Consider the following 230686-nt stretch of genomic DNA (forward strand, 5'->3'; position numbering starts at 1 on the left):
CGCTTACTTATAGGAACCCACGATTTCGCGTCTTTTGCAAACCATGGAAGAAACTATAATTCTACAATACGCACACTCTACACTCTTGATATCATGGAAGAAGAAAACACAGTGACGATAATATGTAAGGGTAATGGGTTTCTTTACAAAATGGTCCGTAATCTTGTAGGAGCTCTTTTAGATATCGGTAAGGGGGCTTACCCTCCACAACACCTCCTGAAAATTCTTGAACAAAAAGACCGCAGGCAAGGGCCACCTGCAGCACCTGCCCGCGGTCTCTCCTTGCACCATATATGCTATCCCCCACCTTACGACAAGTTCTGTTCTAAGCACTGCTCAGTAAGTTCATTAAACGAAGGGTAAAAGAAAAAATCATGTGGGGCAAATTCAGAGTATTTTTCCACTGTTATTGATATATAAGCATTAATGCCGATCAGAGTGGCGGGAATGCAAGCAAGAGCTCGCAATCCCTTGAGAGAATCTTCAAACCCCAGGACTTTTTCACCATCACGTACAAAAGTTTTATACGCATGCCTATAGCTATCTCCGTAAGGCTTGGGGCGTAAGTAATCTTCACGAGTTACCCAAAATGAAAATTTATTGAAGATCGGATATGATTTACACAAAGTAGGTAGAGCAGCACGCGAAGAATTGGTAACGACGCCAGAACGCTTCCCCATGGATACGATTAACTCAAGAAATTGTTCGACACCGGGCATTAAGGGTGGTGCGGAAGCATCTAAACTGGCATAGTGTATTTCTTCTCTTCTTTTATAAATCAGTTCAAGATTTTCACGCGCTTCAGGATATTCTTCCAAAAACTTTTCACTTAAATTATCTCGTCCTACAAAAGTATGTTTAAAGTATGTAGCAAAATCCCAGGCAACTTCGAGAGAGTACTCCTGACAAGCTTCTAAAAATGCGTGATAAAACCGTGGTTCTGTATCGACAAGCAAGCCATCCAAATCAAAAAAACATACTTGGTAATCATTGATATCCATAGAATCCTTAAAAAAACCTACGTAAGTTATATTTTTTACTATACGCTTGAATCATGACTATCTTAAAAGCATTGCTATGGATTCCTACTGTTCTCTTATTTGTTAGCTGCTCGACAAAAGAGTCGGTCCCACGCTACACCATAGCAGAACGCATTACTTCTCAGCAAGGCTGCCATGTTCTTCTTTATCTAAAAAGCTCACCCTCTCCTTTTCCCAGCTATAATTGGCATACCCCTTCTGTATCTATAATCACAGCGTATTCTTTTTACTGTCACGGCGGAGGGAAAACTCTGCTTTCTTCGCAAGGAACCCTCTATGATTGTGAAGGTAAAAGGCATAGCTTGACTAAAGAAATCTTTCGTCATATCCATCCACGTCTTATTCAGATTGCGCGTCTGCTGCAACAGCATTATCCTAAACTTGTTATCACTGAAGGGTGGTGCTGCCCGCACCACTTTCGTTTCCTAGAAGCTATGGGAATGTCCTTACCTCGACGACATCTTAACGGTACTGCGGCTCTGTTAACTTTAGCGTCCCCTATTTCCCTTGAGGAATTACCAACCATTCTCAAACACCTCTATCCTCGATTGGCACCTGTCTCTCTAAAAGAGTTCACCCTCTCAGGGTCCATGTTAAAAAACGAAGAGTTTTCCCTTACTCTGACAAACAAAGGCTCTCATATAGAAATTTCTATAGAAATTTTTTATGATACCACCAAAGAAGAACCTGTGCTTCCTCCAGAATCTTTTCCCACCTAAGAGATTTCTCTTGTGATTATTAGAATAGAACCTCTACAGTAAACTCTCACTTTATGCCGGTGTGGCGGAATGGTAGACGCGGTAGACTCAAAATCTACTCTTAGTAATAAGGTGTTGGTTCGAGTCCGATCACCGGCATAATTCTTTTCTTTTTCAAGTTGCCAATAAATTATAGAGTCGTTTTTTTAAGGGAAGTTATAGCAAACCCCAGAGCTTCCTATGAATGAAGAAGCCTTATTATTTTTACTGCAAAAAAAGAAAGGTCTTTTCCTTGCCATCCTTGATCTTACAAAAACAGAATATGCATTAACTCCTGTAGAGCTAGAAAAAGTATTGCAACAAAAAAAAATCCTTCTTGCTTGTATTGAAAAAATAGATCATCAAATTAAAGACTTTCGCCACGCCTTTGTTTCTGTATTGCCCCAAGATATTCAAGAAGAACTCACACATATCCGAAAAGTAATCACACAGATATTAAAAACGGACAAACTTAACTATGCACATAAAAAAAAGGAGTTGGGGATCTATGACTAACAACACTCCTTATGAGGCAGCCTCTTCCACTCACGAGCTCCTAGAAATCAAAGCACGTATTACCCAATCTTACAAAGAAGCGGATACCATACTTACGGCAATTCCCGATGGGATTATCCTTTTGTCAGAAGTGGGCACCATTCTGATTTTTAATTCCCAAGCTCGCGAAATTTTAGGAATTCCTGAACACCAAGAAATTCTCCACAAACCTTTTGTTGAATTTTTCCCCGATACATTCTTCGGTTTCTCCATGAGTGAATCCCTTCAATCTCTTAAGCTTGCTAAAACTCTGCGTCTTTCCTTATGCAAAGAAGCTATAGAAAAAGAACTCGAAATTTTCATTCGTAGGAACGAAATCAACGGATATCTTTTCATTCAAATTCGTGATCGCTCAGAATATAAACAACTTGAAAATGCTATAGAAAGGTATAAAAACATTGCAGAATTGGGGAAGATGACAGCAACGCTCGCTCACGAAATCCGCAATCCTCTAAGTGGGATTGCAGGGTTCGCTTCGCTCTTAAAAGAAGAGCTCACCTTTACACGTCATCAACGTATGCTCTCCGCAATCATTTCTGGAACACAATCTTTAAATAATCTTGTGTCTTCTATGTTGGAATATACAAAATCTCAACCGCTAAATTTAAAAACCGTAGATTTGCAAGATTTCTTCTCTGCATTAATGCCACTTCTTTCCGCTTCTTTTCCCACTTGCTGTTTTGAAAGAAAAAGCACAGAATCTCTTCTCCGTTCTATAGATCCTGACCGTATGAATAGTGTTATTTGGAATTTAGTAAAAAACGCTATAGAAACAGGGGAAAAACCCGTAACTCTCACCCTCCGTCCTACCGGGGAAATCGCTGTTGCTAACCCTGGAGAGCTCTCTCCAGCAGTTTTAGACAAGCTCTTTACACCCTTTTTTACAACGAAGGTTCAGGGCAATGGCCTAGGCCTCGCAGAAGCCCGAAAAATCATGCGTTTACACGGAGGAGACATTGAACTAGAAAGTACCTCGCCTATAGTCACCTTTATCCTTAAACTTCCTCAACACGCACAAAAACCTCTGACTAAAGGCGTACAAGAACCTTAGCTAAAGATTCCATGTTAAGATTTCTTTGCAAAGTACTTGCGAATCTCTTCCATAGTCAAAATGGAGAGCGAGGGCCTGCTTTGTAAGAGTATTTCCACAATTTTGACGAGATCCTCCCAATTCATATTTCTACAATGCTCATAATCCATAGGAACTAAAGGATGGTGAAAAATAGGCCCCCAAGATTCGGAAGCCCTTATGCTTGACAACACAAGAGGGAGTTTACCAGAAAAACAAGACATTACTTCAAGAAAAGCCTGTTCTTTAGGATCCAACTCAAAGAATTTTCCTCCCTCTCGATCATGCATCTGGAGTAAGCTCATTATCAAAAATTGCTGCCATTGCTCAAGATCTCTATAGATAGGCCAACGAGTCACTGGGAAATGACATGTTGTAAGCCAAGCTCTGAGCAAAACTTCTGCGTCTGCTAACTGCGGATATTTCTCACGTAATTGCCGGTACAGCTTCGCCCAACCTACACTACCTTCACTTGTTTCGATATTCTTTACTTCATCTGCTGCAGAATTTACAAGTGTGCTGAGATTCTGCAAAGACATGAAACCAAGGAGCGCGAAAAGCCATTCTTTAAAACAAAGGCTTGTTACAGCTTTTTCCTGATTTTCTAAGGAGACTTGGGAAGAAAGACTTATTTCTGGACATAGCCTTTCGGACGATATACGGCTGCCTAGTATACCAAAAAAGCGAGGAGCTGTATAAGCTAAAACTTCTTCATCCGTATATTTCAAAATCACAGGTTTGCTTCCCGACTTGATGTGCGGTGAAAACTGAATCACCTGTCGAGCAAGGCAGGGAAGAGCTCCGGAAGCATCTTGAGCGGCATGAGTTCGAGCATCTTGAAGAAGCTGCTCAAGACGTTGCTTTTCATGAGATAACTTTGTTTTCTCAATCTCGTAATTAATATAACGGTCTGTAAGCTTCTCCTCAAGCTGTTGTTTTTCTCGGCCCCACATTTGCTCCGCCACCTGGAACTGGTTCATCAAATTATTATAATCAATCAACGCTGCGTACTTTTCCTGTTCGCTCCGCGTTATAGCCTCTTGTGCAGTTGCGAGCTCCTTCTGTAAGAGGCTTACCTCCAGCTCAAGAGTGCTACTCTTGTCCTCCCAATACTGAATTTGCATATTCATATGCACGAGGTTACGTTGCGCTTCAGACCATTGGTGTTTACTTTTCTTAAACACTTCTATCTGCTCCTGGGCAGTCGCTAGAGCTTCTTCCGTCAACTGCAATGATTCCTCAGTTAGGCTATTTTTTATAGAAAGTTCTCGAAATTCAATTCTTAATTCCCGATTTGCAATCTGTACTTCTTGCAGCAGAGATTCTATTTCAGCACTGTTTGACTCCAAGTTTGCTAATAACAACTTTGTTCTAGTCAATTCGTCTAATGCGTTTCGTAGCTTCTTCCCAGTGAGTTCCTCAATAGCTTGATCCGATTCATAAGACAACAAAAGCTCATGGAGCTCCGCTGCTTTTTTTTCGAATTCTTCCGCCTGACGTTTAGAAATTGTTAATTCTTTGGTTAACTTAAGAATATCTTTCCCGCACATGTCTTGGAGATGTTGTTTCTCTTCTTTTAAGTGCTCATAATTGCGTTGGAGTTCAAGAAAATTTTTAAGGTGCTTTTCCGTCGGGTACACCTGTTTCATAGCTTCTGATAATTCTTGATTTTTAAGGAAAAGTTGTTCTTCAAGAGCACTGATGATCTCAATCTTCTCTGCCATTTCATGTTTGAACTCATCGCCCAGCTTTTTAAAAAACTTATCCTGATTTTCAACAGTCCTCATGATTTTCTTAAACTTATTTTGAGACTCACGTAATAAATCCCTCAACTGCTTAAGTTCTATATCCTTGAATTCCAGTTTTTGGAACAACTCCCCGAGTCTTTGACGGTGGTAAAGATACCGTACCTTATATTCACTATAAAAAGTGCAGAATTCCATCTCAGCATCGCACATTAATGCTAACGTCTCTTTTAATTGCTTTAACTCTGCATATTTTGTTTCTATTTGCCCGTCGATGAGAGTAAGCGCCTCCCACTTGGAAGTGAGGTAACACATTTTCTTGTATTGTAAGTCAGCGAGTTTAGCAATTTCTTCTCGATTTGCTTTGTTATCCTCAGGGCTTTGCAGTTTTTGAAGTTGAAGTTTTGATTCAAGCTCTTTTGCCTGTGACGAGATCTGTTTAAGATATTGTAAAACTGCTTTGATTTTTTCGAGCTTCTTCTTCCTCATGGCTTGTATATCTGATAATTCCTGGGAAACGAAAGCGATTTTATTTTGTAAATCTACAATTTGTCCTTCGTGATATGCTAAATTCACAGAATCCATAGTGCCTGATAGAAACTCTAGATAAGCACGATAAAGAAGTTCTAGTTGCTCAGCAATCTTGCATTGCATTTCACGTAATTCTACAAGCTGCACAAACTTTTCCCCTCGATTGTCTTCAGCAACAATTAGGGTGTATAACGCATATGCCTTGCGACGCAGTTCTCGATCAAATTCAGCAAGTTGTCTTTCCTTATTAAGAATCGTAGCTTCAACGTTAACTTCATCGACAAAACCACGACGTACTAACTCACGCACCTGAGTTGCTTCAATGAGCTGTTTCAAACGCCCTTGCAAATCTTCGATAAGGATGTCCTCAGCAACAGCCAGATTCTTCTTTTTAAGACGACTGTCTAACACGCAAAGTACTAAAACAAGAACCAATAAGACTCCTCCAAGAACAAGCTGACTTATCCCAACACACGCCACAACTTGAGGAAGTAAAATTAAGATGAGGATTCCACCTGCGATGATAAGTAATGCTAAACATACAAGGGCAACTTTAAATATAGTACGACACAAACGAGTATGGACAAATGATGTAGGTTCTCCTTTTTCTTCAGGAGTTAATGGAGAAAACATCAACACAGGATTCGTTGAGTTCTTTGATTCGGAACAAGGAACTTGTATTTTAAGATTAAGAACTGAGGTGGATTCAGGAGAAGGATTGGGAGAGGGAGTTGTTCTAGATGACATATCTTACTTTTACGATAAAAAATATATAAGTATATTAACTTCTCCTGTTTATCAATGGCAAGGCCAAAAGAAATCGCTCTTTTCTCCAGACCTCTTCCATGATCTCTAAAACAAAGTTTAAGGCTTTACCTTGATTCCCTGGATAAAGTACAAAGAATAAAAAAAGACAGAGAAGCTAGAGTCATGGTTATGGAGAAAATTCTTATTGTAGATGACGAACCCCTTCTGCGTAATTTCCTTTCAGAACTTCTTCTATCCCGTGGCTATGCCCCTGTCACAGCAAATAATTTAAAAACTGCTTACCAACAAATACAACATGAACATTACGACTTAATTATCTCCGACATGAATATGCCTGATGGTTTAGGATTAGATCTAATTAAAGCTGCTAAACACTATGCCCCTCAAACTCCTGTTCTTGTGATTACCGCTTACGGTACAATAGAAAATGCTGTTGAAGCCATGCATCAAGGTGCCTTTAATTACCTAACAAAACCCTTCTCCTCAGAAGTTCTTTTTGCTTTCATCAATAAAGCTAAAGAATTTAAGAACTTAGTGAATGAGAACCTTTTTCTTAAGTTCCAAACATCTTTAGACTCTCACCCCTTAATTGTTAAAAGCCAGGCTATGAAAAATCTTCTTGCCACAGCACAAAAAGCTGCCAATAGTTCAGCAAACATTTTCATTCATGGGGAATCGGGATGTGGCAAAGAAGTACTAGCCTTTTTCATCCACAACAGTTCTCCACGAGCCTCATCCCCTTATATTAAAGTGAATTGCGCTGCTATTCCAGAAACCCTTTTAGAATCCGAATTTTTTGGCCATGAAAAGGGAGCCTTCACAGGAGCAACAACAAAAAAAGCCGGCCGCTTTGAGCTTGCGCATAAAGGAACCCTGCTTCTAGACGAAATCACTGAAGTCCCTATACACCTACAAGCAAAGCTCCTACGTGCTATTCAAGAAAAAGAATTTGAACATTTGGGAGGGACGAAGACCTTGTCCGTTGATGTTCGCATCTTAGCAACATCAAACCGTAATCTTAAGGAAGCTATTGAAGATAAAATCTTCCGTCAAGATTTATACTACCGTCTTAACGTCATTCCTCTTTATCTTCCTCCTTTACGAGAACGCCGCGATGATATCCTTCCTCTTGCTCATTATTTTTTAGATAAATTCTGTCGTTTAAACACTCTACCTCCAAAAACATTATCGACAAAAGCAGAACAGCTTCTCCTTGACTACCCCTGGCCCGGGAATATTCGAGAGCTTTCCAATGTCTTGGAGAGGGTTGTCATCTTAGAAAATACCTCCATGCTGACTGAAGATATGCTTGCTTTATAGTAGAGAACCCTCTACAAGGACTTTTTCTTGTCTTTCTAAGGAGGTTCTGATAAACTTGTTCGGCATAGAATTTTTTTTCTCTCTAAGCACCGATAGCTCAATTGGATAGAGTACCTGGCTTCGGACCAGGTGGTTAGAGGTTCGAGTCCTCCTCGGTGCGTTAAATTCCTTTTTTGAATAAGACTTTCCCTATATAATAGAACTGAGGAGAACTTTTTTCTTTTATAAATCTCCCCCTCCTCTAACCTCAAGGAGATAACATGAAACCCTGCCGTAAGAAGTCCGTGTCCCCTAAGGACTCATGCACACCCGTAGAAATTACAGGAAAATCTTTTCATGTCTCATTACCTTTAAAACATCTGATTATAGAAAAAAGCCGCCATCTCCCTCCAATGGAGACCATTCGCGTCATAATCACCTCTCATAAAGATAAGCAAGGCACTGAAGTGCACATTATTGCTTCCCAAGGGAAAGAAGTTCTACAGACTAAAGTGTACAACGATAATCCTTATACTGCAGTAATCCAAGGCTTTAAAAAAATTCGCACTAGGGCGAATAAATACCAAAATAAACACCTAAACAAAATCAAGCATAGCATCCGGCTTAAAGAAAAAGAAGAACGGCTACCCTTACAAGAAGACAACCACGAACTCTTTACTGAATGGCCACTCTTTCCTGCCATGGATGCCTGGGACGCCTTAAAACACTTCGGATATGTTCCTAAGTCAGAAAAAAAGAAAATTTCCAAGAAAAAAATCTCCATCAACACGCTCTCATCAGATGAGGCGATTCGCCAATTGGAGTCTTCTAAAGATAACTTGCTCATCTTTTTAAATGAAAAGGAACATAAAATTCAATGCTTACATAAACAACACGATGGCAACTATGTTCTTATCGAACCCTCTCTCTACCGAGGATTCCACATTTTCTGACACCACTTCTTCCAGTCTTTTTGATCCCATTAGGAAAAAAGCATTGTCTGCAACTCCTGAAGAAATCGTACGCCAGAAACTACTCAACTTACTTATCAATACACTACACTATCCCCAAAAACTGATTGTCATAGAAAAAGAGTTAAAAACGCTCTTACCTATCCTTACAGGGAACAAGCTACGCTTACCTAAACGCCGTCCAGATATTCTCGTCCTCACACCACCAACCTATACAGATGCTCGGAATATTACTCATAAGTTAGGCAATCCTAAACCACTCTTACTCATTGAATGCAAGGCCCGGGTTATTAACCAAAACACGTTAATGCAACTCCTCAGTTACAATTATATTATTGGAGCGCCTTGTCTTGCTATTGCCAGTAGTAAAAAACAGCTCACAGGTTTAGTCAATCCTAAAACACAAACCCTTGACTTCTATCCAGGTCTGCCAGAATATTCTCAACTACTCAACTACTACTGCTTGCCAAGCTCAAGGAATTAAACCTCTATGCCTATAGTTGTTTCTGGAGTTGTGCTCGAAAGCCAGCCTTTGGGGAAAAATCACTTACGAACTACCCTCTTTAGCCCTGGAGGTTTAATCACCTTTTTTGCAAAGCACGGACAAACCCTTCTTTGCTCGCATCGAGAAGCTTTAATCCCTGTTTCCCTAGGGAGCTATACATTAAACTCCTCTCCGACAAAGCTTCGCTCTCTTGCTCATGCGGAAATCCGCAATAATTTTATAGAAATTAAACGGGCCTATCCTCTTCTAGAAGCTAGCGGAAAAATGATACGCGCCCTCTTAATCTCACAATGGAGAGAAAAGCCTTCTCCAAAACTTTTTTCCCTATTCTTAAATTTTCTTCACCGTCTTCCTCAGAGCAAAAATCCTAGGTTTTTTTCAGCAATCTTTATTCTGAAGCTTTTGCAACATGAAGGGATTTTAGACCTTTCCCCCACGTGCTCTTTATGTAAAAAAAACTTAAGCAATGGACCATGCTATCGCTACCAAGGACAAAAACTATGTAAAAACCATGCCCATACAGAAGCGATTGTCATGGAAAAAGAAGAAGAACAGGTGCTACACGCTATTGTTCATGCAAAACAATTTTATGAACTTTTGAAACTTACGGATTTCCCTATTGCAATTGCGGATAAAATTTTTTACATGCTAAAAACCACATTACATTCTGAAACAGTATCAAAATTCACATAAGATTAACGCAGTGTAATCGTGCCACTCCCGCTACTGCGCACATGAAAAACTAGGGTAACTGGAGAGCTACCCACAGAGCTGTTATGATAGGTCTTATTCCAAATCCCCCGTCCTTGCTTTACAAAGCTTCCTTCTATACATACCTTGCCTTTTAATGAAGTTGTTGTGTGGACGATCACACCGACATTCTTAGGCAAGAGTAATACAATAGGTTCTTCTTCATTGCGAATTGTGATAGAACCACTTTGCAACCAATCTCCACGAAAATCCATATCCATTTTACAAGAAGTACAAAGAAAATTTAATAAAGTTAAACAAGGATAATGGCCTTTAAATTTAGCACGTAAGTAGCCAAATGAGCCTTTGTAAACAATACTTTCCAATTTAGGGAAATCTCCAGTAACATCAAACTCTACACGTTTTTTATATTGCGCTTCGATCTCCATACTCTCCATGTCGGGGAAGTATCCCGAAAAATTGAAACGATCTATATGAAAGCGCTCTTCCTCAACAACATAATGAGGAACAGCAAACACGGTGTTCCCTAAAGAACAAAAAAGTGTACTAATGAATGGAAACAAGAAAAGATATTGCAAATTCAACCTCGATAAATCCCTTAAACTTTTTAGAGTGTAAATAATTAAAAAAATTATAGAAAAGCGTAAGAAGACACTGCGAAAGAGGGGACTCGAACCCCCAAGGAAAAATCCACTACCACCTCAAGATAGCGCGTATACCAATTCCGCCACTTCCGCAAAAAGCATTAGCTTACCCAGGCCCCGCCCTTTACCTCAAGAAAAAAAAGTATTTCCCTCTGAGGAAAAATCAGGTACATTGTATAGAAATTTAAAGAAAAAAACACGGCTATGCGCTGCACTGCTTATTGTACAGCATCTTCTTATAATCTTCATGTACTCTTTCATCTCCTCAAACCTCATTATCCCACTGTACTTTCTAGAGAATATGTCCTGGCCACATTAGATAAATCAGAGGCGTGTGATCAGATTGCTATATTCTTCCCCTTCGGCGTGGCTGTTTTCTGGGGATGGGCAGAATCCAAGGAGATACAATTACTTCAAACACTAGTTACAGCATCCCCTGAGATTCTTCCCCAACCCGAGATTGACCATTACAACTTTTATTATGGAGATAAACTTCAAATACGACGTGATTGCCTTATCCTTGCAGATACCACACTAAATACTAAATTCGCTATTGCCTTTGGCCTTGCACAATCGGTTAAACTTACTGTCTTTGAAGCAACGATCTATAAAACCATTGAAGATTCTAAGCGTCTGCCCCAGGATCTCGCCATGAAGGGCAAAATCTCCATGCCGCGTAAAGCAATCGCTAAAAAAATTGGGAAACTCTTTCTGGACAAGGCTTCAGTAAATCTCCATTCCGATATCCTCGATGAGCCTGACTTCTTCTGGGACCATCCTGAAACACAACCCATTTACCGTGATGTTCTTAGCTGTTTAGACATCGCTCCAAGAATCAATGTTCTGAATCACCGACTTACCATCTTAGGTGATGTATTAGAAATATTAAACGATCAACTAAATCACCAGCACTCTTCTTCATTAGAATGGACAATTATTTGGCTGATTATGTTAGAGGTGTCTGTAGCTTTACTCAAAGATGTTTTCAATGTCATTTAAATATTTTTTAAAACAACTTCCCCGGAACTTAGGTATTCTCTTGATTCGTATATATCAATGGTTTTTATCTCCGATGCTGGGAAGTTGTTGCAGGTTTTTCCCCTCGTGTTCACATTATGCTCTACAAGCCCTACAGATTCATGGCTTTGTTCAAGGATTTTGGCTTTCCATAAAACGTGTGAGCAAATGCGGCCCTTGGCACCCTGGGGGCCTAGATCTTGTCCCTAAGACGACTTTGGAGGCAGCCGTAGAACCCTACCAGGAAGTAGACGATCATTTTTGAGTTGATTTTTCTCCTTAAGTTTTTCAACAGAAATATGAAAACGCTGAGCGATCAACCACAAAGAGTCCCCTTCTTGTATTACATATTCCTGCTCTAAGACTTCCTCAAGTTCCTTTTTCTCTGGATAGACAGGCCTGCTGCATTCCTTTCGAGGAGAATTTACTAACCTAGCTAAAAAACGTTCCCTATAAGGAGATCCCGAAGGAAGTAAGTGCAAAATTTTCTGTACATCTTCATTACAAAATTCATGGAGAACAGCATCACTATCATGAACTAGCAACAATAAAGCTGCCAAAGCAACCTCACGATCAAGATACGCTCGCAATACCTTCTGCCGCTGCCGGTCTGAGATTGCTGAGTGACGAGCTTCCTCGTTACACAGGGAAAAGAAAAGCTCTGCTCCTTCTTCAATCACCATACGAGCTAAAGAAGCTACTGAAGCTACCTCAAGCTCAGCACCTGCTAATAATGTTCGGAAATAAAGGAATTCTGGAGTTAAACAAAAACTATAGAGGCAATCCTCATCTACCTGACCTTCTGCCAAAGAACGGGAAATGCGTAGGAACAAACCTTGAGAAGTGTAAGGATAACGATGAGTGGAAAGGTAATGACAAATCGCGGGGAACTCTCGATTGTCAATATTAGGAAGAAACCAAATCCTTGAAGGGCTTTTCAATTCTGTAAAAGTGAGTGGATGCGGGAGCACAGGAGTAATGTCCACATGATGCACTGTGATTGCTACACTTAAAGCCCAGAATTTTACTGGTCTTCCATAAACAAAACTTTCATCTTTGAGAGACAACAAGAGTTCATTTAAAGAAGCCTGAGAAAGCGTCTCTAAAAAATCTTCAGGAATATGAATTCCTTGAGAACTTTTTGCTATCAAAGGTCCAGAAAACAACCGCAATTTATAGATATCTTTTTGAAAGATTGCGGAATAAAATAAAAAAAGAAAAAGGACATTCAAACCCATGCTAAGGATCAGGACTTGCCACAGCCACTTCGTTTTTCTTTTTAAAGCCATATGTTCTTCTACTCTAAAATTCAGATGGATACCTAGGGATTAAAAGACTTGCGACTATACATAGCTCATCGTAAAATCTACTATAAAAACAGCTCCCTATCTACTATTCATGCAGGTTCCTCTATCCTTACTTCAAACATATTTTTCTTCTCCACTTTCCACAAAGGAAATTCTAGAGGCATGTGATCACATTGGAATAGAAGCTGATGTTCACATCACGACGCCTCTTTCCTGCACTTCGATTATCACAGCAAGAATTGTCCAAACGGCTCCCCATCCCAATGCTAATAAACTCCTCGTCGCCATTCTTACCGATGGGAAGCAAGAATACCAAATTGTTTGTGGGGCTTCCAATTGTCGTGCAGGTCTTATCGTTCCACTCGCCCTTCCAGGAGCCAAACTCATCGACAGCCGAGGACAAACCCAAACAATAAAAAAAGCTAAACTCCGTGGTATAGAATCTCAAGGCATGTGTTGCTCTAAAAAAGAAATTGGATTGAGTGATACTTCTATACAAAAAGAGAATCTTCTTGAACTTCCAGAAACCACCCCTCTAGGAGAAGATATTGCCACACTCTTTGACAACGTTTCCTTAGAATTATCTCTAACACCCAACTTAGGACATTGTGCTTCTTTGCTAGGACTTGCACGAGAAATCTGCCACGTCACGCAAGCCGATCTTGTCATCCCTCAACAATTTTCATTTGATCCTCTTTCTACGACACCCATGCCCTTACATAGTGATCCCAGTGTCTGTCCTATGTTTTGTTATGCCGTGATCTCGGGATTATTCCTGCGTCCCTCACCTCAAGAGTTACAAGAAGCATTATTAGCATTAAAACAAAAACCCATAAATGCCATTGTAGATATCACGAATTACATTATGCTCTGTTTAGGACAACCTGTACATGCCTATGATGCGCGTAAAGTAGTTCTGGACTCTCTGGGTGTACAAAAGCTCCCCTCTCCGCAGTCGTATACTCTGTTAAATGGAGAAACTGTTCTCATTCCTTCTGGGGCTACTGTTGTCTGTGATGCCCACCGTATTTTAGCTCTAGGAGGTGTTATGGGCGGGCAGGAAACCTCCATAACGGAGAGCACAACAACGATAGTGTTAGAAGCTGCGTATTTCCTCCCCACAGCCATACGAGCGTCGCAAAAGCTTCTTCTCATACACTCAGAAGCCGCTTATAGATTTTCTCGAGGAGTAGATCCACAAAACGTTTTGCCTGCTTTTTATGCTGCCATTCATTTTACGTTGAGCCTCTTTCCTGAGGCTCAAGTTTCCTCAATTTATAAAATAGGAGACATTGTAGAGAAGCCACGAGAAATCTCTTTCCATACCACAACAATCCAAAGAATCTTGGGGCAAACCTTATCTTCTGAGAGGCTTGTACAAAAGTTAGAAACCCTAGGATTTTCTGTTGTCCCCACCCCCCAAAACAACGTTGTTTCTGTAAAAGTTCCTTCCTACCGCCACGATATTAATGAAGAAATCGATCTTGTGGAAGAGATTTACAGAACAGAACCTTGGCATTTGAAAAATGTAAAACCCGTGTCGTGTTTTACTCCTATTTATGCATTAAAACGGCAAATTGCAAATAGATTAGCTAATTCGGGATTGCAAGAATTCTTTACTTGTGACCTTTTAGATCCCGAGCTAGCAACTTGGCATAGAGAAGAATGCCAAGCTTTAGCACTGCAAGGTTCTAAACACGCTACAGTCCTTAGAAACTCACTCCTTCCTGGGTTATTAAAAAGTGCTGCTACGAATCTTCATAGACAAGTGTCTAGTGTCCAAGCATTTGAAATTGGTACTCTTTATAGCAAACATGGATCACAATATCAAGAAACTCAAAGTTTAGGAATCCTTCTGACAGGAGATGTTGCACCACTTTCTTGGATTGCTCCTCGCTCTTCTCTATCTTTCTATTCCTTGAAAGGGCGCGTAGAAACATTGTTCCAACAACTTTATATTTCTTTAGATTGTTATACTATAAAATCTAGTCACCATCCTGATTTTCACCCTTACCAGCAAGCGGCATTTTGTCTTAATGAACATATATTTGGATCTATAGGTAGAGTCCATCCTCATCTTACTCAGAAAGCTCAAATTAAACATCCTGTGTTCTTTGCTGAGATTTCCTTAGATTTTCTGTGCAAACTCCAAAAAAAAATCACAAAAATCTATAAGCCCTGTTCTATCTATCCTTCCTCTTTCCGAGATGTCACTTTGACAGTTCCTGAGGAAATGCCTGCAGATGCCTTACGTAGGAAACTTTTAAGTAAAGCTTCTAAATGGCTTGAAAGTGTATCTATTATCAGTATATATCAAGATAAAGGTCCGGTAGCGAAGGAAAAAAATGTCACTTTGCGGCTAGTATTTCAAGATTACGAGCGTACATTATCCCACCAAGACATTGAAGAAGAATACTGCCGTTTGGTAGCCTTACTTACCGAGTTGTTAACTGACACTAGAGGAACTGCTGATCGATGAAACAATTACTTTTTTGCGTTTGCGCATTTATATTATCCCAGTCAGCATATGGATCTGTATTACGACATGATCCCTCTATTATCAAGGAAACTTTCAAAAACAACTATGGTATCATTGTCTCTAGACAAGAATGGATAAATCGTGGTTGTGATGGTACCCTAACAAAAGTACTTCGCAATGGAGCTACACTTCATGAGGTTTACGTCGGTGGTCTTCTCCATGGCGAGGCTACTTTGACCTTTCCTCACGCAACAACTTTAGCATTTGTAAAAACTTATGATCAAGGACGGTTAATATCTTGTAAGACCTTCTTCCCTAATGGTCTTCCTTCCCAAGAGGAAGTCTTCAATGAAGATGGTACCTTTGTCCTTACCCGTTGGTCTGAAAATAGTGACAACGATACAATCACAAATCCGTATTTCGTAGAGACTTCCTATCAAAATCGTATTCTTGAAGGTACATATTCTTCATTCAATGGAAAATATACATCTAGGATTCATAATGGTGACGGTGTCCGTTCCATTTTTTCTCCTACGAATCTTCTTCTTGCCGAAGAAACTTTCAAAGAGGGTGTCCTGGTAAAGCGCACAACTTTTTATCCCAATCAAGATCCCGAAATAGTGACTCATTATTTTAATGATCAACGCCATGGCTTACAATTGACATACTTTCCTGGAGGTATACCGAACACTATTGAAGAATGGCGTTACGGCTATCAAGATGGGACAACTATGGTGTTTAAAAATGGGTATCGAGCTGCCGAGATCTCCTTTGTCAAAGGACATAAAGAGGGTCTCGAATTACGCTATAATGAAGAAGAGGTTGTTGTTGAAGAACTTTCTTGGCAGAACGATACCCTTCATGGTGTAAGGAAAATTTATGCCGGTGGGGTACACAAATGTGAATGGTATCATCGCGGTAGGTTAGTCTCCAAATCCAAATTCGAACGGCTGAATATTGCGAGATAATTTTTGTCTATGGCCGAAAATTTACTCATTCCTAAGCTTATGAAGCATTCGTTATCACAAGCTTGCTCTCAGGGTCTTCTTGTTGCTAATACTCCCCCAATACAACTCATCGTACACTTTCATAACAATATTATTATAAAAACTCAACTTACAGTAGCTCCAGTATTTTCCTGTTTATTTTTAGGGCCTGGCGCACATAAAGTCATGGAAGAAGTCGTCTTTTGGAGTTCAGGTTACGCTGAAAAAAAACATACTTCTCTATGCTCATACCTCGCTAAAGGTCTACTATCTCCAAAACAGAGGGAAATCTTGAATTGTATTGCGGAAATTCCCTTTGGAGAACAGTGTACGTATGCTGAGATTGCTAAGAATACTCATACCCATCCTAGGGCGGTAGGTAGTGCCTGCAAACACAATCCTTTTTTGTTATTTATCCCCTGTCATAGAGTAGTAAGGACTTGTGGATCATCGTCCTATGTAGCAGGCATTTCCATTCGAAACATCCTTATAAATTTTGAAAATGCTTTTTAATCCTGGAGACGAGGGTCCAAGGCATCTCGCACACCATCGCCTATCAATGCAATACCAATTAACAAAGCCGTGAGCATGAGTGCTGGAGGCCATAGGACCATACTTTCTGCGGGAAATCCTGTAACACCTTCTCGCATAAGATTTCCCCAAGATGCTGAAGACTCCTCACCAAGACCCAAAAAGGTAAGTCCTGCTTCACAGCTAATCATCGCCATCATAGTAAAGGGCAATAGAGAGATTATTGGAACAATGGCATTGGGGAGTATTTGATGTACCATAATATAGTAATGGCTATAGCCTAAGTTACTCGCTGCCAGAACATAAGCCATATCCCGTTGCTTTAATGCTTCAACTCTAATATAACGACTGAACCCTGTCCAGCTAAAGCAACCCAACAATACTGTGTTCAATATTAGAGATTTCTTTTGTGTAATGGCAACAACAAGCATTAAAATAAATAGCATAGGCATGGTTTCCCAAATCTCAGTAAAACGAGACAGGACCATGTCTACGATACCTCCAAAATATCCTGCGGCCAACCCAATCATGATACCGAGGGTTAACCCTATTGCCACTCCAATGCTGCTAACAAGAAGGGCAATGCGAATACCAAAAATCAAAGAAGCAAGTAAATCTTTACGAGTGATTCTTGTGAGTTGCCACCACGCCACATATTTGTTCATTTCACGAGAACCGCCTGCATCGTCTTCCCAATGAAAGCTACTAAAAAATGGACTAATAAGAATGTGGAGTTCTTCAGATTCTTTTTCTATCCATGCACGCTTGTTCTGAATAAACGTTACAGCGCTATGCAATTTTGTATACTTTTCGATTACCTGGCGTGTTTCTAACAAATAATTCCTATGCGACTCTGCTTGTTTTTCTATATCTGCATAAGCAACTCGCAACTCTTCAAGTTGTCTCCACCAATTATTATACATGGCGAGGTTGAAATCATACTCTATTCGTGTTAATGCCATGGCAAAGGGGCGGTAGTTATCGATAGCACGATTCCATGCTTGTTGTGCTATCTCATAAGATCGCTGTAGCTTAGACATTTGTTGTTGAAGCCGTGTAAGACAGATATCCTCATTTTTCATTTCTAAATAGCGTAATGTGGGCATAGCAATGCTGCGGTGTCCTTCAAAAGCGACGCGATATTTCTTCAGGACATGATCCTGTTTCTTCCGATATTTTGTCTTAGTAAGGATATTCAACTGCTCATATTTACTCATATAATGCTGTTCCATTTCCCAAGTACGTGCCTCTTTGGGCAGCAACATTAAAGTTTCGGAATTGACTATTACAATATTTTCACGAATTCTCTCTGCACGTGCCTTCTTGAGCTGTTCTGCAGCCGTAGGATCTTGTATTTTGCCATGATATACCCAGACAAAACCAGTAATGTGGACGACTATAAGAATTCCCAGAAACCAACAACGTACATACCCACGACAGAGCTTCCAAGAAAGTAAGAAAAAAGGAAATGTCAACATGAGGACATTGAAAAACAAATCCACAGGTTTTGTATAGTATCCTCGGAACAATAAGTATCTTAATAAGGGGAAAAAGAATTCTCCATGCCATCGAACAAGCAGAGGTTTACTACTAGCAAATAAGGGTGCGTAAATTCCTATAACAGCAATGGTAATGAAAAATTTCCAGGACAACGAAGCTAAAAAATTTTTACGATATGCAGAACAAAAACGATGATAAAAAGAAAGAGGAGAATCCACTTACATCCTCCTCCCATCTAGCCGTACGCGAGGATCTAAAAGTACATAACAAATATCACCAATCAAGTATCCTATCAGGGACAATGCTGACCCCATAAGCACGGAGAATAAAACTACATTGTGATCACGATTTAAAATGGCGTGATAGAAAAACTTTCCAAAGCCATCTATGTCAAATAAAGTTTCGACTATCAAAGTGCCGCCAAGTAAAGCTCCCATTGATGATGCTAAGGAAGTGACTAATGAGGCAGCAGCATTTTTTCCCACATGCTTACATAGAATATCCATACGGGATATGCCACGAGCTCTAACTGCACAGATATAATCTTGACTGAGAATTTCAAGAAATATCGAACGACTCAAGCGTGATTGAGCAGCGAAGGCACCATAACTTACCGCACAAAAAGGGAGGAAACCGTGTACAATCAAATCTAACAAACGTCCGAAAGTACTCAATTCATTAAAAATCTCTGGAGGAGAACGTAAGCCACTGTAGGGCATGGGAATTGAAGTAAAAGGTATAGTTTTGTTAATAACAAAATTATCTATAATCCATGGAACTGCAACAAATACAGGGATTGAAAACAAAATAAGGAATATGAAATTCAAGACATGATCAACCAATCGGTTTCTTTTTAACGCCATGATCATGCCGAAAAATTGACATAACACGAACCCAACAATCATAGGCAAGATTGACAATACTAAAGAGGAGCGCAAGCGTTTAAAGACCTCTGAAATTACTGTTTTATGTCCATCATTACGTAAAGTGCCAAAATCTAATCGTAAAATGCGAGACATATAACGAGCAAAACGGGTTTCACAGAAAAAAATTTTCCATGATCTCCGAGTGTTATAAGAAAAAGCTTCAATGCCTCCAGAATCTCGAAACCACTTCTTTAATACTTCTACTTTAGTGTTGATATCTTCTTCTGAAAGTTGCCGAACTAACAAGAGGTTACTTTCTGACACTTCTCGATTATATTCTCTTTGCTTTGGTGTGAGTTTCGTGCTAACAATCCCTTGGCGGATTCCCCCACGAATAAACAAATCTGCAGCTACATGACGATAGATCGGATTTTCAGAAAGATTACCGGCTTCAAACAATAATATCGGCATGATAAATTTGGCTCGATCTCCCCAATAGATTTTTAAAGTAGAAAACTTCTCCCCCTTAGCATTTTTACTCTGTGCACTATTTATTAATTCTTGAATCCCTGTTTGAATCTGTTTATGCGATAGCTTAGGACGTGTGTTGAAAAAAATGGGCAATGTCAATCCATAATGCTCCCGAAATTGCAAATAACGATCAGGACCTTTATAGGTACGGACTTTTTCTGATTTTCCTGCTTCTCCGCAAGAATCGACGGATTGGTCCTCTATAACATCTCCAGGAGCTGCGTTTAAAATCACAAAATTTATAGAAATAATAGCGAACAAGGTTAGAGGGATTAACACAAGGCGTTTTAAGATGTACTTAAACACTCTTCCTCCTTCTTATCTAACCACACCTTATCAATATTTATTGTTTCATCCTGAGCTTCTGGGATTAAATCGACCCTATGTATTGGGATAAAAACATTTTTTACATAATCCTTATAAAGCAGGGAATAATATCGTGCGTAGAGAAAAGCATAGGGGGCCTCTTCATGGATAATTTCGTGAAAACGATGATATAACCGAACACGTTCCTCTGGATCGTATTCGTAGCTTAACTTATCAATAATGAGATCAGCCTCCTCATTTTGGAAACCTACAACATTGGCGGAGCCTTTTTCCATAGCACCTTCGGAATGCCATAGAGCGCGTGGATCTTCAGGAGGCGAAGCCAAACACCATCCCATTAAAAGAGCATCAAAATTTTTCTCGTCAAAAGCGTATGAAAGATCTGCCATATCTAACCCAAGCAGGCTACACTCCACGCCAATTTCTTTACAAACCGTGACCATATAATCTGCGATCATACGCGCTATAAAACTTTTCACATAGTAGCATAATCGAAAACGGAAGGGGACGACAACACCATCGATTACTTTTTCACGAATGCCATCACCGTCAGTATCTATCCATCCCTCTTCTTCTAGTAGACGAATAGCTTCTTCTGGGGAGTAATGCCATCCTTCGACCTCTTGGTTATAAGAGGGAGAATAATGGGCGAATGGACCACTAATGGTACGTCCTCGCCCTCCGAGGCATTGCTCAATAACCCTATCCCTATCAATCGCCATATTCATAGCACGGCGTACCTGACGACTTTGGAAAAATAAAGAATAGCAGTTCCAACCTATATAAGTATATGCACGGTCGGAGGCAACCAATTCACGAATAGCCTCACCTTTAGCAGCTTGCTTAGTATAAGCTGGACTCTTCATAAAGTTTTGGAGATTGTCTGTTTGATTTGGAGGTAGATAAGCAATATCGATTTTCCCTGTTTTAAAATCTTGAAATAAGGCGTCTGTACTATCTTTAAAATAGACGTAACGCTTTTCAACAAGAGCTCCTAAGGGATCGTAATAATCGGGATTACGCAAGAAAACGACTTTTTCATCATCTAGTCCTCCGAAATAGAAAGCTCCGCAACTCACAACGTAATTATTTGCCCAATGAGCTACGAAATTTTGTGCCCAGACAGAATCCTTCCTGTAAATGTCAGAATCATGAGCATCATCAATGATTTTTTCTCCATTAGCAAAATATTGATAAACAAAACAAGGAAGGGGTCGTAAGCAAAGTGTATTGGAAAAGGCAGAATAGAGTACTCTACGTTCTTCCTGTCCCTCATCATTTACTATGGTATGTGCTTTCCATCGCACTACAAATTTCAAGTCATTTTCTATAGTAAAAGAAATAATGTCTTCAAAATAGGAGCGTAAAGCAACAGCTCCCATTGTTGCCACATAGGGATTCATAACTACATCATAGTAGAACTTAAAATCGTGGGCAGTCACTGGGTGAGGCTGTAAAAACTTCTTATCCAACTGCACGTGTTTAGGGAAAAATCCAGGGTTAATCGGAGACCAAAATACATGGGGACGTAAGTACACATGAAACTCTTTATCTCCAGAACCATCAACAGTAGCATGCTCTTCTATTTTTACAGCAAGGCCTGGAGAAAATTCCTCATATTTTCCTACATGAGGGTTTGCTAAAGCAGGGACACAGAGTTCATAGAATTTAATAACGTAATCAAAACCATTAAATGGGTTTAAATTGTCTGGTTTGCCTACATGTGCTGTACGCAATACACCTTTCGAAGTAAAGTTAACTCCTAACAAATCCGGTAAAGATTGCTGCATGTAAGGATCAGGAGAGAGTAGGTTACGATATGTGGAATCACCGTAGACCATACTTAAAGTTTTATTACAGGCAATACTAGAAACTATTGCAGGGTTAGGTGAAAGATTTAACGTTTGAGAAGACTGTTGTTTAATAAGCCGTGAAATTTCACGAATATCATCCTGAACATCGCGGACATTACTTTTGATAGACTTAACATCTTTTTCAAGTAAATTTGATGACCAATACAACAAAATCAAAGAGCCTGCTAAAATGCCTTTTATAATTTTGTCTAATACACACCTTTTATTCATATACGGCAAGTCCCCTGTCAAAGCTCCATAAGCTTTGACAGTTCGTGAAAATATGTGGTCAAGCCCTTAAACTTGACGTGACTACATTGCATTTATCATGGTACATAGATCAAAAATTACCTAAAGTCTTAAAAAGAATAAAAAATTATTACACCACTATTAAAAAATAAAAACAGGAATATATATGTTCCTGTTTCTATTATTTAAAAACGCCTATTTTCTTATGAATGTTCTTCTGATTGTTCCTGTGACTGTTCTTGTGACTGTTCTTGCTCTTCAGGATTGTCTGAAGGCATTTCAAATTCTTTATCAAGATTTTCATCAAGGTTTTCATCAAAGCTTCCATCAGATTCCATACTGGAATTCGAATTGTCTTCAGCATCATCATCTGCATCGTACTGATCGTGATATTCGTCAAATGCATAAGAGCATTTCGCAGAGGCAAGAACAGAACAACTCAAACAAGGCAGACTCAAAGTTAAAAAAAGGAATGGGACTAATTTTTTCATATTTATTCTCCTAATTGAAAATACACCAGCTGAAGTAATAAAAATTGATCTAAATTAAGTGATCAAATCTATTACAAAATAGCAACTGGCGTACAAGTTTCTACGCACTATATGAAAAAAGAAAAATAATCTGCAATTAAAAAAGTTATTACTAGAATGGGATTAAATTACCGTGCCCGCTGCCGTGGGAATAAACAAATACCGTATAATAGAATAAGAATTCCTATAATTAACAAGCTTATGGCTACAGAGAGAGGCACCAAGCCTAAGGTAAGACACCCTTCAATCAATATTAGACTTAGAGGCTGCCCAGAATAAATCAAGCTGATGGCTGCTGAGGAACACAGTGCTATCAGCAACCCCAAAATTGCTATAGCAGACGCTATTTCATAGCGGGTACGCACAGAAAAGTTTGTTTTCCAAGAAACGCTTATTCGATAAAGAAGACTTTGCTCTATTGTGTAAGTAGTCTTAAAACAGACCCAATTCATGATATTTAGTTTATTAGAAAAAAAAGAAAAAAACTAGCTTTTATTATACTCTACACCATAGAATTTAATTAATTTTTGAGACTTTTTATAATCTCTTTTTTTTAATTCTTCGTAAATACGTAGTCCTCGTGCATTCATTCCCTGTTGGAAATAGAGAATTCCTAATTTAGACATTGTCTCAATATCATTAGGTTTAAGTTTCAAAACAATTTCATATTCCTGAATTTCCTCAAGAGGCATTTGCAGGTCATGGTAGCTATAAGCTAATTGTGCATGTACCCAAGCATTTCCCGGAGCATATTCATTTAAAATTTTAAATTCTTCAATCGCTCGTCGCGCTGTTGCAAAAAATTTTTCTTGAATATTCTCGCTATAGCGCCCGGGAGGCACCCAATAATTTGAATCAAACTCTGGATATTTTCTTGGGTCAGCATAAAGCCCTGAAAGGGCTACGTAGGCGTCAGCAAGAGACACATGAGCCCCAAGATCTATAGGAATTGCTTGGACAACTTTGATATAAGCATCCACAGCCTTTTGCAACAGACATTCACGGAAAAGAAAATAATCTTCCCAAAAACAAAAGCAGCTGAATTTCCTAATGACATCGCGCTGAGGAAGACATCTTAGCACATAAGGAAGAATCGTATATTCTTCATTTTGAAGATTTACTGAAAGCTTAGTTGCTGCAGCAGCAAGGTGAGCCTGCTCTTCAACAACATTATGTTTATGTTTTACTAACGCAAGAGTTGCGTGAAGATATTCTGAGGATAGTTCTTCAAAAACATCTGCTTTCCCTGAAAGCAGATAAAGACGAAAGACAAGACATGCAAATAGGGTTAAGAAAAAACAGGCTAAGCAAAATGCAGGAACTACAGTTTTTCCAGAAAATAAGAAAAAATAAATGAAGATGCTGAGTTCAAGGGCCATAAGCAAAAAAGCCCCACAAACAAATAAGCTGTGCTTGATTAGGTATTGACGCAAGCGCTGGCTTGTCGTGTTACATAGAGCTTCTAAACTGGACTGGAAACCTAGCCGCTTCATAAATTTGCTGACTTATAAATAATTTTATTGAAAATAATTTGATGAGTTGCTTTCATTCAACAATCCAAAGGATCTCCTTAGTGCTAACCACAGCTTTTTCTATATGAGCACTTCTATCTACATATTAGCAAACTTTGGGGGGCCACGTCATTCCGGTGAATTGAGTGATTTCTTAACCACTCTCCTGACAGATAGAGATGTTACAGGCACATGTTTGCCTTCATATTTGCATAAAAAGTTTTTTGCATTCATTGCTAAAAAACGCGTTACCAAGGTTCTTCCCCAATATCAATCCTTGAAAAGTTGGTCCCCAATATATTCTGATACCGAAGATCTTGCAGAAACTCTTGCCATCGCATTGCAATCTCCTGTAATTCCTTTTCATCGTTATTTACCCAGTACACATGCAAGAACGTTAAGTCACTTGCGATCGCTATGTTCTTTTCCTATTGTAGGCGTGCCATTATTTCCCCATTTCACTTATGCTGTTACAGGAAGTATTGTACGTTTTTTCCACATGCATATCCCTGAGCGATCCATTTCATGGCTTCCTTATTTTGGAAGTCATAGGAGTTTTATTTCTGCCCTGGCGTGTCATCTACGAAATTTTCTTCACCACCAAAAAATCTTAGAAAAGGAATGTTGCTTCTTATTTTCTGCTCATGGACTCCCTGTAAAATATGTTCGCCAGGGAGATCCCTATGCCAAACAATGTGAGGAGTCTTTTGTAACGATTGCTTCCATGTTTAAAGAAGCAAAAAGCTTACTTTGTTACCAATCTAAATTTGGTCCAGGACAATGGCTCTCACCAGCAACAGTTTCTGTATGTCGAAACTTACAGACCACAAAACCCTATGTTATTTTAATTCCTTTTGGTTTCATTTTTGATCACTTGGAAACTTTATATGAAATAGAACAAAAATATCTTCCTATACTACAAGTACGAGGATATCAGGCCTTCCGACTCCCTGCGATTTCTAGTATGTCCCCTTCCTGGATTTCTACTTTAGTAGAAATCATTCGAACCTCACCAACAGTAAATGCCAATATATTAATAAAATAAAACCTAAACTAGGGAAGACGGTACTGTTGTTTTATGGTTTGATATTTTCCTGAACGCTGTGCTTTTAGTAATCCTGCATTAAACCCTTCAAGGAGCTCATTATTGATACCTTTCAGCACAACTAGTCGCAGTCCATCTTGGTTCAATGGCCGAGAAATAATTTTCAATCTTCCTTTATACGTAGTCTCTATTAACGAAGTTACTTCGATGACTGGAGCTAAAAGAGCATCGTAGCAGTTAGACATAAGGGCTTCCAAAGCGATAGGTACATGTGGATAAGGAGTAATGATTGCTTCAGGAATGTCCTGAGCAACTAGAACAGAAGAGTCAAACTTATAGACGCCAACTAAGCGTCCTTTAAGATCTTGTATGGAATGGTACGGGGAATTTTCAGCAACAATGAGAACAGGTCCCGTCAATAAAATGGGCTCTGAGAACTGGTAATGGTCGAGCATTTCTACTGTGGGTAATATGGAAGTTAAGGCTCCTCGGGTTTTATGCTCATCTAAATTTTCAAAAAGATGAATCCAATCCTGGTTCACGATAGTAATATTAAGATTTTCACGATGGTTGATATCAGAGATTAAGTCATTTAAAAAAGCATTAATATTCGATGTGTAAATACCAAACTGTTTAGGAAACCAGGTAACATCGCGACCTACAAACAGTTCTTTCCTTTCTCGAGAGCACCCAAAAAAAATCAACCCTAGAGCCAGCAAACACGCTATAAAATTTAATTTCCAAGAAAACTTGAGTTTCACGTTAAGCTGATCCCTCCTCTTTTCTCCTTCTCTTTGCATCATATTCTAGATAAGAAATTTTTATCTAGTATGCTATCTATTCCTTCTTTAGGAAAGAATTTAGAAAAACAAATCCTAAAAATACACAATTCCCAGTAAAAGTAATGCCTCCCTTAAGGTGCAACTTACTATCAATCTCCTGAAGATAATGGAGTTTTTGTAAATTCTAGCGTTATGTTTCTTGTATTACAATATTCGGATAGAGATGTTCCACCAAGTTTTCTTTTGCGTCTTAGTACTAATCCAGGAATAAGGATTTCTTCATGGGATGCATTTTCTAGAACTAGCATACCTGTAGTATTGAGAATATGATACTTGGTGATCTCTTCTAATAGAGAACTTACATAAGCATTTTCGAGTTCGTAAGGAGGATCAATGTAAATAAGGTCAAAGGAACGCTCCATTTTGACTAATTTTCGCATAGCTATCTTTACATCTTGCTTAAGAATAGTGATCGGGAGTTCTGTATCTAAGAGCTGACTATTTGCATGGAGTAAACGCACAGCACGTGGAGAGTTATCAACAAATACAACATGCGCGGCTCCACGGCTTAAAGCTTCAAATCCGATGCCCCCGATCCCTGCAAAAAGATCTAAAAAGACAGCACCTTTAATGTGGGAAGCACAGATGTTAAAGAACGCTTCTTTAACAAGACCCGACGTTGGACGAATCGAATGATTAGAAAAAGTCTTTAGGGACTTACCCTTATATTTACCAGTTAGAATCCTCACAAGATCTCTTGGGGAATGAAATTTACATAATCCGCAGCAACTAAAACGTAATCTATCCCACGGATTTTACCAAAAACACGCATGGACTGGTGTATTTTATGCAAATGACCAAAAATACATAACGAGACCCGACCGTCAGCTTCTAACAACTCAGAAACAGGCCCTGGAGAGCCATCGCTGCTGATAGGGGGATAATGTGTCATAACAATGACCTGCGTTACTTCTTTAGGAAGAGAATCTAAGGCTTTTTTGAGTCGTCCAAATTCTCGCAGAAAAATTTTTTCATCGTGTTCTGTGTAAGGTTTAGACTGAACTTGAGTGGAAAATGCCTGGCACGTATACGCTATATGTATAGTAGGACTGTCCCAAAGTCGAACACCTACAACAGCGAGTTCGGGGGAGAGCTGGGCATATCCTGAAGTTAAATAATTTAGGGAAGGAGGTAAAGCCATGCGGATTTTTTTTGTTGAAGCCGAGCTCCAATAATCATGATTTCCACGAATCATGTATTTAGTTCCTGGCAATGCATCAACAAAGGCAAAATCACGTTCAGCTTCTAAGAGATCCTTAGCCCAGGAAATATCTCCTGCGATGAGGACAATATCTTTAGGTGTGACTCTAGCTTTCCATTGTTCACGAATTTTTTTATGATATCCTATCCAAGGTTCTCCAAATACCTCCATAGTTTTTTGAGGCACCCCTAAAGAAAGATGTAGATCAGCCAAACCATATATGTGCATATAAAAGAATCACGGTTAAAAAGCTTAAGACTTTACTAGTAATCTAAAGACTTTATCGATAAAAAGCAAATTTCTCTTAAATGAGAATATTTACTTAAAAAAAGTTTTTAGAAGATATAATTATCAGGAATTCGAGTTCCTCGAGGAATGATAACAATGTTATCTCTTACAAAGAGTTTTCCATCCGGGGCATCGTAATCAATATAGTGAGTACGATTCGTAAGTTTTACTCCATTACCGATGGAACAGTTTTCATCAATAATGGTTTTATAGATCTCACAATCTTTTCCAATGCCTAAAGGAGTAGGCGTTGCAGAACCATAACGAGCGTTCCCCATAATAATAGAATGATCTATTACGGAATTCTCTCCTATCATCCCACGAATACCTACAACACTATGGGCAATATGACTCGAATCAATCACAGAACCTTCGCAAAGTAAGGAGTTTGAAATTAAAGAATCGCTGACAATAACCCCAGGCAGGTGATGGTTCTTACTATAGATCATGCCCCTATCGTCATAACAATTCAGTCCTTGTGTTAAGGTTTGGGGTTTTTGCGTTAACGCAATGTTAGCTTCATAATATGATTCTATAGTACCAATATCGGTCCAATAGCCATCGTAGAGAAGTGTTTGGACATAGCCTCGTTTCATCTGTGCTTGGATGAGTTGCTTTCCAAAATCTTCACCGTTTTCTTCAGCAAGTAAACGAAATAGACTTTCTCTACGAAATAGGTAAATTCCCATAGAGCCTAAGAATTCTCCACTATCTTTATTTAATTTATGTGCGCGACGGTTTTCTGCCGATAGACGGAAACGATTTAAAGTTTCTATGTCTTGTGGTTTTTCATAGAAATCTACAAGTTTACCTTCTGTGTCAATTTGGAGAACGCCCATCCTAGAAGCATCTTTCTCTGAAATTGGCTGAGCAACAAGAACCATATCCACTTGTGAAGTAAAGGCCATATCCACAATGACTCGGAAATCCATATTATACAGTTGATCTCCCGATAAAATTAGAAAGTATTCAATTTCAGTATCTTCGAGATAGAGAAGGTTTTGTCGAATAGCATCTGCAGTTCCTTGGTACCATACCTGATTTCCTTGGCGTCCTTCAGGGACAAGGAGGTGTATCTGATCTTGTAAAACTCCATGATAAAAGTAGGTCTTAAACAAATGTTCCTGCAGAGTATAGGTGAGGTATTGTCCTATAACAAAAATCTTTGAAAAGCCTGCCATAATTGCGTGAGAAATAGGGACATCAATGAGTTTATACCGTCCTCCAAAAGATACAGTAGGTTTACAGCGCGAGTTAGTTAAAGGAGAGAGCCTTTTTCCTTCACCTCCGCATAAGATAATCACACCGACCTTATCTCGATAAATATGAGGGAAGTTAAAATTAGAAGAATAACTTGAGAAACTATTTTTTATCATTTGTAGAGCCTATATTAATGTTAATTTTAAATTAGAAACAAATAAAAAGGCTAATATAAACAAGACGCTGTCATTTTAATTAAAAAGAAATAAGGAATAAGAAGTTCTTATTAAAGAAGCTAAAATTCTATCTTAAAATCCTCAAGAATCTTAGTAGCGATAGCAACATCACTTTCGGAAAGCTTACCGCTAGAGATGAGAGCTGTTGCAAGAGAGGATAGAGTAAATACAGAACTCACTTTGATTTTTTCGTCACCAAGGGCACGTTTTTCTTCTGACCGTCTGTCTAAGAACACAAAGGCTTCGCGTACAACGATTCCGTGTGTTTTTAATGCAAGTGCAGTTTCTATGATCGACTTTCCAGAAGAAACAACATCATTGATTACCAAACAAGTCTGGCCTGGAGTGAAAAGTCCTTCTACCTTGATTACATCAGAGTTCTTAGAGTTTTGTAGTTCTTTTCTACGTAATATCATAGGAATATTGTGTTTTAAAGAAATACAAGTAGCGAGCGTCAATGCTGTATAGGGAACTCCGCAGAGCAAACTACTATTAAAAGAAGAGTGGAGACGCCAAATTAGAGTCGCCATGGTTTGTAGGACTTCGGGAGAAGAGATGACTAAACGCATGTCAACATAAATTGGGGTGTGTTCGCCATTTTCCAAGGTATATTTCCCGAATTTTATGGCTCCAATTTGATACAGGTTGACTACGGCATTATCGCGTAGCTGTGCTTCCTCACGATTCATCAGTGTCTCTTGTCTCCATATTTTTTGACAAAATACAAAATATTCACTTATAAGAAGGAATTTATGCTTATACGTTTATTTCTTGGTATCCCTTGGCTGAAGGGTTTCCCTAGGCATCCGTTATTTCCTCTAACCCTAGCGATCTCTGAAGGGAAAACATTCTTAGGGACTTATACTGAAGCAGCTTCACCTCTTCTTATTGATAACTTGAATCTACAATATTCTTATGTACAAGATCTACTTTATAAAGCAATTCCTCCCAACCATGCAATTACCTATAAAGATATCCCTCTGGTAATTTTCCCGGAAATCTTATTTGGTAGCTCTTCAAAAGCCAATCACACTCCGCTCGTTTCTTTCGCGAGTTAGGCACACATATAACGAAATTATTCTTTAAGGGAGAGTAGAAATTCTGCATTACTATTTGTCTTTTTCAACCTGCCTAACAGAAGATACATAGCATCAATAGCTGTGAGATCTGCTATTGCTTGACGGAAGAGATAGACTTTTTCCAATTCACTTGGGTGGTAAAGAAGTTCTTCTTTTCTGGTACCACTCTTAATTAAATCAATGGCGGGATAGGTCCTTCTGTCTGAAAGACGCCGATCAAGAACTAATTCCATATTTCCTGTACCTTTGAATTCTTCAAAGATCACTTCGTCCATACGTGAGCCGGTATCAATTAAGGCAGTTGCTAAAATTGTTAGAGATCCTCCGCCTTCTATATTTCTTGCTGCTCCAAAAAACCGTTTAGGTTTATGCAAAGCGCTTGCATCTACACCTCCGGTCAAAATTTTACCTGAGTGAGGCTGGACAGTGTTATAAGCACGCGCTAATCTTGTAATAGAGTCGAGCAAGATAACGACGTCATTGCCATGTTCTACTAAACGACGTGCTTTTTCTATTACCATTTCCGCAACTTGGATATGGCGTTCAGGCTGTTCATCAAATGTTGAGGCAACAACTTCACCTCGCACTTGACGAATCATATCTGTGACTTCTTCGGGTCTTTCGTCGATGAGCAGTACAATAAGAACAATATCGGGATTATTGACAGCAATAGCATGGGCTATACTTTGCAAAATGACCGTTTTCCCAGAACGTGGGGGAGCAACAATAAGACCTCTCTGCCCTTTACCTATGGGAGCGGTCAAATCTAAGACTCTTTCAGCAAAATTATCTTTCCCCATTTCCATAACGATTCTTTCATTAGGGTATAGAGGGGTTAGGTTTTCGAACAACACACGTTCTTTTGCTTTATCAGGAGTCGAACCATTGATTTTATCTACTTTCAATAAAGCAAAATATTTTTCCTTTTCCTTAGGGGAACGTATAGTTCCGATAATGGTATCGCCTTTTTTTAAATCAAATCGACGAATTTGTGCCGGAGAAACGTAAATATCTTCTGCTGATGGCAAATAGTTGTATGTAGGAGATCGCAAAAAACCAAAACCATCGGGGAGAACTTCCAAAACGCCTTCCCCTATAAGGAGTTCGTCTGCTCGTTCTGATTTAGCTTTAACAATTTCGAAAACCACTTGAGATTTTGTTAACGACCCGATGTTCTTCACGCCGTATTGGCGAGCCAATACGTTTAGCTCCTCAATTCCCATCCTTTGCAGTTTTGCAATTTTCGTAATTGTCACGGATGGAGTTTCTTCTGACTCCGCGCTCACTACGGCACATTCTCCTACAAAAGACTTCTCTTCTAGCAAAGGATATGTATGTTTTTTCGTTTCTTTCACCTTCGGCAAGATTTCTGAAGAACGCTCTTCTTTCATAATGCTCCCTTTAAAGCGTAAAAATATTCTTTAACTTTATGACGTAATTCTTCTTTAGTCCCGTTATTTTCAATCACATTGTCTGCTTGCATTAATTTCTCACCAATGTCTGAAAAACGTGAGCATCTTTTATAAAAATCTTTTTCAGAAAATCCTGTTTTTTTAATAAATCTTTCTCGACGAATGTCTTCATTTGCTGTAATAAGAACCACCGAATCAAACCACTCTGCATAGTGTATTTCATACAGCAAAGGCACCTCTGCAACAAATAACGGATATTCCCCACTTTGAACAACTTGACAATATTGTTCTTCAATTACCTGACAAACTTCTGGATGTAGAATGGTTTCTAAACCTTGTAACAGAGCGCTATTGTAAAAGACTTTCTCAGCTATAGCTCGCGTATCAAGCGCGTCAGCAACAACAATTTCCGGTCCCAAAAGATTTATAATACGACGACCTATGTATGTATGAGGAATAAGGAAGCTATGCGAAATTTTATCAGCACTAACTACATAAGCCCCCAATTCCTGAAAAACCTGACATGCTTCAGTTTTCCCAGAAGAGAGGTCTCCTGTAATAGAAACTTTTAGTAACTTTAACATTCTGCCCAATTTTTTCCAATCAAGATATTCACAACTAAAGGAACTGATAAAGTCATGGCAGATTCCATTTTTTCTCGCACTAGAGTCTGCATGATTTCTAATTCTTCTTCGGGAATTTCAAATAATAATTCGTCATGTATCTGCAACAACATACGACTCTTCATATTTTTGTGTTGGATTGCTTCTGCAAGATGCAGCATAGCAAGCTTGATCAGCTCAGCAGCGCTTCCTTGAATGCGGGTGTTCACAGCAAAACGCCCTGAGGCAGCGCGTGAGCCCGGAAATTCATTCCAGCTATCAATAATTCGCTCTCTTCCCAACATGGTAGTCACTCTTAAATCTCGGGAAGCCTGTTCTATAGTTTCCTCTACAAATTGGAAAACTCGAGGATAACGGGCAAAATAGGCTTGGATGAGTTTCTGAGCTTCACTAAGAGGTATCCTTAAACTTTTTGAAAGTCCATAAGCTTGTTGCCCATAGACAATGCCAAAATTTACAGTCTTTGCTTGCATTCGTTGTTGCTTTGAAACCTGGTCTAGGGGGACATGGAATACCTGAGCAGCAGTAAATGCATGAACGTCCTGACCTGATTCAAATGCCAATCTTAATGAGTTATCCTGACTTAAATGTGCTAAAAATCTCAACTCAATTTGAGAATAATCAGCGGATAAAAAATATATATTTGGCTGACTCATATGAAAAGCCTTTCTAAGCAATATTCCACGATGAGATCGTATAGGAATGTTTTGTAAGTTAGGATCACGACATGCTAATCTTCCTGTAACTGTTCCTGTCTGATCAAAAGAAGGATGAATTCTATGCGTGTGGAGATCTACTTGACGAGGTAAAGCTTTGACATATGTAGAAAGTAGTTTTTCAATAGCACGAAATGCTAAAATTTTCTCGATAATTTCATGTTCTCCTAACAAAGCCTCAAGAACCTTGGCTTTTGTAGACTTCATTTTGTCAACTGGGACGAGTCCTAATTCCTTATATAAAACATCCGCTAGCTGTTTTGGAGACTTAATATTAAATGAAGTTCCTGCTAAATCGTAAATCTCATCTGTGAGTATTGCAAGTTCTGCTTCTAAGGAACTTTCCAATAGAGCTAATTCTTCTATATCCAAAGGCATTCCTGCTCTTTCCATAAGAAAGAGCACTTTTTCCAAACGCATTTCTATATCATGAAAAATCTCAATCATTCCTTTACGATCTAATTCCTCAAGGACGGATTTTTTTAATTCCGGTAAATAAGCAACAAATTCTCCAAAATATTGAGCTGGATGTTCCGGCAATCTAAGAATAGGCAGGCTTAACGCTTCCCATTCCTTTGCAAACCGCATAGCGACTTGTGTTAAGCCATGATTAATAAGCAAGGACTGATAGGAAGTTTTTGCTCCTCCATGGATCAAATGTTCTGCAAGAGCAAGATCACAACAAATATCTCGTATAGGAATGCCTGTATTCATAAGTGCGTGCATATCCCGTTTGATATTATAACCATAAAAGGAGACATCATCTCTTGTAAAAAAACGTCGTAGGGAAGATATGAAGCTTGTAGATGCATGTTGCAAATCGATAAAAAAGACTTCTGTTCCTCTGGTCAATGCCAATCCGAATAATTGTAAAGACGGAAGATGCTTACCTGTATAGGCTGCGGCAAAAGCAATAGGTCCTTCTCCTTGAAGTTTATTCAGGGCATTTTCTAGAGTATCATTATCCGTAACCACTTGAACATCAACAGTGGATATTTCTTCTTTCTTAGGTACTACGAGTGTCTTAAATCCTTGTTGTATATAAAAAGTTCTTAGCTTTTCTTGATCAATGGGATGCTGAGGAAATATAAATGCACTTACAGGTAAGGGTACGGCAACCTCATGATCCAGAAGAGCTAATTTTTTACTTAGTTCAAGGACACTTTGCTGTTCAATAAGCAGTGCCCGATTCGATCCTTTAACCTCATTTAAATTATGTAAAAGTCCCTCCACACTTCCAAACTGCTGAAGGAGAGTCATTGCTTTTCTAGGGCCACAACCAGAAACTCCAGGGATATTATCTGAAGTATCGCCAACTAAGGCCAGATAATCTGGGATCCTTTGTGGAGAAACACCATAACGTTCTATTACTTCGGAAACACCTATGACTCCTTGGTCTTTCCAAGGATTCCATACTGTTACATGAGTGTCCACAAGTTGTAGTAAGTCTTTGTCTCCAGTACAGATGCAAACTTCATAGCCTTTTATAAGAGCTTCTCTAGAAATACTTGCGATCACATCATCGGCTTCTACTGACTCTACCTCTACATGAGCCAAACCAAATAAAGTGCAATATTCTTTAACTAGAGAAAGTTGTTTGGGAAGATCGTACAATTTTCTTTCCCGATTACTTTTATAGTTATCATAAATTTCTCGACGACTTTGTTTATTATTTGGCCCGTCAAAAACAGCGACCATGTAGTATGGAGCAAACTCTTTTATCAGTTTATTTATTGAACGAATAAAACCAAATACAGCCTGAGTTGCTTCTCCTTCAGAATTTTTCATTTCGGGTAAAGCAAAATACGCGCGAAAAACAAATCCAGAAGCATCTAGAATAAATAACTTTTCCATAATTTTCCTCTACTCGACATCTTCTTACAATCCTAAGTAAGGCACTGTATGAACATCATTCGCTATTGGCAACAATTCGTGTTGTATTTTGCCAGTAATGAGTGGGCTGGAGGAGACAACATGGGTCATACGCTTCCACCATCCACTATCATCCAAACGAATTACTCGATAATTATTATCGATATTACAAGCAACCACCATATCTTGGAGAACTTGTTGTTGAGAGACATTCACCACATCAATATACCCTTCTTCTAGAGCTTGTTGAGAAGAATATAAACGAGCTCCTAGAGTATGTATTAACCGCTCTTTAGTAAGTAAAGGACGACTAGCTACTACAACCTCGATAAATTGTTCGTAAAGAAAATTGATAATATTTTGACGGACTTCCTTATCATGTGCAGTCCATTGTGTATAAGGATTTAAAGGAGCCTTGTCGTTTCCTGCTGTCAGCAGTTCACTTTCTATACCATAACGATTTAATCCTTCTTTTACATTAAAATATGGGCCTGAACGTACACCTACAGAACCAATAAGAGATGCCGATGTTGTGTAGATTTTATCTGCAGCACAGGCAATATAATAACCTCCAGAAGCACACAAACCGTTAACAAAAACATAAATTGGACAATGGGTGCGTTGTTTCCAAAAGTTTAACATGGCATTGATCCGTGCAATTTCAAACACTTCTCCTCCGGGACAATCCATGTCAATAATGATTCCTTTCACACGATTTTTAAGTGGGGCTTTGTCCAACCCTTCCAAAGCATTTTGAATGGTTTTTGCTGTATTTTTAGAAGAGAGAATTGCATCTTTGATTTCAAAAACAGCGATCACTGGAGCTGATTTTCCTAAATCATGAATTACGCCTTGAGCATCGGGCAGGCTAACAAAACTAGCGTCTGTTGAGCTAGCAGTAGAGAGCACTAGGCCCATGACAACGATGAGTGCGAGGACAAGACCACAACACAATCCAATTATTGATAAAAAAGCTTTTGATAAAAAATGCCATAACGTTTTCATATAATCCCCCAATAGGAATATTTTATAAATTCAGAAACAGATAAAATAAGAGATCTACGGAAAAGCATAAAGATGAAAAACACCTAGGGCAAAAAATAGGCGAAACTGTTAGGTATTTCTAAATTGAAAAGCTTATGAAGTCACAACTTCTTCTTGGTTTATAGATTCTATGGATTGGCGTGTCTGCATTACAGGAAGATGAGAAACTGCGGTTTGAGGTCCTTCTAGGACAGTAGCTTTGAAATTGTATTCCCTACCAATATAAGCAGCAACGGTAATCCAAACCATCATGATGACCAGCAAAACTAATGCGATGACATTGACACTCGCTGCTACAGAAGAAAAGATAACTAAGAGCCCTTGATAAATTAAGGATCCTCCGGATTTTCCTATTCTAGAGACAACACCATCAATAGCAGCTTTACCATAATTTTTATCATCCGAAGAAAGCGGGATGAAAGCCATTTCTTTTGTTTGATCAAAAAATGTAAATTTAGTTCCTCGAGCTAGGATATTTTGCATCCCCCCCGTCCATGCAGCTAAAGCTAAGGGGGTCATGCCAAAAATTCCACCGAAGATAGTGATATCTTTTTTTACAGCAAAGATAGCTCCAAAAAACAACACGCCAGTAACAAGCATAACAATGGGCGTTGCTAAAGCACCTACGGTCCATCCCCATTTACGAATGCATTGCCCTGTAAGAAGAATAGCTGCAAACACGGAAACTATACCAATGAGGGTAGTGATTCTACTCATATAACCATTGAATGCAACACGGGAGTTGTAGATTTGGCTTACCTGATCTTTCCAAACAACTTCAAACAAATGGATCACTAAATTGTATGATAGAACAATAATGGCGAGGCCGAGTAAATATCGAGAACGAATGAGGTATAAAAAGAGATTTTTTGCTTTAGTTTTAGTTTTTTTTCTGGCTTTAGCGGTTGCTATAGTTTCTTCTATAGATGAGGAAGAGGAGGAAACATTTAGAGAATGATCTATAGGAGTGCGAGTTAAATGATGAATACGCCTATATAACCATACCATCAGTAGACTCGCACCGAGAATGAGAGTTGTAAGATTCAACATTACTCCGTGCCAAGAGTCTCGGGCGAAAGGAAAAACAATTAATTTTTGTTTTCCCATCCAGTAGGAAATTTCCCCAGCACATATAGAAGAAAAATTCAGTCCCGTATTAATTAAGGCATAGAAACGGCCGGCTTCGGTGATTGTTGTAATTTGATTGGCTAATCCCCAGAACAACATGGAGAGAACTACAGAACTCCAAAGCTCTGACATGACATAGTATAGGCTATAGCTCCAAAAACGAATCATGACAATAAAACCACGGAGACCTTGTGGCAGTAACTTTTGCAATTTATTGGCAACGCTATCTAGATGTAGAGTATCTCCCATGGGGTAGATGAGAGTAGGGAATAGGACAAAAAACCCAACAAACACACCTATGAGGCAATAAAAAACGGTATCCCGGGGATACCGACTACTTAACCATCCATAGATCATAGTTACAATAACTGCTCCTGGGACGATTCCCCACACCTTAAGGAATGGGATCACTTCCGCCCCAGCTTCAGACCCTACGATGACTAAAGTGTCTTTCATACTTTTGAGTAGACAATAGTTAAAACCTACAAAAAATGCTAATAGGAAAAGAGGAATAAATTTTGGGAATTCTGACCTGTAAATAGGACAAAGATATGCCCGCAGCCTAGAAAAGGGTTTCACTTCTGATGACTGCATAAACTCCTTCCCAATATTATGGCATACAAAGACTTGTAAATAGATATTTTATATTTTAACGACACCGTATGCATACAGTTTTTATAATACTGGTTACTTAGCAAACGGCAAGGCATAAATTAAGAATCGTGATAAAAAGAGGCCTGATTGTAGCCAAAAGGCTAGTAAAATTCAAGAGGTTCCTATGCGAACGCGGTCCAGACTATTTTCAAAAAAAACCTAGCCAAATAAGTTAATCTGGGCATTGATTTCTATAATCAATAATCCGCTCAAGGAAGTAAAGGAAGCCGAGGACAACTAAGGGAATGAGGCCAGTGACCGAGATATAGCCTCCAGCGGTTACCCCTAATAAAATAATAAATTGAACTACAGTAAAAATCTTCCCCCAAAATAATGCGCGGTGATCATATCCTTTCCATCCGTTTACGATGGAGAGATAGATCACAAAGATAAGAAGAAAGATATCACGTGCACAGATTAAAAGTAGGTGGGCTATGGATAGCGAGCCCTCAAGATAAAGGACAGTAATACATACAAAAACAAAAACTTTGTCCATCGCGGGATCCAGAATAGATCCTAAGCGACTTGTAGCTTTATATCGACGAGCGAGGTAGCCATCTAGAATGTCACTCACCATAGCTCCGATAATGAGGAGGAGGCGCAGTTGTAGTTTTTCTTGACAAAAAAACATTGCTAGCCACAAACGCGATAGAGAAAGTAGGTTACAAAATTGTCTCATGATTTTGGCTAACTAATGCGATCTTTTAAGGAACCTTACAATTTGCCTCCATTATAGGGCATGCTAAATCTACAAACAAGTATAGAGTTCATATATCCAATTGCCATCTTCTAATTACTCTAGTACTCTAGCCCCACATTGACACATATTAGGCTTTTTTAAAAAAGGTGAGAGAAAAAAGTGAATTTAATTGTAAATAACTACTCATTCGTTGTAGTTGGAAACATTCGGAAAGAGAGGGATTCGAACCCTCGGTACCCTTGAGGGGTACGCGTCCTTAGCAGGGACGTACTTTCGACCACTCAGTCATCTTTCCTTATTTTAATTTTTTTAGTCGCAAATTTCCAATTTATAGACAATGCCTTATATCCAAGTTCTGCTTGACTTAAGTGAACATAACTCATTGTCAAAATGAAAAATACCCATCGGCTCTACGCAACAAAAGTAGAACTATCTTCTTCTGCGACAGCAGTATATTTTAGATGCTTATTACTACCTAGAGATTTTTTAGATTTGATGTCAATGCAATTGCCTGTGTGTCAATTTTCTTCTTCTTAACTAGGGCTTGAGGATATATATTCAATAACCTAACCTAACAGCAAAGATGCAAGACAATTCTAGAAAATAGCGTAAAAAATCTTACTTCAGATGATTGATAAGACAACGACTCTCTCTTCTCCACCACATTCCAAAGAATCAGAAATGATAGTTTTAGGCTGTATGCTTACTGCTGTGAATTATTTGAATCTTGCTGCAAATCAACTCTATGAAGAAGATTTTTACTATCTCGAGCACAAAATTATTTTTCGGATTTTACAAGATGCCTTTAAACAAGATAAACCTATCGATGTTCATCTTGCTGGGGAAGAGCTGAAACGTCGCAATCAGCTTACGGTAATTGGGGGTCCTACGTATCTCATTACCTTAGCAGATTTTGCTGGTACAGCAGCTTATCTCGAAGAATATGTGGAAATCATCCGTTCGAAGTCCATCCTAAGAAAGATGATCCAGACAGCTAAAGAGATAGAGAAAAAAGCTACAGAAGAACCAAAAAACGTAGCTGAAGTTTTAGATGAAGCCCAACATGCTTTTTTTAAAATCAGTCAAACCACTGCACTCGCACAATATGTTTTGGTAGCTGATAAACTCCGTGGGCTCATTTCCACTGTAGATAAACCCTATCTTATACAGCTACAAGAAAAACAGGAATTTTTCCGGCAGCATGCACATGACAGTGAGGCAACTTTATTTTCAGGAATTCCGACATATTTTATTGACTTAGATCATCTCATTCATGGGCTTGCGCCTTCAAATCTTATGATTTTAGCTGCGCGTCCCGCCATGGGGAAAACAGCTTTGGCTTTAAATATTGCTGAAAATCTTTGTTTTCAACATCGGCTTCCTATTGGAATTTTTTCTTTAGAAATGACTGTAGATCAGTTAATTCACCGTATGATTTGTTCTCGAGCTGAAGTAGAATCTAAAAAAATCAATGTAGGAGATTTATCTGGGCATGATTTCCAACGCATTGTTTCGGTTGTTAATGACATGCAACAACATACCCTGCTTATTGATGACCAGCCTGGACTTAAAGTAACAGATTTACGAGCTCGTGCCCGTAGGATGAAAGAAAGTTACGATATTCAATTTCTAATTATTGACTATTTACAATTACTTTCGGGTTCTGGGACTCTACGTTCTACAGAAAGTCGTCAGACAGAAATTTCAGAAATTTCCAGAATGCTAAAGACTCTAGCTAGGGAGCTCAATATTCCTATTCTTTGTCTTTCTCAGCTCTCCCGGAAAGTTGAAGAACGAGCAAATCATCGTCCTATGATGAGTGATCTTCGTGAAAGTGGAAGCATAGAACAGGACTCTGATTTAATTATGTTTTTGCTCCGGCGAGAGTATTATGATCCTAATGATAAGCCAGGAACTGCAGAACTTATTGTAGCAAAAAACCGTCATGGCTCTATAGGTTCTGTTCCTCTAGTTTTTGAAAAAGGGTTTGCACGTTTTCGAAATTACTCAGCTTTTGAACTTCCCTGTTAGTTTAGTTCTGTAATTCCCTAAATAATCCGATCTATAGGCTATTTCTGTAGTCCCTTCTTATCTCCTAGGTCTTTAAAAAAAATCGTTAGTGGACCACAAAATACGTTTATAGTAATATGCTGACTACATAGGATTTGCTTATCCTTTTTCCTATTAAGTGCGAGTCAAAATGCTTGTTGTTTTGAGTAATTTTTTCGCCTATGAAATACCCCCTAGCAAGTTCGGTAATTAGATAAGTTGTAGTTCTCTATTTTGACATAGTACAATTCAATGTAGTAAGAACTTTCTATTAAATCAATACGCCAACCATAAAAACATTATGTCATCTGTTAAGAAAAAACGAAGACTCAAAATCGCTAAACATAAGCGTAAAAAAAGACGCCGTAGAGATCGTCATAAAAATAAATAATTTCACATATGTGGACTCACTCAGTTAATTATGATGTTATTGTAGTTGGAGCTGGGCATGCGGGTTGTGAAGCAGCGTATTGTGCTGCTAAAATGGGTGCTCGTGTTCTTATGTTAACATCTAATTTAGATACTATTGCTAAATTGAGTTGCAATCCTGCTATTGGAGGAATTGGTAAGGGCCATATTGTTCGAGAAATCGATGCTCTTGGTGGCATTATGGCTGAGGTTACAGACCAATCTGGCATACAATTTCGCATTCTAAATCAGACCAAAGGTCCTGCTGTTCGCGCTCCCCGGGCTCAAGTAGATAAGCAATTGTACCATATGCATATGAAGTGTCTTTTAGAAAAGGTTCCTGGTCTGCATATAATGCAGGGCACTGTAGAATCCTTACTAGATAAAGAAGGAATTATCACTGGTGTTACTACTAGAGAAGGCATTGCTTATTTAGGAAAAACTGTGGTGCTTTCTTCAGGCACATTTATGCGGGGTTTAATTCATATTGGAGCCCGAAATTTTTCAGGAGGTCGATTAGAAGATCCCTCGTTTATTGGGTTATCCAATGCCCTTCAAGAACGCGGCTTCCCGATTAGTAAATTAAAAACAGGTACGCCTCCGCGGCTTCATGCTTCTTCTATAGATTTTTCCTCTATAGAAGAACAATGTGGGGATTCTGGGATTGGCTTTGTGCATAGAAGTGAACCTTTTCAACCTTCCCTTTCACAGGTATCCTGTTTCATTACACATACGACTGAAAAAACCAAAAATATCATTCTTACAAATTTAAAACGCTCTGCTCTTTACGGGGGGCATATTCAAGGAACAGGACCTCGTTACTGTCCTTCTATCGAAGATAAGGTTGTTAAATTTTCAGATAAAGAGCGGCATCATATTTTTTTAGAACCTGAAGGTCTTCACACCCAAGAGATTTACGTAAATGGTTTATCTATGTCGATGCCTTTGGATGTACAGTATGAAATTATTCATTCCGTACAAGGGTTGGAAAATGCCGTTCTTACTCGCCCTGCGTATAATATTGAGTACGATTACGTTCATGGAAACGTAATTTCTCCAACACTTGAGAGTAAGCTTATAGAAGGTCTTTTCCTATGTGGACAAATCAACGGCACTACAGGGTACGAGGAAGCTGCTGCTCAAGGATTAATTGCAGGTGTGAATGCTGTAAACAAAGTATTCCATCAACCTGTTTTTGTTCCAACACGTCAAGAATCTTATATTGGGGTAATGTTAGATGATCTTACAACGCAAGTGTTAGATGAGCCCTATCGGATGTTTACAGCACGTGCGGAACATCGTTTATTATTAAGGCAAGATAATGCTTGTTCTCGTTTATCCCACTATGGGTATGCTTTAGGGTTGGTGTCAAAAGAGCGTTATGAGCTTTTTGAAAAACAAAAGCAACTTATAGAAGAGGAGAAGGCACGTCTTTATAAAACATTTAAAAACTATGGGAATGCTGTTGTTCCTCTAGCTAAAATTTTATGCCGACCGGAAGTCTCTTATGAAATTCTTAAAGAAGCTTTTCCTAATGACATTCGAGATTTAGGTACTATCCTGAACGCTTCTTTAGAAATGGAGATCAAATATGCTGGATATATTGATCGCCAACATTCTTTAATTGATAGTTTAGCGAAATCCGAAAAAATGATCATTCCTGAAAATTTGAATTATGCAGCAATTACCGCATTGAGTTTGGAAGCCAAAGAAAAACTCGTTAAATTCATGCCTAGGACTATAGGTTCCGCGTCGCGGATATCAGGTATAGCATCTGCCGATATTCAAGTTTTGATGGTAGCCGTAAAAAAACATGCCCACCACTGATTGTGTTTTCTTAGATTTACGTAGCACTCCTATTTTGCAGCAATTACGGATTGAAGAAGCATTGCTGCGGACTACGAATCAGAATTTTTGTATTATCAACGCTGGGGTTAAAAATGCGGTAGTTTTAGGAATCTCTCGCAACCTTGTACAAGATGTACATGTTTCTCGCGTACAGGCGGACAAAATTCCTATAATACGACGTTATAGTGGAGGAGGGACAGTATTTATAGATGCCAATACTTTAATGGTATCTTGGATTATTAACTCTCCGAAGGTCTTTGTGCAACCTCAAGAAATACTCACATGGACGTATGCACTGTATCATTCATTGTTTCCAGCAACTTTTGTAGTTTTTGAGAATGACTACGCTCTTGGGGATAAGAAAGTGGGTGGAAATGCACACTACATCCAAAGGTATCGTTGGGTACAGCACACAACATTTTTATGGGACATGGACATAGATAAGTTAGCGTATTATTTACCACTCCCTGAAAAGCAACCTGTCTATCGCCGACAACGTTCTCATCAAGATTTCCTAACAACACTACGTCCTTGGTTTTTTTCTAAAGAAAGTTTTTTTGACAAACTGAAAGCATCAGGCAACGCCTTGTTTTCCTGGCAAACACTTTCAAAACCAGAATTGCAGGAAATCCTACTCCAACCTCATCGTAAAACGACTACTCTCCTACCATAGAGGTAACGCTATTGAATGCATTAACGATTTCTGTCTTTTCGAAAAAATAGGCAATTTCCATTTCGGCATTTTCTAAGCTATCCGAACCATGAACCGCATTGATTTCTATAGATTCTCCGAATTTTGCACGGATAGTTTCGGGAGCTGCCTCCTGAGGGTTCGTAACTCCCATGATTTCTCTGTTACGACGAACAGCATTTGCACCTTCCAACACAAGCACTACAATGGGGCCAGAAATCATAAAATCAACAAGTGAGGGGAAAAAGGAGCGAGTTTTATGCACAGCATAAAATCCTTCCGCCTCTGTTATAGATAGGCGTATCATTTTCATAGCAGCGATTCGCAAACCTGCTTGTTCAAAAATAGTAAGAATTTTTCCAATATGAGATTTACTCACAGAATCAGGTTTGATGATCGATAACGTTTGTTCCATAGTTTTCATATTCTTCCTAGATACATTTGAAGAAAAGTATATCATGATCTTTAGGAAAGTCTAGTCCTTGTTTATCCTTTTAAGAGTTCTTTTTTAACGCTATGGGTAAGATATCACTTAATGAGGCTCCTTCAGGGAATTCTTTGGTAGCTTCCAAGATCATACGTTCAGCAGCCATCTTTGAGTAACCAAGAGCTGACAGGGCTTGTATGCCTTCTTCTATACAAAGAACAGACATCTGATGTGTAGCTGCTACTTTGGAATTTAAGGGAAGAAGAGCTGAGAGTTTTTGCTTAAGATCTACCATAAGCTTTTCTGCTGTTTTTTTCCCAATTCCGGGGACAGAAGCTATAGTAAAGACATCTTCAGCACGGACAACAGCACAAAGAGTTTTTAAAGGAAAAGTGTTTAAGATTGCCAAGGCGAGTTTAGGTCCTACACCAGACAAGGAAAGAAGAATACGAAAGCACTCTCTTTCCTCACGAGAAGCAAACCCATAAAGGAGATGTTCTGTCTCTCTTAATACTGTATGTACGTAAATTAAAATCTCTTGATGTTGAAGTTTAAGAAGATCTATCCTCCACCGTTCTGTGATTACAATGGAATAGCCAAGCCCCAGACATTCTATAACAATAGCCTGGGTATCCACATAAGTAAGGATTCCACGAACATATTCGTACACTAATTTACTCCTATACCAGAATATGTAAAAGCATGAGTATGGCATATAGCCAAGGCAAAAGCATCCGCTATATCTTCATGACGGGGATCTAAAATTTCGGGGAGATTTAACAGCTTGCTAATCATAGCTTGGACCTGTTTTTTACTTGCATGACCTTTACCAACAACGGCTTTCTTCGCAACATTGGGAGCATATTCAAATATAGGGATATCACGCAAAGCAGCCGCAAGCAAAATCACTCCACGAGCCATACCAAGCTTTATCGTACTTTGGGGATTTTTATTTACAAACTGCGTTTCTAAAATCATCGTTTCGGGTTGCACTTCATTTAAGACATCCGAGATGCCCTCAAAGAGTTTTCTATAACGTTGTGGCAGAGTATCTTTAGAAGACAACCGAATCACTCCGTAACTATGGGGAGTAATCCGATAGCGCTGCTCTACAGTAATGACTGCGTATCCAGAAACTACGGTTCCAGGATCCACCCCCATGATTAACTGTGCCATGACTTATCCTTTAGGACATTTTGTGCTAATTTTTGATATATCTTTACATCTAAACTGTAAAGATAACACACTGTTCTAGCTGCGTAGAGAAGCTTTACACAACATGAGCAAAGACTCGTGGGTTAGCTTATCTGATTTAGAATTTCCATAAATCACTTTTTCAAGAAGTTTTTCTTTATCATGGACACTCGGGTAATACTTGCTCTTGTCCTGTTAAGCAAGAGTCAGAATCGCATGCGACTTCTTTACCTATCAACTTTTTGAGATGAACAAGCTTAGTATCTAGCGAAATCTCCGTTCCTAGCTGCTTGTGTAAATCACGAAGCTGACAGTATTGTTCTTCGACAAGATCGTGGAGAAGTGCGATCTCTTTCTTTTTCTGGGCTAGGTCCGTTTGTACTTCTGTCAATTTCCAAGCATAACTCTCTTTAGGAGACACCTCTTTCTTTTTCCCTTTTTTCTGACATTGCTGTAATTTTGTTTGCAATTTAGTAATTTCTGTTTGATATGTTTTTGTCTCTTCTTCCTTTTCGCTTTTTAGGCAAGCAAGAGTTTTCTTTAATTGGTTGACTTCTATATCTCTTGCAGAGGGTTCACTTTTGTGTTCTTGGGGGAAGTTGTGTTCTAACTGCTCTTCAAGCTGTCTAATTCTATGTTCATAGCACAGCCTACGCCCTTCACTAAGCTGTGTTTTTTGCACATTGTTGATTAAGTCTTTCTTAAGTTGATCTATAATGTCATTCTGATAACGAAATTGGTGTAATTTCTGAACAAGACGACTCTGTAACCACGTATTTTCTGCTTGAAGCTTTTCTATCTCGTGGTTTTTAATTGCCTCACAAGAAGAGAGTTTTTCTTCTAATGCCAATACTTTTCCTTCATACTCCGCATCAATTTGATCATAATTATCGAAATGTGTCTCTGTAGTCCCTTGTTGTAAAACAAGGAGCTGTTCACTCATTTTACTACATACATTCACTAAAATATCACAGATATACTGCCATTCTATAGTATCAGTATCTTTCCAACGGCAAAGTAGACGAAGCATAGCATGAGAACACGTATCATAATAGTGAGGAGATGAAGGGTCAACAGACCATAGTGAAGATAGCTGCAGCTTAAGTATAGACAAGAGCCGCAAAGGATACCTCTAAGGTTAATCTAATCACTCTTGTTCTATAGCACAGAATCGAGTTCTTGTCTTACCTAGTGATAAGAAAAGTCTGTTACTTTAAGATTAACTTCTCTTAATTTATCTCGAAAATCGCGAGGGTTAGAAGAAAAAATTTTCTTTAACTCCACAAAAAATCCCAACCATTTCTATTACGCATCCTAATATAAAACGATTCTGAGGAAATCTACTCAGACACCTATGTACACTAGAGAATATCCAACCGTTACTGTGTTTCTAAGCATATTTTTTCCGTAAAGTATACATTCGAAAAAGTTGTACCTAGAACATGACGTTTATTCACAGTATTCCTCTGTTATCATGACCAGATTTGACAGTTACTTAGGAAGAAAAAATGAGAGATGAGGCTGGGCTTACTGGCTAAAATCTCTGTTGCTACTTTTTAATCAAGAGACGAAGACACTAGCATATTGCCTGATTATAAAAAGAGTTTCGGTCTTCTTCACTCAAGCCCATGTTCTAGCAAAAGCAACGCAGCTTCGTTACTTATAATATGATTTATAGTCTTATACTGTAATTCTGCAATTTCCCGTATAAATATAGGACTCGCATATTGTATCGCAGTATAGTGCACTCCAGTATATTTTATACTCTGATTTGTAAGCCTCTCTAGATCCTCAACATTGTCTCTTCTGTCATCTATAAAGACAATTTTTTCTGGGAACTTATTTATTAAAGCTAAAAAACGTGCGAAGACATCGCTTTTTTTATTAAAGTCTCCTACAAATAGAATCCCATGCGAATAGAATCCTGGAATTTGTGTAGGGACATTGAAATTAGTTTGTGTAGGAGCTGTTTTAAAGAAGTTAAAATTCAATGAATTTACCTGACGAATTGTTATTGCTTCTAGATTAGAACATCGATGTGTCAACCCCATAACAACAATTCCTTGATTTTGAAATGCCGTCAAGATAGGCACAAAGTTTTTTTCTATAGGCTGTACCGTGCATAAATTTTGACTTTGTATCCAATCAGGATAAACCTCGGCAATTGCTGTATTTTTACTTATTCCTTTCGCTATTTTTTGCTGTATTGCATCATAAAACCAATTTGCATGTCCTAAAGCTTGCGCTCCCTGAAACATACAATTATCAAGATCAACTAGCACCCAAGTATCCTTATCTACCAAAGGAACAATATCTTCGATGTATTGGGTTTCGATTATCTGAGCTTCTACTATGGAAGCACAGCACCCAAAAGAACTTAACAATAAAATAACGCGAAACAACATTAAATATCCCTTACATTTATAGTTAAGGTAAGTCTAAGAATAGGCAATTGTTTTTTCCCATTTAGTAGAGCTTTTTAAAACTTGAATATAGTTCAATGCCAGTGCGTTCTATAGGATAGTTTCTAATTCACAATAGTTGTGAGAATGAAAAACTTATGAGTTTACTTTATAGCAAGCACAATGACTGACTAGCGATCCAAAATACAAATAGTAAAACATTTGTTTATTATTTTCATAAAGATACTTTTTCTACATGTAAAAACCATTTTAATTAACTTGTAAAAAAGGAAAAGAGGCTAAGATTTCCATTTGAATATGAACAAAGAAACTTATCTGAAAATTAAAACATTAACAAAATAGTATTTCCATACAACACGCATCAATACATCTCGAACTGGTGATTAAGTTCGAGAAATAAACCTTATTTTAAAAGCCACGGAACAAAACTTAACCCGTAGATATAAAGATGCTCAGAACAAGACTCGAACTTGCACGGGCCTACGCCCAAGGGATTTTAAGTCCCTAGTGTCTACCATTCCACCATCTGAGCAATAAAAGAGGGTTATTTAAGTAAAAAAAACTGATTCCCTAAGAGAAAGAACCTAAATAAAGCCCACAAGAATTATAAAAGATTTTATCATAGGACTTCTTCTAGATCAAGATCTTTTAGAATTTGGCATGCAGAAGAGATTGTATACTTCCTTAATCTAAAAAATTGGGGAAAAGAACACCCAAAAACTAAAACTCTTCTTCCGAAGAGAAAGAATTTTGTGAAGATATATCTACTTTTTCTAAGGAACATGAAGAGGCTTGTCCTGTTTCTTCTTCAGGAAAGAGCACAACATCATCTCCTGACAATAAGACGTTAATCACTTCACTACTTTCTTTAACCAAAGCTTGTAGGGATTCTTCAAGATCTGCGGAGGTAATTTCGGGGTCTACGACAACTTGTGAAATTACTTCGGATATTAATTTTGTAGGTGGAGGCAATAAGGAGAATTTTTTTTGTTCATTCAATTCTGCCTCTTGAGCTTCTTCCCAAAGTTCTTCAGTAACAGTGTCTAGGATCTCTTGAGATGCTCCGGTAATCTCAGCGATTTCTTTATGGGTTCTTCTACGGCCTTGTTTTTTCTTCTCTTTCCACTTATCCCCTTTAAAGGATTCCTTACTGTTACGTATTTCCTTTTTTTCCTTCTTAGCAGAAGAAGAAACAACTTCTGTACATTCCTCAGAAACATCCTGCGCAGGCTTCTCGTCAGGAACAGTCGTAGGTATTGTTGTAGATTTCGTTAGCTTTATCAAAGCTTCCCTACCACCAGCGATCTTAACACTACGATCTAGCCCAATAGCTTTTAAGTTAATTTTAGTGTCACGAATTTCCATGACTTCATAATCGCCCGCGGGAACAATAAATGGTTTACTATGATCACAATTCCGAAAAAAACAAATACTTCCCAAAGAAATTACTTCTATAGCTTCAACAATAAAAGGATCTTGGGAAAAGTGTTTAGTATTTCTTACAGATAGTTTATACCCTTCTCGAGAAGTGATTACAGTTTCAATGACGGGATCTCTTGTAAAATACACGAATATAACCTTTTATTTAGAGTTTTTTTGCTACATACTCTAATAAATCCACTACACGCGTAGCATATCCTATTTCGTTGTCATACCACGAGATAAGTTTAAAAAAGCGTTCGTTTAAGGCCATGCCAGCCAAAGCGTCAAATATAGAAGAATACTCTGATCCTATATAATCCGAAGAAACGACTTGTTCATCAGTATAGTCTAAAATGCCTTTTAAATTAGTCTTTGCAGCGTACTTCATCACAGTACAGATTTCATCATATGTTGTAGATTTTTCTAATCTTACAGTAAGGTCAACCACCGATACATCTGCAACGGGAACGCGGAAGGCCATGCCTGTTAACTTCCCTTTCAATTCAGGTAAGCACAAAATTACTGCTTTCGCAGCTCCTGTCTCAGCAGGAATGATATTTTGCAGACACCCACGCCCTCCGCGCCAATCCTTTTTAGAAGGTCCATCAACTACGGGTTGAGATGCTGTCGCAGCATGCACTGTTGTCATGAGTCCTTCTGTAATTCCAAAATTATCCAAGAGAACTTTAACTATAGTAGCCAAGCAATTGGTTGTACAAGAGGCATTAGAAATAATAATGTCCGTTTGTGGATTGAATTTTTCATGGTTTACACCCATGACAAATGTAGGAATGTCGCCTTTACCAGGAGCGGAAATAAGGACACGTTTAGCGCCCGAAGTTAGATGTTGTGCAGCATTTTCTTTTTTAGTGAACAATCCTGAGCTCTCAACAACCATATCAATGTTCATGTCTTTCCAAGGAAGGTTTTGAACATTACGCTCTGATAAAAATTGAATTTTGTGTTGACCAAAGATTAAACAATCACTCTCATTCTCATAACGTACATCACCCGGAAAACGACCGTGCGTAGAATCGTGTTTAAATAAGTAAGTCAAAGCATCGCCAGAAATCAAATCATTAACAGCCACAACGTCTAGAGAAGTATTTCTTCGTAAGATTTGTCTCAAAACCAATCTTCCAATACGCCCAAAACCATTAATTGCAATTCTCATTACTTACCCCTACACTCAGTGCTCAAAGAGATTCACTCTAGCTAGCTAAAAATTCTATAATACACTTTTGGGCATTATCACCAATTCTATTTTGTAATTTTAAAATGCGAGTGTACCCACCACTTCTTTCTACAAAACGACTGCGTAAATTTTCAAATAATTTCTTAATGACTAACCGATCTACATTATAAACCGAAGCATCACCACCTTTAGCTTGACGAGCTTCTTTAGATGTTAACGGATTGTATCGCACCATAAGCCTAGCCACTGCCAATCGTCGTGCTGCCAAAGTATTTTTCTTGGCTAGGGTAATCATTTTATCGGCATGGCGACGTAGTTCTTTCGCTTTAGGCACTGTAGTTTCAATTTTCTCATAATGAATTAAAGATTTTAACATATTGGCTAACATACAACGATTGTGTGAGGAAGTACGACCCACTCTAAATTTTTTTCTAGCATGTTGCATAAGACTTCCTATCCTTTGGTATTTTTAGTTCGAATTTTTTCAGCATACCATTTCATCTTCTCTTTCACATTGTCTAATCCCACACCAAACTGAGCAAGATCCATCCCCAACTCAAGTTTCATTTCTTTTAATTTATTCTTAATTTCACACAGAGATTTTTTGCCAAAGTTCCTAAATTGCAACAATCTAGGTTCTGGCATAATGACTAGCTCTCCGATAGTTTCAATATTTGCATTAGACAAACAATTTGTTGATCGTACAGATAACTCAATTTCGTTAATTCCCAAAATAAGCTTATGAAGAATGTCGTCTTTATTTTCTTTTTCAATAGAAACAGCTTCTTCAAACACTATTTTCTTTTCATCCATATTTTCAAAAATAGAAAAATGCTTAGTTAAAATCTGTGTGGAAAAAGCTAACGCTTCTTTAGGAGATACGCGCCCATCAGTTTCTACGTATAAGACTAAACGGTCAAAGTCAGTATCCTGACCTACACGTGTATCTTCTACAAAATAATTCACCAAAGTCACAGGAGAAAAAGCTGCATCTAAAACAATTTCGTATACACCTTTATCTTCAAGAATAATCCTTTCTGAAGGAGTGTAGCCTCTACCGAAGGCTATGCGTAAAAGCACTTCAGATTGTAGTGGCTTAGTTACAGTAAACATAACTTGATTTGGATTTACTGCTTCAAAGTCTCCTTGTTGCAATAAATCTGCCAAAGTAACTGATTTTTGACCCTGTGCTGCCGCCAAATCAGAAGCATCTATAGAAATTTGAGTTTTTATTATCTGCGTAGATCGCCCTAAAGAAGTATCTTGCATAGGGTACTTCTTTAGTAGGGCACCTTTTAAATTAAGAACAATATTTGTGACATCTTCGACAATACCATCCATTGCCATATACTCATGCAAAACCCCAGTCATAGTAAATGAGATAATTGCAGGGGCTTCCAGCCCAATAAGCAATGCACGTCGCAAGGCATTCCCCAAGGTATGGCCCATGCCCCGCTCCAAAGGCTCAGCAATAAAGCGTGCATACTTATCTATTGGGAAACCTTCGACAGGAAAGACCTTAACTGTATCTGGTAATTCAAACTTATCGTAAAGTAAATTTTGTGAGTTATCTGACATTCCTTTCTCCTTACCCTAACCCTTACACTCTGCGCCTTTTTCTTGGTCGACAACCATTATGAGGAACAGGAGTTTCATCACGGATAATAGAAACAACTAAACCCACAGCTATTAGAGCACGCACAGCAGATTCTCGCCCTGCTCCAGTACCCTTTAAGCAAACCTCAACTTCTTTCAATCCAGAGTTCATGGCAGTTTTTGCTGCATCTTGAGCCGCAACTGTAGCAGCAAAAGCAGAGGATTTCCGCGAACCAGAGTATCCAACTTTACCTGCTGAAGCCCAAGAAATTACATTACCTGCAGGATCAGTTATAGATACTATTGTATTATTAAAAGTAGCTTTAACATGAACAATACCTGAAGGAATGTTCTTTAACTGTTTTCTTTTTATGCTTTTTTTTGCCTGCGCTTGATTTTTAACCAAAACACAACTCCTATTAACAATTATTTCTTCTTACCTGCGACTGTTTTTCGCTTACCTTTTCGAGTGCGTGAATTTGTTTTTGTACGCTGTCCACGCACAGGCAATGAAAGCCTATGTCTCTGACCACGATAAGAATGTATCGCAATCAATCTTTTAATATCTGATTGAACACGACGTCGCAGATCCCCTTCAACCACAAATTCGGATTGCAAAAGAGAATTAAGTTGTCCTAACTCTTCTTCCGTTAATTCTGAAGCTCTAGACTCGGGATTTAAATGCAATCTTTCCATAATATTCTTAGAAAGGGCTGGTCCGATTCCATAAATATATGTCAGACTTACTTTTAATTTTTTCTTCGCAGGAATATCAATTCCAATAATGCGTGGCATGCGCTAGGCCTCCCTTAAAATAGTACAAGCATCTTAGGTCAAAAATTGTTATTTTTCAATGCCTTCCTTTTGCACGATTTGTTTTCAAAAAACTATCATAACGTCGCATAAGCAAAAAAGCATCTACTTGTTTCACAGTATCTAAAATTACCCCTACAACGATAAGCATGGCTGTACCGCCTAAGAAATAGCTTACATTGGCATCAACACGCAGTATCCGCCCTAAAATCGAAGGTAAAATAGCAATGGCAGCTAAAAAGATTGCACCTAAAAATGTGATGCGATTCATAGTATATTCTAAATAATTTTGCGTTGCTTTTCCCTGTCGAATACCCGGAATAAATGCATTGTTTTTCTTCATTTCAGAAGCAATTTGTTCCGGATGAAATTGAGTTGCTGTCCAAAAGTAGGTAAAAAATATAATTAATAATACATAACACAGTGAATAAACCCAACTTCCAGGGGAAAGCCAAATAGCTATGTACTTGAACCAAGAGGATTCTGAGGCGATAAATTGTCCTATAGTAGCTGGAAACATCAGTAAAGAAGAAGCAAAAATTACAGGAATGACTCCAGCGTAATTTACTTTCAAGGGAAGATATGATCCTCCTCCAGGAATTTCTCTTCTTCCAACGACTCTCCGCGCATATTGCACAGGAATTTTTCTAACACCTTCTATAATTAAAATCGTAGTTATGAGAACAAAAACAAAGATCAGGCAGAGCATGGAAATGGAGAAAAGACCCAACTCTGAAGGATCCTGCGAACCCAAATTTAATTTATTTACAATAGAACCAAGCACTGAAGGGAAAGAGGCGAGTATGCCCAAAGTAATAATTAAACTGATTCCATTTCCAATTCCTTTGTCGGAGATTTGTTCTCCTATCCACATTAATAAAAGGGTTCCCGTAGTCATGACAACTACAGTAGTTATATAAAAAATCCAAGGAATGCCAAAAATCTTTAATGACAGTAGGGTAGGCAAAACAATACCAGGAATTGTTAAGTTCATTCTCAAAGCAAATTTAGCAAATAAAAGCGACTGCACAACAGCCAAACCTACGGTAAATAGACGTGTGAGCCTGCCAATTTTACGCTTTCCTTGATCCGGTGATTCTCTAAGCTCTCTTTGTAGTGAAGGCATAAATACAAGGAATAGCTGTACAATAATAGAAGCTGAAATGTACGGGACAACTCCTAAAGCAATTACCGTCATTTGAGCAAAAGCTCCTCCAGAAAAGATATCTGCTAATTGAAATAAATTTTGACCTGATCCTAAGAGCTGTTTGAAATATGCAACAGCCCGTTCTCCGTTTATTCCTGGAACGGGGATAAAGATGCCGACTCTGCAGACTGCAAGTAAGGCAAAGGTATAGAATAACTTTTGTCTTAATTCAGCAATTGAAAAAATTTGTTTTAATGTTGTCATGCGCAGCCGAAATCTTCCTACTTTTAAGCAACACCTAGTAGATTTTGCACTCCTTGAGATAAGACTACTGCAGTGTCCTGCCAAATAAAGACTTTCTCTAAGCTTCCTTTAAGAATTACTTTTACCCGCACTGCGTCTTTAGCGATTGCTTTTTTTGCCTTCAAAGCGTCTAAAGTAATCGCCTCTCCTTCTTGAAAGAGCTGTATTAAGCGATCTGTGGTAATTTCCCCAACACTTTTATCAAAACGGGCATGAGAAAATCCTCGTGTGGGGACCCTTCGATACAAAGGAACTCCTCCTCCTTCATAACCAAAACGACGCTTATAACCAGAACGACTCCCGTCTCCTTTATGGCCTCGACCACTAGTCTTCCCATGACCAGAAGAAGGACCTCGGCCAAGTATTTTTTTTCTTCGTTTACGCGCTGCAGACTCGTTTAAAGATTCCAATTTAATCATGAACAACTCTCTCTCTTCTTATATTGTTTGGCACACAAAGTTCCATAAGCGCTTTAAATGCCGCTTTTACCTGGTTCATAGGATTGTTAGAACCAAAACTTTTAGCAACAATATCTTTAATTCCAGCCATTTCTAGAATTAAACGAATACGGGAACCCGCAACAATTCCCGTCCCAGGTTTTGCGGGTTTTAGGAGTAACTGTGCTCCATCATGACACACGAGAACTTCATGAGGGATAGAATTTTTTGTTAAAGTATGAATATGCATTAAATTTTTCCTAGCTGCTTCACCACCTTTACGAATCGCATCTGTAAGTTCATTAGCTTTTGCAAAACCATACCCCAAACGACCCTTACCGTCTCCGACAAGTATCAAAGCAGAAAAGCTAAATTTACGCCCCCCCTTGACAACTTTAGAACAACGGTTAACAACAAGAACTTTCTCTTCTAATTGATCTTCTTTATGAGAACTCTTTGGTAATGACATCTCTTTTTACACCTTCATTAAAACTGTAATCCACCTTCACGGGCCCCTTCTGCTACCATAGCTACGATCCCATGATATTTAAAAGGCCCTCGATCAAATATCACTCGATCTACTTGAAGATTCTTCCCTAATTCAGCAATTTTCATTCCCAAGATTTTCGCAACTTCTTGATTCTTTTTAGTTAAACCTTCATCTCTACTTAATTTTGATAAAGTAGAAACAGAGGCTAATGTCTTGCCGATAGCATCGTCTATTAACTGAATGTAAATATGCTTATTTGTTTTTACTACAGATAAACGAGGTTTTAAAGAACAACCTCTTAATATCTTACGAACTCTTAAAGCTCTGCGTCTTTTCCTTAAAGACTTCTTATATAACGAACTTTCCATGGCTACTAAACTTATTGCTCTCTATTTTTTACCTGTTTTCGCTGCTTTCCCAGCCTTACGACGAATATATTCGTTTTCATAACGAATACCTTTTCCTTTATAAGGCTCGGGAGGACGCTTGGCGCGAACACTTGCAGCAAATTGTCCCACTAATTGTTTATCAATACCTTTGACTAAAATGAGTGTGTTTTTCTCCACAACAATTTGAAGAGAAGAAGGAATAGGCATTTTTGTAGGATGAGAAACACCAATAGAAAGATCTAAAAAAGAACCTTGAACAGAGGCCCTAAAACCTACACCTACCATTTCTAAGCGTTTTTCAAATCCAGTATGGACTCCTTGTACCATGTTAAAAATCAAAGCCCAATAAAGACCTTGCATAGAGGTGGATTGATCTTTTGAAGACGAATGAACTAACACTTCTTTATCTTTTATGACAACTTCTACGTCTTTCATTAACTTTTGTGTCAATGAACCTTTAGGTCCTTTCACAATAATTTCATCATTTTGAATACTGGCTTCTACACCCTGAGGGAGTGGAATAGGTTCTCGAGCTTTACGAGACATGCTGTACCATCCTATTAAATTCTAACATTCTATTACCAAACTAGGCAGAGCAATTCGCCTCCAATATTTTTGGATCGGGCGAAAGCTCCTTCGACGACTCCTTGAGAAGTGGAGAGTACAGAGATTCCCATATTCCCAAAAACATAGGGTATTTGTGTAGCTGCTACATAAACCCTTCGAGAAGGTTTAGACACACGTTTGAGTTGGCGTATCGCAGGTTTACGATCAGCATAGTACTGTAAAAATACACGCATTGCACGCTTGCGATTTTCTTCTTTTACTAAATAATGAGCAATGAAACCTTTTTGCTTGAGGATTTTTACGATAGCCTCGCGCATTTTACTATGCTCTACATCTACATACAGGTGCTCTGCCATTAAAGCATTGCGAATTCGCGTTAACAAATCTGCTATAGAATCACTTGTCATGCCCATATTGATCCTTTTTATTATTAAGTCTTCTTAAACCGCAAACCCATCAACTCTAACAATGTTGTACATTCAAGATCTGTTTGCGCAGTCGTTATCCAAGTGATATTTAATCCTTGAGTACGCTTTACACGATCCAAATCTACTTCTGGGAAAATTTGCTGATCATCCAATCCTAAAGAATAACAGCCACGACCGTCACCTTGATTAGAAAATCCACGGAAATCACGAATTCGCGGGGAGATGATATTGCAAAACCGATCCATAAAATCATACATACGCACACCACGAAGAGTAACTTTAGCTCCTATTCCTTGACCTTCGCGCAACTTAAAACCTGCTATAGAATTTTTAGCCTTAGTCACCAAAGGCTTTTGCCCAGAAATCCTAGCTAGTTCTTCTAAATGTGCCTGAAATAGATTTTTATCTTTTGCAGCTTCGGCAAGTCCCATGCTTAACACAATTTTTTTGAGAACAGGAATTTGCATAACATTTGCATAACCAAACCTTTCGCGTAGAGAAGTGCGGATTTTTTCAGTATAATTTTTTTTTAATCTGCTCATATTAGCCTTTTTTTGCTTTCACTAAACGATATAACTGAGAAACACCATTTCCACTTCTATGCCAAAGTTCTTTTCTCTTTCCTGTTATTTTAACAGAAAGCTTTGCAGGTTCACCTGCTATACTTAAACGCACATTCGAGATGTGGATGGGGGCTTCAATATGAATACGCTTACCTTTAGGATTGCTTTGACTACGTTTAATATTTTTTATGCGGACATTCACTCCTTCCACTATAACCTTATCTTTTAAGCTAGAGAGGATCTTACCTTCCCTACCTTTATCATTGCCAGTGGCTATATAGACTGTGTCACCAACACGAATATTACGCTTTCCCATACTTTTTTCTCCTTAAATTACCTCAGGAGCCAAAGAACTAATTTTTACAAAACCTCGGTCACGAATTTCTCGAGCTACAGGACCAAAAATCCGCGTTCCTTTAGGGTTGCCTTTATCATCAATAACGACACAACTATTGGTATCGAATCTTAGAGTAGAACCATCTTTTCTTATAATATGCCGACGTGTACGGACAATAACAGCTTTAATTACATCTCCCTTCTTCATAGAAGTATTAGGTTCTACTTCCCTGACAGAACATACAATTACATCTCCCACACTAGCGTACCGCCTACGGGAACCCCCTAAAACCTTAAAACATTTTACTTTTTTAGCTCCGGTATTATCAGCAACTTTTAACTGACTTTCTTGTTGGATCATAACTCTATTTACCCACTCCACTAATCCATGCGCGCAACAACGCGCCATCTTTTCGATTTTGACAAAGGTCGCGTTTCTTCAATTTGCACTTTATCTCCTTCGGAAAGGTCAAATGTATTATGTGCATAATATTTTTTTGAACTTCGAGCTACCTTAAGATATTGTGAATGCGAATATATTCTCTCTACTCGAACAACCACTGTTTTGTCCATTTTTGCAGAAACAACCACTCCAGTTTTTGTTTTCCTAGAGTTTCTTAGTTCGTTAGTCATGGATCCTTTCCCTTCTTTCTTGTTTTACTGTTAAAGCCCGAGCAATATTCTTTTTATGTATAGAAAACATATGGATTTTCACGGCTTTATTTTGTAACAACGCTTCAGCTCTTAAATTGAAGAGAGCTTTTTTATTGTCATGAATATATGTTTCTAGCTCATCAACACTCTTTTCTCTTAGCTCAGTCAACAAACTTTTTTTTGTAGCCATATTTATACCCTTTCTACTCGCTTAACAAAACGTGTTCTGATTCCCAATTTTGCTGCTGCCCTACGCAAAGCATCTTGAGCATCTTCTTTTGAAACGTTAGCCACTTCAAATAGTATACGTCCAGGACGAACAACAGCAACCCAATGGTCCGGAGCTCCTTTACCTTTACCCATACGAGTTTCTGCAGGTTTTTTTGTTACGCTTTTATCAGGAAAAACACGTATCCAAACTTTTCCTTTGCGTTTCAAATATCTGTTAATAGCTACGCGACAAGCTTCAATTTGTCGACTTGTTACCCACCCTCGCTCTAAGGTCTGCATGGCAAATTCACCAAAGTCAACAAAAGTAGCTCCTTTACTTAAGCCAGCAAATTGACCTTTTTGTTGTTTGCGAAATTTTGTTCGTTTAGGCATCAACATAGCAATTCATATATCCTTATTTACAACATTTATGACCCTAAAGCAGCTACTGTAGGCGCTGTGTTGTTTACAACAGTCATACTCACAGTTGTAGAGGATTTTTCCCCAAGGTTAATCCAAACCTTTACACCAATAATGCCATAAGTCGTTGCTGCACATGCAGTAGCATAATCAATATCCGCTCTTAATGTATGTAGAGGCACACGACCATTTTTATACCATTCAGAACGAGCGATTTCAGCTCCAGCCAATCTTCCAGAAACTTGAATTTTCACACCAACAGCACCAGCATCCATTACAGATTGCATGGCTTTTTTCATTGCTCTTCTAAAAGAGACTCGACGCTCAATTTGTTTAGCAATACTATCCGCAACTAATTTCGCGTTTAGTTCAGGACGTTTGATTTCTGCAATTTCTAACCAGACCTCTTTGCCTGTAAGCTTTTTGAGTTCTTCTTTGAGTAAGTCAACCTCAGCACCTTTTTTCCCAATGACCAAACCTGGACGCGCTGTTTGGATTGTCACTTCTATCTTCCCACTCATGCGACGAACAATAAAACCGGCCGCACCTTGACACGAAGGCTTTTTACTTAAAAACTCTCGGATTTTAACATCTTCTATAAGAAATTTACCAAATTCTTGCTTATTTCCATACCAGAGGGAACGCCATTTTTTTGTTACTCCTGTTCGAAACCCGATTGGACAACCTTTTTGACCCATGATTTTCTCCTATGACTTCTTTTCACCAACAATAACAGTCAAGTGGCTAGTACGCTTTAAAATAGGAGAACGTCCTCCCCGACTTTTTGATTTAGATCGTTTGTAAACTGGTCCTACATCTACGCGGACTTCCATCACGTCTAAATTTTCACGTTTTATATTTTCACGCAATTCTGCGTTGGCTACAGCACTATGCAAAACCTTTTTTAAATACCTTCCCGCTTTCAACTGTGAAAAACGTAATTGTTCTTCGGCTTTCTGAACGCTTAAATTTTTCATAAGTCCAGCAGCCAATCTAGCCTTGCGAGGTTGTACCCGAATATAACGAGCGGTCGCCTTAAACATGACACGCCTCTCCTTTAAGTTAGCTTACCCTTTTTTTACAGGATGACTTTTAAATATCCTTGTGGGAGAAAATTCTCCCAACTTGTGCCCTACCATAGTTTCCGAAACAAATACGGAAAGAAATTTTTTCCCATTATGGACTTCAAAAGTATGTCCGATCATTTCAGGAGTAATCATAGAACGACGCGACCATGTTTTAATAGGAATCTTTTTTTCTTCACTATTCATAGCACGAATTTTTTTTAGTAAATGATGATCAACAAACGGACCTTTCCTCAGCGATCTACTCATAATTTCTATTTCCTACGGTCTTTAACAATCCATTTATTACTTTTACGCTTATCTCGCGTCTTCAATCCTTTTGTCACTTTTCCCCAAGGAGTTCGCGGAATATAGCCATTATGACGGCCTTCTCCGCCACCATGCGGATGATCCACAGGATTCATGGCCGTACCACGTACTGTAGGCCGGACACCCATCCAGCGCCTTCTTCCTGCCTTTCCATCGACACGCAGACCATGATCAGCATTGGAAAGTTCACCAATAGTTGCTCGACAACCTTCATTTATTACACGAAATTCACCAGAAGGCATTTTTAATGTCACATATCCAGAAGCTTTGGCAATAATTTGTGCTGCTAATCCTGCAGATCTTACTAATTTACCTCCAGAATGAGGACGCATTTCAATATTATGCACAGACAACCCCAAAGGCATACTCCTTAAAGTCATGCAACACCCAGGTTTGAAGGGACTTCCCTCTCCTGAAATCACTTGATCTCCTCTTTGGAGGCCTTTGGGAGCAAGAATATAACGCTTTTCCCCGTCAATATAATTTAAAAGAGCAATGTAAGCCGAACGATTCGGATCATATTCTACGGAGACCACTTTAGCAGGAATGCCGTCTTTGTTGCGCTTAAAATCAATCACTCTATAAAGCTGTTTTGCTCCTCCGCCACGGTGACGGCAGGATATATGCCCTAGGTTATCTCTTCCACCAGAACTCTTCTTAAAAAAGGAGAGCTTTTTATTAGGCCTAAGACTCCTCTTAGACTGTGTCCCACGCATCTCACCACGTGTAGTTAACTCAGTGAAAGCAGGAAGGACTAACTGCCTAGTGCCTGGAGTTACTGGCTTAAACTTTTTAAACATACTTGTCTTCTCTCCAATAAATTATGTGATAGAGTGTCCTTGATAAAAGGTCACAATGGCTTTTTTGAAGCTTGCAGTTTTTCCTTTCCGACGCCCACGAAACATTCGAGCAGGCTGAGACTTCACGCAAATTGTATTTACATTCTTTACTTTTATATTTTTATCAGCATAGATCACTTCCAAAGCCTTAGCAATGAGTGGCTTCGTCGCATCATGTGCAACAACAAAAACAAATTTAGGATGTGCACAAAAGCTTCCCTTTTTCTTTCCTTCTCCACTCCCCAAACTCAGAGTTTCGAGCATTTTAGCTTTTTCTGTCACGTAATGACGTTTGATTACATCATATGGATCTTTCATATCCTAATTTTTCCTTTTAATCTTTCGCCTCGGAAACAAGATGGCTGATAAGTTCCTCTAAAGCCTTGGCAGAAATCACTATATTATGAGCAGAAGCTAAATGATACCCATTGACATTCATGCCGTAGACAAAGCCTTGAACTGCAGTAAGATTTCGCAAACTTAATCTTAAATTCTTATTTTTTTCCGCATGATCTAGGTGATCAATAAATAATACGCTACGACATTCTACTCCACAATCCTGCAAAAACTTCAACGCAATTTGAGTTTTAGGATGGGGAAACGACTCTATAAATGCCGTATCATCCACAACTGTTAATTTATTTCCTTGAATTTTTTGCGCTAACAGTAATCGCACTGCTGCTCTTCTTTCTTTACGATTGATACGTACATGTTGATCAAACTTTGGCTTAGGCCCAAAAACAATTCCTCCCCCTCGAAATTGAGGAGAAGCTAAACATCCTTGACGAGCATTTCCTGTTCCCTTTTGTTTAAAAGGCTTTTTTGTGGAGTGGCTGACTTCTGAACGATTTCGGGTACATGCAGACCACTGTCTGTTATTTGCACGAATAGCAACAAGATAGTCTTTAATTAACTGAAGTCCATTACCTTTTTGAGCAAAAAAACTCTCGGCTACTTCTATTTTGCTTACTTCATTTCCCAAAAAATCAACTTTCGACAACACAACCATTAGGACCTCTTCTACATTCCCTATCCTTCACCATTTCTAAGCTCTGGAAGAATGTTTTACTATAACAACAGAACCTCTAGAACCGGGAATAGCGCCTTTAATGAGTAAAAATTTTTTTTCTAAATCCACTTGAATGACTTTTAAATTGGTCACAGTTACATTTTTATCTCCCATGTGGCTAGGCCGTTTACTTCCTGGGAAGCAACGTCCAGGAGTTGAGCGCATTCCTATAGAACCCGCATGACGATGAAACCCTGAGCCATGGCTTCCAGGACCTCCACGAAATCCAAATTTTTTCATTACTCCTTGAAATCCTTTTCCTTTTGATACACCGCTAACATCTACAGCAAGGGCTTCTACAAATATCTCCAAACCAAAAGCATCACCTAAAGCTATACCATCCACAATTTCTTCAGAAGCACGGACTTCTTTAAGAAAACGAAAAACTCGGCCATCTACTTTTCGTAGATGCCCGAGTTTAGGCTTACTGAAACGTTTTGCCACTGTTTTCGCGGGTAAGTGAACCTCTTCGGCGCCCATCTGCAACGAGAAATACCCGTCGGTCTCTTTGGTTTTTATTTGAGTAACCACGTTGGGCTCAACGCGCACGACTGAGCAGGCAACTACATTCCCTTCTTTATCAAAGATGTGAATCATGCCTTCTTTTTTCCCCATCAAGCTAATATGAGAGTGCATAAACTTTTACCCATTAATAACAACGACTTGCCTATATCTTAAAACAGTCAGGCAGTTTTAGTTAGTATTTTACTTGCAGAATTCCCTAAAAAGAAAAGGAACCTTTTCCTTAAGAAATAAAGGGAGAGGTTATCAAAGGGAGAAGATTTTTACAATAAGAAAAAAGCAATCTAAGCACTAAGAGTACGAAAATAAAAGATGCTTGAAAACTTTTACTTTTAATAAAAATAAACTTACTTTTAAAGGATTTTTTCAAAGTAAGTTTGAAACCAAAAGAGTAAAAACTTTATAAACTACTTAGGTTTTACCTCTAGACTAGTCCAGATGCTATACGTTCCCACAGCTGAGGATGCGGCTATTAGACACCCAGTAATGGCAAGATTACAGCCAGATGTGAGAGGCATAGGGATAAGTTTGAGTCCATCGCAAATTAATTCAAGACCTTTTTCTACTATAGAAAGAATACTTTTTTTCATAATAGCTACGTGTTCTCTTCTTAAACTTCGTATGGCATCGCACTGCAGTTCAGGCATGAGTAGAGCACAATACCCTGTTTGCTGCTTACCAGAGTCAAACTGGAACATTTCCACAGGAACAGGGGAATTAATAGACGCTATGGCACGTTTATAAGCACTCATTTCCAAGACTAATCCCATAACATTCCCTAAAATTACTGTAGCGTGGTTAATAGTCATTAAACCTACGACTGCTGTAATAAAGTTTGCTTTCACTTCAGGGGGCAAAAAGGGTTCTACTGTTAGGTTATTTACAAACATCGTAGGACGTAAGACACCAAAAGTTAAACTATAAGTCAGGGAACTTAAAGCAAAACATGCGTCTTTAGCAGCCAGCAAAGCATAATCACCTCTTTGCAATCTAAATTGATTGTACTTGGTAGGAAAATAATCAGGAGTGAACTTTGGATTTGTTGCGTATACTTCACGTGCGTGTTGATAACAACTTTTTGTGGCAAGAACACATGAGGGTAAAGCTCCACTGAACACGTTGGGTAAAGCTACTACTTCGCGGGCTATTTTTAGCGTCTTCGAAATTTTATTGGCTACTATAAGCGCCTCACCGTGACATTGAGTTTCTTGAAGAATTCCGCTAGTACATTCCGCGATCGCTCGGGTACATTTAATAACTTTATCGCTTGCCTTTGATAAAGTGATAAATCGCGCGAGTTTATTTTGTGGATTTAAAAAAAAAGCTTTAAAACAATTGGTTTTAGATACTTGCTGCGTTTGTTGCTGGGCTAAGTACAGCATTTTTGAAGAACACCCTGCCAATCTAATTGCGTTTATCGCCATTCTCACCTCCTTAAAAGGATTTAAAAAAGCAGAAATTAATGATAACACAAAACGGCTTAATTGAGTTCAATATTAATAAAAAGTAGCTTATGATGTTAATGATTATGCAAAGAAAAAACTATTTTAATTTTTTCTTCTGGATAGCCATTTAAAAAGATTTTTATATCCATAACACTTTTGCCTTCGATTTGTACTTGATGCAAATACATGGCTCCTTCGAAACAAGCAATTAACAAGTTCTGTTTATTTGTTACGAGAAGAGTGCCTGACTGTCCGTAACTTCCTTTTTCTGCTGCCAGGGTAGCTTTACGAATGATCAAGCGTTTTGGAGATGTGTTTAGAAAAGAAAAGAGCGTCCATGCTCCGGGAATTGGCGTAACCCCGCGTATATGAGCATACACTTTTTTAGCAGGCTGATTCCAAAAAATTTGGCCTTCTTCTTTAGATAGCTTAGGAGCCACCGTCGCTAAAGTGGAATCCTGTGGTATAGGCTGTAACGTATTTTTTTCAATCTGCTGTAAAGTTTTTATGAGAACATCCGGCCCTTGTTCAGCAAGACCCAAGGCAAGCTCTCCGGCTGTCATGTCTGGACCTATGGGTAGGTAGGTAGTGTTGACTATATCTCCTGTATCCATACCGGCGTCCATATGAATCACGGTATTCCCTGATTCTGTAGCGCCATCGATAATGCACCGCTGTATGGGAGCGGCTCCACGATAAGCTGGAAGAAGTCCTGCATGTAGGTTATAACATCCATAACGTGGAATATCAAGCACGGTTTGGCAAAGAATGGCACCATAGGCAACAACAAGAAATACATCCGCGTTCCAAAGGCGAAGCTGTTGCATAAATTCGGGATCAGAAGCTTTATTAGGTTGGAGAAGGGGCAGTTTATGTTGTAACGCCAGCATTTTTACAGGAGAGGGAATGAGTTGGGATGATCTTTTTTGAGGTTTATCTGCTCGAGAAACAACACCAACAATGTGCACATCCTGTGCAAGCAAACCCTCTAAAACAGTAGCAGCAAATTGGGGTGTGCCAAAGTATACAACTTTAAGACTCAATTAAAGCGCTCTCTTTTTCTAAATTTTCATCTTGCAAAGCTTGTTTATCTACGCCACGTTCTATTCCACGTTTGCTAGGATCTTGGCAAAAATTAATTAAATACTTTACTTCAGGAATATGACCATATTCCTCTTTAGCTTCGGCTAAAGATTCAAAAAAACAACTTTCTGTACGATAAACTTTTTTAAAAGCTTTGATAAGTGCTAATCGGGTAGCGAAGGGAACTTGTCGTCTTTGTAAGCCAATTTTATTAATCCCAGCAAGTAGGTAAGGATTGCCGCTCCCTATAGTGTAGGGGGGGATATCCCTCCGGATACCACTCAAGGCCCCTACCATGGCATGAGCTCCAATACGAACAAACTGATGTACTCCAACCATACCACCGAGAATAGCATAATCTCCAACTTGAACATGCCCTGCAAGTTGTGCGTGGTTACTTAAAACTACGTGATGGCCAAGAGTACAATTATGAGCAACATGTGCCCAGGGCATAATTAAACAATTATTCCCTATGGAAACTGTAGTTCCTTCGAATGTAGAAGAAGTAATGATTACAAATTCTCGAATTTCACAATTCTCACCAATAGAAACATACGTTTTTTCTCCACGATATTTTAAATCCTGGGGTTTATTTCCAATCATAGCAGATGGCCATATTGTCGTCCCCTGACCTATTGTGGTGTATCCATCAATATAGGCATAGGACTTCACAATAACATTATCACATAGGGTTACCGTAGACTTGACAACAACATAGGGTTCAATAACAACATTCTTTCCAATTTTTGCTCCGGATTCAATAATTGCAGTTGGGTGAATGTCCGTCATATCTTTCCGTTATTATATCGATTCCCTATCTACCAGAGCAAAACTTAACTCAGCTTCGGCGACTAATTGAGAGTCTACGTATGCTTGTGCTGATGCCTTGCCTCCTTTTGTTGATACTAAAGAAAACCCAGCGTGTAGAGTCAACACATCTCCTGGTTTAACAGCTTGACGAAATTTAGCTTTTTGGATGCCCAAAAATAAAGCTACCCACTTATTTTTATTATTTTCCAAAACCAACCCCAACAATACTCCTGCTGCTTGTGCTAAAGACTCTAATATTAGAACTCCGGGCATAATAGGCGCATTAGGGAAATGTCCCATAAAAAAATGCTCATTTATCGTTACATTTTTTTGAGCTACAATGGTGTGGTTTTCAATATCATAAGATAAAATCTTATCAACCAGTAAAAAAGGGTACCGATGTGGAAGCAAATCCAATAATTCACGTAATTTTACTACAGGAGGCTCGTTCATTGGTTGTCTCATCTTACAAATACAATACTTCTAAAATCTTTTTTCCCAAGGCTATATTGGAAGCGTGTCCAGAACCTACGGCAAGCACGTGAGCAACAAAAGGCTGTCCCACTAAAGAAAGGTCTCCTATCAAATCCAAGATTTTATGCCTAACAGGTTCATCAGAAAACCGCAATTGACCTCGACTAATGATGCCATCATCTTTAAACACCACAGCATTTTCAAGGCATCCACCACCAATCAATCCTTTATTCATCAACCAGCATAATTCATTGTATAAAGCAAATGTTCTACAAGGAGCTATTTCTTTACGAAAAGACTCTTCCGTAATTATGAGGGAACGGTATTGAGTGCCAATTGTAGGACTTTGTGGATAATGTAATGTATAGGAAATTTTCAGTTTATCAAAAGGAAAGGCTGCAAGAAAAATATCCTGAGCTTGATAATATACAGGGCACGATAGTCTAGCAATGGAAACTTGCTCTTTTTGTTCACAAATTCCAGCTTCATCAATTAAATCCATAAATATATTAGAACTGCCGTCCCCTATAGGGATTTCTTCTTCGCTGCACTGGATAATAGCGTTATCTATATTACTAGAACGCAGGGCGGCTAAAAGATGCTCTACAGTGGCAACAATCACCGGGCCTTCTGATAATGTTGTGCTACGCCCTGTGTCATAGACATGAGAGAGCAATGCGGGAACATCTTGTTGCTTGCCTGAGACATCAAAGCGCCGAAAAATAATTCCTGTATTTGCCTGAGCAGGCTGTAGAGTAAGACTAGCTGACTTTCCAAAGTGAATCCCTACTCCAGAATAGCAAACTTCGCGTTTTAACGTTCTTTGAGTGCGTCTTAACATGCAAAAACCTGACAAAGAGTCCTTGTATATTATCCATTTTCTTTTTTAGCAAGCAAGCGATATCCTAGGTAGCCTAATGCAGATAATGCCATGAAAACCATAGGAAAATCTCCACAGAAAGCATATAAAGTTTTGTAACGAAATAAAGGAATAGAGACTTGTAAAACTTCTGCAGAAGCTTTTGTTGAACGCGTTTCATAAGGAAGCACATTGAGTACTCTACCTAGGGCATCTGCAGCTACTGTAACCCCTGTCTGGCAGGCGCGCACGCAGGGTAGACCAAGCTCTTGATTCCTTAGAATACCGTGATAAAAATGTACTAGCGGTAATCGAGAGTGAGGGTACCAAGCGTCATTTGTTAAGTTGACGAGTAGTTCCGCTCCTTGTTGTTTATAGGTACGCAAAAGGTGTCCAAAGGTCTCTTCGTAACAGATAGAAACTCCAATAGCTGGTAGCCCTGTTAAGTGAATCACGCCAGGACGTGTTCCTGGGAGACGTTGATAGGGTAGAGCATATGCAGGAAAAAATTTTTTACATATAAAGAGGCCGAATTTTCCTCCAGGGATGTACTCTCCTCCTGGGACAAGAACACGTTTATCATAGCCTACCCCAGTACCTTGGTGAGATATGAGTTCAGCGGCATTATACAGGTGTAATGAATTATTGATATTTTCCCAGCGTTCAAGACCGATAAGTATAAAACAATTAAAATACTTTGCTAGAATTTGTAGCCAGTCGATATTTGCCAAAGGTCCTTTATTCCGAGGAAATTCAGCAAAGGGTACGAGTAAGGGGAGGCAATCTTCATAAGGGTAGATTTTTTTATCCACGCCGAAAGGGACGGCGACTTCGGGGAAAACGAGTAGGTCTATAGGTTTTTCTATGGTTGCGATGAGTTTCACAAACTGCGCCCATACCCATGTTGGGCTTTCATAGTTTAATTCTCCCGGAGGTCTTGCTGGCTGTAGAACAGCAACGTTCATCCTATTTTTCTCAAGGTTAAGGATTTTTTTCAAATATTCATAATGCACGCCTCCTAGACTGTAAGGTAAAAGAAGGAAAGTAAGCCAAAGGGTTCTTGCCTGTCTTTTCTTTAATAACATCATATAGAAACTGATATTTGTTGCTATGACAGCAAAGCTTTGCCCTGCCCAGCCAAAAAAACCCCCAAATTGTCGTCCATAAGCACACGCAGTCATAGGCCAACCTAAATAATCTAAGGACATTCCTGAGCATAGGCCATAGAATCTTACCATTTCTATAGCAACCCAGACTCCAGGGAAGGACCAAAGAAGCTGATAACGTTGTTGACGTACAGTAACTATCAACATATAGGAAAAACTAGCAAATAGGAGTGCCAATCCCCCAATCAATACAAGCCATACTGCGTAAATAAACTTCCCTACATAGAGATCAGAGAGCATCCAAGAAAAATGTACAGCTTCTATTGTAACAGACCAAAAAAATAGAAGAGTAAATGTAGTTTTTGCAGATAAAGAGGTGTCTTTTAAAGATTCTAAGCTATACCAAAGCAATCCGTAACCACACGTAGCACCTGCTAAGGAGAAAAAGCAGCTCATATCTGGTTGAGCAAAAGCTATAAGTACCCAGGAAGCAGAAAAGCTGAAGATTCTGAGCACCAAATCTCCTTATTTATTTATGTTCAATCGAGTCTGACGCCGTTGATTTGCTTCATTAAACCGACGTTTTTCTTCAGAAGTTTCTGGGACAATTTGGTGAACAGGAACGGGTTGATTCTGTATGTTAACAGAAACAAAGGTAAAGTATGCGGAAGTAATATGTCGTTGTTCTTGTTTGTATATATTTTCTGCCCATATTTTCGCTCCTACTTCTAATGAAGTGCGCCATGTTCTATTAACAGCAGCTTTACAAATCAAGTTTTCTCCCATATAGGCGGGAGCATAAAAACAGAGGGCATCGACACATGCTGTAACACACATAGATTCCGCATGCCGTTCAGCTACAACCGCTGCCAACCGGTCGAGTAGACTCATTAATAATCCTCCAAAGACAATGTTGTTTGGATTAAGATCATTGGGGAAAATTTTATATACGTGTCCTTCAATGTGACTACAGGATACGGGCTTTTTCTTAAGCATTAAATACTCTCTAGAAAAGCTATTTATTTGATTGTGATAATATCGGGCGATTTAAAGAAAATCAAGAAATTCATGATAATTAAAGACCCAGTCTATAGTATGTGTTCATTATCTTACAAAGGCTATAATTCCATAAAAGGATTATTTACTTGAGCAAAACCCGTTCCTTTTTGACGATGTTTAATTTCATGGCGAATCGAAAAGAGTAGGTCAGTATCAAAATCCATTTTTGATGCCCATTGGAGATAGGCGAGAGGAATCTCTGAAAAGCATCTTCCTTTATGTTTGCCCAAGGGCATATATTTCATCTTTATAGGTTTAGCTAATACTTGTTTCAGTTGCTCTAAAGTACGAAAACGTTTGCATAAGTGTTTGAAAATATTAATATTAATTTCAACATCTTTCATAGCACGATGGTTTCCATCATAAGGAACATTAAAGTGTACAGCAAGGGATTCCAAAGAGTTGTTGGGACTATCACCGTATTCCTTTGCTAATCTTAAAGTATCTATAATAGTGTACTTAGAAAGAAAGGTTTCCCCTATTCTTTCTACTTCTTGGGTTAACACCTGCAAATCAAATCCGACACTGTGGCCGACAATATAGTCACCTTCTCTGAGGAAAGCTTTAATTCTCGGGAAGAGTGCAGACATTTTGGATTGATCTTTCAACATTGCGTTGGAAATGTGGTGTATTCTTTGTGATTCTACAGATACCACGCGTTCTGGATTGATTAAAAATTCCATGGAATCAATCACGGTATCAAAAGTAAAGCGGACTGCAGCAATTTCAATAATACGATCTTTCTTTACATCTAGCCCGGTCATTTCACAATCCAAGCAAACAAAAATCGTATCTTTCAATAAAGTCATGTTTTCTTTTTATTTCCTCAACATTTTTGATAATAACATGGGAGAGCCCTCTATGGATATATCTCTTTGGAATTCCGTGCATATTGTAATATAGACAGCCAACCATTCACGAAATTTAGGAATTTGTATTTCATTTGGCCATTCAATGCACAAGACATCTTCTTCTTCCGTATCGTGAAAAACGTATTCTAGATTGTTGTTTTCGAGTCGGTAAAAATCGTAATGGCACAATCTTCGAGATTCATCACCATAGACATGTAATAGAGAGAACGAGGGGCTAGCGACTTCTTGAGCTGAGGTGTATCCCAAATATCCTAAAGTAACCCCTCGTATGAATTCTGTTTTCCCACTTCCATAATCGCCAAATACAAGCAATACAGATCCAGGGGAAAGTATTTTCCCTAATTCTGCTCCTAAGGTTATGGTTTCTTGAGAAGAATTACTTACTCTTCTGTATCTACCCATTGACTAATATATACATGAAAGGCGGTATCATCTGCCAAGCTCTCTATGAATTTCGCTATTTTGTCTTCCACTAAAGCATTTTGTAATAGCGCAAGGAAAGAACTTTCCAGTTGAAATTTATTTTGATTTTGCACTTCTTCTAAAGTCATTCGACGCAAGTACCCGGAAATAAAATCTTCTAACAATGGAGGTAAACTATGGAATAATTTTCCTGTAATTGCTGAGGCAAATACGGTTTTTACAATAGGTTCTTTAGGAAGAGCAATATATTCTTTAATTACGTCGGGATCTTCAGAAACAAGAAAACGTTTTACACGCACACCGCTTTGTTTTTCTACATTTTGTGGACATGACGAGAGCCAATCATAAATTGCATCTTGGGGATTGGCATAAACATTATCTGCAAAGACTTTTCCGGTAAATGGGCAGATATAAATACGTTTTGTTTGTTCATTTACTTGAGGTTTTTCTGAACAAATTTGAATTTCTGTTTCTCTCCAGATCTTTTTATCTTCTTCAAGAATACGCACGGCATCTTCTGGAGTTTTAAAAATAATCTTATCCCGGACAAAAACCACGGGACGAAGGCCTAAGGCTTGTTCCAAGTAGAAAAGATAGGTTGCTAACAATTCTGGTTTTTTTTGTTTTCCCAAAAACCGCAAAAGTTTTTGCCTGACTGGTCCAGAAATATCCATGCTCATCCTTTTTCAGCTAATGACTGTAAAATTTACTTGTTTGATGAAGAAATCTACAAATAATTGTAAATGGTAACGCCAATAACAACTTATCTTACTTTACATTAAACCGATCATATTATCAGAGGGGTGAATTATATTGAACATAAAGGTATACTTAGCTCTGTTAGTCAAAAAATTCTCCTTTTTCTTTAAAAAGTTTCTGAATTGTGTTTTTTATTACCTATGTCTACAATTTTGCAAAATGCAGCTATGGCGGAATCGGTAGACGCGCTAGATTCAGGTTCTAGTGAGCCCAAGCTCATGGAAGTTCAAATCTTCTTAGCTGCAAAAACAACATAAAAAGGGAACTTATGGTAAAAATTCTATTAACTGAAAATTTTGATTCTTTCACTGCATCAGGACTTGTTCTTATTGATTTTTTTGCAGAATGGTGCGGTCCTTGTAGGATGTTAACGCCTATACTCGAAAATCTTGCTGCAGAACTTCCCCATGTAGCTATTGGCAAAGTCAATATTGACGAACATCCGAAGCCAGCAGAGCAATATGAAGTTACCTCTATTCCCACATTGATTTTATTCAAAGGGGGTAAAGAAGTAGATCGTGTGGTTGGGTTAAAAGATAAAGAGTTTCTAGTGAAGCTGATTAATAAACATGCTTAAGTTAAGACTGCTGTAAGACAACCTTTATGTTGTCTGACGACTTCGTATAATACCACACCCACAGTTGTAGCTAGATTTAAAGATCTTATGCCAGGTTTCATAGGAACTGTATAACAATGGGTGGGGTATTTTTTTAAAATTTCTTGTGGAAGCCCTTGGGATTCTGATCCAAAAATGTAGGTGCCTTCTAAAGACAACGGGGCATCGGTATAAAGTTGGGTACCTTTTGTAGAAAGACAAAAGAGATTGTCTGAGAGAGTAGAGTTTAAAACTTCTTCTAAAGAGTCCACAACTGTAAGGGATACCTGATCCCAATAATCCATTCCAGCTCTCTTCACAAATTTATTAAGTAAAGAAAAGCCTAGGGGCTTCACTAAAATGAGTTCAGCACCCAGGGCTAAGCAAGTGCGGCCTATGTTGCCAGTATTCTGAGGAATATCAGGGCAATACAGTACAACTCTCATCAAGATGGATTCTCTTCTTGCACAGGAGCTGTAGAAATTTCTTCGTTTGTAGCTTCGATGAGGTTAATTTCAAAAATAAGCAAAGAATTGGGAGGTAACTGTCCTGCAGTGCCATAAGCAAGGTCAGGGTGGATGTAAAGAATGCGGGTCTCTCCTTCTTTCATACCTTGCATACCTAAAGCAAATCCAGGAATTGTTTGGTTAAGAGGCAACAAGATAGGTTCTTTGTTCCCTTCAGAACTACTAAATATTTGGCCATTAATAAAAGTTCCTTTGTAGTGTAGCAAAGCTGTAGGTTTCCCTGTTAAAATTTTCCCAGAACCTTCTTTAACAATTTTGTATTGTAGTTTAGGTTGAACTTCAACAACGCCTTCGTTTTTGCTATTTTCTCGTAAAAACTTCTCAGCGAGTGAGAGATTTTCTTTTGATTTTTTATCAAAGACCAATTTCTGTACTTCAGCCATTTTTTCTTCGTATTCTGTTTCTGTTAAGGGTGCAATTTTGTATGCCAACTCCCCTTGCAATCCTTTTGCCACTTCTGCAATGTCAAAAAGCATATCCTCGGATTTACGTAGTTGTTTTGCCAACAAGTGACCAAAAGTACGTGATAGCTGTTGATTTTCAGAAAGCTCGGCATCGTTGGTTTCATTTTTTTCTTCAACCTGTGGTTTTTTCTCTTGATCTTCAGAGGGCATATCACAAGAAGCAATGGAGAATACGACAACTGCTGTTGTTAAAATTAAATTCCACCGTCTGTTCATCTTTTCTTCTCCTAAGCTTAAGTCCAATCTATTATTGATAAGTATATCAAGAAGTTACCTTAATATTTAGCTCTTTTAATTGGGAAGACATAATTTTAGTGGGGGCATCTGTCATCAGGTCTACAGCCTTTTGAGTTTTAGGGAATGCTATGACTTCTCGAATGCTCTCAGCCTCTGTTAAAACCATTACAATCCGGTCCAATCCCAAAGCAATGCCTAAGTGAGGGGGGGTGCCAAAATTTAAGGCTTCTATAAAAAATCCAAATTTCTCTTTTATAATTTCAGGTTTCATTTTTAGAATAGTAAATATTTTATTTTGCAAATCTGCATTATGAATTCGTTGCGAACCCGAAGCAATTTCATAACCATTTAAAACAAGATCATAACTTGAAGAGCGGACAGCAGAGGGATCGATATCTAATAAAGGAATATCCTCTTCTAAAGGAGCCGTAAATGGGTGATGTTCTGTTTGAAGAATCCCCTCTTCTATAGCAAAAAGAGGAAAATCTGTAATCCAAGCAAAGTTAAATTGCTGGGTATTATATAATCCACGCTCTTTCGCAATCAATCTTCGCAAGTGATCCAAAGCTTGGTTTGCAATTGGCTCAGGAGCAGCTATCAATAATAAGATGTCTTGATCATGAGCATCGAAAGTAGCAAATAGGGCATCAAAAATCGCTTCCGAAGCAAATTTAGCAATGTTTGAAGCAGTATGTCCTTCCTGTTTTTTAATCCATACCAATCCCATAGCGCCATAGCGCTTGACAAATTCCGTATAACCATCTAATTGCTTACGCGAAATATTCGCTCCATTAGGTATGCAAAAACCTTTGATCACACCCCCTTGATTTAATTGATCTAGAAAAATGGAAAAAGATGTATGCCTTGCATGTTCTCGACAATCTTTTAACTTCAAACCAAACCGAAGATCAGGTTTATCCGTGCCATATAGATCTTTAGCTTCTTGATAGGTCATTCTAGGTAAAGGGAGGGAAAGGTGAATTCCTTTCACAGCAAATAAAGTTGCGATCAATTGTTCTATAATAGGAAAGAGGTCTTGAGCATCTCCGAAGCTCATTTCAATATCAATTTGAGTAAATTCAGGTTGGCGATCTGCGCGTAAATCTTCATCTCTAAAACACGAGGCAATTTGAAAATAACGATCTAAACCCCCAACCATCAAAAGTTGTTTAAACAACTGAGGAGATTGAGGTAATGCATAAAAACTTCCGGGATAGATTCTTGAAGGGACGACATAATCCCTAGCACCTTCAGGGGTAGATTTACCTAACACTGGTGTGACGACTTCGGTGAACCCTTGTTGGTCCATGTAATTGCGGCAAGCAAGCATTACTTGATGACGACAAATCAGTCTGTCAAAGATTTCTCCACGACGCATATCCAAATAACGATATTGCAAACGTAATTCCTCATTGACTTGGATATGTTCATCAGAAATTGAAAATGGCACAGTTTGAGCTTTTGATAGCACTTCAAATGTTTTGACTTCTACTTCTATGTCTCCTGTAGCTAAATTTGGATTTTCCATCCCTGCCAACCGAGCACTTACATTTCCTTCAATACAAAGAACCCATTCAGAACGTACTACATCTAGACACTCATGTAACTGGGAGTCCTTATCTTTTCGACAAACAATTTGTGTAATTCCGAAACGATCTCGTAAATCAATAAAAACAACACCTCCATGATTCCGATAACGATGCACCCATCCAGATAATCGGACAGACTGCCCTATCTGATCTCGTGTTAGCTCATTACAACGATGTGTTCTGTATTTCATAAAATAACCTTTGCTCTACCTCTTGTTTCGACCCAGAAAATTCTTGATGTAGAGTCATATTTTTAATAGTCAATTGTTGGGAAACTAGCTCTCGTTTACCAATTAGGCAGATATGCGAAACATCTTCTTCATCCGCTGCTTTTAAAGCAGCTTTTATCTTTTTGTAAGACCAATCGATTTCTGTAGGTATATGGTGATTCCGCAAATTTTGCGCCCAGATAAGACAAAACTTATTTGCTGCTATTTCCATGGGAATGAGACGTAGCTTACAAGGAAATTTCTTGGCAATTTGCCCCTGAGCTAATAAGGTTTGAATCACTCTTTCAAGCCCTACACCAAAACCACATGCAGGCAGGGGCGGACCTCCGAGAGCTGCTATCAACCCATCATAGCGTCCCCCTCCTCCCAGGGCGTAGGAGCGCTCTGAGAAGGTTGTGGTTGCCTCAAATACAACATCAGAGTAGTAATCCAATCCACGAACTAAACGAGAATTAATGTCATGTGGAATACTCAGGAAGTTTAAAGCATCTAAAATTTCATGAAAGTATTGATAATCTGTATCTGAGAGATAGTCTAGAATCGGGGGTGCATTACAAATAATCTCTTGATCTTCGGGTTCTTTTGAATCTAATATTCGTAATATATTTGTTGTAAATCGTTCCTGACTTAAGGCAGATAAATGTTGAAAATGCTTTTTGAAATACGCGTGCAATACTTTATTGTACTGTTGCCTAGTGGTATTTCCACCTAAAAAATTCAAGCTCATTTTGACATGCTTCAGACCTACATGAGTATAGAAGTCCCAAAGTAAAGCAAGAATTTCTACATCGCGCAAGGGATGTTTGATTCCGATCGCTTCTACACCAAATTGATGGTGTTGCCGATATCTTCCAGCTTGCTGACGTTCGTAACGAAACATAGGGAGAAGATAATAAAATTTATTATCTCCCCTTTGGTCTGCTCGATGTTCAATAAATGCACGTACAACAGCTGCGGTACCTTCAGGCCTTAAAGTAAGCGAACGCCCTTTTTTATCTAAAAAAGAGTACATTTCTTTTTTTACAACATCGCTTTCTTCTCCTGCATGTACAAATACTTCTGTTTTTTCAAAAGTAGGAGTGCGAATTTCATAAAAACCATAGAGAGCACAAATTTCATGTACGGTTTTCTCAACACTATGCCAAAGCGATGTGTGTCGCCACATCTGCTTTGAATCTGTAAGATAGGGGAAAATGTCAAAAACCCCTTTTGGTAAAGGTACAGTCACGTGCTAACTTCATTTACTATGCTTTCTCTAAGGAAAGAATATCCAAAACTTAGATAAAGAGCAAAATCAAACCCAGCCTTCATAATGAACAAGACAAGCGGGTGAAACTGGCTCGATAATTTCATATATTGGAAAAACATCCTGAGAAAAAAGCAAGGTGGGTTGTTTAGCAACTTTAAAGACAGTGCGAGAACTGAATTCCTTGCCGACATTCACCCCGATAGGTGATAAAAACAAGCTCAAAAAAATAATTTTAGACCATTCCATCGCATGAGCCCTCCAAAATTGTTCCGTCCTCTCTTGGAGCTAGGACTTTAAAGCAATGTTAATTAAAAACACGCTATTTGATTATTTCGCATTAACTAAAAATAACCAAGAAAAATTCGCAATTAATACAACTTTAGTCCCCCAACAGCAAACCATTCCCCTCTTGTTTTTTTCATCGCTTGTATGTTACAACTGACTTCTTTGTTGCATTTTATCTAAATGAAAAAGATTTTAAATGTGGAATTTTGATAATGAATATTTGGACTAAATTCTTCCAACCTCCCAAGCATATTAAAGAACTCGAAGATCCTGCTCTCATTAAAAAGCAATACAAGTACTGGAGAATTCGCATTTTCTACAGCATGTTCGTTGGGTATATTTTCTATTATTTCACGAGAAAGAGTTTCACCTTTGCCATGCCGACATTGATGACAAACCTGGGATTTGATAAAGCCCAGCTGGGCATTATAGGGAGTACTTTATATATCACGTATGGGATTAGTAAATTTGTTAGTGGTGTCATTTCAGACCAATCTAATCCCAGATATTTTATGGCTTTGGGTTTAATTATTACTGGGGTTACCAACATCTTGTTTGGGATGTCTTCTTCTATTATTTTCTTTGCACTTTGGTGGGGTCTTAATGGATGGTTTCAAGGTTGGGGTTGGCCGCCCTGTGCTCGTCTTTTAACGCACTGGTATGCAAAATCTGAGCGAGGCACATGGTGGAGTGTATGGAGTACTTCGCACAATATTGGTGGAGCGTTAATTCCAATTCTTACTGGTTTTGTAATTGATTACTGTGGATGGCGAGGAGCAATGTTTATCCCTGGCATTCTCTGCATTGGCATGGGATTAATATTAATGAATCGCCTTCGAGATACTCCCCAATCTTTAGGGCTTCCCTCTATAGAAAAATATAAGCGTCATTTCCATCATCATCTTCAACAAAATGCACATACATCCAATGTTCCGGCTAAAAAAGAAGTAGAGCAAGAATTATCAACCCGAGAAATTCTTTTTACACACGTTTTATCTAATAAATGGCTTTGGCTTTTAGCCCTGGCTTCCTTCTTTATTTACATTGTTCGAATGGCTGTGAATGACTGGAGTGCTCTTTTTCTGATAGAAACAAAACGTTATGCTGCTGTGACTGCAAATTTTTGTGTTTCGTTATTTGAAATTGGAGGTTTGTTTGGTATGTTACTGGCAGGTTGGCTATCTGACAAAATATCCAAAGGCAATCGCGGTCCTATGAATGTAGTATTTTCTTTAGGATTGTTGTTTGCAATTGTAGGTATGTGGTATGGCCGTTCACATATTGCATGGTGGTTAGACGGCACCTTACTTTTCATCATTGGCTTTTTCTTATTTGGGCCGCAAATGATGATTGGGCTTGCTGCTGCAGAGCTTTCACATAAAAAAGCTGCGGGAACTGCAAGTGGTTTTACAGGTTGGTTTGCTTATTTTGGAGCAGCATTTGCAGGATATCCTTTAGGGAAAATTGCTCAAGACTGGGGGTGGCAAGGCTTTTTCGTAGCTCTATTGTCTTGTGCATTCATAGCTCTAATTCTCTTTCTACCTACATGGAGTGCTACAGACAAAAATCTGAGCAATAAAACTTAGGGATCGCAGGAGATTTTTTTGACTTGGATACCTCTTCATTGCCATTCGCAATATTCTATTCTTGATGCAACGAGTCCTATCAAGGAATTTGTAGCCAAAGCAAAAGAATATGCCATTCCAGCTCTTGCTTTAACAGACCATGGCAATCTATATGGTGCCATAGAATTTTATAAGGAGTGTATCCAACAAGAGATCAAACCTATTATTGGGTGTGAATGTTACATAGCTCCGGGATCTCGTTTTGATAAGAAAAGAGAAAAACGTAGTCGCGTAGCAAATCATCTTATTCTGCTGTGTAAAAATGAGCATGGGTACCGCAATCTTTGTATTTTAACTTCTTTAGCATTTACAGAAGGATTTTATTATTTTCCTAGAATAGATAAAGAACTTCTCAGTCAACATTCTGAAGGACTCATTTGTTTGTCTTCCTGTCTAGCAGGATCTGTAGCAGAGGCTGCTGTAAAATCTGAAGAAGCACTCTATCAAGAGTTACGGTGGTACCAAAATTTATTTAAAGATGATTATTTTACAGAAATACAATTACATAAGTCATCTGAAGAAAAGATTCTTGGCTTCAATGAAGAGTGGCTCAAACAAGAGTATTACAATCTGATAGAAAAGCAGATGCGAGTCAATACTGCTGTTTTAGAAGCGAGCAAGAACTTGGGCATAGCTACTGTAGCAACGAATGATATTCATTATATTCATGCTGAAGATTGGCGCGCTCATGAAATTCTTCTCAATGTTCAGTCTGGGGAAACCATAAGGATTGCTAAGCAGAACACGCACATTCCTAATCCGAAAAGAAAAGTGTATTATAGTAGGGAATACTACTTTAAATCTCCACAGCAGATGACAACACTATTTTCTAATGTATCTGAGGTGATTTCCAACACATTAGAAGTGGCAGAGCGTTGTAATTTTACTTTTGATTTTTCCAAGAAACATTATCCGATTTATGTTCCTGATTCTTTAAAAGAACAGCAGAACTATACAGAAGAGGACCGCTATCAAGCTTCTGCAGCTTTCTTACGACGACTTTCTGAAGAAGGGTTAACAACAAAGTATACTTCTGAAGTCCTTGCGCACATTGCGAAAAAATTTCCTAACAAAAATCCTATAGAACTTATCAAAGAAAGAATGGAAATGGAGATGTCCATCATCATTCCTAAGGGCATGTGTGATTATCTTCTTATTGTTTGGGATATTATTCACTGGGCGAAAGCTCATGGCATTCCTGTAGGTCCGGGGCGAGGGTCTGGAGCTGGGTCTGTAATATTATTTCTCTTAGGAATTACAGAAATTGAGCCCATACGATTTGATTTGTTTTTTGAGAGATTTATCAATCCTGAGCGTTTATCTTATCCAGATATTGATATCGATATTTGTATGGCGGGTCGTGAGCATGTGCTTAACTATGCTATTGAACGTCATGGGAAGGACAATGTTGCACAAATCATTACCTTTGGTACGATGAAAGCTAAAATGGCTGTTAAGGACGTGGGAAGAACTTTGGACATGCCGCTTTCAAAGGTGAATTACATTGCGAAGCATATTCCCGAACTCAATACTACACTAGCGAAAGCTTTAGAGACAGATTCTGATTTACATCAGCTCTACATCGATGATTCAGAATCAGCACAAGTTCTCGATATGGCGATGCAACTTGAGGGTTCTATACGCAATACAGGAGTGCACGCAGCAGGAGTGATTATTTGCGGAGAGCGATTGACAAATCATATTCCTATTTGCATCTCTAAAGATTCTACTATGATCACGACACAATATTCCATGAAGCCGGTGGAAAGTGTGGGAATGCTGAAGATTGATTTTCTAGGGTTAAAAACACTCACAGGAATTCATATTGCTATGTCAGCAATTCAGAAAAAAATGGGCAAAGCTCTAACTATGTCGAGTCTTCCCTTAGATGATAAAACAACATTTGCGCTTTTACATCAGGGGAAAACTATGGGAATCTTTCAAATGGAATCTAAGGGCATGCAAGAACTTGCAAGAAATCTTCGTCCAGATTTGTTTGAGGAAATTATTGCTATTGGTGCACTGTATCGTCCTGGTCCGATGGATATGATTCCTTCTTTTATTAATCGAAAGCATGGGAAAGAAGTCATTGAGTATGATCATACTCTTATGGAGCCTATTCTTAAAGAAACCTATGGCATTATGGTCTATCAAGAACAAGTGATGCAGATCGCAGGTGCATTAGCAAGCTACTCTTTAGGAGAGGGCGATGTCTTACGGCGTGCTATGGGGAAAAAAGACATTCAACAAATGGAGAAGGAGCGAGCAAAATTTTGCGAACGCGCGTGTAATAATGGTATCGATCCTAATGTAGCCACAACGATTTTTGATAAGATGGAGAAATTTGCCTCTTATGGCTTCAATAAATCTCATGCAGCTGCTTACGGGTTAATTACCTATACAACAGCTTATCTTAAAGCCAACTATCCTAAGGAATGGTTAGCAGCTCTTCTTACTTGTGACTCCGATGATATTGAAAAAGTAGGGAAATTAATACGTGAAGCTCAAAGTATGGGGATTCGCATTCTTCCTCCGGACATTAATGTCTCTGGGAATAACTTTGTTGCTACAGAAGACGGGATTCGCTTTGCTATAGGAGCAATTAAAGGTATTGGGAAAGGTCTTGTTGAAAGTATTGTAGAAGAGCGTGAACTTCGTGGTCTTTACCAAAGTGTACAAGATTTTATACAACGCTCTGATTTTAAAAAAGTTTCTAAAAAAAATATAGAGAGTTTAATCGATGCGGGTTGCTTTGATTGTTTTGAGACTAACCGAGATGTTGTACTGCACTCTATAGAGACTTTGTATGATGGTATTGCCAAGGAAAGGAAAGAAGCTGCGACAGGAGTGATGACTTTTTTTTCTTTAGACACTATGAATCAACAGAATATGATTCCGGCATGTTCACCAAAAAATATTGTTTTTAGATCAAAAAAAGAAATTTTGAAGAAAGAGAAAGAATTGTTAGGGATCTATCTTACAGAGCATCCTATGGATACTGTGAGGGAGATTCTTCCTAGTCTTTCTGTTGTATCTCCTACTGAATTTGAAAACTTGCCTCATAATTCTGTTGTACGTACTATTTTTATAATTGACAAGATTACGACAAAGATCTCTTCAAAAGGGCAAAGAAAGTTTGCTGTGCTTCGAGTGAGCGATGGTATAGATGCTTACGAATTGCCTATATGGCCAGAAATGTATGAAGAAAAACAAGAACTCCTAGAAGAAGATCGTCTTATTTATGCTATTCTTGTTTTAGATAAACGTAGCGACTCTTTACGAGCATCTTGTCGCTGGATGACAGATCTTTCTACAGTAAATGAAGACATTATACAAAAATGTGATGAAGCTTTTGATAAAGTAAAAAGTCAGGTACAAAAAATCATGTCCCATACCACGGCCTCTGGTAAAGAAGCAGGGAACAACATAGTCAAGTCTGTTGCAACTGTAAAATCCATGCATGTCACTCCGCTGACTTTATTTTTGGATCTTAAAGAATTGAGACACAGCCATATCTGTCTCCTCAAGCAAATCATTCGTAAGTATCCTGGATCACGAACACTCTTACTAGTGTTTACACAAAACGATGAACGGATAGCTTCTATTTCTCCTGATACAGAATATTTTGTATCTGAGGATATTACTTTATTCCGTCAAGAGCTTGAAAGACTTGATCTACCTATACATGTATTTACAATATAGCGTTTACATATTGTAAAAAGGTTTTCCTGTTATTGCATTCACGTATTCTATACGGACGCTATTATCTATTGAGACTAGAAATACTTTATATACAGGAACATAAACTATGGAATTACGTAAAATTAAAAAATTTTCTCCAAAAATCATTTTTACTAAGCGACACACGCGATCTTCAGAATATTGAGCGGGGAACAACATAGAATGCCGTGGTTTTTGTAACCACACACGAGGAGTATGTAAAGTGGTAGTACATCCTTGAATAGGTTGAAGTTGTTGGAAGTGTGTTCCTATGTAGCTATTAGAAGTGAAGATCAGTTTTTTCTTGTGACATTCTTTAATTACTTTTTCTGCGGGGATATTTCGCATTGCGAGAGCTTGGCTTAAAGATTCTTTAGAAGCTGCGCCTCCAAGACTTGCTAAGGTCTGCATGACTTGCATATCTTGCTTACGAGCGTGAAGCAGGAGGCATTCCCGAAAGCCCTTTGAACAAGCCCAAGTTGTTGTGTTCAAGACCATTTCTCCATTGACTAAGCTCCAGAGGATTTCTCCTTCTTGACTGATAACATGTTTCTTACCTGGTTCTTCCTTAGAAAAACGTACATGCATGAGGGTATGGGGAATAAAGTTAAGTTCTATATAAGACTTACTATTACGATATTCTGGGAATAGCGCTAAAGCTTGATCAACAGAAATATGACGTTCAAAAACTTCCAACTGTTCCAATCCTGAAATTTTGCGTATTAAGTGACAACTTTTAGAGAAGACTTCAGCGCCATGCTCCCCAGCAAGTTGCATAACCTTATGAGCGCAAGGCACTCGCTCCCATAAAAAAACGCCACAGAAAAGAGACGCAATAAAAGTGCTGAAATATAAAAATAATTTCTTCATAAAATACCTTTTTATCTATTTTACAAAATAAAAAAATGTTTTATCAAATAAAAAAATCATGATTTATAAATAAAACAAAAATAAGACATTTGACAAATTGTGTTTTTCTTTTTTATGATGACATTTTGTTATTTTAGCCCCACGACATATTATGAGAATTGCTCTATCGTTTTTTTTTCTTTTTGTTTTTATAAGTTCTGGATGCTACGCGCGACCGATTTCTTTTGAACCTTTTGCGGGTAAGTTTTCGCCACAAAAATTTAAGCCCCAACATTCGGCGGAAGAATATTTCGCACAAGGGCAAGCTTTCCTTGAGCAAGGGTTCTATAGAAAAGCCTTATTATGTTTTGGTATGATCAAGCACCACTTTCCTAAAGAGACTCTGTATAGCCGTGCTTTATATCTGTTGGGGGTATGTTACTTTAAACAGGACCAGCCTGACTTGGCGAACAAGGCATTTTCTGTCTATTTGCAACATCCCCATGCGGAATATACTGAAGATCTCTTTGCTATGAAGTATGCTATTGCTCAAAGTTTTGCTAGAGGAAAGCGTAAGCGCGTGTTTCTTTTGGAAGGTTTTCCTAAATTAAAAAATGCCGATGAAGATGCTCTTCATATTTACGATGAGATTTTGACAGCTTTTCCTAACCAAGATCTAGGAGCGTGTGCACTTTATAACAAAGCAGACTTACTTATCATAAAAAAAGAATTTGCTGAAGCAATTAAAACCTTGAAAAAACTTACTTTACAGTTTCCTCTCCATCCTCTATCTCCCGAAGCTTTTGTGCGTTTATCAGAAATTTATCTCCAGCAAGCACAAAAAGAACCCCAGAATGTGCAATACTTACATTTAGCAAAGCTCAATGAAGAGGCGATGAAAAAGCAACATCCCAACCACCCACGTAATGAGGTCACCGCGGCCAATGTCCGTGCTATGTGTGAGGGTTATGTTCTTGGATTGTATTCTACAGGTCGTTTTTATGAAAAGAAGAAGAAGCCTGAAGCTGCAGCGATTTATTACACTACAGCATTAGAAAGCTATCCTGAGACTTCTTTAATAGCTAAATGCCAAAAACGTCTGCTTAGAATATCTAAGCATCTTTCCTAACATAAGATATGACATGAGATTACGCCCTGTAGGTTTAACCTGCCTTTTCATTTTATCCCTTTCAGGGTGTTGTGGTTACACCGTTTTACGTTCATTTCATCAGCTTTCTTCTTTAGGGAAGTCTCTTTGTTCCGAAAAGATTTTTATTGCTCCTATAAACGAAGACGCACAAGGACAACTTATCTCTGCTCTTACCTATGAACTCAATAAACGATCTTTTCCGGTTTCTGGAAGGGAAAGATGTGCGGGTTACATTCTTAAAGTAGAACTTTTGAATGAAGTTGACGAGAATATAGGTTTTACATATGCCCCAAGTAAACTCGAAGACAAAACTCCTAGGCATTTCATCATTTCAAACGAAGGGCAACTCTCACTTTCTGCGAAAATCCAGTTGATCTGTAGCCAAACAGGAGAAATTATTATTGACCGGTGTTTATCTCGGGAATCCGTGGCTTTTGATTTTGAACCTGATTTAGGGATTGTGAATGCCCACCAATTTGGATTAGGCCAGTTTGAGATGCACTGTGAAGCTATAAAAAGTGCGTGGTGTACACTGTACATAAGTTTAGCTGAGACGATTGTTCAACAGGTATACTATGATCTCTTTTGAAGGAGAAATTATCTTTCCTGCCGTACTTAGCGAGCTTCACAACATGCTAGATTTAATTAAGCGTATAGGAAAGCAATTACAATTTCCTCGTGAAAAATTACTCAAGCTTGAATTAGCCTGTGAGGAACTCTTGGTAAATATTATTTCTTACGCTTACCAAAATGAGGCTATCCCAGGAACCATAACGATTTCTTGTTTTGAAAATCCTAAAAGCTTAGAAGTCATTATTAAAGATCACGGTGCGTCATTTAATCCCTTAGCAACTCTTATCAATGTACAAGAACATCTTCCTTTAGAAGAGCGTAAATTGGGAGGATTGGGCATTTTTTTAGCTAAAAATTCTGTTGATGAATTTCACTATGCTAGGGAAGGGAAAAACAATGTTGTCTATCTCAAAATGCACAAAAGTTAACATGTTAAGATTCTTGAGTGAAGCGGAAAGAACGCAAGGTCTTTTCTGTATCTTTGATTTCTTTTAAGTATAGCTGAAGAGCTTCGAGAATTAATGAGGACTGGTTGTATTGTCCTACAGCCTCAAAAGCCAACTCAGGATAACACTGTCCCTCTGCATCATGTAAAGCAATGTATCCCCGTGTTACGGCTTCTCCTTCGACTACTTCAGGGACAAGCCAAATAGCAAAGTCTGCATTAAATAAAGTGAGTTTATCTGCCGATTCTGCAATGATAAAATCATTATCAGGATGGTCTTTAAGCAAGTCTTCACTGGGGTCTACATGGGGGTAAGAGATCACATCAGCAATATTTACGTAGCCTTCAGGGAACGCCGTAGCTTGATTGAGTATTGACTGACGATAAAATTTTTCTAAAAAATCCAAGCTCATAGTGTATTTCCTTTGTTTTATGGTAATGCTTTATTTTAAGAACCGTCAAGAGCTTTCTCTACTCTTTCAAACTCTCCTAACCTAAGTGATAAGTAATCAAAAGCCCAAAATGCGAGTAACTTTTTTCAAATACGGACTTATAATCTTATGTGGGTGGTTCCTGATATTTCCTTCTTTATACGCTGATCTTGTCTTTCCTGAAGTACGAGGAGCTACAGCAGCTGTTATTGACGTAGATACAGGTAAGGTGTTCTATAATAAAGATATCGATACTAGGATTTATCCTGCGAGTATGACGAAGATTGCGACAGCTTTGTTTATCTTAAAACAGTATCCAGAAGTACTCGATCGCTTAGTTACTGTGAAGAAGGACGCTATAGCTTCTATTACTCCTCAAGCAAAAAAGCAGTCTGGCTATCGCAGTCCACCGCATTGGCTGGAAACCGATGGAATGACGATTCAGCTTCAGCAGAAAGAAGAGCTTCTAGGTTGGGATTTATTTCATGCCCTACTTATATATTCAGCCAATGATGCTGCAAATGCATTAGCTATAGCCTGTTGCAGTTCTGTAGGACAGTTCATGGAACAACTCAATACCTTTTTAAAAGAAATTGGATGTTACAACACGCACTTTAATAACCCTCATGGACTACATCACCCGAATCATTTCACGACAACTCGCGATCTGGCTTGTATCATGCGTCATGCTTTGAAAGAGGCTAAGTTCCGGCAAGTCATTGCTACAAGAAACTATAAAATGGCTACTACAAATCTCCATGCTGAGCGAAACCTTTTCCCAACGAACAAGTTGATTCTTCCAGGGTCTACTTACTACTACTCTGCAGCTCTAGGGGGGAAAACAGGCACAACAAAAGACGCAGGAAAAAATCTCATTATGGCAGCACAGAAGAAAGGCCGCTCTATTGTGACTATTGCGACAGGCTACTTTGGACCTGTAGGAGAGCTGTATCAAGATATTATTGCCTTATGTGAGACTCTCTTCAATGAACCTTTATTACGGAGATATCTCATTCCTCCATTGAATCATTATGTCCTTCCCCTAGGAAAATTGGGCAAAATCGCTATCTCTCTTCCTGAGGGGATCTATTATGACTTTTATCCCTCAGAGGGTGAGGAACCTGTTTCTGTATCTTTTGTTCCTTCTGTTCAAACATTTCCTGTGCAACAAGGGGAGCTTTTAGGGCACTGGATTTTCTATGATACTACAGATAAGCAACTTGCCTTACAACCTTTGTATGCGCCGTATACTCTCCTACCGACAATGTTACAAAATCTTCAAATGTATAGTAAGCGGGTAGCATCTTCTTACAGGACTTACATCATTATTGCTGTCGTGTATCTTTATATTCGTAGAGTACAACTACGTCGCCGTAAAGCTTCCAAGTACTGTGCATAACAGTTTGAACTTATTCTTTTAACTTATAGAAAAGCAACCGTTTAAGTAAAATGGGTTTTCTATCACAATCTTGAAAGAGAAGTCATGCGCACAATAATACTTTTGTCTTGTTTATTTACATTCATTCGGGGATCTTTGCTCAGTGGTGAGCTCACTCTGATGTCTTTTCAACAACCAACATCTGGATCCAAACGCAAAAAAATTTCTTGGAATTTTTATACTTTTTGGAAACCGTCTGAAGCCGAAGAAAAAACACGTTATCACCAATTTCTCAAAGATGTTGTCAGTGCTTTGAACAAACAAGAAATTTGGGATAACCCCCATCATTTGCTACATATTCTCCTGCAATTTCAACAATTCTCTAAGGAACATAATGATTATAGCCAACTCCTCACTACGCTAATTTCTCATCGCGTTACTGTTTTATTAACAAATGAATGGGTATAGCTTGTGTGTTGGAGCAACTATATTTTTTTAAAATAAGCAGCAAAAAAAGCATCCCCTTGACCATTTTCTAAAGGGAAAAAGCTCTTTTTTACTTCTTGCCATCCTTGAGAACGCATATACAAGATGTGCTCTTCATTCTCTGCTTTAAGAAGAGAACACGTGATATAGACGAGAAAACCTTCAGCGTGTACGTAGGGAATGGCTTCTTTTAAAATATTTCTTTGTACGCGGATGTAATTATTGAGCAATTTTTGTGAGAATTGTAATTTCTTTTCGGGATGGCGACGGAAAACGCCGCACCCTGAACAAGGGGCATCTACGACAACAACAGAAAATGAGCCCTTGCGAAGATGAGAACCTGCAAGGGAAAAATTCCGAGCTCCTGCGCGTAAGAGACGATGCTTTGCTTCTTGTAAAACAGTTTTACGTGTATCATTTAAAACTAGATGTTTTGCCTTTTGTGCGAAGATTAAACTCTTTCCTCCGGCTCCAGCGCAGAAATCCAACACCACATCTTTTTTCGTTATTGGGATATCTTGAGCCACCCTTTGTGAATTCTCATCTTGAACTTCAAACATGCCTTGTTGAAACTCTTGTGTAGATTGCAGAGGAAACCGCTTTGTGAAATACAAAGCCTCGGGAACCGCACCGCGAAAACTCGGGTACTCTAATTTTTGTTGTAACTCATTTACAGAAATTTTTTGTGTATTTACACGAATTGTTATGGGAGCTTCTGTTAGCCATAGTTTTGCCAGCTTTTCTGCTTTTTCTTCTCCATAATTCTGAATAAGATTTTGGGCAAGATCATCGGATATAGAATACCTGACAAACCAGGGGATTTGATGGTAGCTGTCTACATTTTCTAGCACACCCGTCTCTACTTGAGCCACTAAGGTCTCGGGAGAAATTTGCCTTCTCGACTGAGTGATCAACACTTCAAGAAAGCGGCGATGCCGTATAATTGCAAAAACGAGATCACGAATCCACTGGCGATCTTTAGAGCCCAAAGCACGATGTTGTTTAAAATAATAGGTGACTCTATCTGTTTCGGAAATAGGGGATGTGTACAATTGCTTAAGCAACTGATATGCATGATACTGACGGAAAGGAACCATAATGTGGATTATTGTACTCTGTCCTGATCATTTTTCCCCAGGAGAATGTTTATTGTTAAAAAATATGGTAAGAATTTTTCTAAACATGTGCCATGTTTCCAAAGATGCGCGTCTCAACAAGTCCTCTTGTCCTAACTGTGTTGTTATTTTAAGTTCTAAAAAAGCTTTTCATTAACCTAAGGCATTGCTGCCAAAAAGAAAGATGCGGATTGTGTTCTTTAAGGGCTTTTTTCAACGCCTTATAAACATTTTGATCGCGATCAGATAACCAACGCATTAATAAGGAGTGTACCATTTTTTTCCAAAGCATTGGATTACAATCACGGATACTATAGATATTCCCCACTTGCTCTGGAGTCAAACTATTTGCATCTTCAAGGGCGAGCAATAAATCCTCGGTTACCACCTTACGAACAACTTCTGTTAGGAAACCTTCTGCCAAAATCGAGTCCTTAGCAGACGTTACCACCAACTCTTCCCATAAGCTTACTGCTATTTTACCCTCAGGAGAAAGAGGCTGACTACCAATCACAGGGTTTACTAATATACCCGAAAGGGAGGATGAGAGTATACCCCCAACTATGGTATAGAAGTCTTCACTTCCTGAAAGGAATAGACGGGCGATAGCATGAAGTACACGACAGCTTGCTTCGGATAGAGTCAAGAGCGGCTTTGCTTTCTCTAGTAAAAATTGTTCTAATAAGTCTAAGCTTAGGGGGAGGTGGATGGTATGGTTTTCCAGTAAAGTCATCAAACCTTTAGTGATAGCTTGTAAGGAAACGTCCGCAGTGACACTTTCTTTGATCCCTTCAGTTACAGAAGTGTTGCTCTTAGGAACACGCACTTCATAAGTGAAATCTTCCCATGAGGAGAAGTTGTTTCTCCTCTTAGTAAAGATCTTTTGTGTTGCTAGGGAAATTTTATCAATAGGTTGTTGGCGCTCAAAAAATATGAGCGATTGCAGCATGGTCAACTTCTCCAGAGTAGCTTTTTTCTCAAGATAAGTCTTAGGGGAAAAAAAGCGATACAATACACATGTTTGTTGAGACTCTTCGTGTAATCGCAATTCGATAATTGCCAACAACCTACTGGATACTGCATAAGAAATTTCTGAATAACCAAAGAGCTCATGAATCGCCTTTTGGATCCCAGGGAAACTTGTATCATAATTTGCAGGAAGAATTTGGCTTATCGGCCATGCTTCTAGGAGACTTCTTTTCTTGTCATAAGCCAAAATACGGGAGCTATCGCGTATGACAAGCTCTATAACACGTAAATAATATTCAATAGAGAATTGAAAATCTAAAATCATAAAATATGCTTAGGAATTTTATCCTTATTCTTTAAGAGTAATAGTATTACTCTACATTTATTCCCTATCTTTATCTCTATCTGAAAGTAAGGAATCTTCACATTATGAACATCTGTATTTATTCACGAGGCTCGATCAATGTAAGCCGATCATTACAGAAAAATTCACAGATTACGTAATTCAATTTGTTTTGATATGCATCTGGATGCGAACGATAATCTTCTTCCAAAATTGGAAGATTCGTTTCCAAAATTGCATTGACGACGTCGTAATTCACTTGAATATCATAAGCTTCAGCCCACATCATGAGAAAGTCTCCCAGTTCTTTACTTCGATCTTGACGTAATAAATAGAGGATATCGTGCATGATAAGAGCTTCATTGCTACTCCTATCCATAAATTCGTCAATTTTAACAGCACAGGCGAGAACTTGATTGTAATTTCTCTCTTTATCATAAGTATCAAGGTTATTCACAACATGGAAATACTGACCTGTGCCGAGATAAGGAGAACATACGATTTTAGTCAGTCCACGAAGATTTGCTAACCCATCGACTCTTTCGTTAGAGTAGAGTAACTCCGCAATTTCTTGAGAAACAGTCTCCACATTACTGATACCATCAAGAGAAAGCGCATTGTAAATTGCGACTTCTTGGAGAGATTCCAGAGGCAATCCTTCTTCGAGAGCATCCTCGGCTACCCACTTACATGCCAAACGTAAAATCAATGCAAAAGCAACAGCAGCCTCAAGACTTAAAGAATTGGCTCCACAAAGATCCAGTGGCATTGAAGGATGTTCACGACGTAGAAACGCAGAAAGTCGTAAGAAAACGTGGAAGAAAAAGCTTCTACACGTAGCTAAAGTTGTCTGTAGAGTATGAAAATAGGGGGGCTCTGAAGTTACCGCAGGCAATTCCGTTTCCTTAAGTAACATTCGAGGAATTGCTTCTAAAGAACTCGAGGTTTCTGAGCGATGATGTCTTGGAAATATATTCTTCCAAATTTGTGAAACTGCTTGACGAATGCGTGCAAGAATTGTGACTAATACTCCTTCACGAGCTTCATATTCCACCCTATTTGTCATGAGATCGCTATTCATGCCTTCGGAAGGAGTTGCCTCAGGAATTTCCGAAGATCCTACGGTCTCGATGATCTGCATAGCGCTATCAGATATGCGCTCCTCAAGTTCGGAGTCTCCTTCTTCTGTAGCAGTCTCATCAAGGTGATCTGATATTGTATTCTGATCACCATCATCGCCAGATATAGGCGCTCCCATGCGTCATTCTTACTCCGAACAAATTATTCTTCTATTGTTAGTCCATCTTCTATCACAATCATCATGGCATTCATATATATTGGCGAAGACAACTTTGCTAAGGTTCCCAAAGCCCGTCGATTCCAAGATGTTTGCTGATTTACTCCTTCAGAATCGTATCGGTTCTGGTGCTGCTTCTCGAGCCTACTAACGTGGTCACTAATGTTTCTACTTAGAGATCGCGCCGAGTTCTTCCAGAAGTGTGACACATCTTCAGGATGCGATTCACGCAAATTATCCATTAATCCTCCAAACTTTAGAAGATCTCGCACAAAGCCGTGTCGTGCAAGTGACCCCTCTTCTAGATTAAAATTATTTGTTCTTTCTTTTAAGTACGCTGCAAATGATACAGACTTATCCAAATAAGGACCTTCTAACAGAAGGGCAGCTAGTACTTTTGTTAACAGAGGATCGTCTGGCCCCCCCTCATTGAGATTCGTGTTACTTTCCCAGGCCAACAAAGAAAATAGCTGCGATACTTGACTAAGCCCCGGAGAAGGGGACCTCATTGCATGGCTTGTGTTTTGTTGCCCTTTAGCCGTTTTTTCCAACCCACTTACTAACGTTTTAAGGCTTACTATCCGATGCTCTAAAGGATAACGATTTTCAAAAATATTCCACCTTTCTTGAATCCTTTTTGCTACGGTCTCGATACGTTTTGAAGACGCATCAGCTCCTTCGGATATCTCTGATAATAGATTTTTTAAACCATCTAATACTGAATCCGCCTCCGAACCACTATCAGTGTCACTAGAACTATCAGGTCCCCAATGCACACTCTTTTTTAATCCAGCAGATGAAGAATCTTTTTTCAAAATACCTTTGATTACTTTAACACCTGCACCACCGTGTTTAGCAGGAAGAGGTATAGAACCTTTAGTCCCCGGAGGAAGAGGTGCAGAACCTTTCTTAGGTCGTGCTCCACCAGGAGGAAGAGGTATAGAACCTTTAGTCCCCGGAGGAAGAGGCGCAGGACCTTTCTTAGGTCGTGCTCCACCAGGAGGAAGAGGTATAGAACCTTTAGTCCCCGGAGGAAGAGGTGCAGGACCTTTCTTAGGTCGTGCTCCACCAGGAGGAAGAGGTATAGAACCTTTAGTCCCCGGAGGAAGAGGTGCAGGACCTTTCTTAGGTCGTGCTCTACCAGGAGGAAGAGGCGCAGGACGCGAAGGACGTGCTCCAGAAGTAAATACTGGTTCTTCCTCCTTCTTAGGAGAATGAAGTGAAGAAGAAGTTTGTCCTCCTGCTGGTCTTCCAGTGAAAAAATAGGTTAGAGCAGCCCCTATTCTAGCCAAAACACCTCTTTGTGACCTAGAAGAAGTACCAATGTTATGAGAACCTAAATTTCCTGTTCTCGAAGTTCCTGAACTCTGAGATCTTTGCACATTAGAACCCCGTGACTGTGTCCCACTCGTCCACAAACCAGATCCAGGTTGGTTATCAGAAGGATTAACTGACATTATTTTTCTCTTTTATTTAAGTTATTTAATTTATTTTAAAAATAAAACACGATTATATGAAACACTTTTCATTCTAAAAATGAAAATAACTGTAATTATATAATTAACTAATTTTATCTATTCAAAAAGCCTTTTATAAACATTGCAAAGGAAGAAATATCATAGGCAAATGACACCAGTCCCCAAGATACCTCCTACACATAGTTTTAATGAAAAGCTCAAAATACAACAGGTCCCTCCAAGCAAGAAATTTTTATTACAAGAAAGAACTTCTAAGCATTTGGAATATGGTCTACCTACACGTAAGTTATGAAAATTTCCCCTAAGAACTTTATTTGTTCTCCTCATTTCTCCAACGGATATGTGGCTTGTCGGAAGATCTCTTGCTATCGCTAGGTGATTTCAAAATTCCTTTCGCTGGAGGAAGAGGCGCAGGACGTGAAGGCTTTATTCCAGAAGCAAATGTTTTTCCTCTTACCTTTTTAGGAAGAGGTACAGGACGCTTCTTAGGTCGTGCTCCAAGAGGGAAAGGCGTACTAACCGAAGGAGGAGGAGGCGCAGGACGTGAAGGTCGAGGAGTCCCATTCGCGCTGGGAACTCGAGGTGTTAACACATGTTTTCCCGTCTGATATCCACGTTTTATTAAATGTTCGGCAGCACCTTGGGTATCTCGAGCATTCGATGGTGTTGGATTATAGTGCTCATATGGATTTTCAACTCCCCCTCTCCTTGTACGAAAAGGCCTAGAAAAAAAGTTTGCTATTGTACTCCATATCCTCTGCAATAGACCTTGTCTAGATGAAGAAGACTCACTTTCAGTTACCTTATGCTGACCCAAATTTACTTTGCCCTTTTCTCCTCCAGATTGAACATCAGGGTGCTGCAAATGAGCGTTCGATGCCCACAAATCGGGCTCTGGTTTTTTACCAAAAGGATTAATAGACATAATAATTTCTCTTTTTTTATTTTTTTAATTAACTTTATTTTAAAAATAAAATGTTTAGAAAGAAATTATTATTGATTTAGTGTTCTAAATAAATATAATCAGACCAAGCCTGAATACCCTTCATAACAAAAGAAATAAAAATATAAATTCCTAAGATTAAGTAGGCTAGATTAGCATAGGAAAAACTCCGGACACTCTATAAGCAACCGTAAAAAAATGCATGTATTTAATAAAATTAATTCTCTGAAGGAGACAGAACCTCAGTTCCAGGTAAGAATCCATGATCAAGAAACTCTAAAGAAGCTCCGCCTCCTGTAGAGACATGGGAAACCTTGGTAGTACAACCTGCTAGAGCAACAACAGCAGCAGCATCTCCCCCTCCGACAACAGTAATTGCAGAAGGGTGATGCCCCAAGGCATGAGCAAGAACAAGAGAGCCTTCATCAAAAGGGGGCACTTCATAAACACCAACAGGTCCATTCCAAAATATAGTTTTGGATTGACTGATAATGTGAGAAAACTCCTCTATAGTCTTAGGACCTATATCTAAACCCTGCAAATCTGGGAGAATCCCCTGATCTATAGAAACCACAGTGTATTCAGCGTGAGTTCCCCGGGCAACCTTAACATCGCGAGGTAAAACAATCTGCACCTTATGGCTTTCTGCCATTTTCAACACATGTTTAGCGAGTTTTATTCCCGATTCTTCAACAAGAGAACGACCGACAGCTTTTCCTAAAGCTTTTAAAAAAGTAAAGCCCATTCCTCCAGCTAGTAAAAGGTAATCAATCTGAGAAAGCAAAGTTTCTATCACCCCAATTTTAGAAGACACCTTGGCACCACCAAGAATCGCTGTAAATGGTCGGTTAGGAGAACGCAAAAGATGGGTTCCTAAAAATTCGAGTTCTTTTTCCATAAGAAAACCTGCTGCTGCCTTACCAGGGAAAGCCTGAGGAACAACATAAACAGAAGCATGCTTTCTATGCGAAGTACCAAAAGCGTCATTAACATAAAAATCTCCATACGAGGAAAGTTCTGCAGCAAAAGAGGGATCTTTGTCAGGGTGTTCTTCCCCTAAATGGAAACGGAGATTCTCAAGCAGTAAAACTCTACCCGGAGAGAGTTGGCCTACAGCCCGGCGAGTGACCTCTCCAATACAATCCAAAGCCAGAGGAACATGATGGCCTAAGTAATCTTCTAAAACTTCAACAACAGGTTGAAGAGAGAAACTTTCTTCGAATCCTTCTTGTTTAGGGCGTCCTAAATGGCTCATTAAAATGACAGCGGCATTTTTCTTAAGAAGATAGTTAATGGTGGGCATAGCACTGCGGATGCGCATATCATCGAGTACTTTTCCTTCTTGCATAGGAACATTAAAATCTACACGCACTAGCACTTTTTTCCCTTCAGGAGAAAGATCTCGTACTGTTAGCCTATCCATATTCTCAAGAACCTCCCCAAAGATTTTTTTGTACTTTTAATGGAATAATGCTCTTAAAGCAAAGAAAAAGAATATTGATAGCATAGCTCCTGCAGGAAGTGTGATAAACCAAGACATGATAATATCTTTAATTATGTTTAAATTAATTGCTTGGATTCCACGGGCAAGGCCTATTCCCAAGACAGCTCCTACAACAACATGAGTAGTCGATATAGGCAGCCCTAGGACAGAGGCTAAAGCTATTGTAATTGCAGCCCCCATTCCCACGGAAAAACCTCGAGAGGGAGTGAGTTCCGTAATTTTACACCCTACAGTTTCTATAACACGCCATCCCCAAACAGCTAAGCCTATGACCAAGCCTATACCACCAAAAGCCATCAACAACATCAGGGTATAGGAAGAATAGATGCTGGGATATGCCTGACGTAAAACCCCAGCAACAGGCGCTATGGCATTTGCGACATCATTAGATCCATGAGCAAAAGCCATAAAGCAAGCAATGATGACTTGTAAGTAAGCGAAAATCCTCTCTACAATTAGGTATTTCCTGCCATAATTACCGCCGTGTTTTTTTAAGCGGTAGGTAAGACTTCCCTCTTTTGGTGAGTCAGCAATGTAAGAACACCGCGAAGTATGGACATAGAAAAACATTGCCCCATAAGTCACAAGACCACAAAGAAAAACGATTCCCATAGCCCAAGGAATGGCAACAATACGTGAGATCAAGCCTCCTAAAACCACTATAGTCCCCAAGGTAATCATTACCAAAGCAGCAAGAAAAGGCGCTATACGCACCATGGCTAAGACAGGGTCATTCTTATAAAAGATATGCCTACGGATAAAAGAAAAAACAAGGTAGGCTACGCATCCTCCGATTAAAGGAGAGGCGATCCAACCGATTAAAATCACTGCTACGGAATTCCAATAAATTATGGATCCTTTTCCCAAAACCAAGCCGAAACCAAGAACAGCACCGACTATAGAATGCGTTGTGGACACCGGCCAACCGAAAAATGAGGCGAGCTGTAGCCACACCCCAGTTGCTAATAAGGCTGCTGTCATGCCATAAATATAATCTCCTGATGTGATTAGAGGATCAGAAACAGAAACAATACTACTTTCTATCGTTCCTGCTACACGATCTCCTAGAAGTAGAGCGCCTAAAAATTCAAAAATTACCGCGACAAGGACAGCCTGGCGTAATGTCAGAACTCCTGATCCTACACTAGGGCCAACTGCATTGGCAACATCATTAGCTCCTATATTCCAGGAAGCGTAGAAACCACAAAGAAGAACAAAAATAATTAAAGCGAGCATGCGGTATTACTTTTCTTCTAGCGTCATGTTAATTCTATGTGCAAGTTTTTCTGAGCTATCAGAAATCCCTGCAGTTCTTCGAATCACCTGTAGCCAAAGATAAAATTCTTTTTCAGAAATGACAAAATCATCAGAAAAAAAGACTTGCATTAGTTCGCGCTGTAAAACATCAGACTCATGTTCCGTTTTAGCCACATGACCTACCAATACACGTGCTTTATCTGCTTTTCTACCTCCAAATGAGCTTTCCAGTAACTGATTAAATTCATGGAGCAACGTCATTGTTAATTTGAAAGCTTCTAAATTTTTTTCTAAAAATTGGAAAAATAGACCTTCCATGGAGGGATAAAAGCTTAAATGCCTAATAGTAAGTAGAATAGCTACATCTTCGGCTGTATCAGCAATGCTATCTTGTATAGAAATAATTTCTAAAATGCCTGCACGGGATATGGGCATAAACAATCCTACAGGAAGGTGATTCCGCATATCATTTTTTATACAATCTGCTTGATATTCTTTGTCAGAGACAATTTTAGCCATCTCCAGCAATTCTTCATATCTTCCGTCTCGCAATGCTGTAAACATAGGAAAGATTTGGTTTACACAAGAAGTCACAACTTCTAAATGTGCCTGTAAAGGAGCAAAAGGAGACTGTCCGAATAGACGAGCAAGAGTTTGCATAAGAATAGCCTTTTTCGTAATAATAACGTGCTTGAGTGATCTTGTAAACGACTTATGGCTAGTGTTCCTATTTTACAGGTAAAAGACTTATCAATAACGTTAGAAAAAAAACGCCAACGCTATACTATCGTTGACGCTCTATCTTTCGAGCTTTATAAAGGTCAAACGCTTGCTATTATTGGCGAATCAGGTTCTGGGAAATCTGTAACAGCACTCTCTTTACTTAAGCTATTGCCCTCTCCTCCTTTTTCAGTCACAGGACAGGTAAGTTTTCAAGAATGTAATTTACTCACAGCCCCGCGAGTTTTCCTTCAAAAAGTCGTAGGGACAAAAATCAGCATGATTTTTCAAAACCCTCAATCGTCACTCAACCCTGTATTCACGATTGAACAACAATTTCAAGAAGTCATCCGCACACATCTTTTGCTGTCACCACGAGAAAGTCGTGTAAAAATCATCCAATCTCTTAAAGAAACAGGCTTTCACCATCCCGAATCCTGTCTCTGTTTGTATCCTCATCAGCTTTCAGGAGGTATGTTACAGCGTATTTGCATTGCCATGGCTTTGTTGTGTTCTCCTCAGATCCTCATCGCTGACGAGCCTACAACAGCTTTGGATGTTTCTGTACAATATCAAATTCTTCAACTGTTAAAAACCCTCCAAGAAAAAACCGGAATGAGTCTTTTAATTATCACTCACAATATGGGTGTGGTTGCTGAAACCGCTGATGAAGTCCTAGTACTCTACGCCGGACATATGGCAGAACAAGCCCCTGTTATGCAAATCTTTCACAACCCCTCACATCCCTATACGCGTGACCTCTTAGCTTCCCGACCTTCTTTACAAACCTCACAACACTCTTTTCCAACCATCCCTGGACAACCTCCTCATTACGCAGCCTTCCCCTCAGGATGTTGTTATCATCCACGATGTTCAAAATCTTTAAAAAAATGTTCTATACACTCACCTAATACCCATGATTTACGTGATGACCATAAAGTGAGGTGCTGGCTTTATGACCGCTAACTTTTCCTTATCTCCTCTCATTGCTGCATCTTCTTTAACAAAACATTATTATAAACGCTTACACTGGTTCCAAAAAAAAGCAATTGTTAATCGTGCCGTTGATGATATTTCCTTCACACTTTATCCCAAAAACGCAGTGGGACTTATTGGAGAATCAGGGTCGGGGAAAAGTACGTTAGCTCTCTGTCTTGCAGGACTTTTACCGTTAACCTCAGGATTTTTATCTTTTAATGGTCTTCCTATTAAATTAAATTCTAGGGGTGGACGTCAACAATTGCGTTCTCAGGTACGGCTAGTCTTTCAAAACCCTCAGGCGTCATTAAATCCTAGAAAAACGATTTTTGACAGTCTCAGCCACTCCCTGCTTTATCACAAACTCATTCCCAAAGAAAATTTATTGACAACAGTGACAGAATCCTTAGAGTTCGTAGGTCTTTCTGCAGATTATTTCTATCGTTATCCGCATCAGTTATCTGGAGGGCAACAACAACGCGTCTCTATAGCACGCGCTCTACTTGGAGCTCCGAACCTCATCATTTGCGATGAAATTGTTTCCGCTTTAGATTTATCGATACAAGCACAGATTTTAAATATGCTTCAAGAGCTTCAGCGACAACTAAATCTGAGCTATCTCTTTATTTCTCATGACCTTGCAGTAGTGCGTTCTTTTTGTTCAGAAGTTTTAATTATGTATAGGGGGCAAATCGTTGAAGCAGGACCTACAGAGCAAATCTTCGCTTCTCCACAGCATCCCTATACTCAGATGCTATTAAGCTCTCAACTTCCTGATTCCCCAGACCAAAGAAAAAAAAATTCTATTTTACAAAAATATCAAACAGTACCCCTTGAAACTCCTCAAACTTCTGGTTGTGTGTTTTATAGTCGCTGTCCTTATCGACAATCTTTATGTAAGGACGGTCCTATACCAAGCAAGAGAAAATGGAGTCACACTTCCCGGTGTATTCAATAATAGCTCTCTACATGGCAGCGGAACACATCCTAACAATTTTGAAACTAGCGAAGAACACCTAAACAAACGCGTACTTTGACTAAGTCTTTTCCATAAGGTAATTTTCTAGTTTTTGTAGCTCTTCAGGATTTTTCAAATGAAAAGACACCTTAGTCTGTAGGCCGCAAGCTTTTACTCGTACTTTACACTCATAACGATCACTTAGACGTTGCTGCAATTCCTGGCATTTTTCTAAAGAGCAGGCGGGCAACACATGAGCAATCTTTTCGCACATTACAGGACGGTCCTGGACTAACAGTTTTCTAGCAAAAACCTCAGTCTCACGTACGGCTAAATGTTGACTTACAATGACCTCATTGAGTTGCTCTCTTAATTCAGGATCTTCAAGCATGAGAATTACCTTAGCATGACCTAAAGTAATCTTTCCTAGACAAATACTTTCCTGTATTGTTGTTGATAGAGTAAGAAGACGCAGATAATTCGCAACGGTGGAACGTTTCTTCCCCACCTTATAAGCAACCTTGTCTTGTGTCAAACCAAAGACATGGATTAATTTTTTAAAAGCTTCTGCCATCTCTATAGGATTTAAATTTACCCTCTGGATATTCTCAATGAGCGTAGCTTCAGCAGCTACATTATCCGTAATCACAGGCTTCAATACAACAGGAATCGTGGTATAACCAGCCAACAACAAGGCTCGCCAGCGACGCTCACCCGCAATGAGTTCATAGTATAATACTCTGTCTCCACTACGAATCTCACGAACCACAGGAGGGTGAATTAACCCTACCGATTTTATAGATGCTATTAATTCGTATAGTTCTTCATCAGAAAATCTCTTTCGAGGTTGAAAGGGACTTACCCGAATATCACCAATGGGCACTTCTACAATTGTATCCTTTGTATCCTTGCTGACGTCGTCAGTCACAGTAGCTCCTATATTTTCCACGTTCTACTATCTAAGTGGCCAAAACGGGACTCGTTTCAACACTTGGATTTATCTTGCAGTATCTTGTAGTAATAGTATTACAACAATTTTTCTATCAAAAGCTCTTGTAGAAGTGAAGTCCTTTTTTCAAAACTCTTCAAAGAGAAGAGCTCCCATCTTCAAGGGTTTACAAAAAAAAAAAACTCAGTACACTCGTAATATTTTCATTCTTCATAGTCATTCAATTATGCAAAAACCTGTTTATCACATGTGGAAAAAAATATGCTCTTTTCCTGTCGTTATCGTGATTTTTATCAGCCTTGCCTGTTGCTTATCCTTAAAAATCATCAATAATGCAAGAAAACATGCCCGAGAAAAACGCGAAAATATCCTTCTGATGACAAAAACTGCAGAAATCGCCACCTTGCAAGGGACTCTCCCTCCAAAATCTGCATTACCAAATCTAGAACGTGCCTACCATCTGGGAGGTGCGGCACTCCAACCTTATGCGAACTTTCTCTCTACATGTTTTTATCTTCATAATGAGCCTCTACGTGGAGCATATTACGCAGGTTTAGCTTACTACAATAGTTTGAATATTCAGCTTGGCAATCCAATTCAAGCACTGCTTCAAGAAATCCATGAAGCTCGAACCACACAACTCTATGACCAAGCTTTGGACAAATCTTATTCTCTTCTACACATGGCAACTGCTTCTCCAGAATGTCCTACGCTACATTTTCTGACACTTCTACGCATTATAGAACTTAAAGAATTGCTAAATCAAGATACGACCGAGAATTTTAAAGCATTACAAACCCTGCCCTTTTTTCATGAATTTGAGCAAATATACAAAGAGGGAGAATGGACATTAAGCAAGCGTTTTGGCAAAAAGCGTACAACTACCTCTAACTCTTAAGGACTCTTTATGCAGCCTTCATTAGAAACTCAAGAACTGCCAGAGTTGTTTCTCGATCAAGAAAATCTTACAGAAACTCTAGCTCTTGCTTCTGGACTTTCTTCTCCAAAAATAATTACAGGAACAATAACTCTATACTCCCACGAGGATGCCATTCCGACTTCTTAAATCCTTTATGTTTATCGTCTTAGCTTTTCGCCAGGTTTTTTTTTCCTCTATTCCCCTCCAATTAGATCGATTAAAAAGATATCTACTCCTTCTTAAGCAAACCTTTCTCTTGATTCTTCCTGGGGATCCTATTGTAGGAACCTGTGTCATGCTCACCTTTGACTTTGCTTCTGTGGATTTTTATTCTCATATTTTTCCCTTCCTTCACGAACATGGCATTCCTGCCGTCGTCGGCATAGCATGGCGTTATGTACCACCCAATACGGCTTTAACACTCCCTTTAACTTATCGTTTAGCAACTTCTGAAGTATTAGCATTTCAAGATGAAATCTTTTCTAAGCATATGCCTTTCTGCTGCCAACAAGAACTTTCTCACATGACAACTAGCCCTTATATCCAATTCGCATCTTCAGGGTTTGCTCTAAGAAATTTACAGAACTCTCCTCCCTACCTAATTACCGAAGTTTTCCTTTCTAAGCACTACTTAGAAACAATGCTAGAGAAAAAACCTTTGGCTTTCGTCTTTCCTTTTGGGAAATCCGATCGGGCAAGCCAAGATTTCGTTGCCCAACACTATTCCTATTCCTTTGTTCTTGGAAACACGATAAATTTGAAAAGTAAAACACATAATATTTATCGTTTAGATATGCAGCCTTCGTATTATACTCTGCCGAATTCCTATAGTTCGCGGCACTTGAAAAATTGGCTTCTTATGAAATTCCGCCAATGGCGTGTGCGATCGCACCTAAAACTTCTCAAAGAAGATTAGATAAAAAATAAAAAGAGACATCTATCTATGAATTTTCTTTACAGCATGACCTAAAGCAAAAACAAACTGGTTGATGTCACTTTCATCATTATATATTCCTACTGAAGCTCTAAGAACATGCCCGAGATTCAAACGATTCATCACAGGTTGAGCACATTGATGTCCTGTGCGTATGGCTATCCCCTGAAGGTCTAATAAAACTCCCAGATCTAATGGATGCGTGCCGTCAATCTTCATACTGATGAGAGCTCCGCGTGCTTCATTTAAAGCGGGTCCAAAAATGCATATACCAGGAATTGTTAAGAGCTGCTCATACATATAAGTCGTTAATATAGATTCTTGGTGATAGATAAACTCAGGAGTTAAAGCAGTGAGGTAATCTAAAGCAGCTCCCAACCCTAAAACACCAGCAATATGAGGAGTTCCTGCTTCAAACTTCATAGGTGGAGGCAAGTATTCAGAATTTGTGCCATTACAAACAGCAACCATATCTCCGCCACCTTCTATAGGAGGCATGTCTTCTAATAAATTTTTCTTACCATAGAGAACACCTACACCTGTAGGACCGTAGATTTTATGAGAAGAAAACACATAAAAATCTACATCCCATGCGTGGACATCAAGGGGAAGGTGAGCCGCGCCCTGGGCACCATCCACAGCAATATAAGCTCCAAAAGAATGAACTAAAGCAGCAATCTCTCTTAAAGGCTGTATACAGCCCAAAACGTTACTTACATGCGGAATACTAACAAAATGCGCACCCTCTTTAAGAAGAGCTTCTAAATGATGAAGATCTATAAGGCCTGCATCATCCACTGCTATTGTCTTTATCCGAGAACCACGGCGTTGGCAAGCAATTTCCCAAGATAAAATATTGGCATGATGTTCTGCCTCAGTAACCAATACGACACCCCCTTCAGGGATCCATACATCATTAGCCGCAATGGCGAGTAAGTTTAATCCTGCTGTTGTCCCACGGGTAAATACGATTTCATCATCGTAAGCAGCACCTATCCATTTCCGTATTTTACTACGAACACGCGTAAATTCTTCTGTAACGTTTCTTGAGGAACTGTAGACAGAGCGATTTATTGTCGCATAAGAAGTAGTATAAAAATTTGTAATAGCGTCTACAACTTGTTGAGGTTTATGTGTTGTAGCTGCAGAATCTAAATAAATAAAAGATTCCTGTTCTTTTTCTTTAGCTGCAAAGATCGGAAAATCTTTTTTCAAACACTGCACTTCCACCCTAGACTCCTGTACTAAATCATCTCATGTATTTTGGCGCGCTAAATCAAAGAAAGTACCGTACGATAATCCTTGAGCAAGAAAACCTTCTACTAACTTTCCCTGTGCCTCCACTTCAGTCATGCCTCGCGAACGCATATAAAATATTTGCTTTGGATCTAAAGGTCCTATAGTAGCACCGTGAGATGCCTTAACGTTATCCGCTAGGATTTCCAAACGAGGATATGTAGATACTTGCGCGGAAGAATTCAATAAAAGTGTGCTATGTTTTTGATAAGCATCTGAAAGCTCTCCACAAGGAGAAATGTAAATGCCCCCCTCAAACAAGAAATGTCCAGAATATAAAATGGATTTAATATCTTGACGTGATGTTGTTTGTTCCGCGTCATGACGCATTAAATTTTTTACCCAAGTCTTCTTAGGAGATTGAATGGCAACTAAAATTTCCGCATACGCACCCTGATCTACCATATAACATGTGTTGTCAAAAAAACCATAACCGTGTGGAGCATCTAAAAAATTTTGAATGATCTTACACTTCCCTTCTTGTTTTACAGTAGCAATATGCGACCAACTTAAGGTCTCTTTAGCAAGATACCGCGGAGCCATCCACAGGGAAAGCTCAGCATCCTCAGCAACAAACAGTTCCGTAGCACCATTAATAATTGCGTGACTTATGGAGACTCCATTTTCTAACTGTGTATGATGAGAAACTTGCACCTCAGCAGAAGCTCCCTGGGCCAAAATAATGACAATTCTAGGAGAGAAAATAACTCGAGGCTCAGAAACCACAGGAAAAGTAATATGACGCACAAAGATAGGTTCAGTCACCTCAACATTTTCAGGGACATAAATGACCACTCCCTGATCATCAGAGCAGACAGCATTCAAAAAAGCTAAAGGATGTGCATCGACGTCAAGATGATGCATAAAGGTAGAAAAGGAAACACTCGCCTCATGAATAGGATAGATAAAAACCCCTTCAGGCAACTGAGAGAGTGATGGTTCATATTTTCCATTAATTAAAATACACTCAAAAGCTAGAGAATGATTATGGGATAACCAATGTTGTTTTATAAGTTCTGAACCTCCAGTAGTCAGGCTATAACGGTCAGGATGATCTGAAAGTTCTTGAATCCAAGAAAACGCAACAAAGATATCTTTAAATGGTTCTTGGTTCCCATGAGTATTATAACAGAGTGTTGCTGCTTTATGCTGTACCGATCCAGAAGCAATAGAAGCGAAATTTTCTATAGAAGCTATCATATTACTTTATCTCCATATCCTACACCCTAAAACCTCTTGATAGCTTCTTTCTTCTAATTGATGCATCAATGAGACATCATCTGAAAGAACAATACTTCCATCTAAAAGAACATGGACAACATCAGGCTGAATCAGACTTCCTAATTTAGGATTGTGAGTAACAATGCACATAGAACTTGTAGAATGCAATTCACGATATTTTGCTAAAATTTTGCACATAAAGCGTAAGGCATCCACATCTAAACCAGAATCAGGTTCATCTAAGAACACCATTTTAGGTTCTAGGGTAAGCATCTGCCAAATTTCGTTTTTCTTTTTTTCTCCTCCAGAAAAACCTTCGTTTACATTTCTATCTAAAAAAAGATCTACGTCTTTAAATTCATATGTTTCTAGCATTGTGGAAAGAAGTGTATCAAATTCATTAATGGAAATATTTTCTTCCTGGTTAGCACGTCGACAAGCATTATAAGTATCACACAAAAATAATTTATTGTTCACTCCAGGAATCTCAGGTGGAAGTTGAAACCCAATAAATAATCCTGCGCGTGCTCTTTCCTCTGGCAACATGACAAGGACATCCTGCTCCTCTAACATAACGCGACCTGAATATATAGTCACGCTTTCATCTCCGGATAAAACTTTAGCAAGAGTAGATTTTCCGGCTCCATTGGGTCCCATAATAACATGCAATTCTCCAGGCTGAATATGCACATCCAAACCATCTAAAATTTTTACATCACCACAGCTTACATGTAAGTTTTCTATTCTTAACATTACAATTATCCCACGCTATTTTCTAATTTAATAAACAATAATTTCGATGCTTCCTGAGCAAATTCTAAAGGCAACTGTTCTATAATTTCCCGACAAAAACCATGAACAACCAAACTTACAGCCTCTTCAGAACTCAATCCACGACTACGCAAATATAGTAGCTGATCTTCACGTAATTTTGAAGTCGTTGCTTCATGTTCCACTGAAGATAAAGCATTTTTTACAAGAATTTTCGGATCTGTATACGCTTCGCAAGCGTTCCCAATCAGCATAGAATCACATTGAGTATGATTCGCACTATGAACAGCATTCTCTCCCAGAGAAACCAAACTTCTGAAGGTATTCTGAGACTCGTCACAAGAAATTCCTTTCGATGCTATTGTTGACGAAGTCCCTCTCCCTACATGAATCATCTTTGTCCCTGTGTCCGCCTGCATTTTACCATTCGTTAATGCTATAGAGTAAAACTCTCCAATACTTTCCTCACCTTTCAAGATACAACTTGGATATTTCCAGGTAATCGCGGAGCCAACTTCAACCTGTGACCACGCTATTTTCGCTCGATATCCCGCACACAAACCGCGCTTAGTTACAAAATTATACACTCCACCTTTTCCTGTTTTCCTATCTCCTGCATACCAATTCTGCACTGTAGAATACCGTATCACAGAACGATTGTGAGCCACCAGCTCTACAACAGCAGCGTGTAACTGATTTGAAGAAAAGGCGGGAGCAGTACACCCCTCAAGATAACTTACGTACCCATCATCCTCAACAACAATCAAAGTACGCTCAAACTGCCCAGCTTCCTTATTATTAATTCTAAAATAGGTAGAAATGTCCATAGGGCACTGAACACCTTTGGGGACATAAACAAAGGAACCGTCACTAAAAACCGCAGCATTCAAAGCTGCAAAAAAATTATCTCGATAAGAAACTACAGAACCTAAATATTTCTTTACTAAATCTGGATGCAACTGAACTGCTTCTTTAAAAGAACAAAAAATCACACCAGCTTTATCCAATGTCTCTTTAAAAGTTATGCCTACCGATGTCGAATCAAACACCAAATCCATAGCGACATTGTCTACATTCAGTAGCCGCTTTTGCTCATCTAAAGGCAGTCCCAACTTTTTGAAAGTAGCCAGAATCTCTGGATCCGCCTCTTCCAAACGTCCCAAAGATTTTTTTTGCTTGGGAGATGAAAAATAAACAATATCGTCATAATTCACTGGATTATAATGTAGACGCGCCCAGGTAGGCTCTTGCAACTTTTTCCAATATTGATACGCTTTTAAACGAAAATCTAGAATAAATTGGGGTTCATTGCGCAAACAGACAATCTGCTTAATAGTTTCTTCACTGAGGCCCTTACTCAAACTCTTAGACTCTATAGGAGTGACAAAACCGTACGGATATTCTTGTCTTTCCTCTAAAAATACTTCTATTGATTGGCTCATAAAGCTACTTGTCGGTGTAAAACAACTATGTTTACTATCTTAAGTTACACAAAAGCAAAGCTAAATTACCATACAAATCATTTTTTCTGAACAAGAAAGAAGGCTTGAAAGACGAACTTCTCCCTTTCAAGCCCGTTAGAAAAGAAAGAGAAGAACTCTCTTTCTTTTGGAGATCACACTATAAGCATTTAAACGTGATAAGACACTTAAACACGAAATGATTCTAAAATAACAATGATTTTTTGTCTGCTTATTTTATTCAGAAGAAATATTTTTTTCTCGTCCAAACCATTTGCTACGAAGCTTTTATTCTCTTTACTCCCACAACATCAACATCTTAAAATAGCCTATCTTTAGAAAACGTGACCGTGATCCTTGCTTAAGAAATCGCATCTAATCTCCGTCCAAATTGTACTGCAGAAGGGTTAGAGGCAAGGGTTTTCTGCAACAAAGGGGCAAACATGGACTCTTTCGTTGTTAAAAAAAGCAACTCTTTAGCTGCCTTTTCCGCTTCCCCTTGAGTATGGTACAAATACCCTAGAAGATAATGCGCACGTTCATGTTCTAAATTAATACCCAGAGAACGACTGAATGCTTCATGTGCCTGTTTTGGCTGTTTAAGATCCATATGAGCAAGTCCGACATAGAAATAGGCATCCGCATCTTCTTCATTAAGAAATAAAGCTTCCTGAAAAGCCTTCAAAGCAAGGCGCGTTTTATCTAAAGTAAGATAACACAACCCCAAATTGTAATGACCATCGGACAAATCAGGACGTAGTTGCACTACACGTTCATAAGCTTCTGTAGCCCGATCCCACTGTTTGTTATGAGAAAACAAATAACCTAATTTTACCCATGCTTTCCAATATAAAGGATTCTTACTCACTATAGATTCAAGTAAACGCAGTGCTCCAGCTTCATCTTCCATATCTCCCAGGACAACTGCTTTATTGTATAAGCTTTGAGGATTCCAGGGATCGAGCTCAAGAATTTTATCAAAACACTCTATAGCCTCATGAAATCGTTTGAGACGATGATACACTCCTCCAAGGCTGAACCAACATTCTATATCATCTGGATGTAGAACAACATACGCCCGATATTGCTCAATAGCTTCCTTACTATAGTTCCCTCGATCTAAAGCAACACCATAACAATAGCGTAGATAGCTATCTCCTGGTTCTGATTCTAAGCCTTTTGTACACCAATTCAGAGCTTCGGAAAGGCGACCGGTTTCTAAAGCAATAATTCCCAAGTAACAATACGCTAGTGCTGCTGTAGGATCTAACTCCAAAGTCTCTTTTAATCTTTTTTCTGCATGCTCATATTTACCACTTAAAAATAAGTTAATTCCTGAGCAAAGAAATTCTTTCGCTAAATGTTTAGCAGCCTCTTCCATGAATATCTCTCCTGACAGACATAGGTTGATCTCGATCTTAAAAGGAGCAAAAATCGTGCCAGAAGACGGTGATTCTCTTATAAACCTCTCTCTTTTTTTATTTTTTCCCACATTTCTATTATCTTTACCGCAATAGGAGCTGCATCTCTGCCAAATTCCCCCAAACGCAAATAAACAACAACAACAAGTTCAGGATGCACAAGTTCTTGATCAGTAAAACTTACAGCAGCAAACCAAATATCCTTCATTTTCATAGTACCATACTCACGATCAAGCCCCACACGCACTAACGCCTCTGCAGTACTTGTCTTCCCAATAACACGGGAGAGAAGCTCAGGAGAAAACTGTTCGCGAATTGTTCGTGCTGTTCCATGCCGACCCCAAATTACATTGTGCATTCCGGATTTAAGAAGCTCTGCTACTGGTTCGGGCATAAATACAGTACGCTTTTTCACAGGAGGCAACTTATAAAATTGCTTATCCTTCCCCTTGCCAAACAACAGATTTGGTATATAAATCACACCCCCATTAACTAAAGAAGAGAGCATTACAGCAGTCTGTAAAGGGGTGACAACCAGGGTATGCTGCCCTATAGCAGTCGCATATAAACCCGAACGATTATAAGCTAAATCGGAAGGCACACTCCCCGCATACTCTCCAGACAAACCTAATCCAGTTTTTTCTCCAAAACCAAATAAGGACGCGGCATCGCATAAATCTTCAGGATCAGAGAGATACTCTCCCACAAGTAAAGAAAAATAAGGATTACTAGACATTTCTAAAGCAGCAATTAAATCAATCAGTCCACGACTACGAAAGTCATTTCCAGGCAAACACCCCCCACGGAAAAACACAGGGATAGGCGAGCCGTCTTTAAAAAAACCCACATGTGCCTTCGAACTTATATACCCAAAGGAGTTCTTATCTATAATGACGAATTGCTTAGCAATGTCCTCATGCTGTCCTAATAAAAACTGTTGCGACAACACAGAATATGCCGATACTAATTTGAAGATGGAACCTAAAATTGTTGCTTGGCAAAACGTATAGGAACGTAAATAACTATAACCATATAGAGGATAAAAAGAAGCTGCGAGATCTTGCTCCGTTTGCGGGAAATTTCTTGCAATCGTCAAAGGATACTTCCCTAACAATGGCCTCTGTAATTCTTGAAACTCACGAAAAGTCTTAAAAAGTGGCAGAAAGTCTTGGGTCACATGAGGAAGATGCTCGTATAAAAAAAGATAATCTTCATACCAAGGCAAAGCCTTATGAGCACCTTTGGCAAGTTCCTCTTTCCACAAAGCAAGAATATCATAATAAGGTCGTAAATCTTCTTTACAAGAACCCTTATCCAGTAAATAGGAAAGAAAAGAATCCAGATGCTCCTCACGGAAGAGTTGATATTGAGATGTTCTTTGTTCTTCTAAATAATCCACATAAGGTGTTGGATAACGCCGTTTTTTAAAAACTTCTTCCTTACGTTTGGACACGAGATACTGTGTAAAATGTTCCCTACGCCACAACTTAAAGTCCGTTTCATTAAAAATACTTTCTAAAATTTTCGAAAACGCAGCTCGAAGCACAACATAATGTCCCTGAAACTCAGAAAATTCTGATAACGATAAACTATACACACTCGAAGAAAGGGTAGGCTGAAAGCGGGAAGGGTCTACCACAAGCCGTAGGAGATCAACAAACAAGATCTTATCATAATTTGCACGGAGATCCTTGAAAACCTCATGAAGTTCCTGCTTAATCTTTTCAAGAAAATGGGAATACTTATACACGCATGCGGCCACCCATTCTTGTTGTTGCAGAGAAGTCACTTCTCCTATAGGAATATTTCCTTCTTCATAGGAGAAAACAGCATCAAAAATTGCTGAACAGGAACATTTTCCTTCATCATAGCCAAAAAGATCTATAAGGTTCTGGACGGATTTTTGAATAGCAATCGCCTCTCCTACAGAACTTTGATTTTTTAACCGAGATTTCACTATCGAGGCCTCAGGCAAAAGAAAATCTAAAAAATGATTAAAAGTTAACCAGAGTTCTTCCTCATAACAGTCGTCTGTAAAAAAGTTCCTTCTTTCCCTGCGCAAACACACTTTTCTATCATAAATCTCCGCCACATGTTCCTTACCTTCTAACCACTGATAAATCAAAGACCTTGCCGCTATAGGATCTTCCGACACCTTGATGCCAACAAAATCATTGTTACAATATCGCGGAGAAGATGCCATCGCCAAGACTTCCCCAGTATTCGGATCAAGAGCAACAATAGCGCCTCCTTTAATCCATGGAAACAAAGGAGGAAGCAATTGACGATTTACTAAGGAACGTGGGCTGCGAAAGGAATCCGTTTTTTCATAATCTAAAAGTAATGCATCTGCATACGCTTGCAATTCAGCTGCTATCGTTAACTGGAGTTTCTCCCCAGGAGTTACAGGAATCGCATCTTCTATTTCCTGAATAAAATTTCCACGACGATCTACCAACACTGTTTTTCTGCCTATCTTTCCTCGTAACTGGGAATCATACAAAGCTTCGACTCCCAATTTACCGACTAAAGTATTCAAATTGTAAGCACTCTGTTCCATAGAATCTAGCAAGGCATGTACTTGATCAATGCTTGCTAAACCATCTGGCAATTTAGGATTTTCACCTTCTTCATAAGCACGAACACATTCGCGTAATTTGCTAAGTTCTTGAGTAATTTTTTTATATTCCTGCAAGCTAATTGGCCCTACATAACCTAAAATATCCGCAGCAACACGACCTTTAGGATAGTAACGTCGCACTACAGCCTCCACATGCAACCCAGGCCATTCTTTAGCCAACATTTTGAGTCTTAAATATGTACGCTCGGAAACATTGGGCGCTATCAAATAAGGAATAGAACCTAGGACAGAGGCTTTTGCGTGAATTCCATCTTCAATTGTATCTTTATCAAGATACAGTTCTTCTGCAAGAAGCTCTGCTAAACGACGGATATAACATTTACGTACAGGAATCAGTTCTTTATTCCCTTGGCTATCTATTCGCCACGCACGCGCGGGCAAATCACGAATAGCTCCGTAAGCAACGCTAATATCATATTGTAACTGATTCTCAGCCAACACTTCCCCAAAGCGATCACAAATAGTGGCTCTCTCCACATGTTGAGGAATCCTACGTATTTGTGGTTTATAGGCTTCCTCTAACTTCTGATCATGTTCAATAACTGCAAGATGCCATAAACGCAGTGCAATCAATCCAAAAGCAACCATGATCCCGGACAGCAATTTATTCGTTTTCTGTGCAATAGTAAGATCAATAGAGAATTTTCTAAACAACTTCATATTTCCGATATTATGAGCCTAACCATTGTATAGCAACAGAAGCCTTCCTCCTGTTTACCAAGAAATATCTACCAAACATTGTTGAACACACAGAAAAAATTTGTGGTAAAACAACACAAGAGTCCAGTGAATTATTCGCAATCAAATAAAATTAATCTTTCTAAATAACAAAAAAATTCCCAAGAAAAAATGCTTTGAAAAGACCCTCTCGAGTCATTTTTCTACTTACATTCAATTCCATATATAATGAAAAGAATATACAAAAAAGCCTCAGCTTTCCTATAGCTATAACAGAAGTTCTTGATTGAAATTTACGCCTGAAAGCATCTAATTTTCTTATCGTCTTTACTATAATAAGAAAAGTTTGTTATGTTTTCGATTAATGAGCTGTATGTTCATGTTTAAGGCTGTTTTCATTAGCAAGACCTTCCTATTAGTTGCCTACAGGAAATCTTGTCTGGTTTTAACTTGGACATGGTGCCGCAGACAAGAATATAACGAGCACAATAAAGAAAAGATACTAAGCATAATCTTTAGAGGTGAGTATGAAAAAACTCTTAAAGTCGGTGTTATTATCCGCCGCATTTGTTGGTTCCGCCTCCTTACAAGCCTTGCCTGTAGGGAACCCAGCAGAACCATGTTTATTAATTGATGGAACTATGTGGGAAGGCGTCTCCGGCGATCCTTGTGATCCTTGCGCAACCTGGTGCGATGCTATTAGCTTGCGTATAGGGTTTTATGGAGATTATGTTTTTGACCGTATCTTAAAAGCAGATGTGGCTAAAACCTTTGGTATGGGAGCAGAACCTACGGGTAATACTGCAACAACTTTTGTAACTATGACGGAAAGGGACAACCCTGCGTACAACAGACGTATCCATGATGCAGAATGGTTCACTAATGCAGGATACCTTGCTTTAAATATCTGGGATCGTTTTGATGTCTTCTGTACATTAGGCGCAACTAGTGGCTATGTAAAAGCAAATTCTAGAGCCTTTAACTTGGTCGGCTTGTTTGGCGTTTCTGGAGCTACTGTTGGTGCTACTGAATTACCTAACGTAAGCATTGGCAATGGCATTATAGAAATGTACCTGGACACAACCTTTTCATGGAGTGTCGGCGCTCGTGGAGCTTTATGGGAATGTGGTTGTGCCACTTTAGGCGCTGAATTCCAATATGCGCAGTCTAACCCTCACGTTCAAGAGCTCAATGTTATCACTAACGTAGCTCAATTTTCTGTGCACAGGCCTAAAGGCTATAAAGGTGCTGACAGCAACTTCCCACTCCCAACAAGTGCGGGGACTAAAAATGCTACGGATGTAAAAATTGCCACGATCAATTACCATGAATGGCAAGTAGGTGCTGCGCTGTCCTATAGGCTCAACATGCTCGTGCCCTACATTGGAGTTCAATGGTCACGCGTAACTCTTGATGCGGATGCAATCCGTATAGCACAGCCAAAACTCGCTACACCAGTTCTCAATCTTACCAGTTGGAACCCTTCATTGTTAGGATCACTTACAGCTATGGATACTACAAATAAGTTTTCAGATTTTATGCAAATTGTCTCTTGTCAGATCAATAAAATGAAATCTAGAAAAGCTTGTGGTATTACCGTAGGTACAAGTTTAGTTGATGCCGATAAGTGGTCTATTACTGCAGAAGCACGATTAATTAATGAACGAGCTGCTCACCTAAATGGTCAGTTTAGATTCTAAAGGTTTGCTTAGGTATTCTCACCTTGTAGTTATCAGAGTTTAATCAGTCTAGACTCTGATTTATGTCCAGAAGTTTAATATTTCTGGGCATTTTTTTATCAATTTAATTATTTATTTTCCATCCCATTCCCCCTAGACGCCTAGAGATTACAATCTTGCGTTAAAAGTATTATTCCATTACCATGCCTCTTAAATTCATGACGCGCCCGTAGCTCAATGGTAGAGCTGTAGCCTTCCAAGCTACCGGTGTCAGTTCGATTCTGATCGGGCGCTTTTCTTAACCACCTAACCAAGACTGAAATCTTGATCTTGCATTAAGATGCCGTTGTTAGCATATTCTAATTTGAAATAGAGGTACAAAGCTTGGAATTTCAATCCTGTAATCTTACCGTCAAAGATCTTATGAGCGCAGGAGCTCATTTTGGTCATCAAACACGAAGATGGAATCCTAAAATGAAACTCTACATTTTTGAAGAGAAAAATGGGCTCTACATCATTAATTTAGCAAAAACTTTACAACAATTACGCAACGCTCTTCCTTCTATTTGCAAAATAATTGAAGAGAATAAAACTATTCTTTTTGTAGGAACTAAAAAACAAGCAAAATGTGTAATTCGAGAGGCTGCTATAGAAGCCGGTGAGTTTTTTATTGCCGAACGTTGGTTAGGTGGTATGCTAACCAACATGACAACGATTAGAAACTCTATTAAGACTTTAGATAAGATAGAAAAAGATTTAGCACGGAATTATGTCCATCTTACTAAAAAAGAAACAGCTCTTCTAGCTAAGCGTCATCAAAAGTTGTTGAAAAATCTAGAAGGTATTCGTTACATGAAGAAGGTTCCCGGCCTGTTGATTGTTGTAGATCCTACCTACGAAAAAATTGCTGTTGCAGAAGCTAAAAAGCTTGGCATTCCTGTTTTAGCTTTAGTCGATACGAATTGCGATCCAACTCCTATTGATTATGTCATTCCATGTAATGATGATTCTTTAAAGAGCATTCGTCTAATTATTAATGTCATTAAAGAAAATATTCTCAATACAAAGTATAAACAGGGTATTGAGATCGTTTCTCCCATTAAATCCTTAGAAATGCCTGACTATCTTGTTATTGAAGATGTGAGTGAAGATGAAGAAGAGAATCAAAAAAATCGAGAAGAAAATTTTTTAGCAAAAAAATTTGATAATGAGGCGAACTAATGGGTGACTTTTCCATAGAAACCCTAAAACAGTTAAGACAACATACCGGAGTAGGGTTAACCAAATGTAAGGAAGCTTTAGAAGCTTGTGAAGGCAATCTTGAAAAAGCAACTATTTATTTACGTAAGTTAGGTCTAGCTTCAGCAAATAAAAAAGACCATCGTGAAACTAAAGAGGGGCTCATTGCTGCTAAATCTGATGCGCATGGTTCTGCTTTAGTAGAGGTTAATGTAGAAACAGACTTTGTCGCCAACAATAACGTTTTTAGAGATTTTGTTACAGTTCTTCTTAATGATATCCTCGATCATAAAACAGACAGTGTGGCGGCTCTTTCTCAACTTCCTTCTTCTAAAGACCCTTCTCTTACAGTAGATGAGCTGAGAGCGGTGACTATGCAAACGGTTGGGGAGAATATTCGCATTAGAAGAGTTGCCTACTTTCCTAAATCTAGTCATGAAAGTGTAGGGATCTATTCCCACGGCAATGGGAAAACGGTATCTTTAGTTATTCTCAAAGGATCTTCTAAAGGAGAAAGTCTAGCCAAAGATATTGCTATGCATGTAGTAGCTTCACAACCTCAATTCTTAAGCAAAGGTAGTGTCCCTGCAGAAGCTATTGATAAAGAAAAAGAAGTGGCCTCCTCGCAAACACAAGGAAAATCCCAAGAAGTTATTGATAAGATCATTCAAGGGAAATTAGGAGCCTTTTTCCAAGAAACTTGTTTATTAGAACAGCCATTTATTAAGAATTCCACTCTTTCTATTCAAAACTTAATAGATGATTTTTCTAAAATCTTAGGAGAATTTGTCGAAGTGGAAAAATTTATTTTGTGGAAAATAGGAGCTTAATAAGACATGTCTAAGCAAACCATACGAGTTTTATTTAAAATTTCTGGTGAAGCGTTATCTAAAGATAATGGGACTCGGATTGATGAAATGCGTTTATCTCGACTTGTATCAGAGCTACGTGCTGTCCGTAATAATGACGTAGAAATTGCTCTTGTTATTGGAGGTGGGAATATCTTGAGAGGACTCGCCGAGCAAAAAGAACTCCAAATTAATCGTGTGTCAGCGGATCAAATGGGAATGTTGGCGACTTTGATTAACGGCATGGCGGTAGCGGATGCATTAAAAGCTGAAGATATTCCCTGTTTACTTACATCGACACTCTCTTGTCCACAACTTGCGGATCTTTACACCCCCCAAAAATCTGTGGAAGCTTTAGACCAAGGGAAAATTTTAATCTGCACCACAGGAGCGGGATCTCCGTACCTCACTACAGATACAGGAGCTGCTTTACGTGCCTGTGAATTGGATGCTGATATTTTACTTAAGGCTACCATGCGTGTGGATGGTGCCTATGATAAAGATCCTAGACTTTTCCCGGATGCTGTAAAATATGATTTTATTTCTTATAAAGACTTTTTAATTCAACAATTAGGTGTGATGGATGCCTCTGCAATTTCACTTTGTATGGATTCCCAGATTCCCATTCGAATTTTTAGTTTTGTGCAACACTCTTTAGAAAAAGCTTTATTTGATTCTAATATCGGAACATTAATCAGTGAGAATGTGAATCATGTCTACGTTTCAAGACACTGAAAAAAAAATGGCTGTGGCCTTAGATTTCTTTCAAAAGGAAATTAAGTCTTTTAGGACAGGGAAAGCCCATTCAGCTTTAGTAGAAACTGTAATTGTTGATGTGTATGGCACAACAATGCGTTTATTAGATATTGCTTCTATTTCTGTTGCTGATGCTCGTCAGTTAATGATTTCGCCTTATGATACCAATAATGCCTCAGCTATTGCTAAGGGAATCATTGCCGCCAATTTAAACTTACAACCTGAAATTGAAGGCGCTGTGATTCGAATTAAGATTCCCGAGCCTACTGCAGATTACCGCAAAGAAATGGTTAAACAGTTACGTCGGAAATGTGAAGAAACTAAGGTGAATATTCGTAATATTCGCAGGGATGCTAACGATAAGTTAAAAAAAGATTCTACTCTTACCGAAGATGCTGTGAAGAACATGGAAAAAAAAGTCCAAGAGTTAACAGATAAGTTTTGTAAGCAAATAGATGACTTTACGAAGCAGAAAGAAACAGAAATTGCTTCACTATAAGACTACTTAGAAGGTTTGTTGAAGTCATGGTATAGACCGTGTCTTTTTTTCGTAAACCAAGAAAGGGAAACATTGCTCTAAAGAGAGAAAACGAGTACTATTGTAATCGTCTTGGCCCCATCGTCTAGCCCGGCCTAGGACATCGGATTTTCATTCCGGTAACAGGGGTTCGAATCCCCTTGGGGTCAAAGTATAAGGCTGATAAGATGTTTGGGTCTTTAGCTCAGCGGTTAGAGCACCTCACTTTTAATGAGGGGGTCGCAGGTTCAAATCCTTCAAGACCCAGTTAATTATTCTTATTAGCTTTATCTTCTTTTAGTTTCTGTAAAAAGTCTTTTTCTCCTTTGTCTTGTTTTGTTATGGATAGGAGGGTATGAAGTTGTATGGAATTCTTTATGACTACTCCGTCTCACCCTCTTTGTTACCATTGTCAGCAGCCCGCCCTGATCTGTTATACCGAAGTGGATAAGGATAAAGTGTTACGGTCCTATATATGTGCAACCTGTTCCTGTCCCAGTCATTATTATAGTCATACGAGTGCTGTGTTGTGTCAAGAAGGGCGGAGTTCCCTCACTCTAGAATGTGGGAATTGTAAGACTGTCTGGCATGCTCAGTCGGATACTGAACAACTTTTGGGTTGTCATCAGTGTTATATTAACTTCAAAAATCAACTGATTACTCAACTTAAGAAAGATAAAGCATTATCATCATGTATAGTAGAGAAAAATCATGGGACTTTACATGTAGGTCGTTCGCCTGATGGAGTTGCTACTATGAATCCCTTATTAAAGCTTATAGCTCTGAATGAGGCATTACAAGATACTTTAGAACGTGAGGATTACGAGCAAGCAGCAGTAATTCGTGATCAGATTAACCATTTAAAAATGCAAAATCCTGATGAATCTTCCAAATGATTTGTTACAAACATTAGTGAGCAAGAAAGAAACTCCGCCGTCAAACAAGGTGTGGCCGGCAACAACGTTTTCTTTGTCGCGTAATCTTTCTGTATCTAAGTTTCTTCCTTGTCTATCTAAGGAGCAAAAAATAGAGATTCTTACGTTCATATCGTCACATTTTAATCATGTAGAGGGTTTTGACGAGTTTTTCATTCTTCCTCTGAAAGATCTATCCTTATGGGAAAAAGAGTTTTTCCTGGAGCATTTTTTGTTACCTTATGACCTCGTAGGAAATCCTGAAGGAGAAGCTTTTGTAGTTAACAAAACTGGAGATATTTTAGTAGCGATAAATTTTCAAAACCATGTAATTCTACATATGATTGATTTTCAAGGGGAATCTGAGAAAGCTTTTGATAAACTCGTACGCTTGGACAACTACCTTCATAAGAAATTAGCATTTGCTTTTTCTTCAGAGTTTGGTTTTTTAACGACAAATCCCAAACACTGTGGGACAGGATTGAAGCATCAATGTTTTTTACACATTCCTGCGCTGCTATATTCTAAGCAACTTTCAGATACCCTGGATGAGGAGTCTGAATTAGTGTGTTCGAGTTTGCTTCCTGGAACTTCAGGTTTCGCCGGCAATGTCATTGTATTATCGAACCGCTGTTCCCTAGGTCTTACTGAAGAGCAGATTTTATCCGTTTTAAAAATTTGGGTTTCTAAGATTGCTGCTGCTGAAGCTACGGCAAAAAAATCCTATCACCAAAACCATTCTAGGGAATTGCAAAACGATATTTTGCGTGCATTAGGACTCCTCACCCATTCTTGCCGACTAGAACTTAAAGAAACTCTCGACGCTCTCAGTTGGATACAATTAGGAATAGATTTAGGTTGGATTACGACTACTCAGAATCATCCCGTATGGAACCCTTTATTCTGGCAAGTACGTCGTGCACATCTTGCTTTACAAAAACAACCTGAAGAATCTCGGGATTTGCAAAAAGAAACCATTATCCAACTACGAGCGACTGCATTAAAAGAATGGACTGCGAGTTTATCTCCGAATGGCTTCTAACTCCTCGTAGGATACTCTCCTAGTAAAAATCCTTCTACAGAAACTTACATTTTTATTGTCAGCACAATACTTTAAAGTAACACAGATTATTAACAAAGGCATTGTATGCCCAAAGCCGGAGTCGAACCGACGACCTACACGTTACGAATGTGTTGCTCTGCCAATTGAGCTATTTGGGCATTTTCTGCATAATGAAGAGGGGCATAATGAATAAAAAAGCCAAAAAAATAATAAGTCATACGGCAGACTTTTATCTTTTTGGCTTTCCCCCTGAATGCAACAGAGTTAAAAGCTATTCCATGGCGTAGAATATCACTCTTTCTCTTTATATACCATGATTAGGCTTCTATTTCCAGCACTTTAAAATCACTTTCCTCTTGTAGCACAGGAGTGCGCTGACACTCAGGAGCATGACGAGGGGCTATCTGCATAGAGCCTCGTTCTGCTTCCCAATTATACCTATAGCCTTCTTTATTCGTGAGTAGGGTGCCCTCTTCAAAGCTGCTAATCACCTTAGGCTTTATAAACATCATGATATTACGTTTTTGCCTTTGATCTATAGTACGGCTAAATAAACCACGAATTAAAGGTATCGAGTTCAAGAGGGGGACTCCTGAGATAACTTTTGTTACTTTATCTCTAATATGACCACTCATCACTAAAAAACAACCATCGGGAATTTGCAAACGCGTAGCGGCGTAAGTCTTATCTGTTACGGGTGTGAGCGTCCCCTGAAGAGATTGAAGTTCCGATATTGTTTGTTCTATTTGCAAAGTCACCACATTATTAGGAGCAACCGTAGAGGTCACCACTAAATTGACTCCAATATCTTCATATTCGATATTTTGCGTAACCGAGCCAGTCTCCTGGATAACTGTACTTGTCGTTTGATAAGGAATGGTTTGGCCAACAAAAAAGGATGCGGGCTGCGTATCCTGAGCCATAATTCTTGGATTCAAAACAATGACAGTATCGCCATCCTGGTCTAAAGCGCTCAGTAACCCACCTAACGTTAGAAAAGACTTCCCTTTATGGCTAATCACATTACCAATAATTCCTAAGCCAAATGCTGAAGAGGAAGTCAACATATCCGAAAATCCTGTAAGTTGACCTGGTGTAGGCAAAGGAATAGAGTTAGGACTAGGAAGATTCGGAGGTGCAGTATTTTTAATAGGAGTCGTAATTCCTGTGTTGCTTAGCAATCCTGAAGCATAAGCAACTTTGCTTTGTTCATCTCCAAGTGCTACCCATTGAACTCCAAAATCCCAAGACTTTTCTAAGCTCGTATCTAAAATTAGAACTTCAATATACACCTGTTTAGGAGGCAAGTCTAAGCCATTAAGCAGGCTCACTACTCTATCCACATTTGCTTGGCTACCAATGACAACTATAGAATTATTAACATCCAACCACTGAATACTATTCAGTGTATTTATAAAATCCTCGTCCATAGCTGTGGTTACATATAAGTTGTACCCAATATCTTGGATTGCCTCTGCTATTGCTGCGCCATTTTGATATTTCAGTTTGTACATAAAAAAACGAAGACTTTTAGGGCTTGCAGCTCCCGAGCTATTCAAAGCAAAGCCGGGATTAGCAACGTCATCTAAGGTGTGTGCCATTTCAGGTACGTCCAAAGACTTCAAAAGTTGCATGGCCCTATGCGTAAGGTGCGGTGAAGATACTATAAAGATTTTGTTCGTTCCTGGTTGAACAAAAATTTGAAACGCTTCGTCTTCGACCATTGTTCTAAGAACATCCTGACAATAACTTACAAGAGCCACAGGATTTGCATATTGCACCTCATACTCAGACATATCCATGGAAGTGCTGGGACTATCCAAAGCTATGAGCAATTCACCTACTTTTTCAACATTGCTAGCAATATCAGAAACTATGATATGGCGAGTTGCTTCTGAAGCACTCACTATAGCGTCATGAGAAAGCAAAGGTTGGATGATGCTCACAGCTGCTGAAGGACTCACACTATAAAGGCGAAATATCCGAGTGACAACGACCGCCTCACAAGTTTCACTTGTAGAGCCGTCCGTGACCACTGTAGAGAGTTTAGATAAGTGAGGATTACGATAGATAAGAACGTTATTCCCTTGCTCTACGACTTTTAAATCATGCATTTTTAGCACTTGTAGAAGAATCGTTGAGAGATCATCTACTGAGGTAGGGTCATGTGAAACAATAGTGACATTGAACTGCAAGTCATTACTATCAAAAACAAAATTCGTACCAGAGATTTTACTGACAAATTGCAAAAGCTCCAAAACAGAAATATCTTCAAAATTGACAGTGTACCCGTTATCTTTGAGATCCTCACAAGAAATATGCTGAATAGGCTGTTGTGGTGTTTTTTTTACTTCCTGGTCCTTTTTTTCGAGAGAAGTTGCAACAGTTTCTATCGAAACTTGAGAATCCGTGGGTATTGAAGAGCACTCTGTTGTAGTTTCTTGTCTGGGTTGTTTTTCATGTTCGTGATGTACAGTGGCTGCATTTTTTTCGAGTTGTTTTTTTATGTTAAAATTTATTGCATTTACAGCACGACGGGCATAGTTTTGTTTGTCTTCCCAGAGCTGGAGTTTCTCACGCTGTTCATCAGAAATTTCAGGAACTGCCTGAGCTTCTTCTTTTTTTGGTGGTATACGAGGAATCTTTCTTATCCCCAACATCTGCCCAGGACGAATATCCATAGTTCTTTTTTTTTCTTCACCGCTGCCAAAAAGTGTGGGGCGCGCAGGAAATATAGAACCGGAATCTTTACCAGAATTTTTTACATTTTGCGTTTCTTTACGTGAGAAGATTTTCGAAGGTATACTCCCCTTGTCTCCGTGGCCACTAAAAATTTTACGCGTGGATGTTGTAGTGCGTTCCCTAGTTTTAGGACATGCAGAGATGAATTCCTTATCTTTATGCGATAAATTGTTAGAGGATCGTTTAGGATTTTCCGAAGACTCCGGTAATTTTTGCGAGCTTACGCCAAGTAAAACCAGGTCCAAAAGAAATAAAGCACTTAAAATACCAATTTTCTTTTTTTTCTTAATGATGACCTGTAAGATTTTTCTTCCAATGTTTAATGTCACAATTTTCACCGGATTCTTTTTAAGCTAATGAGCGTTGAGAGAGAGAGATTTTCATTTACATTGTTTTGCATTTTACAGCACATGCTCTCTATAGGACAGAATATAGCCATTTGCCTTCTATCTTTCAACTCTACGAGTGTTGAAGCTTGCAAGAATGTAGAAGTTTCGTCTGTTTGTAAGGTATGCAATACTGCTTCATCGCCTATTTCCCATGCAACCTTGGTTTCTCGAATTTGTAAAGAATTAATTTTCCCTAAGCCTGGGGAAAAACTCTCATAATTTCGAAAGACCTTCCCTTGTTTTTTTAGCCAGAAAACAGTTTTCCCACAAGCTATCCAAGTAAGTTCATATTTTTCTTTTGGGATAGCGAGGTATAACAAAGAAATTCCCATGTCATCGAGAGGCACTTGCAGTCGAATTAATTGCTCATTAATTTTACAAATTTTTTCTAAAAAGGGTTGTTGAAAAAATTGTTGCGAAACCAAAGTTTTCACAACAGACAATGCTAAAACTCCATTACTTGTTGGACTATAACTCAGCCAAACATTTAAAACATCTCCTGTAATAAAAGTATCATAATAAACATAAGGACACGTAGGATATCCTTGCTTATAGAGAGCCCCGGAAACAAAATCAGGGAGCATCAATTTTTCTGGAGAAAGCCATACTTGTTGCTTCTGTAATTGCTCACATAACGTTGAATTATAATCTTTCTTACGCAAATCCTTATGCATTTCTCCTGAAAGACGATAATAGTTCAGATCAGCAATCAACTGTTGTACCGAAGGATAACGTGCTTTTGGCAAAGGTTGTAACGCTTTAGCAAGGATCTTCCCGATTCTCTCAGGAATTAAGGAGAGATGTACTTTCCCTAAAGAGAGATTCCCAAGAATCAACTCATAAGCTAATAAACCTAAAGCATAAATATCAGAAGCTGGTGAACTAGGTTCGCCTTGCCACTGTTCAGGACTCATATAATACGGAGTCCCTAAAACTCCGGGAGGACAAGAGTTTGTTTCATCTTTACAAACTGCCAATCCAAAATCTATGAGTTTTATCCCCTCATACAATTTAATTAAAATATTTTCAGGTTTGATATCTTTATGTAGGATATTCCTACTATGGAGATGTTCGACAGCATACGCAACATCGATGATAATTTCCAAGGCACGAGGAAGTGAGATGAATTGCGACAGGATATAATTCCTTAGGGAAATTCCTTCGACATACTCCATGGCAATGTATAAGTAGTTCTCCCATTTTCCATAATGATAAAAATTGACAATGTTCGGATGGGTGATTTGACTAATAATACGCGCTTCCTTAAGGAAGCTCTGAATGCGTCGACTATTAACAGCGCCACAAGGAGAGAAGACTTTTATCGCTACGGAATCAGAGATATTTGGATGTGAAGCTTGAAATACAGCACTGCCGGCCTTTTTGCTTAACACCTTTTTAATATGATATCCACCTATAACTTGAGTTTCGAAAAGAGGGATGCCATGTTGACAATCCATAAATCAGGGCTTCCTTTATACCTCTAGGACACGAATACCTAAAACATCCCCTAAGGAAATGATTTCTCCCCTTCCGACTTTAGCTCCATCTAAAATGATATCGATACCTCGTACGGGATTGACCCCTAAGTGGAGTACACTTCCTGGAGCAAGTTTTAAGAATTCTTCAACAGGAAGAGAGTATCTAGCAATTTCAACAACGAGCTTACTATAGCCCGGGAGAGGAGCCGCTGGAACCTTAGGATCTTCAGCAACAGGAGCCTCTTCAGGAGTAAGGTTAGAATAACTAGTAATTTTAAAATCTCCAAATTGCGTATCTAGGAAACGACCTCCAAAGAAGTGTTGTGTTTGTACTGTGACAAAAGCTCCACTAGCTTCTGTTTCTGGATCATAGAGACAGCTATCTAACACAATGAATGATCCAGGGACTACTTGATGCCAATCTTCTTGTGCAAGTTGAGCATAACCTATTTCTACAGACATAGATAAGAGTTGTGTTTGATTAATGTTATGAACATCAAACTCTTGATTTAGTTCGGAGAAAAATTTTTGACAACTTTGAAAAGTAGCGTCTGGCAACAACAAGCGAAACCGGGCATAATGCCCGTCAAGTCGACAAGTGACATCAACAATTTGATATGAAGTTTCTAGTTCTTGGGTTGTAAATCTGACATCTCCCGCAACTTTTACTGCTAAAGAGGATCCCCATTCAAGTTCTTCTAGAAGCTTACAAGCTTCAGCAACAAAATAATAATGAAAACCCAACAGTTTATCTTTTTCATAAAAGTAGGAAGCTAAGCTAGCGTCATTGAAAACAGCAACCATGAGTTCTTGAAGGTCTTCCTCTGAGGTGAAGAAAAAGAAATTTCCTGGGTCCCATGGCTGTACCAACATGGGTTGTATTAATAAATGCAAACCAAATTCACTTACGGCTTGTGTTGTGGTTAGAGTTCCATGAAAGTCTATAAAAACTTCAACATCTTCTAATCGAAATTTCTCTTTTAACTTTCGCACACAAGCTTCTACAGGGAAGGGAGGAACAGCAACATCCTCCTTCATCTTCCCTAAAGAATATAGCAAGTCATTGCGAGATTTTAACCAATGTGCGGTGGGTCCGGCTGCTACTACCATGCGGTAATTCCTTTATAAACGAACTTCTTTAATTTTCTGAGTAGTTTCCTGATCTCTCTGTTCACCTTGCTGTTCACGTTGATCTTGTTGATCTTTTTCTTCGTCTTGATGTCGCATAGTTGCTGCTATCATATGTAAAGGAGTTTGAATCTCTTCTAGTTTAGGCAATTGTACAACTTGACTTCCGACAGAGAATTCTGACAATGTCAGTTGGCGCTGCTTTAAAGTACTCATTAAAGTAGAGAGCTGAGTAGGATTGTTCATAACAAGCTCAGCAGCGTCTTTCATCTGTGTTGCATCCATGAAATTAGAGAATTTTATTGAGAGCTCACTACCCGATTGCACTAATGTTAAATTCGTGCCAGCGAAAACTTCAGGAACAAAAACATTGTTATCCAATACGAGTTCGACGAGTTGCTCACCATTGACCTCTGAAATAATCATAGACTCCACGGTAGTTAAAATAAGGTTTTCTACCCACTGGAAATCTATACTACTTACGGCAATGGGGGCGATTTCCATACTATTTTCTACAACTAAGGGAGTAGCCATATCTACAAAAGCCATACCAGCCGTGGGATTTTCACAGGTGAAAAATTTTTCAGACTGTTCCTCTAAATTCTCCTCTTTAGAAGCAGTAGAGGTGTCTTCTATTCCTTTATCTTCGTGTCCTCGTGTTTCTGTACGGCCACTCGTTTTATTCGAAGTTCTCTCCTGACGCGATTGTTGTTTCCCTTCTAAAGAAAACACTTTTACATCCCGATGATCTTCTGGCCTAGCAGTCGCATTATTCTGCACGGAATTGTCTGTTTTACAACTACTGTACAGCGACTCTGATGTTTTATTTAATTCCATAAACTAACGTCCCCCTGATTCACGTTGTTTTTTCTGATGCAGCTGATAAAGCAGTTGCCCCATTTCATCTTGCTCTTTTTCTTCAGCGCGCGCTTCTTCTTTAAGAGCTTCTTTCATCCATGCTTCTTTGTGCAAGCGTGTCTTTTCTTCTTCTTTTCTCCGTTTAGCTAGGTTCGCTTCGGCTTTTTCAAGCTCTTTAGCAGCGGCCAAAACGACTTCTTTTTGTTTATTGACTTTTTCTTCTTCTTCCGCGAGTTGTATAGCAACAACTTTTATATAGGCCTTAATCTGCAAAACAGCATCGCTTGTGGTCCCTTCATCTAAGAGTTCACGAAGTTGTTGAATTTTTTGCATATAATGATTTTTAACCTTATCGCGTGTTGCTTCTTTTTCTTGTAGTTTCTCTTGTTCTAATTCTAAAAGACGCCGTTTCTCCTTAACAACTTTTTCTGCTCTATTTACACGATCTTTCTTAATAGCGAGAACAGGTTCAAGTGGGTATTTTGCCACAGTATTCTACCCTTGATTAGCGGAAAATGGCTCGCAATTGCTGTGCTGCTTCCTCATAATTCGTCTTTTCATGGATATCTTGTTTTAAAAACCTGTTCAGCTTATCGATATGATCGATGGCAAAGTCGACTTCACGATCTGAGCCTCGTCGATATTCCCCAATACGTATAAGCATTTCATTAGCTTTATACTTAGCCAAGACCTCACGAGCTTTCCCTATAATACGCCGTTGTTCTTCGGGAACAATAGCAGTTAACAATCGGCTTATGGAAGCTAGAACATCAATCGCTGGGTAATGATATGCCTGTGCTAAGGCATTAGAGAGCACGATATGGCCATCAAGAATAGACTTAACTTCATCAGCAACAGGCTCATTCATATCGTCTCCAGCAACGAGGATAGTATAAAATGCCGTGATCGTCCCTTTATCTGAAGCTCCAGATCTTTCAAGTAACCGTGGTAATGTAGAAAATACAGAAGGCGTGTAGCCTGCACGCGCGGGAGGCTCTCCAGCAGCCAAGCCAACTTCTCTTAAAGCTCGAGCAAATCGCGTAACTGAATCCATCATTAACACAACAGTTTTTCCCTGATCACGGAAATACTCCGCAATTGCAGTCCCTACATATGCAGCGTTTAAACGTAGTTGTGATGACTGATCCGACGTAGACACGACAATGACAGAGCGTTTCATGCCTTCTTCCCCCAGGTCTCCCTCGATAAACTCACGAACTTCGCGTCCCCGTTCACCTATAAGAGCAATCACATTCACATCGGCTTCTTCAGCATTTCTTGCAATCATGCCAAGAAGAGAAGATTTCCCCACACCTGCGCCAGCAAAGATACCCACACGCTGTCCCCGTGCCACTGTAAGCATACCGTCTATACAACGAACACCTGTAGATAAAATTGTCCTTAATTTTGCTCGATGAAGAGGATCAGGAGGGGCTTGGAAAATAGGATACGTGCGATCTACATTAACTAGAGGGCCCTTCATTTCTAAATCCATAGGTTCACCTAGGCCATTCAGTACACGCCCAAGTAAACCATCACCCGCACGAATATGCAAGGGCACACCTGTAGGAATCACTTCTGAAGAGGGACTTACACCTGTAAGTTCTCCTAAAGGAGAAAGAAAAGCGAAGTGTTGGGTAAAACCAACAACTTCCGTGACCAAGGGCTCCATACCATTGCGCTTCACCAAGCACACTTCTCCAACACGGACATGGGGAACTACCGCTTTGATTAACATACCGACAACTTCAGTAATACGACCGACTACAGTTGTAAGATTCACATCACTGAGTTGTGACATGAGAGTGTCGAAATCCGTTGTTAACTCATCCATGTTAACCCAATTGCGTTGTCATAATAGTTTTTATACTACTTACGGAAGTCCCGACAATACTGGCAAAGAGTTCTGCTCTTTGAGTTGCCCGTTGTACAGCATATTGGACTTTTAAGAAGTTTGCCAAATTTTCACGCTCACCGTTTTTATCAGAGAAATAAAGTAGGGCACGATTCAATACTTCCTCACCTGAAGATATCCAATCAATAACTTTGCGTGTTACAGATTCTTGTTCTTGATCTTGTTTCTTCATGTGTTGCTGGGTATGCTCAGCAATTGTGTCCAAATCATTATTGATTAAATCTATGATGACTCCTACAGCTTGGAAATGTTCCTCTTCCAATGCTGCTGAAGTCTTAGAATCTTCAAGAGTAGAACGAAATCCTCCAAGATGTCCCTTAAGATTATGAATCTGCTCTTTAAGTTCTTCAGAGTTTAAAGCTTCCTGTAATTCAGGATCTATCAATTCCGAATTACTATCCTGCATCATCGCCATAGGATTAGGAAGAAGATCGTCAATAGAGTTTTCTGCAGATTTTGAGAGTTCTCCCAAAGAAAATACAGAAACATCTTTTTTCAATTCATTAGCTAACGGAGTTCCTGAATTCTCTTTTACAGACTGAACCTTGGTATCCTCATCGAAATTCGGAAACAATTGTATAGAATCTATCATACAGCAAAAAACCACGTTATATATTTATCACCTAGTGCTGAGGAAGGCTATCCCAAAGGACCTGCACTCTTAGCGACTAAAGTATCATGCCAATCTAAGACAGATTGAGCTAAAGTTCTTGTAGATTCTATCTGACAATTTACTAATACTTGATCTGCAAGTTGCAAACAAGTTTCTAAACTGTTTCGACGAATTTCAAAAGAACTTCCTTGGTGTAAGACAATTAACATATGAGTCAAAGATAAAAACGCCTGAATACTCCAGTTGTTTTGTTCTTTTTCTGCTAACGCTTTGAGTTGTCTTTCGGCTTCGAAGAGTTCCATTTTATGCAAAGAAATTAAAGCCAATCCCAGATCATACCCGTAGTGGTTAGGATGTAAAATCTTTAAGGACTGAAAAAGTTTTTTTGCACTAGTTTCATCACCTTGTTTAATGGCTAGAAGCCCCCCTTCAAACAATAAAGCAAAATCTGCTTCGAATAATTCCAAATCTGCCATAATCCTTCTCTTATGTTATTAACTTCCTTTAACAGCTCGAGCCATTGTGATCATCTCCGTATTTACAGCTGTCAAAACGTTAGAGACCGACTCCATATACTGTGACAAAATTTGCATACGAAATTGCAAATTGAACATAGTTCCTAAGTCAACCGTACCTTGTGTTGATGTCTCTAATTCTGTTAAGTATTGCTGGACACCCTGAACATATTTACACACGCCTTCAAGCATTTTATTAAAATTAAATGCCGAGCAACTATTACTAGTAGTCATAAACTTCTCCCCCTTCTCCTGTGCTTTATATCATTTTGCGGTTGATCCGCCCGAGAACTTTCTGTAGAGCCAGGTATCCTGCTAATAATGCTTGCTGTTGTTCAAAAGCGTCTTTATCAGAACCTTCTCGAAGAGCTGAATTCAATTTTTGTACTTTTTCTTGTACATTCATTTTGATTTCTTGAGCCTTGCTCAGATCGTGCATGTTTTTTTCTAAATCCAACAGCGATTGAGAATCTTTTTCTTCTTTTGCTGTTGTGTTTTCCATATTGAACATAGAATATCTACCTAAATATAAAGAATTAATAAGCTCCAATGTTTGATTATTTATTGTACTCTATTTTATATTTCAACCCTTCCTTCTCTAAAAAAATCGCATTGGGTTGAATACTTGTTACCGTCATACCATCAATGACATCTCCTCGCGTTAAGATTCTTCCATTAACAACTACATTGATACTGATATCGCGATATTTTGAGTATCCTGTAACACGATAGCGATTGGGATAGCGCAAATTTAAATCTATGACACCCTCTTCAGCTGGAAGTAAAACAGCAAAATTCTTTACAAGCCGTACTCCAGGAATATTGGATAATTCTTGAACAACAGCACGGAATCTTTCTGCAGCATCATTATTCACATATCCGGTGAGGATCACTTCGCCATTCACAAAAGCTACATGAATATTCGCAAACCCTGCCTGAAGAAGATGGCCAGCGATTGCTTTTAACATTTGTGTTTCAATAACAACTTTGTTCTCTAGCAATGAAAGATAATTAAAATGCAGGTTTAAATAATCTACAAGACAAGCAGCTTGTTCTTCAGTCTTTACATATCCTGTAATGACAAACTTTCCTGGTTCTGGAGAATGCATACTGATTCCTTTAAACTCAGGTCGTTTCGACAAAAGAATGTTCATTTCCTGCCAAACAGCTTCATCATCTATAACATTCTCTTCCACGGATTTCACAAAAGAAAGAGCGTCAATTTTATATAGCAACTCACTTTTATCTGTGCTATTTTTCACATGACCTATTAAGAAGAGTTGATTGTTCGTCTTATTGAATGTATAACGCACCGTAGGGAACTGATTCACGATACCAGTTAAATCTTCTTGATAATCAATATTTTCAAGAGGGACAACTTCTTTTGTATGGAAAAGAGAAGCCGTTGCTATTCCAAAAAGAATTGCTAGTCCACCAATAAATACTGTTAGAATAAAGGCACCTGTAGGAAGAGTCGCACGTTTTTGTTTTTCTTCTTCTTCCTGAGCGGCTCGTTCTGCAAGGTCTTCAGCATTTTGATGCCGGCCAAATAAGCCGTAATCTTCTGGAGAAAACGATGCAGTTATTGTATCCGCAGGAGCTTGATGATCTATAAGTAAAAATAATGTTGTTCCCAGAGCAACAACTTGGTTAGGACTTAGTGTTGCTATATGCTCAATTTTTCTTCCCTCAACGATCACACGGTTTTTACTGCTGAGATCTTCGATGTTCACACTCCCATCATTTCCAACAGTAATTTTTGCATGCTGATGCGATACACTTAAGTCATTAAACACAATATCACAAGTTTCAGGATCGGTACCTAAAATATAAGATTTCCCCGTATCCAAGTGAAACTCAGCTCCAATATTTGCTCCTGCCAACACTTTAAGCAAAAACCGCGAGGGTTGGGAAAGGTCTATAGAAAGGCTTTTATCTGCATGATTTTCTATTTCTGCAGGGAAAATCTCCTGATCAAATCGAAAGAGATCGTGCACACTAAATGGAATTAGCACTGTATCTTTAGTTTCTTCCTTTTGTTCTGTATCTTTCTTATCTGGATCAGACTTATCTGGATCAGAATCTTTTTTATTCCCTTCCTCTTCGTCCTCAGTTTTTACGTCTTGATCCCCAACGGACTCATCCGTGTTGTCAACGTGTTCGTTTTCTTTAGCCTTGGTGTCATTGATAACTTTCTCTTCAGCAGTAGGGTCTTCTTCTTTACCTTTAGGATTTTCTTTGTGATCAGCTTCTACTTGTGGCTTATCTATAGAGCGGGGTTGTAAAGCTTCCTCAGGTTTCTCGTTTACATTAGGCGGGAGAGGACTCTTATTCTTAGAAGAGTCTTGAGAAGCCGTTTTTGAAGGAAGGTTCTTAGGAGAAGCTTTATCGTCTTCTCTTGGGGCGTTTTGAGTTGTTTGGTTTTCTAGTTCTTTTTGTAGGACTTTTTTTTTATTGTTTTTTGCTGGCGGGGGTGGAGGTGTTGTCATACTTTCAATATCGATCTTCTTGCCAGGTTGTTCTTTATTTGCTTTTGCAGATGTAAGGAAAGTATCCGCAAGTTGTTGATCTTTATCTGTAATTGAAGACGGGTTGTTTTGATTAGACGGAGTATTTTTTTGAGAATTCTCTTTTGAGTGTCCCCGAGTCTCTTGTTTTGTCATTCCTTGCTTTTTATTATCGTCAGAAATAGCGTCAACATTAGAAAAATTTTGTTCGGGGAAAGTAAAATCATACACAATATCTTCAGCATCAAATTCATCTAACAAAAAAGAATAGTAATTACTTCCTAAAATAAGAACATCTTGGTGTTGTAATTGTGTAGTTTCCTTAATCGTTATGCCATTTATAGAAATCGGAGCGGCATCATCCAGATTCGTGATAAAGTACCCAGAGTCTGTTTTACTGATGACTGCTTGTGTAGACGCTAATGCAGGATCTTCAAGAGGAATGTCATTCGTTTGAGGATCACGTCCTATAGACCAACTGTCCCCATCTTCGAGGATAAAAATCACACCAGACAAAGGGCCTTTATCAATAACTAATCGTACTGCCATGTTTTACTCCACCCTATTGTGCCATTGCTCTTATTGCGCCTTACTTAATTCAAGATCTTCTAACCAAGTTTCTGAAAAATTCATGAAACTCTCCATATGACGTACAAAATCATCATATGTGATTTCTCCTGAAAATTTACGCACCATGACAATGAAACCTTCCGGATTCAATCCTAAAGCACTGCCTCCTGTTTCTTTTCCGAATAAATTTCCCACCATCATTCGTAAGTATACTTTTGTTGTATCGGCAGAAGGAGGCAAGATTCCTAAAGAAGCCTCCAAAACAATGTCATTATCCGCATTTTGCTGCACCCGGATCTTAATTACTTCACTTATAGGCAGCACATAGGCTCCATCAGCATCAAACTCGAGAGTTGACGTTATACCCATATACGTGGCAAAATTTTTTATTAACTTTTCCAACATACTTGTGTTTTCCCATGCAGCAATGGTTGTCGTTCTCTGAGGAAAACTAAGACACCCTCACTTCTAGAATTTGCTTTTTTAGCCTTTAAATCGAGTTATGCCAATACGAACTTTAAAAATAAAAACGATTTCTTTGTTTGTATGAACAATGCTAAGAGCTTTTTCTGTTCATCTTTTTCACTATAAAGAACAAAAGATCAAAGAAAAATCAAGCCGATTTTATCACGGGATTTATCAACCACAATCTATCAGCAGTCTAGAACAAGCAAATCTCCAAATTACCGCGAAAACAATCTTAACTTACAATGAAAGTTTAGAGTATTTTCGAGAGTTGTATATGTCAAGAGATATGAATTAGGCATTAAAGCATCAGCAGCTTAAGGCAGAATTGATGTGAGCAGCTTGAACCTGGTTCTGAAATAGATATGAGCTCTTTTTTTGATAAACTTCCCACTGTTTTTCAGCAGCAAAAGTTAAAGAAAGTTTTACCTTATTTGTATCTTGCGCATGAGACTGTATTCTTCTTTGTAGACATTCACTTATGAAATCCATATCCAAGCAGACGAAACCTCGTGGTTGTTCTTTCCAAGAAAAAGTCCGGGGAACATTAAAATCAAAGACTATACGCTCTGGAATACTGATTAAATTGTCTAAAGAAAGTTCATTGAAATGTTTTTGAGATTCTGAAGAACCAAAAAAAATAATATCATAAGGATAATGAAATGAGAGAGTGTGTCGAGGTAAAACAGGATAAGGAATCGCTAATTTTTGGCGTGAACAAAAGGTGATATTTCGATAGCCTTCCCTATATAAACTCTTCGCAACTCTTCTATTAATATCCGAATACCCTATAAACAAAAGATTAGATTTTACCGATTTATCATGTAGATGCAGAGTTTCCTGAACTACAGATTCAATAGAAATTCCTGGAAGGGGAATTGGGGTTTGTGAGCGAAAATTTTTCCCTTCTTTAAGAGCCTTTTGAAATAGAAAATGAAGATCAAAAGGCAACTGACGTTGCGCTGAAGCCTTAAGATAGGCGCGCTTTACCTGCCCTTGAATTTCTGTTTCGCCAAGAATCAAACTCTCTATACCACTGGTAACATGAAATAAATGATTGAAACAGAAGATATCTCTATAGCAATAAGGTTGAACGTCTCTAGAAGCAAATGAAGATGCTAGTATGAGCTGAGTGATTTCTGGAGTTTTTGAGTAGTAATATATTTCCACACGATGACAAGTAATAAGAGAAATAAATGTTCCTCCTCGTCCTAAAAGCCGCTGTGTCAAAAATCTATCCTTATCAAAAGCTCGTATATACTCAATAATACGTTCTCGTTTTTTTAAAGTGGCTTCACGATAGCTGATTCCAACAACTCCTAACACCATAAGCACAATTCGGTAGTTTTTCCTCAATAGGGTCAAGAAAACTTATAGAAAATTCAATGAAAGTAAGCTAGCTGTATAGACGAACAGAAAATTAGACACCATCAAATTATCGATTGTCATAAGGTTAGCTACTATAAACTAAATGTAAGTTAGAGGTATTGCCTAGACCTAGGCGAGAAATCAGGGACGACTCCTTTCTTGATTAGGAAAAGAAAATGTAGTAGTATCCGTTTTCTACTTAAAAGTAATCCGATAGATCTTGTATTTCTAAGCTGCAAGACTTTAGGTTATATTACCCCCTTGTTTAAAGACATAACCAATCTCAACCTTAAACTGTTCTCTTTCTACAGAGGAAGAGACTTATTTCAAAATAACGACAAGTTTTTAACAAAAACTATTTCACTATGGCGGCATACACAGAAGCAAGTGTTCTCTCCTTAGCATCTTTGGAACATATTCGTTTAAGAGCAGGAATGTATATTGGTAGACTCGGTGATGGTTCCCAACCCGAAGATGGAATTTATACTCTTTTTAAAGAAGTTATAGATAACAGCATTGACGAATTTATTATGGGACATGGGAGCACTATAAAAATATCTTTAGAGAAACAACACATTACGATTCAAGATCAAGGACGCGGGATTCCTTTAGGGAAACTCCTTGATTGTGTTTCTAGAATCAACACTGGAGCAAAATATACTCAAGATGTTTTTCATTTTTCAGTTGGATTGAATGGTGTTGGTCTTAAAGCAGTCAATGCACTTTCTGCGATATTTTCTGTACGCTCTGTACGCAAAAAAAAATATCATTTTGCTACTTTTTGCTGTGGTGTATTGCAACAATCCTTGCAAGGAGCCACAAAAGATCGCGATGGAACGACAATTACTTTTATACCAGACGCGAAAATTTTTTCTGATTTTGTTTTTGAGCCTGAATTTTTAAGAAAAAAAATTCGGCAATATACGTATTTGCATCCAAATCTAGAAATTGTTTTCAATGATGAAGTCTTTATTTCTCACGAAGGCCTTAAAGATTTATTCAAAGAAGAAATCTCTGAAGAGACCCTCTACTCTCCTATTTTCTTTCAACATGAAGACTTCTCTTTTCTCTTCACACATGTAGAAAGTCATGGTGAACGTTATTTTTCTTTTGTCAATGGTCAAGAAACTGTGGATGGTGGCACACATCTCACAGCATTTAAAGAGGCAATTGCCAAGGGGATAAATGAATTTTTTGGAAAGACTTTTGTTACTAACGATATTCGAGAAGGACTTGTAGGTTGTATAGCAATAAAATTAGCCTCTCCTATTTTTGAATCCCAAACGAAAAATAAATTAGGGAATACGCAAATCCGCACTCCTTTAGTGAAAGATATCAAGCAAGCGATTCTTATGTTTTTAGGAAAAAACCGCACGACGGCAAATTGCCTTTTAGAAAAAATTAAACTCAACCAAAAAGCACGTAAAAACACACAATTCCTAAAACAAGATCTCAAAGACAAGCAAAAGAAAGTTCATTATAAAATTCCAAAACTACGGGATTGTAAGTTTCATTATAATGAGCGTTCTCTTTATGGTGAAGCTTCTTCAATTTTTCTTACTGAAGGCGAATCTGCATCTGCGTCTATTCTTGCTTCTAGGGACCCTCTTACGCAAGCAGTTTTTTCTCTACGTGGGAAACCTATGAACGTGTTTTCATTAGAAGAAGAGAAAATGTATAAGAATGATGAATTATTTTATCTCGCAACAGCTCTTGGCGTTACAAAAAATAGTACAGAACGCTTACGTTACAATAAAGTTATTCTTGCTACCGATGCTGATGTAGATGGAATGCACATCCGTAATCTTTTAATTACTTTTTTTCTAAAAACCTTTTTACCACTTGTAGAAAACCGTCATCTCTTTATTTTAGAAACACCTTTATTTAAAGTGCGCAATAAGGATAGAACCGTTTATTGTTATTCTGAACAAGAAAAATCCCAAGCTGTAGAAAGTTTTGGTAAAAAAGAAGCTTCTTTAGAAATCACAAGATTCAAAGGATTGGGGGAAATCTCTCCTAAAGAATTCCAAGCTTTTATCGGCCCTAAGATACGCTTGACTCCTGTAATTGTAACCTCGATAGAAGGCGTCCCTTCGATATTACAATTTTACATGGGGAAAAACACAAAAGAAAGAAAACAGTTCATTATGAATAATCTAATTATCGACCTATAAATTATGTGTGATATTTCAGATCTCTTCAAATTGCATTTTATGCACTATGCTTCCTATGTAATTTTAGAAAGAGCTATTCCTCATATTCTTGATGGCTTAAAACCAGTGCAACGTCGTTTGCTCTGGACATTGTTTCTTATGGACAATGGAAAAATGCACAAAGTTGCCAATATTGCAGGAAGGACGATGGCTTTCCATCCCCATGGGGATGCTCCCATTACAGAAGCTCTTGTCGTCTTAGCAAATAAAGGTTATCTTATCGATACGCAGGGCAACTTCGGAAATCCCATCACAGGAGATCCTCATGCAGCTGCACGTTATATCGAAGCGCGCCTCAGTCCTTTAGCAAGAGAAACCTTGTTTAATACACAATTAATGTCTTTTCAAAATTCCTATGACAGTAGGGAAAAGGAACCCGTTGTGTTTCCGGCAAAACTTCCCTTACTTTTACTCCATGGTGTGGATGGCATTGCTGTAGGCATGACAACGAAGATTTTCCCCCACAATTTTACAGAACTTCTCAAAGCACAAATTGCCATTTTGAATAACCGTCACGTTACCGTACTTCCAGACTTTCCTTCAGGAGGTATTATGGATGCGCGCAACTACCAAGATGGTTTAGGCTCTGTTACCATCCGCGTTTCTATAGATATAGTCGATGATAAAACTTTGATCATTAAAGAAATCTGTCCTTTATCCACTACAGAAACACTCATTCGCTCTATAGAAAATGCTGCGAAACGCGGCATACTTAAAATCGATTCTATCCAAGATTTTTCCACACATGCACCTTATATTGAAATTAAGCTGCCTAAAGGAACCTACGCTTCAGAAATTTTACCTCCCTTATTTGAGCATACGGAGTGCGAAGTTGTCCTTCATTCCAAACCCACGGCAATTTACAATAATCAACCTATAGAAAGTTCCATATCCGAGATTCTTAAACTTCACACAGAAAGTTTACAAAAATACCTTCAAAAAGAGCTGCAATTACTCTATGAGCAGCTTTCCTTAGAGCATCATTATAAAATCTTAGAGTATATTTTCATTAAACATAAACTCTACGATCAAGTAAGAGACTCCTTATCAGCACAAAATAGCATTGCCTCTTCCAAAGATGTGCACGAGGCAGTCTTATCCGTTCTTGATCCTTGGTTAACCTACTTTTCTAGTCCCCTAACAAAACAGGATACAACGCAGCTTGCTTCTTTAACCATTAAGAAAATCCTCTGCTTTAACGAAGAAGCCTACACTAAAGAACTCAAAACAATAGAAAAAAAACAAGCAGTTATACAAAAAGATCTAAACAAAATGAAACAAGTAACAATTAAATACTTAAAAAACCTCTTAGAGCGTTATAGCACTTTAGGTGTAAGAAAAACACAAATTGCAAGTTTTAGTACAAAAGCAGCTTATGCGGGAATAAAAGCATGCTCACATTAAAACTAAGACTTTTTAAATCATTGGATTTTTCTAGCCATTCGATGAAAAATAGAAAGATATTTTCTTTTTATGTTAAAATAAACTTTATGGATTTTATACAAAATTTAGATTGAAATTATGGAATCACAACAGATTAATGTTAAGAAAGTAGAGACTAAAGCAATCCCTGAAACAGAAACAACTCCTGAGTATCTTTCTCCTTCAAGCACTACTTTTGAGGGTCCTGTGAAAACTTTAGATCAGTTACGCCAAGCATTAATTCAAAAAATGGGAACAGAAAAAGGTCAAGAGATGTATGACAACTTCATTCAATCTATCTTAATTTCTGCATTCGGTACTATGCATAAAGATATGGACCGCGCTCAAAAAGCTTCTAAAAAAATGCGTTCTATTTATAAAGAGTAGCGGTGTCTTTTACATATTTTCTAGCTCTGCCCTTAGATATTCTTACACAAAAACGTCTGTTGCAATTTCCTAAGCGCTGGGGACCTTTTTTAAATTCCACCCTGTATCTTTCTCTCATAGACTATCATCATGTTCCATATTTAGCCAAGCAGCTCCCCCCTTTCCCCCTTCGTGTTGAGGAGTGGGAAAAAGTAATCGCCCATGTATCGAGTTTGTTGATACATACGTTTTTATGTCCCCACATCTCTGTTCTCCAGCTTTTAGCCTGTAGCCAATTTCAAAAATTAACACTAGAGGAGCTGGGCACATATAAGCCCTAGAGAATAATCTGAGATTTCCTTGGAAAGTTATCTTAGGTTCTTGTTTACTTTTAGAGTTTATTTATCTCTAGCACTTACGTTCTTTCTATTAAAAATTAAAAAGCACTCAATTTCTATCACGGCTTATTCATAATAACAGGCTTTTAATAATTTTACTAGATCCTTAACCTATTCATTATTAAAATAATAAAAAAGTTTCTTTGTTCGTATATAATGGTAAATCCAAAACTTTCTTTCACTGTGAGTGACGTTGGAACTCATGAGCGTTTGGATAAATACCTTGCTTTGGTATATCCTCAATACTCTCGAGCTTTCTATCAACAGCATATTTTAGGTAAGCTTGTCCAAGTCAATGGCAAAGTGCACACTAAGGTAGCAACACGCCTTTTTCTTGGAGATACAATCACCATAGAAATTCAAGAGAAAGAAAAGCCTCTAGAACTGATTCCTGAAGCGATTACCTTAAATAAAATTTATGAAGATTCCTCAATTTTAGTGGTCAATAAACCTAGAAGCATGGTGGTTCATCCTGCACCTGGCCATTCTGAAGGAACTCTTGTTCATGCTTTACTCCATTACATGGGAGAGAAGTTAAAAGAAGAGTTCCCCGACGAACCCTGGCGTCCAGGGATTGTGCACCGATTAGATAAGGATACCTCTGGGCTTATCATTACAGCAAAAACACGTCAGGCCAAAAAAATGTATGGAGAACTTTTTACTATTAAACGTTTAAAAAAAAATTATCTAGCCCTATGTATAGGAAAAGCTGTCGACACTACAGTGCACACACATCTAGGTCGACATCACAACAAGCGCAAGGAAATGGCTGTTGTTGCTGAAGGAAAGGAAGCCATTACTCATTGCCAAGTACTTGCATTTAACGGACAGCTAAGTCTAGTATTGTTATCCCCAGAAACAGGACGAACGCATCAACTTAGGGTGCATATGAAGCACTTAGGAACTCCTATTTTAGGGGATCCGCTTTATGGTATTCAATCAATTAACCAACGTTATACCCTTGACAAACAACAGTTGCATGCCTATAGCTTAGATTTTATTCATCCTGAAACTTGTCAACCCCTCAAACTCACAGCTGCTTTACCTGAAGACATGTTTACTCTTATATTAAAAGAATTTCATGGTAATGCAACTATTGTAAATAATAAACTCCTAGAGTTAGTTAAAAATAATAATGCATTAAAGTAATTCCTTTATTTTAACAAACCAATTACAATTAATTTAAAGTGAGTTCGATTTTAACCATTCTTTTGAAGACAATGCGAATTACTTATAGGATCCCCTTATGAAAGAATTTTTAGAATATATTATCAAAAATCTTGTTGATCGTCCTGAAGAAGTCCACATTAAAGAAGTTCAAGGTACACATACCATTATCTATGAATTGAGTGCTGCGAAACCTGATATTGGAAAAATCATTGGTAAAGAAGGACGTACAATTAAAGCCATCCGCACGTTATTAGTTTCTGTTGCGAGCAGAAATAATGTTCGGGTAAGCTTGGAAATCATGGAAGACAAATAAATTATAGATTTTTCGCTATTTTAAACTATTGTATTTTCAGCTAGGAGACTAGGGAAAAAGACACCGCGATTTTCGGACCGAGCAGGATTCGAACCTGCGACCATTCGCTTAGAAGGCGAATGCTCTATCCTCTGAGCTATCGGTCCAGGTCTAAAGAGAATTTTTATAATCTCAACTGGGGTTTTCAGCACAAAAGTGCTAAGAAAAAACTTTTCCATCTAGTATAAATCTCCTTAGAAAAAAGTCAATTGCGACGCAAAGGTTCTTTATTCATTGAATGAACTTTGTTCCTACTAGCACACTACCCAGTAGATGCTAAAAAATTAGACTTGTTTCAAACAAACGCTTATATTGACTTCCTATACCTACTAATAGAGAAAATCATGTTCGAAAATAAAATGATCCTCATCACTGGTCCTTGCGTAATTGAAAGCGAAGCGATTGCACTAAAAACTGCGGAAAAATTGCAACAACTACTTGCACCTTATGAAAGCCGCATCTCATGGATTTTCAAAAGTAGTTATGATAAAGCAAATCGTTCTTCGTTAGCATCGTATCGAGGTCCAGGCCTAGAAAAAGGATTACGCATTCTTGCTAAGATTAAAGAAATGCTACACGTACAAGTTCTTACAGATATCCATACACCTAACGAAGCATATGCAGCAGCTGAAGTTTGCGATATACTACAGATCCCTGCCTTTCTCTGCCGTCAAACCGACCTTCTTGTTGCTGCAGGTGAGACAGGGGCAATTATAAATTTAAAAAAAGGTCAATTCCTATCCCCTTGGGATATGCAAGGTCCTATCGATAAGGTTCTCTCCACAGGAAATGATAAAATCCTACTCACAGAGAGAGGTTATTCCTTTGGGTATAATAATCTTATCTCAGATATGCGTTCTATAGCAGTGCTGGAACGTACGGGATTTCCTGTAATTTTTGATGCCACACACTCTGTGCAACTTCCTGGAGCTCTCACAACAAAAAGTGGAGGTCAAACAGAATTTATCCCCACTTTAAGTCGAGCTGCACTTGCTGCAGGAGCTCATGGCCTTTTTGTAGAAGCCCATCCCACTCCAAAGATAGCAAAAAGCGATGCTGCTTCCATGTTATCTCTAAGTGAGTTAGAGAATCTTCTCCCGGGTTGGGATCAACTATTCACCTGTATCAACTCCTTGAGGATGGTCCCCGCATGACCAAATTCCTATTTCATGGTCTTCTCTATTCTCTGGGGATTCTGCTCTTAGCTTGCGGGACTTTAATCGCAATCATTAAAGTAGATCAGATATGCGATGTTTCCTGCATGAATAAACATTTTGAGGAAGCCCCCCCGTTTCTAAAGATAAAAAAATTAGGAATTCAGAAGAAAATTTGTTCTCCAGAGCATCAGTTTTTTAATTGTCATGTAGATAAATCTTATATAGAACTCTATCTCCCCTACCCAAACTATTCCTGCAAAGAATATCTTTCGAAAATTTCAGGAGCTATTCAGACTCGAGATGCTGAAAAGTTCATGAAATTTCAAGGCAATTCAGGCTTATTGAACTACCAAGATTGCTCATTAAATATTTATGATTGTCGTTTCTGTCTGGATTCTTCCGACCCTGCATCGTTAGAGGACACCAATGCCTCTGGAGGTATGAAAATGCTATCCTTATCTCTTCTTAGGGGATAAATGTATGCCCATACTTTCTGTTCATAATCTTGTGAAAAAGTACAACAAAAAGCCTGTCACCAATCACATTTCCTTTCAAGTAAATCCTGGCGAAATTGTAGGTCTACTCGGTCCTAACGGAGCTGGGAAAACAACAGCATTTTATCTTACTGTTGGGTTAATCCGGCCGGACTCAGGGAAGATTTTATTTAAAAATGTTGATGTTACTAAAAAAACCATGGACTATCGAGCACGCTTAGGTATTGGCTATCTTGCTCAAGAGCCTACAGCATTTAAAGATCTTTCTGTTAAAGACAACCTTGTCTGTATTTTAGAAATTATTTATAAAGCTCGTAAGCAACAGTCCCATCTATTAAACACGTTAATTGATGATTTGCAACTCGGCTCTTGTTTAAATAAAAAAGCAGGAACACTGTCAGGAGGAGAACGACGTCGATTAGAAATTGCTTGTGTTCTCGCTCTAAACCCTAGTGTCTTACTCCTTGATGAGCCCTTTGCTAATGTAGATCCTCTGGTAATTCAAAATGTACAATATCTAATTAAAACCCTGGCTAGCCGCGGTATTGGCATTTTAATTACCGATCATAATGCTAAAGAATTACTCTCCATAGCAGACAGATGTTACTTAATTATTGATGGAAAGATATTCTTCGAAGGCTCTTCTTCACAAATGATCAGCAATCCCATGGTAAAACAACATTATCTAGGAGATTCTTTTTCTTATTGATCGTGTTCTTACTGTCTCTAGGCGTGAGAGTAATAATCTTCATCAAAGCTTTAACACCATCTTCTTCAAGAAAAGGAACTCCTGGTTTTACGCCATGTTCTGCTAATTTAAAAGCTTGGAAAGTATTACAAATTCTTCCTGTGAGGCGTATCCCCATGCCTTTCAACTGCATTATAGAGGCATAATCTCCAAACATTTTTAAAGAAAGTTCACAAGCAGTAATAACAAAAAGGATCTGATGAGAGGGATAGAGTTTCTCTAGATCAAAGAAATGCTTAGCAATATCTATAAAGGTAGGAATAATCACTATTCTATACTTAAAGACATTATACTTACGTACCCAACCTATAGAACATGAAGTGCATACAGTATTTAGAGGGTCGTAGCAACAGTTGCTGTTAAATCTTCCTACAGGGCAGTGCTTAGGCTTTTCACAATAAGAAAATCCTAGAATGAGAATTCTGTTAGGACGATGCAATTCTACAATGATATCCTCGATACTAAGACAATTATAAAAAAATAAATTTCCCGATTGATGCGCATGTTTTGGCATGAGCAGAGCCCTCACTAACCGGGCAATAGAACGAGGCCGTTTTAGCAAATGATAGGCAAGACGCCTTCCTTCCTTTAAGGATAACAGGTAAGCAATAGTTTTCAGCCGTAACCCTCTTGCTGTAGCCTTAGTGATATTAGGAATATTTGGTTTCTGTATAGGCTTTGCCATAAAGATCAGTGTTCGTAGAACAATCTCTTATAAAATATCACGCCAGATTATAGATCTCCATCAGGATCTACTCTAAAAACTCATCTTCTGACAACACTTCTTCTGCTATAGCTTTAATAGTTGTCAGACCTTCTGGAAATCCTAGAGTACGAAGCAAGTCATTCACATGTTCTAACTCTCTAGAGAGCTGATCATTCATAAACTCTAATCGTGCTAATTGCTGCTGCATGTCAGATCCTGGCTGCATAAAGTCCTCCGCAAATACTTTTCATAAAGAAAAGGAGCAAAAACTGTGCCAGTTTCTTTTTTATAAAGAAAAACTTTTATTGAGTAGATCTAAGGCTATCCTGTTAAACTTCTTGCCAGACTCAAATACATTTGATTCAAAACTTGTAAAGAGGTAGCGACCACGGTCCATTCTTGTTGCATAGAAGTCAGATGCATTTGTAGTTCTAGTTGGAAGTTTTGTCCCATATCTGCAAAAGATTGTTGATCAGACTGCACAGTAGCCTGCAAAGGGAACATCCCCCCATTGACTGCAGCGCCCACCAATCCTGAAACCAAAGCATCTTCTAGGATTTGTAGTCGACCTTGCCATTGCTCTTGACCTCCATTCACTATAAAAGTTCCAGCCACGGAACCTTTTGTTATACTAAGAGGCTTGAGATAGTTTTGTAACAATACTAAAGATCCAGATATAGAATTTACATTGTCTTTATAATTTCTTAAAGCATCGAGAATATGTGTTCGTTGTTCACTCGTGATTCTGTCATCAGCAAGCACTTTTTGTTTTTGCTCTTCAAGCACTACGAGAGCCTTCTGAGTTGCTTGCAAATACACGGTGATTTGCTCGCGTTCTCTATTAAGCTTTGCTTGAGCACTTTCTTGGGAGCCTGGAAAAGCATTCGTACCGCCGACACCTACAGCAGGTTGTTGACCGACATAACTTGCGAAATTAAAATATGTGGCTCCATTTACATAATAAGCAATAGCCGCAATGATAGCATTCCCTACGGAAGAACCCAAGTTACTATAATATAATTGACCATAAATCTGATTTAAATAGTCGACTTCCTTAGGCATATAGCGATCTATCAATACAGAAGCGACTGCAGAGGGCAAAGTCATAGCACGCACTTCACTTGCTTGTGCAATCAGCTGCTGAACAAATAGTGTGTTTTTCATATTAGTGAACTGCTTTAACTTTGTCTGTAGGGTTGCAATGCTGCTCTCAAGGGTTTCTGATTCCACAGTAGCAAGAGCTTTAAATCTAAAGTACGCCCTTGCTGTATTATCTGCTTGTTCGCGAGCTACTTTACTCACTTGAGGTAAAAATCCTACAGAACCCGCATTTAATAATACTTGGTTGATTTGTACTTTTGAATCCTTCTGTGAATAAATTGTATAAGTTTCCTTTCCAACAGTAAAAGTGCCATTGGAGGAGATTATATTTTCCATTGCAGATTTCATAGTGGCTGCTAACCCAAACTTTGAGTTTTCCAGCTCTCGAATTTCAGCTCGAATTGCAGTAGTGACATCCGTCATCGTTGCTGAAGGATTATTAGCTAAAACGGTACTGGCTATAAAATATGTCCAAACAGCAGCACAATATTTTTCTCCATTAAAACCCTTCAGTAAGGTAACTGCGTCATTGATAAGTTTTTGTTGTTGTACAGTGAATTCAGAAAAACGCGCATTGATTCCACGAAGAGTTTGTAAAGCTCCAGCAACTGCAGCACTACTAATCTCACCAATTGCTGAGCTCAAATCGATAGGGGCGAACACACCCATCAACGAGGTAACAAAATTCGATAATTCCGAAAACATATCCGCTTGGTGCTGATTCACATATATACCCGCTTTCAGTACTGTATCGAAAGAGCCTAGAGCAGCTACCTGATCTTTATATAAGTTGGATAGATCTGCACAAAAATTAAGTTTGTCATTCCTAGGTAGTTCAGATTTACGAATTAATTGAGCAAATGTTTCTCCTACATCCCCTATATGCTGAAGTTCATTTGTATTAAACTCAGATGTCTGATCTGCTAAAGATTGCAGTTCTGTTTTTAGTTTTAAGAACATTTGAAACTGTTCTTCTGTAAGTTTAGCTTGCACTGCATCTAAGATATCTTGAAAACCTTCAACACGACTATCTGCAAATATTTGAACTAAAGCCCCTTCGGTCCCGTATTTTTCTGCCAATTGATTTGTGAATTCTGTTTTTTCTTTACCAGTAAATGTATTTGCTCTTTGTATTGCTGTAGAGATTTGACTGGGGAAGCTATACAAAAAGACAAAATTTTCATCTGTTAGATTGGTGTCCGCAGTTACGAGTTGATTGAGTTCTGTTTGAAGTTGCAGAAATACACTTTTATTCGTGGGATTGAGACTGTTCACTTGGGTTATGATCGTGTCCATTACCTTTTTAATTTCGGTAATGAGATTCTTAGCCCAGTTCTGTTTTGTAGAATTATAATAGGTAGAAGAGGTTGCTGCTCCCCCCGGAGTTGCTGATGTTGTTGCTGACACTGCAATTGGAGAAAGAGATGACGACAGAGGCTTTTCATGCTGAGCTACCATCGGTATTGATTTTGTTATTGTTCCGCGTTCTATTTGATACTTTTCGAGTTTCTCTTTTACAAGACGCGCTTGTTCGTTGGTTTTTTGCTCTAAAATATCAAGGAGTTGCTGAATCATGTACCGTTCAGTTGTAGTCTTTTCATAATGAAAGATTTGTTCTAATAATTGTGTTGGCTTTTGTATTGAAAGTTGTTCAGGAATGATTACTAGAGGTTTTTTATAACATGCTGAAATAGAATTATTATAGATCATGACAACGTTTTAATTTAGATTGGAATATTATTTTTAATTAACATTAACATAAAAATAATTTCAAAAAAATACATTAAATAAGAAAATAAAAGAAAAACTCTAAGATATTTTTCTATGTCGTTATTTTCTATCTATAGCAAATCAAGAACTATTTCCGGAGTAAGTACTCACGTAATCAAGCTTGATCACAAGTTTTCTAAGTTTAATCCTAAAGCCGTACCTGCGATTAATATAGAAGAATTAAATTCAGGAATTTATGCGTTAAGACATTTAACCTCTGCCTTACAATCACTCAATGCTTCTCCTTCGAGTTTTTTAAATGCTAATAACACAATATTCCCAACAACAGAATTAAAGAAAGAGATCTTAAACGCTACTTCAAGCCTTCCTGCCCGAAGTACACAGAGTTTAGGAACAACGGTAGAGGCTATTCAAGAAAACACAGCCTTAGCCACAGTCCTTCTAATCAATAAGGGATTAACACAACTCATAGATAAAGTAACTGAAATTAACTTAGCGACCCTAGGATCAATAACTACCGCGCAAATCGTGATAAAACCTCTCTTAGGTCTCACCTCATTATCCAATACGCAAAAAAAAACAGTCATGGCCAGTGCAGTTGTTCCCTCTCCAGAAGAACTTGTGATTCATGTGAAAAAAGAAAAAGCTGAGGAAATTAAAAAAGAACAAGACAAATTAAGAGAAGCCTTAGAAGCTGCAGGCACTTCTCAAGATGAAATTGATAAGTTACTGGCTACTTATGCCAATTCCTTTGCTAACGATTTTATAAAAAATTACATTGAAAAACCTCTCTTAGCTTATCGCGCAGAAATTGGAGTTCCTATTAAAGCTATGAACCAAGCACTTTTAAGCATTGCCGCAGCGGTTCCTGATCTGACTCCCGACAACGCAAATATAGTTAATGGGATGATTACACTTCGGGCAATTTTCGAAGGACTCCAAACAGCGATGGATACAGTGCCCGCTCTCGGAGGAGATGCAGAAATCATTCAAATAATACAAGCGCTTACTCCTTATCTTTCAAAAACAACTTTTTCAGAGGCAGAATTAAAAACCATTTATACAGCGACTGCCCTTCCTAACAAGTCAACCTTTGATCGTTACTTGACTTCTCAACAAGTAGCTAGATATCGAGAAAAGATCACGTCTATTTATCAAAAAACAATCTCCAATTTAAATAGTGTTCGTCAAACTATTCAGAACAATAAAAAAATCATAGAAGAGCAACTTTCTATGTTTCAGCAGGCACAAGCCTGTTTTACTAGTTGGGTAGATCAAGCTTTTAAGTTAAAAACCGCAATTTCAGGTAAGTTTAGTTCTTATGCTTTAACAGCTTCTATGGAAATGTTTGCAGCGCTGTTATGCTTATCGTTTATGTATGAAAAACTCGCTACTCCTGAAAAAACCATTTTCGACAATTTTGTGGAGCAATTTTTAAAATTACGAGTCATTTCTGACGGAGATTTTGTCTATGGTTGGATTGCAAAAATGAATGCGTATCAAGAGTTAGCGGAGTATAGTTTAAGTACTGCCGTAACCAACACCACTCTCCTCAGCGACCGAGTTAAAGCTAGAGGAATTGCCCTTGCCAAAGACCGCCGCTTCTTTACAGATGTCGGCAGTAAAATGCAACACCTCACTCAAGAAACCTCGTTTCCTTCCTACTACATGAAGCAAGGAAACGTCTACCTGCCCGATCTTGATCATTTTATGGACGTTAACCTGGTTAAAGGAACTATTGAATCAAAGTTTGAAGAAAAATCCAGAAATATTTTATCACAATTTAATGCTGTAGCAGGAGCACATGTATTGACACTCCAGACACAAATTGCTGCTTTAGATACGCAGCATACCAACTTGAATCCTGGTTCTGCTTCATTTACAGAACAACGTAAAACTGCTGTGGAAAGTTGGTTAAAAGCCGAAAGTCTTGGCTCCTCGTTAATCTATATGATTTTAAACTCCCAACTTCCTAAACAAGCGGAGTTTTTAACACCTCTAATTGAAGAAATTAATTTTAATAATATTGCAGCCAATGCCCTCAATGATCTTTTAAAAATCACAAATGAATTTGCTGTAACCTCAGTGTACTATAACTTCTCTTCCTATCTGGTACAGAGTAAAGAAGGAGAGGATCTTTTCGCTGGAGATTATTATGAAGCCCTGTTGGGGTTAGCAAGAGAGCGTGAATACATTGCTCGAGATACTGAACGATGTAAACGTGCCGCAGAATTAATCAATACTTTGCTTGAGAAAATTAAACATCTGCCTGGTGTGACTACAGCACAAAAGCAAGCTATGCTCAATGCTACATCTTTTTATCAGTATTCTTTAACAATTACTTTTAATCAACTGACAGTTCTAGATTCTTTGTTCGTGAAGCTCAAAATGACACCTCTAACTAAAGACAAAAAATACGATAAGCAAAAATTTAAAATCACTGCATTTACAGATTGGATTCCTTCATTAGCTGCTTTAGAAGGCTTCATATCCAACGGGTTTCCCAATATCACACCTACAGGCGGTTTAGGCCCTTTATTTACACAAGTACAGTCTGACCAACAAAATTACACAACACAAAGCCAAACTCAACAGCTAACTCTACAAAATCAGATGACCAACATCCAACAGGAATGGACTCTAGTTTCAACATCTATGCAAGTGCTGAACCAAATTCTCTCTAGACTCGCGGGTGATATTTACTCTAATTAATTTTCAAATAAAGCTCAAAGTCATTTAAAATGTTTTGATTATGGAATCTGATTACAGTTTCTATTTTTTATGTTTCTCAGAGGGTTTTTTCTTATTTGAATATAACCTAGGATAGTATTCCGACAACAGAAGAACTGTTGTATAGCGGACAGCATAAAAAGATATCCGCGGCATTTTATCTTTGTTTTTGAATAATTGTTTTAGCTATAAAAACCATCAAAGGAATTTCATTATCGTAAGCTGAATTTGGGTTCTTTACTGTAGGAGATATCCTGCGAAGAGAGAACCGATGTTCACTAATACTTGTTGGATAAACAAAGGTCGTTCTTCAAAACTCAGTCGTTTAGTTTCCGCAAGAGTACGAGAACCTTCGGTAAACATACTTTCCAATTTAGTTACATAGTTTGTAATCGCAGCATTTGACAGTTGGACATGAGGATAGCCAAATTGTGGAGCTTTTGTAACTGTCGCTGTTAATTTTTGCTTGATTTCTTCTTCGTTAGCTCCGGGATTACCTTGGATGATCTCTAAAACAGTTTGTAGCACTAAGGTATTTGCATAAACATCTCCGAAAGTACGGCTACTTCCTACGATATCTCTTGCCATACGCTGATTTAAATTTTCACGTCCGCGACCTTCTTTTCTTTGAGTTTGAGGAACAGATGTGGATAGAGATGGTATAGCTGTACGGCTGATTACATTTTGTGTAGATTCGTTTGCTTCAGCATACACTTTGTTTACGGCTTGATACGCTTGATACCCTGTGGTAAATGTTTTATTGTAATTAGTTTTTGATGAGAATGTAGCTGAGTAAAGCTGTTTTACAGCCGATCCTATTGTTCCTGCTACAGAAGTTGAAGCCCCTGCACTTGTAGCAGCTGCGATAGCTATAGCACCTAAAACGTTTGTAAGCTCTTGTTGATCTCCTGTGGTTCCTGCTAAAGTCGCCTGCAAAGCCTGTTGCGCCTGTGTTAAAGCCTTAGCCATAGGAGTATCCTGCTGCCCAGCAACATCACCAACCTGACTTGCTAATTCTTGTACTGTAGCTTTAAAGTCAGGGTTTTGCGTACGGAATTGCTCTATCATCCGCCTAAAGCCTTGCATGAGAATAGAGGCTACCTCACTTTCAGCATCCGAGAGAAGCATAGAAATACGGGTCTCTGTTATAGAAGATCCGCGCTGTTGCGAGCTTCCCACTGTAGTAGAACCAGCAGGACCTGTAGATGGAACTTCGGAACCATCTGAAGGTTTAACTTCCTTTATTCTAGCTTTAGCTTCCTCTAATAACTTCTGAGCTTGACGTACGATAGGAGAATCGGGGTATTTCGATAAAGCAGTAGTAATAACCTTCTCAGCTTTTTGAATTGTATCCTTAGCAAGCTGTACGTTATTTGGGGTATTGACGACCTCAGCTTGCTGTACGGTACCAAGAGCACCTTGTCCTGCATCATAAGCATCTTGGACGACCTGGGCTCCAGAAACAACTGCATTGGAATCTGTCTCCACTTGTTTAGTCATAGCGTCTGCTATTGCAGGCAATGGAGTTAAACTAGGATCTTTCTTCATAGCCTGAAGCTTTTCCATTGCAGCACTTGTATTTTTTTGCGCTTGTAATACGGCTGCTTGTAAGAGATCTGGAGAAGACAACGTCCCTAAAGTAGGAAGAAGAGCTTGCGTATTTTCAGAAAGCTTTGTGATCTCCTGAAGTTTTGTATTTACCTGTTTAACCTGCGTGAGAGTACTTTCCCATTTTGCAACAGCAGCTTTTTCTTCCTCAGTACTTGCTGAACTCTTCATTTTTGCTACAGCAGCTTGTAAGCTAATAAGAGCTGCCTTCACTTCATTGAAAGATGTCGATGTCATAAAGGTCTCATGTGCCGATTTTGCTTGTGTTTTATAATCATTAAAAGTTGGTGCCGTTGGTTTTGAGGGAGATGTAGGCGTAGTTTTCGTGATTTTATCTAGAAGATTCATCAAAGCATTTCGTGCGGCACCAAGGAAATTCCAACGACCCACTGACGGTACTTTAGAAGCTTCTGCTCCTTCAGAAATTTTTTGTGCTTCTTCACTACGACTTGCAGCACTTGCTTGCATACCTCGAGCAGAGAGATCCCCAGGAGGAGCTTTCCTTGTTTCATCTATAGGATTGGGATTAACAGGATTAACCATAAAACTTACAAAAATAATTAAAATCTTTAGTTTTATTATAAAACAAAACAAAAAAAACGCATATTATTAGTAATATGCGCGTTTTTTAAAGATTATATTAAAACTAAAGTTAGAAAGCAGAAATCAGACCTAAATCAAACTTCCTATAAGTGAAATCACTCCCCAACCTATTATCTGCAGGACAAGAGTAAGCACCGTAAGCTCTGAAAGATAGAGAATCCGTGAAGCTATACATGAATAGCCCTGACATTCCCTTATAATTCGTAAACCCATTAGCCTCTTTAGGATCATAATTTGCTGCTATAGCTTGTGCAAACCAAAATTTTAAAGGATTTCCACGACCAATCCCGGAAATATCGATTTCTGGCACTGCTAAAGCTTCAACATATTCGTAACGCAAGGTTGCTGACCAATCCTTGGCTTTTCTCAAAGTTCCCAAGGTTCCTCCAATAAACCAGGCAAGATTCTGCTTGTCATTTAGAGTAGTTTTTGTTGCTTTAGCTAAGGAGTTCATTAAAACAGCACCGTAAAGATATAACGTTTTTTTCCCGCCATCAAGCCAGGGAATTTGGCTATATTTTCCAACTAACCATTGCCATACACAATATTTGTATTTCATCTTATTTATGGCATCTTTTGTTGTTAATTCAGATTCATTTGACATGAAGGAGTTCCAATCAACAACACTCATTTTAACAAAAAACTGCTTAGGAAGACGGTTAACAATACTTTCTACAGCCCAAGCATAATGTTTTTTCGTCATATTCACAACGAAAGGGCCTCCGTGTATTATCATCTGATAAGGAAACTTCTCATGAATATAGCGACTGAAATACAAATGGATACCGTCGAAATTGCTATGAAATTGCACTTCAGATTCAAAAAGATCTCCCAATCCCGAACGCCCTATTTCAATGAAGCAATCTGTTTTTGTTTCAGGATCTTTATACAATCTATATCCCAGAAACGCCCTGTCAATATCGAGGCCTGCTGCCGTGGCCTCTCCTCCTGCAACTGCTGTCCAATTCATTTTTGAAGTCATCCAGTTTCTTTCCGCATGGTAATCTACATATAGATGGAACTCACTGCGATAACGATTTACTGGCAAGGGAACATATTTTGTTTCTGCTGTAGGATCTCTTATATCTTCTCGAGAATAAATCCACCGTGCTCTTACATCTCCTGCTAATTTTAAAACTCCGTCTCGCTTTCGAGTTTCTACAAACCCACGTTTACTCAAGTATTCTTTCACTTCACCTAGAGTTGTAAATGAGGACTGTTTCGCTGTTTGTTCTACATCAAGAAGCTCACCATAGCTTGAAGTTGTTTGCATTAAGAGAATTGCACTCACGAACCATAGATATATCTGTTTTTTCATAGTGTCCTTAGCATCAATATTCAGTGTATAGGAACAGAAGATCAGAGATAGAAAACGTTCAATCGGACTCAGAACTATAGGGCAACGTTAAAGCTTTCAGAAGATAAACCGTATCGAATTAATTTTGACTATCTTGCATTAAATACTGACTTTGCAAAAAGCTACGTTGTCCTTTCCAATACTGAAAGGAGGTTAAGTTAATAAGATCTTCTACACGAAGCAGTTTTGCAAAACCAAACAAAAAAGCCAAGAAAATGACACTTTCTGAGAAAAAAGCTGTGGCCTGAGCGGATATAGACGTCAAAGGCCATAGAGGAGTGGTAAGAGGCTGAAGAAAAATCACACATGTCGTTTGCGTAACAATGTTTAACCCTAGGGTGACCATGCATGCCAATACAGTGGTTAGCATTACTTTTCCTGAGCGCTTAAAGCTTTTCCAAAGCAATGTAGAATATAGAGCTAATCTTTTTCTTGAGTAATACCAAAGAACATAGAGTTGTATCCAAGCCGTTATTGATGTGGCATAGGAAATGCCAGACACATCTTTCAAAATCCAACATCCCAAAATTAAACTAAGGAAAATATTTGCTACTGCAGTGCCGATACCAATAAATAAAGGTGTGGTGTAATGACGTTGAGCGTAGAAAAGTACAGAGACTAGAGGGGCCAAGGCCATGGGAATGATACTAGCACTATAGCCTCTTAAGACGCGTACAATAGCATGTACGGCGCTAGTTGGAAATAGACCGTGTTCGTAAAGAAGCCGCGCTCCTGGTAAAGCAAGGAGGAGCAAACCTACTGTCATAATCACCATAACGGAAATCGTAAGATTGAGGACAAACTTCATAAGTTGTAAGCCACGTTCATGATCTTCATGCTGCACACAACGTGAAATAGCAGGAAGAAGAACTGCAAATATGCCGAAGCCAAACAAATGAATGGGAAGTTGATGGATCTTTATAGAATACATCAAGTATAAGGGGCCAATTTCATCAACATAGCGCGCTAAACAAATATCCGTAATCAGATTAAGCTGGAAGACTCCTGAAGAAAGAATCCCTAAAGACAGGGGTGCGAGCAGTGCTTTTATACTATCTTGTTCTTTAGGCACTGTAGTTTCTGCGTGCGCAAGAAATTTCTTAACACTAGGGACAGTAAAAAGCCATTCAAAACAAAATCCTCCCACCAAAACAATAGCTAATCCTACAATACGCTCCCGGGGATCAGCGTTACGAGCAATAATAACAAAAAGAATCCAAATAACATTAACAATAGCGGGAGCTAATCCGACGCTAAAAAATTTGTTTTCGCAATGAAGTAAAGCGCCATTTACCGTGTACATTACTAAGAAAATACCACAAGGAAGAAGGATCATAGTCAGCAAGATGATATCACTATTTTTTTCCTGAACATAAGGGAAAGTGATTGCTAACCCTAGCTCAATAAGCAAGGTAAATATCATGGCGGAGTTATTCATAAATCGAGAGAAACGCCGGAAGAAAAAAGCCGCACGATTTACATCTTGGGTACGTAGAAATTCAAAATGAGGAATGAAGGCTTGTCCTAAAATAGGGCCTCCTAAAATTTTTCTCAAAAAAAAAATCGTTCTAAACCCCAACCAGAATGCAGCTACTAGGGGATCTGCACCAAAATAAGTTGCCATTGCGATTTCACGAAATACTCCTGTAATGCGACTACAAGAGGTCCCTGACAAAATATTAAAAATTGAACGGATTACGGAACCTTCACAGTCTTTTTTATTCATTAAAATCTTTTTCTCTCATAAAACTTAAGCTTATCCATTATCATACAGAGATTTTTGGAGCATTAGAATGAAAATTCTTCCTCACCCTCAAGTTCTCTTACTCGGTGCCCATACATCAACTGCTGGTGGGCTTGATCGAGCTCTTTATGAAGGTCAAAATATTGGAGCTTCTACGGTACAAATTTTTACAGCAAACCAAAGGCAATGGCAACGACGTCCTCTTACAAAAGAAGCCGTGGATGCTTTCCAAACAGGGCTAAAAGAAACAGGGTTATCTTATATTATGAGTCATGCCGGTTACCTAATCAACCCTGGAGCTCCTGATCCTGCAATTTTAGAGAAAAGTCGCATTGGCTTATATCAAGAAATAGAAGCTTGCATTACTTTAGGAATATCTTTCGTAAATTTTCATCCCGGGGCAGCAATTTCATCTTCTAAAGAAACGTGTCTTGATAAAATCATTTCTAGTTTTACTACTGCGGCTTCTTTGTTTGAAGATGCTCCTCCTCTAGTGGTTTTATTAGAAACTACAGCGGGTCAGGGAACTCTTATAGGAAGCACGTTTGAAGAACTTGGATATTTAATTCAAGGTCTCAAACATAAAATTCCTGTAGGTATCTGTGTGGATACCTGTCATATTTTTGCTGCAGGTTACGATATTACTTCTGCTGCGAATTGGAAGCAAGTTCTCAAAGAATTTGATCAGCATATTGGTTTATCTTATTTACGAGCTCTGCATTTGAATGACTCTATGTTTCCTTTGGGTGCTAAGAAAGATCGTCATGCACCTATTGGAGAAGGTTATATAGGTCAGGAGTGTTTTAAATTTCTCATGACAGATAACCAAACAAGGAACATTCCTAAATACTTAGAGACACCAGGAGGACCTGATTTGTGGATCAAGGAAATTCAAACATTATTACAGTTTACAAAAATGAGGAGTTAAAAACATCGTCTTGTAGAAAAACAATGTTTTTAAGCACATTTTACTATGGAATCGATTTATGTTCTATGAGCGAGAAACTCACAAACTACAGAGACATTGATGGGTAGGGGAAGCTGAGCTTCTATTTGATCTTGCTCTGGAGAGAGCAAGAGTTCCCCTTTATAGTTCACTTTATCTAAAGAAACGTAGGAAGGCAAAGAGCTTTCATCTTTATTTTCTAAAGCTTCTTTTACTGACTGAAGTTTTTTAGATTTTTCTTTTAAAGAAATTTGCATCCCAGGACGCAGGAAAAAGGATCGCCTATCTACTCGTCGTCCGTTGACTAATATATGCCCATGAGAAACAAGTTGCTGTGCAGCAAAAATAGTCTTAGCAAAGCCCATACGATAGACCATATTGTCAAGGCGACATTCGAACTTTTCTAGAAACATTTTTGTGACGCTACCTTGCTTTTTAGAAATTGCTTTAAATGCCTTCACTAATTGCTTTTCTAAAATCATCCCATAGCAAGCTTTGAGCTTTTGCTTTTCTTCAAGCTGGAGGCCATAATCAGACTTTTTCTTTCTTTGCATACCGTGCTGACCGGGGGGGTGGGGCTTTTTCAACAAAGGATTTCGGCTTCTGCCAAAAATATTTGCGCCAAAACGCCTTGCCACTCTGTTTTTAGGGCCGCAATATCGAGCCATGTATTTCAATCCTTATGTATAGTCATTGTAAATGCTCGTCAATCCCTTTGCTCGTTTAATTGGGAATGCAGATACTCTTGGCATAGTTCCTTACAGAAGAGGTGGCGCAAAATAAATGCATACTCATCTAACTTGACAAAATACCAATGAACATTTTAGTCCTCACAGCAATTTTCTACAATGAAATTATTTCCGAAATAAGTTAGGATCTTTTTATGAAAAAAAGTTACTATGCTCTTGCTTACTACTCCATCACTCCTGTAGAGAATCCTCATGAAGAAATTGCTTTGCATAAAAAATTTCTACAAAATTTAGATGTAGCTTGTCGCATCTATATTTCCGAGCAAGGAATTAATGGTCAACTTAGCGGTTATTATCTCGATGCAGAGTATTACATGGATTGGCTTAAGCAACGTCCTTGTTTTCTCGGAATAAAATTTAAAATACATCACATTAAAGAAAACATTTTTCCCAGAATTACAGTGAAATATCGCAAAGAACTTGCAACGTTGGGATGTAATGTTGATCTTTCTTTACAAGCTAAGCATATTTCTCCTCAAGAATGGCATGCAAAATTACAACAAAACCAATGCTTAGTTTTAGACGTGAGAAATAACTATGAGTGGAAAATCGGGCATTTTGAAAATGCTCTTCTCCCAAATATTAAAACTTTTCGAGAATTTCCTCTTTATGCTGAACGTTTAGTTCAAGAATATGACCCTGAAACTACTCCCATTATGATGTACTGCACAGGAGGAATTCGCTGTGAGTTGTATTCCCCTCTCGTATTAGAAAAGGGTTTTAAAGAGGTATATCAGCTGGATGGGGGTGTGATTGCCTACGGTCAACACGTAGGGACAGGAAAATGGTTAGGAAAATTATTTGTTTTTGATGATCGTTTAGCAATTCCTATTGATGAACAAAACCCTAACGTTGCGTCAATAGCTTCTTGCTCTTATTGTTCTATTTCGTCTGATTCTTATTATAATTGTGCAAATACTGATTGTAATTTGCTTTTTTTATGTTGTAAGGATTGTATTTCCCAACATTATGGATGTTGTTCTCCAGAATGTCTAAGAAGCCCTCGCCTTCGTAAATTCAATGCTTCGCGAGGCAATAAGCCTTTTCGACGTATTCATTTATGTGAAACAGGGAGCGACACAGAAGAAGTCTTAAGCTGTTCTACAAGTTCATTAGTTCAACAAACTTATCGTGCAGAAGTCTCACTAAAATAAGAGAATACACCAAATAACTGACTGTTCTACATAACATAATATGCATTCATTAGATTGTGTTATTCTTTATTTCCACGTACTCAAAAAAATCTTCTTATCAGAATGACGTGGATGGGAAAGATTTCCTTGTCCAAGAAGGGGGGATATGATGCACAAACAAGAAAGAAATTAACAGCTTTATGCACTAGTTCGGCTGCAAAGATAACGTATAACAATTTTGTATTCCTTTTTGTTTATGCGAAAGCAGAATATGGTGTAATTGAATGTTTCGAGTTAATAATACAGATTCGAATTTCACAATATTTTCAGGAGTCCCCAAGCAAACGATACCTACATCAGGCAATTTGTGTAACATCATTTGTATCCGCTCTGCCTGAAGAATTGCCCAAGCCTTCCATACTTCAGGTTCAACAGTAGTTTCTAGATGGTTAACGACTGTAGGAACACAATGAAAAATGAGCTGCGTAGTCCATACAGGCTGTAATTGTTCATCTAAAATAAATACTATGCCACGCATAATTTTAGGCAACATAGCTAGGATACGTCGTACTTCCCTAAAACTACCTGCTTTTATGAAGTAACACTGGGCTGTAGAAGATTTTGGGACTTTGAGATGCGGTCCTAACTGTTTTTTTAATATGAAAGCTAAAAATAAACGATAGACGGATTCTTTCCAAAGCCATAGAGACCAGATACCCACAGCAAGCACTATCCAGCCCAGACACAAGAAGCTAGCTTCAGGAGAAAGATGAAGACCACTACCAAGGACTCGAACAACACCTGCGGTTACTAGCACGCCAAAAAAGTCTAAAAAGTTATTCACAGCTAGGATTTGCCCACGTTTATGCTCTGGACTCACATATTGTATGTAAGTGTGTAGAGGAACTTGATAAATACCACCGAAAAAACCCAAAAGGAGCAGAAACAATATGACGAAAGTTAGAGAATAGGAGAAGATGTACAACCCCATAAAGACTAGAGCAATTCCAATAATAGCCAATGGAGTATAACTCAGTTTGATGTCCTTACCAGATATCCGTCCTGTAATGTATGACCCAACTCCTACACCCAAAGCTACTAGAGGAAATAGATATCCCCCGTAATGCTTAGGATATTTTAAAGTAAATTCTACAAAAGAAATAATCTCAAGTTGTATGTAGGCCCCTATTAATAAGAAAAATGCAGATAGAAAAATTGAGGTCGTTAAATAGTGAATTTGTCGTGTATCTTTTAAAATCTTCCAGAGGTCTTTAAAACTTGCAAAAGTAATTTTCTGACTAAAATTTTTAATATTACTTGGTCGAATGTGAAAAGAGATCACTGTACTAATTATAGATAAAACAACGCATAACATTGCCGGCCAAATATAATTATTGATATGCAAGTGCTGTGTAAGATCTACAAGAATTGGAGCAAAACAGGATCCCAAAATACTTCCTGTATAGGTAGCTGCAGTCATAATACCATTTGCTCGAGATAATTGCTCCAAAGGTAACATTTCAGGGAGTATTCCCATCTTTGCAGGGCCAAAGACTGTTGTGTGGCACGCCATTATAATTAAAACTATATAGCCACCTAACACGGACTGTATAAAGAAAAAATAGGCACCGCAGAGGGTACAGACTATTTCAATAAAACGTGTCGCTAGGATAATATTTCGTTTCTGGTAACGATCTGATAAACTTCCTGCCAATGGGGCTAACAGAAGAAAGGGAAGGGCGAAAAAGAAACTTACACAGGATAAAATTTTTGCATTTTCTGTTAAAGTTTTACCTTCTAGTAAAAAAAAAACTAGAAGAAACTTGTATAAATTATCATTGATAATTGTAAGAAAATGCGTTGTTACTAATGCTTGGAAAGACTTTTTGTGCATGGAAATATTCATGAATCCCGTCAAACACTGCCAAGTATGCTTTAGTAATTCACCTCAAAAACTTGTAGCAAAGCTTACTGAGGATCTCACTTCAATTTACCAACATCCCTTTATAAAAAAATGGATTCTGGTTGCGAATACAACAACAGGTCACTGGGCACGAAAACAAATTGTAGATGCTACAGCAAATCATATTTTTATGGGACCTACCATTTTTACGTCTTCAGATTCTATTGTCAAACATTTATTTGTAGATATCTGTGGCACACACCCTCAAATGCCTGATTACATGACACTGCCTGTACTTATAAATGAAATTTTAGAAAACCCAGACTCTACTTTTCTACTTCCTCAAAAAACAGCTGGATACGCATCAAAGTTTACCTATGATGCTGCAAAAAAATTAGCAACAGCTTTTAAAATTTTTTATACATTTTCACAAATTCCTACGGATGATGCGGTTTGTTATCAAAAATTATTTCAATATTTGACAACCCTTTTTTCTTCTCAAGAGGAAATTTTCTCAAAAATTTTACATATACTTCCTTCAAAACAGCCTCCCTATTCTTTGCATATTTTTGGATACGCTAACCTTCCTCAACACATTACAGAATTTTTTACCAAGATCAGTGCCTTTTTTCCCGTATATTTTTACTGTTTTTCCCCAAGCCAGGAGTATTTTGGAGATTTGCTCTCAGATAAAGCTATCGATTTTGTGTGGCGACATCTTCACGATTCTCCAAGTAAACAGGCTTGGAAACATTACATCTTTACCGATAGGCAGACATTACTTGCCAACCTCTCGCATAAATCTCAAGTATCTCAAAATTTCTTCTTAGATCGCGAGATAGATTCTACTGAGATTTTTGTCTCTCCTACGGCAAATTCTTCCTTAGCGGTTATACAAAATGCGTTTTTAAATCTCAGGCCAACGCCCTTACAAGAGGTTTCTGAGGCTAAACAAACAATAACCATTGACCATGCGCATAATATTGCTAGAGAAGTCCAAGAAACTTTTCTTAAAGTCACCACACTCTTAAACCAAGGAATCGCTCCTGAAGAAATTTTTATTCTTTCTTCGCATATAGACAATTATACTGTACATTTAAAAGCTACGTTTCAACCTTATGTACCTCTATATTTCACTGAGGAAGCTACTTTATCTTCTGAAGATTTAAGAGGAAAAATCGTTCTACTCTCATCGATTTTACAAACACAAGGGGATCAGTATTGTCTCTTCCAATTATTGACACACCCACAATTACAAAGTCCTGTTGAGCCAAACAAAACTCACTACCTTGTGAAAAAGTTAGCTAAGGAGTGGATTAAAATTCCCATACAAGAGATTGCTCTAAAGCAACATATAAAATCTCTCGGAGACCGTATCTTAAAAGAATATCCTTTTATTGAAGAAGAAGGACGTGTTAGTCAAGTAGAAATTTGGGAAACTACGCTTCCTTTAATTTATGAAATTCAAGAGTTGCTTAATGTTTACCATACAACTACATCGACATATGAAAAGCATTTTGAAGTCATCTTTTCTTTTTTAGAAAAGACTTTCAAATTATCTTCTGATGAACTGTTGTTGATTGCTTCGTTGAAAAATACTTTATTACCAACCTATGCGACTTCGAAGTGTTCGTTACTTTTTTTTACTGATTTTTGTTTGGATTTTTTGAGGCATTTTTATAATAGCAGTCCTATTTACAACAAACCGGGTCCTTACGTTGGTAGGCTAGCTGATCTTAGTTTTATTCCTAAAGGCTATACATTTATTTTAGGAGCCAATCATTCACAAGAATCTTTAGACGTTTTAGATATCTTAGATAGAGCAACGACTCACGAAGAACTTGCTTTTTCCTCATCAGAAGACGAAGAAAATTTTCATTTTCTACAAATTCTTGTTTCTACAAAATACGCACTTCATATCAGCTATTTATCTTCTATTCTACATCCTCAACTTCCCAGTGCTTTTGTGAACTATATCCAAGAGGATGCGAATCTTCCTGTACATTCTCTACCTATGAAAGCTTATGCTCCTGTTTCTTTTGCAAAGAAAACACGAATGCATGCTTCCCAAGCTTACTATTATCGCCTTGCTAAGTCCTTTTGTTCTCAAAAATTTCATTTTCCATCTTTGTTTCAATCGATTTCCTCATTTCCAATTCTTCCTTGTCACCTTTCTCTTTTACAATTAGTGAAAAGTATTCTATCTCCTCTCGATCTCTTCTTAAAGTTGAACTATAATCTTTACTTCTCTTCACCACAAATCTTGGGGAAACGTCCCAAGTTCTTTCCGACGAAATATCACCTGACCGACTTTTGGAATCATTGCTTTCTAGATACCCCTCAAGATTTTAGTATTCATTTTGCTTCTCCTTTTTCTGAAGAACAATTTTGTAATTATAAAGAGAACATGCATCTTTGGTTTCATTCTATAAGTAAGAAATCGAAACAAATTCCTTATAGCGTGGTTCTTTCTTCATCATTATTTCAAGATATGCCTTCTAAACAGTCTGTGCTTCTTCCTCCTGTCGAGCTTACTTCTTCTCAAACTACAATAAAGATTCATGGAACAATCCATGGAGTATGTGATGAAGGACTATACTTTTGTGCTATTGATCCTAGTGCCTTAATAAAAAAAACCACAAAAAAAACAAATAGACTGCCTGACACCGCTTTCGAACTTGAAGCCCTTCTTGAAAGATATATTGCTATGGCAATATTACAATTTACAGGTCAACTTCCTTCAAAAGCACAATTATTCAAACTCGTCTCTTTTGAAGCTTATGAAAACATAGCTTTACCTTTTTCGAATCCGGAAAAATATCTTCTTAGAGTCCTTGAGGTTTATCAGATGATGTGTTCTCAACCGATTCCCTTAATTTCTCCTGTGTGCTGGCAATACCTTCATGATGGGGAAAAGTTTCAACAGATCGTATGTAAGACAATAAAAGAAGAGGTGGAAAATCCTTTTCGTTCTATATTTTGGAAATTTCATAATCGTAATTTTCAAGACATGTTCAATGAATTTGATGAATCTCAACGTTTAAAAATATTATCTCTTTTTAAGGGACCTCTGTGAAACCATTTGATATTTTTAATCCCGATACTTCGATACAAGGGAAATTTTTCCTAGAAGCTTCTGCTGGTACAGGAAAAACCTTCACTTTGGAGCATATTATTTTAAGAGGTTTAATTGAAGGTTCTATAACACATATAGAAAACATTCTTGCGGTTACTTTTACCAACGCAGCTGCTAATGAACTTAAGCTTCGTATACGAGAGAGTCTCTCTAAATGCCTGAGAGAGTTCCAAGCTTCACTCGCATGTCAGGAAGCTTCTTTTCTTCCCTACCTATCTCCTCATCAGGATGTAAAACAGCTTTACATGAACATTCGCAATGCCTTGGTCACCATAGAGCGGATGTCTCTATTTACTATACACGGGTTTTGCAATTCTGTATTAAAACAATATTTTCCAGGAACACGTCTTCTCCATAAGAATCCGGGGCTAACTCATACCCAACTTATTCTTCACCATATCCAAGATTATTTGGCTCAAGATCTTTGGCGTGCTGTACTTTTCCCCGAACAATTTCAATTATTAGCAGTTCGTTATAATTTACATTCCACGCACTCTGCTTCTCTTATCGACAAACTACTAGCTAACTATGGGACTACGATTGCTGATACTCTTCCTAAGCTTTCTGAAACTTCGACAAAGCTAACACTGTGGCATCAAAATATTCGTGACTTACTTAAGAACTTTCCAAAAGAAAATTTTCTTGCTCAGTTTACGGCACATATAGAAGGATTTAAAAAACAATCCTTTTCTCTTATCAAGGATATTCACTGTTTCGTTGACACTCTGTATTCTTCTGCAACTCATAGTACGTTATTCGCATTCTTCAAACTTGCAGATGCCTTGCATCCGCACAACCGGTTAGCTCGCTATCAACCTTGTGAGGCTTTCCACATTTTAGAAGAAATGTCATGGCTAGAATGCACTTCACAATTTTGTAATCTTGATGAAATTTTTAATACCTTACTAAAAGATGTACAAGAATATTTAAAACAAAACTACACACCCTGGCTTTCTCCTGATGAAAGTATCCTTGCTTTGGAGAAATTGCTTTCTACTCCTGAAGCACAACCCGTGATTGTTTCTTTACGAGAACGTTATCAATTCGTCCTTATTGATGAATTTCAAGATACTGATAAAAAACAGTGGCTCATCTTTTCTACACTTTTTGCTACCCAAAAATTTCAAGGATCATTTTTTTTAATAGGAGATCCTAAACAATCTATTTATGAATGGCGTAATGCAGATCTTCCCACATACTTAAAAGCAAAATCTTCATTTTCCAAGAACGCGCAATTACAGCTGATTAATAACTATCGCTCTACACCACGACTCATGGAGGCAATTAATGAACTGTTTCATAGAATCTCGCCTTTTTTAAAAATTCCTGGCTATCCTCCTATAGAATACTATCCTTTAATTCCTCAATGTCAGGAAGATTTTCATAATCCACCTTATGCTCCCATACACTTCTTTGTATATGAAAATATAGAAAGTCAAATTCTTTGGATTTCTTCAGAAGCAACTCGCTTACAGCAGGAGTATGGCATTCCTTTAGGTCGCATGGTGATTCTAGTCTCAGATTCTGAGCAAGCCTTCGATTTTATTACACACAGCACAGTGCCTATTTCATTTTCTAAAAATAAATCGGTGTTCCATCTTACAGAAACCTACTTACTTACCTTAGTTTTACTCGAAGCAATTCTTTATCCAGAAAATTATAAAAAGACGAGTCGTGTTTTAGTCAGCAGTCTTTTTGGACTCTCTCCGTCTGAAATTATTAACAAGAAAGAACAGTACACAACATATTTCTTAACTTTACATACTTACATCTCGAATTACGGTGTTTTAGCTACTTTTTACCATCTGATGTCTTCACAAGGAGAAACCTTATTAAAGACCCCTCAGGGAGATTTAATCTTTCAGGAGATGGAAAAACTTTGCAGTTATCTCGATACCATTTCTTCTTATCCTTACCATCAGTTTCTTCATTTACAACGTTTTTCAGAGACAGGGCGGTGGGAAGAAGAGCTTACTGTATCCTCTTATTCTGAAGATTTAGAAACTTTAAAAATTACAACAATCCATTCTTCAAAAGGGTTGGAATATGATGTTGTTTTTTGTCCTGGTCTTGATAAATCGAAAAAAAATAAAAGTTCTTCGGAATCGTTAAGAGAGATGTATGTTGCCTGCACACGAGCAAGAAAACAACTGTACCTCCCTATAAGTTTCTCTCCTCCATCATCATGTCCTAAGTTCTCTGCTCTGACAAACTACGTAAAAATAGAAGGATCACACACATCCACGTATGATCTAGCTATGCACTTAGCTGAGAAACATCCTTTACTCTTTTCTTGTTCTCAGTCTAAGGAAGACAGCGACCTCAACTTCACAACTTTTTCTCTACAACCTCCTGAAACATTCTCCTTACATCTTCCTCTTCCCAAAGAGATTTTTTCTTTTTCTTCAGTAAAGCCTACATTGGATAGTTATAAAGAAGCTGAAAACTCACTCCGTTTTGATCTAAATCCTTCACAAGCTCTCCTTCCTCTAGGAGAAAAAACAGGAATTATAATTCACAAGATAATAGAAGCAATACTCCCTATTCCATGCAAAGATAGAAATCACCTTTTTCCTATAGTCACTAATTTTGTGAAGCACACGCATTTGGTGGGATTTGAAGAAATGATTATAATGTTATTAATTGAAACATTTTTTACTCCTCTTAGTTTCCCTTCGCACACTTTTATCTTAGCAGATATTTCTCCTGAGAAGATGTTTAGAGAAGCCTCTTTTCTTTTTTCACACAATGAAAATCTTTGGCAAGGTAGTATAGATCTTTTTTTTGAACACGAAAGAAAATATTATATTATTGATTGGAAAACATCGTTTTTAGGAGAAAAGAAAACAGATTATTCTAAAACCAACCTTATGACTTATGTACAACAAGAGAATTTGGATTATCAAGGAGGGATTTACTTAGAGGCTGCAAAAAAATTTTTACGACAATTTAAGATTGATGATGAAATACACATGGGTTTCGTTTTTATTCGCGGAATAGATAAAGAAGGAAATGGTTTCCTTCCCTTGCAAGGAAGTCCACCCTTTAATCCCACAATAATCCGAAAATATCCGGTCTATCATTAGGATTAAATTCCATAGGAGGTAGAATAAGAAGATGTGAAAGTTTATTTAGATTTGCCTCTAAAGAATGTGCTTCTATTTTAAATGTACACGCACCTTCTTGTGGAAGAAATATTTTAGTTACGCGAGCAACAAGTAATCCTGGAGGGAAGATGCCATCTAAACCTGTAGTTACCAAAATGTCTCCAGGCAATAAATCTTTCTCTTGTTGTGCAAAGCAAAACTCTTCTCCTTGCAAAATAGAAGCTTCTTGTTTCCACAGAGCTCCTCCAGTTCCAGAAAGAGTGCCTCTTAAAAGCTTTTGATTTTCGCCTTCAGACTGTATTCGAGAGATCAGTTCCTTGAGTTGCAATATTGTGTTATATTTATCTTTTTCCAGAATATATGTATCAGAAAGCTGTTCTAACTCCTGGACGCACTCACGAAGATGATGTTTCACCCACCAAGCCTGTATCCCTCCACGCATGGCTATAACAGAGGGTTTCATTCCTACATCGGTAATTAAGCGTACTCGAGCTTGATTTATTCCTACATAATCCACAAGTCCTACTAAGACTTTTCCAGAAATTACGGGAGAATTTTTTTTGATTCCCTGTTCTTTGCCTACATCTACCCAGCAAGAGCTTGCCCAATGTGCAGGATCGCGATAGATCACATGACTTTCTATAAGTTTATGAAAATAAGGAGTCAGAATCTCAGGAAATACAGGAGGTTTATGGTCTATAACTTCTTGAACTAGCAGTTTCTTTTTTAATGCTATGATTTGCTCATTCAGTAGAAGATTTTCTACTTCTAAAAAAGAATGTTCTGAAACATAATGGTTTTTAGGTTTAGGGAAAATGTTTGTGTACAGAGAGACAAAGTGTTTGTGCATAGCTTCATAAAGCTCTTTAGGCATACTCCAACAAAGAAAAACCCCAAAAATAATCACCGTGTAGATATAAAATTTTACTTTCTTGTTTCGAAGACTAGAGTAACTCATAAGCTTCAACTAAGCTTTGCAGTACATGCTCTATATTTTTTTCTGTAATGCCGTTTAAATTTAACCGTCCTCCTGCTGTTGTATAGACAGCCTTTTCTTCTCTTAAAAAGAGTACTTGTTTAGTAGAAAATCCTGGATATCCAAAGAAGCCTTTCTGTGACAAAATGAAATCAAAGGTATGTCCTGCAACTGTACGTAAAGCATGGACAAACTTGGTTCTCATTTTATTTAAAGATTCACGTATAGTATCAATCTCAGATAGCCACTCTTGTTTTAAATAAGGATTGCTCAAAATCGTCGCAACAATTTCCCCTCCAAAGCGATTTGGTGAAGAATATTCGCCACGCACTTTTTCTTTCAGACAACTTGTAATTTTATCTATTTCCTCTGGGAAGATGTCATGAACAGCAAAGTATCCTACACGTTCACCATAAAGAGAAAAATTCTTGCTTGCAGATACAGCAATTAGCACAGTGTTCCCTGCTTCTATACAGAGCTGTACAGGCTTTCTATCAGCATCTATACCATCAGCAAATCCCTGGTAAGCCATATCAAAAAAAGGAATTAACTCACGTTCTTTCATAAGCGCTGCAAGCTCTCTCCACATAGATTCAGTAAAATCTACTCCAGTTGGATTGTGACAACAACAATGGAACAAAACAACAGAGTATTTCTTGGCGTTTTTGAAAAAAGCGACCAATTGTTCAAACATTAGATTTTTGTGTTCCAAACTATAATAGGGATACTGGATAATTTCTAAGCCTTCTTGAGCAAAAATGCGTATATGATTGCTCCATGTTTGTTCAGGAATGTATGCTGTCCTCGTGAGCCCTGTCATAGCAAAGATTTTCGCACCTAGATGCAAAGCTCCTGTACCTCCTAGAGTCTGACAACCCGTCACAGTATCTGGATCTATGGAACCAAAAACAAACTCTCGCATTTCATCGAGAAAAACAGACGAGCCTAAAATCGGTAAGTAACGCTTATTCTGTTCATCTTCTAGAATTACCGTTTGTGCCTTACGTACACTAGACACCCCCCCATACCGTTTTTGTGGATGTTCATAAGTACCTATCACCAGGTTCACTTTGTTATATCGCTTATCCTCCAAAAACAATTTCTGTAGACCTAAAATAGCATCGGGTTCGAAGGTAGGTAGTTGACTAAAAAATTTCATATATAGTTAGACCTTTTGTTGTAACAAAGATTGATTCTAAACCTTATCCCGTGATAGCTTTTTTCTCTTGGGGTATTAGCTCAGTCGGTAGAGCGCAACAATGGCATTGTTGAGGTCAGCGGTTCGACTCCGCTATACTCCACGCTTCATTGCGTATCCCATATAGACCGTATTTTAGAAATTTTGTATTCCTTCATTTGAAGCATTACCTTAGCACCTACACTTTTTCCCAGCATATTTTGTGCAAGTTTTGATTTCAAAGAAAGAATACCTTGATCGGGATTAGCATCCCAAGGACCAAGAAGAGTGTAGTCTACGCAATTTCCCTGCTCATCTTCCAAGGTGACTCTACACCCTATACCCACCTTATTTGTGAAGACTATATCCTTGGTAAGTATCTTAGAGTGATTTATTTCTTCAGACAATATACGTATTTCTTCTTGTAAACGCGATCTTTTTTCTAAAGCAAATTTATATTCAGAATTTTCTCTCAGATCTCCCAAAGCACGAGCATCTTCAATTTCTTTAGCATTCTCTATCATCTCTTTACCAACAAGAGACTGCAATTTATTCTTCATACGAGAAAAACTTTCAGAAGTGGCCCAAAAAACATCTTCTTCAATAGTGGGTGCGTGTTTTTTTAAACCGGAATGCACAACTTCAGCAAGACTTTGCAAAACATTCAAATCACTGGAAGAAAATTGCGGACACTTCGTCGACAATAACAAACATTCCTGTAAAAAAGGAAGTGGAGCTTGTTCTATCATTCGACGGATGGGAAGGTAACGTTGACTCACTAGGAAATGATGCATTTTTTTCCCCAACTCTTTTTGGGGTGTAGAAGCAATATGATACATAAAGGTCAAAGCTGCTTCAAGGAACAGCCTCTGAATCTCTTTATCTTGAGGATCGAAAATTCCATCTTCTCCACTTCCTAATTTTAAAAAAAACCACGTAAAAAACTCTGGAAACATCATAGGTTGATGTACAACTTCTAATAATTTCTGCTTTAATTTTTCCAAACTCTCAGGATTGGTTTTAAGTATTTTATACGTAGATTCTCTGAGTGTATGTGTGGAAGTATATAAAAGAATCTGCATGAAAATCTTCTCCCAAAAAGGAGAAAACTTTTTTATTAAAATTAGAAAAGATTTCTGTAGCGCAGTGATAGGAATTTTCTCTAAAAAACGACTGACATCATCTTCTGATAAAGAACAAATAAAATCACTATCGATACTCACGTTCTTCTCCGCTAGATAATCCGACAAAAGAAGGTCTCGTTGCAATTGTAAAGCTTTGTTGTCCCCAACATCAAGAGCTTCAAGGGCATGCACTAAATATGTGCGAATCTCAAAATTTTTCAATTCACTATGCAAATCCCTAATAAAGTAATAGATAAGAGAAATACGCTCGATATTATTCTGGGCAAGTTCATATTTACGTTTTAGCTGGGAGAGATGTGAATCCCTCACTGAAGAAAGAATATAAGGCTCTTTAGAATTATCAGGAGATAAAATGCGTGTATCTTTTTTGATCTTAGTTTTGGTGGCTTGCCACCAACGATTCCAATCAGATTCAGGAATGACAAGCTCTATAAGCTCTTCTTTTATCTCCTTTGCTGTCTTTGGACCCAAATCTCTAATAAGAATTTCAATAACTTCAACAGGATATTCTTTAGCATAAGCTTCAAAGCTATCGGGATCTCCAAATCGTCGAGAAAGAAAATGCTCCTTGTCCAAAGGAATTAGGCTTTTAAAAGCCGTCTCGAAAGAAATATCCTTAGCCATCATGATGCCTTCGAATTCTATCAAAACCTTCTGCTGAAGAAAAGAGACATCCATGACTTCTCCAACGCCCCATCCTCCTTGATGAAACACAAAATTCCCCTTAGTCAAATGCATCAAAAACTCAAAACGACTCAAACTGTACTGAAAATCACGGCCATCCCGAAGCCCAACAACCCGCAAAGCCTCGTCAAAATTCTCCTGATCAGCATATTTCTCTTGTACATATTTGAAAGCAATATCATAAAACATCTTATTATTAGATGTTTGCAAATCCAAGATCAGTTGAAGCACTCGATCTTTATTTACTCCTTCAGGAACCTTTTCCCAAAGAGGAAGTACTGTATCTACAATCTTTCCAAATAACGGTGCAAAAGAAGAAAAACGAACTTTCTCTAAAATTTGAACAAGCTCCTCTCCTCGTACTACATCATTAAAACAATACTCTTCCCATAGACTAAAAAAGCTCGCGGGTTGCTCTTCCTCTATTAAGACTTGCAACTTTTCTAAATAGTCCACGATATCTCCTATTTTTACTCCGCGAATATACGCTTAAGTATAAAAAAGAGCAATATCGCAATACAAAATAATCAAAGTTATTTTATAATAAACCAAAATAATGGTGATTGTTATGAATAGTAAGTCTGCTGAAAAAATAATAGATTCTATAAAACAAATCCTAACTATTTATAAAATAGACTTTGACTCTTCTTTCGGTTCTGCTTTAACTTCCGATTCCGATGCAGATTACGAATACCTAATCCACAAAACTCAAGAAAAAATCCAAGAATTAGATAAACGCGCGCAAGAAATTCTTACACAAACAGGAATGACTCGTGAGCAAATGGAAGTCTTTGCAAATAATCCTGATAACTTCTCTCCTGAAGAATGGCTTGCCCTAGAAAATATCCGCTCTTCGTGTGAAGAATACAAGAAAGAAACAGAATCTTTGATCAATGAAGTTACCCAAGATTTAACAAATAACGATAGAAAAACCAAAGGCAAAAAACTCCAATCTTCTTCTACTAAAAAAAATAAGAAAAAAAACTGGATTCCCTTATAAAATCACCTATAATCTCAAAGATATGAAAATCGCTGTATCTCAAGGTTTAGATCTATCCTTACAAGGATCTCCAAAAGAGTCTGGATTCTATAATAGAGTGGATCCAGACTTTGTTGCTATAGATCTGAGGCCTTTTTGCTCCTTAGCTTTAAAACTTAAAGTGGCGCAAGGGGATGTTATAAACTCAGGATGTCCTATAGCTGAATATAAGCATTTTCCTAACACCTTCATTACATCCCATGTTTCAGGAACCGTAACTAGTATACGCCGAGGAGTAAAACGCTCTCTTTTAGATGTTGTGATTAAAAAACTTCCAGGTCCGACAATTACGGAATATTCCTACGATTTACAAACCCTGTCTCATTTAGAACTTTTAGAAGTGTTTAAAAAAGAAGGACTGTTTGCCTTAATGAAACAACGTCCCTTTGATATCCCTGCGCTTCCCACGAAAAGTCCAAAAGACATTTTCATCAATCTTGCAGATAACCGACCATTTACTCCTGTTCCAGAAAAACACCTTGCTTTATTTTCTTCTAAAGAAGAAGGCTTCTACGTTTTTGTGGTAGGGGTGCGGGCAATAGCGAAACTTTTTGGGCTTCGTCCTCATATTATCTTTAGAGATCGTCTGACATTGCCCACCCAAGACCTAAAAGCCATAGCCCACCTCCATACAATTTCTGGTCCGTTTCCCTCAGGATCCCCTTCAATACATATCCAGCAGATAGCTCCTATTACAGATGAAAAACAGGTGATTTTTACCCTGTCTTTTCCAGAAGTTTTAACTATTGGTCATCTTTTCCTTAAAGGAAGAATTTTACATGAACAAGTCGTAGCTCTTGCAGGCACAGGAATTAAAAGTTCCCAACGACGTTATATCATTACAACGAAAGGAGCTTCCTTCTCTAGTCTACTTAATCTTGAAGAGATTTCCCACAAAGATTCTCTCATTGCTGGAGATCCCTTAACAGGAAGGCTATGTTATAAAGAAGAGTCTCCTCATTTAGGCCTTCGGGATCACTCGATAACTGTTCTTCCCAACCCCTCGAAGCGCCAAGCTTTCAGCTTCTTAAGACTCGGATTCAACAAATTAACATTTACAAAGACATACCTTTCAGGGTTTTTCAAGAAAAAACGCGTTTATATCAATCCAGACACCAATGTACATGGAGAAACTCGCCCCATCATAGATACTGAAATTTATGATAAAGTTATGCCAATGAGAATTCCTGTAGTCCCTTTAATTAAAGCAATTATCACAAAAAATTTTAATCTTGCTTGTCAATTTGGTTTTTTAGAAATCAGCTCCGAAGACTTTGCCTTACCTACGCTTATAGATCCCTCCAAAATAGAGATGCTTACGATAGTAAAAGAAGCTTTAGTGGAATACGCTAAAGAAACAGGTATTCTTTCCCCACAAGAGGAAAGTCATATTTGTTCTTCAAAGAACTTATAAATCCCTTTCAGAATGCAGCATCTCCAACATAAAAGGGGCGGCATAACTAATGATCATATCCGCACCCGCCCGCTTAATACTGACTACAGATTCATAAACCATTCTCTCATAGTTCAGCCATCCCTGTTGAGAAGCTGAAAGAATCATAGCATACTCTCCGCTGACTTGATAAGCTGCTAAAGGCAAACACGTTTGCTGGCGAACACGATAGAGAACATCAAGATAAAACCCTGCAGGTTTGACCATGAGCATATCTGCTCCTTCCTCTTCATCTAGAGAGCTTTCAAGCAAAGCTTCTAGAACATTCTTAGGATTCATCTGATAATTCTTTTTATCTCCTGAAGTTACGTGGGAATGTAGAGCATTACGAAAGGGCTGATACAGAGCTGAAGCATATTTAACACTATAAGAAAGGATTGAGGTACTTGTAGCCCCTGCTTGATCTAATTTAGAACGGATATACGCTATTCTTCCATCCATCATATCACTTGGGGCAACAATATCAGCTCCCATTTCAGCATGGAGAGTTGCAATATTGCCGAAAATTCTTACGCTTTCATCATTAAGAACTTCTCCATCTAAAAATATACCATCATGACCATGAGTAGTATAGGGATCTAAAGCGATGTCACTAATCACACAAAGGTTTGGAAAGGTTCTCTTTATTTCATAAATACTATGGCACAAAATATTTTTAGGATTAGAAGAGTAAGAACCGTAAGCGTCCTTAAGATGACTAGGAATTACAGGGAAAAGCATTACTGCTTTTAAACCATACTCACAAAGCCTTTCTATTTCTTTAAGTAGTAGATCTAAACTCCATCGATAAACGCCTGGAAGACTCTCAATCGGTTCTTGGATATTCTTACCTTCACGAACAAAAAGAGGAGCGATGAAGTCTTGAGAAGACAAATGTGTCTCTGCTACGAGATTTCTAATTGCTGGGCTTTTTCTATTTCTTCTAGGTCGTCTGCTTAAACTCAAGGCACTCATGGTTCATCCTTCGACAGTTTCCACATTCTTGAGAAGAGAGAGTTTATTTATTATACTATATTCTTCTTCTTTAGAGGGAGTGGAAAATGTTCAAAACCACTCTATTCGAGAACGAATTAAGTGGTTTTCTTGTTTAAAACTATGTTAAAAGACTGTTCATTTGGTAAGAAAAATAGAATTTTGCACTTTTTTAAACACAAGATCAACTCTTTTTCAACAAAGATAGGGTAGTTAAAAACAGTTTTGCTTTTTTCTTATCCCTATGGCAGGATTTTTTATTTTTTGAGGTCTTCATGTTAGGCAGAGAAGAAAAGTTCTCTAGTAATGAAAAACGATGTTTATCTCGTTTTGTTACTAACTTGGAATCTAATGTTTTTGGTTTAAAAAACCTTCCCGAGGTAGTTAAGGGGGCTTTGTTTTCTAAATATTCTCGATCTCTTTTAGGTTTACGATCTCTGCTTTTAAAGGAATTTATAGAACATGAAGAAAGCAGCAGTTGTTTTAACGAGACTACTGACTGTGTGTTAGGTGTACAAAAGGCTGCCGATTTTTATCAACGTATTCTTGACAACTTCGGAGATGATTCTGTTGGAGAATTGGGCGGAGCCCATCTTGCCATGGAAAATGTGTCTATTTTAGCCGCAAAAGTTTTAGAAGATGCTCGCATAGGAGGATCCCCCCTAGAAAAGTCCACAAGGTATGTGTATTTTGATCAAAAGGTTCGAGGGGAGTATTTATATTACCGCGACCCTATTTTAATGACCTCGGCCTTTAAAGATGTTTTTTTGGGGACGTGTAATTTTCTATTCGAAACTTATTCGGATTTGATTCCTCAAGTCCGTACGCATTTTGAAAAACTTTATCCTAGAGATTCTGAAATATCAGAATCTGCTTATGCTAAATCCTTACGTGCTAAAGTTTTGGACTGTATTAGGGGAATTCTTCCCGCAGCAACCCTCACAAATCTAGGATTTTTTGCTAATGGGAGATTTTGGCAAAATCTCATCCACAAGTTACAAGCTCACAATCTTTCAGAGCTAAGGTTATTGGGAGAACAATCTTTAACAGAGCTTATGAAGATCATCCCTTCTTTTTTAAGTCGTGCGGAACCACATCATCATCACCACCAAGCAATGTTACAATACCGTCAAACACTACAAAAACAAATGAAAAGCGTTGCGAAGCACTTTGCTTTAGAAAAAGAAACTTCGCAAACTTGTTCTAGTGTTCGATTAATTTATGGCGATCCTGAAGGCATTTATAAAATTGCGGCAGCTTTTCTTTTTCCTTATTCCCAAAGGTCCTTCTCTGATCTTATCATTACTTGTAAGCAGATGTCTCAGGAGGATCTTTTTCAAGTTTTGGATAGTAGTGTTGCAGCCAGAGAAAACCGCAGGCATAAATCTCCTCGTGGTTTGGAGTGTGTGGAATTTGGTTTTGATATAATGGCAGATTTTGGAATTTACAGAGATTTGCAAAGGCATAGAACCTTAACTCAGGAACGTCAGTTACTTTCTGTAAACCATGGCTATACTTTGCCTGAAGATTTATTAGACACCCCTATGGAAAAGCCTTATCGCGATGCTATGGCACGAGCTTATGAAGCTTACAATCAGATTGCTCAAGAGTTTCCTGAAGAAGCACAGTATGTTGTTCCTATGGCGTATAATATCCGTTGGTTTTTCCACATAAATGTCAGAGCTCTCCAATGGCTTTGTGAATTACGCTCTCAACCTCAAGGCCATCCAAACTATCGCGCTGTCGCTATAAATATGACTCAAGAAATAATAAAATTTGATCCTCTGTATCAGATGTTTTTTAAATTCGTTAACTATTCTGATGTAGGCTTGGGGCGATTGCATCAGGAAATTCGAAAGGAAATCCCTTCATAACGGAATCTTTGCATTTACATGAACCCCAACGGATGATATTTTTATTCTTTTTTACTAGAGAAAATTCATAGAATGAAGGACCTTATAGATAATAATTTAGTTCGGTTTAAGAATATCTCCAAAACAAAAGAAGGTATTTTTGTAAATTTTAAGGTAAAAGGAATTAAGGGGGGTGCTTCATTTACCGCATCTATAGCTGTAGATATAGATTCTGCAGATGTTTCTTTTGGAGATTCTATGGAAGTGATAATAGAAAAGTGTGCTCAAATCGGAGTTGCTGAATTTCAAAAATGCGAGTTTCAATTTGAAGGGATTACCTACTTATAGAAATTTGTTTTCCTGGGTGTAGCGCAGACTGGTAGCGCACTTGCATGGGGTGCAAGGGGGCGGAGGTTCAAATCCTCTCACCCAGATTTTCCTTCATAAGCCTTTATTGAGGATTTCTAAGACCTAGCTTTAGTTAAGAACGTGTGTGTCGAGGTTTCTCAAGAATTCAACAAGAGCTTCAAACTCCAATGTATTTTTTAACCCTCCAGCTACGAGACTCTCTAAGAGCTTTAGACAATTGTTTGCAGATAGATTTAACAATTCCAAGGCTTCTGATTCGCCAAAAAGTAGGGCATAATTTAGACTAATGTTTTTACGATCTTGTTGAAGATCTAAAAAGTCGTCTTTTGTTTGAAAGAGCAAACCGAAATTGTGAGCGAATTCTGTAATTACAGGAGCATAGTTAGGATCCCCTCCACCAAATAACCAGCCAGACATACAAGCAATTTCAAAAAGCGTACTGGTTTTTTTTATCATGATAGATTGTACATGTTCTTTACCCTGGTTTAAAAAAAACATATCATCGTATTGACCTCCTAACACCCCACTGAATCCTATATTTTTATCAATAACATCACTCACGACATTATAGGCAAAATCTACGGCTTGAGGATCATAGCCTTTTTCTTTGAGTTTTTTTGCATTTAATCGAAGGTGGGAGTAAGCAACGGGAATCAAAGCATAAGATGCGAGTAATGCGGAGACTTCATTAAAAGCTTTGTGAACGCTGGCGCGCCCTCGTCGTTCATCATCATTATCCATGCAGGGTAAGTCATCAGCAATGAGTGTGGATGTGTGAACAAATTCTATGGCTAATGCGGAGTCCATAACATTATGATTAAGGCCTAAACTTTGCGCAATCATGCAGACTAAAAGAGGACGTATGCGCTTGCCTCCGCCTTTTAAAGCATACTCTATAGGAGCTCGAAGGGGATGTTTTGGACTACCGAATTCTTCTAAAGCATCTTCTATAGCTGTTTCTATGGGAGGGCAATAGGTATTAAAAATTTCTATTATATTCATATAATCTATTTCCTAAGTGACTTTCCCAGGATAGACTAAAATTCCAGGAGGAATGTGGTGTCCAGGATTGATCACTACATTACATCCCACGGAAACATTTTTTCCTAAAAAGGCACCAACTTTACGACGACCTGTATGTAATTTTTCTGAATTGGAATATACACAAATTTCTTCTCCGTCTAAACGGAAATTTGCACAACGTACTCCAGCTCCAAGGTTAACACCATAACTTAAGACTGAATCACCTAAATAAGCAAAATGAGCAGCTTTAACTCGATGTCCTAAATAAGAGTTTTTCACTTCTGTACAGTGACCTAAAACACATTGGTTTCCTGTGATTACACCACCTCGTATATAAGCTCCGTGGCGTACTTCTGTCTGAGGACCTAGGATACAGGGTCCTATAATATAAGCACCAGATTCTACATAAGCACCTTCAGCTATTTCGATTTTATCTATATTTTTTAAAAAAACTCCAGATTCTACAGTACCGTGGATTCCTGAAAAAGCATGATGAGTCAGCATCTCCTCCATAAGAGAAAGGATATCCCAGGTATAATATGCTTGAGATATAAGTTCTGGATAGGAAAAATCTTCAGGAGAAAATAGAGAAGAAGCAAAAGGAGACATTAAGTACCTTAATAATTTGCCTCAGCATTTTCATTCTTCGAAGATTTACTTACAACAAGTAAAGAAAAGTTATTGTGGGGGGGGCGTATCCTCATTTAAAAAAAGATAACCTACACCACGAATTGTAGAAATTTTAAAACCGTAAGGCCCGAGTTTTTTTCTTAAAGAAGCAATATGAACATCGACATTTCGAAGAATAATTTCTTTTGTGTTTCCTTTAATTTCTTCTAAAAGGTTTTTGCGTAAGCAGAGATGACCACGGTTCATAAGTAGTTTTTTTAGAATACCGGCTTCTGAGGGTGTTAAAAAAATTTTTCCTTCAGGACTTTCTATAGTGAGATTCAATACACGAAATACACGATCTCCAAAATTCAAGATTTCAGGAAAGGTATGTTCTAGAGATTCATGCTGACGAAAAAGAGCTCGAATTACGGCATCCAAAATATTTGCAGTAATAGGACGAAGTAAGTAACCACTAGCGCCGCGATTTAGTATGTCAACAATTGCCTGTTCTTCAAAAGAATCAAACAAAACAATGATTTCAAGATCTTTAGGTAGGCTCTGGATACCTGTTGCTTCTGAAAGTAATAGGTATTCACCAAAGGCAAGACCGGCTTCTGAAGGCTCTATCAACACACTAGAAACTTTAATTTTATAACCCGAAGTTTCTGCTAAGTTTTTTAATTGTAATGATAAATCGTGATCTTCAGTAATAAATAATACTGTTTTATTCATGAGCACAAATAAATGAAATAGATTGTATGAATGAATACGTAATACAAAGGGAGTTATTTTTCAAAGATCCTTTACAATTTTTAAATTTTCTTTTTTGAAAAATAATTTTGCATAAACGCAACGGTGTATATATAATTTAATTTTAACAAGTTAAAAAATCGTTCGCGTTAGTAATTCTTTGAAATCCTCCCAGGACTCCGATGTTACGCTATGTACTATTTTGTGTTTTTTTGTTCACGTGCTTTGCTACTGGAAGCGGGCTGTACTATTTATTTTCCTCTTTTACTTCTCTAACAAAAAAACTAAAAACTGAAACTTTTCATACTTTGTGGGAAGAAGGTCTGAAGGAAATACCTGAAGGGACGTTGCATTGCCCCTCTGCTGAGCAGCAACGAGCTCATCTTCTTTGCTTTCAGGGATTTTTATTGCAAAAACAGCAAAATTTTTCTCAGGCAGATAAAATCTTCACCAAAGCATATGACGAAGCCGAAAAGACGCCATTTGTATTCAAAGAAGAATTACTTGGAGGAAGTATCTTTAATTACTTTTTTCTTGATAAACTTAATTGCATGGAAACATTTCTTAGTCGGCTAGAAGAACACTGTCCGAATTCTCCTTACCTCTGTTTATTTAAGGCCTTACTCTCCTACAAACAACAGGAGTTTGAAAAAACTATAGAATTCTTATCTTGTTGGCAAAGAGAGAAGAGTCGAGCTCAAGCTCCTTGGCTGAATCTAAATATTCAACAGTTATTAGGAGATTTTTTTTTCGATCAAGTTATGGCACATTCGTTAGTAGAAACAGACATGTTTCCGGAAGGACGCATAATTTTAAATCGCATTATTGATAAATTATTAAAACGAGACTGCGAATGGAATACAAAAATTTATGATCGTACCGCATTACTTTTAAGCCAGAGTTATTTTTTAGAACTTATGCAATCGCAATCAATACATATTTATGCAGATTACCATAAGATGGTGTTGTTCTATTTGAAAAAAGTACATCTTATAGAACAAAATCTTTACAAGCAACTTTTCCCAGAGGAAAAGTTTATATCAATGCTTATGACTCATGCTTTAACCTTGCCTATAGAAGAATTATCCCCAATCATTCAACTTTTAGAGATATGGCAGCGTCATTACCTCCATCCCACGTGCTCTTTAGTTATTCAACCTTTGGTAGAAAATTTTTCTAAACGACAGGATAAAGCTGCTCAGTTTTGTGAGGCTTTAGTATCTTGTTCGGGGTTAGAAGAATTACAGCAAAAACTCGTTGTTACTTTTGAAACATTGCTGTCTGATAAGGTACAGCAGGTAGAAACTTTAGAAGCAAAGCAATGTGTTTCTCTCCTTCGTATTTTAGATCCACAAATTTCAATTAGTGAGAAACTCACGCTGTCTCAAGAAACTTTGCAAAAGATTGTTTTATATGATGATGATGAGCAGCTTATGAAACTACAAAATTACTTAGCTTTATGGGAGGCAATCCAGTCGTATGATATAGATCGTCAACAATTGGTGTATCGTTTAGTTCATAGTGCGAAGCAGCTGTGGAAGCAGGGAGGGGTAGATCAAAAAGCTTTGAAATTATTGCAGCTTGTGCTTGATTTCACTAGTTATGATATAGAATGTGAAAACATTGTCTTCCTCTTTGTAAAACAGGTGTACAAGCAAGCGTTAGCTTGCCACGCGATTTCTCGTCTTTTACATTTGGAAAATTTTATAACTGCAACAGGAATTCCTTCAGTCTTGATTTCTGAAGCTGAAATTGCTAACTTTTTGGAAGATGCAGACTATCTTTTTAATCATGGAGATTATAACAAATGTTATTTCTATACTCTTTGGTTAACAAAGATAGCTCCTTCATCACATACCTACCGATTATTAGGACTTTGCCTTGTGGAGAATAAATGTTACGAGGAAGCTTGGCGATACTTTCAGCTGTTGTCTCCTAATAACAGTGTTTATGATTCAAAGATTCAGAAGGCTTTAGCTCTTTGTCAAAAACACTTACCTAAAGATCTTCAGGTTAACAAAAGATAATGAAAACTCCATGTTTCAAATCGATAAAGCGTTACCACAATCTTTAATTCTTTTGCTGAATCAGCAAATGGTTTCTCCTTTAGATATTACTTTTGCGCTCAAATATAGTTCACCTTCTTCAGAAAAAGTATTTACCTTTCTTGCTATTTCTTCTGCTTTTTGGCGCCATGGTTATCACTTTCTTATCATAAACAAAGGCCGTATCACTCCTTCTATTTTTGGAATCTCAGAAACTGACTTGTACCAAGGATTTAGGGATCTTCCTGAGGATATTTGCTCAGAATTATTTGTTATCGATGGTCAACATGTGTACCTACGTTCTTTGTACATTACTAAACAAAAATTATTTCAAAAACTTACTCAGCTTTCTTCTGCAACTCCTTTACATATTCCTCTTGCAGTAGATCCTAAAGTTGGTCTCTCTAAAGAACAAAGTCATATTTTTCAAGAAGTAATGTGCGCGTGTTTTTCTATAATTTGTGGAGGGCCCGGTACCGGAAAAACTTTTTTAGCTGTGCAGCTCATTTTAGCTTTAATTAAGAGTCAGCCCAAGCTACGCATTGCTATAGTTTCTCCTACAGGAAAAGCTACATCACATATTCGTCAGATCTTGACTAACTATCGAATTCCTGAAAATACTGTGATTATTCAGACGGTTCATCATTTTCTTCAAGAGTATGCTTACCATCATTATAGTCTAATAGATGTCCTTTTAGTAGATGAGGGATCTATGATTACTTTAAGTTTGCTTCATAGTTTAGTACAAACTCTCCAAGGTCACTATAAAAATGGTTGTTTATCCACGGCAAGTTTAATTATTCTGGGGGATACTAACCAGTTACCTCCTATCGGGATTGGTATAGGCAATCCTTTTCAAGATCTTATTTTAAATTTCTCAGAAAGAACGTTTCATTTACAAATTTCCCATCGAGCAAAGACCTCAGAAATTCAAAATTTAACTCGGGCTGTATTAAAACGAGAACTGATTCCTTTTTCACCTCTTCCAAATAAGACTGTCATGATTACAAGACTAACAGCAGCTTTCATAAAAGCTCTTTCTTCTTCGGAAACGCGTTTATGTGTGCTTACCCCCATGCGTTATGGTCCTTGGGGAGTCCTTCATTTAAATGCCCAAATATACCAAGCACTGAGGAAAAATTCTCCGGAGCTTCCGATTCCTGTGATGATCACTAGTCGCTATGAAACTTGGGGATTGTTTAATGGAGATACAGGAATGCTATGTCCAAGGACTCAGCAGTTATATTTTCCTCAATGCAAACCCATAAATACGAATGTTTTTTCTGATTATGTTTATAATTACGTTATGTCTGTTCATAAGAGTCAGGGAAGCGAGTATGACGAAGTCATTGTAATTCTTCCCAAGGGTAGCGAGATTTTTGGCTTGTCCATATTGTATACAGCAATTACGCGTGCAAAGTACAAAGTATCAATTTGGACAGATTTTGATACTTTGCATAAGACAATAAACAAATCAACGAGATATACTTATGAAATAGGTGAAATCCACTTAAGAGATAATATCTTGAATAAAGTTGAAGATAGAGACCATTAAAGTGACGATACCCAAAATTAGAAGAGCATGTATTCCTAAAACTGCTGGGACTATACTAAAAATTAACCAGAGACTAGTAGAAATAATTTCTAGAAAATCACAGAACATGGCTAAGAAGGCACTTCTTAGATTTTTTGCACGTTGAATGAAAGGTTGAGAAGAGGAAGTTTCTTCCGGATCAATAGTTTGGTTAAGTAATGAGTGCACTTCGATACAATGCTCTATGAAAGAGCATCCTGAAGCAAATGTATGGAGGGCTAAGCTAACTCGCCCACCTACGAGCATAGCATGGGAACCTAAAGTAATTATACGAGCTTGATGAAGGGCAGTGACACTTCCTACAGTCTTTGCTGCTAAACGAGAGATTTTACTAGCGATATAAATCCCAGAACGTCGTTGGCGTTTTTGAACTCCAGTCGTAGGATCCGTTTTATAAATAAACGATCCATCGGAATTGGTTTCAAAAATAAGAGCACCATTAAGCAACTGAGTCCATAATGCCAAGCAAGTTACAGAATCATTTACAGCGTCCGCTGTACATAGGAAAGATTCAGTATTTTGCAATCGTATATCTACTGAAGATCCTGGAGTTGGAGACATCACGGCACGAGAAATTCCAAGTGAGTGAATAAAAATCTCAAGCAGATCATTAGTCATCGTAAGAGTCTCTTCTAATTGCTTAGAGTGTCTTCTAAACAGATTCATCGTTGAAGTACTGTTTGTTGGACCCCAGTGCCTTACACAGAGAGCTAGTCTGGAGGGAAGAAAAGAAGCCGCAGCCATAGTGATATTACCTGTTTATGAGATTTATGTTGGCTTTTAAACTTGCTCTTGACTTGATGCGAGAAGCTTTATTCTCTTTAAAAATGCCTCGTTTCACTGCTTTATCAACGACGCTATAAACTGATTGCAAATCATTAAAAATAGCTTGAGATTCTCCAATTTTTAATGCAATTTCAAACTTTTTAATTGTAGTTTTAACTTTAGACTTTAAACTATGATTTATAAGATAACGCTTTTGCGCAGTTTTAATACGTTTTTCAGCAGAAGGTCGTTTTTGTAAACCACCTTTTTTGTTGATTTTTTTTGGTGCCATGATTTCTCCGGACAGCATTTCTTAATAAAAAATACTTTTATGTCAAAAATTTTTGACATATGAATGAAAGCAAAGAGCCTCCCAGCTTAATTGCGAAATACATACTAAAACAACAAGGAATTTATGAAAAAGAAAAATGAAAGGATTATGGTTTTTCTCGAGAAATAAAAAAAGTTTTATGCTAATATAATAATTACAATAAGAGTCTTTTGAAAGTAATTTTTTCCTATTCAGTCTAGAGCACTCAGTTATGAATGTTTAGTTTCGTGGTCCAAAAGGATTTGATTTTTTATGTTACTGGTGAAAAGATGGCTGTGCTTTTGTTTTAAGTATCGTATTTATTTTTTCCCTTTAGCGACTCTTCTTCTTCCTCTCCTTTGTTGTTTTTTCCTTCCCCCTGTACAAAAAAACTATGGGAGCTTCATTTTTACTACAATTTCTTCTTTAGGCTGGTTTTTTGCAATCAGGCGTCGAGAAAATCAGCTGAAAACAGCTGCTGTACAATTGCTTCAAGCAAAAATCCGTAAGCTTATGGAAAATGATGAAGGTTTGCGTCAAATTCGCACGTCTCTTGAAGAACGTCAACAGGAGACTAGGCAATTGCAAATGGAAAACCAGAAACTTAAAAGTCAGGTGTTTCATGCTCAGGGAATTTTTATGAAGGCTAAAGGAGAAAACCAACAACTAGAGACTTTGGCTGGAAGATTAAAAGAAGAAAACCAATGCTTACAACTACAATTAGATTCTTTGTTGCAAGATTGTAAGGAAAAATCAGAGGAAAGTCAACATTTGGGTTCTGAATTGGCAGAAACGTTAGCTTACCAACAAGCTTTAAATGATGAATATCAAGCGACGTTTGAAGAACAGCGCAGCATGTTGGATAGACGTCAAGCTTACATTGGCAAATTAGAAAGTAAAGTTCAAGAATTGATGTATGAGATTCGAAACTTGTTGCAATTAGAGTCTGACGTCGCAGAAAATTTACCCTCACAGGCAATGTTTTCTCTAGCTAAAGATTTACCTACCCAACTTTCGAATGAGTTGAAAAAAATTGCTTTTAAAGCTGAAAATATAGAAGCAGCTTCTTCTTTAACCGCATCGCGTTATCTGCGTACGGATTCTAATATTCACAATTATTCTTTGGAATGCCGGCAATTATTTGATAGTTTGCGTGAGGAAAACTTGGGGATGCTTTTTATTTATGCTCCGCAATCCCAACGTGCTGTTTTCGCCAATTCTTTATTTAAAACTTGGACGGGCTGTGGAGTAGAAGATTTTTTTAAAATGGATAGCGATATTGTAGTCTCAGGGTTAAAGCAATGGATTTCTGACCTGCATTCGCATCTTTTAGAAGGACGGTTTGGTAAAGTGGTAGTAAAAACAAAGTTGCATGGACCACTTTCTTTTTATTATTGTTTGACTGCTTTAAATAAAGGACCCCTGCATCATCATGTTTTAGGAGTTCTTTATCCCATGCGTAAAAATGTCCTTTGTGAATAAAACAAGAATTTATCCTAGGGATACGGTAAGAAATCCCTAGATTTCCTATCTTTACTTTGGCTACACTGTTTTCCAAGGCTAGAAAGTTCCTTATTTTGTTACAAGTAAGCAAACTACTCATGAATACACAAAATAGTCCGGTTACGGAAGTCTCCCCTGAAGAAGAATCTCAGAAAAAATTAGAAGAACTCGTAGCTCTTGCTAAAGAACAAGGATTTATTACGTATGAGGAGATTAATGAGATTCTTCCTATGTCTTTTGACACTCCTGAGCAAATAGATCAGGTGTTAATTTTCTTAACAGGAATGGATGTACAAGTCCTTAACCAAATTGACGTTGAAAGGCAGAAAGAAAAGAAAAAAGAAGCCAAAGAACTTGAAGGTCTAGCCAAACGTACTGAGGGCACCCCGGATGACCCTGTACGTATGTATTTAAAAGAAATGGGCACAGTTCCTCTTCTTACAAGAGAAGAAGAAGTAGAGATTTCGAAGAGAATAGAAAAGGCTCAAGTGCAAATTGAACGGATCATTTTACGTTTTCGCTACTCTGCAAAAGAAGCCATTTCCATTGCGCATTACCTAATCAATGGAAAAGAACGATTTGATAAGATTATTTCTGAAAAAGAAGTCGAAGATAAGGCTCACTTTCTAAAATTGCTCCCTAAACTAATTACCTTGCTTAAAGAAGAAGATGCTTTTTTGGAAACACTATTGTTGGCTTTAAAGCATCCCGATTTATCAAAGCAAGAGGCAGCAAAACTAAATGATGATTTAGAAAAATGCCGTATTCGTACACAAGCGTATTTGCGCTGTTTTCACTGTCGGCATAACGTGACAGAAGATTTCGGTGAGGTTGTTTTTAAAGCTTACGATTCTTTTTTACAGCTAGAACAGCAAATCAATGATTTAAAAATTCGTGCGGAAAGAAATAAATTTGCTGCGGCAAAATTGGCATCTGCTAAACGTAAATTATATAAACGAGAAGTAGCTGCTGGAAGAACTCTAGAAGAGTTTAAGAAAGATGTTCGTATGTTACAACGTTGGATGGATAAAAGTCAGGAAGCAAAAAAAGAAATGGTCGAATCTAACCTACGGCTGGTTATTTCTATCGCGAAAAAATATACGAATCGAGGACTTTCTTTCTTAGATCTCATTCAGGAAGGGAATATGGGCTTGATGAAAGCTGTCGAAAAGTTTGAATATCGTCGTGGATATAAATTTTCAACATATGCCACTTGGTGGATTCGACAAGCCGTGACACGTGCTATTGCCGATCAAGCGCGGACTATCCGTATTCCTGTGCATATGATAGAAACTATCAATAAAGTTCTTCGTGGTGCGAAGAAACTTATGATGGAAACAGGGAAGGAGCCTACCCCTGAAGAATTGGCAGAAGAATTAGGACTGACTCCGGATCGTGTTAGAGAAATCTATAAAATTGCTCAACACCCAATTTCTTTACAGGCTGAAGTAGGTGAGGGGGGGGAAAGCTCTTTTGGAGATTTCTTAGAGGATACGGCTGTGGAATCACCTGCCGAGGCCACAGGCTATTCCATGCTTAAAGATAAAATGAAAGAAGTATTAAAAACACTTACAGATCGTGAGCGATTTGTTTTAATCCATCGTTTTGGTCTTCTTGATGGTAAACCTAAAACTTTAGAAGAAGTAGGTTCAGCTTTTAATGTGACTCGTGAACGTATCCGTCAAATTGAGGCAAAAGCGTTGAGAAAGATGCGACATCCTATTCGTTCTAAACAGCTACGGGCATTCTTGGATTTGTTAGAAGAAGAGAAGACTAGTTCTAGCAAAGTAAAGAGCTTAAAAACTAAATAATCTTTAAAGAAAACAGTTTTTTCTATAAGATTTCCTTTTAATTAGGCGAATATTACTAATTTTAGGTGGCTTTTATTGAACAATATCAGTTAATTATATCAGATTTTCGTGTGTGGTTATACTTAGGATGTTCTCCTGAGGAACGGCATTTTAAACAGCCTGTTCTAGTTTCTGTAACCCTATCATTTTATAAAGAACCTGTTGCCTGTGTATCCGATAATCTTGCTGATGCATGTTGTTATATTAAGTTAACATCTCTTATTGAAGAAATTGCAAGTGCTAAACCCTATGCCTTAGTAGAGCATTTAGCGAAGTCCTTATTAGACGGTTTAGACGTATCTTTTGGGGATAGAGCATCGGAAATAAGTTTAGAAGTAGCAAAAGAACGTCCCCCGGTTCCTAATCTTTTAAAACCTATACGATTTAAGATGAGCAAAGAGGTGCGATGTCCAAGTCTTCCTTTGTCTGTTTAGGTTTAGGATCCAACCTAGGGTATCGTTTTAAGAATTTGCAACAAGCGCATGCCTTATTGAAAGAAAAAGGAATCACAGAACTTCGAAGTTCTGTGATTTTAGAAACAAAAGCTTTATTATTACCTGAATCTCCTAAAGAATGGGATCTTCCTTTTTTTAATTCGGTTCTTGTAGGCCGCACAATACTTTCTCCTCAAGAGTTACTTGTTATTATTAAGCAGGTAGAAAAGGCTGTAGGTAGAGAAGAAAGTACTCTTCCGTGGTCTCCAAGAGTCTTGGACGTAGATATTCTGCTCTATGGAGAAGAAGATTTTCATTATCAAAATGGTCAAGAATATATTCCCCATCGGAGTTTACTGGATCGACCTTTTTTAATTTCTTTGATTGCTTCGTTATGCCCCTATAGAAAGTTTTGTTGTCCACATTCTCCTTATGACACAATGACATTTGCAGAACTTGCTTATCATTTTCCTTGTCCTTCGGGTTCTATTCTTAGGAGTTTGTTACCTTCTTCGTTATTGATGGGGATTGTGAACATTACTGATAATTCCATGTCGGATGGAGGACAGTTTTTGGATCCTGAAAATGCAGTTACTTATGCAGAACAGTTATTCGTACAAGGTGCTGCGATTATAGATTTTGGAGCACAAGCAACAAATCCTGGGTTACAATGCTTATTGTCTATGGAGCAGGAATGGGCACGCTTAGAGCCAGTGTTGAAACTGCTTTCCGAACGTTGGTCGGGGAATATGCAATATCCTGAAATTTCTTTAGACACATTTTATCCAGAGATTATTGCTCGAGCTATGAATATTTATCCTATTCACTGGATAAATGATGTTTCTGGAAATCCTCAGAAGATGGCACAGCTTGCTAAAGATTTTGGACTCTCATTAGTCATGACCCATTCATGTTCTATACCTGCAGACTCTCGGAAGATACTTTCTTTTTCGAATCCAAGCTCACAACAGATATTGGAATGGGCAGAGCATCAGCTGGAAGCTTGTGTTGGTTTAGGGCTTGAAGTGGATCAGATTATTTTTGATCCGGGTATAGGTTATGGCAAAAGTGCTATGCAATCCTTGACGATACTTAATGAGGTGAAAAAATTTCAAGATTTAGGTTGTGCTTTACTTGTTGGTCATTCTAGGAAATCTTTCTTATTAATGCTTAGCAGTTACGATCCTAAAGATCGGGATTGGGAAACTGTGGGGATTTCTATACTTTTACAAAAACAAGGCGTAGATTACTTGCGAGTACACAATATAGAAGCTCATCACAGAGTTTTGACGGCGGCAACTTGTAATGGAGTACCTGTATAAATACTTTAGTTTCAGGGATTGTAGCTTGCGATCCTCAAGGAGTTATAGGGAATAAGGGTAAATTGCCGTGGCATTATCCGGAAGATTTGCAATTTTTTGCTCAGACAATAAGCACTTATCCTATAGCTATGGGAAGAAAGACTTGGGAGACATTTCCTAAAAACTATTGTAAAGAGAGACTCGTAATTGTATTTTCCCGTTCGCAAGATAAACTTAGTCAGGAGATTCTTCAGGTTTCTTCCATGGAAGAATTTACTCGACTTGATCTTGCTTCGCCTATTTTTCTCATTGGAGGATCAGAGATTTACTCTCTTTTTTTATACCATAACGCAGTCCAAAGCTTTTTTGTTTCACATATCAAAAAGATGTATAACGGTGATGCATTTTTTCCACTCTCTTTATTGCAAAATTGGAAAAAGCAGATTTTGTTAGATAGTCCTGATAAGATAATATGTTATTATGAAAATCACTTCAGTTAAAACACCAACTATTCATATTGGCGATAATTTGTATGCTATTTTAAAGGCATCTTTACCTAATACCCTTGCCGAAGGGTCGATTCTTGTTGTAACATCAAAGATAGTAGCTTTGTGTGAGGAAGCTGTCGTTCCTATAGAGAGCATTTCTAAGGACGAATTAGTCAAACAAGAGTCAGATGCTTATATATTGGTAGAAAAACATGGCATTTACCTGACTAAGAAATGGGGAATTCTTATCCCTTCTGCAGGAATTGATGAGTCTAATGTTGAGGGGTACTATGTGTTGTATCCCAGGGATCTTTTAACCTCTGTGAATACTTTGGGATGTTGGCTAAAGGATTTTTATAATTTGAAATGTTGTGGAGTAATTATTTCAGATAGTCATACAAAACCATTACGACAAGGAACCCAAGGTATTGGATTGTGCTGGTATGGATTTTATCCTTCATATAGTTATATAGGTAAGTTAGATTGTTTTGGTCGTCCTATGCAGGTTACGCGTAGTAATCTTTTAGATGGTTTAGCAGCAGCCGCAGTTGTTTGCATGGGAGAGGGGGATGAGCATACTCCTTTAGCAATTATTGAAAGCGTCCCTAGAGTAACTTTTCATTCCTTGCCTACATCATGGGAAGACATACGTGCTCTAGCAATAGCTGAGGATGAAGATCTGTACAGTCCCTTACTGCTTTCTATTGCATGGCAAACACATGCGAACATACTTTAGTCAGGGATTATGAAATTTTCTTAGTCCTTTTTTTAAAGAATCCATTACCTGGTCGTCTGATTGTTGCACTATAAAAGAACCTTTTCACAATTCTAAGATTATAAGAAGGTTTGTGCATTAGAACAAATTGTAGGTGTTAAGATACTAAGATACGATACCCTGGGGAATGGAAGTTTCTTGAGGTGTAGTAACAACGGGAACTTTATTGGATAAGATGATCTCATAAATACGTTTTTCAATTTCATCAAACAACTTTTTATTGCGTTTTAACTCTTCACGAACAAATTCTCTTCCCTGCCCTAATCTTTTATCTTCATAGTTAAACCAAGAGCCTTTTTTCTCGATGATATTATTCTCAACAGCGAGATCTAAGATGCATCCTGCTGAAGAGATCCCTTCATTGAAAAGGATATCGAACTCTGCGATTTTAAAAGGAGGAGCAAGTTTATTTTTAGCTACTTTGACTTTAATGCGATTACCCACATCACCATTATCGCTGCCTTTTATAGAGCCTATACGACGAATATCTAAACGTATTGACGAGTAGAATTTTAAAGCACGACCTCCTGTTGTGGTTTCAGGGTTTCCAAAGCTTACACCAATTTTTTCACGAATTTGGTTTATGAAGACAGCACAGGTTTGACTTCGGGAAAGAGTCGCGGTAAGTTTTCGCAAGGCCTGAGACATCATACGTGCTTGCAAACCGACATGAACATCACCAATGTCTCCTTCAAGTTCACTTTTAGGAACTAGAGCTGCTACGGAATCAATAACGATAACATCGACAGCTCCAGAGCGGGCAAGTAGTTCTGCGATACTTAAAGCGTCTTCTCCACAGTCGGGTTGGGAGATCATAAGATCATTAATATTTACACCGATAAGAGAAGCGTAACTAGGATCTAATGCATGTTCAGCATCTATGTAGGCAGCTACACCTCCCATTTTTTGAGCATTAGCAACAATGTGAGTTGCCAATGTTGTTTTTCCTGAAGATTCTGGACCAAAAATTTCAATAATACGTCCTTTAGGAACACCATGGATTCCTAGGGCTAAATCCAAAGACAGTGCTCCTGTTTTTATAGTGGAAATTTCATGGGCAGCTGAATGCTTGCCCAAACTCATAATTGACCCAGCACCAAACTGCTTTTCAATATAAGCAATGGCAGCTTCTAGAGCTTTTTTACGGTCAGATAAATTCATATAAATGCTCCTTTTTTCTATATTTCCCAGAAATATGCTCTTCGCTCTGGAACTTCGAGAAAAGATAAGAAAGGATTCTTATCGTAATAGGTTAAGAGGTTTTGGGATGCGTGTGTTCATGATACATGTCTATCAGCTGCTGCTCCTTATGGAATACCCTAATTTTTGGTACGAGTCAAGATAGAAAACAACGTACAATGTAGTATTGTATATTCATGCATTGCCTTTGTAAAGATCACGGAATAGGAAGCCTACAGTGATTCGCGTAGTTTGCTCTAAATACTAGGGTTCATCATACACAGGCGAAACGTTATTGACAATCTGCTCCTTAATGATAGAGGAATCTCTGAAAAAAACTACAAGAACTCTCCCATTGAGGGGTAATTATTTTAACATAGGTATACCTGGGAAAGTGGAATGTCATGAGATTCTCTAGGGAGAACGTTGATGTTTTGCTCTACGTATCCCACACCTATGGACAGTAGGTGAGGATGATCATCTAGCCAACGATCATAAAACCCTTTTCCATAACCAAGACGATACTTTTGCTGGTCAAAGGCAAGACCAGGAACTAAGACATGGGTGATTTTATTGCTGGGAATTTCTTTGAGATGCGGAACCATTGTTTGTCGAGAAGAAAGAGTAGCAAGTATTTCAAGAGAGGGAACATGGACGGGAAAGAAGTATTTTCCACATACTTGGGGAAGTGCTAAAGTAAACTTTTGGGCAAGCACATGATTAGCAGCGTTCATATCTATTTCAGAATTACACGACGCAAAGGATAAGACAATACTTTTGCTAGGAAAACTTTGTACAAATGTGGTCATGGCTACTGCTGCTGTACGCACTCGTTGCGTAGAGAGATTCCTTCGTAGTGAGGTAAAGGTTTTTCGTAGTTCTGTTTTTTCTGTTTTGAGATTAGTCATAAGAAAACAAATTAATTGGTTAAAGGTTTACCATCTTGATAGGGGATTTTCTTCGTAATTATTCCTAAGGGAGAGAAAAATACCGCAGTACCACAACCTTTTTCTACTTTGGTATAAGCATGCCGATCTCCTAGGCGGAAGTACTCACCCTTAATAAGAAGTTCATTGTCATATTCCTCTGTTGCCATAACGTGTCCTTCAGGATAGTACGTGGTAAACAAGCCAGATTTTTTATTATTTACTAATTCTCTACAACTTTCTAAAGCTCCATTAGGATACCAGCTTTTCACTGTTCCTTGTAAAAGACCTTCGTGCCAATGAAGTAAGAGTTTAGGTTTTCCTGTATCGGAATAGAAGAAGTATTCTTCACCTTCTTTGACCCCATGGCTTAGGGTATAGGTTTGGAGGATGTTTTTCCCAAAGTTGTCAAATATCGTGATTTTGCCATTAGGCTCTCCTTGATAAAAAGATCGTGTTTCTACAATGGCATATTTACCATAAATTGCTTGGATTCCCTCGCCATTGGATATAATGAAAACTATTTCTTGTGTATGGGGGTCTCGGTATTCAGCAGAAATTAAGTATCCGAGATTATAGTTTTCGTGGGCTAATACAATGCCGGATTTTTCTTCATAACGAATTGTGGGTCCGTGTTTTTTCCCATCTTGATAAGTTTGTATTTTTAATAATGTCCCCGTAGATGTGTAAGTGAAGAACTCTCCGTGGGCATGACCTTTATGGTATGAGCACTCTTTCCAAATTTGCCCATTAGAATGGTAATACAAAGAAAGGCCTTCTAATAACCCTTTCTCATAAATAATGATGGCTTCTAAACATCCAGCATCGTTATATGCAAAAGTTGTTTGATCAAAAAGCCAGCTAGATTCTGCAGAAGGGTGGAGGTCTGCAATACCACCAAGAACTTCTGCTTGAATTTTAATTTTACCATTGGCATGCCATTCGCGATATCTCCCACAGGCTCGATTATTCACACACTCAAGATATTGTTTGAGCTGACCATTGTTATGGTACGTTGTTAGACAAGAGACACTTTCTCCCCGTTTGTTCTTGTACATTCGCATTACTTTTTGATAAGGTTGCGGAGAGAGAAAGTCCATTTTGGCGTATTTTTTTAACTTCTCTTTAGAACAAATAGTTTCTGATAAACCATTCCGGTCTATAATATTAATTCCTGTAAGTGTTAATTTTTTATAGGTGCCTACCTCCCCATAAAGAGGAACGATATGAATTAAAGAACAGCATAGGAATAGATAAAATATTTTTTTTATATCCATCGACTTATAGCCTCAGCATTTATTAACCACACTTCATTATTTAAAGGTGTCGTTTGTTTGGTCATCTCCCAGTGAGTAAAAAAGATGAGAGGGGCTTCGGGATTTTCTGGATTGAATAAGGAAAACAAGGATTGGATATCGTCGTTATCCATTTCAAGAGCGTGTTCTAGGTGTATCAGAGTAATGTCACTGTAAGTTTTTTCTTTTATCCAACGGAGCTGATTTTTAGCATTTTCTAAGGCGTGTTTTCTAGCCCAGATTTCTTTGCTTTGAGCTAAAACAGAATGAGGCTGAAGAGTATCTAACCGAGCATGCTCTTGTTTTAATAGGGAAAGATTTTGGCATTGCTTATTCAGGGTTTCTACAGTGACATTCTCCCGATTGTTTATTAATTGCATGTTATGTTTTGTAATATAATTCTCATGATCTTTCTTGATTTTTAACGTAAAAATTTGAGAGTTTAACTCTGCCCAATGTTGAGCTGTCGTTACATGCTTAATCACAATACCTAGGATGGGGAGGCAACTACTAAGAATTAGGCTACTAAGAATTAGAGTAGAGGTCCATTTTTTCATAATATTCCTAAGAGGTTAAGGTGAATTGAAGTTGGAAAGATTGCTCGTCTCCCAAAGTTTGAGAAACATGGTGAAGTTTAGGATGATCGGAGATTTTCTTTAGAAATTGGAAGACTTCTTCATGTTTTCCTTGACCTTGCACTTCTACAGTAGCTCTGTAGGGGAGGTTAGGGTTTTCTTGGCATGGAAAACTCGTTAGGTTGTAGCAAAAATACGAGAAAGTTAAAGAGGGACTATGTTTCGCTAGAGCAAGAAGAAACCGTATTGTTTGCTCGCTTGTAGGAATTGTAGGTAAATAGGAATAGCTTGTTGTGGAATGGTGCTTATCTATTTTTTTAATCACCTGCTTCGCTGCTTTTAAAGATTTAGGTAAATTAGGTTCTTCAGGACAAACTAAAGCAAAGTGATTCGCAACAGTATTTGAGAGTGCTTTGAGCTTTACTGTGGAAGCTATCCCCAGAACTAAGGTAACAAGCAGAGCAAATTGTCCAATAAGTATTGCAGAGCGCTGTAACCAATGTTTTTGTGCTGTTGGAGAAGAGCTTGTTGTATCATAGGGGAAGGTAAACGCATTTTTTGATGCACCCTGGTATGCTGCAGTAATTGCATCACCATAAATTGCCCAGTCATCCTCTTCGACATTAAAAGTCATTAATTGACAAACAACGAGGGGAAGGGAAAGTTTTTGTTCCACGGCTTTTTTTAAAGCTGATGAAAGTTGTGCAATATGAATAGAGGGAAGAACTGTATTTGGAAAGGCTTCTTGTATATATTGTAGGGTAGCATGAAGATCTTCGCAACTTTTCTTAGCTGTGCAATTAGGAAAAGAACGGGCAACTAATAGGGCACGATCTTTTACAAAAATCGTGGTAATCTCGTTAGGACCTGCATAAATGAGAAAATAGGCACGTAATGCTTTTAAGGGACTTTGCTCTGCTAAGAAGAAAATGTCAGCAGCTCGGCAAGAAAGAGTCGTAGGAAAAATTTGTGTCTGAGATAAGAAAGAGAGTTCTAAGTTTAGAGTGCTTTTTTGAGCTATCCATAGAGTCAGGGGGGTGTCTCCCTTTTCTGTAGCTTTATTGAGTTGGGGACGAACTATCAAAGATTCCCAAGGTAAGGCTAAGCTGGCTTCGAGATTGGTAAGAGCTACTTGTAAAATATTTTTTTTGTTTTTTAACGAAGAAAAAGAGCCTTTAACAAGAACTTCCGAACCTGAAAGAGAAAACGTGGCTACGGCTGTAAAATATTTTTTAGGACAAGACCATTTTTCTCCCTCAAGGATTTGTTGGCAATGACGTACTATCCATCCTTTACAGCTTTTTTGCAAAATTGCTATTTTAATAGTGCGATCTGCATCTCTGGTTATCCCAATACGGTAGAAAGGAAGTTTGAAATTCATAGTGCGTGGGTTCTTTAAAATATAAAGTCAGACATTTTAATAGATAAAAGCCTCTTTTTCAAGAAAAAGGCATGATAATTGTAATTAAGAGAGTAGAGTGATGGTATCTTATTTTTTAAGAACGCTTATTAATGTTTATAGTTTTTTAATTTTAGTGTATATTCTTGCTTCTTGGGTTCCTGATTGCCATAGAGCTTCGTGGTACCAGTTTGTTTGTAAGTTAGTAGGGCCTTATCTCAACCTATTTCGCAAAATTATTCCTCGTATTGGCTTCATTGACATCAGTCCTGTCATTGCTTTACTTTGTTTGGGAATTCTGCCTTTTGTTATATTGAGAATTTTGCATTTTGTTATTCTAAATATTTTTCAATCTCCATGGCTTCTCCAATATATATAAAAAATCTTTTACTTAGTTCTTCTATAGTTTATGCCCCTTTAGCAGGTTTTTCTGATTATCCTTATAGGCGGATGTCTGCATTGTATCGCCCCGGATTAATGTTTTGTGAGATGGTAAAAGTAGAAGGATTGTTGCATGCTCCAAAGCGTACATTAAAGCTTTTGAGTTATGAAGAAACAATGCGGCCTATTGGTGCTCAGCTGTGTGGGAGTTCTCCCGATGCTATCGGCGAAGCGGCGAAAATCGTCGAAAACCTCGGTTTTGATCTTATAGATTTAAATTGTGGTTGCCCAACGGATAGAATTACTAAAGATGGCAGTGGCTCCGGACTTCTAAAAACCCCCCAATTGCTAGAAAAAATTATAGAAAAAATTGTAGAAAGCGTCACTATTCCCATAACAGTGAAAATCCGTTCGGGATGGGATGCAACACACATCAATGTAGAAGAAATTGTAGGGCTCCTACGAAATGCCGGTGCTCATGCAGTTTTTGTTCATGGAAGAACGCGTGCTCAAGCTTATCATGGTTCGAGCAGGCGCGATTATATTGCTCGGGCTAAAATTGCCGCAGGTAAGGATTTTCCTGTTTTCGGTAATGGGGATATCTTTTCCCCAGAAGCTGCTCAAGAGATGTTGACAACGGGATGTGATGGTCTTCTGATCGCACGAGGCGCTATAGGAGCACCCTGGATGGCTCACCATATCAAGGAGTATTTGAAAACAGGAACTTATCAAAAACCTACATTTGCTATGAGGAAAGAAGCTTTCATACAACATATGCAATGGGTAGAAGAATATTATCAAAGTGAAAGCAAGTTTCTCACAGAAACTCGAAAACTCTGCGGACATTATTTAGTCTCTGCTGCTAAAGTGCGTTTTTTACGTGCTGCTTTAGCAAAGGCCTTGTCATTTCAAGAGGTTTACAAACTTATAGAGGACTATCAAGAAGCTGATGATGAATCTTCATCTTGTTTGGCTCTAGTTAAATGTTGACTTAAGAATTTTGGTAACTGAAACATATCCACAGGTGTGTTGCCAATAATAGCCGCTAATTTACTATCAGGGACTAAAAGTTTTTTATTCTCAGGCGACTGGAGATTATGGTCTTTAATGTATTGCCATAGTTTCTTAGTTGCTTCTCCTCGTGAGACATGTGTATTCCCAATCATATCAGCTAAAGATGAAGAAGGCGTGAATAAAGGAGATTTTTTAGTTGTAGCATCTTTCTTTTTTGCTTTTGTTTTGCTTTTTGCTGCAGATCTCTTTTTATTAGATTTCTTTTTTTTGTATGGTGTTTTAGGTGTTCCTGCGTATTTAGTAATTACGGGATCTATGGAATTACCAATGACACTACAATCTGGGTATTCCGAACAGGAATAGAAAATTTTATTGTAACGCGAACGTTTTGGCAAAATAGTTCCTGAACATCCTAAGGCAGGACAAGAAATAAGCTCTTCTTGTTTGACTTCTTCACCTTTTTTATGAATAGAAATGGTCCCTCGGCATTTAGGATAATTTTCACATCCTAAGAATGTTCCGTAACGTCCATGGCGTACTTTCATAACGCCCCTACAAAGTGGACATGGGCTGTCCCAAGGTGTGTCGGCAGCGTAATCATTTTTATTAAAAATGAGCTCTTCCTCAGAAGTACGATAATCACATTCGGGATATTTAGAACAACCATAGAAGTAACTATTTTTAGACCAAATTTTAACCAATTTACCCTGAGAACACTTCTCACACTGTATGTCTGTGAGAATTCTAGGAATCACGGCTTCTTTCTCTGCTGTAATGACAACGGGAAGAAATTGATCCCAGAATTCTTTAAGAAGTAGCTTCCAGGGTTTTTTATTATCGGCGATTAGTTCTAACTCATCTTCCATTAGAGCTGTAAAACTTATATCCATGATCCTTGGAAAATTTGTTTCTAGGAATTGCGAAATGATTTTTCCAAGTTCTGTGGGGCGTAGGCGTTGGTTTTCTTTCGTAGTGTAATCTCGACTTTGGATTTTATTCATAATCGTTGCGTAGGTTGAAGGACGCCCTATACCAGACTTTTCTAATTCTTTAACTAGAGAAGCTTCTGTAAACCTAGGCAAAGGTTTAGTAAAAGCTTGTTCTATAGAAACTTTTTCTTTCTCTAGAATATCTTGGGCATGTAAAAGAGGGAGGGGATGATCTTCTTCTTGTTCATTATCATCGTCTTGTTTTTCTTCGTAGATTGCTAAGAATCCTTTAAATTTTAATAATGATCCTGCGGAGCGAAGCTCTACGCGTTTATCTGTAGTAATCTGAATGGCTAAGGTGTCATAAATTGCCGGGGTCATTTGCGAAGCAATAAAACGTTTCCAGATAAGGTTGTAAATTTTATACTGATCTTCGGAAAGTTTTCTTATAATCTGATTTGGAGAAAGAAAAATGTCTGTAGGACGGATGGCTTCATGGGCATCCTGCGTCATTTTTTTCGTAATATATATATTGGGTTTTTCAGGTAAGTAATCTTTCCCAAAGGTTTGTTGAATCAGGCTTCTAGCAATGTTTATAGCCTCAGGATCTGTGCGAACAGAATCTGTACGCATGTAAGTAATCAATCCTATAGAGTCTTCATTATCAAGTTCAATGCCTTCGTATAAAGTTTGAGCTACGGACATAGTCTTAGAAGCAGAAAAACGAAAATGGCGACTCGCTTCTTGTTGCAATGTAGATGTAATGAAAGGAGGAAGAGCGTTGCGTCGTTTTTCTTTGGCCTCTACGCGAGCTACCTTATAAATGGCATTTTCTAAAAGATCTGCATAATACTGAGCCTTCTTTTCAGAATTAATCAGAAGAACGTCATCTTCTGTTTTGTCGTCAGTGAGCTCCCTTTCCCATTTTTTCCCTTCTGCGGCATAAAGATAAGCCCAAAATGTCTTTGTCGTTTTAGGGTCTTGCATTAATACGCGAATATTCCAATATTCTACAGGAGTGAAGGCTTCGATGGCCTTCTCACGATCTACCACAAGTTTCAACGCAACAGATTGTACACGACCTGCGGATATTCCCGAACGTTGTTGTAGTTTGCGACTAAGAATAGGAGAAATCTTATAGCCTACAATACGATCTAAAAGGCGCCGTGCTTGTTGTGCATTGACGAGAGCCATGTTGATTTCTCTTGGATGCTTTAAAGCTTCTGTAACGGCACCTTGAGTAATGGCATTGAACGATACTCTTTGGATGGGGGTATCTTTAGGAAGCTGGTTAGCAATATGCCAAGCAATTGCCTCTCCTTCTCTGTCAGGATCTGGAGAAAGATAAACTTGGTCACATTTAGCAGCTAATTTACAAATTTGACTTATGACTTCCTGTTTATCAGGCAATACTTGATATTGAGGGTCAAAATCGTGTTCTACGTCAATACCAAATTCTTTAGCCGGAAGATCTACGATGTGTCCTATAGATGACGCAAAAACAAACCTATTTCCTAAAAATTTCTGAAGGGTTTTGATTTTGGCAGGAGATTCCACTATGATTAAGGATTTCTTCATTAATTTAACTACGTGAACCCCCTCCCGGATTTCTCATCACGGAAAGGAAACGCAACTCCTTTTTGCTAATTTAATTCCCTAGTGTCTAGAAAAATGTTCTCATGCAAACATATAGTATTTATTGCAAGCTTTTGCTATTCGAATATTCTTAGCTTTTTACAGCGATAAGACTAAGTATAACACTTGTCAAAGCAACCAAGCCATATAGCCCATGAAAGCATAGCGTTTTATGAATACACATTTATACTTTTTAAAAAATGTAGAACACTATACACGCTATGTCTGCGCTCTTCTATGCTAGGAGTTCAAAGACATAATCCTACTTCCATAATAATCTAACTTAGAAAGAGCTTGGTATCGCTATGGTTATTGAGTATGAAGCAGATTCTTTTCAAGGGAATAATGTGATAGAAAAATCCAATTTTTATCAGTAAACTCGAGGTATAAGATTTTTATCATAAAAAGCTAAAAAGAAGGTAGGGAGAAATTTTTGAAACCTTAGTTTGAGCAAAAAAAATATTTTTTATAAAAATCACTCTTCTTTGCTTGGAAGACTTAGACTTTTCTTGTTAGCGATTTTAGTTTATTTTAACAATGAATCAAAAAAATCTTTGATAAATGTAGTGAAAAGTAAGGAGAATTTACGTGGAAAAACTCGAGTTTGTTACCAATTTAGATGCTCCCGATGAAGATTTAATAAAACTTAATAAACAAGGACTTATTGCAGGTCCTGATGAGGAAAAATTCTCTTTTTTTTTGCGCGTTAATTCTATAATTGCTTTGGGTCCAGATTCTCCTGCTGTCTTCCCCAAACGGTTACAACAACTTTTCGATATTTTTCCTATGCATCTAGAGATTCTCTATTCTAATGAAGGTATGGATGTTTGGGAAGCAGGTTGTACATGGATACTACAGAACCGCGTGGTCATTCAACTTCGGAAACATTTGCACAACGCTTCGCGATGGTTGGGGATGTATTCTAAAAATGAAATTTTAGCTCATGAAGCTATTCATGCTGCTAGAATGAAGTTCTATGAGCCCATATTTGAAGAAGTCTTAGCATATCAAACTTCCTCATGGGCATTCCGAAGATTTTGGGGACCATTATTTCGCTCACCAAGTGAGAGTTATTGTTTATTTTTCTTTCTTATTCTGGGAACGGGAATTGCTTTATGGTATCCCCTCTTTGGTTGTACATGCATTGTAATTCCTCCTCTGTATTTTGTTATGCGACTATTTATCGTACAGAGTTACTTCCATCGTGCGATGAAAAAGATCCGCAGGATGCTAGGAATCACTCCTTTATGGGTAATGCTTAGGCTTACTGATAAAGAAATTAAAATGTTTGCTAGAGAGCCGATTCCTGTTTTAGAGAACTACGCAACTAAACGTAGATTAGATAATCTACGTTGGCGGCAAATATACTTGTCCTATTTTCTCTGACAAAATACTTCATTTCCCCATGTAAAATAATTTTACATGGGAAAACGAACTTTTCTTCTATGGACAGGTAGAATATTGAGTTGGGAGCGATATTTCGCGACTGTACGTCTTGCACATGGAATGCCTTTCTCTACGATTCTTGCACTAATATCCTTATCAGATAAAGGAGAATGTTCTGTTGCTATCCACTCACGAATCCATTGTAAAATGGTCTCCTTAGAACATAAAGACGTTTCGGTCATAGGGCGGGGGAAAAGTCGCTTTAAAGGTAAGATCCCTATGGGAGAAGCTAAGGTTTTATTTTCTATGGCACGAAAGATAGTAGATTCATGGTATCCTATATCTTCAGCAAGTTTTTTTATGGTTATAGGTTGTGGAACACAAGTTTTCCCTGTTAAGAAATCTGTTTGTATAGGAAGGAGTGTCTGCATGATTGTATAGAGCGTTTGTTCGCGTTTGCGAAGGTTTTTAATCAACCACTTTGCTGATAGGATTTGTTGGCTAAGGGCCTGTTGCTCTTTCTTAGGAAGGTGCTCATAAATATGGAAAGCTTCAGTGTTAAGCTTTATAGAGGGAAGGCCACGTGAGCTCACTTTAATCTCCCAAATACCTTGACGATTCAATACGTACACATCTGGAAGAGGAGCAACTAAACAAGGCAGATCGGAGCTATATTCAATGGCTGGGCACCAGGGAATAGTTTGCAAAGCTTGTTTTAAAATTGTTCGTAATTGTGTTGGAGAGAGAGAGAATTTTTTTATGATGGGTAGAAAATCACAGTTTATTAATGAAGAATAGAAATCGTGAATAATACAATACGCTTGTTGATGAGGAGAATTCTTTAACCTTTTCAACCAATATGCTTGTAATGATGGAGAAGCAATTCCTAAAGGTTGGAAAGTTTGTATAATTTCCCAAACATTGTAGGCTTTATCTATAGAAACTTCGAGTTCCTCGGCAAGTTGTTCAAGATCTTGTACAAATAGACCCTCGTCAGAGAGGTTTCCAGCAATATACTGAGCGATGCAAAGGTCTTCAGGAGAGTAAAAAACTTGTTGGGCTTGAGAAAATACATAGGCAAATAGAGATTGTGGTTGCATGGGTATGCTATTAAAATTCGGAGACAAAGAGCATAAAAATCCTTCCTCAGTTTCCTGTGAAGGAAGGTCAAAAAAAGGATTGTGAACAATTTCTTGCATTACATACGAGGAAAGCTCTGTAAGAGGGTATTGTAATATTCGCAAGCCTTCTTGCATGTGCAATGAAGGTAGGTACTTTAAAGAAAGCTTCTGTTTTTGTTGCAGCATGACTCTAATGTACTTGAATCAGGTAATCCCTAGGAATTTCTTTAAGAAATCTACTAGGCTTCATTATTCGCACTGTCCCCCAAAGAAAACGACTTTGCGCAGCAGTAAGATATAGGAGGTCTTGAGCTCGAGTAATCCCTACGTAGCATAGACGTCGTTCTTCTTCAAGGTTTTCATAGTTGTCTTTGACATTTGCATGGGGGAAAAGATTTTCTTCCAACCCCACAACAAAAACTGTGCGGAATTCTAATCCCTTTCCGTTATGAATGGTCATGAGATTCACACGATCAGAGATGAGCTCTTCTTCATCCATAGAACCTTTTAAGGCAAGATCATCTAGAAATGTTTCTAAAGTTCCTTCAGGATTTTGTTGTTCCCATTCGAAAGTTTTGGAAATAAGTTCATCTAAGTTGCTTTTCCGATCTTCAAAGGTATCAGGATCTTCTTTTAGAATATTGAGATATTGCGTAATCCTTAATGTCGCAACCATAAACTCATTGAGGGGTAAGGTGGTATAAGCATTTTCCAATTCTTGAAAAATTTGCAGGTACTGCTTTATACCTTCTTGTTGTTTTTTAGATAGTTTAACGGCTTGAGTCTTTAATGCTTTTTGACAGGCATGAAGAATAGAAAGGTTGTCGGTAATAGCATAATGTATAAGGGTTGAGATTGCTGTGGGTCCTAAACCTCGTTTAGGAAGATGCAAAGTTCTTTCAAAGGCAACAACATCATGCCGAGCAATAAACATTCGGAGGAAAGCTAAAATATCTTGAATCTCTTTACGTTTATAAAAAGATAAACCCCCGAGAATTTCATAGGGAATGCGTCGTCGAAGTAGGGCATCTTCAAATGTTCGAGATTGAAAGTTTGTCCTATAAAAAATGCATATCTCCCGTAGAGGGATATGCATTTGACGATGGAGTTGAATAATCTCTTCAGCAACGAATTCTGCTTCTTCACGATCGGTTTTTCCTAGAAAAAGACGAATTTTTTCTCCAGGCCCTTTAACGCTACGCAATTCTTTTTTTAAGCGTGAGGCATTATTCTGAATTAAAGCGTTTGCAGCATTTAAGATATTGCCATAACTACGATAATTTTCTTCTAAGCGTAATATACGAGCATTGGGATAATCTTTCTCGAAATTTAAAATGTTATGGATATTCGCGCCGCGCCACGAGTAAATAGATTGATCAGGATCTCCAACAGCGAAAACATTGTGATGTTGTCGAGAAATCATTTGTGATATTATGTATTGTGCATGATTGGTGTCTTGATATTCATCAATGAGTAAGGCTTTCCATAGCTGACTATAGTGCTCGTTTGCCGTAGCCTCTTTTAAGAGTTTAACGGTAAGAAATAACAGATCATCAAAGTCTAAAGCGTTGGCTTCTCTTAATTTTTCTTGATATTCCTTATAAATGGTGATTACAAGAGCTGCATACTCTTGGAGGTCTAAATCTTCGGGATAGAGTAACCGGTTTTTTGCTTGGGAAATATGATATTGAATGCCGCTAGCAAAATTCGGTTTTAGATTATGATGTTGCAAGCAGCGCTTAATCAATTTTTCTGAATCACTTTGGTCATAAATAATGAAGTTATTCTTACGGTTGAGCAAATGTATGGATTGCCGAAGGATAAATACTCCTAAACTATGAAATGTGCACACCATGGGAATGTTTCTACTACAAGTATGAGAACATTGGTTAATAATTCGTTCTTTAAGTTCCTTAGCGGCTTTATTAGTGAAAGTTACGGCAAGAATTTCATTGGGTTGAAGGCCTTCGTTGATTAGGTGTAAAATTCGATAGGTAATCACTCGGGTTTTTCCTGCTCCTGCTCCTGCTAGAAGTAATACAGGACTTTGAGGGGAAGTCACAGCATGGAATTGTGCTTCATTTAAATCCGAGGTAAATATCATAATTATAACCTAATTTCTAGCTTTATGACTAGTGAGCTGGGAATCTGAATAAGCTAAAAATAATATAAAGATAAGATGTTTCTATCTTCGATCACTGATAGGTAGTTTATGCAGAGCATTTTTACTATAAATCAGATTCCTGTGTCTTGGCAAGAACAGCTTGATCAAGAATGGTCTCAGTCGTACATGCAGAAATTGAGGGCATTTTTGAAACAAGAATATTCCCAAAAGACAATTTATCCCCCACAAAATTGCATTTTTGCTGCTTTGAAAAGCACGCCTTTTGAAAATGTCCGTGTTGTAATTCTTGGTCAGGATCCTTATCCTGGAGAAGGACAGGCCCATGGTCTCAGCTTTAGTGTTCCTCAAGGACAGGTCTTACCTGCTTCTCTTATAAATATTTTTCGTGAATTAAAAACTGATCTCGGAATTGAAAATAATACAGGATGTCTTCAATCTTGGGCAGATCAAGGCATTTTATTATTAAATACTGTACTTACTGTACGTGCTCGGGAACCTTTTTCTCACGCAGGACAAGGATGGGAGCGCTTCACAGATGCTATTATCACTAAACTTATTCAAAAGAAAAATCATCTTATTTTTGTCTTATGGGGGAGTGCTGCAAAAAAAAAATGTGATTTACTTTTTCACTCGACACATAAACATGCGATTTTAGCTGCAGCTCATCCTTCACCATTAGCCGCACATCGTGGATTTTTTGGTTGTTCACACTTTTCAAAAATTAACTACCTGCTTAATAAGTTGAATAAGCCGATGATTAATTGGAAACTTCCATGAGTGATAGTATTCAGTCTGTTTTTTTTAATAAGGTACATCAACTTACAACCAAATCTATAGTGAGTGCAGAAATGCCTTTAGCGACTCAACAGTTACAATCGAGTGAAGGGATGCCTGCCGTTGCTAGTTTAGAATTAGATTTTTTACGCGTTGAAGCTCTTTTGACTGACATGCGCGAAATTCGCAAATGCTTAGAACAATCTTTACATACCCTAATTCCGGGAGAGTAAGTGCTTTTCAAAAACATGTTGTATGTAAGGAATTAGTTTTTGCAAAGCTTTTGCTCTGTGTGAAACTTGATTTTTCACTTCTTCAGTAAGTTCCGCGAATGTTTGTTTATAATCATGTTTTAAAAATAGGGAGTCATAGCCAAACCCTGAAGAACCTTTTTCTTGATGATGAACATATCCTTCACATATCCCATGAGTTTTAAAAACTTCTCCTGTAGGGGAAGCTAAAACTATACAGCATTCAAAATATGCAGAGCGATCTACGATGCTTTCTAATTTTGCCATGTCTTGAAGTAGCTTTTTCCTGTGATCTTTATCAGTAGCCATGGGACCTGCAAAGGTAGCTGATAGAGGACCCGGAAGACCGTTTAAAGCTGGCACACGCAACATGGAATCATCAGCGATTGCCCAATGTCCTAAGTGTTGAGCCGCATGCAAGCCTTTGGCAAGAGCGTTGATTTCTGTAGAACTGCCTTCCTCTTTAGGGGGGAAATAGTTTGGAAAGTCTGCAAGCGAAAAAATATCAAAATTTCCGAATTGTTTTAAAAAAGTCTTCGTTTCACGTATTTTATGACCATGCGAGCTAGCGATAATAATTTTCATATTTTTCTTAAGATGGTGCAATGTGCACGATTACTGTGATTAAGATTTTTATAATGGCTGCAGTTTTTATTTTTATATTTGTATAAATAACAGAGAGAAATCTGCATTGTTTTACAAAATACTCGAAATAGTCGTATCTATGCAACCGCTAGTAAGAGGAAAATCAAGACATGATTCGCTCTGAAGGCTTTTGCTGGAGAGACTTTTAACATTTTTATCATATAGATGGGTTATTAAAGAATAATGAAAGTTTTTTGCTTATGTATGAGTTTATGGCTTATTTATCCTTTTGTGAGTTTTACGCAAGTCCTCGTAGGTTTAGACCGTATATTTGAAGAAGAGCCCTACTACCGATCAATTCGGGGATGTAATATCGCTTTAATTTCTCATAATGCAGCGATTGACAGTAAAGGTAATGATACTTTGACTGTATTGCGTGCTCACACACAAGAATGCTGCGTAAAAGTATTATGCACGTTAGAACATGGCTATTACGGAAGTAGTCCTATAGAAACACCGAGTTATTCTATATCGAATTCTGTGGGTATCCGCAGGGTATCTTTGTATGGAGTTAAAGAATTTCCTAAAGAAGCCCTGTATGATTGTGATGTGTTGGTTTATGATGTTCAAGATATCGGCATCCGTTCTTATAGCTTTGTCACAGCTTTAATGCAAGTTGTTCAAGCTGCTGAAAAATATCATAAGAAACTCATTATTTTAGATCGCCCCAATCCTATGGGAGGTAAGTTAATTGATGGACCTATGCCAGATGTACAATTGTCTTATGTACCCGCGATTCCCTACTGTTATGGTATGACCCCTGGAGAACTGGGTTTATTTTTTAAAAAGATTTATGCTCCAACCGCAGATATTCTTGTTGTTCCTATGAAAGGGTGGAATCGCTCTATGACCTTTGAACAAACAGGACTCACATGGATTCCTACGAGTCCACAGATGCCAGATGCAAAGACGCCATTTTTTTATGCAACAACAGGAATTTTAGGTTCATTATCCGTGGCTAGCATCGGTGTGGGTTATACCTTACCTTTTAGACTTTTGGGAGCTCCTTGGATGAATGGTCAAGAAGTCGCACAAGAACTGAATCATATGCAGCTTCCTGGGATCATGTTTTTCCCATTTTGTTATGAACCTTTCTTTGGTAAATATAAAATGGAGTTATGTTCAGGTGTACTTCTTGTTCTTAAAGATCCAAAAACTTTTTTACCTGTCGAAACATTTTGTACTATTTTAGGCGTATTAAAAACTAAATATCCAAAACATGTCGAGAATGCTTTATACGCTGTTGACAGGATTTCTGCGCGCCGTGCTTCTATATGTCGTATTCTTGGTGATGAGGAATTTTTGCAAATCTGTCAAAAAGAACGCTATATTATCTGGCCACTACGTAAACGTTGTCAGGAAGCTCGAGAACGTTTTCAGACTCTTCGTGCGTCTTGTTTATTGTCGGATTATAGGGAATCTTTTTAGGGATTTTAAGTATTTCCCTACAGTTTGACAGGAATTTTTCTTGTTTTTAAGATGACTTTTTTAGAGACAGAAGTCTTTTCCCTGAGAAAAATATAGCACAGAGGATAGAGTGGCTAGGATATTTAAAAGTCGATTTGAAGGGCTTATAGCATTGCAGCGCGGAGTTCGTACTCTTGCAAAAGCGGTGACTTTAACACTAGGGCCTCAGGGATGCAATGTCGTAATCAAGAAAGGAAAAAACCCTGTTCTCGTAACTAGAAATGGGGCAACAGTAGCTAAAGAAATCGTTCTTGCTGATCCTTTTGAAAACTTAGGGATAAAACTCGCTAGAGAAGCTGCAATAAAAGCCGTAGATTATGTGGGGGATGGTTCTACAACAGTTATTGTTCTTATAGATGCTCTTTTTTCTGCCGGTTTGAAGGGTGTGGCTATCGGTTTAGACCCTCAAGAGATCAGAGCAGGTATTTTGTTGGCAACGGAGGCTTTGATTGAAGAACTGAAAAAACAGAGACTTCCCATACAGTCTTCTGAAGATCTTATTCACATAGCTACGATCGCAGCCAATCAAAATACTGCTACAGGAATTATGATAGCCGATGCACTTACAAAAGTAGGGCCTGAAGGCATCATTTCCATTAGTCAGGATCAAGGAAAAATTATGTCTTTAGAAATTGTGTCTGGGATAAATTTCAAAAGTGGCTATCTTTCTCCTTATTTTGTCACACGTCCTGAAACTATGGATATCTTTTGGGAAAACGCATCTCTCCTTCTGTTAGATCAGAACGTTTTTTCTTTGAGTAAACCATTTATTGATTATTTAACTTTAATTTCAGCAGAAAGTAGTCATCCTGTGATTATTGTAGCTCACGATTTTGATAAGGAGGTTCTTGCTACATTAGTCGTTAATAAACTTAAAATGGGTTTATCTTTGTGTGCTGTAAAAGCACCTGGTTTTGGAGAGCATCGGCAGGCAATACTTGAAGATCTTGCTATTCTTACAGGAGCCACACTAATTAGCGATAGATTGGGGAGCTCTTTAGAGCAGGCCTCTTTAGACATTTTAGGGTATGCGCATAAGGTGACTATAACTAAAGAATCTGTAGTATTTTTGAATGGGGGAGGTAATTCTGAGGCTATAGAAAATCGTGTACACTATCTTCGCGAGACAATTGCTAGGAATAGATCAGGATATGAAATTCAGGAATTGGAAAAACGTTTAGCTAAGTTTGTGGGAAGGATGGCCCGAATCCAACTCTCTTCAGAAACAGAAACAGAATTTCAAGAAGAAAAAAATCGTTTTACAGCTGCTTTACGAGCAACAAAAGCCGCTCTCAAAGAAGGCATTGTCCCTGGGGGAGGAGTTGCTCTGTTACAGGCTGCTGCAAGTGTTCAGTCTTCTGGAGCCTTGGCTTCTGGAGTTGCTTTTGGCTTTGATAGTCTTTTACTTGCAGTACAGGCTCCCTTGAAAATTCTAGTACAAAATTGTGGTAAAGTTCCTGAAGCTACTGTCCATAGGATACTTTCACAAAAAAACCCATACTTTGGTTATAATGGTATAAAGGATACTTTTGAAAATCTTATCTCTGCAGGGATTTATGATCCCTTCATGGTAACAACTGCTTCATTAAAATATGCAGTTTCTGTATCATGTTTATTATTGACTAGTTCTTTTTTTATGGCAGATGCTCCTATAGAACTGACTACACCTTCTCCTCCCGAAGATTTTTTCATGGAATGATGTAGTGCAACTTCTAAGATAAAAATTTTAGAAGGAGTGGTTTTCGCTGAGAAAGTGCATAATATTTTCCTTAATAAGGAGGATTTTTAATCATTTGATTTTGCTTGAATGCACTTTTGGTTGACAATGTTAGGCACCAGTAGCTCAGTCGGATAGAGTACCTGGCTACGAACCAGGGGGTCAGAGGTTCGAGTCCTCTCTGGTGCGATAAGCAAATAAAACAAATACAGGAGGGTTTATGACTCTACCCCTAGTTGGAAAAGAAGCCCCAAATTTTATTGCGCAAGCTGTAGTTGATGGTAAAGAGAAAACAGTATCTTTGAAAGATTATCTTGGAAAATACGTAGTGCTGTTTTTCTATCCCAAGGATTTTACTTATGTATGTCCTACAGAACTTCATGCATTTCAGGCTGTTTTAGAACAATTTCATGCGCGAGGAGCTGAAGTTCTCGGTTGTTCAGTTGATGATATAGAAACCCATAAACAATGGTTAGCCACAGAGAAAAAGAAAGGGGGCATTCAAGGAGTTACCTATCCCCTGTTGTCAGATAAAAGTTGTACAATCTCTAAAAGTTATCAGGTATTAAAATCTGAAGAGGGCATTTCTTTTCGAGGTGTTTTCTTAATTGATCGAGGTGGTATTGTCCGTCACCTTGTGATAAACGATCTTCCTCTTGGACGTTCGATAGAAGAAGAATTACGTACTCTGGATGCATTAATCTTTTTTGAAGCTAACGGTTTAGTCTGTCCTGCGGATTGGCATGAAGGCGAACGCGGTATGGTTCCCAATGAAGAAGGACTCCAAAGTTATTTTGGAACAATTGATTAAACTAATTGATTACAAGTTAGTAAATCGTACAGATCACAATCAAGAAAAAGTAATAAACTTTTGTATTTTTTGCATAAAGAACGAGAGGCTTCAATAATATGTTGGTCTCCTACTCCAGGAAGGGCAATGGCAATGATGTTTTTTAACGTTGTTTGTGTATTTAAAAAATGTAAGCCAAAAAAATAACTATCAACACAATACCCTTCTTCTCTTACTCTAAAATACATCACATTATAATCATACATGAGTGTTTTGACTGCAAGTGTAAGTCCTGCAGAGTTATTTACGTCTCCTAAATAATCATACAGATCCACTAAGCTACGACAGAAATATGCTGTGTCATAGTTTCCTTTCTCTGCTTCTCCAAATAAAGCAACTGTAGATTTCATTGAAAATGGAAGATCTAACTTTTATTTTGATCCTACAGGAGTGATTGTTTATTATCTATAGAGAGTAAAGCATAATTAATGCATTTTTATTGCTTGCTCGTTGGTAAACAAAGCCTTTGACCGGTATAAATAATGTCAGAATCTAATTTATTAGTTTTTTTTAGTTCAGTGACAGATAGTTTATATTTTTTAGCAATTTTACTAAGACTATCTCCTGGATTGACTATATAAATATAATCAGGAACAGCATCAGAAAAATCAGGATAAGCACCAGGAGTTGATCCATCAACTAAGGCTAACAAAGAACGGCGCACAAGGCGTAGATCTTGTGATAGTATTTTATACTCTTTCTGGATTTCTTGTAGTTTATTTTGAAGAGTTGCCTGCACATCTTTAACCGAGGCTGTTAATACTGCTAGTGTTTTCGCCATGGTTTTCTGATCCACCTCCAGTTGGTGGATTTTCTGTGCTAATTGCTCAGGTTTTGTAGAAGAGAGTTTTTGAAGTTTTGTATCTTGTTCATCTAGACGCTCTACAAGAAAGGCAATTTCTGTTTCGTGAGAAGACAACCGTACAGTAGCATCTTCAATCTCTGCAAGAAGGGCTTGTAAGGGTGGAGGCTTCCCTATCCCATGCGCAAAAACAGTCCGCATAGTTCCGAAATAAATAACACTAATAAAAAATAAACATTTCCAGTTAGCGTGCATGAACTTTAAACTCAGTACGACGGTTTTGTTGCCAAGCTAATTCATTATGTCCTGGGCTTAAAGGTTGTTCTTTCCCATAGGATATTGTAAATAAGCGGTTTGCAGAAACCCCTTGTTTGATGAGACATTCTTTAATAGCATTAGCTCGTCGCGCTCCTAAAGCTAGATTATAAGAAGCGGCACCACGCTCATCAGTATGTCCTTCAATGTAAAGAGTGACTTTGGGAAACTTCTTCATATAGTGGACAAGGTTAGTAAGAATAGCAAGATTTTCCTCGCCTTTAATTGTATAACTATCTGTAGCAAAGGTAACATTATGAAATGCCGTTGCCTGCGCATGGGTTTTATACTGTTGTTCTTCTTTTGAATCGTATTCTTCAAATACAAAGGAAGGATGGAGATCATCTTCAGTGTAAAGGGGGACAAATCCAAAAGACGGGTGGTGTTTCTTTTTTGTATGACGCCAATCTTTACATGCATCATCCCAATCATAGCAAGAGTGACTACATGAAGGTAAAGCGAACAAAGCCAATAAAGAACAGAGTCTCAATAAGTAGTTCATTCTCATAACATTCTCTTTGTTGATTGTAAGGAAAAAGCTCCCCACGAGGGAAAACGTTTTTCTCCTACTCCTATAACAATTTTCCTAGTTTTCTTGGTAACTAGACTTAATAAATAAAGCTCTGATTCCTCAGGGTGTCCCGCACTAAAAATAAGATGACGACTATCAATAGCCCATGAAGGATTTTCTTTGTTCATTGAAGAAGTTGTCAGTTGATAATCTTCACCAGAAGAGAGATCATAAATACAAATTTGACGCACTCCGTGAATTACGGAGCAAAAAGCTATTTTTTTACCATCAGGAGACCACGCAGGGCAACTGCTATTTCTATATTTTTTTGTTAATAAACGTGGAGTTTGTGGCTCAGGACTGAGGGACATGATATAAAGTCGAGGACGACCGTCTTTGTTGGAGACAAAAACTAATTTTGATCCTTCGGGGTTGAAAGTAGGATTGCCTTGTGTGCCGAAAGTTTCGTTCAATAAACGTTGAGGATAGCCTAAAGGACCTAAACTAGGAGAGAAAGATTGCAGAAATAAATCGGGATTGCCATGAGTATCAGCGACAAATGCCAGTAATTTTTTCTTCGCAGAAAACGTAGGCATAAATTGATTCCCTTTCATGGAAAGGACTTTTTTCCCCTCTGTATTTTCTAAAGAACCTAGGAAAATTTTAGGAATCCCGTATTTATAAGAGACATAGAAATAAGAAGAGCTTGTGCTTATATCTAACCATTTTGGAGTGATAGAAAGAGAATCTTCAGAAGATACAGGATGAAGGTTTGCACCATCGTAATCTATAGTCCACAGTTCCCCTTGTTTTAACTCTTGGTTAAAAGAAGATTTGCTTAGGGAAAAAACAATTTTCCCTGCACTAATCCCAGGAATCCCTGTTAACATATGGTGTACTTTATCAGCAACTTGGTGGATATGTTGTCGGTCTGAGGCTAGATTTTGAGAGAGGCATAGAGAACACAATGTACGCGGAGTTTTAGACTGTTGCAAAAGCATAATGGTGAGGTTGGGATAGCTTAACTGTAAAGACAAACCTAGACCTGGAAACGCTTGATTTATTTTTACCATCTTAGGTTGAAGACAATCTCCAAGCGCAAGATCATTGCTAAATATTTCTGTAAGTGTATGCAAATATTTCTGTAATTGTGGATCTTGGGTATCTATAGCGGAAGAAATGTGTACAGGGATGAGCGCATGCTCTGCGCGGACGATGACTTCTATATCTCGAGCATGTAACTCAGTGATACCTAAATAAAAAAAAGCACCAAGAAGTAGTCGTCGTAACATTACCATCTCTCCTATAGTAAAAAGACCCTAGGCTTCGTTACTGATAAGTTTAATATGAAAAGAGATATTTTTCGAGATTTTGTATTTTTTGAGGAAATTTTGAAAAGGAACAGACTGAATCTGTGCTGTAAGAATTTGTTTATCCATTTCACTTATAGTGGAAAGAAATGTACATTCTTGAATAGTTCCTGAAGAGGTTAGAACAAGCTTAATACGTACTTCCCCCTGGGTGGGGAGAACAACATAATGATGTAACAACTCACGAAGCTCATTTTCTTGGGTGATAAGAAGCGCGGAGTTATGAGTAAACTCTGGAGTAGAAGTTAATGAAACATCAGCAAACAAAGTTCCATTTTTATCTAAATGACGTGTAAGTGTTTCTGTAACTTCGGATAAAGTTTTCAGTTGAACTGAAGAGAGGCGTTTGTTTTCTTTGATGTTTGAATTAGGTAGGAGAGCGGGAGTGAGTTGTTGTGGAGGTATATTAGAAACTTGTTTTTTTTCAAGCGGTCGTGCTTTAGCAGTAGCCAGTGTTTGCGATGGACCTTCTGAGATTGTTTTTTGTGCCAATTTTAATGAGGATGAGTGTTGGGATGGCGAAGCATGGAGCTGTAAAGGGAGTGAAACTATCTTTTCTTTAAATGGAAGAAGTGGGGGAGGTTTTTTCAAAGGTGGCGAAATACAGACTAAGCACACGAGTATGCCATGAAAGAAGATCGCTATAGCTACGTGAGGAAAAATATTGTTCATAGCCTAACTTTGCAGAGCAACATGTAATTCATGAAATCCTGCGGCTTCTACAGCCATTTTTATTTTTTGATACACTTTAAAAGTGGTATCTCCGTCTTGCAGTAGCAAGGGTACATGATTAGGGTATTGTTTGTAGAGGAGAGACAATTGAGGAGAGAGATCCTGTAAAGAAACCCAAGCATCATTTAATGTTACGGAGTTATCAGCAAATACTTTGATTACTATAGTTTTATTTTCTTGATCCGTGATTCGCTCTTGTTCTTGTGAGCCGGGAGCAAGTGCTATGGAGTCAAGTCTAATGAGGGGCACAGCAATGATAAAGGCCATTAAGATAACAAAAACGATATCAATTAATGGTGTAAGGTTAACTGTAGGTTCTTCCTCTACTTCTTCAACAGAATAGCGTTTCATAAATTGGTATGACGATATTTTACTTCTATAGAATTGAGGAGTAAATAGGCTATCTGCTCAATTTCCGAGATGAGTTGAGAAGAATGTGCTCTAAGATAGTTAAAAGCAATGAGGGAGGGAATCGCCACAAATAACCCGACAATTGTTGTTCCTAAAGCTGTTGCCAATCCTTCCATGATTGTTGTATTCCCCATACCTCCCAAATTGATTTGAGAAAAGGCAATAAGAATGCCCCATACGGTACCTAACAAGCCTAGAAAAGGCGCTAAACTAATTGTTGTTGCAGGAATAAAATTATTTTTATGTAGAAGAGCTTTATATTTTGGCATAACAGCTCCTAATAATGTCTCTAAGGATTGGATATCTTCAGGAGAGAGCCTAGGACCGCAATCTGGAGCACAGTGTCGATTTTTGTCTAGCAGCTCTAAAGTTCCTCTTTTTATTGTAAAATATAGATCTGCAAAAGGACTAAGCTCGGGAGAAATATCAAGTGCTAAAGGAGCATGACGGTTTTTTATTAAAAAGTCTTTAAGAAACCTTCCTGATTTAAAAAATTTTTTTTGAATAGCAAGTTTTTGATGTAGTACTGTCCAAGTACATAAAGAAAGGAGAAGTAAACAAAAGAAAATTCCCTTTCCAAAGATGTCTGCTTCTCTGTAAGCCTGAATAATGGGATTGTGAGCAATTTGTAGCATGTAAAATTCTTTACTTATAAAGAAGACTTTAAAATAAAAATAATCCTAACAAATTTCTGGTATAGAGCCAAGCAGGTTTTGTTAAAGAAATTGATCAAATGAATTATAAAGTTTAATTGATAATTCGGGTATAATTGTTTACTCGATTTAGAAAATCAAGGTGTTATTTTGAATAAGATCAAAACACATTGTCAAAATGTATTTATAGTGCTCCTTCTTTCTCTTCCTGTGTTATGTCAAAGTAACTCAGTAGTTCATGCCCGAGAAACTATGCAAGTAGAATCCTCGACAGAAGCGGAATTCCTTGCTGAGAATTCGCATATTTCAGGAAAAAATCCTTTTAAAGTGGGAATTAAAATTACCGCTCCTCAAGGTAGTCACATCTATTGGAAAAACCCCGGAGAGCTGGGGAGCCCTTTAAAGATTTCATGGATGTTACCTAAAGGCTTTGTAGTTCAGGAAGAACATTGGCCCGCGCCTAAGGTATTTGAAGCACAGGGAACCACATTCTTTGGCTACGAAGATTCTACCCTGATTGTTGCGGATATTCTTCCTCCTAAGGATTTACAGCTCAATCAAACGATAGAATTGAAAGCTCATGTGGAATGGTTGGCATGTGGAGCTCAGTGCTTCCCAGGGAATGCAGATTTACAGTTATTCCTCTCCTATATAGAGGAGGGAGTCCCTTCTCCTGACAAAAGTAGGGAATTTGCTCAAACACTGCTTTCTCAACCGCGTATTCTTAAAAAAAACCAGGCAGTGCGCATAGTGCGAGAAAAAGAGGGTGAGCTAATTTTAAATATTACCACACAAATAGAAAAACAAGGGTCAAAAGTTTGGTTTGTTCCTGACCAGGCAGGAAGCCCTTTTGCTTATGCAGAGACTACAATGTATCCTGAGCATGGCGGCTCTGCATGGAAGTTGAAAGTAAAAACACCTCTAGATAGCTGGAATCAACAAAAACTGGAAGGAGTTTTATTATTTACAGATAACAATGGCTATCCTGTGGAATCATTAATGATTCGTAGTTCAGTAACCAATAGGCAGATAACAAGTGCGGCTTCGGGATTATGGAATGGTTTGACGATTCTTGTAATGGCATTTTTGGGTGGTCTTCTCCTCAATATTATGCCATGCGTATTACCTTTAATTACACTTAAAGTGTATGCTTTGATTAAGTCTGCGGGAGAGCATCGCTCTTCAGTGATTGCAAATAGTCTAGGGTTCACCCTTGGTATTGTAGGTTGTTTCTGGGCTTTAGCCGGAGTGGCTTCTTTAATGAAGGCGCTCGGTCATCACATTGGTTGGGGATTTCAATTGCAAGAACCAATGTTTGTTGCTGTCTTAATCGTGGTCTTTTTCCTTTTTGCATTAAGTTCTCTAGGATTATTTGAGATGGGGACTGTCTTTGCTAATCTTGGGGGAAAACTACAGACTCCTGAAAGGAAAGTAGCAGAAAATAAGATAGTCAGTTCTTTCTTTAATGGGGTTTTGGCTACCTTAGTCACCACTCCATGTACAGGACCCTTTTTGGGATCTGTATTGGGATTAGTCATGTCACTTTCTTTTGTTAAGCAATTGTTGATTTTCTCTTTGATGGGATTGGGGATGGCTTCACCTTATTTAGTCTTCTCTGTATTTCCTAAAATGCTTTCTATACTTCCGAAACCAGGAAATTGGATGAGTACATTTAAACAACTGACAGGATTTATGTTATTAGGAACGGTAACCTGGCTTGTATGGATTTTTGGGGTTGAGACCAGTACAACAGCCGTTGTTATTCTACTTGCAGGATTATGGCTTACTGGCCTGGGTGCATGGATCCTAGGGCGTTGGGGAACTCCTGTTTCACCAAAAGGACACAGGGTATGTGCTTCTGTAATATTTTTTGGTTTTGTTGCTGGAGCTTTATCTGTAGGTTTTGTTGCTTCAAATTATTTTGTCTCTAAAGATACGGCTATTATGAGTGAGGAAGATTCATGGCAGCCGTTCTCTTTAGAAAGGCTTGCTGAGTTGCGACGACAGGGCCATCCTGTTTTTGTAAATTTTACTGCCAAATGGTGTTTGACTTGCCAGATGAACAAACCTATTTTATATGGCAATGCTGTGCAACAAATGTTTAAAGACAAAGGTGTAGTTACGTTGGAAGCAGATTGGACACGTAAGGATCCTGGGATCACTCAAGAACTCGCTCGTTTAGGTAGGGCAAGTGTTCCTTCCTATGTTTATTACCCTGCAGATCAGGCAACGCCGATTATTCTTCCTGAGAAAATCACACAAGATTTTTTACAAAATCTTCTAGCATCTCAAATAGTAAGTTAATCTTTTAAAATGTGAGCATTTTCCACAAGAGAATAGGCAGAGTTTAGAGCAGCACACGATGTCTTTTTCTTTGTATAAATCCCAGAGTGTTTAGAGAAGAGCCGAAGATAATTAACGATTTTCTTCTTTAATGAAGATATTCTTAAAGGTGTATAGTTTATGCGTTATTTAGCTTTATAGTTAGGAAAGAAATACAAGCTTGAGAAAGGACAAAATATGGTTTTAGTTGATGCCCATCTTCATCTTGCTGACGATGCTTTTTGTAAAGATATCGATGTTGTGTTACGTCGTGCTCAGGATAGCGGAGTTTCACACGTTGTAAATGTAACAACTACAGCTGAAGAGTTAGCGAGGTCATTTGTTTATTCTGAGCGCTTCTCTGCGATTCAGTTTTCCCATGTTGCAGGTACGCCTCCTCAGGATGCTCAACAAGATATAGAATCTAATTTTAGGCACTTCTATGAAGCAGCACATGCAGGCAAGTTGGCAGCTATTGGTGAGATCGGCTTAGATTATAGGTTTGTTAACAATGAGGCTGCAATTTTAAGACAGAAGGAGGTTTTACGACGTTACCTAAATCTCGCTCTTGAATGTGATTTACCTCTTGTGATTCATTGTCGTGATGTTTTTGACGATTTTTTCCATATCTTAGATCGTTATTATTCTTCCGACTCTCGAGCACGTCCTGGTATGCTGCATTGTTTTACAGGGAATCTTAAAGAAGCCCATGAGCTACTTGCGCGGGGATGGTTCCTTTCTATAAGTGGTATTGTGACTTTTAAAAATGCACAAAATTTGCGTGATATTGTTACAGAGATCCCTTCTAATCACCTTTTAATAGAAACAGATGCACCTTTTCTTGCTCCATCACCTCATAGGGGTAAGAAAAATGAACCCGCCTACATTCTCCATACAATAAACACTGTAGCACAGCTCAAGCAGGTTTCTTCTGAAGAAATGAGGGCGCTTGTACATAGCAATCTCCTACGTTTTTTATAATAGATACCAGGATTCCCTAGCGGCTTCAATGAGAGAAAAAGGGATCATCTAGCTCTTAAAGTGCGTAAAAATGACTTCACATAATTTCGCTTCAGCCTCTATCTTGGCTTATGAAATAACGAGAAGGTCAAAGCTTTATATGACGCGACGAGAAATATGTTCTGGTACAACTCAAAATAAGCAAAGACGCTATTTCGCTTTTTTATTGCGATGTACCCACTCTTTAGCAGGACTTGCTTTCACATTGTTTTTATGTGAGCATATTTTTACAAATATGCTTGCTTCTTCGTATCTAAGCTATGGAAAAGGTTTTATTGCCATAGTAGATAATTTCCATAAGGTCCCAGGTTTAAAAATTATTGAAGTGGTATGCTTAGCTCTGCCGTTTATTTGCCATGCTCTTATTGGTATTGTTTATCTTTTCCAAGGGGAGAGTAACTCTTATCCAGGAGACGGTAGTCGTCCTTATTTGCCTTATGCGAGGAATTATGCTTATACATGGCAAAGATGGACAGCATGGATTTTACTTTTTGGAGTAGCCATCCATGTAGTACACCTTCGTTTTCTGCGCTATCCAATGCATATAGATTTACCTCAGGGATCTTACTACGTTGTCACTATAGATCCGTCTCGCTACACTGCAATTGTAAAAGGGACAGATGCTTTTTTGGTTATGAATGTCCCTGAAGCGGAGATGATGATTCCTCGTGTGGATAAACAGGAATTCAAAAAGGCTTGCCCCGATCTTTTTTTAAAAAATGGTTCGTATCTTTTTACTCCTAACGCAGGAAGAGCTTTTCTTTATGTTGTTCGTGATGTTTTAGGTATCCTATGGGTAGCTGTGTTTTATACTGTCCTTGTTCTTGCTGCTGCATTCCATGGGTTGAATGGTCTATGGACTTTTTGTTCTCGCTGGGGAGTGATGATCTCTTCACGAAAGCAATTATATTTGCGTACTCTCTATTATGTGGCTATGATTGTAGTCGTCTTCATGGGTGTTAGCGTTATTTGGAATTTGTATAGTGTGGCATAAAGAATGGATAAAAATTGTAAAGTCATTGTGGTTGGTGGCGGCTTGGCAGGGTTATCAGCAGCTATGCAATTAGCAGATCGTGGCATGATTGTAGAACTTGTTTCTTTGACCAAAGTGAAACGTTCTCATTCTGTATGTGCACAAGGAGGAATTAATGCTGCATTAAATCTAAAGCCAGAAGAAGAAGATTCCCCCTACATTCATGCCTATGACACTATCAAAGGGGGGGACTTTCTGGCGGATCAACCTCCAGTATTAGAGATGTGCCTTGCCGCACCTCGAATCATTCGTATGTTAGACAATTTTGGTTGTCCTTTTAATCGTAGTTCTTCCGGAAATTTAGATGTCCGTAGGTTTGGAGGAACTCTCTATCACCGTACAGTATTTTGTGGAGCTTCAACAGGCCAGCAATTGATGTACACTTTAGATGAACAGGTACGTCGTCGCGAAAATTCTGGAAGGATTATTAAGAGAGAAAATCATGAGTTTGTTCGCCTTATTACAGATAGTAAAGGACGTGCTTGCGGGATTATATTAATGAATTTGTTTAACAATCGTTTGGAAATCTTGAAAGGCGATGCTGTAATTATTGCTACAGGGGGAGCGGGCATTATTTTTAAGATGTCAACGAATTCTACATTTTGCACAGGAGCTGCGAATGGTAGGCTATTTTTACAGGGCATGGTCTATGCAAATCCAGAATTTATACAAATACATCCTACAGCAATTCCTGGGCGTGATAAGCTCCGCTTGATTTCAGAGTCTGTTCGTGGTGAAGGAGGGCGTGTGTGGGTGCCTGGAGATTCCTCGAAGAGTGTTACCTTCCCTGATGGATCTCAAAAAACATGTGGCGTCACTGGAAAGCCTTGGTATTTCTTAGAAGAGATGTACCCTGCTTATGGGAATCTTGTCAGTCGTGATGTAGGCGCACGAGCAATTCTACAAATATGTGAAGCTGGTATGGGAATTGATGGGCGTATGGAAGTCTTTTTAGATGTAACACATTTGTCCCTGGCAACCAGAGATAAATTGGAAGTAGTGTTAGATATTTATAAGAAGTTTACTGGTGAGGATCCTAATGTCGTGCCAATGAGGATATTTCCTGCTGTGCATTATTCTATGGGGGGAGCTTGGGTGGATTGGCCCGCTGCTGATGATATTGATCGTGATGGTCGGTTCCGACAAATGACGAATATTCCAGGATGTTTTAATTGTGGTGAATCAGACTTTCAGTATCATGGTGCTAACCGTCTGGGAGCAAATTCTTTGTTATCTTGTTTATTTGCAGGTCTTGTCGCTGGAGATGAAGCTGCACGATTTATCGAAACTTATGGACCTGCTGTTCAAGAATCCAAGGATTTTGAGTGCGCCCTTTGTGAAGAAAAGGAAGAAAATGCCCGTCTGTTATCTGCTTCGGGAAAAGAGAATATTTTTATTTTGTATGAAGAAATCGCAGCAGTCATGGTGCAAAATGTAACAGTAAAACGTAATAATAAAGATCTTCAAGACACTGTAAATAAGTTAAAAGAGTTGCGTGAGCGATTAAAAAAAGTGTCAGTTCATGATTCGTCACCATTTGCGAACAAGTCTTTTCATTTTTTACGTCAAATGAAACCCATGTTAGAATTAGCGTTGGCCATCACTAAAGGTGCTCTTTTGCGTAATGAATTTCGTGGTTCGCACTACAAACCTGAATTTCCCCAACGTGATGATAAGCATTGGCTGAAGACTACGTTGGCTACTTATCACTGTGAAGAACCAGAAATTTCTTATTGTCCTGTGGATACACGTCATTTTCAGCCCTCTTTGAGGGATTATACTAAATCTTCAACAGTGAAAATACATCCTGTTAATTTGCCGGACAATATTTCCCTGCCTTTATAGAGTGAGGACGTTATGAGTACTCTTGAAACTTTTATTTTAAAGATTTATAGGGGAATCCCCGGAAAACAGTATTGGGAAAGCTTTGAGCTTGCGCTTCATTCTAGGGAAAATATCATTAGTGCTCTTATGGAAATCGAGAAGCAGCCAATAAATATCTTGGGTCAAAAAGTAAATCCTGTAGTTTGGGAGCAAGGGTGTTTAGAAGAAGTCTGTGGATCCTGTTCGATTCTTGTGAATGGTGTACCTCGTCAGGCATGCACAGCACTCATTCAAGAATACATTGATGCTACCAACTCTCGGGAGATTGTTTTAGCACCTTTAACAAAATTTCCACTTATTCGAGATCTTATTGTTGATAGATCTATAATGTTTGATAATCTTCAGTGTATTCGAGGATGGATAGCTGCGGATAAAGAAGGGGAAATTTTTGGTCCTAAAGTTCCACAAGAACAACAGAAGCTTTTATACGCTTTGTCCCAATGCATGACCTGTGGTTGTTGTACAGAAGCTTGTCCTCAAATGAATAAACGTAATGATTTTGTAGGTCCTGCTGTCATTGCTCAAGCGCGCTATTTTAATAGCTATCCTGGAGATAAACAGATGACGAGACGACTACATACTCTCATGGAAAAGGATGGTTTTGAAGGTTGTGGACAAGCACATAACTGTGCGCGTGTATGTCCTAAGAAACTGCCATTAACTGAGAGTATTTCTGTTATTGGGCGTCAGCTGACTAAATTTTCTTTGAAAAATTTGTTCTCTACTTTGTTTAAAAAGAAGAAAAGTTAAAAAAATCCCTTGGGCATATGACTGCGATATCCCGGAGGTGGAGGCATGCCATAATCTATAGGATTTGAGTAGAGAGTCCAGGGCTGTTGTAGAGATAGGATTTCTTCAATATTGTTGAGAGGATATCCTTGTAACCCTGCATAATTAAATTGCCATAGGTCGATTTGTTGCGTTCCTGGATTTACAATGAAGCCAAAATAACTGTAAGGCCAGTTCGTATCGCCAAATAATAAAGGTGCTGGATACGCTAGGTTATGATGTCTCATTGCTGTTGCTAAGCGTAGGTACATATCTTCTTCGGTATAGAGTTTTTGATAACTTTCCATTAGCAGACCTTTGTAGAGATGGCGAACATCAGCAGAAGAAAGTAAAGAGAGTTTAGGAACGTGCTGTTCTATGAGAGCGCTAAAGTTATCATAAGCCATGCGTGATGAGATTCCCAAGTAGGAGGAGATATTATCCAATATTTCAGGAAGTTGTTGTTCTGAGACATAGGGAATATCGTTCACTATCTGGTGGACAAGGTAACGTTGGTATAAAGTAAATGCTTTTGGAGCGTGTCGGTATAACTGTTGTAAAAAACGAGAAGCTTTTTCATAAAACTCCGGCAAAGTTAATGTATAATCAGAACAGAAATTGTGAAAATTTTGAACAACATCTTGAAGAGCATATTTGTTGCAAAATCTTTCTATGAAAGTATAGATTCCTTGATGGGATAAAGTAGTTACATATAAGAAGTCATTATGTTGTTTCATCCATATGTCGCGCAACCATGTATAACTGTACCAATCATTGTCCCAAGCTTCTTTAAATAAAGGTGCTCCTGCTGTTATAGAAAAAACATGTGTCGGAGATGAAGCAATGAGAGAGTGTGTTCCTTCTTCTAAATAATTTTTAATACCTGTAGGTAAATCTTTAAGTGCATCAGCAAAGAAAGCTGCAAGCTCATGAGCATTTTCTGGATACTTCTCTATTATAGTTAAAGGTTCTGTATGTTCGAAATAGTCGGTGAGAAGAGAAGTTACTGTTCCTCCAGAAACATAAACCCACGGCATGTGAGAAATTTTATCTAAATGATGTAGGATAGATTCTGGAATAGGCAAATCATAAGCCTGTAGAATTCTTTGTAGTGCAGCTTCTTGAAAACTTTCTTTATGAAGAAGTGCGGTAATTCTATGTATTAATGTTGTAGTTTCCTTTTCTAAGCCGATTACAGCGTGTTTGCTTAGCAAATCGATTTCTGTAGAAGTGAAAAACTCAGAAAGAAATCTTATGAATTCATTAATTGAGTAGATAGGAGACCAAGCATGAGGATGCGTCCTGCCATGGGTAAAGAAAATACGAAATCCTGCAGGAGTATCAGCATAAAGGTGTGCAAACTCTTGGATAAACGCATCATAGGAACTGCGAAAGTATAGAGGAATTTGCTTTGTATAAAAGGAAATCAAGAAATCAGGGAGAACCGCGAATTGTTTAGCTTTTTCTTGAGCGCTATCCCAATCGTAAAGGGCCTTATTAAGTTCTTGACGAAACCGTATGTGATCCATAGTCAAAATTTGACTGTCTTGATTGTTCAAAGGGCTTCGCATACGACTTTCAATATAAGCTAGCTGAGCACGTGCTTCATGGTAAGTCTGTTCGCATTGCTGTACTAAAGTATGGAGAGTTTCAATTTCTTCTTCAGCGAATGTTTTTAGAAGACCTACAAGACTCTGAGGGCCGTCGTTGTGCCAGCCCAGAGCAATGCGGATGTGGTTAGCAGCCGTAGGTTGATTCGCATCAGCGAATGTTGCTAAGGTATATTCCCAAGCTTTAAGAAGAGGGTTTTGGGTATCGCGGACAAAAGCAAATTTTGCTTCTTCATAAGCGGAAAGATACCGATATACTTTATGTGTTTCCGAAAGCTCATGAGGAAATTGCGAATTAAGTAGAAGCTGTTCTTTGCTAAATAAGCCTTCTTTAAAGAGAATAGACCGTACTGTATTCTTGGAAATTTGATAATAGTGTAAAAGTGTAGATTCGATAATTTCGTTTGCAGTTATAGTTTCGTAAGCATTTTGTATTTTGTTTAAGAGATATTCGTGGGCGAGTAATTGCTGTACATGAATTTGCGGATCACTAAGAGTTTCTAGGATCCCTGCAGCTTGGAAAGCTTTCTGTAGTCCTGGAGATGAAGAGAGTTTTCTCAAGGGATCAGGGTAAAGATCTAAGATGTGCAAGGGCTTAAAAAGCTCGCCAATGCATCCTGAGAGATTGATAGGTACGGTGATTTCTCGTGTGCCAATAACTCGCGAAAGCTTGCCAGAGCTTAACAAGTCGTCTATATCTTTAAGGAAACGCTCAGGATATTCCTGATGAATTAGAATGGCAGTCGCTGTAGCAAAGCAGGAACCCACATCTTGACGAAGGTAAGTAAACAGTGCTGTGAGCACAGCTTGTCGTACGTGAAATACAGAAAGAGAGACGTGAGAATCTAAAGCTAGAGTGTGACGGATAAGATGTTGAATTGCAGTATAGGAAGGGATGAAAAGAGCCTTGATATGGTTTTTTAAGTTGGGGTTTTCTTTTAGAGCTTTAAGCATGCAAAGAAGATGTTCACGAGCTTTGGCTTCATTATGACGATGAGGTCCTAAAGGATAGGTACAGTGAATTAGGTAATTTGTTGCTTCAATAAGTTTTATAGTGTCGATTTCATTATTTTCTCCTAAGATATAGCCTGCAATTTTACGCGCAGTATGTAAGTTTTTTGCTGCTAAGGGTGATTGCAGTGCTGTAGTGCGATATCCTTGAAATAGTTCAGCATTTTCGGAGCAGAGTATTTCTTCTAATCCGCTTTGTTGTTTAAGAGTTAAGGAGTCAAAAACAACACGATTCAATCGTGACATATAAAATGTAGGGAATATTTTCTGTTGTTTTTGTTCTTTAGCATGAACAGAAAGTTTCTGTCAGTAGGCGATTCTTTGGTAAGAACTCTAGGTTTTATCCTAGACAATGTAATAGACATTACGAAAAAAGTAACATAGCTAGAGTCCCGTCTGCTTGGGATGAGGCTCTGTTGTTCAACATAGTCGTTAAATAGTCAATGAAGTTTTCCGAGTTTATAGGAGATAGGGGATCTTTGAGTAACGCTTCAATAGGGAGATGCAAAAGATATTCTGTAAGATCCTGGCATCCTGTAACGCAAATTAAGCAATCTCCAGTTTCCATAGTATAGTGTAAATGCATAGATAGATGTAGGAATTGCTTCCCTCGTTTTAGAAATACTATAGGAGCTTTCTCTCCTATGGAAAGAAAAGAAAGTACGCGCTGTTCCACGGAATATTTTATGAAAGTCATAGATATCGTAGCTTCATTCCCCTCCGTAATTTTAGAAAAATTGTTGAAGGTTTCTTCGCAGATCCTCTCAATAGAAGAATAGAGATTAGCATAAGCTAAAAATAAACTTCTTGCTGACAATGCATAGAGATAAGACGGTAGGCCAATATCCCCGGCAAGACCTAGCATTCCAAGAAGAGTCTGTTTGTGATCTTTGACTTGCCAGCCATGGAAGTGGCCGGACAGTTGTCGACCTTTAAGATGTTGTAAACTGAAAGATACTGTAGGGAATGAGGGAAATTTTGGAGTTAGAAGAGAGCTTTGTAATGATTCTAAGATGGCAAGTTCTTTTTGTAATTTATTTCCAGATTTATAATCGATATCTGCTTTTTCTATAGAGTTGAGGAGTAAGAGCAATGTACAATTAAAGATATTCCCTAATTCGTTAATTTCATAGCCATAAGGTTGTGGTTGAAAACGGACATTATGGTCACCACGCCAGGCAGCTTCCATGCACAGAGTCAGTTCCTGTAAAGGTTTATTTAATCGTTTGTTTAGTTTGGAAAGAATCCATCCCATGAGAATAAAAGCTAAAAAATAAAAGACAAGAACATTCAAAGGCATTTTTAGGACTGTACGTAGAAACACAGAACGCGGAAATAAAGATAGTGTATAGATCCCTTGGATAGGAATTTTATTGAGAATAAGGCCAAGATATTTTCTATTGCTGATGGTACAACTTACTATGCCTTTCTCTTGCATGATCTTTGAGGAGGCTTCAATAACGATAGCGTCGGATTGTTGTTTGGGTTGGAACTGCGGTAAATTAGGAAGATCTAAAGAAAACACTAAAGGGGTTTCTGATTTTTGTGCGCAGAACAATACCTCACCATACTTATTGACGAGACAGATATTGCCTTGAGTAATGTGTAAAGATTGAAACAGGTCTTTTTGTAAAAAAGACATAGGATAAAATCCGATCAGGAGTCCTGAGCTTCCTGGAGAATTCCAGATTTCAAGATCTTCAACAAGAACAAGGTAATGCACAGGTTCCTTAGCGGGAATTGTTAATAAAATTGCGTGTCCTGAAGCTGCAGCTAACTTTTTTTTAATTTCAGGATGTTGTTTTAGATAGCGAATAAAAGGGGATCCAGGATGTTTAGTTTTTATAGAATGATCCAAGGGGTTAATTAAGCATAAGGAAAATTCTGTGTCTGAAAGAGCCATCATTTCTGTATAAGCTTGGGTATGGAAGTCTTCAGAAGAGGCGTATGTTTTAAGAGCCAAAGTACTAGCAAGCCTTTTGAGAAAGAGTTTGTGGAGTGACAATTTTTTTTCAAATTCCATGCTTAGATTTGTTGCTTGAGTGTGGAGAACTTGGACAAGATTTGCTTTGGCTGCTGAAAACGAGAAAAAACCTAAAACGATAAAGTTTAAAATTAAAGGAATTGGAATCACTAAAAAAAGAAAAAATAAAATTCGCTTTGTAAACGTATATTTCATGATTCTAATATCTTCAAAACTAATAATGTAATGTCATCATATTGATGAGAATTTCCTACGAATTTTTTGACCGCTGACATGAGATTATGCATGGCTTCATTAGCACTTTTGTTTGTAAAACTTTGTATAGTATTTTTCAGACGCTCTTCTCCAAACATTTCTCCATAATTATTATGGGCTTCTGTAATTCCATCAGAGTATAGAACGATTAGAGAGTTGGGTTGGGGGCGGAACGTTGCTGTTGAAATATCAGCAACATTAGGAAGAAAACCTAAAGCCATACCCTCATGGAATAAAAAGGAAGCTGTTCCCTCAGCATTGAGGTAGCAAGCGGGGGGATGTCCGCAGGAATAATATTCCATAGTTTGTAAAGCATAGCTATAACAATAAACACAAAGAGTAACAAACATTCCTGAATCTATAGTGTTACTATAAAATAGCGCAGATGTTTGTTGGATGGCTTCTTTAAGAGAAGAGGAGTTTGTAAGAAACGTACGCAACATGTTTTTCAAAAATAACGAGTAACCACAAGCGTTGACGCCTTTCCCCGAAGCATCAGCAACAATGAGGAATAGCTTGGCATGTATTCCTTCGCCGACGATAAAAACATCGAAAAAATCTCCCCCTACAGTAATTGCTGGGATATAGGCTTTTGCTAATTGCGTATAGGGATAGGTAGGTAAGATATTGGGAAGTAAGCGTTGTTGCGCTTGTTCCCCTAATTGCAAAGCATTTTGTGCATTTTCTTTAAGCTCGAAGTTTTTTATCGCCAAATCTTGTTGCTTATGCCAATGTGCGATCATAGCATTAAAAATATGTCCTAACCTATTAATTTCAAAACCTAAAGAGTCATCAGTGTAGGGATGATTTAAATTCTGACGGGACTCTATCATCGTGGTAGCAAGCTTGCGGATAGGCAAGGAAAGCCTTTTAGCTACAAAATAGGCAAGAATACTTCCTAAAAGAGTACAAAAAAAATAAGCGGAATAGATGACCATTCGTCGTCGTAGAGGAGCTAAACTCTCTTTCTTATTACTATAGGACAGCACACCAATGTCTATATTAGGAACATCTTTAACATATCCCCAAACATCCTGATCTTTGATTTTAAAAGAATAAAAATTTTCTCCCAAAAGAGGTAAAGGAGTCAGAGATAAAAACTCCAAGTGTAAATTTTCAGGGCAGGTATCCTCTAGAAAAACCTGACAGAATTCTTTTTTCGTCATCTTAGAATCAATAGTTTGGAGGTTAAGAGCAGGATCGGAGGCTTTTAAGACTACACCATATTTAGAGAGAACAGCTGTTTTTACAGTGAGATAGTCTTGTTGGTTGACTAAAAGATCTTTTAGTAAGTCCTCAGCATTAAAAGTTGTATACAGCACTCCTTGTAATTCTTGTGTGATTGGGTCAAAAAGATTTGCCTGCATTATAGAAAACACTTCATGATTTATGGAGGATTGCTTTAATGCTGCTAAAAACAGAAGGTCTTGGGAAATGTCTATTTTGTTATTATAATTTTCTCCTAAATGTTTGGGGATGCTAGAAGCTACGACAAGTTTATTTCCATTTGGCATAATCTTAATTAAGGAAATTTCTTTGTAAGTTGTATGAAAAATCCTTTCCATTTCTTTGCTGAGAGTGAGATTAGGAGTATAGGGAACTCCCATAGGCAATTCTAAGACTTCAGAAAATAGGGCTAACACATCAGCATTTAAAGGTACAATTTGTGTTAAAGTATTGGCTTTAAAGGCTGCGTTTTCTTTAAGCGCATTGGCGATAGAGGAGACTACCGTATGATGCTGTCCTAAATATAATAAAATAATATTCACTCCTAAGGGAAGAATAATGGCAATAGAGCAAGCCCACCATAAACGGAACCCTATTGTTTTAGTAAAAGGGATCATGGATACTATGACGCTCTGTTCCTAAGATATTTTCCTTGGGGAATGGGCGCCTCTCCTCACGTGTGTTGTTTTTTACGCAGTATATAAAAAATTTCCTTAAGGAAACATCTACTATTTCTTTGTTGTCTTGATGAGAAAAATACCTAGTTCACATAATAAACCGTGATAAGAATTACCTTTTAGAAATGTGTTTAATGCTCATGTAAGAGTATTTGAATGAGGACTTCTAGGATAAATTCTTGATTGTAGATTTTTTTCTTCCTAGGCATGAGATTTAATTTGGAATAAGAAGAGGAGTTTCAGTGTTGCTTATGGATAAACAAGCAAGAATGTTTTCCTCCTGGATATTGCCTAAAGGTTTATTGATTCTAGTGTGGTTAATACTTAAAGTGCATCTATCCTATGGAGAAGGAATGATCGATTTAAACATTCCAGGAGAAAGTTATACTGAAGCGGTCTCAGCTGATGGCTCTATTATTATAGGGACAGTGAGTACAAGCGGAGCCTCAGCTAGTACTGAGCCATTTAAATATGACACAGCAACGCGCACCCTAGAAAATTAAGTGTCTTAACCCTAGGACAAAAGGCCTATGCTTACAGCATTTCTCCTGATGGAACAATCATTGTTGGGACTTGCGGTACAGGACCGGGGAAATATCATGCCACAAAATGGGAGAATGCAAGTACGGTAGTTGACCTTCAAGTTTTAACTGGTGGGGATTTTTCTGAAGCACACGGAATTTCAGCTGATGGTAAGATAATTGTAGGATTTTCAAATAAAGTGGCAGGAGGAGATTATAAGGCTGTAAAATGGGTTGATGGGAAAATAAAAGAACTCCCAGATATTCCTGGAGGATCAAAAAGCTCTTTTGCTTCTGATGTATCTGCAGATGGTTTTATAATTATTGGGACTTACCAAAAGACAGCACTTGTAAATTCTGCAGTGAAATGGGAGGCCAGTAAGGCAATAGCTCTCGGGACTTTAGGAGGAGCGGGATCTACAGCAACCGCTATCTCTGCGGATGGTAAGGTAATTGTAGGAACTTCTCAAACGACAGTAACTGCAGATACAACACATGCCTTTGTATATAAAAATAACACAATGATGGATTTAGGAACTTTAGGAGGAAAACATTCGACAGCTTCAGCAGTTTCAAAAGATGGTTCTGTTATTGTTGGACAAGCGGGTTTACCTTCTGGGGAAGTCCATGCCTTTCAGTACGTGGATGGTAAGATGATGGACCTGGGGACTCTTGGTGGTGAAAATTCTACCGCAAAGGCATTGTCGCAAGATGGTAAGGTGATTGTTGGACGGTCACAGATTGCTGACGGTTCTTGGCACTTGTTTTTATGTTATGCTATTTTCCCTCCCCATGCGCTTGAAAAACCCGTTATATTAGATTTGGATAATACATACGAAGCATTGCGTCAAAACGGTTATCAGCTAAATTCACTGTTAAATTTACAAAATATGATGTTGCATACAGCATTAAATCATGAGCATACTGTGTTTTCTAAATATCGTAGGGGTTTTAGTGGTGAAACATATCTCCATGCTTTGCAGAACATGGCGAGCAATTTAGCAGGTGCTCATATCCAATTGACGTATGAAATGCCTTCTTCTTGGCGGATCGGTATCTTTTTAAATCAGACTTTTAGTGCACATACACCAGATAACTTTCATATCAAGCACAGTCAACCTTGGACAAGAGCTTGCATAGAATGGCGTTCTTCTGACTCTTTGGGGTCTAGCTTTAGAGCCTCTTTTGGTTACGGAAATCCGGGTGTTACCATTGTACGGAAACAGTTAGAAAATACGGAGGCAGGAAGTGGAAATAGCACGTTTAGAAGCTTTGCTGGGCAGATAGAAAGTCGTTATGGTTTACCCTTTGGTAAGGGGATAAGAGTTCAGCCTTTTCTCGGCCTCAAACTGATTCGGATAAGTCGAGAAAACTATGCAGAAAGCAATGTGAGGTTCCCCATTTACTATGACAATGTAGATTATGCTGCAAGCACCGGATATGTTGGAACGAGGGCACATATCTTTCTTATTCCTGATTTCACTATGACTGCACGTATGGGTATAGAACAGAATCTTTATTCACATGTGGATTCGTTATCAGGAACTATAGTTTCTTTTGGATCTTTCCGATTTGAAGAACTGCATATTGTGCATACACGAGCGTTTGCTTCGTTGGATTTTAAGTACGACTTACTAAAATCGCAATGTTTGAAATGTGTCTTTCATGTGAATCAACAACCGTTGCAAGGTGTTATGGGGTTTCCCAGTAGTGCGGAATATAATATGGGTTTCTAATGACTTTAAATTCATATTTGCCTTTGGAATACGTAGTAAAAAATTTTTCTTATTTAGAATGTATTTTTGTATCCTATAGCACTTAAAGCCAAGGGTTCAGGCTACAAATAGCGTTTGAACGTTATTCTGAATAGGATTCTTCGTACTTGCAGCTCTTCTTTTATATTTGTATAGTCACGGAGCTGCGATAACTGTTTTTGTTAACGTAGATAGAAACCTTTAAAAAAGTTGGGTTGAATTATGAAAGCGGTTATAAAAATTTTACCTCATTGGATACAACGGCAAAACCTCTGGATGACAATGTTTTGGGTAGCTACTATGCCCACGGCATTTGCTAATATATTATTAGATATAGGTGAACCGGGACTATCTTCACAGGCGTTGGGAGTTTCAGGTGACGGCTCTGTTGTTGTAGGTGTGGAGAGCGGTGAAATTGTACGGGCAATTCCATTTAAATATGAGGATGGTAAGCGCATTGTTTTATCTACGTTAAAACCTGAGAAAACAACTTTTGTTACTGGTGTGTCTGAAGATGGATCCATAATTGTAGGTATGAGCAGTATAGGTTCAGGCATGTATCATGCTGTGAAGTGGGACAACGATGTTCTTATTGATCTTGGAACTTTATCTACAGGGGTTGATTCTGAAGCGCAGGCTATTTCTGCAGATGGCCGTGTGATTGTGGGAAATGCTAGCGAGGAATTAGGAATCACTGTTGCTGTGAAATGGGAAAATGATGCGATTGCTGTGCTCCCTTATGCCGAAGGAGGAGCACAATCGTTTGCTAATGCTGTGTCTGGAGATGGTTCTATTATTGTAGGGACATCCATTACTCCGGAATGGTTAAGTTCTGCTGTGAAGTGGGAGAAAGATACAGCGACCTTCTTAGGCACTTTAGGAGGCAATGTCGCTATTGCTGTAGGGATTTCTAAGGATGGCAAGACTATTATAGGCAGTTCTGAAACGGATCGTGCTGAAGTGCATGGGTATGCTTATACAAATGGAACTATGCAAGATCTCGGAACTCTTGGGGGAATCTATTCGTTGGCAAAAGGAATTTCGGCAGATGGTAAAGTCATTGTTGGAGAAGCTACAATTTCTACGCATCAACGGCATGCCTTTCAATATGTCAATGGGACTATGATAGATTTAGGAACTCTAGGTGGTGAGGAATCTTCAGCTAATGCTATCTCTACAGATGGCAAGATTATTGTGGGAAGAGCACAAACTGCAGGAGGAGAATGGCATGCTTTTATCTGCCCCACTCAAGTTAAAGACACCACCTCTACGGTAGTAGATTCTGATTCTTCAATTCATAGTCGTCAAGCTCGTAGTACTATGGTAGATGTTGAAAACACCTATGTATCCCTACGCCATCAGAGAAAAGCATTAGCCTCTTCGCTAAACCAACAAAGCACGATACTGCAAAATGCATTGGATTCTGGAAGCCTGGAATCACGTCATGGTTCTTCTATTGTAGCTCCACTTCTTCATGGGAATTATAGCAGGCTCAATACTTTGAATTTTTCTTTGTTTGGAGGCGCTTTCTTAAATCAACGTTGCCAAGCTGTAAATAATTTTTATTTAAAACAAAACAATGCGTGGACAGGAGCTTTCTTAGGTTGGCAAGCTTCACAAGCTTCTAAAGCAAGCCTCCGGTTTTCTTTTGGTTATGGTTGTCAGGATGTCGTGCTCACAAGAGAGCAGCTTTCCTATACCGAGAAAGGATTAGGAAACAGCTCATTTACAAGCATGGGAGGTCAGTTTGAAGGGCGTTATAACGTAGCCTTGAAAGAAGACGTCGCTATTCAATCCTGTGTAGGATTGCGGCTAATGAGTATCAGCAGGCTAGGTTATACCGAAAATGACGTTTTCTTACCTGTGCACTATGATAATTTTGCTTATTCAGCAGTCACAGGTTTTGCTGGTACTTGCCTAAAAGCTTTAGTAATGCCGAATATGGCGATGTCTTTCACCATGGGGATTGAACAAGATTTTGCTTCGCATGTCGATGACTTTTCAGGATCTATGAAAGTTCTGGGACGTTTTACTTTTCAAAATCGTGAACATTCGATGCGTCCCTTTGGATCACTTGTGTTAAACTATAACCTGCCTAAGCATCAGCAGCTGAAAACCACGTTCCTTATGAATCAACAACCTTTGAATGGGGGAACAAATTTAGTAAGTAATGGAAGTTATTGTATCAATTTTTAAAGATATACATTGCATGGGTATCATGAACTAGCGAAGTATATTGACAAGCTGTAATAGAAAAATCCTCATAATGGAAAACTCTATTACAGTTTTTTTATTTGCTTGTTGGAATCATCTTTTGCATACAAGTTCTTTTCAGATTTTATTTCATTCACATGCAATGTCTTATCCAAAGGCAATGCTTAAGAATTTGTCTTTTTTGCTGTATTCTTTATTTAAGTGTCATTTTCTTAATTATTGTAGTTTTTGCTTCATATTAGTAAGCTACTGTGCCGTATCTATGCTCTAAAGTGGATTGTGAGTGAGAAAATAGGGAGGAATATAAAATGGTACCACGTTTTTTAAACTGGCTGTATTGGCGTAAGCTGTGGATGACGCTATGTGGGATTGTTGTTGTAAATACTGCTTTTGGAGCTTCGTTAATAGACATAGGAGCTTCAGTAGTGGGGACGTCGAGGGCTTTAGCAGTTTCTGGAGATGGTTCTGTTATCGTAGGTGAATTACGTATCTTTGATCAACAGACGGTCCCATTTAAGTATGTAAATGGTAAAATGATAGTACTTCCTGTCTATGCTGTTAAAGGCTCTGCTACTGGTGTGTCTGAAGACGGATCTATAATTGTAGGTAATAGTAATATGATTACGGATGTTCAATTCGACGCACAAGGAACATGTCCTGTAAAGTGGGTGAATGGTGAAATAAGCACTCTTCCCCTTTTACCATGGGGACATTGGGCTGAGGCTAACGGTATTTCTGGAGATGGCTCTGTAATTGTAGGAAAAGCAGATGAAGGTGTGGATAGTATTACAGCTGTGAAATGGGATTTAAGTGGCGGTATACATGATCTAAGTAGATCTTGGTTTGCTAATTCTTGTGCTTGTGCTAATGCTGTGTCTGGAGATAGCTCTGTAATTGTAGGTTCGGTAACGGAAGGCTTGGGACAGCAGCAGCAGGAACGAGCTGTGATGTGGACAGATAATAGAGAATTTTTTTTGGGGGATCTAGGAGGGCGCAACTCTTGTGCTACGGCGGCTTCTAAGGATGGCGAAATCACTGTCGGTTGGTCTCAAACAGATGCTGGGGAAACGCATGCCTGTGTGTATGCAGACGGCATTATTTGGGATCTTGGTACTCTTGGAGGCTCTTATTCTGCAGCATCTGGGGTTTCTTATGATGGCAAAGTCGTTGTTGGAGTGTCAACAACAGCTTCAGGAGCTCTACATGCTTTCCAGTATGTCCATGGGAAGATGACAGATTTAGGGACTTTAGGAGGTAAAGAATCCCGAGCTCATGCTGTCTCTGCAGATGGTAAGGTTATTATCGGAGAAGCACAAATTGCAATAGGAACTTGGCATGCTTTCATGTGCTATACTGAATGGTAGAATAGCACTTCTTGTTAACAAATTTTAGAGCAAGAAGTGTTGTTTATCATAACTTTTGGAACTCCCGTATGTTTATTTCTAAAATATTTTTTTAATGAAGTCTAAAATGCAAGACTTTCATCTCACATCATGGTTTTTTGTATTCGATAAGTAATAGAGTTTCTTTTACTTGCAGTGCTTTTCACATACTCATATAATATTTCCCTTGGAACTAGATTATTGTTGATGAGGTGTTATACAGTTTGGGTAGAAATAGATTATTCAATGTTTTTAAATTAACGGTAGCATTTTTCTTAGTTGCTGCTGTGAATT

214 protein-coding genes, 14 tRNA genes and 1 pseudogene (2 of these 229 running past the window's edge) are annotated in these 230686 nt (G+C 38.3%); 93 read left to right on the forward strand and 136 right to left on the reverse strand.

Annotation, left to right across the window (positions count from 1 at the left end):
* Positions 1 to 363 carry the final stretch of a tRNA pseudouridine(38-40) synthase TruA gene (gene truA / locus Cs308_RS00905; RefSeq protein ID WP_066481501.1) on the forward strand. 441 nt of this gene lie to the left of the window's left edge, so the window shows 363 of its 804 coding nt (coding positions 442-804); its start codon lies beyond the left edge, outside the window; the stop codon is at positions 361 to 363.
* On the opposite strand, the gene Cs308_RS00910 is transcribed toward truA, so the two are convergent.
* Positions 309 to 1001: an HAD family hydrolase gene (locus Cs308_RS00910; protein ID WP_066481502.1), complete on the reverse strand. Its 693-nt coding sequence runs from the start codon at positions 999 to 1001 to the stop codon at positions 309 to 311. The genes truA and Cs308_RS00910 overlap by 55 nt on opposite strands.
* Positions 1002 to 1054: 53 nt before the next feature.
* Between Cs308_RS00910 and Cs308_RS00915 the strand changes: the two genes are divergently transcribed.
* The 4 genes from Cs308_RS00915 (at position 1055) to Cs308_RS00930 (ending at position 3383) form a co-directional block, all read left to right on the forward strand.
* Positions 1055 to 1759 carry a hypothetical protein gene (locus Cs308_RS00915; RefSeq protein ID WP_066481504.1) on the forward strand — a complete coding sequence of 235 codons (705 nt, stop codon included), beginning with the start codon at positions 1055 to 1057 and terminating at the stop codon, positions 1757 to 1759.
* A 55-nt stretch (positions 1760 to 1814) separates the two neighbouring features.
* Positions 1815 to 1897: transfer RNA gene (locus tag Cs308_RS00920), tRNA-Leu, on the forward strand.
* Positions 1898 to 1978: 81 nt separating this feature from the next.
* Complete coding sequence (locus Cs308_RS00925) at positions 1979 to 2293, forward strand: hypothetical protein (RefSeq protein ID WP_066481506.1); 315 nt, start codon at positions 1979 to 1981, stop codon at positions 2291 to 2293.
* On the forward strand, positions 2286 to 3383 hold the full coding sequence (locus Cs308_RS00930) for a two-component system sensor histidine kinase NtrB (RefSeq protein ID WP_066481508.1): 1098 nt from the start codon (positions 2286 to 2288) through the stop codon (positions 3381 to 3383). The genes Cs308_RS00925 and Cs308_RS00930 overlap by 8 nt, the downstream gene beginning before the upstream one ends.
* A 14-nt stretch (positions 3384 to 3397) precedes the next feature.
* Here the strand turns inward: Cs308_RS00930 and Cs308_RS00935 are convergent, their stop codons facing one another.
* Positions 3398 to 6424 carry an AAA family ATPase gene (locus tag Cs308_RS00935; protein ID WP_066481511.1) on the reverse strand — a complete coding sequence of 1009 codons (3027 nt, stop codon included), beginning with the start codon at positions 6422 to 6424 and terminating at the stop codon, positions 3398 to 3400.
* A gap of 183 nt (positions 6425 to 6607) precedes the next feature.
* On the opposite strand from Cs308_RS00935, the gene Cs308_RS00940 reads away from it, so the two are divergent.
* The 5 genes from Cs308_RS00940 (at position 6608) to recO (ending at position 9913) form a co-directional block, all read left to right on the forward strand.
* The gene (locus tag Cs308_RS00940; protein ID WP_066481514.1) at positions 6608 to 7765 is read left to right on the forward strand and encodes a sigma-54-dependent transcriptional regulator; all 1158 of its coding nucleotides are present in this window, start codon (positions 6608 to 6610) and stop codon (positions 7763 to 7765) included.
* Positions 7766 to 7851: 86 nt separating this feature from the next.
* Positions 7852 to 7925, forward strand: a tRNA-Arg gene (locus Cs308_RS00945).
* Between the two features lie 100 nt (positions 7926 to 8025).
* Entirely contained in the window at positions 8026 to 8697 is a 672-nt protein-coding gene (locus Cs308_RS00950; protein WP_066481516.1) for a sigma 54 modulation/S30EA ribosomal C-terminal domain-containing protein, read from the forward strand.
* Entirely contained in the window at positions 8651 to 9199 is a 549-nt protein-coding gene (locus Cs308_RS00955; RefSeq protein WP_066483327.1) for a type I restriction enzyme HsdR N-terminal domain-containing protein, read from the forward strand. The genes Cs308_RS00950 and Cs308_RS00955 overlap by 47 nt, the downstream gene beginning before the upstream one ends.
* Before the next feature lie 6 nt (positions 9200 to 9205).
* Complete coding sequence (gene recO, locus Cs308_RS00960; protein WP_066481517.1) at positions 9206 to 9913, forward strand: DNA repair protein RecO; 708 nt, start codon at positions 9206 to 9208, stop codon at positions 9911 to 9913.
* A 2-nt stretch (positions 9914 to 9915) separates the two neighbouring features.
* On the opposite strand, the gene Cs308_RS00965 is transcribed toward recO, so the two are convergent.
* Positions 9916 to 10482 (reverse strand): hypothetical protein, encoded by a 567-nt coding sequence (locus Cs308_RS00965; protein WP_420834796.1) that lies wholly within the window; start codon positions 10480 to 10482, stop codon positions 9916 to 9918.
* Between the two features lie 104 nt (positions 10483 to 10586).
* Positions 10587 to 10668: transfer RNA gene (locus Cs308_RS00970), tRNA-Leu, on the reverse strand.
* A 111-nt stretch (positions 10669 to 10779) separates the two neighbouring features.
* Between Cs308_RS00970 and Cs308_RS00975 the strand changes: the two genes are divergently transcribed.
* Both Cs308_RS00975 and yidD read left to right on the forward strand, forming a co-directional pair.
* The gene (locus tag Cs308_RS00975) at positions 10780 to 11574 is read left to right on the forward strand and encodes an RMD1 family protein (RefSeq protein ID WP_066481518.1); all 795 of its coding nucleotides are present in this window, start codon (positions 10780 to 10782) and stop codon (positions 11572 to 11574) included.
* Positions 11564 to 11857 carry a membrane protein insertion efficiency factor YidD gene (yidD, locus tag Cs308_RS04955; protein WP_082904992.1) on the forward strand — a complete coding sequence of 98 codons (294 nt, stop codon included), beginning with the start codon at positions 11564 to 11566 and terminating at the stop codon, positions 11855 to 11857. Before Cs308_RS00975 ends, yidD begins: the two co-directional genes overlap by 11 nt.
* Here yidD and Cs308_RS00980 read toward each other — a convergent pair.
* A complete protein-coding gene (locus tag Cs308_RS00980; protein WP_066481519.1) occupies positions 11799 to 12881 on the reverse strand; it encodes a LysM peptidoglycan-binding domain-containing protein in 1083 nt (360 codons plus the stop codon). The genes yidD and Cs308_RS00980 overlap by 59 nt on opposite strands.
* A 109-nt stretch (positions 12882 to 12990) precedes the next feature.
* Between Cs308_RS00980 and pheT the strand changes: the two genes are divergently transcribed.
* From pheT to Cs308_RS00995, 3 genes are read left to right on the forward strand one after another with little or no spacing between them, the layout of a single operon-like run.
* Positions 12991 to 15378 (forward strand): phenylalanine--tRNA ligase subunit beta, encoded by a 2388-nt coding sequence (gene pheT / locus Cs308_RS00985; protein WP_066481521.1) that lies wholly within the window; start codon positions 12991 to 12993, stop codon positions 15376 to 15378.
* Entirely contained in the window at positions 15375 to 16346 is a 972-nt protein-coding gene (locus tag Cs308_RS00990) for a toxin-antitoxin system YwqK family antitoxin (protein WP_066481522.1), read from the forward strand. Before pheT ends, Cs308_RS00990 begins: the two co-directional genes overlap by 4 nt.
* Positions 16347 to 16355: 9 nt before the next feature.
* Positions 16356 to 16877, forward strand: a complete 522-nt coding sequence (locus Cs308_RS00995; RefSeq protein ID WP_066481524.1) for a methylated-DNA--[protein]-cysteine S-methyltransferase — start codon at positions 16356 to 16358, stop codon at positions 16875 to 16877.
* Here Cs308_RS00995 and Cs308_RS01000 read toward each other — a convergent pair.
* From Cs308_RS01000 to Cs308_RS01025, 6 genes are all read right to left on the reverse strand, one after another.
* A complete protein-coding gene (locus tag Cs308_RS01000) occupies positions 16874 to 18613 on the reverse strand; it encodes an ABC transporter permease (protein ID WP_066481526.1) in 1740 nt (579 codons plus the stop codon). The two genes, Cs308_RS00995 and Cs308_RS01000, sit on opposite strands and share 4 nt — an antisense overlap.
* Entirely contained in the window at positions 18614 to 20098 is a 1485-nt protein-coding gene (locus Cs308_RS01005; protein WP_066481528.1) for an ABC transporter permease, read from the reverse strand.
* Positions 20080 to 22203 (reverse strand): ABC transporter substrate-binding protein, encoded by a 2124-nt coding sequence (locus Cs308_RS01010; RefSeq protein ID WP_066481530.1) that lies wholly within the window; start codon positions 22201 to 22203, stop codon positions 20080 to 20082. The genes Cs308_RS01005 and Cs308_RS01010 overlap by 19 nt, the downstream gene beginning before the upstream one ends.
* A 221-nt stretch (positions 22204 to 22424) precedes the next feature.
* Positions 22425 to 22712 carry a hypothetical protein gene (locus tag Cs308_RS01015; RefSeq protein WP_066481532.1) on the reverse strand — a complete coding sequence of 96 codons (288 nt, stop codon included), beginning with the start codon at positions 22710 to 22712 and terminating at the stop codon, positions 22425 to 22427.
* A gap of 167 nt (positions 22713 to 22879) precedes the next feature.
* Positions 22880 to 23203 carry a hypothetical protein gene (locus tag Cs308_RS01020; protein WP_066481533.1) on the reverse strand — a complete coding sequence of 108 codons (324 nt, stop codon included), beginning with the start codon at positions 23201 to 23203 and terminating at the stop codon, positions 22880 to 22882.
* A 33-nt stretch (positions 23204 to 23236) separates the two neighbouring features.
* Positions 23237 to 24244, reverse strand: a complete 1008-nt coding sequence (locus Cs308_RS01025; protein ID WP_066481534.1) for a tetratricopeptide repeat protein — start codon at positions 24242 to 24244, stop codon at positions 23237 to 23239.
* A 103-nt stretch (positions 24245 to 24347) separates the two neighbouring features.
* Here Cs308_RS01025 and hemH point away from each other — a divergent pair, with 103 nt between their 5' ends.
* Complete coding sequence (gene hemH / locus Cs308_RS01030; RefSeq protein WP_066481536.1) at positions 24348 to 25307, forward strand: ferrochelatase; 960 nt, start codon at positions 24348 to 24350, stop codon at positions 25305 to 25307.
* Positions 25308 to 25315: 8 nt separating this feature from the next.
* On the opposite strand, the gene Cs308_RS01035 is transcribed toward hemH, so the two are convergent.
* The 5 genes from Cs308_RS01035 to Cs308_RS01055 form a co-directional block, all read right to left on the reverse strand.
* Positions 25316 to 26068, reverse strand: a complete 753-nt coding sequence (locus tag Cs308_RS01035; RefSeq protein WP_066483331.1) for a transporter substrate-binding domain-containing protein — start codon at positions 26066 to 26068, stop codon at positions 25316 to 25318.
* A gap of 170 nt (positions 26069 to 26238) precedes the next feature.
* The gene (rsmD, locus tag Cs308_RS01040) at positions 26239 to 26838 is read right to left on the reverse strand and encodes a 16S rRNA (guanine(966)-N(2))-methyltransferase RsmD (RefSeq protein ID WP_066481540.1); all 600 of its coding nucleotides are present in this window, start codon (positions 26836 to 26838) and stop codon (positions 26239 to 26241) included.
* Complete coding sequence (locus Cs308_RS01045) at positions 26835 to 27578, reverse strand: metallophosphoesterase (RefSeq protein WP_066481542.1); 744 nt, start codon at positions 27576 to 27578, stop codon at positions 26835 to 26837. The genes rsmD and Cs308_RS01045 overlap by 4 nt, the downstream gene beginning before the upstream one ends.
* A 107-nt stretch (positions 27579 to 27685) precedes the next feature.
* The gene (locus Cs308_RS01050) at positions 27686 to 29014 is read right to left on the reverse strand and encodes a sugar phosphate nucleotidyltransferase (protein ID WP_066481545.1); all 1329 of its coding nucleotides are present in this window, start codon (positions 29012 to 29014) and stop codon (positions 27686 to 27688) included.
* A 119-nt stretch (positions 29015 to 29133) separates the two neighbouring features.
* Positions 29134 to 29766, reverse strand: coding sequence for an orotate phosphoribosyltransferase (locus Cs308_RS01055; RefSeq protein WP_066481547.1), 633 nt, complete (start codon positions 29764 to 29766; stop codon positions 29134 to 29136).
* Between the two features lie 60 nt (positions 29767 to 29826).
* Between Cs308_RS01055 and Cs308_RS01060 the strand changes: the two genes are divergently transcribed.
* Positions 29827 to 30132 (forward strand): hypothetical protein, encoded by a 306-nt coding sequence (locus Cs308_RS01060; RefSeq protein ID WP_066481549.1) that lies wholly within the window; start codon positions 29827 to 29829, stop codon positions 30130 to 30132.
* Positions 30133 to 30149: 17 nt separating this feature from the next.
* Here Cs308_RS01060 and rho read toward each other — a convergent pair whose 3' ends face one another.
* From rho to Cs308_RS01095, 7 genes are all read right to left on the reverse strand, one after another.
* A complete protein-coding gene (gene rho / locus Cs308_RS01065; protein WP_066481550.1) occupies positions 30150 to 31544 on the reverse strand; it encodes a transcription termination factor Rho in 1395 nt (464 codons plus the stop codon).
* The gene (coaE, locus tag Cs308_RS01070; protein WP_066481552.1) at positions 31541 to 32149 is read right to left on the reverse strand and encodes a dephospho-CoA kinase; all 609 of its coding nucleotides are present in this window, start codon (positions 32147 to 32149) and stop codon (positions 31541 to 31543) included. Before coaE ends, rho begins: the two co-directional genes overlap by 4 nt.
* Positions 32143 to 34758, reverse strand: coding sequence for a DNA polymerase I (gene polA / locus Cs308_RS01075; protein ID WP_066481558.1), 2616 nt, complete (start codon positions 34756 to 34758; stop codon positions 32143 to 32145). Before polA ends, coaE begins: the two co-directional genes overlap by 7 nt.
* A 24-nt stretch (positions 34759 to 34782) precedes the next feature.
* Positions 34783 to 35781 carry a S49 family peptidase gene (locus tag Cs308_RS01080; RefSeq protein ID WP_066481562.1) on the reverse strand — a complete coding sequence of 333 codons (999 nt, stop codon included), beginning with the start codon at positions 35779 to 35781 and terminating at the stop codon, positions 34783 to 34785.
* Between the two features lie 132 nt (positions 35782 to 35913).
* On the reverse strand, positions 35914 to 37542 hold the full coding sequence (npt2, locus tag Cs308_RS01085) for an NTP/H+ exchange transporter Npt2 (RefSeq protein ID WP_066481565.1): 1629 nt from the start codon (positions 37540 to 37542) through the stop codon (positions 35914 to 35916).
* A 232-nt stretch (positions 37543 to 37774) separates the two neighbouring features.
* A complete protein-coding gene (locus tag Cs308_RS01090) occupies positions 37775 to 38281 on the reverse strand; it encodes a CDP-alcohol phosphatidyltransferase family protein (protein ID WP_066481569.1) in 507 nt (168 codons plus the stop codon).
* A gap of 228 nt (positions 38282 to 38509) precedes the next feature.
* Positions 38510 to 38597, reverse strand: a tRNA-Ser gene (locus Cs308_RS01095).
* Positions 38598 to 38929: 332 nt separating this feature from the next.
* Between Cs308_RS01095 and dnaB the strand changes: the two genes are divergently transcribed.
* From dnaB to Cs308_RS01110, 4 genes are all read left to right on the forward strand, one after another.
* A complete protein-coding gene (gene dnaB / locus Cs308_RS01100; RefSeq protein WP_066481572.1) occupies positions 38930 to 40333 on the forward strand; it encodes a replicative DNA helicase in 1404 nt (467 codons plus the stop codon).
* A gap of 319 nt (positions 40334 to 40652) precedes the next feature.
* Entirely contained in the window at positions 40653 to 40742 is a 90-nt protein-coding gene (locus Cs308_RS05100; RefSeq protein WP_072054076.1) for an AURKAIP1/COX24 domain-containing protein, read from the forward strand.
* Between the two features lie 8 nt (positions 40743 to 40750).
* Positions 40751 to 42586, forward strand: coding sequence for a tRNA uridine-5-carboxymethylaminomethyl(34) synthesis enzyme MnmG (gene mnmG / locus Cs308_RS01105; protein ID WP_066481573.1), 1836 nt, complete (start codon positions 40751 to 40753; stop codon positions 42584 to 42586).
* The gene (locus Cs308_RS01110) at positions 42573 to 43280 is read left to right on the forward strand and encodes a lipoate--protein ligase family protein (protein ID WP_066481574.1); all 708 of its coding nucleotides are present in this window, start codon (positions 42573 to 42575) and stop codon (positions 43278 to 43280) included. Before mnmG ends, Cs308_RS01110 begins: the two co-directional genes overlap by 14 nt.
* Here the strand turns inward: Cs308_RS01110 and ndk are convergent.
* From ndk to Cs308_RS01315, 41 genes are all read right to left on the reverse strand, one after another.
* Positions 43264 to 43713, reverse strand: coding sequence for a nucleoside-diphosphate kinase (gene ndk, locus Cs308_RS01115; RefSeq protein ID WP_066483340.1), 450 nt, complete (start codon positions 43711 to 43713; stop codon positions 43264 to 43266). The two genes, Cs308_RS01110 and ndk, sit on opposite strands and share 17 nt — an antisense overlap.
* A gap of 79 nt (positions 43714 to 43792) precedes the next feature.
* Positions 43793 to 44395, reverse strand: coding sequence for a Holliday junction branch migration protein RuvA (gene ruvA, locus Cs308_RS01120; RefSeq protein ID WP_066481575.1), 603 nt, complete (start codon positions 44393 to 44395; stop codon positions 43793 to 43795).
* Complete coding sequence (gene ruvC / locus Cs308_RS01125) at positions 44395 to 44901, reverse strand: crossover junction endodeoxyribonuclease RuvC (RefSeq protein WP_066481576.1); 507 nt, start codon at positions 44899 to 44901, stop codon at positions 44395 to 44397. Before ruvC ends, ruvA begins: the two co-directional genes overlap by 1 nt.
* Positions 44902 to 45079: 178 nt before the next feature.
* On the reverse strand, positions 45080 to 46042 hold the full coding sequence (locus Cs308_RS01130) for a hypothetical protein (protein WP_066481577.1): 963 nt from the start codon (positions 46040 to 46042) through the stop codon (positions 45080 to 45082).
* 493 nt (positions 46043 to 46535) lie between these two features.
* On the reverse strand, positions 46536 to 47324 hold the full coding sequence (locus tag Cs308_RS01135; protein WP_066481578.1) for a DUF2608 domain-containing protein: 789 nt from the start codon (positions 47322 to 47324) through the stop codon (positions 46536 to 46538).
* A gap of 467 nt (positions 47325 to 47791) precedes the next feature.
* Positions 47792 to 47874, reverse strand: a tRNA-Leu gene (locus Cs308_RS01140).
* Positions 47875 to 48062: 188 nt separating this feature from the next.
* Positions 48063 to 48911, reverse strand: a complete 849-nt coding sequence (gene grgA / locus Cs308_RS01145; RefSeq protein WP_066481583.1) for a GrgA family transcription factor — start codon at positions 48909 to 48911, stop codon at positions 48063 to 48065.
* Between the two features lie 16 nt (positions 48912 to 48927).
* Complete coding sequence (gene gap / locus Cs308_RS01150) at positions 48928 to 49938, reverse strand: type I glyceraldehyde-3-phosphate dehydrogenase (RefSeq protein WP_066481590.1); 1011 nt, start codon at positions 49936 to 49938, stop codon at positions 48928 to 48930.
* 37 nt (positions 49939 to 49975) lie between these two features.
* Entirely contained in the window at positions 49976 to 50404 is a 429-nt protein-coding gene (gene rplQ / locus Cs308_RS01155; protein WP_066481592.1) for a 50S ribosomal protein L17, read from the reverse strand.
* Between the two features lie 8 nt (positions 50405 to 50412).
* Positions 50413 to 51537: a DNA-directed RNA polymerase subunit alpha gene (locus Cs308_RS01160; RefSeq protein WP_066481594.1), complete on the reverse strand. Its 1125-nt coding sequence runs from the start codon at positions 51535 to 51537 to the stop codon at positions 50413 to 50415.
* Between the two features lie 22 nt (positions 51538 to 51559).
* Entirely contained in the window at positions 51560 to 51961 is a 402-nt protein-coding gene (gene rpsK, locus Cs308_RS01165) for a 30S ribosomal protein S11 (RefSeq protein WP_066481596.1), read from the reverse strand.
* Positions 51962 to 51981: 20 nt separating this feature from the next.
* Positions 51982 to 52350 carry a 30S ribosomal protein S13 gene (gene rpsM / locus Cs308_RS01170; protein ID WP_066481599.1) on the reverse strand — a complete coding sequence of 123 codons (369 nt, stop codon included), beginning with the start codon at positions 52348 to 52350 and terminating at the stop codon, positions 51982 to 51984.
* 55 nt (positions 52351 to 52405) lie between these two features.
* Positions 52406 to 53779 (reverse strand): preprotein translocase subunit SecY, encoded by a 1374-nt coding sequence (gene secY, locus Cs308_RS01175; RefSeq protein WP_066481601.1) that lies wholly within the window; start codon positions 53777 to 53779, stop codon positions 52406 to 52408.
* 23 nt (positions 53780 to 53802) lie between these two features.
* Complete coding sequence (gene rplO / locus Cs308_RS01180; RefSeq protein WP_066481603.1) at positions 53803 to 54237, reverse strand: 50S ribosomal protein L15; 435 nt, start codon at positions 54235 to 54237, stop codon at positions 53803 to 53805.
* Positions 54230 to 54724 (reverse strand): 30S ribosomal protein S5, encoded by a 495-nt coding sequence (gene rpsE / locus Cs308_RS01185; protein ID WP_066481604.1) that lies wholly within the window; start codon positions 54722 to 54724, stop codon positions 54230 to 54232. Before rpsE ends, rplO begins: the two co-directional genes overlap by 8 nt.
* Positions 54725 to 54741: 17 nt before the next feature.
* Complete coding sequence (gene rplR, locus Cs308_RS01190) at positions 54742 to 55113, reverse strand: 50S ribosomal protein L18 (protein ID WP_066481606.1); 372 nt, start codon at positions 55111 to 55113, stop codon at positions 54742 to 54744.
* A 21-nt stretch (positions 55114 to 55134) separates the two neighbouring features.
* Positions 55135 to 55680 carry a 50S ribosomal protein L6 gene (rplF, locus tag Cs308_RS01195; protein ID WP_066481607.1) on the reverse strand — a complete coding sequence of 182 codons (546 nt, stop codon included), beginning with the start codon at positions 55678 to 55680 and terminating at the stop codon, positions 55135 to 55137.
* Between the two features lie 32 nt (positions 55681 to 55712).
* Positions 55713 to 56114 (reverse strand): 30S ribosomal protein S8, encoded by a 402-nt coding sequence (rpsH, locus tag Cs308_RS01200; protein WP_066481608.1) that lies wholly within the window; start codon positions 56112 to 56114, stop codon positions 55713 to 55715.
* A 17-nt stretch (positions 56115 to 56131) separates the two neighbouring features.
* Positions 56132 to 56671: a 50S ribosomal protein L5 gene (gene rplE, locus Cs308_RS01205; protein ID WP_066481609.1), complete on the reverse strand. Its 540-nt coding sequence runs from the start codon at positions 56669 to 56671 to the stop codon at positions 56132 to 56134.
* Between the two features lies 1 nt (position 56672).
* Complete coding sequence (gene rplX, locus Cs308_RS01210) at positions 56673 to 57008, reverse strand: 50S ribosomal protein L24 (protein WP_066481612.1); 336 nt, start codon at positions 57006 to 57008, stop codon at positions 56673 to 56675.
* A 12-nt stretch (positions 57009 to 57020) separates the two neighbouring features.
* Positions 57021 to 57389 (reverse strand): 50S ribosomal protein L14, encoded by a 369-nt coding sequence (gene rplN / locus Cs308_RS01215; RefSeq protein ID WP_066481617.1) that lies wholly within the window; start codon positions 57387 to 57389, stop codon positions 57021 to 57023.
* 20 nt (positions 57390 to 57409) lie between these two features.
* Positions 57410 to 57661 (reverse strand): 30S ribosomal protein S17, encoded by a 252-nt coding sequence (rpsQ, locus tag Cs308_RS01220; protein WP_066481624.1) that lies wholly within the window; start codon positions 57659 to 57661, stop codon positions 57410 to 57412.
* A complete protein-coding gene (gene rpmC / locus Cs308_RS01225) occupies positions 57654 to 57872 on the reverse strand; it encodes a 50S ribosomal protein L29 (RefSeq protein ID WP_066481626.1) in 219 nt (72 codons plus the stop codon). Before rpmC ends, rpsQ begins: the two co-directional genes overlap by 8 nt.
* A gap of 2 nt (positions 57873 to 57874) precedes the next feature.
* Positions 57875 to 58291 (reverse strand): 50S ribosomal protein L16, encoded by a 417-nt coding sequence (gene rplP, locus Cs308_RS01230; protein WP_066481627.1) that lies wholly within the window; start codon positions 58289 to 58291, stop codon positions 57875 to 57877.
* Between the two features lie 29 nt (positions 58292 to 58320).
* The gene (gene rpsC / locus Cs308_RS01235) at positions 58321 to 59010 is read right to left on the reverse strand and encodes a 30S ribosomal protein S3 (RefSeq protein ID WP_066481628.1); all 690 of its coding nucleotides are present in this window, start codon (positions 59008 to 59010) and stop codon (positions 58321 to 58323) included.
* Positions 59011 to 59019: 9 nt separating this feature from the next.
* Positions 59020 to 59355 carry a 50S ribosomal protein L22 gene (gene rplV / locus Cs308_RS01240; protein ID WP_066481629.1) on the reverse strand — a complete coding sequence of 112 codons (336 nt, stop codon included), beginning with the start codon at positions 59353 to 59355 and terminating at the stop codon, positions 59020 to 59022.
* 24 nt (positions 59356 to 59379) lie between these two features.
* On the reverse strand, positions 59380 to 59646 hold the full coding sequence (gene rpsS, locus Cs308_RS01245) for a 30S ribosomal protein S19 (RefSeq protein ID WP_066481630.1): 267 nt from the start codon (positions 59644 to 59646) through the stop codon (positions 59380 to 59382).
* A 5-nt stretch (positions 59647 to 59651) separates the two neighbouring features.
* Positions 59652 to 60506, reverse strand: a complete 855-nt coding sequence (gene rplB, locus Cs308_RS01250; protein WP_066481632.1) for a 50S ribosomal protein L2 — start codon at positions 60504 to 60506, stop codon at positions 59652 to 59654.
* Positions 60507 to 60527: 21 nt separating this feature from the next.
* Entirely contained in the window at positions 60528 to 60863 is a 336-nt protein-coding gene (locus tag Cs308_RS01255) for a 50S ribosomal protein L23 (RefSeq protein ID WP_066481634.1), read from the reverse strand.
* 16 nt (positions 60864 to 60879) lie between these two features.
* Positions 60880 to 61554 carry a 50S ribosomal protein L4 gene (gene rplD / locus Cs308_RS01260; RefSeq protein WP_066481637.1) on the reverse strand — a complete coding sequence of 225 codons (675 nt, stop codon included), beginning with the start codon at positions 61552 to 61554 and terminating at the stop codon, positions 60880 to 60882.
* Positions 61555 to 61590: 36 nt separating this feature from the next.
* Positions 61591 to 62250, reverse strand: coding sequence for a 50S ribosomal protein L3 (rplC, locus tag Cs308_RS01265; protein WP_066481643.1), 660 nt, complete (start codon positions 62248 to 62250; stop codon positions 61591 to 61593).
* A 293-nt stretch (positions 62251 to 62543) separates the two neighbouring features.
* The gene (locus Cs308_RS01270) at positions 62544 to 63560 is read right to left on the reverse strand and encodes a hypothetical protein (protein ID WP_066481648.1); all 1017 of its coding nucleotides are present in this window, start codon (positions 63558 to 63560) and stop codon (positions 62544 to 62546) included.
* 95 nt (positions 63561 to 63655) lie between these two features.
* On the reverse strand, positions 63656 to 64624 hold the full coding sequence (gene fmt / locus Cs308_RS01275) for a methionyl-tRNA formyltransferase (protein ID WP_066481651.1): 969 nt from the start codon (positions 64622 to 64624) through the stop codon (positions 63656 to 63658).
* Positions 64614 to 65453 (reverse strand): acyl-ACP--UDP-N-acetylglucosamine O-acyltransferase, encoded by an 840-nt coding sequence (lpxA, locus tag Cs308_RS01280; RefSeq protein ID WP_066481653.1) that lies wholly within the window; start codon positions 65451 to 65453, stop codon positions 64614 to 64616. The genes fmt and lpxA overlap by 11 nt, the downstream gene beginning before the upstream one ends.
* Before the next feature lie 12 nt (positions 65454 to 65465).
* The gene (gene fabZ / locus Cs308_RS01285; protein WP_066483342.1) at positions 65466 to 65927 is read right to left on the reverse strand and encodes a 3-hydroxyacyl-ACP dehydratase FabZ; all 462 of its coding nucleotides are present in this window, start codon (positions 65925 to 65927) and stop codon (positions 65466 to 65468) included.
* A gap of 13 nt (positions 65928 to 65940) precedes the next feature.
* On the reverse strand, positions 65941 to 66789 hold the full coding sequence (gene lpxC, locus Cs308_RS01290) for a UDP-3-O-acyl-N-acetylglucosamine deacetylase (protein WP_066481656.1): 849 nt from the start codon (positions 66787 to 66789) through the stop codon (positions 65941 to 65943).
* A 29-nt stretch (positions 66790 to 66818) separates the two neighbouring features.
* Positions 66819 to 68429: an apolipoprotein N-acyltransferase gene (gene lnt, locus Cs308_RS01295; RefSeq protein WP_066481660.1), complete on the reverse strand. Its 1611-nt coding sequence runs from the start codon at positions 68427 to 68429 to the stop codon at positions 66819 to 66821.
* A 9-nt stretch (positions 68430 to 68438) separates the two neighbouring features.
* A complete protein-coding gene (locus Cs308_RS01300) occupies positions 68439 to 68909 on the reverse strand; it encodes an acyl-CoA thioesterase (protein WP_066481662.1) in 471 nt (156 codons plus the stop codon).
* Positions 68910 to 69031: 122 nt separating this feature from the next.
* Positions 69032 to 69781 carry a putative quorum-sensing-regulated virulence factor gene (locus tag Cs308_RS01305; RefSeq protein WP_066481664.1) on the reverse strand — a complete coding sequence of 250 codons (750 nt, stop codon included), beginning with the start codon at positions 69779 to 69781 and terminating at the stop codon, positions 69032 to 69034.
* Positions 69782 to 69790: 9 nt separating this feature from the next.
* Positions 69791 to 70246, reverse strand: coding sequence for a tRNA (adenosine(37)-N6)-threonylcarbamoyltransferase complex ATPase subunit type 1 TsaE (gene tsaE / locus Cs308_RS01310; RefSeq protein ID WP_066481666.1), 456 nt, complete (start codon positions 70244 to 70246; stop codon positions 69791 to 69793).
* Positions 70225 to 70941: a DUF2709 domain-containing protein gene (locus Cs308_RS01315; RefSeq protein ID WP_066481675.1), complete on the reverse strand. Its 717-nt coding sequence runs from the start codon at positions 70939 to 70941 to the stop codon at positions 70225 to 70227. The genes tsaE and Cs308_RS01315 overlap by 22 nt, the downstream gene beginning before the upstream one ends.
* Before the next feature lie 246 nt (positions 70942 to 71187).
* Between Cs308_RS01315 and Cs308_RS01320 the strand changes: the two genes are divergently transcribed.
* Together Cs308_RS01320 and trxA are read left to right on the forward strand one after the other, a co-directional pair.
* A tRNA-Leu gene (locus Cs308_RS01320) sits at positions 71188 to 71271 on the forward strand.
* Between the two features lie 23 nt (positions 71272 to 71294).
* Positions 71295 to 71603 (forward strand): thioredoxin, encoded by a 309-nt coding sequence (trxA, locus tag Cs308_RS01325; RefSeq protein ID WP_066483343.1) that lies wholly within the window; start codon positions 71295 to 71297, stop codon positions 71601 to 71603.
* On the opposite strand, the gene Cs308_RS01330 is transcribed toward trxA, so the two are convergent.
* The 4 genes from Cs308_RS01330 to hisS are packed head-to-tail and all read right to left on the reverse strand — an operon-like array spanning position 71600 to position 75896.
* Positions 71600 to 72067: a tRNA (cytidine(34)-2'-O)-methyltransferase gene (locus Cs308_RS01330; RefSeq protein WP_066481687.1), complete on the reverse strand. Its 468-nt coding sequence runs from the start codon at positions 72065 to 72067 to the stop codon at positions 71600 to 71602. The genes trxA and Cs308_RS01330 overlap by 4 nt on opposite strands.
* Positions 72067 to 72828: an FKBP-type peptidyl-prolyl cis-trans isomerase gene (locus tag Cs308_RS01335; protein WP_066481690.1), complete on the reverse strand. Its 762-nt coding sequence runs from the start codon at positions 72826 to 72828 to the stop codon at positions 72067 to 72069. Before Cs308_RS01335 ends, Cs308_RS01330 begins: the two co-directional genes overlap by 1 nt.
* A gap of 46 nt (positions 72829 to 72874) precedes the next feature.
* The gene (gene aspS / locus Cs308_RS01340) at positions 72875 to 74629 is read right to left on the reverse strand and encodes an aspartate--tRNA ligase (protein ID WP_066481693.1); all 1755 of its coding nucleotides are present in this window, start codon (positions 74627 to 74629) and stop codon (positions 72875 to 72877) included.
* On the reverse strand, positions 74604 to 75896 hold the full coding sequence (gene hisS, locus Cs308_RS01345; protein WP_066481696.1) for a histidine--tRNA ligase: 1293 nt from the start codon (positions 75894 to 75896) through the stop codon (positions 74604 to 74606). Before hisS ends, aspS begins: the two co-directional genes overlap by 26 nt.
* A gap of 518 nt (positions 75897 to 76414) precedes the next feature.
* Here hisS and pgtP point away from each other — a divergent pair.
* Together pgtP and dnaE are read left to right on the forward strand one after the other, a co-directional pair.
* Entirely contained in the window at positions 76415 to 77788 is a 1374-nt protein-coding gene (pgtP, locus tag Cs308_RS01355) for an MFS transporter (protein ID WP_066481701.1), read from the forward strand.
* An 18-nt stretch (positions 77789 to 77806) separates the two neighbouring features.
* Positions 77807 to 81529 (forward strand): DNA polymerase III subunit alpha, encoded by a 3723-nt coding sequence (dnaE, locus tag Cs308_RS01360; RefSeq protein ID WP_066481703.1) that lies wholly within the window; start codon positions 77807 to 77809, stop codon positions 81527 to 81529.
* A gap of 3 nt (positions 81530 to 81532) precedes the next feature.
* Here the strand turns inward: dnaE and Cs308_RS01365 are convergent, their stop codons facing one another.
* The gene (locus Cs308_RS01365) at positions 81533 to 82417 is read right to left on the reverse strand and encodes a hypothetical protein (protein ID WP_066481706.1); all 885 of its coding nucleotides are present in this window, start codon (positions 82415 to 82417) and stop codon (positions 81533 to 81535) included.
* A 151-nt stretch (positions 82418 to 82568) separates the two neighbouring features.
* Here Cs308_RS01365 and Cs308_RS01370 point away from each other — a divergent pair, with 151 nt between their 5' ends.
* The 3 genes from Cs308_RS01370 to Cs308_RS01380 are packed head-to-tail and all read left to right on the forward strand — an operon-like array spanning position 82569 to position 84547.
* Positions 82569 to 83525 carry a tetratricopeptide repeat protein gene (locus Cs308_RS01370; protein WP_066481710.1) on the forward strand — a complete coding sequence of 319 codons (957 nt, stop codon included), beginning with the start codon at positions 82569 to 82571 and terminating at the stop codon, positions 83523 to 83525.
* Between the two features lie 13 nt (positions 83526 to 83538).
* Complete coding sequence (locus tag Cs308_RS01375) at positions 83539 to 84135, forward strand: lipopolysaccharide-assembly family protein (protein ID WP_066481712.1); 597 nt, start codon at positions 83539 to 83541, stop codon at positions 84133 to 84135.
* Positions 84122 to 84547 (forward strand): ATP-binding protein, encoded by a 426-nt coding sequence (locus Cs308_RS01380; RefSeq protein WP_066481714.1) that lies wholly within the window; start codon positions 84122 to 84124, stop codon positions 84545 to 84547. Before Cs308_RS01375 ends, Cs308_RS01380 begins: the two co-directional genes overlap by 14 nt.
* A 4-nt stretch (positions 84548 to 84551) precedes the next feature.
* Here the strand turns inward: Cs308_RS01380 and Cs308_RS01385 are convergent, their stop codons facing one another.
* The gene (locus tag Cs308_RS01385) at positions 84552 to 84977 is read right to left on the reverse strand and encodes a hypothetical protein (protein WP_066481716.1); all 426 of its coding nucleotides are present in this window, start codon (positions 84975 to 84977) and stop codon (positions 84552 to 84554) included.
* Positions 84978 to 85086: 109 nt separating this feature from the next.
* On the opposite strand from Cs308_RS01385, the gene Cs308_RS01390 reads away from it, so the two are divergent.
* The gene (locus Cs308_RS01390; protein WP_066481723.1) at positions 85087 to 86394 is read left to right on the forward strand and encodes a D-alanyl-D-alanine carboxypeptidase family protein; all 1308 of its coding nucleotides are present in this window, start codon (positions 85087 to 85089) and stop codon (positions 86392 to 86394) included.
* Positions 86395 to 86478: 84 nt separating this feature from the next.
* Positions 86479 to 86841: a hypothetical protein gene (locus tag Cs308_RS01395; RefSeq protein ID WP_066481725.1), complete on the forward strand. Its 363-nt coding sequence runs from the start codon at positions 86479 to 86481 to the stop codon at positions 86839 to 86841.
* A gap of 17 nt (positions 86842 to 86858) precedes the next feature.
* Here Cs308_RS01395 and Cs308_RS01400 read toward each other — a convergent pair whose 3' ends face one another.
* The 8 genes from Cs308_RS01400 to Cs308_RS01435 form a co-directional block, all read right to left on the reverse strand.
* Positions 86859 to 87956 carry an RsmB/NOP family class I SAM-dependent RNA methyltransferase gene (locus Cs308_RS01400; RefSeq protein ID WP_066481727.1) on the reverse strand — a complete coding sequence of 366 codons (1098 nt, stop codon included), beginning with the start codon at positions 87954 to 87956 and terminating at the stop codon, positions 86859 to 86861.
* Between the two features lie 148 nt (positions 87957 to 88104).
* Positions 88105 to 89268 (reverse strand): hypothetical protein, encoded by a 1164-nt coding sequence (locus Cs308_RS01405; RefSeq protein ID WP_066481729.1) that lies wholly within the window; start codon positions 89266 to 89268, stop codon positions 88105 to 88107.
* 118 nt (positions 89269 to 89386) lie between these two features.
* Positions 89387 to 90544: a TmeB family type III secretion system effector gene (locus Cs308_RS01410; protein ID WP_066481731.1), complete on the reverse strand. Its 1158-nt coding sequence runs from the start codon at positions 90542 to 90544 to the stop codon at positions 89387 to 89389.
* A 23-nt stretch (positions 90545 to 90567) separates the two neighbouring features.
* A complete protein-coding gene (gene semD, locus Cs308_RS05005; RefSeq protein ID WP_066481737.1) occupies positions 90568 to 92040 on the reverse strand; it encodes a SemD/SinC family type III secretion system effector in 1473 nt (490 codons plus the stop codon).
* Positions 92041 to 92371: 331 nt separating this feature from the next.
* Positions 92372 to 92986 (reverse strand): hypothetical protein, encoded by a 615-nt coding sequence (locus tag Cs308_RS01420; protein WP_066481739.1) that lies wholly within the window; start codon positions 92984 to 92986, stop codon positions 92372 to 92374.
* A 235-nt stretch (positions 92987 to 93221) separates the two neighbouring features.
* Positions 93222 to 94427: a phosphoglycerate kinase gene (locus Cs308_RS01425; RefSeq protein WP_066481741.1), complete on the reverse strand. Its 1206-nt coding sequence runs from the start codon at positions 94425 to 94427 to the stop codon at positions 93222 to 93224.
* Positions 94428 to 94463: 36 nt separating this feature from the next.
* Complete coding sequence (locus Cs308_RS01430; protein ID WP_066481743.1) at positions 94464 to 95744, reverse strand: inorganic phosphate transporter; 1281 nt, start codon at positions 95742 to 95744, stop codon at positions 94464 to 94466.
* A gap of 6 nt (positions 95745 to 95750) precedes the next feature.
* A complete protein-coding gene (locus Cs308_RS01435; RefSeq protein WP_066481746.1) occupies positions 95751 to 96425 on the reverse strand; it encodes a TIGR00153 family protein in 675 nt (224 codons plus the stop codon).
* Positions 96426 to 96479: 54 nt separating this feature from the next.
* Between Cs308_RS01435 and Cs308_RS01440 the strand changes: the two genes are divergently transcribed.
* Together Cs308_RS01440 and Cs308_RS01445 are read left to right on the forward strand one after the other, a co-directional pair.
* Positions 96480 to 97451 (forward strand): ABC transporter ATP-binding protein, encoded by a 972-nt coding sequence (locus Cs308_RS01440; RefSeq protein WP_066481748.1) that lies wholly within the window; start codon positions 96480 to 96482, stop codon positions 97449 to 97451.
* On the forward strand, positions 97441 to 98421 hold the full coding sequence (locus Cs308_RS01445) for an oligopeptide/dipeptide ABC transporter ATP-binding protein (protein ID WP_066481751.1): 981 nt from the start codon (positions 97441 to 97443) through the stop codon (positions 98419 to 98421). The genes Cs308_RS01440 and Cs308_RS01445 overlap by 11 nt, the downstream gene beginning before the upstream one ends.
* Before the next feature lie 79 nt (positions 98422 to 98500).
* Here Cs308_RS01445 and Cs308_RS01450 read toward each other — a convergent pair whose 3' ends face one another.
* A complete protein-coding gene (locus Cs308_RS01450; RefSeq protein ID WP_066481759.1) occupies positions 98501 to 99349 on the reverse strand; it encodes a ParB/RepB/Spo0J family partition protein in 849 nt (282 codons plus the stop codon).
* A 247-nt stretch (positions 99350 to 99596) separates the two neighbouring features.
* Here Cs308_RS01450 and Cs308_RS01455 point away from each other — a divergent pair, with 247 nt between their 5' ends.
* From Cs308_RS01455 to Cs308_RS01460, 3 genes are read left to right on the forward strand one after another with little or no spacing between them, the layout of a single operon-like run.
* On the forward strand, positions 99597 to 100268 hold the full coding sequence (locus Cs308_RS01455; protein WP_066483344.1) for a hypothetical protein: 672 nt from the start codon (positions 99597 to 99599) through the stop codon (positions 100266 to 100268).
* A 9-nt stretch (positions 100269 to 100277) separates the two neighbouring features.
* A complete protein-coding gene (locus tag Cs308_RS05010) occupies positions 100278 to 100436 on the forward strand; it encodes a hypothetical protein (protein ID WP_156506724.1) in 159 nt (52 codons plus the stop codon).
* Between the two features lie 7 nt (positions 100437 to 100443).
* Positions 100444 to 101205 carry a polysaccharide deacetylase family protein gene (locus Cs308_RS01460; RefSeq protein ID WP_066481761.1) on the forward strand — a complete coding sequence of 254 codons (762 nt, stop codon included), beginning with the start codon at positions 100444 to 100446 and terminating at the stop codon, positions 101203 to 101205.
* A gap of 21 nt (positions 101206 to 101226) precedes the next feature.
* Here the strand turns inward: Cs308_RS01460 and Cs308_RS01465 are convergent, their stop codons facing one another.
* From Cs308_RS01465 to Cs308_RS01490, 6 genes are all read right to left on the reverse strand, one after another.
* On the reverse strand, positions 101227 to 102447 hold the full coding sequence (locus Cs308_RS01465; RefSeq protein WP_066483345.1) for a SufS family cysteine desulfurase: 1221 nt from the start codon (positions 102445 to 102447) through the stop codon (positions 101227 to 101229).
* 30 nt (positions 102448 to 102477) lie between these two features.
* Complete coding sequence (locus Cs308_RS01470; protein WP_066481762.1) at positions 102478 to 103719, reverse strand: SufD family Fe-S cluster assembly protein; 1242 nt, start codon at positions 103717 to 103719, stop codon at positions 102478 to 102480.
* 6 nt (positions 103720 to 103725) lie between these two features.
* Positions 103726 to 104493: a Fe-S cluster assembly ATPase SufC gene (sufC, locus tag Cs308_RS01475; RefSeq protein ID WP_066481763.1), complete on the reverse strand. Its 768-nt coding sequence runs from the start codon at positions 104491 to 104493 to the stop codon at positions 103726 to 103728.
* 5 nt (positions 104494 to 104498) lie between these two features.
* The gene (gene sufB, locus Cs308_RS01480) at positions 104499 to 105953 is read right to left on the reverse strand and encodes a Fe-S cluster assembly protein SufB (protein WP_066481765.1); all 1455 of its coding nucleotides are present in this window, start codon (positions 105951 to 105953) and stop codon (positions 104499 to 104501) included.
* 379 nt (positions 105954 to 106332) lie between these two features.
* Positions 106333 to 107352: a tetratricopeptide repeat protein gene (locus Cs308_RS01485; RefSeq protein WP_066483348.1), complete on the reverse strand. Its 1020-nt coding sequence runs from the start codon at positions 107350 to 107352 to the stop codon at positions 106333 to 106335.
* A 77-nt stretch (positions 107353 to 107429) separates the two neighbouring features.
* Positions 107430 to 110693 (reverse strand): penicillin-binding transpeptidase domain-containing protein, encoded by a 3264-nt coding sequence (locus Cs308_RS01490; protein WP_066481768.1) that lies wholly within the window; start codon positions 110691 to 110693, stop codon positions 107430 to 107432.
* A gap of 545 nt (positions 110694 to 111238) precedes the next feature.
* Between Cs308_RS01490 and Cs308_RS01495 the strand changes: the two genes are divergently transcribed.
* From Cs308_RS01495 to Cs308_RS01540, 10 genes are all read left to right on the forward strand, one after another.
* Positions 111239 to 112411, forward strand: coding sequence for a porin (locus Cs308_RS01495; RefSeq protein ID WP_066481769.1), 1173 nt, complete (start codon positions 111239 to 111241; stop codon positions 112409 to 112411).
* A 202-nt stretch (positions 112412 to 112613) separates the two neighbouring features.
* Positions 112614 to 112684 (forward strand) — tRNA-Gly (locus Cs308_RS01500).
* A 90-nt stretch (positions 112685 to 112774) separates the two neighbouring features.
* On the forward strand, positions 112775 to 113611 hold the full coding sequence (gene rpsB, locus Cs308_RS01505) for a 30S ribosomal protein S2 (RefSeq protein ID WP_156506725.1): 837 nt from the start codon (positions 112775 to 112777) through the stop codon (positions 113609 to 113611).
* On the forward strand, positions 113611 to 114459 hold the full coding sequence (tsf, locus tag Cs308_RS01510) for a translation elongation factor Ts (protein WP_066481773.1): 849 nt from the start codon (positions 113611 to 113613) through the stop codon (positions 114457 to 114459). Before rpsB ends, tsf begins: the two co-directional genes overlap by 1 nt.
* 6 nt (positions 114460 to 114465) lie before the next feature.
* Positions 114466 to 115212, forward strand: coding sequence for a UMP kinase (pyrH, locus tag Cs308_RS01515; RefSeq protein ID WP_066481775.1), 747 nt, complete (start codon positions 114466 to 114468; stop codon positions 115210 to 115212).
* Entirely contained in the window at positions 115190 to 115732 is a 543-nt protein-coding gene (frr, locus tag Cs308_RS01520) for a ribosome recycling factor (RefSeq protein WP_066481777.1), read from the forward strand. Before pyrH ends, frr begins: the two co-directional genes overlap by 23 nt.
* 113 nt (positions 115733 to 115845) lie before the next feature.
* Positions 115846 to 115920: transfer RNA gene (locus tag Cs308_RS01525), tRNA-Glu, on the forward strand.
* 24 nt (positions 115921 to 115944) lie between these two features.
* Positions 115945 to 116017 (forward strand) — tRNA-Lys (locus Cs308_RS01530).
* 110 nt (positions 116018 to 116127) lie between these two features.
* The gene (locus Cs308_RS01535; RefSeq protein ID WP_066481779.1) at positions 116128 to 116646 is read left to right on the forward strand and encodes a UvrB/UvrC motif-containing protein; all 519 of its coding nucleotides are present in this window, start codon (positions 116128 to 116130) and stop codon (positions 116644 to 116646) included.
* Complete coding sequence (locus Cs308_RS01540; protein ID WP_066481781.1) at positions 116630 to 117706, forward strand: protein arginine kinase; 1077 nt, start codon at positions 116630 to 116632, stop codon at positions 117704 to 117706. Before Cs308_RS01535 ends, Cs308_RS01540 begins: the two co-directional genes overlap by 17 nt.
* A gap of 106 nt (positions 117707 to 117812) precedes the next feature.
* Here Cs308_RS01540 and Cs308_RS01545 read toward each other — a convergent pair.
* The 14 genes from Cs308_RS01545 to Cs308_RS01615 all read right to left on the reverse strand — a co-directional run bounded on the left by Cs308_RS01545 (position 117813) and on the right by Cs308_RS01615 (position 132236).
* Positions 117813 to 117885, reverse strand: a tRNA-Thr gene (locus tag Cs308_RS01545).
* A gap of 159 nt (positions 117886 to 118044) precedes the next feature.
* On the reverse strand, positions 118045 to 120807 hold the full coding sequence (locus Cs308_RS01550; RefSeq protein ID WP_066481783.1) for a secretin N-terminal domain-containing protein: 2763 nt from the start codon (positions 120805 to 120807) through the stop codon (positions 118045 to 118047).
* Positions 120804 to 122315 (reverse strand): serine/threonine protein kinase, encoded by a 1512-nt coding sequence (locus Cs308_RS01555; RefSeq protein WP_066481784.1) that lies wholly within the window; start codon positions 122313 to 122315, stop codon positions 120804 to 120806. Before Cs308_RS01555 ends, Cs308_RS01550 begins: the two co-directional genes overlap by 4 nt.
* Positions 122316 to 122330: 15 nt before the next feature.
* The gene (gene sctQ / locus Cs308_RS01560; protein ID WP_066481786.1) at positions 122331 to 123446 is read right to left on the reverse strand and encodes a type III secretion system cytoplasmic ring protein SctQ; all 1116 of its coding nucleotides are present in this window, start codon (positions 123444 to 123446) and stop codon (positions 122331 to 122333) included.
* 12 nt (positions 123447 to 123458) lie between these two features.
* Positions 123459 to 124301 (reverse strand): DUF5421 family protein, encoded by an 843-nt coding sequence (locus Cs308_RS01565; RefSeq protein ID WP_066481787.1) that lies wholly within the window; start codon positions 124299 to 124301, stop codon positions 123459 to 123461.
* A gap of 3 nt (positions 124302 to 124304) precedes the next feature.
* Entirely contained in the window at positions 124305 to 124811 is a 507-nt protein-coding gene (locus Cs308_RS01570; RefSeq protein ID WP_066481788.1) for a type III secretion T3S chaperone, read from the reverse strand.
* A 16-nt stretch (positions 124812 to 124827) separates the two neighbouring features.
* Positions 124828 to 126156 carry a type III secretion system ATPase SctN gene (gene sctN / locus Cs308_RS01575; protein ID WP_066481790.1) on the reverse strand — a complete coding sequence of 443 codons (1329 nt, stop codon included), beginning with the start codon at positions 126154 to 126156 and terminating at the stop codon, positions 124828 to 124830.
* Between the two features lies 1 nt (position 126157).
* Positions 126158 to 126829 carry a CT668 family type III secretion system protein gene (locus tag Cs308_RS01580; protein WP_066481792.1) on the reverse strand — a complete coding sequence of 224 codons (672 nt, stop codon included), beginning with the start codon at positions 126827 to 126829 and terminating at the stop codon, positions 126158 to 126160.
* A 47-nt stretch (positions 126830 to 126876) separates the two neighbouring features.
* The gene (locus Cs308_RS01585; RefSeq protein WP_066481793.1) at positions 126877 to 127326 is read right to left on the reverse strand and encodes a CdsG family type III secretion system protein; all 450 of its coding nucleotides are present in this window, start codon (positions 127324 to 127326) and stop codon (positions 126877 to 126879) included.
* An 18-nt stretch (positions 127327 to 127344) separates the two neighbouring features.
* Complete coding sequence (cdsF, locus tag Cs308_RS01590; protein ID WP_066481794.1) at positions 127345 to 127599, reverse strand: type III secretion system protein CdsF; 255 nt, start codon at positions 127597 to 127599, stop codon at positions 127345 to 127347.
* A gap of 25 nt (positions 127600 to 127624) precedes the next feature.
* Positions 127625 to 127876: a DUF5398 family protein gene (locus tag Cs308_RS01595; protein ID WP_066481796.1), complete on the reverse strand. Its 252-nt coding sequence runs from the start codon at positions 127874 to 127876 to the stop codon at positions 127625 to 127627.
* 46 nt (positions 127877 to 127922) lie between these two features.
* Positions 127923 to 130421 carry a type III secretion system inner membrane ring subunit SctD gene (gene sctD / locus Cs308_RS01600; RefSeq protein WP_066481799.1) on the reverse strand — a complete coding sequence of 833 codons (2499 nt, stop codon included), beginning with the start codon at positions 130419 to 130421 and terminating at the stop codon, positions 127923 to 127925.
* Between the two features lie 30 nt (positions 130422 to 130451).
* A complete protein-coding gene (locus tag Cs308_RS01605; RefSeq protein WP_066481801.1) occupies positions 130452 to 130847 on the reverse strand; it encodes a CesT family type III secretion system chaperone in 396 nt (131 codons plus the stop codon).
* A 369-nt stretch (positions 130848 to 131216) separates the two neighbouring features.
* Positions 131217 to 132236, reverse strand: coding sequence for a glutamyl-tRNA reductase (locus Cs308_RS01615; protein ID WP_066481805.1), 1020 nt, complete (start codon positions 132234 to 132236; stop codon positions 131217 to 131219).
* A gap of 404 nt (positions 132237 to 132640) precedes the next feature.
* Here Cs308_RS01615 and Cs308_RS01620 point away from each other — a divergent pair, with 404 nt between their 5' ends.
* The 6 genes from Cs308_RS01620 (at position 132641) to Cs308_RS01645 (ending at position 138157) form a co-directional block, all read left to right on the forward strand.
* Complete coding sequence (locus Cs308_RS01620) at positions 132641 to 134449, forward strand: DNA topoisomerase IV subunit B (protein WP_066481807.1); 1809 nt, start codon at positions 132641 to 132643, stop codon at positions 134447 to 134449.
* A 3-nt stretch (positions 134450 to 134452) separates the two neighbouring features.
* Positions 134453 to 135892 carry a DNA gyrase subunit A gene (locus Cs308_RS01625; protein ID WP_066481810.1) on the forward strand — a complete coding sequence of 480 codons (1440 nt, stop codon included), beginning with the start codon at positions 134453 to 134455 and terminating at the stop codon, positions 135890 to 135892.
* A 117-nt stretch (positions 135893 to 136009) separates the two neighbouring features.
* Positions 136010 to 136297 (forward strand): CT656 family putative T3SS effector, encoded by a 288-nt coding sequence (locus tag Cs308_RS01630; RefSeq protein WP_066481812.1) that lies wholly within the window; start codon positions 136010 to 136012, stop codon positions 136295 to 136297.
* A 2-nt stretch (positions 136298 to 136299) separates the two neighbouring features.
* Positions 136300 to 136617: a hypothetical protein gene (locus tag Cs308_RS01635; RefSeq protein ID WP_066481815.1), complete on the forward strand. Its 318-nt coding sequence runs from the start codon at positions 136300 to 136302 to the stop codon at positions 136615 to 136617.
* A 213-nt stretch (positions 136618 to 136830) separates the two neighbouring features.
* The gene (locus Cs308_RS01640) at positions 136831 to 137823 is read left to right on the forward strand and encodes an RluA family pseudouridine synthase (protein WP_066481817.1); all 993 of its coding nucleotides are present in this window, start codon (positions 136831 to 136833) and stop codon (positions 137821 to 137823) included.
* A 97-nt stretch (positions 137824 to 137920) separates the two neighbouring features.
* Entirely contained in the window at positions 137921 to 138157 is a 237-nt protein-coding gene (locus Cs308_RS01645) for a KH domain-containing protein (RefSeq protein WP_066481818.1), read from the forward strand.
* Between the two features lie 73 nt (positions 138158 to 138230).
* Here the strand turns inward: Cs308_RS01645 and Cs308_RS01650 are convergent.
* Positions 138231 to 138303, reverse strand: a tRNA-Arg gene (locus tag Cs308_RS01650).
* A gap of 237 nt (positions 138304 to 138540) precedes the next feature.
* On the opposite strand from Cs308_RS01650, the gene kdsA reads away from it, so the two are divergent.
* The 3 genes from kdsA to lptB are packed head-to-tail and all read left to right on the forward strand — an operon-like array spanning position 138541 to position 140556.
* Positions 138541 to 139350 (forward strand): 3-deoxy-8-phosphooctulonate synthase, encoded by an 810-nt coding sequence (gene kdsA / locus Cs308_RS01655; protein WP_066481820.1) that lies wholly within the window; start codon positions 138541 to 138543, stop codon positions 139348 to 139350.
* Positions 139347 to 139829, forward strand: coding sequence for a DUF1137 domain-containing protein (locus Cs308_RS01660; RefSeq protein ID WP_066481822.1), 483 nt, complete (start codon positions 139347 to 139349; stop codon positions 139827 to 139829). The genes kdsA and Cs308_RS01660 overlap by 4 nt, the downstream gene beginning before the upstream one ends.
* Before the next feature lie 4 nt (positions 139830 to 139833).
* A complete protein-coding gene (gene lptB / locus Cs308_RS01665) occupies positions 139834 to 140556 on the forward strand; it encodes an LPS export ABC transporter ATP-binding protein (RefSeq protein ID WP_066481830.1) in 723 nt (240 codons plus the stop codon).
* Here the strand turns inward: lptB and Cs308_RS01670 are convergent.
* The 3 genes from Cs308_RS01670 to Cs308_RS01680 all read right to left on the reverse strand — a co-directional run bounded on the left by Cs308_RS01670 (position 140504) and on the right by Cs308_RS01680 (position 144112).
* On the reverse strand, positions 140504 to 141280 hold the full coding sequence (locus Cs308_RS01670) for a hypothetical protein (RefSeq protein ID WP_066481833.1): 777 nt from the start codon (positions 141278 to 141280) through the stop codon (positions 140504 to 140506). The genes lptB and Cs308_RS01670 overlap by 53 nt on opposite strands.
* 67 nt (positions 141281 to 141347) lie before the next feature.
* On the reverse strand, positions 141348 to 141527 hold the full coding sequence (locus Cs308_RS01675; protein WP_066481836.1) for a hypothetical protein: 180 nt from the start codon (positions 141525 to 141527) through the stop codon (positions 141348 to 141350).
* A gap of 95 nt (positions 141528 to 141622) precedes the next feature.
* A complete protein-coding gene (locus Cs308_RS01680; RefSeq protein WP_066481838.1) occupies positions 141623 to 144112 on the reverse strand; it encodes a CT620/CT621 family type III secretion system effector in 2490 nt (829 codons plus the stop codon).
* A gap of 114 nt (positions 144113 to 144226) precedes the next feature.
* On the opposite strand from Cs308_RS01680, the gene Cs308_RS01685 reads away from it, so the two are divergent.
* A complete protein-coding gene (locus Cs308_RS01685) occupies positions 144227 to 146845 on the forward strand; it encodes a CT620/CT621 family type III secretion system effector (protein WP_066481840.1) in 2619 nt (872 codons plus the stop codon).
* Positions 146846 to 147100: 255 nt separating this feature from the next.
* Here the strand turns inward: Cs308_RS01685 and Cs308_RS01690 are convergent, their stop codons facing one another.
* The 3 genes from Cs308_RS01690 to Cs308_RS01700 form a co-directional block, all read right to left on the reverse strand.
* Entirely contained in the window at positions 147101 to 149014 is a 1914-nt protein-coding gene (locus tag Cs308_RS01690) for a hypothetical protein (RefSeq protein ID WP_066481841.1), read from the reverse strand.
* 109 nt (positions 149015 to 149123) lie between these two features.
* A complete protein-coding gene (locus tag Cs308_RS01695) occupies positions 149124 to 150392 on the reverse strand; it encodes a hypothetical protein (RefSeq protein WP_066481843.1) in 1269 nt (422 codons plus the stop codon).
* Positions 150393 to 150510: 118 nt separating this feature from the next.
* The gene (locus Cs308_RS01700) at positions 150511 to 152157 is read right to left on the reverse strand and encodes a lipid II flippase MurJ (protein ID WP_066481846.1); all 1647 of its coding nucleotides are present in this window, start codon (positions 152155 to 152157) and stop codon (positions 150511 to 150513) included.
* 67 nt (positions 152158 to 152224) lie between these two features.
* Here Cs308_RS01700 and Cs308_RS01705 point away from each other — a divergent pair, with 67 nt between their 5' ends.
* The gene (locus Cs308_RS01705; protein ID WP_066481848.1) at positions 152225 to 153103 is read left to right on the forward strand and encodes a deoxyribonuclease IV; all 879 of its coding nucleotides are present in this window, start codon (positions 152225 to 152227) and stop codon (positions 153101 to 153103) included.
* A gap of 56 nt (positions 153104 to 153159) precedes the next feature.
* Here the strand turns inward: Cs308_RS01705 and rpsD are convergent, their stop codons facing one another.
* The gene (gene rpsD / locus Cs308_RS01710; protein WP_066481856.1) at positions 153160 to 153789 is read right to left on the reverse strand and encodes a 30S ribosomal protein S4; all 630 of its coding nucleotides are present in this window, start codon (positions 153787 to 153789) and stop codon (positions 153160 to 153162) included.
* Positions 153790 to 154004: 215 nt separating this feature from the next.
* Between rpsD and trhO the strand changes: the two genes are divergently transcribed.
* Positions 154005 to 155024 (forward strand): oxygen-dependent tRNA uridine(34) hydroxylase TrhO, encoded by a 1020-nt coding sequence (gene trhO / locus Cs308_RS01715; protein ID WP_066481858.1) that lies wholly within the window; start codon positions 154005 to 154007, stop codon positions 155022 to 155024.
* Between the two features lie 184 nt (positions 155025 to 155208).
* On the opposite strand, the gene Cs308_RS01720 is transcribed toward trhO, so the two are convergent.
* Entirely contained in the window at positions 155209 to 156909 is a 1701-nt protein-coding gene (locus Cs308_RS01720) for an MFS transporter (protein WP_066481860.1), read from the reverse strand.
* Between Cs308_RS01720 and Cs308_RS01725 the strand changes: the two genes are divergently transcribed.
* Both Cs308_RS01725 and recB read left to right on the forward strand, forming a co-directional pair.
* The gene (locus Cs308_RS01725) at positions 156908 to 159982 is read left to right on the forward strand and encodes an exodeoxyribonuclease V subunit gamma (RefSeq protein WP_066481862.1); all 3075 of its coding nucleotides are present in this window, start codon (positions 156908 to 156910) and stop codon (positions 159980 to 159982) included. The genes Cs308_RS01720 and Cs308_RS01725 overlap by 2 nt on opposite strands.
* Positions 159979 to 163128 (forward strand): exodeoxyribonuclease V subunit beta, encoded by a 3150-nt coding sequence (recB, locus tag Cs308_RS01730; protein ID WP_066481864.1) that lies wholly within the window; start codon positions 159979 to 159981, stop codon positions 163126 to 163128. Before Cs308_RS01725 ends, recB begins: the two co-directional genes overlap by 4 nt.
* Here recB and Cs308_RS01735 read toward each other — a convergent pair.
* Together Cs308_RS01735 and Cs308_RS01740 are read right to left on the reverse strand one after the other, a co-directional pair.
* Positions 163088 to 164107, reverse strand: a complete 1020-nt coding sequence (locus Cs308_RS01735) for a rod shape-determining protein MreC (RefSeq protein ID WP_066481866.1) — start codon at positions 164105 to 164107, stop codon at positions 163088 to 163090. The genes recB and Cs308_RS01735 overlap by 41 nt on opposite strands.
* A complete protein-coding gene (locus Cs308_RS01740) occupies positions 164094 to 165284 on the reverse strand; it encodes an aromatic amino acid transaminase (RefSeq protein ID WP_066481868.1) in 1191 nt (396 codons plus the stop codon). Before Cs308_RS01740 ends, Cs308_RS01735 begins: the two co-directional genes overlap by 14 nt.
* Before the next feature lie 69 nt (positions 165285 to 165353).
* Between Cs308_RS01740 and Cs308_RS01745 the strand changes: the two genes are divergently transcribed.
* Positions 165354 to 165426: transfer RNA gene (locus tag Cs308_RS01745), tRNA-Ala, on the forward strand.
* A gap of 4 nt (positions 165427 to 165430) precedes the next feature.
* Here the strand turns inward: Cs308_RS01745 and Cs308_RS01750 are convergent.
* A complete protein-coding gene (locus Cs308_RS01750; protein ID WP_066481870.1) occupies positions 165431 to 167587 on the reverse strand; it encodes a GreA/GreB family elongation factor in 2157 nt (718 codons plus the stop codon).
* Positions 167588 to 167699: 112 nt separating this feature from the next.
* Here Cs308_RS01750 and Cs308_RS01755 point away from each other — a divergent pair, with 112 nt between their 5' ends.
* Together Cs308_RS01755 and Cs308_RS01760 are read left to right on the forward strand one after the other, a co-directional pair.
* The gene (locus tag Cs308_RS01755) at positions 167700 to 168131 is read left to right on the forward strand and encodes a hypothetical protein (RefSeq protein ID WP_066483350.1); all 432 of its coding nucleotides are present in this window, start codon (positions 167700 to 167702) and stop codon (positions 168129 to 168131) included.
* A gap of 22 nt (positions 168132 to 168153) precedes the next feature.
* Positions 168154 to 169584 (forward strand): Na(+)-translocating NADH-quinone reductase subunit A, encoded by a 1431-nt coding sequence (locus Cs308_RS01760; RefSeq protein ID WP_066481872.1) that lies wholly within the window; start codon positions 168154 to 168156, stop codon positions 169582 to 169584.
* On the opposite strand, the gene hemB is transcribed toward Cs308_RS01760, so the two are convergent.
* The gene (hemB, locus tag Cs308_RS01765) at positions 169579 to 170577 is read right to left on the reverse strand and encodes a porphobilinogen synthase (RefSeq protein WP_066481874.1); all 999 of its coding nucleotides are present in this window, start codon (positions 170575 to 170577) and stop codon (positions 169579 to 169581) included. The two genes, Cs308_RS01760 and hemB, sit on opposite strands and share 6 nt — an antisense overlap.
* Before the next feature lie 293 nt (positions 170578 to 170870).
* On the opposite strand from hemB, the gene Cs308_RS01770 reads away from it, so the two are divergent.
* The 3 genes from Cs308_RS01770 (at position 170871) to Cs308_RS01780 (ending at position 172882) form a co-directional block, all read left to right on the forward strand.
* Positions 170871 to 172469, forward strand: coding sequence for an FAD-dependent thymidylate synthase (locus tag Cs308_RS01770; RefSeq protein WP_066481877.1), 1599 nt, complete (start codon positions 170871 to 170873; stop codon positions 172467 to 172469).
* A gap of 72 nt (positions 172470 to 172541) precedes the next feature.
* The gene (locus Cs308_RS01775; RefSeq protein WP_066481881.1) at positions 172542 to 172796 is read left to right on the forward strand and encodes a hypothetical protein; all 255 of its coding nucleotides are present in this window, start codon (positions 172542 to 172544) and stop codon (positions 172794 to 172796) included.
* Positions 172797 to 172808: 12 nt separating this feature from the next.
* Positions 172809 to 172882: transfer RNA gene (locus tag Cs308_RS01780), tRNA-Pro, on the forward strand.
* Between the two features lie 43 nt (positions 172883 to 172925).
* Here Cs308_RS01780 and Cs308_RS01785 read toward each other — a convergent pair.
* From Cs308_RS01785 to Cs308_RS01795, 3 genes are all read right to left on the reverse strand, one after another.
* Positions 172926 to 173819: a polyprenyl synthetase family protein gene (locus tag Cs308_RS01785; RefSeq protein WP_066481888.1), complete on the reverse strand. Its 894-nt coding sequence runs from the start codon at positions 173817 to 173819 to the stop codon at positions 172926 to 172928.
* A 12-nt stretch (positions 173820 to 173831) separates the two neighbouring features.
* Positions 173832 to 174449 carry an LbetaH domain-containing protein gene (locus Cs308_RS01790; RefSeq protein WP_066481890.1) on the reverse strand — a complete coding sequence of 206 codons (618 nt, stop codon included), beginning with the start codon at positions 174447 to 174449 and terminating at the stop codon, positions 173832 to 173834.
* A gap of 69 nt (positions 174450 to 174518) precedes the next feature.
* On the reverse strand, positions 174519 to 175190 hold the full coding sequence (locus Cs308_RS01795; RefSeq protein ID WP_066481893.1) for a response regulator transcription factor: 672 nt from the start codon (positions 175188 to 175190) through the stop codon (positions 174519 to 174521).
* A gap of 194 nt (positions 175191 to 175384) precedes the next feature.
* Here Cs308_RS01795 and Cs308_RS01800 point away from each other — a divergent pair, with 194 nt between their 5' ends.
* The gene (locus Cs308_RS01800) at positions 175385 to 177229 is read left to right on the forward strand and encodes a DUF1347 family protein (RefSeq protein ID WP_066481895.1); all 1845 of its coding nucleotides are present in this window, start codon (positions 175385 to 175387) and stop codon (positions 177227 to 177229) included.
* A gap of 10 nt (positions 177230 to 177239) precedes the next feature.
* Positions 177240 to 178802, forward strand: a complete 1563-nt coding sequence (gene recD / locus Cs308_RS01805) for an exodeoxyribonuclease V subunit alpha (RefSeq protein WP_066481897.1) — start codon at positions 177240 to 177242, stop codon at positions 178800 to 178802.
* Here the strand turns inward: recD and Cs308_RS01810 are convergent.
* Positions 178758 to 179585 (reverse strand): hypothetical protein, encoded by an 828-nt coding sequence (locus tag Cs308_RS01810; RefSeq protein WP_066481899.1) that lies wholly within the window; start codon positions 179583 to 179585, stop codon positions 178758 to 178760. The two genes, recD and Cs308_RS01810, sit on opposite strands and share 45 nt — an antisense overlap.
* A 7-nt stretch (positions 179586 to 179592) precedes the next feature.
* Positions 179593 to 179898, reverse strand: coding sequence for a 30S ribosomal protein S20 (rpsT, locus tag Cs308_RS01815; RefSeq protein WP_066481901.1), 306 nt, complete (start codon positions 179896 to 179898; stop codon positions 179593 to 179595).
* A 291-nt stretch (positions 179899 to 180189) separates the two neighbouring features.
* Here rpsT and Cs308_RS01820 point away from each other — a divergent pair, with 291 nt between their 5' ends.
* From Cs308_RS01820 to Cs308_RS01845, 6 genes are all read left to right on the forward strand, one after another.
* Positions 180190 to 181398, forward strand: a complete 1209-nt coding sequence (locus Cs308_RS01820) for a hypothetical protein (RefSeq protein WP_066481903.1) — start codon at positions 180190 to 180192, stop codon at positions 181396 to 181398.
* Positions 181399 to 181517: 119 nt separating this feature from the next.
* Positions 181518 to 183230 carry an RNA polymerase sigma factor gene (locus tag Cs308_RS01825; RefSeq protein ID WP_066481905.1) on the forward strand — a complete coding sequence of 571 codons (1713 nt, stop codon included), beginning with the start codon at positions 181518 to 181520 and terminating at the stop codon, positions 183228 to 183230.
* 65 nt (positions 183231 to 183295) lie between these two features.
* Positions 183296 to 183703 carry a dihydroneopterin aldolase gene (gene folB, locus Cs308_RS01830; protein ID WP_082904996.1) on the forward strand — a complete coding sequence of 136 codons (408 nt, stop codon included), beginning with the start codon at positions 183296 to 183298 and terminating at the stop codon, positions 183701 to 183703.
* Positions 183676 to 185025, forward strand: a complete 1350-nt coding sequence (gene folP / locus Cs308_RS01835) for a dihydropteroate synthase (protein WP_066481907.1) — start codon at positions 183676 to 183678, stop codon at positions 185023 to 185025. The genes folB and folP overlap by 28 nt, the downstream gene beginning before the upstream one ends.
* Positions 185022 to 185504 carry a dihydrofolate reductase gene (locus Cs308_RS01840; RefSeq protein ID WP_066481910.1) on the forward strand — a complete coding sequence of 161 codons (483 nt, stop codon included), beginning with the start codon at positions 185022 to 185024 and terminating at the stop codon, positions 185502 to 185504. Before folP ends, Cs308_RS01840 begins: the two co-directional genes overlap by 4 nt.
* Complete coding sequence (locus tag Cs308_RS01845; RefSeq protein WP_066481912.1) at positions 185485 to 186228, forward strand: putative folate metabolism gamma-glutamate ligase; 744 nt, start codon at positions 185485 to 185487, stop codon at positions 186226 to 186228. The genes Cs308_RS01840 and Cs308_RS01845 overlap by 20 nt, the downstream gene beginning before the upstream one ends.
* 144 nt (positions 186229 to 186372) lie before the next feature.
* Here Cs308_RS01845 and recA read toward each other — a convergent pair whose 3' ends face one another.
* The 5 genes from recA to Cs308_RS01870 form a co-directional block, all read right to left on the reverse strand.
* Positions 186373 to 187428, reverse strand: coding sequence for a recombinase RecA (gene recA / locus Cs308_RS01850; RefSeq protein WP_066481913.1), 1056 nt, complete (start codon positions 187426 to 187428; stop codon positions 186373 to 186375).
* A 389-nt stretch (positions 187429 to 187817) separates the two neighbouring features.
* The gene (locus tag Cs308_RS01855; RefSeq protein WP_066481916.1) at positions 187818 to 188354 is read right to left on the reverse strand and encodes a 5-formyltetrahydrofolate cyclo-ligase; all 537 of its coding nucleotides are present in this window, start codon (positions 188352 to 188354) and stop codon (positions 187818 to 187820) included.
* 11 nt (positions 188355 to 188365) lie between these two features.
* On the reverse strand, positions 188366 to 189649 hold the full coding sequence (locus Cs308_RS01860; protein WP_066481918.1) for a toxin-antitoxin system YwqK family antitoxin: 1284 nt from the start codon (positions 189647 to 189649) through the stop codon (positions 188366 to 188368).
* A complete protein-coding gene (locus Cs308_RS01865; RefSeq protein WP_066481920.1) occupies positions 189640 to 190224 on the reverse strand; it encodes a hypothetical protein in 585 nt (194 codons plus the stop codon). Before Cs308_RS01865 ends, Cs308_RS01860 begins: the two co-directional genes overlap by 10 nt.
* Before the next feature lie 7 nt (positions 190225 to 190231).
* Entirely contained in the window at positions 190232 to 191623 is a 1392-nt protein-coding gene (locus Cs308_RS01870; protein WP_066481924.1) for a hypothetical protein, read from the reverse strand.
* A gap of 100 nt (positions 191624 to 191723) precedes the next feature.
* On the opposite strand from Cs308_RS01870, the gene Cs308_RS01875 reads away from it, so the two are divergent.
* Both Cs308_RS01875 and dusB read left to right on the forward strand, forming a co-directional pair.
* A complete protein-coding gene (locus tag Cs308_RS01875) occupies positions 191724 to 192020 on the forward strand; it encodes a YggT family protein (RefSeq protein WP_066481926.1) in 297 nt (98 codons plus the stop codon).
* Positions 191999 to 193012 (forward strand): tRNA dihydrouridine synthase DusB, encoded by a 1014-nt coding sequence (gene dusB / locus Cs308_RS01880; RefSeq protein ID WP_066481934.1) that lies wholly within the window; start codon positions 191999 to 192001, stop codon positions 193010 to 193012. The genes Cs308_RS01875 and dusB overlap by 22 nt, the downstream gene beginning before the upstream one ends.
* On the opposite strand, the gene topA is transcribed toward dusB, so the two are convergent.
* The gene (gene topA / locus Cs308_RS01885; protein ID WP_066481937.1) at positions 192961 to 195543 is read right to left on the reverse strand and encodes a type I DNA topoisomerase; all 2583 of its coding nucleotides are present in this window, start codon (positions 195541 to 195543) and stop codon (positions 192961 to 192963) included. The two genes, dusB and topA, sit on opposite strands and share 52 nt — an antisense overlap.
* 645 nt (positions 195544 to 196188) lie before the next feature.
* Between topA and Cs308_RS01890 the strand changes: the two genes are divergently transcribed.
* Positions 196189 to 196986, forward strand: coding sequence for a hypothetical protein (locus Cs308_RS01890; protein WP_066481938.1), 798 nt, complete (start codon positions 196189 to 196191; stop codon positions 196984 to 196986).
* Positions 196987 to 197018: 32 nt separating this feature from the next.
* Here the strand turns inward: Cs308_RS01890 and rpoN are convergent, their stop codons facing one another.
* On the reverse strand, positions 197019 to 198293 hold the full coding sequence (gene rpoN, locus Cs308_RS01895; protein WP_066481939.1) for an RNA polymerase factor sigma-54: 1275 nt from the start codon (positions 198291 to 198293) through the stop codon (positions 197019 to 197021).
* Positions 198294 to 198297: 4 nt separating this feature from the next.
* A complete protein-coding gene (locus Cs308_RS01900) occupies positions 198298 to 200208 on the reverse strand; it encodes an ATP-dependent helicase (RefSeq protein WP_066483356.1) in 1911 nt (636 codons plus the stop codon).
* Between the two features lie 111 nt (positions 200209 to 200319).
* Between Cs308_RS01900 and ung the strand changes: the two genes are divergently transcribed.
* Both ung and Cs308_RS01910 read left to right on the forward strand, forming a co-directional pair.
* The gene (ung, locus tag Cs308_RS01905; RefSeq protein WP_066481940.1) at positions 200320 to 201009 is read left to right on the forward strand and encodes a uracil-DNA glycosylase; all 690 of its coding nucleotides are present in this window, start codon (positions 200320 to 200322) and stop codon (positions 201007 to 201009) included.
* The gene (locus tag Cs308_RS01910; protein ID WP_066481944.1) at positions 201006 to 201239 is read left to right on the forward strand and encodes a hypothetical protein; all 234 of its coding nucleotides are present in this window, start codon (positions 201006 to 201008) and stop codon (positions 201237 to 201239) included. Before ung ends, Cs308_RS01910 begins: the two co-directional genes overlap by 4 nt.
* On the opposite strand, the gene rdgB is transcribed toward Cs308_RS01910, so the two are convergent.
* Entirely contained in the window at positions 201222 to 201842 is a 621-nt protein-coding gene (gene rdgB / locus Cs308_RS01915) for an RdgB/HAM1 family non-canonical purine NTP pyrophosphatase (protein WP_066481946.1), read from the reverse strand. The two genes, Cs308_RS01910 and rdgB, sit on opposite strands and share 18 nt — an antisense overlap.
* A gap of 243 nt (positions 201843 to 202085) precedes the next feature.
* Here rdgB and Cs308_RS01920 point away from each other — a divergent pair, with 243 nt between their 5' ends.
* From Cs308_RS01920 to Cs308_RS01935, 4 genes are all read left to right on the forward strand, one after another.
* Positions 202086 to 203330 carry a DUF1343 domain-containing protein gene (locus tag Cs308_RS01920; RefSeq protein ID WP_066481947.1) on the forward strand — a complete coding sequence of 415 codons (1245 nt, stop codon included), beginning with the start codon at positions 202086 to 202088 and terminating at the stop codon, positions 203328 to 203330.
* A gap of 109 nt (positions 203331 to 203439) precedes the next feature.
* Positions 203440 to 205068 (forward strand): chaperonin GroEL, encoded by a 1629-nt coding sequence (groEL, locus tag Cs308_RS01925; RefSeq protein WP_066481948.1) that lies wholly within the window; start codon positions 203440 to 203442, stop codon positions 205066 to 205068.
* A gap of 133 nt (positions 205069 to 205201) precedes the next feature.
* Positions 205202 to 205275 (forward strand) — tRNA-Arg (locus Cs308_RS01930).
* 31 nt (positions 205276 to 205306) lie between these two features.
* Complete coding sequence (locus Cs308_RS01935) at positions 205307 to 205897, forward strand: peroxiredoxin (RefSeq protein ID WP_066481950.1); 591 nt, start codon at positions 205307 to 205309, stop codon at positions 205895 to 205897.
* Here the strand turns inward: Cs308_RS01935 and Cs308_RS01940 are convergent.
* From Cs308_RS01940 to Cs308_RS01970, 7 genes are all read right to left on the reverse strand, one after another.
* Positions 205894 to 206286, reverse strand: a complete 393-nt coding sequence (locus tag Cs308_RS01940) for a hypothetical protein (protein WP_066481953.1) — start codon at positions 206284 to 206286, stop codon at positions 205894 to 205896. The genes Cs308_RS01935 and Cs308_RS01940 overlap by 4 nt on opposite strands.
* Positions 206287 to 206372: 86 nt before the next feature.
* Positions 206373 to 206939 carry a LysM peptidoglycan-binding domain-containing protein gene (locus Cs308_RS01945; protein WP_420834797.1) on the reverse strand — a complete coding sequence of 189 codons (567 nt, stop codon included), beginning with the start codon at positions 206937 to 206939 and terminating at the stop codon, positions 206373 to 206375.
* Positions 206940 to 206982: 43 nt separating this feature from the next.
* Positions 206983 to 207561, reverse strand: a complete 579-nt coding sequence (locus Cs308_RS01950) for an OmpA family protein (protein ID WP_066481963.1) — start codon at positions 207559 to 207561, stop codon at positions 206983 to 206985.
* Entirely contained in the window at positions 207558 to 208856 is a 1299-nt protein-coding gene (tolB, locus tag Cs308_RS01955; protein ID WP_066481965.1) for a Tol-Pal system protein TolB, read from the reverse strand. Before tolB ends, Cs308_RS01950 begins: the two co-directional genes overlap by 4 nt.
* Before the next feature lie 27 nt (positions 208857 to 208883).
* Positions 208884 to 209606 (reverse strand): inclusion-associated protein, encoded by a 723-nt coding sequence (locus Cs308_RS01960; protein WP_066481972.1) that lies wholly within the window; start codon positions 209604 to 209606, stop codon positions 208884 to 208886.
* Between the two features lie 3 nt (positions 209607 to 209609).
* Positions 209610 to 210017, reverse strand: a complete 408-nt coding sequence (locus Cs308_RS01965) for an ExbD/TolR family protein (protein WP_066481974.1) — start codon at positions 210015 to 210017, stop codon at positions 209610 to 209612.
* The gene (locus Cs308_RS01970) at positions 210014 to 210712 is read right to left on the reverse strand and encodes a MotA/TolQ/ExbB proton channel family protein (RefSeq protein ID WP_066481976.1); all 699 of its coding nucleotides are present in this window, start codon (positions 210710 to 210712) and stop codon (positions 210014 to 210016) included. Before Cs308_RS01970 ends, Cs308_RS01965 begins: the two co-directional genes overlap by 4 nt.
* Positions 210713 to 210880: 168 nt before the next feature.
* Between Cs308_RS01970 and Cs308_RS01975 the strand changes: the two genes are divergently transcribed.
* The 5 genes from Cs308_RS01975 to sdhB all read left to right on the forward strand — a co-directional run bounded on the left by Cs308_RS01975 (position 210881) and on the right by sdhB (position 217739).
* A complete protein-coding gene (locus Cs308_RS01975; RefSeq protein WP_066481978.1) occupies positions 210881 to 213034 on the forward strand; it encodes a protein-disulfide reductase DsbD family protein in 2154 nt (717 codons plus the stop codon).
* Positions 213035 to 213250: 216 nt separating this feature from the next.
* Positions 213251 to 214033: a TatD family hydrolase gene (locus Cs308_RS01980; RefSeq protein WP_066481981.1), complete on the forward strand. Its 783-nt coding sequence runs from the start codon at positions 213251 to 213253 to the stop codon at positions 214031 to 214033.
* 139 nt (positions 214034 to 214172) lie between these two features.
* Positions 214173 to 215066, forward strand: a complete 894-nt coding sequence (locus Cs308_RS01985) for a succinate dehydrogenase/fumarate reductase transmembrane subunit (RefSeq protein WP_066483357.1) — start codon at positions 214173 to 214175, stop codon at positions 215064 to 215066.
* Between the two features lie 3 nt (positions 215067 to 215069).
* Positions 215070 to 216950 carry a succinate dehydrogenase flavoprotein subunit gene (gene sdhA, locus Cs308_RS01990; protein ID WP_066481983.1) on the forward strand — a complete coding sequence of 627 codons (1881 nt, stop codon included), beginning with the start codon at positions 215070 to 215072 and terminating at the stop codon, positions 216948 to 216950.
* Between the two features lie 12 nt (positions 216951 to 216962).
* A complete protein-coding gene (gene sdhB / locus Cs308_RS01995) occupies positions 216963 to 217739 on the forward strand; it encodes a succinate dehydrogenase iron-sulfur subunit (RefSeq protein ID WP_066481985.1) in 777 nt (258 codons plus the stop codon).
* On the opposite strand, the gene Cs308_RS02000 is transcribed toward sdhB, so the two are convergent.
* The 3 genes from Cs308_RS02000 to Cs308_RS02010 all read right to left on the reverse strand — a co-directional run bounded on the left by Cs308_RS02000 (position 217736) and on the right by Cs308_RS02010 (position 224461).
* Positions 217736 to 220624, reverse strand: a complete 2889-nt coding sequence (locus Cs308_RS02000; RefSeq protein ID WP_066481986.1) for a hypothetical protein — start codon at positions 220622 to 220624, stop codon at positions 217736 to 217738. The genes sdhB and Cs308_RS02000 overlap by 4 nt on opposite strands.
* A 118-nt stretch (positions 220625 to 220742) precedes the next feature.
* The gene (locus Cs308_RS02005) at positions 220743 to 222557 is read right to left on the reverse strand and encodes a regulator of sigma subunit (RefSeq protein ID WP_066481987.1); all 1815 of its coding nucleotides are present in this window, start codon (positions 222555 to 222557) and stop codon (positions 220743 to 220745) included.
* Positions 222554 to 224461, reverse strand: a complete 1908-nt coding sequence (locus Cs308_RS02010; protein WP_066481988.1) for a SpoIIE family protein phosphatase — start codon at positions 224459 to 224461, stop codon at positions 222554 to 222556. The genes Cs308_RS02005 and Cs308_RS02010 overlap by 4 nt, the downstream gene beginning before the upstream one ends.
* A gap of 311 nt (positions 224462 to 224772) precedes the next feature.
* On the opposite strand from Cs308_RS02010, the gene Cs308_RS02015 reads away from it, so the two are divergent.
* From Cs308_RS02015 to Cs308_RS02035, 6 genes and pseudogenes are all read left to right on the forward strand, one after another.
* Positions 224773 to 225024, forward strand: coding sequence for a hypothetical protein (locus Cs308_RS02015; RefSeq protein WP_156506728.1), 252 nt, complete (start codon positions 224773 to 224775; stop codon positions 225022 to 225024).
* A gap of 38 nt (positions 225025 to 225062) precedes the next feature.
* A pseudogene (locus Cs308_RS05105) lies at positions 225063 to 225164 on the forward strand (hypothetical protein); the annotation flags it as partial.
* 78 nt (positions 225165 to 225242) lie between these two features.
* Entirely contained in the window at positions 225243 to 226778 is a 1536-nt protein-coding gene (locus Cs308_RS02020) for an autotransporter domain-containing protein (protein WP_082904997.1), read from the forward strand.
* A 240-nt stretch (positions 226779 to 227018) separates the two neighbouring features.
* Positions 227019 to 228992, forward strand: coding sequence for an HAF repeat-containing protein (locus tag Cs308_RS02025; protein ID WP_066481990.1), 1974 nt, complete (start codon positions 227019 to 227021; stop codon positions 228990 to 228992).
* A 326-nt stretch (positions 228993 to 229318) separates the two neighbouring features.
* Positions 229319 to 230374 (forward strand): HAF repeat-containing protein, encoded by a 1056-nt coding sequence (locus Cs308_RS02030; RefSeq protein WP_066481991.1) that lies wholly within the window; start codon positions 229319 to 229321, stop codon positions 230372 to 230374.
* Positions 230375 to 230616: 242 nt separating this feature from the next.
* Positions 230617 to 230686: the beginning of an HAF repeat-containing protein gene (locus Cs308_RS02035; protein WP_066481995.1), read on the forward strand. It continues 974 nt past the right edge of the window; the window shows 70 of its 1044 coding nt (coding positions 1-70); it begins with the start codon at positions 230617 to 230619; its stop codon lies beyond the right edge, outside the window.

Origin of the sequence: Candidatus Chlamydia sanziniae, from assembly GCF_001653975.1 — a bacterium.
GTDB lineage: Bacteria > Chlamydiota > Chlamydiia > Chlamydiales > Chlamydiaceae > Chlamydia > Chlamydia sanziniae.

Excerpts from the sequence above, each read along its gene's own strand:
- Cs308_RS00910 (WP_066481502.1), bottom strand. The coding sequence starts at position 1,001 with ATGGATATCAATGATTACCAAGTATGTTTTTTTGATTTGGATGGCTTG.
- Cs308_RS00915 (WP_066481504.1), top strand. The coding sequence starts at position 1,055 with ATGACTATCTTAAAAGCATTGCTATGGATTCCTACTGTTCTCTTATTT.
- Cs308_RS00925 (WP_066481506.1), top strand. The coding sequence starts at position 1,979 with ATGAATGAAGAAGCCTTATTATTTTTACTGCAAAAAAAGAAAGGTCTT.
- Cs308_RS00930 (WP_066481508.1), top strand. The coding sequence starts at position 2,286 with ATGACTAACAACACTCCTTATGAGGCAGCCTCTTCCACTCACGAGCTC.
- Cs308_RS00935 (WP_066481511.1), bottom strand. The coding sequence starts at position 6,424 with ATGTCATCTAGAACAACTCCCTCTCCCAATCCTTCTCCTGAATCCACC.
- Cs308_RS00940 (WP_066481514.1), top strand. The coding sequence starts at position 6,608 with ATGGTTATGGAGAAAATTCTTATTGTAGATGACGAACCCCTTCTGCGT.
- Cs308_RS00950 (WP_066481516.1), top strand. The coding sequence starts at position 8,026 with ATGAAACCCTGCCGTAAGAAGTCCGTGTCCCCTAAGGACTCATGCACA.
- Cs308_RS00955 (WP_066483327.1), top strand. The coding sequence starts at position 8,651 with ATGTTCTTATCGAACCCTCTCTCTACCGAGGATTCCACATTTTCTGAC.
- recO (WP_066481517.1), top strand. The coding sequence starts at position 9,206 with ATGCCTATAGTTGTTTCTGGAGTTGTGCTCGAAAGCCAGCCTTTGGGG.
- Cs308_RS00975 (WP_066481518.1), top strand. The coding sequence starts at position 10,780 with ATGCGCTGCACTGCTTATTGTACAGCATCTTCTTATAATCTTCATGTA.
- yidD (WP_082904992.1), top strand. The coding sequence starts at position 11,564 with ATGTCATTTAAATATTTTTTAAAACAACTTCCCCGGAACTTAGGTATT.
- Cs308_RS00980 (WP_066481519.1), bottom strand. The coding sequence starts at position 12,881 with ATGGCTTTAAAAAGAAAAACGAAGTGGCTGTGGCAAGTCCTGATCCTT.
- pheT (WP_066481521.1), top strand. The coding sequence starts at position 12,991 with ATGCAGGTTCCTCTATCCTTACTTCAAACATATTTTTCTTCTCCACTT.
- Cs308_RS00990 (WP_066481522.1), top strand. The coding sequence starts at position 15,375 with ATGAAACAATTACTTTTTTGCGTTTGCGCATTTATATTATCCCAGTCA.
- Cs308_RS00995 (WP_066481524.1), top strand. The coding sequence starts at position 16,356 with ATGGCCGAAAATTTACTCATTCCTAAGCTTATGAAGCATTCGTTATCA.
- Cs308_RS01010 (WP_066481530.1), bottom strand. The coding sequence starts at position 22,203 with ATGAATAAAAGGTGTGTATTAGACAAAATTATAAAAGGCATTTTAGCA.
- Cs308_RS01015 (WP_066481532.1), bottom strand. The coding sequence starts at position 22,712 with ATGAAAAAATTAGTCCCATTCCTTTTTTTAACTTTGAGTCTGCCTTGT.
- Cs308_RS01020 (WP_066481533.1), bottom strand. The coding sequence starts at position 23,203 with ATGAATTGGGTCTGTTTTAAGACTACTTACACAATAGAGCAAAGTCTT.
- Cs308_RS01025 (WP_066481534.1), bottom strand. The coding sequence starts at position 24,244 with ATGAAGCGGCTAGGTTTCCAGTCCAGTTTAGAAGCTCTATGTAACACG.
- hemH (WP_066481536.1), top strand. The coding sequence starts at position 24,348 with ATGAGCACTTCTATCTACATATTAGCAAACTTTGGGGGGCCACGTCAT.
- Cs308_RS01045 (WP_066481542.1), bottom strand. The coding sequence starts at position 27,578 with ATGCACATATATGGTTTGGCTGATCTACATCTTTCTTTAGGGGTGCCT.
- Cs308_RS01050 (WP_066481545.1), bottom strand. The coding sequence starts at position 29,014 with ATGATAAAAAATAGTTTCTCAAGTTATTCTTCTAATTTTAACTTCCCT.
- Cs308_RS01060 (WP_066481549.1), top strand. The coding sequence starts at position 29,827 with ATGCTTATACGTTTATTTCTTGGTATCCCTTGGCTGAAGGGTTTCCCT.
- rho (WP_066481550.1), bottom strand. The coding sequence starts at position 31,544 with ATGAAAGAAGAGCGTTCTTCAGAAATCTTGCCGAAGGTGAAAGAAACG.
- coaE (WP_066481552.1), bottom strand. The coding sequence starts at position 32,149 with ATGTTAAAGTTACTAAAAGTTTCTATTACAGGAGACCTCTCTTCTGGG.
- polA (WP_066481558.1), bottom strand. The coding sequence starts at position 34,758 with ATGGAAAAGTTATTTATTCTAGATGCTTCTGGATTTGTTTTTCGCGCG.
- Cs308_RS01080 (WP_066481562.1), bottom strand. The coding sequence starts at position 35,781 with ATGAAAACGTTATGGCATTTTTTATCAAAAGCTTTTTTATCAATAATT.
- npt2 (WP_066481565.1), bottom strand. The coding sequence starts at position 37,542 with ATGCAGTCATCAGAAGTGAAACCCTTTTCTAGGCTGCGGGCATATCTT.
- Cs308_RS01090 (WP_066481569.1), bottom strand. The coding sequence starts at position 38,281 with ATGAGACAATTTTGTAACCTACTTTCTCTATCGCGTTTGTGGCTAGCA.
- dnaB (WP_066481572.1), top strand. The coding sequence starts at position 38,930 with ATGATTGATAAGACAACGACTCTCTCTTCTCCACCACATTCCAAAGAA.
- Cs308_RS05100 (WP_072054076.1), top strand. The coding sequence starts at position 40,653 with ATGTCATCTGTTAAGAAAAAACGAAGACTCAAAATCGCTAAACATAAG.
- mnmG (WP_066481573.1), top strand. The coding sequence starts at position 40,751 with ATGTGGACTCACTCAGTTAATTATGATGTTATTGTAGTTGGAGCTGGG.
- Cs308_RS01110 (WP_066481574.1), top strand. The coding sequence starts at position 42,573 with ATGCCCACCACTGATTGTGTTTTCTTAGATTTACGTAGCACTCCTATT.
- ndk (WP_066483340.1), bottom strand. The coding sequence starts at position 43,713 with ATGGAACAAACGTTATCGATCATCAAACCTGATTCTGTGAGTAAATCT.
- ruvC (WP_066481576.1), bottom strand. The coding sequence starts at position 44,901 with ATGGCACAGTTAATCATGGGGGTGGATCCTGGAACCGTAGTTTCTGGA.
- Cs308_RS01135 (WP_066481578.1), bottom strand. The coding sequence starts at position 47,324 with ATGTTGTTTCGCGTTATTTTATTGTTAAGTTCTTTTGGGTGCTGTGCT.
- gap (WP_066481590.1), bottom strand. The coding sequence starts at position 49,938 with ATGAGAATTGCAATTAATGGTTTTGGGCGTATTGGAAGATTGGTTTTG.
- rplQ (WP_066481592.1), bottom strand. The coding sequence starts at position 50,404 with ATGCAACATGCTAGAAAAAAATTTAGAGTGGGTCGTACTTCCTCACAC.
- Cs308_RS01160 (WP_066481594.1), bottom strand. The coding sequence starts at position 51,537 with ATGTCAGATAACTCACAAAATTTACTTTACGATAAGTTTGAATTACCA.
- rpsM (WP_066481599.1), bottom strand. The coding sequence starts at position 52,350 with ATGCCACGCATTATTGGAATTGATATTCCTGCGAAGAAAAAATTAAAA.
- secY (WP_066481601.1), bottom strand. The coding sequence starts at position 53,779 with ATGACAACATTAAAACAAATTTTTTCAATTGCTGAATTAAGACAAAAG.
- rplO (WP_066481603.1), bottom strand. The coding sequence starts at position 54,237 with ATGATTAAATTGGAATCTTTAAACGAGTCTGCAGCGCGTAAACGAAGA.
- rpsE (WP_066481604.1), bottom strand. The coding sequence starts at position 54,724 with ATGTCATTACCAAAGAGTTCTCATAAAGAAGATCAATTAGAAGAGAAA.
- rplR (WP_066481606.1), bottom strand. The coding sequence starts at position 55,113 with ATGGAAAGTTCGTTATATAAGAAGTCTTTAAGGAAAAGACGCAGAGCT.
- rplF (WP_066481607.1), bottom strand. The coding sequence starts at position 55,680 with ATGTCTCGTAAAGCTCGAGAACCTATTCCACTCCCTCAGGGTGTAGAA.
- rpsH (WP_066481608.1), bottom strand. The coding sequence starts at position 56,114 with ATGGGCATGACAAGTGATTCTATAGCAGATTTGTTAACGCGAATTCGC.
- rplE (WP_066481609.1), bottom strand. The coding sequence starts at position 56,671 with ATGAGCAGATTAAAAAAAAATTATACTGAAAAAATCCGCACTTCTCTA.
- rplX (WP_066481612.1), bottom strand. The coding sequence starts at position 57,008 with ATGGGAAAGCGTAATATTCGTGTTGGTGACACAGTCTATATAGCCACT.
- rplN (WP_066481617.1), bottom strand. The coding sequence starts at position 57,389 with ATGATCCAACAAGAAAGTCAGTTAAAAGTTGCTGATAATACCGGAGCT.
- rpsQ (WP_066481624.1), bottom strand. The coding sequence starts at position 57,661 with ATGACTAACGAACTAAGAAACTCTAGGAAAACAAAAACTGGAGTGGTT.
- rpmC (WP_066481626.1), bottom strand. The coding sequence starts at position 57,872 with ATGGCTACAAAAAAAAGTTTGTTGACTGAGCTAAGAGAAAAGAGTGTT.
- rplP (WP_066481627.1), bottom strand. The coding sequence starts at position 58,291 with ATGTTGATGCCTAAACGAACAAAATTTCGCAAACAACAAAAAGGTCAA.
- rpsC (WP_066481628.1), bottom strand. The coding sequence starts at position 59,010 with ATGGGTCAAAAAGGTTGTCCAATCGGGTTTCGAACAGGAGTAACAAAA.
- rplV (WP_066481629.1), bottom strand. The coding sequence starts at position 59,355 with ATGTTTAAGGCGACCGCTCGTTATATTCGGGTACAACCTCGCAAGGCT.
- rpsS (WP_066481630.1), bottom strand. The coding sequence starts at position 59,646 with ATGAGTAGATCGCTGAGGAAAGGTCCGTTTGTTGATCATCATTTACTA.
- rplB (WP_066481632.1), bottom strand. The coding sequence starts at position 60,506 with ATGTTTAAAAAGTTTAAGCCAGTAACTCCAGGCACTAGGCAGTTAGTC.
- Cs308_RS01255 (WP_066481634.1), bottom strand. The coding sequence starts at position 60,863 with ATGAAAGATCCATATGATGTAATCAAACGTCATTACGTGACAGAAAAA.
- rplD (WP_066481637.1), bottom strand. The coding sequence starts at position 61,554 with ATGGTTGTGTTGTCGAAAGTTGATTTTTTGGGAAATGAAGTAAGCAAA.
- rplC (WP_066481643.1), bottom strand. The coding sequence starts at position 62,250 with ATGCACTCTCATATTAGCTTGATGGGGAAAAAAGAAGGCATGATTCAC.
- Cs308_RS01270 (WP_066481648.1), bottom strand. The coding sequence starts at position 63,560 with ATGGCGATAAACGCAATTAGATTGGCAGGGTGTTCTTCAAAAATGCTG.
- lpxA (WP_066481653.1), bottom strand. The coding sequence starts at position 65,453 with ATGACGGACATTCACCCAACTGCAATTATTGAATCCGGAGCAAAAATT.
- fabZ (WP_066483342.1), bottom strand. The coding sequence starts at position 65,927 with ATGAACGAGCCTCCTGTAGTAAAATTACGTGAATTATTGGATTTGCTT.
- lpxC (WP_066481656.1), bottom strand. The coding sequence starts at position 66,789 with ATGTTAAGACGCACTCAAAGAACGTTAAAACGCGAAGTTTGCTATTCT.
- Cs308_RS01300 (WP_066481662.1), bottom strand. The coding sequence starts at position 68,909 with ATGCTTAAGAAAAAGCCCGTATCCTGTAGTCACATTGAAGGACACGTA.
- Cs308_RS01305 (WP_066481664.1), bottom strand. The coding sequence starts at position 69,781 with ATGACTTTATTGAAAGATACGATTTTTGTTTGCTTGGATTGTGAAATG.
- tsaE (WP_066481666.1), bottom strand. The coding sequence starts at position 70,246 with ATGGGTAGATACAGAAGAGTAAGTAATTCTTCTCAAGAAACCATAACC.
- Cs308_RS01315 (WP_066481675.1), bottom strand. The coding sequence starts at position 70,941 with ATGGATATTTCTGGACCAGTCAGGCAAAAACTTTTGCGGTTTTTGGGA.
- trxA (WP_066483343.1), top strand. The coding sequence starts at position 71,295 with ATGGTAAAAATTCTATTAACTGAAAATTTTGATTCTTTCACTGCATCA.
- Cs308_RS01330 (WP_066481687.1), bottom strand. The coding sequence starts at position 72,067 with ATGAGAGTTGTACTGTATTGCCCTGATATTCCTCAGAATACTGGCAAC.
- Cs308_RS01335 (WP_066481690.1), bottom strand. The coding sequence starts at position 72,828 with ATGAACAGACGGTGGAATTTAATTTTAACAACAGCAGTTGTCGTATTC.
- aspS (WP_066481693.1), bottom strand. The coding sequence starts at position 74,629 with ATGAAATACAGAACACATCGTTGTAATGAGCTAACACGAGATCAGATA.
- pgtP (WP_066481701.1), top strand. The coding sequence starts at position 76,415 with ATGAATATTTGGACTAAATTCTTCCAACCTCCCAAGCATATTAAAGAA.
- Cs308_RS01365 (WP_066481706.1), bottom strand. The coding sequence starts at position 82,417 with ATGAAGAAATTATTTTTATATTTCAGCACTTTTATTGCGTCTCTTTTC.
- Cs308_RS01370 (WP_066481710.1), top strand. The coding sequence starts at position 82,569 with ATGAGAATTGCTCTATCGTTTTTTTTTCTTTTTGTTTTTATAAGTTCT.
- Cs308_RS01375 (WP_066481712.1), top strand. The coding sequence starts at position 83,539 with ATGAGATTACGCCCTGTAGGTTTAACCTGCCTTTTCATTTTATCCCTT.
- Cs308_RS01380 (WP_066481714.1), top strand. The coding sequence starts at position 84,122 with ATGATCTCTTTTGAAGGAGAAATTATCTTTCCTGCCGTACTTAGCGAG.
- Cs308_RS01385 (WP_066481716.1), bottom strand. The coding sequence starts at position 84,977 with ATGAGCTTGGATTTTTTAGAAAAATTTTATCGTCAGTCAATACTCAAT.
- Cs308_RS01390 (WP_066481723.1), top strand. The coding sequence starts at position 85,087 with ATGCGAGTAACTTTTTTCAAATACGGACTTATAATCTTATGTGGGTGG.
- Cs308_RS01395 (WP_066481725.1), top strand. The coding sequence starts at position 86,479 with ATGCGCACAATAATACTTTTGTCTTGTTTATTTACATTCATTCGGGGA.
- Cs308_RS01400 (WP_066481727.1), bottom strand. The coding sequence starts at position 87,956 with ATGGTTCCTTTCCGTCAGTATCATGCATATCAGTTGCTTAAGCAATTG.
- Cs308_RS01405 (WP_066481729.1), bottom strand. The coding sequence starts at position 89,268 with ATGATTTTAGATTTTCAATTCTCTATTGAATATTATTTACGTGTTATA.
- Cs308_RS01410 (WP_066481731.1), bottom strand. The coding sequence starts at position 90,544 with ATGGGAGCGCCTATATCTGGCGATGATGGTGATCAGAATACAATATCA.
- semD (WP_066481737.1), bottom strand. The coding sequence starts at position 92,040 with ATGTCAGTTAATCCTTCTGATAACCAACCTGGATCTGGTTTGTGGACG.
- Cs308_RS01420 (WP_066481739.1), bottom strand. The coding sequence starts at position 92,986 with ATGTCTATTAATCCTTTTGGTAAAAAACCAGAGCCCGATTTGTGGGCA.
- Cs308_RS01425 (WP_066481741.1), bottom strand. The coding sequence starts at position 94,427 with ATGGATAGGCTAACAGTACGAGATCTTTCTCCTGAAGGGAAAAAAGTG.
- Cs308_RS01430 (WP_066481743.1), bottom strand. The coding sequence starts at position 95,744 with ATGCTCGCTTTAATTATTTTTGTTCTTCTTTGTGGTTTCTACGCTTCC.
- Cs308_RS01435 (WP_066481746.1), bottom strand. The coding sequence starts at position 96,425 with ATGCAAACTCTTGCTCGTCTATTCGGACAGTCTCCTTTTGCTCCTTTA.
- Cs308_RS01440 (WP_066481748.1), top strand. The coding sequence starts at position 96,480 with ATGGCTAGTGTTCCTATTTTACAGGTAAAAGACTTATCAATAACGTTA.
- Cs308_RS01445 (WP_066481751.1), top strand. The coding sequence starts at position 97,441 with ATGACCGCTAACTTTTCCTTATCTCCTCTCATTGCTGCATCTTCTTTA.
- Cs308_RS01455 (WP_066483344.1), top strand. The coding sequence starts at position 99,597 with ATGCAAAAACCTGTTTATCACATGTGGAAAAAAATATGCTCTTTTCCT.
- Cs308_RS05010 (WP_156506724.1), top strand. The coding sequence starts at position 100,278 with ATGCAGCCTTCATTAGAAACTCAAGAACTGCCAGAGTTGTTTCTCGAT.
- Cs308_RS01460 (WP_066481761.1), top strand. The coding sequence starts at position 100,444 with ATGTTTATCGTCTTAGCTTTTCGCCAGGTTTTTTTTTCCTCTATTCCC.
- Cs308_RS01470 (WP_066481762.1), bottom strand. The coding sequence starts at position 103,719 with ATGATAGCTTCTATAGAAAATTTCGCTTCTATTGCTTCTGGATCGGTA.
- sufC (WP_066481763.1), bottom strand. The coding sequence starts at position 104,493 with ATGTTAAGAATAGAAAACTTACATGTAAGCTGTGGTGATGTAAAAATT.
- sufB (WP_066481765.1), bottom strand. The coding sequence starts at position 105,953 with ATGAGCCAATCAATAGAAGTATTTTTAGAGGAAAGACAAGAATATCCG.
- Cs308_RS01485 (WP_066483348.1), bottom strand. The coding sequence starts at position 107,352 with ATGGAAGAGGCTGCTAAACATTTAGCGAAAGAATTTCTTTGCTCAGGA.
- Cs308_RS01490 (WP_066481768.1), bottom strand. The coding sequence starts at position 110,693 with ATGAAGTTGTTTAGAAAATTCTCTATTGATCTTACTATTGCACAGAAA.
- Cs308_RS01495 (WP_066481769.1), top strand. The coding sequence starts at position 111,239 with ATGAAAAAACTCTTAAAGTCGGTGTTATTATCCGCCGCATTTGTTGGT.
- tsf (WP_066481773.1), top strand. The coding sequence starts at position 113,611 with ATGGGTGACTTTTCCATAGAAACCCTAAAACAGTTAAGACAACATACC.
- pyrH (WP_066481775.1), top strand. The coding sequence starts at position 114,466 with ATGTCTAAGCAAACCATACGAGTTTTATTTAAAATTTCTGGTGAAGCG.
- frr (WP_066481777.1), top strand. The coding sequence starts at position 115,190 with ATGTCTACGTTTCAAGACACTGAAAAAAAAATGGCTGTGGCCTTAGAT.
- Cs308_RS01535 (WP_066481779.1), top strand. The coding sequence starts at position 116,128 with ATGACTACTCCGTCTCACCCTCTTTGTTACCATTGTCAGCAGCCCGCC.
- Cs308_RS01540 (WP_066481781.1), top strand. The coding sequence starts at position 116,630 with ATGAATCTTCCAAATGATTTGTTACAAACATTAGTGAGCAAGAAAGAA.
- Cs308_RS01555 (WP_066481784.1), bottom strand. The coding sequence starts at position 122,315 with ATGGATTGTCAACATGGCATCCCTCTTTTCGAAACTCAAGTTATAGGT.
- sctQ (WP_066481786.1), bottom strand. The coding sequence starts at position 123,446 with ATGGTAGTAGCAGCCGGACCCACCGCACATTGGTTAAAATCTCGCAAT.
- Cs308_RS01565 (WP_066481787.1), bottom strand. The coding sequence starts at position 124,301 with ATGGAATTAAATAAAACATCAGAGTCGCTGTACAGTAGTTGTAAAACA.
- sctN (WP_066481790.1), bottom strand. The coding sequence starts at position 126,156 with ATGGATGAGTTAACAACGGATTTCGACACTCTCATGTCACAACTCAGT.
- Cs308_RS01580 (WP_066481792.1), bottom strand. The coding sequence starts at position 126,829 with ATGATAGATTCTATACAATTGTTTCCGAATTTCGATGAGGATACCAAG.
- Cs308_RS01585 (WP_066481793.1), bottom strand. The coding sequence starts at position 127,326 with ATGGCAGATTTGGAATTATTCGAAGCAGATTTTGCTTTATTGTTTGAA.
- cdsF (WP_066481794.1), bottom strand. The coding sequence starts at position 127,599 with ATGACTACTAGTAATAGTTGCTCGGCATTTAATTTTAATAAAATGCTT.
- Cs308_RS01595 (WP_066481796.1), bottom strand. The coding sequence starts at position 127,876 with ATGTTCAATATGGAAAACACAACAGCAAAAGAAGAAAAAGATTCTCAA.
- sctD (WP_066481799.1), bottom strand. The coding sequence starts at position 130,421 with ATGGCAGTACGATTAGTTATTGATAAAGGCCCTTTGTCTGGTGTGATT.
- Cs308_RS01605 (WP_066481801.1), bottom strand. The coding sequence starts at position 130,847 with ATGTTGGAAAAGTTAATAAAAAATTTTGCCACGTATATGGGTATAACG.
- Cs308_RS01615 (WP_066481805.1), bottom strand. The coding sequence starts at position 132,236 with ATGGTGTTAGGAGTTGTTGGAATCAGCTATCGTGAAGCCACTTTAAAA.
- Cs308_RS01620 (WP_066481807.1), top strand. The coding sequence starts at position 132,641 with ATGGCGGCATACACAGAAGCAAGTGTTCTCTCCTTAGCATCTTTGGAA.
- Cs308_RS01625 (WP_066481810.1), top strand. The coding sequence starts at position 134,453 with ATGTGTGATATTTCAGATCTCTTCAAATTGCATTTTATGCACTATGCT.
- Cs308_RS01630 (WP_066481812.1), top strand. The coding sequence starts at position 136,010 with ATGGAATCACAACAGATTAATGTTAAGAAAGTAGAGACTAAAGCAATC.
- Cs308_RS01640 (WP_066481817.1), top strand. The coding sequence starts at position 136,831 with ATGGTAAATCCAAAACTTTCTTTCACTGTGAGTGACGTTGGAACTCAT.
- Cs308_RS01645 (WP_066481818.1), top strand. The coding sequence starts at position 137,921 with ATGAAAGAATTTTTAGAATATATTATCAAAAATCTTGTTGATCGTCCT.
- kdsA (WP_066481820.1), top strand. The coding sequence starts at position 138,541 with ATGTTCGAAAATAAAATGATCCTCATCACTGGTCCTTGCGTAATTGAA.
- Cs308_RS01660 (WP_066481822.1), top strand. The coding sequence starts at position 139,347 with ATGACCAAATTCCTATTTCATGGTCTTCTCTATTCTCTGGGGATTCTG.
- lptB (WP_066481830.1), top strand. The coding sequence starts at position 139,834 with ATGCCCATACTTTCTGTTCATAATCTTGTGAAAAAGTACAACAAAAAG.
- Cs308_RS01670 (WP_066481833.1), bottom strand. The coding sequence starts at position 141,280 with ATGGCAAAGCCTATACAGAAACCAAATATTCCTAATATCACTAAGGCT.
- Cs308_RS01675 (WP_066481836.1), bottom strand. The coding sequence starts at position 141,527 with ATGCAGCCAGGATCTGACATGCAGCAGCAATTAGCACGATTAGAGTTT.
- Cs308_RS01680 (WP_066481838.1), bottom strand. The coding sequence starts at position 144,112 with ATGATCTATAATAATTCTATTTCAGCATGTTATAAAAAACCTCTAGTA.
- Cs308_RS01685 (WP_066481840.1), top strand. The coding sequence starts at position 144,227 with ATGTCGTTATTTTCTATCTATAGCAAATCAAGAACTATTTCCGGAGTA.
- Cs308_RS01690 (WP_066481841.1), bottom strand. The coding sequence starts at position 149,014 with ATGGTTAATCCTGTTAATCCCAATCCTATAGATGAAACAAGGAAAGCT.
- Cs308_RS01695 (WP_066481843.1), bottom strand. The coding sequence starts at position 150,392 with ATGAAAAAACAGATATATCTATGGTTCGTGAGTGCAATTCTCTTAATG.
- Cs308_RS01700 (WP_066481846.1), bottom strand. The coding sequence starts at position 152,157 with ATGAATAAAAAAGACTGTGAAGGTTCCGTAATCCGTTCAATTTTTAAT.
- Cs308_RS01705 (WP_066481848.1), top strand. The coding sequence starts at position 152,225 with ATGAAAATTCTTCCTCACCCTCAAGTTCTCTTACTCGGTGCCCATACA.
- rpsD (WP_066481856.1), bottom strand. The coding sequence starts at position 153,789 with ATGGCTCGATATTGCGGCCCTAAAAACAGAGTGGCAAGGCGTTTTGGC.
- trhO (WP_066481858.1), top strand. The coding sequence starts at position 154,005 with ATGAAAAAAAGTTACTATGCTCTTGCTTACTACTCCATCACTCCTGTA.
- Cs308_RS01725 (WP_066481862.1), top strand. The coding sequence starts at position 156,908 with ATGAATCCCGTCAAACACTGCCAAGTATGCTTTAGTAATTCACCTCAA.
- Cs308_RS01720 (WP_066481860.1), bottom strand. The coding sequence starts at position 156,909 with ATGAATATTTCCATGCACAAAAAGTCTTTCCAAGCATTAGTAACAACG.
- Cs308_RS01735 (WP_066481866.1), bottom strand. The coding sequence starts at position 164,107 with ATGAGTTACTCTAGTCTTCGAAACAAGAAAGTAAAATTTTATATCTAC.
- Cs308_RS01740 (WP_066481868.1), bottom strand. The coding sequence starts at position 165,284 with ATGAAATTTTTTAGTCAACTACCTACCTTCGAACCCGATGCTATTTTA.
- Cs308_RS01755 (WP_066483350.1), top strand. The coding sequence starts at position 167,700 with ATGAATAGTAAGTCTGCTGAAAAAATAATAGATTCTATAAAACAAATC.
- Cs308_RS01760 (WP_066481872.1), top strand. The coding sequence starts at position 168,154 with ATGAAAATCGCTGTATCTCAAGGTTTAGATCTATCCTTACAAGGATCT.
- hemB (WP_066481874.1), bottom strand. The coding sequence starts at position 170,577 with ATGAGTGCCTTGAGTTTAAGCAGACGACCTAGAAGAAATAGAAAAAGC.
- Cs308_RS01770 (WP_066481877.1), top strand. The coding sequence starts at position 170,871 with ATGTTAGGCAGAGAAGAAAAGTTCTCTAGTAATGAAAAACGATGTTTA.
- Cs308_RS01775 (WP_066481881.1), top strand. The coding sequence starts at position 172,542 with ATGAAGGACCTTATAGATAATAATTTAGTTCGGTTTAAGAATATCTCC.
- Cs308_RS01785 (WP_066481888.1), bottom strand. The coding sequence starts at position 173,819 with ATGAATATAATAGAAATTTTTAATACCTATTGCCCTCCCATAGAAACA.
- Cs308_RS01790 (WP_066481890.1), bottom strand. The coding sequence starts at position 174,449 with ATGTCTCCTTTTGCTTCTTCTCTATTTTCTCCTGAAGATTTTTCCTAT.
- Cs308_RS01800 (WP_066481895.1), top strand. The coding sequence starts at position 175,385 with ATGTTACGCTATGTACTATTTTGTGTTTTTTTGTTCACGTGCTTTGCT.
- recD (WP_066481897.1), top strand. The coding sequence starts at position 177,240 with ATGTTTCAAATCGATAAAGCGTTACCACAATCTTTAATTCTTTTGCTG.
- Cs308_RS01810 (WP_066481899.1), bottom strand. The coding sequence starts at position 179,585 with ATGGCTGCGGCTTCTTTTCTTCCCTCCAGACTAGCTCTCTGTGTAAGG.
- rpsT (WP_066481901.1), bottom strand. The coding sequence starts at position 179,898 with ATGGCACCAAAAAAAATCAACAAAAAAGGTGGTTTACAAAAACGACCT.
- Cs308_RS01820 (WP_066481903.1), top strand. The coding sequence starts at position 180,190 with ATGTTACTGGTGAAAAGATGGCTGTGCTTTTGTTTTAAGTATCGTATT.
- Cs308_RS01825 (WP_066481905.1), top strand. The coding sequence starts at position 181,518 with ATGAATACACAAAATAGTCCGGTTACGGAAGTCTCCCCTGAAGAAGAA.
- folP (WP_066481907.1), top strand. The coding sequence starts at position 183,676 with ATGTCCAAGTCTTCCTTTGTCTGTTTAGGTTTAGGATCCAACCTAGGG.
- Cs308_RS01845 (WP_066481912.1), top strand. The coding sequence starts at position 185,485 with ATGAAAATCACTTCAGTTAAAACACCAACTATTCATATTGGCGATAAT.
- recA (WP_066481913.1), bottom strand. The coding sequence starts at position 187,428 with ATGAATTTATCTGACCGTAAAAAAGCTCTAGAAGCTGCCATTGCTTAT.
- Cs308_RS01855 (WP_066481916.1), bottom strand. The coding sequence starts at position 188,354 with ATGACTAATCTCAAAACAGAAAAAACAGAACTACGAAAAACCTTTACC.
- Cs308_RS01860 (WP_066481918.1), bottom strand. The coding sequence starts at position 189,649 with ATGGATATAAAAAAAATATTTTATCTATTCCTATGCTGTTCTTTAATT.
- Cs308_RS01865 (WP_066481920.1), bottom strand. The coding sequence starts at position 190,224 with ATGAAAAAATGGACCTCTACTCTAATTCTTAGTAGCCTAATTCTTAGT.
- Cs308_RS01870 (WP_066481924.1), bottom strand. The coding sequence starts at position 191,623 with ATGAATTTCAAACTTCCTTTCTACCGTATTGGGATAACCAGAGATGCA.
- Cs308_RS01875 (WP_066481926.1), top strand. The coding sequence starts at position 191,724 with ATGGTATCTTATTTTTTAAGAACGCTTATTAATGTTTATAGTTTTTTA.
- dusB (WP_066481934.1), top strand. The coding sequence starts at position 191,999 with ATGGCTTCTCCAATATATATAAAAAATCTTTTACTTAGTTCTTCTATA.
- topA (WP_066481937.1), bottom strand. The coding sequence starts at position 195,543 with ATGAAGAAATCCTTAATCATAGTGGAATCTCCTGCCAAAATCAAAACC.
- rpoN (WP_066481939.1), bottom strand. The coding sequence starts at position 198,293 with ATGCTGCAACAAAAACAGAAGCTTTCTTTAAAGTACCTACCTTCATTG.
- ung (WP_066481940.1), top strand. The coding sequence starts at position 200,320 with ATGCAGAGCATTTTTACTATAAATCAGATTCCTGTGTCTTGGCAAGAA.
- Cs308_RS01910 (WP_066481944.1), top strand. The coding sequence starts at position 201,006 with ATGAGTGATAGTATTCAGTCTGTTTTTTTTAATAAGGTACATCAACTT.
- rdgB (WP_066481946.1), bottom strand. The coding sequence starts at position 201,842 with ATGAAAATTATTATCGCTAGCTCGCATGGTCATAAAATACGTGAAACG.
- Cs308_RS01920 (WP_066481947.1), top strand. The coding sequence starts at position 202,086 with ATGAAAGTTTTTTGCTTATGTATGAGTTTATGGCTTATTTATCCTTTT.
- Cs308_RS01935 (WP_066481950.1), top strand. The coding sequence starts at position 205,307 with ATGACTCTACCCCTAGTTGGAAAAGAAGCCCCAAATTTTATTGCGCAA.
- Cs308_RS01940 (WP_066481953.1), bottom strand. The coding sequence starts at position 206,286 with ATGAAATCTACAGTTGCTTTATTTGGAGAAGCAGAGAAAGGAAACTAT.
- Cs308_RS01945 (WP_420834797.1), bottom strand. The coding sequence starts at position 206,939 with ATGCGGACTGTTTTTGCGCATGGGATAGGGAAGCCTCCACCCTTACAA.
- Cs308_RS01950 (WP_066481963.1), bottom strand. The coding sequence starts at position 207,561 with ATGAGAATGAACTACTTATTGAGACTCTGTTCTTTATTGGCTTTGTTC.
- tolB (WP_066481965.1), bottom strand. The coding sequence starts at position 208,856 with ATGTTACGACGACTACTTCTTGGTGCTTTTTTTTATTTAGGTATCACT.
- Cs308_RS01960 (WP_066481972.1), bottom strand. The coding sequence starts at position 209,606 with ATGAACAATATTTTTCCTCACGTAGCTATAGCGATCTTCTTTCATGGC.
- Cs308_RS01965 (WP_066481974.1), bottom strand. The coding sequence starts at position 210,017 with ATGAAACGCTATTCTGTTGAAGAAGTAGAGGAAGAACCTACAGTTAAC.
- Cs308_RS01970 (WP_066481976.1), bottom strand. The coding sequence starts at position 210,712 with ATGCTACAAATTGCTCACAATCCCATTATTCAGGCTTACAGAGAAGCA.
- Cs308_RS01980 (WP_066481981.1), top strand. The coding sequence starts at position 213,251 with ATGGTTTTAGTTGATGCCCATCTTCATCTTGCTGACGATGCTTTTTGT.
- Cs308_RS01985 (WP_066483357.1), top strand. The coding sequence starts at position 214,173 with ATGACGCGACGAGAAATATGTTCTGGTACAACTCAAAATAAGCAAAGA.
- sdhA (WP_066481983.1), top strand. The coding sequence starts at position 215,070 with ATGGATAAAAATTGTAAAGTCATTGTGGTTGGTGGCGGCTTGGCAGGG.
- sdhB (WP_066481985.1), top strand. The coding sequence starts at position 216,963 with ATGAGTACTCTTGAAACTTTTATTTTAAAGATTTATAGGGGAATCCCC.
- Cs308_RS02000 (WP_066481986.1), bottom strand. The coding sequence starts at position 220,624 with ATGTCACGATTGAATCGTGTTGTTTTTGACTCCTTAACTCTTAAACAA.
- Cs308_RS02005 (WP_066481987.1), bottom strand. The coding sequence starts at position 222,557 with ATGAAATATACGTTTACAAAGCGAATTTTATTTTTTCTTTTTTTAGTG.
- Cs308_RS02010 (WP_066481988.1), bottom strand. The coding sequence starts at position 224,461 with ATGATCCCTTTTACTAAAACAATAGGGTTCCGTTTATGGTGGGCTTGC.
- Cs308_RS02015 (WP_156506728.1), top strand. The coding sequence starts at position 224,773 with ATGGATAAACAAGCAAGAATGTTTTCCTCCTGGATATTGCCTAAAGGT.
- Cs308_RS02025 (WP_066481990.1), top strand. The coding sequence starts at position 227,019 with ATGAAAGCGGTTATAAAAATTTTACCTCATTGGATACAACGGCAAAAC.
- Cs308_RS02030 (WP_066481991.1), top strand. The coding sequence starts at position 229,319 with ATGGTACCACGTTTTTTAAACTGGCTGTATTGGCGTAAGCTGTGGATG.